Source organism: Cobetia sp. 3AK (assembly GCF_029846335.1).
Lineage (GTDB): Bacteria > Pseudomonadota > Gammaproteobacteria > Pseudomonadales > Halomonadaceae > Cobetia > Cobetia marina.
Genome location: NZ_JARWKR010000002.1, coordinates 115,344 through 346,029 on the forward strand (window position 1 = coordinate 115,344; position 230,686 = coordinate 346,029).

At 63.4% G+C, this 230,686-nt stretch carries 177 protein-coding genes, 9 tRNA genes, 1 other RNA gene, 2 pseudogenes and 2 riboswitches (1 of these 191 running past the window's edge); of the genes and pseudogenes, 110 read left to right on the forward strand and 79 right to left on the reverse strand.

Going from position 1 to position 230,686, the window contains the following annotated elements:
• The 3 genes from QD228_RS03020 to msrB (QD228_RS03030) form a co-directional block, all read right to left on the reverse strand.
• A protein-coding gene (locus tag QD228_RS03020; RefSeq protein ID WP_271303161.1) for a pyridoxal phosphate-dependent aminotransferase crosses the window boundary here: on the reverse strand, positions 1-1,077 show its 5' portion. The gene continues 162 nt to the left of window position 1, outside the view; only the first 1,077 of its 1,239 coding nucleotides appear in the window; its start codon is at positions 1,075-1,077; its stop codon lies beyond the left edge, outside the window.
• Positions 1,078-1,315: 238 nt separating this feature from the next.
• Positions 1,316-2,302: a ribosome biogenesis GTPase YlqF gene (gene ylqF / locus QD228_RS03025; protein ID WP_077378465.1), complete on the reverse strand. Its 987-nt coding sequence runs from the start codon at positions 2,300-2,302 to the stop codon at positions 1,316-1,318.
• A gap of 205 nt (positions 2,303-2,507) precedes the next feature.
• On the reverse strand, positions 2,508-2,930 hold the full coding sequence (gene msrB / locus QD228_RS03030) for a peptide-methionine (R)-S-oxide reductase MsrB (protein WP_279874363.1): 423 nt from the start codon (positions 2,928-2,930) through the stop codon (positions 2,508-2,510).
• Positions 2,931-3,193: 263 nt separating this feature from the next.
• Between msrB (QD228_RS03030) and QD228_RS03035 the strand changes: the two genes are divergently transcribed.
• The 14 genes from QD228_RS03035 to QD228_RS03100 all read left to right on the forward strand — a co-directional run bounded on the left by QD228_RS03035 (position 3,194) and on the right by QD228_RS03100 (position 8,697).
• A tRNA-Glu gene (locus tag QD228_RS03035) sits at positions 3,194-3,269 on the forward strand.
• Between the two features lie 25 nt (positions 3,270-3,294).
• Positions 3,295-3,369: transfer RNA gene (locus QD228_RS03040), tRNA-Gly, on the forward strand.
• A 4-nt stretch (positions 3,370-3,373) separates the two neighbouring features.
• Positions 3,374-3,449: transfer RNA gene (locus tag QD228_RS03045), tRNA-Glu, on the forward strand.
• 37 nt (positions 3,450-3,486) lie between these two features.
• Positions 3,487-3,561: transfer RNA gene (locus QD228_RS03050), tRNA-Gly, on the forward strand.
• A gap of 4 nt (positions 3,562-3,565) precedes the next feature.
• Positions 3,566-3,641, forward strand: a tRNA-Glu gene (locus tag QD228_RS03055).
• A 70-nt stretch (positions 3,642-3,711) separates the two neighbouring features.
• A tRNA-Gly gene (locus tag QD228_RS03060) sits at positions 3,712-3,786 on the forward strand.
• Between the two features lie 73 nt (positions 3,787-3,859).
• A tRNA-Glu gene (locus QD228_RS03065) sits at positions 3,860-3,935 on the forward strand.
• Positions 3,936-3,969: 34 nt separating this feature from the next.
• Positions 3,970-4,044 (forward strand) — tRNA-Gly (locus QD228_RS03070).
• Positions 4,045-4,409: 365 nt separating this feature from the next.
• A complete protein-coding gene (locus QD228_RS03075) occupies positions 4,410-5,378 on the forward strand; it encodes an ABC transporter ATP-binding protein (RefSeq protein WP_077375503.1) in 969 nt (322 codons plus the stop codon).
• A complete protein-coding gene (locus tag QD228_RS03080) occupies positions 5,375-6,148 on the forward strand; it encodes an ABC transporter permease (RefSeq protein WP_077375500.1) in 774 nt (257 codons plus the stop codon). The genes QD228_RS03075 and QD228_RS03080 overlap by 4 nt, the downstream gene beginning before the upstream one ends.
• A gap of 133 nt (positions 6,149-6,281) precedes the next feature.
• Positions 6,282-7,160, forward strand: coding sequence for an NADPH-dependent 7-cyano-7-deazaguanine reductase QueF (gene queF / locus QD228_RS03085; RefSeq protein WP_176503208.1), 879 nt, complete (start codon positions 6,282-6,284; stop codon positions 7,158-7,160).
• 128 nt (positions 7,161-7,288) lie between these two features.
• Positions 7,289-7,849 carry an NAD(P)H nitroreductase gene (locus tag QD228_RS03090; protein WP_077375494.1) on the forward strand — a complete coding sequence of 187 codons (561 nt, stop codon included), beginning with the start codon at positions 7,289-7,291 and terminating at the stop codon, positions 7,847-7,849.
• A gap of 8 nt (positions 7,850-7,857) precedes the next feature.
• The gene (locus QD228_RS03095) at positions 7,858-8,433 is read left to right on the forward strand and encodes a YiiD C-terminal domain-containing protein (protein ID WP_084207952.1); all 576 of its coding nucleotides are present in this window, start codon (positions 7,858-7,860) and stop codon (positions 8,431-8,433) included.
• A gap of 176 nt (positions 8,434-8,609) precedes the next feature.
• Positions 8,610-8,697, forward strand: a tRNA-Ser gene (locus QD228_RS03100).
• 137 nt (positions 8,698-8,834) lie between these two features.
• Here QD228_RS03100 and QD228_RS03105 read toward each other — a convergent pair.
• Entirely contained in the window at positions 8,835-10,163 is a 1,329-nt protein-coding gene (locus QD228_RS03105) for an HlyD family type I secretion periplasmic adaptor subunit (protein ID WP_077375488.1), read from the reverse strand.
• Positions 10,160-11,941 (reverse strand): type I secretion system permease/ATPase, encoded by a 1,782-nt coding sequence (locus QD228_RS03110; protein ID WP_271303159.1) that lies wholly within the window; start codon positions 11,939-11,941, stop codon positions 10,160-10,162. The genes QD228_RS03105 and QD228_RS03110 overlap by 4 nt, the downstream gene beginning before the upstream one ends.
• A 963-nt stretch (positions 11,942-12,904) precedes the next feature.
• Between QD228_RS03110 and QD228_RS03115 the strand changes: the two genes are divergently transcribed.
• The 5 genes from QD228_RS03115 (at position 12,905) to QD228_RS03135 (ending at position 31,686) form a co-directional block, all read left to right on the forward strand.
• Positions 12,905-26,473 carry a carbohydrate-binding protein gene (locus QD228_RS03115; protein ID WP_279874365.1) on the forward strand — a complete coding sequence of 4,523 codons (13,569 nt, stop codon included), beginning with the start codon at positions 12,905-12,907 and terminating at the stop codon, positions 26,471-26,473.
• 496 nt (positions 26,474-26,969) lie between these two features.
• On the forward strand, positions 26,970-27,251 hold the full coding sequence (locus QD228_RS03120) for a peptidylprolyl isomerase (RefSeq protein WP_077375482.1): 282 nt from the start codon (positions 26,970-26,972) through the stop codon (positions 27,249-27,251).
• A gap of 95 nt (positions 27,252-27,346) precedes the next feature.
• Entirely contained in the window at positions 27,347-28,936 is a 1,590-nt protein-coding gene (locus QD228_RS03125) for an ABC-F family ATPase (RefSeq protein ID WP_077375479.1), read from the forward strand.
• A 241-nt stretch (positions 28,937-29,177) separates the two neighbouring features.
• Entirely contained in the window at positions 29,178-30,173 is a 996-nt protein-coding gene (locus QD228_RS03130) for a PepSY domain-containing protein (RefSeq protein WP_279874367.1), read from the forward strand.
• A gap of 316 nt (positions 30,174-30,489) precedes the next feature.
• A complete protein-coding gene (locus QD228_RS03135) occupies positions 30,490-31,686 on the forward strand; it encodes an NAD(P)/FAD-dependent oxidoreductase (RefSeq protein WP_077375472.1) in 1,197 nt (398 codons plus the stop codon).
• 28 nt (positions 31,687-31,714) lie between these two features.
• Here the strand turns inward: QD228_RS03135 and QD228_RS03140 are convergent, their stop codons facing one another.
• Positions 31,715-32,623, reverse strand: a complete 909-nt coding sequence (locus tag QD228_RS03140; RefSeq protein WP_279874370.1) for a LysR family transcriptional regulator — start codon at positions 32,621-32,623, stop codon at positions 31,715-31,717.
• Positions 32,624-32,841: 218 nt separating this feature from the next.
• Here QD228_RS03140 and QD228_RS03145 point away from each other — a divergent pair, with 218 nt between their 5' ends.
• On the forward strand, positions 32,842-34,038 hold the full coding sequence (locus QD228_RS03145; RefSeq protein ID WP_279874372.1) for an MFS transporter: 1,197 nt from the start codon (positions 32,842-32,844) through the stop codon (positions 34,036-34,038).
• A 101-nt stretch (positions 34,039-34,139) separates the two neighbouring features.
• Here QD228_RS03145 and QD228_RS03150 read toward each other — a convergent pair whose 3' ends face one another.
• The 4 genes from QD228_RS03150 to QD228_RS03165 all read right to left on the reverse strand — a co-directional run bounded on the left by QD228_RS03150 (position 34,140) and on the right by QD228_RS03165 (position 36,816).
• A complete protein-coding gene (locus QD228_RS03150) occupies positions 34,140-34,490 on the reverse strand; it encodes a YqjK-like family protein (RefSeq protein WP_077375463.1) in 351 nt (116 codons plus the stop codon).
• Positions 34,491-34,525: 35 nt separating this feature from the next.
• Positions 34,526-34,948 carry a phage holin family protein gene (locus QD228_RS03155; protein WP_043333873.1) on the reverse strand — a complete coding sequence of 141 codons (423 nt, stop codon included), beginning with the start codon at positions 34,946-34,948 and terminating at the stop codon, positions 34,526-34,528.
• Positions 34,948-35,295 (reverse strand): DUF883 family protein, encoded by a 348-nt coding sequence (locus QD228_RS03160; protein ID WP_077375457.1) that lies wholly within the window; start codon positions 35,293-35,295, stop codon positions 34,948-34,950. Before QD228_RS03160 ends, QD228_RS03155 begins: the two co-directional genes overlap by 1 nt.
• A gap of 375 nt (positions 35,296-35,670) precedes the next feature.
• On the reverse strand, positions 35,671-36,816 hold the full coding sequence (locus tag QD228_RS03165; RefSeq protein WP_240499659.1) for a phospholipase A: 1,146 nt from the start codon (positions 36,814-36,816) through the stop codon (positions 35,671-35,673).
• Positions 36,817-37,092: 276 nt separating this feature from the next.
• Here QD228_RS03165 and mscK point away from each other — a divergent pair, with 276 nt between their 5' ends.
• A complete protein-coding gene (mscK, locus tag QD228_RS03170) occupies positions 37,093-40,629 on the forward strand; it encodes a mechanosensitive channel MscK (RefSeq protein ID WP_279874375.1) in 3,537 nt (1,178 codons plus the stop codon).
• Here the strand turns inward: mscK and QD228_RS03175 are convergent.
• The 3 genes from QD228_RS03175 to QD228_RS03185 are packed head-to-tail and all read right to left on the reverse strand — an operon-like array spanning position 40,626 to position 44,331.
• Entirely contained in the window at positions 40,626-41,900 is a 1,275-nt protein-coding gene (locus QD228_RS03175; RefSeq protein ID WP_279874377.1) for an ABC transporter substrate-binding protein, read from the reverse strand. The genes mscK and QD228_RS03175 overlap by 4 nt on opposite strands.
• A complete protein-coding gene (locus QD228_RS03180) occupies positions 41,894-43,561 on the reverse strand; it encodes a sensor histidine kinase (protein ID WP_279874379.1) in 1,668 nt (555 codons plus the stop codon). Before QD228_RS03180 ends, QD228_RS03175 begins: the two co-directional genes overlap by 7 nt.
• Positions 43,558-44,331: a response regulator transcription factor gene (locus QD228_RS03185; RefSeq protein WP_279874381.1), complete on the reverse strand. Its 774-nt coding sequence runs from the start codon at positions 44,329-44,331 to the stop codon at positions 43,558-43,560. The genes QD228_RS03180 and QD228_RS03185 overlap by 4 nt, the downstream gene beginning before the upstream one ends.
• A gap of 196 nt (positions 44,332-44,527) precedes the next feature.
• On the opposite strand from QD228_RS03185, the gene QD228_RS03190 reads away from it, so the two are divergent.
• From QD228_RS03190 to QD228_RS03250, 13 genes are all read left to right on the forward strand, one after another.
• Complete coding sequence (locus QD228_RS03190) at positions 44,528-45,589, forward strand: AbrB family transcriptional regulator (protein WP_279874383.1); 1,062 nt, start codon at positions 44,528-44,530, stop codon at positions 45,587-45,589.
• Between the two features lie 129 nt (positions 45,590-45,718).
• Positions 45,719-45,815: signal recognition particle sRNA small type (ffs, locus tag QD228_RS03195), an RNA gene on the forward strand.
• Positions 45,816-46,309: 494 nt separating this feature from the next.
• Positions 46,310-48,526 (forward strand): DNA polymerase III subunit gamma/tau, encoded by a 2,217-nt coding sequence (gene dnaX, locus QD228_RS03200; protein ID WP_279874385.1) that lies wholly within the window; start codon positions 46,310-46,312, stop codon positions 48,524-48,526.
• A gap of 156 nt (positions 48,527-48,682) precedes the next feature.
• Complete coding sequence (locus QD228_RS03205) at positions 48,683-49,015, forward strand: YbaB/EbfC family nucleoid-associated protein (RefSeq protein ID WP_077375440.1); 333 nt, start codon at positions 48,683-48,685, stop codon at positions 49,013-49,015.
• A complete protein-coding gene (gene recR / locus QD228_RS03210; RefSeq protein WP_077375437.1) occupies positions 49,015-49,641 on the forward strand; it encodes a recombination mediator RecR in 627 nt (208 codons plus the stop codon). The genes QD228_RS03205 and recR overlap by 1 nt, the downstream gene beginning before the upstream one ends.
• A gap of 207 nt (positions 49,642-49,848) precedes the next feature.
• On the forward strand, positions 49,849-51,036 hold the full coding sequence (gene rnd / locus QD228_RS03215) for a ribonuclease D (protein ID WP_084207963.1): 1,188 nt from the start codon (positions 49,849-49,851) through the stop codon (positions 51,034-51,036).
• Between the two features lie 124 nt (positions 51,037-51,160).
• Entirely contained in the window at positions 51,161-51,457 is a 297-nt protein-coding gene (locus QD228_RS03220) for a YcgL domain-containing protein (protein WP_077375431.1), read from the forward strand.
• 67 nt (positions 51,458-51,524) lie between these two features.
• Positions 51,525-52,004 carry a YcgN family cysteine cluster protein gene (locus QD228_RS03225; RefSeq protein WP_077375429.1) on the forward strand — a complete coding sequence of 160 codons (480 nt, stop codon included), beginning with the start codon at positions 51,525-51,527 and terminating at the stop codon, positions 52,002-52,004.
• A gap of 267 nt (positions 52,005-52,271) precedes the next feature.
• Positions 52,272-52,910, forward strand: a complete 639-nt coding sequence (locus QD228_RS03230; protein WP_279874387.1) for a TetR/AcrR family transcriptional regulator — start codon at positions 52,272-52,274, stop codon at positions 52,908-52,910.
• An 80-nt stretch (positions 52,911-52,990) separates the two neighbouring features.
• Positions 52,991-54,199 carry an efflux RND transporter periplasmic adaptor subunit gene (locus tag QD228_RS03235; RefSeq protein ID WP_077375422.1) on the forward strand — a complete coding sequence of 403 codons (1,209 nt, stop codon included), beginning with the start codon at positions 52,991-52,993 and terminating at the stop codon, positions 54,197-54,199.
• Positions 54,200-54,202: 3 nt separating this feature from the next.
• Positions 54,203-57,280, forward strand: coding sequence for an efflux RND transporter permease subunit (locus tag QD228_RS03240; RefSeq protein WP_084207966.1), 3,078 nt, complete (start codon positions 54,203-54,205; stop codon positions 57,278-57,280).
• A gap of 282 nt (positions 57,281-57,562) precedes the next feature.
• Positions 57,563-60,193 (forward strand): YbeU/YbeR family protein, encoded by a 2,631-nt coding sequence (locus tag QD228_RS03245; RefSeq protein ID WP_279874391.1) that lies wholly within the window; start codon positions 57,563-57,565, stop codon positions 60,191-60,193.
• 354 nt (positions 60,194-60,547) lie between these two features.
• A complete protein-coding gene (locus QD228_RS03250) occupies positions 60,548-61,063 on the forward strand; it encodes an NlpC/P60 family protein (RefSeq protein WP_205632728.1) in 516 nt (171 codons plus the stop codon).
• A 94-nt stretch (positions 61,064-61,157) separates the two neighbouring features.
• On the opposite strand, the gene QD228_RS03255 is transcribed toward QD228_RS03250, so the two are convergent.
• Positions 61,158-62,075 carry a LysR family transcriptional regulator gene (locus tag QD228_RS03255; protein WP_279874393.1) on the reverse strand — a complete coding sequence of 306 codons (918 nt, stop codon included), beginning with the start codon at positions 62,073-62,075 and terminating at the stop codon, positions 61,158-61,160.
• Positions 62,076-62,340: 265 nt separating this feature from the next.
• On the opposite strand from QD228_RS03255, the gene QD228_RS03260 reads away from it, so the two are divergent.
• Positions 62,341-63,681 (forward strand): MFS transporter, encoded by a 1,341-nt coding sequence (locus tag QD228_RS03260; protein WP_191237595.1) that lies wholly within the window; start codon positions 62,341-62,343, stop codon positions 63,679-63,681.
• Between the two features lie 96 nt (positions 63,682-63,777).
• On the opposite strand, the gene msrA is transcribed toward QD228_RS03260, so the two are convergent.
• Positions 63,778-64,455, reverse strand: coding sequence for a peptide-methionine (S)-S-oxide reductase MsrA (msrA, locus tag QD228_RS03265; RefSeq protein ID WP_279874397.1), 678 nt, complete (start codon positions 64,453-64,455; stop codon positions 63,778-63,780).
• 299 nt (positions 64,456-64,754) lie between these two features.
• On the opposite strand from msrA, the gene QD228_RS03270 reads away from it, so the two are divergent.
• The 5 genes from QD228_RS03270 to QD228_RS03290 all read left to right on the forward strand — a co-directional run bounded on the left by QD228_RS03270 (position 64,755) and on the right by QD228_RS03290 (position 71,533).
• Complete coding sequence (locus tag QD228_RS03270; RefSeq protein WP_279874399.1) at positions 64,755-66,977, forward strand: FAD-dependent oxidoreductase; 2,223 nt, start codon at positions 64,755-64,757, stop codon at positions 66,975-66,977.
• A gap of 65 nt (positions 66,978-67,042) precedes the next feature.
• Positions 67,043-68,326, forward strand: a complete 1,284-nt coding sequence (locus QD228_RS03275) for an ABC transporter substrate-binding protein (protein ID WP_279874401.1) — start codon at positions 67,043-67,045, stop codon at positions 68,324-68,326.
• The gene (locus QD228_RS03280) at positions 68,302-70,053 is read left to right on the forward strand and encodes a hypothetical protein (RefSeq protein WP_279874403.1); all 1,752 of its coding nucleotides are present in this window, start codon (positions 68,302-68,304) and stop codon (positions 70,051-70,053) included. The genes QD228_RS03275 and QD228_RS03280 overlap by 25 nt, the downstream gene beginning before the upstream one ends.
• A 44-nt stretch (positions 70,054-70,097) precedes the next feature.
• Complete coding sequence (locus QD228_RS03285; protein ID WP_279874405.1) at positions 70,098-70,745, forward strand: CDP-alcohol phosphatidyltransferase family protein; 648 nt, start codon at positions 70,098-70,100, stop codon at positions 70,743-70,745.
• 89 nt (positions 70,746-70,834) lie between these two features.
• Positions 70,835-71,533, forward strand: a complete 699-nt coding sequence (locus QD228_RS03290) for a DUF3047 domain-containing protein (RefSeq protein WP_279874407.1) — start codon at positions 70,835-70,837, stop codon at positions 71,531-71,533.
• 219 nt (positions 71,534-71,752) lie between these two features.
• Here QD228_RS03290 and QD228_RS03295 read toward each other — a convergent pair whose 3' ends face one another.
• The gene (locus tag QD228_RS03295) at positions 71,753-72,235 is read right to left on the reverse strand and encodes a peptidylprolyl isomerase (RefSeq protein ID WP_065392558.1); all 483 of its coding nucleotides are present in this window, start codon (positions 72,233-72,235) and stop codon (positions 71,753-71,755) included.
• Between the two features lie 624 nt (positions 72,236-72,859).
• Here QD228_RS03295 and QD228_RS03300 point away from each other — a divergent pair.
• Complete coding sequence (locus tag QD228_RS03300; protein WP_077375371.1) at positions 72,860-73,144, forward strand: hypothetical protein; 285 nt, start codon at positions 72,860-72,862, stop codon at positions 73,142-73,144.
• Positions 73,145-73,282: 138 nt separating this feature from the next.
• Here QD228_RS03300 and QD228_RS03305 read toward each other — a convergent pair whose 3' ends face one another.
• The 11 genes and pseudogenes from QD228_RS03305 to QD228_RS03355 all read right to left on the reverse strand — a co-directional run.
• Positions 73,283-74,374, reverse strand: coding sequence for a lipid A deacylase LpxR family protein (locus QD228_RS03305; protein WP_279874409.1), 1,092 nt, complete (start codon positions 74,372-74,374; stop codon positions 73,283-73,285).
• A gap of 449 nt (positions 74,375-74,823) precedes the next feature.
• Positions 74,824-75,336: a glycine zipper 2TM domain-containing protein gene (locus QD228_RS03310; RefSeq protein WP_077375365.1), complete on the reverse strand. Its 513-nt coding sequence runs from the start codon at positions 75,334-75,336 to the stop codon at positions 74,824-74,826.
• A gap of 395 nt (positions 75,337-75,731) precedes the next feature.
• On the reverse strand, positions 75,732-77,042 hold the full coding sequence (gene aceA / locus QD228_RS03315) for an isocitrate lyase (RefSeq protein WP_077375362.1): 1,311 nt from the start codon (positions 77,040-77,042) through the stop codon (positions 75,732-75,734).
• A gap of 192 nt (positions 77,043-77,234) precedes the next feature.
• Positions 77,235-78,008 (reverse strand): hypothetical protein, encoded by a 774-nt coding sequence (locus QD228_RS03320; RefSeq protein ID WP_279874411.1) that lies wholly within the window; start codon positions 78,006-78,008, stop codon positions 77,235-77,237.
• Between the two features lie 365 nt (positions 78,009-78,373).
• Positions 78,374-78,805: a GNAT family N-acetyltransferase gene (locus QD228_RS03325; RefSeq protein ID WP_077375356.1), complete on the reverse strand. Its 432-nt coding sequence runs from the start codon at positions 78,803-78,805 to the stop codon at positions 78,374-78,376.
• Complete coding sequence (locus QD228_RS03330) at positions 78,802-80,055, reverse strand: cupin domain-containing protein (RefSeq protein ID WP_176493510.1); 1,254 nt, start codon at positions 80,053-80,055, stop codon at positions 78,802-78,804. Before QD228_RS03330 ends, QD228_RS03325 begins: the two co-directional genes overlap by 4 nt.
• A gap of 271 nt (positions 80,056-80,326) precedes the next feature.
• Positions 80,327-81,694: an adenylosuccinate lyase gene (gene purB / locus QD228_RS03335; protein WP_279874415.1), complete on the reverse strand. Its 1,368-nt coding sequence runs from the start codon at positions 81,692-81,694 to the stop codon at positions 80,327-80,329.
• A 149-nt stretch (positions 81,695-81,843) separates the two neighbouring features.
• Positions 81,844-82,479 (reverse strand): high frequency lysogenization protein HflD, encoded by a 636-nt coding sequence (gene hflD / locus QD228_RS03340; RefSeq protein WP_077375348.1) that lies wholly within the window; start codon positions 82,477-82,479, stop codon positions 81,844-81,846.
• Positions 82,476-83,657, reverse strand: coding sequence for a tRNA 2-thiouridine(34) synthase MnmA (gene mnmA / locus QD228_RS03345; RefSeq protein WP_279874417.1), 1,182 nt, complete (start codon positions 83,655-83,657; stop codon positions 82,476-82,478). The genes hflD and mnmA overlap by 4 nt, the downstream gene beginning before the upstream one ends.
• Positions 83,658-83,830: 173 nt before the next feature.
• The gene (locus QD228_RS03350) at positions 83,831-84,280 is read right to left on the reverse strand and encodes an NUDIX hydrolase (protein ID WP_136938838.1); all 450 of its coding nucleotides are present in this window, start codon (positions 84,278-84,280) and stop codon (positions 83,831-83,833) included.
• 275 nt (positions 84,281-84,555) lie between these two features.
• Positions 84,556-85,089: pseudogene (locus tag QD228_RS03355) on the reverse strand (pseudouridine synthase); the annotation flags it as partial.
• A 100-nt stretch (positions 85,090-85,189) separates the two neighbouring features.
• On the opposite strand from QD228_RS03355, the gene icd reads away from it, so the two are divergent.
• The 3 genes from icd to clpA all read left to right on the forward strand — a co-directional run bounded on the left by icd (position 85,190) and on the right by clpA (position 89,468).
• Positions 85,190-86,452, forward strand: coding sequence for an NADP-dependent isocitrate dehydrogenase (icd, locus tag QD228_RS03360; RefSeq protein WP_065392420.1), 1,263 nt, complete (start codon positions 85,190-85,192; stop codon positions 86,450-86,452).
• A 316-nt stretch (positions 86,453-86,768) separates the two neighbouring features.
• A complete protein-coding gene (gene clpS / locus QD228_RS03365; protein WP_077375336.1) occupies positions 86,769-87,170 on the forward strand; it encodes an ATP-dependent Clp protease adapter ClpS in 402 nt (133 codons plus the stop codon).
• A gap of 33 nt (positions 87,171-87,203) precedes the next feature.
• On the forward strand, positions 87,204-89,468 hold the full coding sequence (clpA, locus tag QD228_RS03370; protein ID WP_077375333.1) for an ATP-dependent Clp protease ATP-binding subunit ClpA: 2,265 nt from the start codon (positions 87,204-87,206) through the stop codon (positions 89,466-89,468).
• A 659-nt stretch (positions 89,469-90,127) separates the two neighbouring features.
• Here the strand turns inward: clpA and infA are convergent.
• From infA to aat, 3 genes are all read right to left on the reverse strand, one after another.
• Positions 90,128-90,346: a translation initiation factor IF-1 gene (gene infA, locus QD228_RS03375; protein WP_024953359.1), complete on the reverse strand. Its 219-nt coding sequence runs from the start codon at positions 90,344-90,346 to the stop codon at positions 90,128-90,130.
• A 339-nt stretch (positions 90,347-90,685) separates the two neighbouring features.
• Positions 90,686-91,489, reverse strand: coding sequence for an arginyltransferase (locus QD228_RS03380; protein WP_084207979.1), 804 nt, complete (start codon positions 91,487-91,489; stop codon positions 90,686-90,688).
• 120 nt (positions 91,490-91,609) lie between these two features.
• Positions 91,610-92,332, reverse strand: a complete 723-nt coding sequence (gene aat / locus QD228_RS03385; protein WP_077375328.1) for a leucyl/phenylalanyl-tRNA--protein transferase — start codon at positions 92,330-92,332, stop codon at positions 91,610-91,612.
• A gap of 400 nt (positions 92,333-92,732) precedes the next feature.
• On the opposite strand from aat, the gene QD228_RS03390 reads away from it, so the two are divergent.
• Together QD228_RS03390 and lolA are read left to right on the forward strand one after the other, a co-directional pair.
• Positions 92,733-96,506, forward strand: coding sequence for a DNA translocase FtsK 4TM domain-containing protein (locus QD228_RS03390; protein WP_279874419.1), 3,774 nt, complete (start codon positions 92,733-92,735; stop codon positions 96,504-96,506).
• Positions 96,507-96,774: 268 nt separating this feature from the next.
• Positions 96,775-97,371: an outer membrane lipoprotein chaperone LolA gene (gene lolA, locus QD228_RS03395; RefSeq protein WP_103751423.1), complete on the forward strand. Its 597-nt coding sequence runs from the start codon at positions 96,775-96,777 to the stop codon at positions 97,369-97,371.
• Positions 97,372-97,444: 73 nt separating this feature from the next.
• On the opposite strand, the gene QD228_RS03400 is transcribed toward lolA, so the two are convergent.
• Positions 97,445-98,812 carry a replication-associated recombination protein A gene (locus tag QD228_RS03400; RefSeq protein WP_271303199.1) on the reverse strand — a complete coding sequence of 456 codons (1,368 nt, stop codon included), beginning with the start codon at positions 98,810-98,812 and terminating at the stop codon, positions 97,445-97,447.
• A 312-nt stretch (positions 98,813-99,124) separates the two neighbouring features.
• Here QD228_RS03400 and QD228_RS03405 point away from each other — a divergent pair, with 312 nt between their 5' ends.
• The 12 genes from QD228_RS03405 to QD228_RS03460 all read left to right on the forward strand — a co-directional run bounded on the left by QD228_RS03405 (position 99,125) and on the right by QD228_RS03460 (position 112,445).
• A complete protein-coding gene (locus tag QD228_RS03405) occupies positions 99,125-99,673 on the forward strand; it encodes a hemerythrin domain-containing protein (protein WP_077375707.1) in 549 nt (182 codons plus the stop codon).
• Positions 99,674-100,048: 375 nt separating this feature from the next.
• The gene (locus tag QD228_RS03410) at positions 100,049-101,518 is read left to right on the forward strand and encodes an NAD-dependent succinate-semialdehyde dehydrogenase (protein WP_077375705.1); all 1,470 of its coding nucleotides are present in this window, start codon (positions 100,049-100,051) and stop codon (positions 101,516-101,518) included.
• Between the two features lie 75 nt (positions 101,519-101,593).
• Positions 101,594-103,069, forward strand: a complete 1,476-nt coding sequence (locus QD228_RS03415; protein ID WP_279874423.1) for an aminotransferase — start codon at positions 101,594-101,596, stop codon at positions 103,067-103,069.
• Between the two features lie 3 nt (positions 103,070-103,072).
• Positions 103,073-104,197, forward strand: coding sequence for a pyridoxal-phosphate dependent enzyme (locus QD228_RS03420; RefSeq protein ID WP_279874425.1), 1,125 nt, complete (start codon positions 103,073-103,075; stop codon positions 104,195-104,197).
• 134 nt (positions 104,198-104,331) lie between these two features.
• A complete protein-coding gene (locus tag QD228_RS03425) occupies positions 104,332-105,321 on the forward strand; it encodes a cyclodeaminase (protein ID WP_279874427.1) in 990 nt (329 codons plus the stop codon).
• Between the two features lie 156 nt (positions 105,322-105,477).
• Positions 105,478-106,341: an HAD family phosphatase gene (locus tag QD228_RS03430; protein ID WP_077375310.1), complete on the forward strand. Its 864-nt coding sequence runs from the start codon at positions 105,478-105,480 to the stop codon at positions 106,339-106,341.
• Between the two features lie 4 nt (positions 106,342-106,345).
• Positions 106,346-107,356 (forward strand): DMT family transporter, encoded by a 1,011-nt coding sequence (locus tag QD228_RS03435; protein WP_279874429.1) that lies wholly within the window; start codon positions 106,346-106,348, stop codon positions 107,354-107,356.
• A gap of 264 nt (positions 107,357-107,620) precedes the next feature.
• On the forward strand, positions 107,621-109,108 hold the full coding sequence (locus QD228_RS03440) for a SulP family inorganic anion transporter (protein ID WP_279874431.1): 1,488 nt from the start codon (positions 107,621-107,623) through the stop codon (positions 109,106-109,108).
• Positions 109,109-109,352: 244 nt separating this feature from the next.
• The gene (locus QD228_RS03445; RefSeq protein WP_077375301.1) at positions 109,353-110,243 is read left to right on the forward strand and encodes a universal stress protein; all 891 of its coding nucleotides are present in this window, start codon (positions 109,353-109,355) and stop codon (positions 110,241-110,243) included.
• A 288-nt stretch (positions 110,244-110,531) separates the two neighbouring features.
• On the forward strand, positions 110,532-110,891 hold the full coding sequence (locus tag QD228_RS03450) for a RidA family protein (protein ID WP_084207988.1): 360 nt from the start codon (positions 110,532-110,534) through the stop codon (positions 110,889-110,891).
• 97 nt (positions 110,892-110,988) lie between these two features.
• Positions 110,989-111,978, forward strand: a complete 990-nt coding sequence (locus tag QD228_RS03455) for a hypothetical protein (protein WP_279874434.1) — start codon at positions 110,989-110,991, stop codon at positions 111,976-111,978.
• On the forward strand, positions 111,975-112,445 hold the full coding sequence (locus tag QD228_RS03460) for a Panacea domain-containing protein (RefSeq protein ID WP_279874436.1): 471 nt from the start codon (positions 111,975-111,977) through the stop codon (positions 112,443-112,445). The genes QD228_RS03455 and QD228_RS03460 overlap by 4 nt, the downstream gene beginning before the upstream one ends.
• 38 nt (positions 112,446-112,483) lie before the next feature.
• Here the strand turns inward: QD228_RS03460 and QD228_RS03465 are convergent, their stop codons facing one another.
• The 19 genes from QD228_RS03465 to QD228_RS03555 all read right to left on the reverse strand — a co-directional run bounded on the left by QD228_RS03465 (position 112,484) and on the right by QD228_RS03555 (position 132,374).
• Positions 112,484-113,263, reverse strand: a complete 780-nt coding sequence (locus QD228_RS03465) for a hypothetical protein (RefSeq protein WP_279874438.1) — start codon at positions 113,261-113,263, stop codon at positions 112,484-112,486.
• Positions 113,264-113,272: 9 nt separating this feature from the next.
• On the reverse strand, positions 113,273-113,812 hold the full coding sequence (locus tag QD228_RS03470) for a heavy metal-binding domain-containing protein (RefSeq protein ID WP_255303144.1): 540 nt from the start codon (positions 113,810-113,812) through the stop codon (positions 113,273-113,275).
• 192 nt (positions 113,813-114,004) lie between these two features.
• The gene (locus tag QD228_RS03475) at positions 114,005-115,261 is read right to left on the reverse strand and encodes a beta-ketoacyl-ACP synthase (RefSeq protein ID WP_279874441.1); all 1,257 of its coding nucleotides are present in this window, start codon (positions 115,259-115,261) and stop codon (positions 114,005-114,007) included.
• Positions 115,261-116,055, reverse strand: a complete 795-nt coding sequence (gene fabG, locus QD228_RS03480; RefSeq protein WP_141392798.1) for a 3-oxoacyl-ACP reductase FabG — start codon at positions 116,053-116,055, stop codon at positions 115,261-115,263. Before fabG ends, QD228_RS03475 begins: the two co-directional genes overlap by 1 nt.
• Positions 116,055-116,711 (reverse strand): hypothetical protein, encoded by a 657-nt coding sequence (locus QD228_RS03485; protein WP_279874443.1) that lies wholly within the window; start codon positions 116,709-116,711, stop codon positions 116,055-116,057. Before QD228_RS03485 ends, fabG begins: the two co-directional genes overlap by 1 nt.
• Positions 116,705-118,006 carry a beta-ketoacyl-ACP synthase gene (locus tag QD228_RS03490; protein WP_191237579.1) on the reverse strand — a complete coding sequence of 434 codons (1,302 nt, stop codon included), beginning with the start codon at positions 118,004-118,006 and terminating at the stop codon, positions 116,705-116,707. Before QD228_RS03490 ends, QD228_RS03485 begins: the two co-directional genes overlap by 7 nt.
• 23 nt (positions 118,007-118,029) lie before the next feature.
• Positions 118,030-118,602: a DUF3261 domain-containing protein gene (locus QD228_RS03495; RefSeq protein ID WP_279874447.1), complete on the reverse strand. Its 573-nt coding sequence runs from the start codon at positions 118,600-118,602 to the stop codon at positions 118,030-118,032.
• A gap of 188 nt (positions 118,603-118,790) precedes the next feature.
• A complete protein-coding gene (locus QD228_RS03500; RefSeq protein WP_279874449.1) occupies positions 118,791-120,191 on the reverse strand; it encodes a tryptophan 7-halogenase in 1,401 nt (466 codons plus the stop codon).
• Between the two features lie 84 nt (positions 120,192-120,275).
• Positions 120,276-122,633, reverse strand: coding sequence for a hypothetical protein (locus tag QD228_RS03505; RefSeq protein WP_279874602.1), 2,358 nt, complete (start codon positions 122,631-122,633; stop codon positions 120,276-120,278).
• Complete coding sequence (locus QD228_RS03510) at positions 122,630-123,205, reverse strand: LolA-related protein (protein WP_279874451.1); 576 nt, start codon at positions 123,203-123,205, stop codon at positions 122,630-122,632. Before QD228_RS03510 ends, QD228_RS03505 begins: the two co-directional genes overlap by 4 nt.
• On the reverse strand, positions 123,205-123,855 hold the full coding sequence (locus QD228_RS03515; protein WP_279874453.1) for an acyl-CoA thioesterase: 651 nt from the start codon (positions 123,853-123,855) through the stop codon (positions 123,205-123,207). The genes QD228_RS03510 and QD228_RS03515 overlap by 1 nt, the downstream gene beginning before the upstream one ends.
• The gene (locus QD228_RS03520) at positions 123,852-125,459 is read right to left on the reverse strand and encodes an aromatic amino acid ammonia-lyase (RefSeq protein WP_279874455.1); all 1,608 of its coding nucleotides are present in this window, start codon (positions 125,457-125,459) and stop codon (positions 123,852-123,854) included. Before QD228_RS03520 ends, QD228_RS03515 begins: the two co-directional genes overlap by 4 nt.
• A gap of 125 nt (positions 125,460-125,584) precedes the next feature.
• Positions 125,585-127,534, reverse strand: a complete 1,950-nt coding sequence (locus QD228_RS03525; RefSeq protein ID WP_279874457.1) for a glycosyltransferase family 2 protein — start codon at positions 127,532-127,534, stop codon at positions 125,585-125,587.
• Positions 127,531-129,522, reverse strand: a complete 1,992-nt coding sequence (locus tag QD228_RS03530) for an AMP-binding protein (protein ID WP_279874459.1) — start codon at positions 129,520-129,522, stop codon at positions 127,531-127,533. Before QD228_RS03530 ends, QD228_RS03525 begins: the two co-directional genes overlap by 4 nt.
• Positions 129,522-130,133: a hypothetical protein gene (locus tag QD228_RS03535; RefSeq protein WP_077375266.1), complete on the reverse strand. Its 612-nt coding sequence runs from the start codon at positions 130,131-130,133 to the stop codon at positions 129,522-129,524. The genes QD228_RS03530 and QD228_RS03535 overlap by 1 nt, the downstream gene beginning before the upstream one ends.
• The gene (locus QD228_RS03540) at positions 130,130-130,402 is read right to left on the reverse strand and encodes an acyl carrier protein (RefSeq protein ID WP_240499665.1); all 273 of its coding nucleotides are present in this window, start codon (positions 130,400-130,402) and stop codon (positions 130,130-130,132) included. The genes QD228_RS03535 and QD228_RS03540 overlap by 4 nt, the downstream gene beginning before the upstream one ends.
• Positions 130,392-130,661, reverse strand: coding sequence for a phosphopantetheine-binding protein (locus QD228_RS03545; RefSeq protein ID WP_077375262.1), 270 nt, complete (start codon positions 130,659-130,661; stop codon positions 130,392-130,394). The genes QD228_RS03540 and QD228_RS03545 overlap by 11 nt, the downstream gene beginning before the upstream one ends.
• A 160-nt stretch (positions 130,662-130,821) precedes the next feature.
• Positions 130,822-131,667 (reverse strand): lysophospholipid acyltransferase family protein, encoded by an 846-nt coding sequence (locus tag QD228_RS03550; RefSeq protein WP_176493489.1) that lies wholly within the window; start codon positions 131,665-131,667, stop codon positions 130,822-130,824.
• Positions 131,667-132,374: a beta-ketoacyl synthase chain length factor gene (locus QD228_RS03555; protein ID WP_279874461.1), complete on the reverse strand. Its 708-nt coding sequence runs from the start codon at positions 132,372-132,374 to the stop codon at positions 131,667-131,669. Before QD228_RS03555 ends, QD228_RS03550 begins: the two co-directional genes overlap by 1 nt.
• Positions 132,375-132,803: 429 nt before the next feature.
• Here QD228_RS03555 and QD228_RS03560 point away from each other — a divergent pair, with 429 nt between their 5' ends.
• Entirely contained in the window at positions 132,804-134,267 is a 1,464-nt protein-coding gene (locus QD228_RS03560; RefSeq protein WP_136938958.1) for a TrkH family potassium uptake protein, read from the forward strand.
• Between the two features lie 102 nt (positions 134,268-134,369).
• Here the strand turns inward: QD228_RS03560 and QD228_RS03565 are convergent, their stop codons facing one another.
• Positions 134,370-135,626 (reverse strand): 1-acyl-sn-glycerol-3-phosphate acyltransferase, encoded by a 1,257-nt coding sequence (locus tag QD228_RS03565; protein ID WP_279874462.1) that lies wholly within the window; start codon positions 135,624-135,626, stop codon positions 134,370-134,372.
• A gap of 54 nt (positions 135,627-135,680) precedes the next feature.
• A complete protein-coding gene (locus tag QD228_RS03570; protein WP_279874463.1) occupies positions 135,681-136,601 on the reverse strand; it encodes a recombination-associated protein RdgC in 921 nt (306 codons plus the stop codon).
• Positions 136,602-137,218: 617 nt separating this feature from the next.
• Between QD228_RS03570 and QD228_RS03575 the strand changes: the two genes are divergently transcribed.
• The 8 genes from QD228_RS03575 (at position 137,219) to rpsA (ending at position 149,113) form a co-directional block, all read left to right on the forward strand.
• Positions 137,219-138,022 carry a YHYH protein gene (locus tag QD228_RS03575; protein ID WP_279874464.1) on the forward strand — a complete coding sequence of 268 codons (804 nt, stop codon included), beginning with the start codon at positions 137,219-137,221 and terminating at the stop codon, positions 138,020-138,022.
• Positions 138,023-138,202: 180 nt separating this feature from the next.
• Entirely contained in the window at positions 138,203-138,694 is a 492-nt protein-coding gene (locus tag QD228_RS03580) for a thioesterase family protein (RefSeq protein ID WP_279874465.1), read from the forward strand.
• Positions 138,695-138,976: 282 nt separating this feature from the next.
• Positions 138,977-141,790, forward strand: a complete 2,814-nt coding sequence (gene gyrA, locus QD228_RS03585) for a DNA gyrase subunit A (RefSeq protein ID WP_176503168.1) — start codon at positions 138,977-138,979, stop codon at positions 141,788-141,790.
• 58 nt (positions 141,791-141,848) lie between these two features.
• On the forward strand, positions 141,849-142,943 hold the full coding sequence (serC, locus tag QD228_RS03590; protein WP_279874466.1) for a 3-phosphoserine/phosphohydroxythreonine transaminase: 1,095 nt from the start codon (positions 141,849-141,851) through the stop codon (positions 142,941-142,943).
• A 45-nt stretch (positions 142,944-142,988) separates the two neighbouring features.
• On the forward strand, positions 142,989-144,095 hold the full coding sequence (pheA, locus tag QD228_RS03595; protein ID WP_077375694.1) for a prephenate dehydratase: 1,107 nt from the start codon (positions 142,989-142,991) through the stop codon (positions 144,093-144,095).
• Positions 144,096-144,133: 38 nt separating this feature from the next.
• Positions 144,134-146,383: a bifunctional prephenate dehydrogenase/3-phosphoshikimate 1-carboxyvinyltransferase gene (locus QD228_RS03600; protein WP_176493589.1), complete on the forward strand. Its 2,250-nt coding sequence runs from the start codon at positions 144,134-144,136 to the stop codon at positions 146,381-146,383.
• Positions 146,380-147,099 (forward strand): (d)CMP kinase, encoded by a 720-nt coding sequence (cmk, locus tag QD228_RS03605; RefSeq protein ID WP_084208009.1) that lies wholly within the window; start codon positions 146,380-146,382, stop codon positions 147,097-147,099. The genes QD228_RS03600 and cmk overlap by 4 nt, the downstream gene beginning before the upstream one ends.
• A gap of 334 nt (positions 147,100-147,433) precedes the next feature.
• Positions 147,434-149,113, forward strand: a complete 1,680-nt coding sequence (rpsA, locus tag QD228_RS03610; protein ID WP_077375230.1) for a 30S ribosomal protein S1 — start codon at positions 147,434-147,436, stop codon at positions 149,111-149,113.
• A gap of 232 nt (positions 149,114-149,345) precedes the next feature.
• On the opposite strand, the gene QD228_RS03615 is transcribed toward rpsA, so the two are convergent.
• The 5 genes from QD228_RS03615 to QD228_RS03635 all read right to left on the reverse strand — a co-directional run bounded on the left by QD228_RS03615 (position 149,346) and on the right by QD228_RS03635 (position 154,035).
• Positions 149,346-149,555, reverse strand: coding sequence for a hypothetical protein (locus QD228_RS03615; RefSeq protein WP_279874467.1), 210 nt, complete (start codon positions 149,553-149,555; stop codon positions 149,346-149,348).
• 334 nt (positions 149,556-149,889) lie between these two features.
• Complete coding sequence (locus tag QD228_RS03620; RefSeq protein ID WP_271302152.1) at positions 149,890-150,699, reverse strand: RNA methyltransferase; 810 nt, start codon at positions 150,697-150,699, stop codon at positions 149,890-149,892.
• Positions 150,700-151,011: 312 nt separating this feature from the next.
• Complete coding sequence (groL, locus tag QD228_RS03625; RefSeq protein WP_065392449.1) at positions 151,012-152,661, reverse strand: chaperonin GroEL; 1,650 nt, start codon at positions 152,659-152,661, stop codon at positions 151,012-151,014.
• 56 nt (positions 152,662-152,717) lie between these two features.
• The gene (locus tag QD228_RS03630) at positions 152,718-153,011 is read right to left on the reverse strand and encodes a co-chaperone GroES (protein ID WP_043331438.1); all 294 of its coding nucleotides are present in this window, start codon (positions 153,009-153,011) and stop codon (positions 152,718-152,720) included.
• Between the two features lie 481 nt (positions 153,012-153,492).
• Positions 153,493-154,035, reverse strand: coding sequence for an FxsA family protein (locus QD228_RS03635; protein ID WP_077375219.1), 543 nt, complete (start codon positions 154,033-154,035; stop codon positions 153,493-153,495).
• 565 nt (positions 154,036-154,600) lie between these two features.
• Here QD228_RS03635 and QD228_RS03640 point away from each other — a divergent pair.
• From QD228_RS03640 to rsd, 6 genes are all read left to right on the forward strand, one after another.
• Positions 154,601-155,362: an SDR family oxidoreductase gene (locus QD228_RS03640; protein WP_084208013.1), complete on the forward strand. Its 762-nt coding sequence runs from the start codon at positions 154,601-154,603 to the stop codon at positions 155,360-155,362.
• A gap of 196 nt (positions 155,363-155,558) precedes the next feature.
• Positions 155,559-156,056: a peptide-methionine (R)-S-oxide reductase MsrB gene (gene msrB / locus QD228_RS03645; RefSeq protein WP_176503165.1), complete on the forward strand. Its 498-nt coding sequence runs from the start codon at positions 155,559-155,561 to the stop codon at positions 156,054-156,056.
• A gap of 139 nt (positions 156,057-156,195) precedes the next feature.
• Complete coding sequence (locus QD228_RS03650) at positions 156,196-158,619, forward strand: Tex family protein (RefSeq protein WP_279874468.1); 2,424 nt, start codon at positions 156,196-156,198, stop codon at positions 158,617-158,619.
• A gap of 163 nt (positions 158,620-158,782) precedes the next feature.
• Complete coding sequence (gshA, locus tag QD228_RS03655; protein ID WP_279874469.1) at positions 158,783-160,381, forward strand: glutamate--cysteine ligase; 1,599 nt, start codon at positions 158,783-158,785, stop codon at positions 160,379-160,381.
• 260 nt (positions 160,382-160,641) lie between these two features.
• Entirely contained in the window at positions 160,642-161,202 is a 561-nt protein-coding gene (locus QD228_RS03660; RefSeq protein WP_279874470.1) for a disulfide bond formation protein B, read from the forward strand.
• Positions 161,203-161,327: 125 nt separating this feature from the next.
• Complete coding sequence (gene rsd / locus QD228_RS03665; RefSeq protein ID WP_077375202.1) at positions 161,328-161,822, forward strand: sigma D regulator; 495 nt, start codon at positions 161,328-161,330, stop codon at positions 161,820-161,822.
• 175 nt (positions 161,823-161,997) lie between these two features.
• Here the strand turns inward: rsd and QD228_RS03670 are convergent, their stop codons facing one another.
• Together QD228_RS03670 and QD228_RS03675 are read right to left on the reverse strand one after the other, a co-directional pair.
• Positions 161,998-163,389 carry an FAD-dependent oxidoreductase gene (locus QD228_RS03670; RefSeq protein ID WP_077375199.1) on the reverse strand — a complete coding sequence of 464 codons (1,392 nt, stop codon included), beginning with the start codon at positions 163,387-163,389 and terminating at the stop codon, positions 161,998-162,000.
• A 254-nt stretch (positions 163,390-163,643) separates the two neighbouring features.
• Complete coding sequence (locus QD228_RS03675; protein WP_077375196.1) at positions 163,644-164,300, reverse strand: HAD family hydrolase; 657 nt, start codon at positions 164,298-164,300, stop codon at positions 163,644-163,646.
• Between the two features lie 259 nt (positions 164,301-164,559).
• On the opposite strand from QD228_RS03675, the pseudogene QD228_RS03680 reads away from it, so the two are divergent.
• Together QD228_RS03680 and ptsP are read left to right on the forward strand one after the other, a co-directional pair.
• A pseudogene (locus QD228_RS03680) lies at positions 164,560-165,033 on the forward strand (RNA pyrophosphohydrolase); the annotation flags it as partial.
• Positions 165,034-165,226: 193 nt separating this feature from the next.
• On the forward strand, positions 165,227-167,530 hold the full coding sequence (gene ptsP, locus QD228_RS03685) for a phosphoenolpyruvate--protein phosphotransferase (protein WP_176503161.1): 2,304 nt from the start codon (positions 165,227-165,229) through the stop codon (positions 167,528-167,530).
• Between the two features lie 91 nt (positions 167,531-167,621).
• On the opposite strand, the gene QD228_RS03690 is transcribed toward ptsP, so the two are convergent.
• The gene (locus QD228_RS03690) at positions 167,622-168,515 is read right to left on the reverse strand and encodes an NRDE family protein (RefSeq protein ID WP_279874471.1); all 894 of its coding nucleotides are present in this window, start codon (positions 168,513-168,515) and stop codon (positions 167,622-167,624) included.
• Positions 168,516-168,784: 269 nt separating this feature from the next.
• On the opposite strand from QD228_RS03690, the gene QD228_RS03695 reads away from it, so the two are divergent.
• From QD228_RS03695 to QD228_RS03740, 10 genes are all read left to right on the forward strand, one after another.
• Positions 168,785-171,670 (forward strand): response regulator, encoded by a 2,886-nt coding sequence (locus QD228_RS03695; RefSeq protein ID WP_176503159.1) that lies wholly within the window; start codon positions 168,785-168,787, stop codon positions 171,668-171,670.
• 93 nt (positions 171,671-171,763) lie between these two features.
• Entirely contained in the window at positions 171,764-172,546 is a 783-nt protein-coding gene (locus QD228_RS03700; RefSeq protein ID WP_077375183.1) for a sulfite exporter TauE/SafE family protein, read from the forward strand.
• 157 nt (positions 172,547-172,703) lie between these two features.
• A complete protein-coding gene (lgt, locus tag QD228_RS03705) occupies positions 172,704-173,507 on the forward strand; it encodes a prolipoprotein diacylglyceryl transferase (protein WP_279874472.1) in 804 nt (267 codons plus the stop codon).
• Positions 173,508-173,725: 218 nt separating this feature from the next.
• On the forward strand, positions 173,726-174,520 hold the full coding sequence (locus QD228_RS03710) for a thymidylate synthase (protein WP_279874473.1): 795 nt from the start codon (positions 173,726-173,728) through the stop codon (positions 174,518-174,520).
• Positions 174,517-175,068 (forward strand): dihydrofolate reductase, encoded by a 552-nt coding sequence (locus QD228_RS03715; RefSeq protein ID WP_279874474.1) that lies wholly within the window; start codon positions 174,517-174,519, stop codon positions 175,066-175,068. The genes QD228_RS03710 and QD228_RS03715 overlap by 4 nt, the downstream gene beginning before the upstream one ends.
• A gap of 103 nt (positions 175,069-175,171) precedes the next feature.
• A complete protein-coding gene (locus tag QD228_RS03720; protein ID WP_084208022.1) occupies positions 175,172-175,987 on the forward strand; it encodes a ProQ/FINO family protein in 816 nt (271 codons plus the stop codon).
• A 379-nt stretch (positions 175,988-176,366) separates the two neighbouring features.
• Positions 176,367-177,356 carry a TRAP transporter substrate-binding protein gene (locus tag QD228_RS03725; protein WP_077375169.1) on the forward strand — a complete coding sequence of 330 codons (990 nt, stop codon included), beginning with the start codon at positions 176,367-176,369 and terminating at the stop codon, positions 177,354-177,356.
• A 97-nt stretch (positions 177,357-177,453) separates the two neighbouring features.
• The gene (locus QD228_RS03730) at positions 177,454-178,047 is read left to right on the forward strand and encodes a TRAP transporter small permease (RefSeq protein WP_084209616.1); all 594 of its coding nucleotides are present in this window, start codon (positions 177,454-177,456) and stop codon (positions 178,045-178,047) included.
• A complete protein-coding gene (locus QD228_RS03735) occupies positions 178,044-179,429 on the forward strand; it encodes a TRAP transporter large permease subunit (RefSeq protein ID WP_077375166.1) in 1,386 nt (461 codons plus the stop codon). The genes QD228_RS03730 and QD228_RS03735 overlap by 4 nt, the downstream gene beginning before the upstream one ends.
• Before the next feature lie 753 nt (positions 179,430-180,182).
• Positions 180,183-181,223 (forward strand): porin, encoded by a 1,041-nt coding sequence (locus QD228_RS03740; protein WP_279874475.1) that lies wholly within the window; start codon positions 180,183-180,185, stop codon positions 181,221-181,223.
• Between the two features lie 343 nt (positions 181,224-181,566).
• Here QD228_RS03740 and QD228_RS03745 read toward each other — a convergent pair whose 3' ends face one another.
• From QD228_RS03745 to edd, 5 genes are all read right to left on the reverse strand, one after another.
• Positions 181,567-182,550 carry a carbohydrate kinase gene (locus QD228_RS03745; protein WP_279874476.1) on the reverse strand — a complete coding sequence of 328 codons (984 nt, stop codon included), beginning with the start codon at positions 182,548-182,550 and terminating at the stop codon, positions 181,567-181,569.
• Entirely contained in the window at positions 182,550-184,232 is a 1,683-nt protein-coding gene (pgi, locus tag QD228_RS03750; RefSeq protein ID WP_084208026.1) for a glucose-6-phosphate isomerase, read from the reverse strand. Before pgi ends, QD228_RS03745 begins: the two co-directional genes overlap by 1 nt.
• Positions 184,233-184,446: 214 nt before the next feature.
• A complete protein-coding gene (locus tag QD228_RS03755; protein ID WP_141392205.1) occupies positions 184,447-185,316 on the reverse strand; it encodes a D-hexose-6-phosphate mutarotase in 870 nt (289 codons plus the stop codon).
• Between the two features lie 45 nt (positions 185,317-185,361).
• The gene (glk, locus tag QD228_RS03760) at positions 185,362-186,378 is read right to left on the reverse strand and encodes a glucokinase (RefSeq protein WP_279874477.1); all 1,017 of its coding nucleotides are present in this window, start codon (positions 186,376-186,378) and stop codon (positions 185,362-185,364) included.
• A gap of 33 nt (positions 186,379-186,411) precedes the next feature.
• Entirely contained in the window at positions 186,412-188,268 is a 1,857-nt protein-coding gene (gene edd / locus QD228_RS03765) for a phosphogluconate dehydratase (RefSeq protein ID WP_077375147.1), read from the reverse strand.
• A gap of 377 nt (positions 188,269-188,645) precedes the next feature.
• On the opposite strand from edd, the gene gap reads away from it, so the two are divergent.
• From gap to QD228_RS03785, 4 genes are all read left to right on the forward strand, one after another.
• On the forward strand, positions 188,646-189,650 hold the full coding sequence (gap, locus tag QD228_RS03770) for a type I glyceraldehyde-3-phosphate dehydrogenase (protein WP_077375144.1): 1,005 nt from the start codon (positions 188,646-188,648) through the stop codon (positions 189,648-189,650).
• A 695-nt stretch (positions 189,651-190,345) separates the two neighbouring features.
• Positions 190,346-190,744, forward strand: a complete 399-nt coding sequence (locus QD228_RS03775) for a hypothetical protein (RefSeq protein WP_084208031.1) — start codon at positions 190,346-190,348, stop codon at positions 190,742-190,744.
• 213 nt (positions 190,745-190,957) lie between these two features.
• Positions 190,958-193,369, forward strand: a complete 2,412-nt coding sequence (locus QD228_RS03780) for a diguanylate cyclase (protein WP_279874479.1) — start codon at positions 190,958-190,960, stop codon at positions 193,367-193,369.
• Positions 193,370-193,443: 74 nt separating this feature from the next.
• Positions 193,444-194,310 carry a dienelactone hydrolase family protein gene (locus tag QD228_RS03785; RefSeq protein WP_136938791.1) on the forward strand — a complete coding sequence of 289 codons (867 nt, stop codon included), beginning with the start codon at positions 193,444-193,446 and terminating at the stop codon, positions 194,308-194,310.
• Positions 194,311-194,417: 107 nt separating this feature from the next.
• Here the strand turns inward: QD228_RS03785 and pncB are convergent, their stop codons facing one another.
• Positions 194,418-195,602 (reverse strand): nicotinate phosphoribosyltransferase, encoded by a 1,185-nt coding sequence (pncB, locus tag QD228_RS03790; RefSeq protein WP_279874481.1) that lies wholly within the window; start codon positions 195,600-195,602, stop codon positions 194,418-194,420.
• A gap of 131 nt (positions 195,603-195,733) precedes the next feature.
• Positions 195,734-196,090 (reverse strand): DUF4190 domain-containing protein, encoded by a 357-nt coding sequence (locus QD228_RS03795; RefSeq protein ID WP_240499666.1) that lies wholly within the window; start codon positions 196,088-196,090, stop codon positions 195,734-195,736.
• 101 nt (positions 196,091-196,191) lie between these two features.
• Between QD228_RS03795 and QD228_RS03800 the strand changes: the two genes are divergently transcribed.
• From QD228_RS03800 to QD228_RS03815, 4 genes are all read left to right on the forward strand, one after another.
• Positions 196,192-197,481 (forward strand): GNAT family N-acetyltransferase, encoded by a 1,290-nt coding sequence (locus tag QD228_RS03800; protein WP_279874484.1) that lies wholly within the window; start codon positions 196,192-196,194, stop codon positions 197,479-197,481.
• A gap of 184 nt (positions 197,482-197,665) precedes the next feature.
• The gene (locus QD228_RS03805) at positions 197,666-199,003 is read left to right on the forward strand and encodes a nuclease-related domain-containing protein (RefSeq protein WP_279874485.1); all 1,338 of its coding nucleotides are present in this window, start codon (positions 197,666-197,668) and stop codon (positions 199,001-199,003) included.
• 282 nt (positions 199,004-199,285) lie between these two features.
• Complete coding sequence (locus QD228_RS03810) at positions 199,286-199,654, forward strand: phasin family protein (RefSeq protein WP_077375127.1); 369 nt, start codon at positions 199,286-199,288, stop codon at positions 199,652-199,654.
• Positions 199,655-199,854: 200 nt separating this feature from the next.
• Positions 199,855-200,133 (forward strand): peptidylprolyl isomerase, encoded by a 279-nt coding sequence (locus tag QD228_RS03815; protein WP_043331408.1) that lies wholly within the window; start codon positions 199,855-199,857, stop codon positions 200,131-200,133.
• A gap of 130 nt (positions 200,134-200,263) precedes the next feature.
• On the opposite strand, the gene thiC is transcribed toward QD228_RS03815, so the two are convergent.
• From thiC to QD228_RS03845, 6 genes are all read right to left on the reverse strand, one after another.
• Positions 200,264-202,273, reverse strand: a complete 2,010-nt coding sequence (thiC, locus tag QD228_RS03820; protein ID WP_279874487.1) for a phosphomethylpyrimidine synthase ThiC — start codon at positions 202,271-202,273, stop codon at positions 200,264-200,266.
• Between the two features lie 127 nt (positions 202,274-202,400).
• A riboswitch (TPP riboswitch) is annotated at positions 202,401-202,541 on the reverse strand.
• A 190-nt stretch (positions 202,542-202,731) separates the two neighbouring features.
• The gene (gene tenA / locus QD228_RS03825) at positions 202,732-203,391 is read right to left on the reverse strand and encodes a thiaminase II (protein WP_077375119.1); all 660 of its coding nucleotides are present in this window, start codon (positions 203,389-203,391) and stop codon (positions 202,732-202,734) included.
• Positions 203,392-203,534: 143 nt separating this feature from the next.
• Positions 203,535-203,673, reverse strand: a riboswitch (TPP riboswitch).
• Between the two features lie 152 nt (positions 203,674-203,825).
• A complete protein-coding gene (locus QD228_RS03830) occupies positions 203,826-204,518 on the reverse strand; it encodes a TIGR04282 family arsenosugar biosynthesis glycosyltransferase (protein ID WP_170877395.1) in 693 nt (230 codons plus the stop codon).
• Positions 204,519-204,561: 43 nt separating this feature from the next.
• Complete coding sequence (locus QD228_RS03835) at positions 204,562-205,371, reverse strand: TIGR04283 family arsenosugar biosynthesis glycosyltransferase (RefSeq protein ID WP_279874488.1); 810 nt, start codon at positions 205,369-205,371, stop codon at positions 204,562-204,564.
• A gap of 142 nt (positions 205,372-205,513) precedes the next feature.
• Positions 205,514-206,818, reverse strand: a complete 1,305-nt coding sequence (locus tag QD228_RS03840) for a sugar dehydrogenase (RefSeq protein WP_279874490.1) — start codon at positions 206,816-206,818, stop codon at positions 205,514-205,516.
• Positions 206,819-206,943: 125 nt separating this feature from the next.
• The gene (locus tag QD228_RS03845; protein ID WP_240499668.1) at positions 206,944-207,978 is read right to left on the reverse strand and encodes a lysophospholipid acyltransferase family protein; all 1,035 of its coding nucleotides are present in this window, start codon (positions 207,976-207,978) and stop codon (positions 206,944-206,946) included.
• A 427-nt stretch (positions 207,979-208,405) separates the two neighbouring features.
• Between QD228_RS03845 and QD228_RS03850 the strand changes: the two genes are divergently transcribed.
• Together QD228_RS03850 and QD228_RS03855 are read left to right on the forward strand one after the other, a co-directional pair.
• Positions 208,406-209,152 (forward strand): methyltransferase domain-containing protein, encoded by a 747-nt coding sequence (locus QD228_RS03850; RefSeq protein WP_279874492.1) that lies wholly within the window; start codon positions 208,406-208,408, stop codon positions 209,150-209,152.
• A 286-nt stretch (positions 209,153-209,438) separates the two neighbouring features.
• On the forward strand, positions 209,439-210,869 hold the full coding sequence (locus tag QD228_RS03855) for an MFS transporter (RefSeq protein ID WP_077375105.1): 1,431 nt from the start codon (positions 209,439-209,441) through the stop codon (positions 210,867-210,869).
• Between the two features lie 69 nt (positions 210,870-210,938).
• Here QD228_RS03855 and QD228_RS03860 read toward each other — a convergent pair whose 3' ends face one another.
• Positions 210,939-211,598, reverse strand: a complete 660-nt coding sequence (locus QD228_RS03860) for a 2OG-Fe(II) oxygenase (RefSeq protein WP_077375102.1) — start codon at positions 211,596-211,598, stop codon at positions 210,939-210,941.
• A gap of 132 nt (positions 211,599-211,730) precedes the next feature.
• Positions 211,731-212,360: a CoA pyrophosphatase gene (locus tag QD228_RS03865; protein ID WP_279874494.1), complete on the reverse strand. Its 630-nt coding sequence runs from the start codon at positions 212,358-212,360 to the stop codon at positions 211,731-211,733.
• Positions 212,361-212,500: 140 nt separating this feature from the next.
• On the opposite strand from QD228_RS03865, the gene QD228_RS03870 reads away from it, so the two are divergent.
• Positions 212,501-213,085: an NUDIX hydrolase gene (locus QD228_RS03870; protein WP_279874496.1), complete on the forward strand. Its 585-nt coding sequence runs from the start codon at positions 212,501-212,503 to the stop codon at positions 213,083-213,085.
• Positions 213,086-213,157: 72 nt separating this feature from the next.
• Here QD228_RS03870 and QD228_RS03875 read toward each other — a convergent pair whose 3' ends face one another.
• Positions 213,158-213,469, reverse strand: coding sequence for an NGG1p interacting factor NIF3 (locus tag QD228_RS03875; protein ID WP_077375094.1), 312 nt, complete (start codon positions 213,467-213,469; stop codon positions 213,158-213,160).
• A gap of 160 nt (positions 213,470-213,629) precedes the next feature.
• Here QD228_RS03875 and ftsB point away from each other — a divergent pair, with 160 nt between their 5' ends.
• The 14 genes from ftsB (at position 213,630) to QD228_RS03945 (ending at position 226,810) form a co-directional block, all read left to right on the forward strand.
• Positions 213,630-214,004, forward strand: coding sequence for a cell division protein FtsB (gene ftsB, locus QD228_RS03880; RefSeq protein ID WP_077375092.1), 375 nt, complete (start codon positions 213,630-213,632; stop codon positions 214,002-214,004).
• Entirely contained in the window at positions 214,001-214,783 is a 783-nt protein-coding gene (gene ispD, locus QD228_RS03885; protein WP_279874498.1) for a 2-C-methyl-D-erythritol 4-phosphate cytidylyltransferase, read from the forward strand. The genes ftsB and ispD overlap by 4 nt, the downstream gene beginning before the upstream one ends.
• Positions 214,784-214,856: 73 nt before the next feature.
• Positions 214,857-215,363, forward strand: a complete 507-nt coding sequence (gene ispF / locus QD228_RS03890) for a 2-C-methyl-D-erythritol 2,4-cyclodiphosphate synthase (protein ID WP_169477230.1) — start codon at positions 214,857-214,859, stop codon at positions 215,361-215,363.
• A complete protein-coding gene (locus QD228_RS03895; RefSeq protein WP_347882125.1) occupies positions 215,356-216,531 on the forward strand; it encodes a tRNA pseudouridine(13) synthase TruD in 1,176 nt (391 codons plus the stop codon). Before ispF ends, QD228_RS03895 begins: the two co-directional genes overlap by 8 nt.
• 58 nt (positions 216,532-216,589) lie before the next feature.
• The gene (surE, locus tag QD228_RS03900; protein WP_136938778.1) at positions 216,590-217,336 is read left to right on the forward strand and encodes a 5'/3'-nucleotidase SurE; all 747 of its coding nucleotides are present in this window, start codon (positions 216,590-216,592) and stop codon (positions 217,334-217,336) included.
• 194 nt (positions 217,337-217,530) lie between these two features.
• Positions 217,531-218,265: a protein-L-isoaspartate(D-aspartate) O-methyltransferase gene (locus QD228_RS03905; RefSeq protein ID WP_084209621.1), complete on the forward strand. Its 735-nt coding sequence runs from the start codon at positions 217,531-217,533 to the stop codon at positions 218,263-218,265.
• Positions 218,262-219,215: a DUF368 domain-containing protein gene (locus QD228_RS03910; protein WP_240499669.1), complete on the forward strand. Its 954-nt coding sequence runs from the start codon at positions 218,262-218,264 to the stop codon at positions 219,213-219,215. Before QD228_RS03905 ends, QD228_RS03910 begins: the two co-directional genes overlap by 4 nt.
• Positions 219,208-220,455 carry a peptidoglycan DD-metalloendopeptidase family protein gene (locus QD228_RS03915; protein ID WP_279874500.1) on the forward strand — a complete coding sequence of 416 codons (1,248 nt, stop codon included), beginning with the start codon at positions 219,208-219,210 and terminating at the stop codon, positions 220,453-220,455. Before QD228_RS03910 ends, QD228_RS03915 begins: the two co-directional genes overlap by 8 nt.
• A 61-nt stretch (positions 220,456-220,516) precedes the next feature.
• Positions 220,517-221,491 (forward strand): RNA polymerase sigma factor RpoS, encoded by a 975-nt coding sequence (gene rpoS, locus QD228_RS03920; RefSeq protein ID WP_077375080.1) that lies wholly within the window; start codon positions 220,517-220,519, stop codon positions 221,489-221,491.
• Between the two features lie 434 nt (positions 221,492-221,925).
• The gene (locus tag QD228_RS03925) at positions 221,926-223,296 is read left to right on the forward strand and encodes a TolC family outer membrane protein (protein WP_077375077.1); all 1,371 of its coding nucleotides are present in this window, start codon (positions 221,926-221,928) and stop codon (positions 223,294-223,296) included.
• Positions 223,297-223,672: 376 nt separating this feature from the next.
• Positions 223,673-224,806 (forward strand): alanine racemase, encoded by a 1,134-nt coding sequence (alr, locus tag QD228_RS03930; RefSeq protein WP_279874502.1) that lies wholly within the window; start codon positions 223,673-223,675, stop codon positions 224,804-224,806.
• Between the two features lie 60 nt (positions 224,807-224,866).
• On the forward strand, positions 224,867-225,784 hold the full coding sequence (gene lpxL, locus QD228_RS03935) for an LpxL/LpxP family Kdo(2)-lipid IV(A) lauroyl/palmitoleoyl acyltransferase (RefSeq protein WP_077375072.1): 918 nt from the start codon (positions 224,867-224,869) through the stop codon (positions 225,782-225,784).
• Positions 225,785-225,792: 8 nt separating this feature from the next.
• Positions 225,793-226,176: a hypothetical protein gene (locus QD228_RS03940; RefSeq protein WP_084208046.1), complete on the forward strand. Its 384-nt coding sequence runs from the start codon at positions 225,793-225,795 to the stop codon at positions 226,174-226,176.
• Between the two features lie 472 nt (positions 226,177-226,648).
• The gene (locus QD228_RS03945) at positions 226,649-226,810 is read left to right on the forward strand and encodes a DUF1328 domain-containing protein (protein ID WP_084208047.1); all 162 of its coding nucleotides are present in this window, start codon (positions 226,649-226,651) and stop codon (positions 226,808-226,810) included.
• A 121-nt stretch (positions 226,811-226,931) separates the two neighbouring features.
• Here QD228_RS03945 and QD228_RS03950 read toward each other — a convergent pair whose 3' ends face one another.
• The 3 genes from QD228_RS03950 to QD228_RS03960 form a co-directional block, all read right to left on the reverse strand.
• Complete coding sequence (locus tag QD228_RS03950) at positions 226,932-228,308, reverse strand: DUF2254 domain-containing protein (RefSeq protein ID WP_279874504.1); 1,377 nt, start codon at positions 228,306-228,308, stop codon at positions 226,932-226,934.
• A gap of 217 nt (positions 228,309-228,525) precedes the next feature.
• Positions 228,526-230,187 (reverse strand): energy-dependent translational throttle protein EttA, encoded by a 1,662-nt coding sequence (ettA, locus tag QD228_RS03955; protein ID WP_077375059.1) that lies wholly within the window; start codon positions 230,185-230,187, stop codon positions 228,526-228,528.
• A gap of 214 nt (positions 230,188-230,401) precedes the next feature.
• A complete protein-coding gene (locus QD228_RS03960; RefSeq protein WP_077375056.1) occupies positions 230,402-230,647 on the reverse strand; it encodes a hypothetical protein in 246 nt (81 codons plus the stop codon).
• Between the last annotated feature and the right edge of the window lie 39 nt (positions 230,648-230,686).

Below are 230,686 nucleotides of genomic sequence, written 5' to 3' on the forward strand. Positions count from 1 at the left end.
CACCATCTGCTGGTCGTCCTCGAAGGGATACATCTCCGGGTCGAGACGCGGGAACATGTAGAGCGCGCCCTTGGGCTTCACGCAGCTGACGCCGGGGATCTCGTTGAGCTTCTTCCAGGCCGCATCACGCTGGGCCAGCAGACGGCCACCCGGCAGGACCAGGTCATTGATGGACTGATAGCCGCCGAGTGCGGTCTGGATGGCGTGCTGGGCCGGGACATTGGCGCACAGGCGCATGCTGGCCAGCATGTCGAGACCGGAGATGAAGTCGGCCGCCGGGCGCTTGTCACCGGAGAGAATCATCCAGCCCGAGCGGAAGCCCGCGCAGCGATAGCTCTTGGACAGGCCATTCATGGTCACGACCAGCAGATCGTCGGCCAACGCACCGGTGGAGACGTGCTCGGTATCGTCATAGAGGATCTTGTCGTAGATCTCATCCGAGAACACCACCAGACCGTATTCCCGTGCGACCTGCAGGATGTCCTTCACGACGGCTGGCGGGTAGACCGCGCCGGTCGGGTTGTTCGGGTTGATCAGCACGATGCCCTTGGTGTGGCTGGTCACCTTGGCGCGGATGTCCTCGATGGAGGGGGCCCAGTCCTGCGCCTCGTCACACAGATAGTGCACGGCACGACCGCCGGCCAGATTGGCGGCAGCGGTCCACAGGGGATAATCCGGTGCCGGTACCAGCAGCTCGTCACCATCGTCGAGCAGGGCCTGCATGGCCAGCACGATCAGCTCCGAGACACCGTTGCCGATGTAGATGTCCTCGATGCCGACACCCTGGATGTCCTTGCGCTGACACTCCTGCATGATCGCCTTGCGCGCCGAGTAAAGCCCCTTGGAGTCACAGTAGCCCTGCGCGGTCGGCAGATTGCGCATCACGTCCTGCAGGATCTCTTCCGGTGCCTCGAAGCCGAAGGGCGCCGGGTTGCCGATATTGAGCTTGAGAATGCGATGACCTTCGTCCTCGAGACGCTTGGCGTGTTCGAGAACCGGCCCGCGAATGTCGTAGCAGACGTTGTCCAGCTTGTGTGACTTGCGAATTTCGCGGGGCTTTCTTTGCTCGGTATCCATGGTGCTTTCCGTAGATCTCCGTCACGTAAGGTGTAGGGGCGAGTGTCCAGCATATCGCGCCGCCTGCCTGCCGCGCCACGGCCAAGGGCCAATAGCGTGGTTAAATTTGCGGTTTGAAATGTTAAGGCAGAAAAAAATCCCGCCAGAGGTTATCTGGCAGGATTTTCAACTGGCTTGCAGGCATGGTCCGCGAGTGAGATCTGAATTCGACCGTCGTTATCTCACTGTTCTGGTAGCGTTATTCGCTCGCGGACTCAGGCGGTTCGCTTATCCGTGCGCCATCTTGCGTCTCGCCACTGGCTTCCGGCACCGGCTCGGCGGGAATGTCCGCCGGCGTTTCCAGCGTCAGGCGCCCGAGCTTGCCATCGCGCAGTTCGTGCAGCAGCACCTCTGCACCGCGATGTAGATCGATGATGCCACCGGCGCGCAGGCCGCCACGCTTGCTGGCGATCTCTTCCAGAATCGCGACCCCGTTGAAGCCCGAGAGCGCCATCAGATCGACCTTGCGCGGGCCATCACTCTCGACTCGCTCGGCGTCAGGGTTGGCACTGTAGGCCGGCAGTGACTTGAGCTTGTAGCGAGCGATCAGCTCATCGGGATAGCGCCTGGCCAGCTCCGCCGCCACGACCACCGCCACATCGGTGTAGTCGATGGCGGTATCCCGAATCGCGCCGCTGCCGGCCAGACGGTAGGCGCTGGCCTGATCCTCGATCTTTGGCCACATCACCCCGGGGGTGTCGATCAGGGCGATGCCGCCATCGATGCGAATCTTCTGCTGACGCTTGGTGACGGCGGGCTCGTTGCCGGTCTTGGCGATCTTGCGACCCGCCAGACCATTGATCAGCGTCGACTTTCCGACGTTGGGGATGCCCATCACCATCACGCGCGCATCACGATCGACACGGATATGACCGGCCATCTCGCGACACAGCCGCGGGATCTGCTTGAGGTCACGCGCCTCAAGCGTGGTGATCGCCAGTGCACGGGTATCGGGCAGGGCATCGAAATACTCGACCCATTCACGCGTGCGTGCCGGGTCCGCCAGGTCTGCACGTGACAGCAGCTTGAGGACCGGCTTGTGGCGGGTCAGCTCGGACAGCACCGGATTGGTGCTGGAGTAGGGGAGGCGGGCATCGAGGACTTCGATGACCACGTCGATCTCGGGCAGCGCGTCCTTTATCTGACGACGCGCCTTGTGCATGTGTCCCGGGTACCAGCCCAGCATGTTGCTTCTCCTGCCGTCAGGGGTATGACGGTTGTCCTGTCACCTCTTGTCCTGCCTCCTCGCCCGCCTGTCAGGAGTCGCTCACCATTGGAGGCGGCGATAGATGACAGGCAGCAAGGAGAGGGGACGCGTATGGCGGCGCATTCTACCAGAGGCGGCTCGGCCATGGAGAAACGCTGGCTTCGTCTTCTCGCGCTCTGGCGTCTCAGCTGCGCACCGGCTTGAAGCGCAGCGACACCGAGTTGATGCAATAGCGCTGTCCTGTCTCGGTGGGGCCGTCGGGAAAGACGTGTCCCAGATGGGATTCGCAACGACGACAGCGTACTTCGACACGTCGCATGCCATGGCTGGTGTCGAAATGCTCTTCGACGGCGGCATCCGCATAGGGCCGATCAAAGCTCGGCCAGCCACAGCCGGCGTCGAACTTGGTGTCGTTGTCGAACAGCTTCGCGTCGCAGGCGATGCAGTGATAGGTGCCCGGTATCGGGCTGACCTCGTGATCGCCACTGAAGGGGCGTTCGGTACCGGCTTCACGTGCGACGCGATACTGCTCCGGCGTCAGGCGCTTGCGCCATTCCTCTTCACTGCGGATCAACTTGTCTTGGGCCGGCTTGTCTTGCTCGCTCATGGTCTCTTCTCTCTATGCGTTTCTCGAATCGATGCCCGCGCGAACCTGCAAGCAAGTCCCCTGAGCGGCAATCCGAAACAATGGCTACCGGTCTTCACTCGACACCCGGTACATACCCCAAGAATGCGGGCGTCAGGGCGTGACCACAAGCACGTGGTGGATGCACTTGGCCAACGCCGGAAAAATCCTGTTGAAGCAGGGGGTTGACGAAGGGGAGGGGGCTTTGTAATATACGCGCCACCTCGACGAGGCAAGAACGTTACGTCCCATTCGTCTAGTGGTCCAGGACACCGCCCTTTCACGGCGGTAACAGGGGTTCGAACCCCCTATGGGACGCCACTTCTTGCAGCGTAGAGACCGGAGTGCGGGAATAGCTCAGTGGTAGAGCACAACCTTGCCAAGGTTGGGGTCGCGAGTTCGAATCTCGTTTCCCGCTCCAGTGTGTCCCATTCGTCTAGTGGTCCAGGACACCGCCCTTTCACGGCGGTAACAGGGGTTCGAACCCCCTATGGGACGCCATCTTCGGTCTTGTGTGGTCGCATGATCTGCTTGTGTTGCGGGAATAGCTCAGTGGTAGAGCACAACCTTGCCAAGGTTGGGGTCGCGAGTTCGAATCTCGTTTCCCGCTCCAGTACGTCCCATTCGTCTAGTGGTCCAGGACACCGCCCTTTCACGGCGGTAACAGGGGTTCGAACCCCCTATGGGACGCCATGCAGAGCATGATGGTGTGGCTAGCCAGCAGTAAGACAGATGTCGTGAGCACAGCTTCATGACACCCGGTGCGGGAATAGCTCAGTGGTAGAGCACAACCTTGCCAAGGTTGGGGTCGCGAGTTCGAATCTCGTTTCCCGCTCCAAAGGAAAAGGCAATGCGACAAGGTCGCGAGCTGGTTCGCCAGTCCGATCGAATCTCGTTTCCCGCTCCAGTACGTCCCATTCGTCTAGTGGTCCAGGACACCGCCCTTTCACGGCGGTAACAGGGGTTCGAACCCCCTATGGGACGCCATTCTGTTTGACAGCGCAGTTTTTGGTTTCGACAGGCGGGAATAGCTCAGTGGTAGAGCACAACCTTGCCAAGGTTGGGGTCGCGAGTTCGAATCTCGTTTCCCGCTCCAGTCGAACACGATGTGATTGATGAAATAGCAGTGCCCCATCGCCTGACAGACACGATCATCGTGCCACGTCACCGGCGATTTTTTTGTGCCTGAAATTCCTCCTCAGCTCGTTCTGCACCGGTCCTTGGTGTTGTCCTCCCAGTTGATTTTCTCCCTCCTGCTTGTTTCCCGTATCGCACTAATGCCTTTCCTGCAGCGTGCCTGATGTGGCAGCGCTGAATGCGTTACCATGCGCATCCAATGTCTTGTGTCTGATTTTCATGTTCGAGTGCTGCTCAGCGGTGTCGCTACTGTTGCGCAATTGTTCTCAGATGCGGCTTTTCTGCTGTGCTGGCTGACAGCGTCAATTTGATTACAGGTGTCCGATGTCACGACTCGCCTTGTCCATTCGTGGCCTGACCAAGGTCTACGGTAACGGTTTCGAGGCGCTCAAGGGGATTGATCTCGATGTCCCTGAGGGCGATTTCTTTGCACTGCTGGGGCCCAACGGGGCCGGCAAGTCCACGACCCTGGGGGTGGTGAGTTCGCTGGTGCAGAAAACCGCCGGCAAGGTCGAGATCTCGGGCATCGATATCGACAAGGATTTCTCGAAGGCCAAATACCATCTCGGTGTGGTCCCTCAGGAGTTCAACTTCAATCAGTTCGAGAAGGTGCAGGATATCGTGATGACCCAGGCAGGGTATTACGGTATGCCCATGAAGGAAGCGCGCCCGCGTGCCGAGCGCCTGCTCAAGGATCTCGGGCTGTGGGACAAGCGCGATACCCCGTCACGCATGCTGTCCGGTGGCATGAAGCGCCGTCTGATGATTGCCCGCGCGTTGATTCACAAGCCGCGTCTGCTGATTCTCGATGAGCCGACTGCCGGGGTGGATATCGAGCTGCGTCGCTCGATGTGGGAGTTCATGCGCCGCATCAACCGTGAGGAGGGCACTACCATCATCCTCACCACGCATTATCTGGAAGAGGCCGAGAGCCTGTGCCGCAATATCGCCATCATCAATCACGGCGAGATCGTGCATAACACCAGCATGCGCGAGCTGCTCAAGGAGCTGGACGCCGAAACCTTCCTGCTCGATCTACGTGAGCCGCTTGCCAGCGCGCCGGTCATCGAGGGATTCGAGGTCTCTCTGAGCGATCCCCAGCAGCTGTCGCTGTCCGTACGCAAGGGCCAGTCGATCAACACCGCCTTCGCGGCGCTGGATCGCGCCGGGATCACCGTGGTGTCGATGCGCAATCGCGCCAATCGTCTCGAGGAGCTGTTCGTCGACCTGGTCGAGCGCTCCAATGCCGAAAGCGGTATCGCCTCCAATGTCGCCAAGGAGATCACGCAGTGAACCCCCGTCAGCTATGGGTGGCTCTGGTCACCATCGTCGTCAAGGAAGTCCGTCGTTTCACGCGTATCTGGCCGCAGACGCTGCTGCCGCCGTCCATCACCATGACGCTGTACTTCGTCATCTTCGGCAATCTCATCGGCTCGCGCATCGGTACCATGGATGGCATCAGCTACATGGATTACATCGTGCCGGGGCTGATCATGATGTCGGTGATCACCAACTCCTATTCCAACGTGGCCTCGTCGTTCTTCTCCAACAAGTTCCAGCGCAGCATCGAGGAGCTGATGGTCTCGCCGCTGCCGTCCTGGATCATCCTGCTCGGCTATATCATCGGTGGCGCCGTGCGCGGGCTCGGTGTCGGCATCATCGTCACCGCCGTGGCCTTCCTGTTCACGGATCTCGATATCCATCACCCGATCCTGACCATCGTGGTCGTGGTGCTGACGGCGCTGCTGTTCTCCATCGGTGGCTTCATCAATGCGCTGTTCGCACGCAAGTTCGACGATATCTCGATCATTCCGACCTTCGTGCTGACCCCGCTGACCTATCTTGGTGGCGTCTTCTATTCCATCCACATGCTGCCGGACTTCTGGCAGACGGTGTCACTGGCCAACCCGATTCTCTACATGGTCAACACCTTCCGCTACGGCATTCTGGGGGTCTCGGACATCAGTGTCGGTCCGGCGATGGCGGCCATCGTGGCCTTCATCATCGGCCTGTTCGCCTTCGCGCTGTGGCTGCTGGAGCGTGGCAAGGGCATCCGCAGCTGAAGAAGTCGCCCAGAGGATGATGGTAAGATGCGCGCTATCGCGCCAGTGCACGAAACGCCGGCTTCTGCCGGCGTTCTGCTGTCTGCGCCCCTGATATCGATGCGTTATTGGCCTATTTCACAGGAGTGCTGTCATGGCTCACCCCACTGCCGTCAACGTGCCCGACGAGGCGCGCCCCGAGACTCTCAAGGATGCCCCGCTCGGGCGAGAGTCCGCTTACCCCGAGCACTACGATGCCAGCCTGCTGTTCCCCATCGCGCGGGCGGCCAATCGTGGTCCCATCGGTATCGATGATGCGGCGTTGCCGTTCGTCGGTGAGGATGAATGGCACGCCTTTGAGGTCTCCTGGCTGGATGAATCCGGCAAGCCGTGGGTGCGTGTGGCCCGTTTCCGCCTGCCGGCGGCTTCCCCGAATCTGATCGAGTCCAAGTCCTGGAAGCTCTATCTCAACAGCCTCAATCAGAGCCGCTTCGCCGATCAGGCGGCCGTGCAGGCGACGTTGGAGCGGGATCTTGCCGCCGCGGCGGGCGCGCCGGTCGAGGTGCGTCTGCTGGGACTGGATGATGACGAGCTGGACGTCGGGCGCCTGCCGGGAGAATGCCTTGATGACTTGCCGATCACCGTCGAGCACTACACGCCGTCGCCGGAGCTGCTCAGCGCCGATGACGCCGATATCGTCAGCGAAGACCTGCACAGCCATCTGCTCAAGTCCAACTGCCCGGTCACCGGTCAGCCGGACTGGGGCAGCGTCTGGATCCGCTATCGCGGCCCACGTATCGATCGCGAGCGCCTGCTGGCCTATCTGATCAGCTATCGCCAGCACCAGGATTTCCATGAGCACTGCGTCGAGCATCTGTTCGTCGACCTGATGGCGCGCGTGAAGCCTGAGTCCCTGCTGGTGATGGCGCGCTATGTGCGCCGTGGCGGCCTGGATATCAGCCCGTGGCGTGCCACGCCAGATCTCGAGGCCGAGGCCCGTGCCAGCCTGCCGCTGCGTCTCTCGCGTCAGTAGTCCTCTCTATGGTCATGTCGTCTGATCGGCTTGCCAATCAGGCAGATAGCATCGAGTGATGAGACGGCGTGCTGGCGAGATGCTAGTGTGAGAATCATTCTTATCTTAAGTCTGTGACAGGAGAGACGATGGACGCGCTGACGTTACTGCATGAACGCAATTCCATGGGCAAGCTGATGGCGCCAGCCCCGAGCGATGCGCAGATGGAGGCCATCTACCAGGCCGCCCTGCGCGCGCCGGACCACGCCGAGCTGACGCCCTGGCGCTTCATCGAATTCACGGGCAGCGGGCTGGAGCGTCTCGGCGAGCTGTTTGCCGAGGCGGAGCGCAACACGTCGCCGGCAGGTGACGAGGCGGCCCAGGCCGCGGCCAGCAAGAAGCCGCTACGGGCGCCGATGGTCGTCGCGGTGATCGCCAAGGTCACGCCGGACCACCCCAAGGTGCCGCGTGTCGAGCAGGTGGTGAGTGCCGGTTGTGCCGCTCACGCCATGCTGTTTGCCGCTCAGGCACAGGGGCTCGGTGGCATGTGGCGCACGGGCGGCTACGCGTTCGACCCAACCGTGCACGCCGGACTGGGCATGAGTGAGCAGGATGAGCTGGTCGGCTTCCTCTACCTCGGCACCCCGGGCGGACGTCTCAAGCCCTTGCCGAGCCGCGAGAGTGCCGACTTCGTCGAACGCTGGCAGTGAGGCGCTGAATGAACGAGCAGTTGCGCTCGAGTGGTGAAGCCTGGCCACCGCTGCCTTTGCCGCGTGACGGGCAGGGGCGGTCGGGCACTTTCGCGGCGCCGGTCAGTGAAGACCTGTCACGGTTCCGAGATTGGCTGAGTCAGGCGATTCCGCTGGCTGCCCACATGGGGCTTGTCGAGATGCAGTGGTCAGAGCCCGAGCGCTCGACGGGGCAGCTGAGCTGGCATCTGCATCTGCCGCCCAATCTCAACGACAAGGGCACGGCCTTCGGCGGGGCCATGAGTCTCGAGGCCACCTTGTGTGGCTGGAGCTGGGTGACGCTGTGGCTGCGTGCTCGCGGTATCCAGCGCGATCTCGTGGTGTCGCGTGCCAGTCAGCAGTTTCTGGCCCCGGTCAGTGGCGATTACCACATCCGCTGTGCGCCGGATGACATGGCCGCGCTGATCGACGTCGGCGAGCGTCTGGCGGCAGGGCGGCGAGCGCGATTGTCGCTGACTCAGCAGTTGTGGTGTCAGGTCGATGGGCAGTCTTCCCCGAGGCTGTGTTTCGAGGCCCGTGGCGATTACGTGGTGCTCGGGCCGTGATGCCGAGCACGGTCTCGGCCCGACCTCGGCCCGAGTGCGGTGGGTGAGGGCGCTGACGCTATCTATCTGAAAGATTTTGGAAAAAAGGCTTGCGTCCCTCAAGGGTTATCGATAATATACGCCGCGTTCTCAAGGGAAACACGACGCAGTCGGGTGACCAATGAGAGCACTGATCTGGAGGGGTGTCCGAGTGGTCGAAGGAGCACGCCTGGAAAGTGTGTAAGTCGAAAGGCTTCGAGGGTTCGAATCCCTCCTCCTCCACCAGATTCAGAAAAGCCCGCATCTCACGATGCGGGCTTTTCGCGTTTCTGAGGGGGAATCTGGTCGAATTGCCTGCCCCTCTCGTGATTCCCTGCGTCTACTGGCGCCTCAGTCGCCTGTCATTCCCCCTCATTCCCCTCTCATTCCTCCCTCATCGCGCGCGCCAGCATATCCACGACAGGCTTGCCGACATAACTGGCGAAGCTGCGCTCACCGGTACGGATCATCACTTCGGCAGGCATGCCGGAAAGCAATCGCATGCTCTCGGTCATGTTGCTCTGGCCGGTCCGGGTGACGCGAATCCGCGCCTTGTAATAGCGGGCACGCGTCGCTTCATCCTCGAAGCTGTTGGCGCTCACGTGCGTGACCTCGCCATCGATGATGTTGGATAAGCGCTGATTGAATGCGCTGAAGCGAATCTCTGCGGGCTGGCCGAGGTAGAGGTGGTCAATATCATGGTCCGGGACCCTGGCCTCGACGATGAAGCCGTCGCCGGCGGGCACGATATCGAGCAGGGGGTCGCCACTGCGAATTACCGCGCCTAGCGTATGGACCTTCAGGCCGACCACGGTGCCGGCCACCGGTGCGATGACCTTGGTACGCCTCAGATTGTCATTGAGCGCGACCAGTCGTTCTTCCGCATCGGTGACCTCTGCCTGAACCTGGCGTAGAGACTCGCCGATCTGTTGCTGGAATTCCTGCAGGCGAATCTGTTTCTGCAGCTCGTTTTCGCTGATCTGGGAACGCAGCCGTGCGACCTCGGCAAATTGGCCGGCATTGTCGCTCTGGTATTCGAGACTCTCACGCTCCATCTCACGCAATCGCTGGTTATTGATCAGACCATTTCGGAACAGCTTGCGATGGTTGGCAACGTCACCATTGAGAGAGTTGATGCGTCGTCTTGTGATGGCCTGGGTATTCTCGAGACCTGCAATCTGCTCGTTCATCTGCACGACCTGCTCATCCAGGGCTGCCATGGCACCGTTCAGCGATTGACGACGTACGTCAAAGAGCCGCTGCTGTACTTCAAGGACCTCCCGCACACGAGGATTGGTCGACTGCCTCAAGGCTTCCGGGAAGGTCAGGGTCTCGGCGTTGCTGTACTCGGCAAGCAGGCGTATCTCACTGGCTCTGGCAATCAGGTATTCAGCCTCGACGATCTTCTGCTGAGAGCGTGCCTGGGTGTCATCGAAGACGATGAGCACGTCGCCGGCCTCGACATGATCGCCATCCTCCACGCGAATCGACTCCACGATGCCTCCCTCGAGGTGCTGGATGGTCTTCGTGAAGCTCTCTACCGATACCGAGCCCGGTGCCACCACGGAAATTGCCAGGTTCGCCATGACTGACCAGCTGCCGAATCCGCCGACCGCGATGAGCAGTACGGCCAGGCCCAGGCGTCGATAATTGTGGTCGCGTAGCGGAAGCTCACTGTCAAAGCCGCCATTCATGGAGTGGGAGGTGGTCATCTCGGGCTCTCCTCACCGCCTTCATGGCGGCCTCTGGCACTGGGTTTCAGCTCGGTGACACGCTGTGCGTTCCTGGACGGAGTCGAGTGCCCTCTCCCTGCCACGGCCCGTGCAACGGGTCGTCCTCGCGTCGGCGGGGACAGTGAAGCCACCTGGCCATCCTTGAGGACGAGGATGCGGTCGACCTGCTGCAGTAGACGTTGACGATGGGTGATGATGATGGCCGTGGTGCCTGCCTGGCGCAGTTGCATCAGACACTTGGCCAACGCCTGCTCGCCACTTTCATCCAGGTTGGCGTCCGGTTCGTCGAGCACTACCAGCACCGGTTTTCCATAGAGTGCCCGCGCCAGGCCGATACGCTGTCGCTGACCCGCGGAGAGGGCGGCTCCCCCGTGGGACAGCCAGGTGTCATAGCCTTGCGGCAGGCGAAGGATCATGTCGTGGACACCGGCGCTCTGGGCGGCTTGCACCACGAGTGACGCATCGACCTCCTGAAAGCGCGCGATATTCTCGGCGATGGAGCCATCGAACAGCTCGATATCCTGCGGCAGGTAGCCAAGATGAGGCCCGAGCGCGGTCCGCTTCCACTGACTGACGTCCACGCCATCGAGGCGTACGCATCCCAGCTGCACTGGCCATAGGCCGAGTATCACTCGTGCCAGGGTGGATTTGCCGGCGGCGCTGGGGCCTACCACGGCGATGTGCTCACCCTTGGCAAGTGTCAGAGTGATGTCCTTGAGGGTCGGTAGACGCTCGCCTGGCGGCGCGGCGTTGACTGCCTCCAGTGTCAGTCGGCCCTTGGGGGCCGGCAGAGGCATCGAGGGCGCCTCGGCCGGCACGGCCTCGAGCAGCTCCTCGAGGCGGGCTCGTGAGGTGCGTGCACCGCTGAAGCCTTTCCAGCCGGTGATCATCTGATCGATCGGCGCCAGCGCTCGCCCCATCAGGATCGAGCCGGCAATCATCATGCCGGGCGTCAGGTCGCCGGTCAGCACCAGATAGGCGCCAAGACCGAGGATCAATGACTGGAACATCAAGCGCAGTACCTTGGAGGTGTTGGTCAAGAGACCTGCGCGGTCGCTTGCCTTGGACTGCAGCACCAGATACTCACGGTGGCGCGCCTCCCATCGATTCTGGATGCCCGGCAGCATGCCCATGGCGTGGAGCACTTCGGCGTTGCGCAGATTGCTGTTGGCAAGGTCCTGGGACAGGACATGTTGGCCGTTGGCATCGCTCAGCAGCTTCCTGGTGGTCTTCTCGTTGATCAGCGCAATGACGGTCAGAACAAGGCCCGCGCCCAGGGCGAACAGACCAAACCATGGGTGAAACAGTGCCAGCACGCCGATGTATATCGGCACCCAGGGCGCGTCAAAGAAGGCGAACAGGCCGTTGCCGGAAAGGAATTGGCGAAGGGTGGTGAGGTCGTTCAGCGGCTGTGCGGAGGGCTTGCCCGGCGTCATCAGGGAGTGCTTGAACATGGCACTGTAAAGTCTCGGGCTGATCAGTACGTCCAGTCGATTCCCGACTCGGACCAGGATTCTCGAGCGAATCAGTTCAAGGGCCCCCATCACCATGAAGAGGAACACGACCACCAGGGTCAGCATCAGCAGCGTTTCCTGGCTACGTGTCGTGATGACGCGATCATAGACCTGCAGCATGTAGAGCGGCGGCACCAGCATCAGCAGATTGATGAACAAGCTGAAGAGGCCGACATAGACAAAGCTGTGCCGACAGTGGTCCAGGATCTTTTGCAGGTCATTACCTTCCCGGGAGATGGCCATGGTGTCGTTCCCTAGCGTCGTTGTTGTTCTTTTTATCCAAGTCACCGTCGTTGACGGCTGCCCTGAGCTCGGATTTTTCACGTTGTCTTGAGGAGACGCCATGGTTCTGTGGTCAATATTGATCATCTATTTATTAGGCTATTCTTTTTTTATTCCTCTGGCTGCCTGTTGAAATATTGCTGCTGAATGATCGGCGAGCAAGTGAATATTTCAATGATCAATAAAAAACTTTCCGGGTTTTATTTTGTTGGTTTTTGCTGTTTATTTTGCTCATGTCTGATGGTGAAGATCCATATGGTTTACGTTTTTCAAAAAGTATGACGGTTCTGGCTTTCGACAAGATTATCTTCTCTGGTATTCAGCATTGTTTTTCTCCTCACGCAAGTCGTATCGAGGGTTTATAGAGGTGGTGTTTTATTATTTCAAAGCATTCACTGTATTGTTTTCATTGAGTTTATTTTGATGTGGGAATCTGATGCATATTGCCATTTCGAGGGTGAGTGGAAATACCTCTTGTCTTGCGATAGGCCGCGTCTAGACTCGTTTTTGACGGGTTTACGAGCCTTTGCCGGTTATGTTCTAACTCTTTGGGAAAGCGCTGGAGAGTGGAACGTCATCGGGGATTCATTGCCGGTGAGGGACGTCGTGTCGTGAGGTCTCAAGATGGCGTAGAAATCGCCACTAAAAATTATTCGAGGGGTAGGGAAAATGTATTCCATGTCATTCGTATCGAGTCGTCTTGAGTCCATGGCATCACGTATCAGGAGTGGTGATCGTCTTGAGGGAAAGACGTTCCAGGATCACGAGATAATGGTCACGCCATTTCCCTCAGCGTGGGGGGATTCCATCAAGTCAATGCGAATGACATTCGAGGATGCGCAGGATCGACTGTCGGTATTTGAGCGCTTTGAGCGTCCCTTTGTCTTTGATCATCTGCCTACCCCTTTATCAGGCAAGCTCAAGATGATGATCGAAGCGTTGGACGAAAGAGGCGAGGTACTGCCCGGGTCTGGTGAGCAGTTCGGCTTCGAGGTCGAGTCACCGGATGTCGTCGCCGAGGAGGTGAGTGACCAGAAGGTGAGTGACCAGAAGGTGAGTGACCAGGAGGTGAGTGACCAGGAGGTGAGTGGCCAGGAGGACACGCCGCAAGCCGCCCAGGCGCTACTGACCAGTAGTGATGAACCTGCCGCGGGCACAGGGCCAGCCTTGCTGGCCGAACCTGCCCCTCTGGCCACGGCGGCGCTCATCGCACCGGAAAGCTTCACTACCCTTCGTATCGAGGCCGAAGACCTCAGCGATGACGACGGAGATGGCAATGCATCCTCCATCGGTGGGGCCGGTATCGAGGTGGTGACAGGGGGGGATAATCCGTCCAATACCGCCAATGCATCAGGCACTGCCTACGTGGACTTCGGCGGCGCGACCGGTGAGACGCTGACCTTCACCTTCAGCGTCACCGAGGCCGGTGAATATGAACTCGCGCTGGGGTATGCGCTCAGCCAGAATGGCGATGGGTCTGATCGCAACCGCCCATTGCGCCTGGACGTCAATGGCGAACTTCAGGATCGAATGTTTGATCTGCCGAGCACGACCCTGACCGGCGACGCCACTGATTTCAGTGAGTTCGGCGAGCGTACCATTCGCGTTCAGCTGCAGGCGGGCGAGAACACGGTGTCCTTCACCTCCAACGGGGCCAGTGGCCCCAACGTCGACTATCTGGAAGTGCGTGCACCGGACCCGGACGTCTTCGTCATTCAGGGTGAGGATCTCGATATCGGCCCGACGTCTGATGTCGCCGACGCTGGCACCAATCGTGTGGTGACTCTCGACAATATCGCCAGCTTCACCAATGGCAGGGAAACCTTCCGGGTCGGCACCGAAGGCGCCAGCTATCTCGACTGGGCATCGGGCAATGCCGAGGCCTACGGTGACTTCACTTTCGAAGTGGCTACCGCCGGCACGTACAGCGTCACCGTGACCTATGCCAGCAGCTCGGCGCGTCCCATTGGCCTCTTTCTCATCGATGAGGGGACGCCAGGCCAGATTGGTACCTTCCAGTTCGCAGCGGTGACTGCGCCGAATTACTACCCCGATGATGTCGATGATGTGCCCGCAGACAACCAGCCAGGCAATGGCGGGCCTTCCGCGTGGGAGGGCTGGTCGACCGAGACGCTGGAGATCACGCTGGCCGCGGGCAGCAATACCCTGCGTCTGGGCGGCGCGACCAACGGGCCGAACATCGACAAGATCGAGGTGGCGCTTCTGGAGGCCGATGCGGTGGAGCCTGTCGATCCGGTGATTGCGCCAGTCGTGATGCAAGCCGAGGATGCCGTGCTGGGCGCTGACAACGGGGCCGCCACCGTGGTGCGTGACGCCGCGAATCCCGAGGCCGGTGGCTTTGTCGGACTGCGCCCGGACTTTTCCGGCACCGGTTACGTGGATTTCGGCAGTGCGCCGGGTGACAGCCTGACCTTCACCGTCAATGTGGCCGAGGCGGGCGACTACGACCTCAACTTCCGCTATGCCAGCAATGGCGCGCGTCCGTTGGCTCTCTCGATCAATGACGGCGAGTCCTCCGAGCTCGCCTTTGTCGGGACTGACCCCAACGCCGGCAACGTCGACCCTGAGGGTTTCGATGTCTGGAGCTACCACACCCTGACGACGAGTCTGGAGGTCGGTGACAACACCGTCACGCTGACGATCCCTGATGGGCGCAGCAATGGGCCCAATGTCGATCGCCTGGAGGTCACCACGGCGGGCACGGGCCCGGTAGGGGATGTCGTGGCGGATGCCGATGCCTCTGTGCTGACCTTTACCGCCGTAGACCCCCTGCTCAATGGCGCGACCGTCGGTGAAGCGGGCTTCAGCGTCAGCGGACTGGATGCCGACATCACCTTCGTCGGCGTGACCTTCGATGAGGGAATCACGGTCCAGGAGGTGGTGCCGAACCCGGATGGCAGCTTCACGCTGGACCTGTCGGGATTCGCTGATGGCGATCTGTCGGTCACGCTGATCGCCATGGATGCCTTCGGCAACCGTGCCGAACAGAGCCTGGCACTGACGCTGGATACCACCGCCGATGAGGGGGGCGACCTGGCACTCGAAGGCCCGCAAGATGCCATCGAGGCGGATGACAGCGCCAGCGTGGTATTCGGTGTCGCGGGGATCGATGACGGCTCGACTCTCGAGATCAGCTTCGACGGCGGCGTGACCCGTCAGTCCGTTGTCAGCGATGGCGACACCTTGACGGTCGATCTCTCCACACAGGCCCCGGGCGATGTGATCGTGACCCTTATCGTGACCGATGCCGCCGGTAATGAGGCGAGTGTCGCGGAGGCAGTCACGCTGGCCGTCGTCGGCAGCGTGACGCTGGATGTCACCTTCGATGACGCCACGATCAGCGCCTACAACGCGACCCAGGACAATCCCACCGTTGGCACGGGGGCGGTGGTGGAAGACGACGGTGGCACTCTGACGTTGAACGACAATGTCTGGAAGCGGGCAGCCCTGCCGGAGGACTACACGATCACCAGTGGCAGCATCCTGACCCTGGATGTGGCCATATCCGATTCGCCGGTCCCCGAGATCGTTGCCATCGGCTTCGATGCCGATTCCAATCCGTTCAATGGCGGAAACAGTGTCTATCAGCTGGGCGGCAGCCAGACGCAGGGTGGCTTTGTCGATCTGCGTGGGCAGGGCATCGACAATGGCGATGGCACCTTGCGCTTCACCATCGATCTCTCGGCGCATGCGGGCATCACCCTCGATTCGCTGGTCTTCGTCAACGACGATGATGTGGGCGCCAAGGGCAGTGCGAGCTTCAGTGGCGTAAGCCTGTCAGAAGCCGATGTCGATGACACCAACAGCGCACCGCGCGTGGTGGGGGGTGGCATCGCTGATCTGAGTCTCGACGAAGGCGCGAATCTCGAGGTTGACCTGCCCTTCGTCGATGACGATGGCGATGACCTCGCCTTCAGCTTCCGGGTCACCGATGGCGATGGCCTGCCGGTCACCGTGGACGGGCTGAGTGTCAGCGACACTGTGCTGTCCGGGAGCCTCGCTGGTCTGGTGCCGGGCGATTACACCATCACGGTGACCGCCGATGATGGCACCGCCAGTACCGATACCGACTTCGCCTTGAGCATCGAGAACGTCAACGACGCCCCGGTGGCGGAGCCTGCCGCTCTCGAGCCCTACTTTGGAGAGGTGGGCGAGAGCTTCCTCCAGATTCCGCTGGCGGACTTCGCCTCGCTGTTCTCCGATGCCGATGGCGACAGCCTGACACTGACGGCCGAGGATCTGCCTGCCGGACTCGAGGTGATCGATGGCGTCATTCAAGGCACGCCAAGTGAAGGGGGCACCTTCGATGTTGTCGTGCGCGCCACCGACCCGAGTGGTCTGTCAGCGACCCAGTCGCTGAGCTTCATCATCGAAGGCACCCAGGTTGGCGATAGCATCACGATCGAGGCGGAAGATTTCACGGATCTCGACGCCGGTAACCTGATCGTCACCGGCAGTGCGTCGGCGTCCAACGAGCAGCTGATTCGTCTGACCAGCAATGCGCCGGCGACGATCGGCACTGATCTCTCGGCGGGCGGTGTGGAGCCGGGCTGGTACATCGCACGCCTCTATGTGTTCGATGAAACCGACGGTGAAGGCACCTTGACCCTGACCATCGGTGACACCGTGCTTGAAGCGCGCAACACGACAACCGATAGCCTGAGCGCCGACGTGGTATTGAACGACGACTTCGGCACCTTCGTCGGCAGTGGCGCGCGCGGAAATGCTGGCCAGAGCGGCAACCGCAAGGAAATCGTCTTCGAGACGCCCTTCGAGGTCACCGCCGGTGATCTGGCAAGCCTCGAACTGCGTGGTGCCGGTGGCGAGCTGATGCGTATCGACTCGCTTGAATTCGAGCGTATCGATGAGCCGGTCAATACTGCCCCGACCCTGGCGGGACTCGGTGCCGCGATCAGTGTCGACGAGAACAGTGCAGGCGTGGCGAGTCTGGTGATTGAGGATGCCGATGGTGACAGCCTGACGGTGACGCTGTCCGGTGCCGATGCCGCGCTCTTCACCTACGACGTGGCGAGTGGAGGAATCGCCTTCCTCAATCCACCGGACGCGGAGCTGGCCGCCGACAGTGATGAAGATGGTGTCTACGAGCTGACCGTGACGGTGACCGATGGCGAGGACAGCGTGTCACAGGACACCCTGATCACCGTGGCAGATCTCAATGAGAGCATCGCCATCGACCAGACCGCGTTTGCAGTGGATGAGAACCTGACCGAGATTGGCGCGATCCCGCTCGTCGATGAAGACGGGGGGACTCTCGGCCTCAACGCGCCGGTATTCGCCATCACTGGCGGGGCTGACTCTCCGCTGTTCACCATTGACGCCACCACCGGCGTGCTGAGCTTCACCAGTGCTCGCGATTTCGAGCTGGCGGTCGATGATGACGAAGATGGCGTCTATGACGTCGAGGTCAGCGTCAGTGACGGCGACCTCTCCACCACCGCGCAGCTCTCGGTCACCGTGAATGATGTCGATGAAGCACCGTTCTCGCCCCTGCGTCTGCAGGCCGAAGACGGCACGGTGACGAGCTTCGATGACGGTGCCAACGCGACGGATACCGTAGTGCGCGATGCCGACAATCCCGAAGACAATGCGAATCTGGAGAACGGTCTGCGGCCGGGCTTCTCCGGTACCGGCTATCTGGACTTCGGCGACACGGCTGGCGATAACGTCGCCTGGCAGATCGAGGTGGCCCAGGCCGGTCAGTACGACATCAGTGTGCGTTACGCCACCAATACCGATCGTCCGCTGGATCTGGTGATCAATGGCGGCGATCCGCTGATGCTGGCCATGGCCAGCACGGACCCGGACGGCAGCGGCGGGGAAGAAGGCTTCGACCACTGGGTCTTCGAGACCTTCACCGTCAGCCTGGAGGCGGGCAGCAACGCCATCGTGCTGGCGATTCCCGCTGGCGCCACCACCGGTCCCAACATCGATCGCATCGAAGTGACCGACGCCGGAAGCGGCCCGATCCCGGAGGATGTGAGTGCCGATGAGGACGGCGATCTCGCCATCGTCGCGGCTGACGACACTCTCGATGCCAGTCAGCTGGCGGCGGCAGTCTTCAACGTCTCCGGCATCGATGATGACGTGATCAGCGTTGCCGTGTCCTTCGACGGCGGCGCGACCCGTGAGGCAGTGACGCCGGACGCCGATGGCAACATCACGCTGGATCTGAGCGGCCAGCTCGATGATCAGAGCGGCGATCTCGCCGTCTCGCTGTTCGTCACCGATGCCACCGGCAACGAGGCCAACGCCAGCGAGGTGGTCAGCTTCGCGGAAGGCGACGGCACGCCTGCATTCAACTTCGCCATCGAGGGCGAGGCGCTGACCATCATCGATACCGACGGTGATACCCAGGTGCGCGATGCCGACAATCCGGAAACCAATGTCGCCTCCGGGCCAGATGGGCTGTGGGATGACTTTACCGGCACCGGTTATCTGGACATGGGAGCCGATGCCGGTGACGCCGCCGAGTTCCAGGTGGCGGTCGATGAGGCCGGTACCTACACCCTGGAGGTTCGCTATACCAATGCCGGTTCCAACGGCGCGAATCGCCCCATGGACATCCTGGTGGACGGGCTGAGTCAGGGGAATCTGGCCTTTGCCTCCACGGGGACCGACGCCGCCGGCTGGGAGAACTGGACCACCACGACGCTCGAGGTGGAGCTCGAGGCCGGCGACAATACCATTCGCCTTGCCAACCTGGGCAACGCCGGCCCCAACATCGACAGCCTGACGGTGAGCCGTGATGGCGTGGTGCCGGAGCGTCCGGTGGAGCCGGGCGAGCGCTTCTCGGTCAAGATCAACTTCCAGCCCGAAGGCACCGCGGTGCCGGATGGCTACATCGCCGACAACGGCAAGGCCTTCGGCACCCAATCGGTGACCGTGGACGGCCAGACCCATCAGTACGGCTGGATCACCGAGGCGTCGATCTACGACGGCGAGCCCGGCACCGAGCCGCTGGACATCAGCGCGCTGACCAGCGTGGCGGTGAATGATCGCACCGATGACATCGCCGGGCTCGACCCGCGCCAGGGCACCTACGCCCACTTCGACCAGCCGGGAAGCGCCTATGTGCGCGCCGGCTGGGAGATCGAGCTGGACGATGGCTACTACGAGGTCACCGTCTCCATCGGGGATACCTCCGGGCCCTACGACAGTCGCAACGTGCTCAATGCCGAGGGCGAGCTGTTCAATGATCCCTTCACCCCGTTCCGGCCCGATGATTTCCCGGCGGACGGCAATCCGTCAGATGATACCGATGGCTTCCGCTCGGATCTGGTCACCCGCATCGTGCAGGTCAGTGATGGGCGATTGACACTGGATTCCCTGGGGCTCGACAACGAGAACACCGAGATCCAGTACCTCGAGATCCAGGCACTGCCGGACCTGACGCCGGAAGATGATCGCATCGCCGCCGAGGATTACGCCTTCTTCACTGACGCGCGCGCCATCGCTGGGGTCGGTGACAACGAGGTGGAAGTCGATCTGGATCCCGACGACGGCGGCCTGCCGAGCGGGGTCGACCCGACGTCCGACATCTTCGTCGGCATCTCGGTGGTGGACGGCCGCGGCGGGGCGCTGCTCGAGAGCCTGGCTGACGGTTCGATCCGGCTGATCGAGACGCTGACCGGAGAGGAGGTCAGCTTCAACGCCAACACCACCGGTGGCTTCGATTCCCTGACCATCTCGCCGAGCCAGACGCTCAAGGAGTTCACCAGCTATACGCTGATCATCGACGGCTTCCAGGATCGTGGCGCCAACGACGACCTGGACGCGCCGACCCGTGAGTTCCAGAAATACACCAACACCTTCATCACCGGCGAAGCCCCGGAGATCGTCGCTCGCGATGTGGCCTTCAATGACGTGGTGGAACTCGACGGTGCCTCTGACAACGCCTTCGGTTTCACCTCGCTGGAGATCACCGCCGATGGCTCGACGATGTACATCGCGACCATTGGGGGGCAGATCCTGCGCTACGACATCGACCCCGTCGATGGCTCCCTCGGCAACCGTCAGGAGCTTTCGCTGCCGAGCGATTACTTCCATCAGGACGGGGCCGATGCCAGCAATGATCGCCGCGGGATCATCGGGCTGGTGATCGACCCCACCGATCCCGACGTGCTGTGGATCACCGACAACTATCCGATCCCGCTGTCTGGCCGTGACAACGGCGTGCCCGACTTCAGTGGCCGGATCACCAAGATCACCCTGGAGGGCGGTAGCGAGTTCTCGGGCACCGCCGAGCCCTACATCACTGGCCTGCCACGCTCCAATGGCGACCACGTGACCAACAGCCTGGAGTTCCGCGCGAATCCGGATTACGACGCCGAGACCAATCCCGACGTCCCGAGTCATCTGCTGTATCTGATCCAAGGCTCCAACTCTGCCATGGGCGAGCCGGACAGCGCCTGGGGCAATCGTCCGGAGCGTCTGTTGAATGCCGCGGTGATGGAGATAGACCCGACCCGTGATGCGCCTCCCGGTGGCTTCGATGTCACTACCGAGCCGCTTCCCGACAACGGCCAGAATACTCGCTTCGATGACCCGGATGGCCATCCCAAGGACGACCCGATCCCGATGGGCAATGGCGAATTCCTGGTGTTCGATGATCGTGGTGTCGCCACGGTGCAGGACGAGTCCGGCAACGTGCTCGAGTCCTACTACGACCCCTATGCCAGCGACGCGGTGCTGACGATCTTTGCCACCGGGGCGCGCAACGCCTACGACCTGGTGTGGCATTCCAATGGCTTCCTGTACGTGCCGACCAACGGTTCGGCGGCAGGCGGCAACGTGCCGGATGACCCGTCGACACCGGAGGACGAGCGCTACACCAGTGTCGAGAAGCAGGATGACTATCTGTTCAAGATCGTCGAGGGAGGCTATTACGGGCATCCCAACCCGCTGCGCGACGAGTACATCCTGAACGGCGGCAATCCGACCAGTGCCACCGACCCCAATCAGGTCGACAAGTATCCGACAGGCACCAACCCCGAGGGCACCTACGATATCTCGGGTGTCTATTCGCTCGGCGAGAATCGCTCGCCCAACGGCGCAGTGGAATACACCAGTGATGTCTTCGGGGGCAATCTGCAGGGCAACGTCCTGTTCACCGAGTACTCCGGCGGTGATGACGTGCGCTCGATCACGCTGGATGCCAACGGCAACGTGATTGGCGATGACGTACTGCGTGATCCTGAGGGCAACGTCATCAGTTACGTCGACCCTCTGGACATCATCGAGAATCCGGTCACCGGCCAGCTTTATCTGCTGACCCTGAATCGCGGCAATGGCCAGAGCCAGATCATTCGCCTCGACCCGGCACCGGGCGGGGTGGTGGATCCGGTCGACCCCGTGGACCCTGTCGACCCGACGGATGAGCTGGTCTCGCTGCTGGTCATTCAGGCCGAGGACAGGACGCCTGACGACGGCACCGCCGTGACGCTCGCGACGGGGACGGACGCCGAGATCCAGATTCGCGACATCGACAACCCCGAGACCAACCAGCCGGACCTGCCCAATGGCCTGCGCCCCGGTGCCTTCGGGCTCGATGGCAATACCGACGATACCGACGGCACGCCAGGTGGCTATGCGGACTTCGGGTCTACCAATGCCGACTTCCTCACCTTCACGTTCGAGCTGGATGCCGAGCAGGCTGGCGACTCGGTGCTGCATCTGCGCTATGCCAACGGCGGCAATGCCGATCGCCCGCTGGAAGTGTTCGTCAACAATGTCAGTGTCGGGGTGTTTGACTTCAGTCCGCCCGACGGCCTGACGGGGGATGCAGCCTGGGCCGAGTGGTTGACCGAGGCCGTGGCAGCGACGCTGGTCAGTGGTCAGAACACGGTGCGCCTGCAGGCCACCGCCGACACCGGCCCCAATATCGACCAGCTGGAGATCCTGCAGGAAGCGCCGGATACCACGCCTGGCGTCGATGAGTACGAGGCCGAGGGGGCAGTGCTCGATGGCGCCGTGGTGGTACTGACAAGCGATGATGATCGCAACGCGTCCGGTGATGGGTACGTCGACTTCGCGGGAACGGGTGATCAGACCATTACCTGGACACTCGATGTCGCCGAGACGGGAAGCTATGACATCGCCTTCCGCTACGCGCTTGCCGCGACCAAGGATGACCGTCCCCTGGGGCTTGCGATCAATGGTGTCGACCTCGGGATGTTGAACTTCGAAGGCCAGAGCAACGCTGACGAGAGCGACTGGTTCTTCCAGAACACGCTGGTCGCTCTGCAGCAGGGCAGCAACACCATCACCCTGACCGCGCCGGGTGCCGTGGGGCCGAACATCGATCTGCTGCAGGTGCCGAATGCACCGTCCGACAGCTTCATCCCGGTCTATGCCGATGTCTCGAACGGGGCGCGCATCGAGCTCGAGAGCGGTGACAGCGCACGCACCCTCAACGAGCTGACCGCCGACTTCTACTTCAGCGTGGACAGCAGCGGACTCTATCGTCTGGATCTGGCCGCGAACGCGGGCGCCGATGATGGTCAGGGCCTGGCCCTGACGCTCAACGGGCAGTCGGTGAAACTGCTGGCCTATCCGGGAGTGGGTGACGCTGGTGAAGAGGGTACCTATGTCGAGCTCGAGGCCGGGGTGGAGTACAACCTGCGTGCGGTGTCCACCGCCGATGGTGCCGATGATCTCGACTATCTCGATGTGATGCCGGTGGTCGGCAGCGACGACGCCGATATCGTGGTAGAGAGCGGTGATGCCGCCTACTACTCCGATCGCCTGCACTTCAGTTATCTGGACGACAACAGCGGCTCGAATCCCGATCGTGACTTCAAGGAAAGTGCCACGGTCACCATTTCCAACACCGGCAGCGATGTGCTGGAAGTGCTCGATGCCGACATCGACGGCCCCTTCACGCTGGCGGACCCCGAGGTGTTTGATGGCCTGACGCTGGCCGCGGGGCAATCCCTCGAGGTCACGGTGCTGTTCGACCGGGACAGCTACACCGCGCCGTCCAACAATGCCGGTGATGGGGTCTTCGAGGGCCGTATCCGCCTCACCACCAACGATGCCGACTCTCCGATCGCCGAGATCCACATGGCAGGCTTCTGGCAGGCGCGTGACGAGGGTGGCTGGGAGCCCAACGTCAACGAGGTGTGGGAGGTGTTCGGCTTCGGTAACCGTATCGAAGGCTTGTCGACCGTCGGTGGCGGGGAGAATTCGGTACTCAACGACTTCGATCTGTATCGCCCGGTCAATGATGACGAGGTGCTATCGCGTTACTGGTCTCTGGCCGAGGGGGCTGGCGAGGCCAGGATCACCCAGCTGGCGGCCTATCACGGCGGTGGCGGGGCGACGCTGGGTATCCACAACCCCGGCGACAAGGGGCAGGACGTGATCTTCTCCAATCACGCGGGCGACAATAACCAGTCGATCCTGCCGGTATTGGGCAACGGCAACTTCGCCACCGCGACCTTCGGGCTCGATGATATCCCGGCCGGGTGGGCCGGAAGTGGCGTGTTCGGTATCGAAGTGGCCAATCTGTCCACGGACCCGTCACTCAACCCGACCGGAGGCGGCACCCCGCCGGCCGATGCCGAGGGTATCGAGCGCGGCTATACCGTGCGCATGTTCCGGGCTCTCGATGCCGAGGGCAACGTGATCCCCGACACCTACCTGGGGATCATGGATTACACCGGGATCAACTATGACTACAACGACAACATGTTCCTCATCGAGGGCGTGACACCGGTGTCTGGTGGTGAGCTGACGGTCATCAACAATGACGGCGTGCCTTCCAACGATCGCCTGGTGATGTCGCGCATCGAGAATCCGGCCAATGCCGCGCAGGAGGTGCATGACGAGGTGACCGTTACGCTGAGAAACGATGGCTTCGAGAGTCTCGACATCAGTCGCGTCGAGGTCAGTGATGCGACGCTGTTCGAGCTGACGGAGGCCTTCACTGCGGTGACGCTGGAGCCGGGTGAGTCAGTCGATGTGATCGTGCGCTTCATCGCCGACGACCCCAACGATGGCAGCCTCTACGAGTCCAGCCTGATCATCACCTCAAGTGATGCGGATGAGGGAGAGAAGGTCATCGAGCTTGCCGGCCTGGCCCAGAATCGCTCAGAAAGCGGCCAGGAACCGGGAGTGCAGGAGATCATCGATGCCTTCGGCTACTCGACCAATGTTGCCGAAGGGCAGATGAACCAGGGAGGGCTGGTGGAGGCCAACGGCGATGAGATCCTGTCTCCGTACTTCCAGCGCGCCGATGGTGGCTCGCCGATCAAGATCACTCAGCTGGCGGCTTACCACACCCAGGGCGACGTGGCACGACTGTTCATCCACGACGTCGACAGTCGTGATATCGACGAGGTGCTGGCCCACGACGAGGCCGATGGTCAGACGTTGCTGCCACGCACGCTCAATGAGGGAGATCTGCTGACCACCACCACCCTGGATCGCGATGCGCCCTTTGGTTTCTTCGCTGAGATATCGGGCCGCCAGGGCTATATTTCCTGGTCCGATCCCGACGCCAACCTCCATGAGGACACCGTCGATGCCATCGGCACTCCCGGCAACAATCTCAACTGGGACGAGAATGATGGCCACCTGATCCGTGTGTATGTGGCCAGGGACGCCGCCGGCAACGAAATCCCGGATACCTATATCGTGATCCAGGATTACGCGGGGGTGAACTACGACTACAACGACAACATCTTCCTGGTGGAGAACGTCACTACCTACGATCCCGCAGGGGCGGAAGATGCTGACGGCAATGGACGAGTGGATCTGTACGACGACGATGACAACGACGGTGTGCCGAACTTCCTCGACAATCCCGAGCCGGTGGGACAGAGCGCCTTCAATGCCGGCGAGACTGCCTGGGCGGTGGGAAGCGATGGCCTGACACTGGAGGCGCGCCTGTTCGACAACGGTGGCCAGGGCGTCGCCTACAACGACACCACGCAGGCCCACCAGGGCGATGGCTTCCGTTCCGACGAAGCGGTGGATATCTCCAATGGCAGTCTGGCCATCGGCTATGTGGCCGACGGTGAGTGGCTCGAGTACACCCTGAATGTCGAGACGGCGGGCACCTATGAGCTGAACTTCTCCGCCTCGGCGACTTCCGACGGCAAGTCGATCACCGCCGCCTTCGAGCAGGACGGCAGCTTCTATACCGAGGGCCAGGCGGTGGCGGTACCGGACACCGACGGTTTCACCAACTTCACCGATGTGGGTCCCTTGACCTTCACGCTGGAGGAAGGTGAGCAGGTGCTCAGGTTGACCTTCAACGGCGGACAGCTGGATCTGGCCTCGCTGAATCTGACGCTGGTGGCGCCGGTGGACGATGGCCAGCAGGCGCACACCGACGATGGTCAGCCCTGGCAGGTAGGCAGTGACTTCAGCCTTGAGGCGGTGAATTACGATGAAGGCGGACAGGATGTCGCCTACAACGATTCCAGCGAGGTGCAGGAGGGGACCGATGTTCGCGGTGAGGGCGTGGACATGGCCAGCGGCGGCAGCGCCATCGGCTGGATCGAGGATGGCGAATGGGTGGAGTACACCTTGAACGTCGAACAGGCCGGTACCTACGACATGGCCTTCCTGGCTTCCCTGGGAGTCACGGGGGGAGGGCAGCGCAGCATTACCGCAACCTTTGCCAAGGAGGCCGACGCCCCGTACGCCAGCGCCACACCGGTAGGGGTATCACCGACCGGTAGCTGGACCAGTTTCGTGGGTACCGAGACCGCCCAGGTGACCCTGGAGGCTGGAGAGCAGGTGCTGCGACTGACCTTCAATGGCGGTTCCATGGACCTGCAGGGATTCTCGCTCTCCCTTGATGGTCAGCAGGCCTTCAATGCGGGAGGCATCCCCTGGCAGGTGCAGGCGAATGAGGGACTCAGCCTCGATGCCGTCAACTTTGATGAAGGCGGGCAAGGGGAGGCCTACAACGAGCTCTCCAGCGCTCAGTTCGGCTCGAACTATCGCGATACACCGGTGGATATCGTCGGTGAGGGGGAAGCGATAGGCTGGGTAGAGGATGGTGAATGGCTTGAGTACACCATCGATGTCGAGCAGGCCGGCGCTCACACGCTGTCATTCGTCACCTCCGCTCCTGACAATGGGCGCAGCATCACGGCCTCGGTGGAGAAGAATGGCGAGTTCTATGACGAGGCCAGTGGCACGCTGCCCAATTCCGGCGCCTGGGGAGTCTATGTCGATGGCCCCTCGTTGACGCTGGACCTGGAGGAGGGGGTGCAGGTGTTGCGTATCACCTTCAATGGCGGTTCACAGGATCTGGCGTCCTTCCAGATCACGCGTGATCCGGATGTGGCTCCGGCTGGCTCACCGAATGCACTCGCGATGATGAGCATGCTCGAGGACGGCGACGCGATTCCGGTCTCCAATGATGAGGAGGCGCCGATGAGCGACGATGTCGGCCTTCAGGGCATACAGGAGGATGTCCAGGCCGGCCTGCTCTAGAAAGACGGCGCAAGATGACGGGGAAGGCGTGAGCAAGTGGCCGGGAACATGGCATGGGCTGGAACCTTGCCTTTCCCGGCCCGCGTAGATGCCTGGCAGGACATGCGTGAGTCTCTGACGCGCATGTCCTGCCAGGCATCTGCGTGTCGCCAGTTCCCCCCTCCTTCTTTCGGTGTGACGCTCCGAGATCCCCCGGCAACACCTGATGGCGCGAGACGGTTCTCGATCTCCGCGCCTGCGTCTGGCGTTACCGGAGGCTCGCCTGTCAGAAGCGGCTGCGAACACGCACTGCAGCGTCTGTCTTCCTGAGCTGTTATCATGCCCGCCTTCAGATTCACCTTGTTGGCTGTTGTCTCCCTCATCTTTCGTCTGGCCTCCCGCCATGTCCCTCGTCATGCGCCTGTTGTCGCAGGTCGTCGCTGACAGGACGGCACCTCGAAGACAGAACGCGAACCGGGAGAAGACAGGCACGCATTCGCTTGCAAGAGGACATGAGATGGCTCGTATTGCCATGGCACGCCACATTCTGGTGAAGACCGAGGCCGAGGCGCAGCGTCTCAAGCAGTCACTGGAGCGCGGCCAGCCGTTCGAGAAGCTGGCGAAGAAGCACTCCACCTGTCCTTCCGGCAAGCGGGGCGGTGACCTGGGCGAAGTGCGCCCCGGCCAGATGGTCGGCGGCATTGATCGCGCCATCTTCAAGGGCCCGCTCAATACCCTGCAGGGGCCGCTGAAGAGCAAGTTCGGCTATCACCTGCTGGAAGTCTTCTTCCGTGGCTGATGCCTGACGGACCGCGATTCCAGACCCCGTATCATCCGGCGCCAGCGTGACGCTTCGTCACCGCCCACCTTTTCATTCCAAACGGATATTCCCTCGTGATCTCTACCGCCAATCTCACCATGCAGTTCGGTGCCAAGCCGCTGTTTGAAGACGTCTCCGCCAAATTCGGTCGTGGCAATCGCTATGGCCTGATCGGCGCCAACGGCTGCGGCAAGTCGACCATGATGAAGATTCTCGGCGGCGATCTTGAGCCGTCCGGTGGCCACGTCATGCTCGAGCCCAACACCCGTCTGGGCAAGCTGCGTCAGGACCAGTTCGCCTATGAGGAATACACGGTGCTCGACACCGTCATCATGGGCCACGAGCGCCTGGCGGTGGTCAAGGCCGAGCGTGACCGCATCTACTCGCTGCCGGAGATGAGCGAGGAAGACGGCATGAAGGTCGCCGACCTCGAAGTCGAATTCGCCGAGCTTGACGGCTACACCGCCGAAGCGCGTGCCGGTGAGCTGCTGATGGGCCTCGATATCCCCATCGAGCAGCACCTGGGGCCGATGAGTGAAGTCGCGCCGGGCTGGAAGCTGCGCGTGCTGCTGGCGCAGGCGCTGTTCTCCGATCCTGACGTCCTGCTGCTCGATGAGCCGACCAACCACCTGGACATCAACACCATCCGCTGGTTGGAAGGCGTGCTGACCGCGCGCTCCAGCACCATGATCATCATCTCGCACGACCGTCACTTCCTGAACAGTGTCTGCACCCACATGGCGGACCTGGATTACGGTGAGCTGCGTCTGTTCCCGGGCAACTATGACGAGTACATGACCGCCGCCACCCAGGCGCGTGAACAGCTGCAGGCCGACAACGCCAAGAAGAAGGCGCAGATTGCCGAGCTGCAGTCCTTCGTCAGTCGCTTCTCCGCCAACGCCTCCAAGGCCAAGCAGGCGACCTCGCGTGCCAAGCAGATCGACAAGATCCAGCTCAACGAGATCAAGCCGTCCTCACGCGTCAGCCCGTTCATCCGCTTCGAGCAGACCAAAAAGGTCCACAACAACGCGGTGATGATCGACAAGCTCGCCAAGGGCTTCGATGGCAACACCCTGTTCGAGAACTTCAGCTTCACGGTCGCCGCCGGTGAGCGTGTCGCCATCATCGGCCCGAACGGTATCGGCAAGACCACGCTGCTGCGCACCCTGGTCGGCGAGATGCACCCGGATGCCGGTGAAGTGAAGTGGACCGACGCCGCGGAAGTCGGCTACTACGCGCAGGACCACGCCCATGACTTCGCCAACGACATGAGCCTCTACGACTGGATGTCGCAGTGGACCGGTGGGGGCGAACAGGTCGTGCGTGGCACCCTGGGGCGCATGCTGTTCTCCAATGACGACATCCAGAAGTCGGTCAAGGTGCTTTCCGGTGGTGAGCAGGGCCGCATGTTGTTCGGCAAGTTGATCCTCAAGCAGCCCAATGTGCTGGTGATGGATGAGCCGACCAACCACCTGGACATGGAGTCCATCGAGGCACTCAACCTCGCGCTGGAAAACTATCCGGGCACGCTGATCTTCGTCAGCCACGACCGTGAATTCGTCGGCTCGTTGGCCACGCGCATCATCGAGCTGAATGCCGAGGGTGTGGTCGACTTCTCCGGCACCTACGATGACTACCTGCGCAGCCAGGGCGTCATCGTCTGAGCGAGCACGTCTGCTCCCTGGCGTGAAATCGTCGCTCTGATCGCCCCCGTTGCCTCTGGCAGCGGGGGCGATCTGCCATCTGGCGTCGACGATCCGCGCCATTCGATTGCGCGATGCGACTGCATGTGAGAATCATTCGCCGATGAGGTGTATTTGTCTTATCATCTGCGCCTCTTGATCGCACCCGCGCGAAGGCGTGTGCATCCACCTTGTCGTCGCTCACCCCAGGAACAGAGTCATCATGTCAGATGTCGCACCCGGTGCCCCCGCTCAACGGCCCGCCTCGCGCGCCACGTCCCTGCGTCAGGACACCCCCCGTCAGCGAGGGCGGCGCAAGACCCTGGCGCAGCGACTCAATCCCTGGATCCGCTCTCTGCATCTGTACTGCGGCGTCGCGCTGGTGCCCTTCGTGCTGTTGTATGGCGTGAGCGCCTTCCTGATGAACCATCCCGGTCTGTATCGCGACATCCAGCAGACACCCTTGTCGTCCGAGGCATTGCAACGCGCCGCGTTGGGCCCGGTGGATGCCCAGGCTCTGGCCGTGGCCACCGTGGCGGAAATGAACCGAGTCTCCTCGGGGCGTCACGAATTCACGCTGGTTGACCCGCAGGCGCTCGAAGGGGCGCCGTTGTCTCTGCTGCTGGATTCCCGGGGAGCGGACATGCGTCAGCGCTACATGGTGGATCTTTCCCACGGTGAGGGGCGGCGCATCGCCATGCAGGAAAACGCCGCGGGAAATGCGTCGGCTCGTCCTGCTCGCATGCCGCTGGCCGGCCAGACCCTGACGCTTCCTGACACCTCACCACTGGCGGTGCCACTGGTCAGTCAGCAGGCCCGTCTGCGCGAGGCTATCGGCGCCAGTGAACGTCAGCCGCTCAATGGCAAGGGGACGCTCGACTTCACGCTGGAGGACGGCAGCGGCCAGCGCTTCACTGCCCAGCTGGACCTGTATTCAGGCAAGCTGAAGGGCCAGCCCGTCGGGCAGGTCCAGCCCGGCGCGGGGCTTGGCGAAACCCTGACGCATCTGCACAAGCAGCATGGCTACAAGAGCAGCGTGCTGGAGTGGCTGTGGGCCGTGGTCGTGGATGTCATGGCCTGCGTGATGGTGCTGTGGGGGCTGACTGGCCTGTGGATGTGGTGGCAGATGAAACGTCGGCGCCCCCTGGGCGGCCTGCTCATGGCGGCCGGTATCGGTCTGTCGGCGGCTCTGGGACTGGGGCTGCATGCCGGAATGTGACAGGTGAGGTGAGCAGGCTCTTGGCTTGATGTCGTGTCCAGCGAGACACGACAGAACCTGACGAGATGGCATGTCAGCTGACGTGCGAGCTGACGTGCGAGATAAAAAGGAGCGCTGTGGATATCCGCAGCGCTCCTTTTGATGGCCATTCCGCGTTCCACATGTTGCCAGGGGACGGCGAGAGCCCGAAACCGGGCGTGGCTTCTGGTAAACTGCGCGGCCGGTGTCTGGCACAGTCGGGCCACCACGGTGCCGCTACTCGAGCACTGGGCGTTTCAGCACCGTCTTTCTCTTCTTGTTGCACGAGGTTTCCAGCATGGCCACATACGACGTCATCATCATCGGCGCAGGCGCGGCAGGCCTGATGTGTGCCGCCACGGCGGGCTATCAGGGCAAGCGCGTGCTGGTGCTGGACCACGCCAACAAGGCCGGCAAGAAGATCCTGATGTCAGGTGGCGGGCGCTGCAATTTCACCAACCTGGATGCCGGGCCGTCCAACTTCTTCTCACGCAATCCGCACTTCTGCATCTCGGCACTCAAGCGCTACACGCCGCATCACTTTCTCGAGCTGGTGGAGCGTCACGGGTTGGAGCATGTCGAGAAGAAGCCGGGGCAGCTGTTCTGCGCGGATTCCGCCAAGGATCTGCTGGCGATCCTGATGACGGAGTGCGAGTGGGCCGGGGCGGAGATTCGTCTCAACACGCGCATCACTTCGCTGGAACGTGCGGGTGAGGGCATGCGGGTCGAGACCAGCAACGGCACGCATACGGCAGGGCGGGTGGTAGTGGCGACCGGTGGCATGTCGATCCCGACGCTGGGCGCGACCGGTTTCGGCTATGATATCGCGCGCCAGTTCGGGCTCGAGGTCACCGAGACCTACGCGGCGCTGGTGCCGTTCACGCTGACCTCGCAGTGGAAGGAGCGCCTTTCGCCGCTGTCCGGGCTTGCCTGTGACGTCAGCGTCACTGCCGGCAAGGGCCAGTATCGCGAACCGATGCTGATCACCCACCGTGGGCTTTCCGGCCCGGCGATGCTGCAGGCCTCCAGCTGGTGGACGCCCGGTCAGCCACTGGACATCGACCTGCTGCCGGGGGTGGACGCCTACGCCGAGCTGCTGGCCCTGCGTGAGCAGCATCCCAAGCGCCAGATCGGTCCCTGGCTTGGCGAGCGCCTGCCCAAGCGTCTCGCCCAGTCGCTGGTCGAGTGGCAGGATGCCGATGCCGGCCGCATCAGCGAGCGCAGCCTCGCCGAGCTCTCCAACGCGCGTCTCGAGCAGCTGGCCAAGGCGCTCAACCACTGGCAGCTCAAGCCGGCGGGCACCGAAGGCTGGCGCACCGCCGAGGTCACCATGGGCGGCGTGGTCACCGATGCCATCTCGCAGAAGGACTTCAGCGTGCGCGATCTCCCGCAGCTGGCCTTCATCGGTGAGGTGCTGGATGTCACCGGCGAACTGGGCGGCTACAACTTCCAGTGGGCGTGGTCCTCGGCGGTGGCCTGCGGGCTGAACTGCTGACCAGCACGTTCTCACCACTGGCCGCGTCTCATGCCATCTGCTGGCGGATGGCGGGCAGGCGCTGCTCGACCAGCGCGACGAAGGCCTCGGTCACCGGTCGGCCCGGTGTGGTCGGATAGTGAAGCTCCAATGGCACCGCCCCGAGCGCCGGACGCAGGGGAATGAACTGACAGCCATCGCACTGCAGACGGCGGATGCAGCCGGGCGCGATGGCGACCCCCAGTCCGGCCGCGACCTCACTGAGCAGCGTCTGCATCATGGCCGGCTGGCGCTGGAGGCGCGGCGAGAAGCCGGCATCGCCGCAGGCGCTGATGATCTGGTCAAATAGCCCCGTCGCCTGCGTGCGCTGAAACAGCACGAAGTCCTGCTGCGCAAGCTCGCTGAGGGCCAGTCGTTTGCGGTGCGCCAAGCGATGCCCCTGGGGTATCACCGCCATCAGCCTATCCTCGTAGACCGGCAGAGCCGTCAGGGTATCGCGCTGCTCGATGGGCAGCGGACGCGACAGGCCGAGGTCGATCTCGTCACGCGCGAAGGCATCCAGCTGCTGCTGGGCGCTCATCTCATGCAAGGTGAGGCTGACCTCGGGGTGGCTGGCGGCGAAGTCGCGCATCAGGCTGGGCACGAAGCTTGCGCAGGCCGAGCTCATGTAGCCGATGCGCAATGTGCCGGTCTGGCCGCTGGCGGCCATCGCCACGCGCTTGCGTGCCTGTGCCTCCAGCGCCAGCATGCGCTGCGCTTCTTCCAGCAACGCCTCGCCGGGTGCCGTCACTCGCACTTCCCGCGTATTGCGCCACAACAGACTCACGCCCAGTTCGGCTTCAAGATCGGCGATCTGGCGACTGATGGCAGGCTGAACGGTGTGCAGCTCGCGGGCGGCGGCCGAGAAGCTCCGGTGCGTCGCCACGGAAACGAAGGTTCTCAGTGTGCGCAGTTCCATGGCAGCTCTCGTCAGTTGATTGATGTCCATCAAGTATAAGTCATATCAAGTATCGTCATTTCTATTATCAATGCTCGCTCATTAGTCTGGGGACCTGCCAAGCCTCCCTCCGTCAGCTTTCTTCCTCTCGCGCCCTCCCGGCTTTCGTGTCTCACAAGCCAGGAGGGCGCGGCGATGCAGTGGCTGGCAAGAGGGCCCTGTTTCCGAGTGGAGCCGATATGACGACATCAACTTCCCGAGATATCGCGCAGGATACGCGCGATACCTCTCGATCACTTTCTGACGGCGGGCGTTTCACGCTGCTGGCGGTCGCCTGCCTGACCATCATGGTGGGTACCGTGGTGGCACCGGGGCTTCTGAATATCGCGGCCGCCTTGCAGGTGGAGAGCCATGCCAGCTGGCTGATCACCCTGCCGTCGCTGGGTGCGGTGCTGTTTGCGCCTATCGCCGGACGCATGATCGACCGCCTCGGGGCCTATCGCGCGCTGACTGGCGGGCTGTTCCTGTATGGTCTGCTGGGGGCGGGCGGGGCACTGCTGGAAGGCACTGTCGCCGTGTTCGCCGATCGTATCCTGCTGGGGGGCGTCACCGCGGTCGTGATGGCGGGAGGCACCACGCTGATCTCCGAGTGGTATCACAGCCATGCGCGACTCAAGATGATTGCCCAGCAGGGCATGTCCATCGAACTTGGCGGTGTGATCTTCCTGTTCGTCAGTGGCGTGCTGGCAGGCATCGCCTGGCAGCTGCCTTTCCTGCTCTACCTGCTGGCCTGGCTGCTGCTGGCCATGCTGTGGATGATGGTGCCCAGGCAGTCACCTGCAGCCCCTGATGAAACGGCTGGCAAGTCGGGCCAGCCGGTGCTGTCCGCTTCGCTCACCAGTGTCTATCTGGCGGCGGCCATGGCCATGACGCTGTTCTTCACCGCCATCGTCATGCTGCCCAAGCGCCTGAACCTGCTGGGGCTGAACGAGGCCTCGACCGGCATCTTCCTGGCGGCGATCTCGATGGTCGCGGTGGTGGCGGCGATGTGGATGCCGAAGGTCTCACGTGCCTTGCGCGAGATGCCGACGCTGGCACTGGCCTTCGTGCTGTATGCCGCCAGCCTGTTCGTCTTCCAGCAGGCCGAGAACATGGGGGTGATGAGCGTGGGTGCCGTGCTGGCCGGGATGGGCTTCGGCTTCTCGATTCCGCTGCTCAACCACATGACGGTGGAGCGCAGCCACGCACTGGTGCGTGGACGCAATCTCGCCTACCTGACGATGGCGATCTTCCTGGGCCAGTTCCTGACCTCCTTCCTGGAGTTCCTGCCCGGCGATGGCCGCCATGTCTTCGGTTTTGGCGCCGTGCTGGGCCTGATCTTCGCGGCTCTCTATCTGGGCATCCATCTGCTCAAGCGCGACAATCGCGGCGCCTGAGTCATCCCGGGCAACGCCTGCCCGCTGCATATCGAGACGTGCGACGAAAAAAGCCCCGCGACCTGAGTGCCAGGTGGCGGGGCTTTCGGTATGTATCGTGATCACTTGTCGAACAGTATTCTCAGGCGGCGAATCATCACCCAGCCCATCAGGCCGCGCTTGATCAGGCTCAGGCCCTTCTTTGGCCGGAAACCTCCCCGCGCGGCAATCAGGCCGCCCACCAGAACCAACGGGCCACGGTATTGCTGCACCTTGGCCCAGCCACGGTCGATGGGGGCGGTTGCCTCCTTGAGGTCACGCATCGCATGACTGACGTCGAGGCGCTGCTGGCTGATGCGTGCTTCGAGTTCCGCACGCCTGGCATCGCGCGGATGCGCTTGCCGGCGACCGTTCCCCCCTGAGGGGGGCAGTGCCGGCTCACGCTGCGCGAGGGACTGTCTGGAAGAACTCATCTCGCCTCCTTTACAGGGGCTGGCAGGCGGGGGCATCAGAGGTTTTCGCGTTGGCGCTGGCGTTCCAGTGCGTCGGCGCGGACGTCCTTGAGGCTGTCGCTGTCGCGGCTCAGATTGCTGAGCGTCGAGCGCAGCAGGCTGCGCTGGGAAGCGATCACCTTGACCCGCCAAGCGATCAATCCGCCCAGTGCCAGCAGGATACCGCCGCTCAAGGCGATGGCCAGCAGGCGATGGGTATCCCAGAAGGCCACGACCACCAGCAGGATCGCCAGGCCGATACCGAAGCAGATCAGCATCAGGGCGATACCTGACAGCAGCAGCATCACGAACAAGCGTTCGCGTTCCTCCTCGAGCTCCAGCACGGCGAGACGCAGACGCGTCTCGCCACTCTCCACCAGGCTCGCGGTCAGACGACGGATGGCGCCAAGTACGCGTTCAACCGGCCCTTGCTCCTGCATCAGCGACGGCCAAGCAGCATGCCGATGACGACACCGGCGGCAGCGCCGATACCGACACTGGTCCACGGGTTGTCGTGCACGTAGCGGTCAGCGCAGTCCGCGGATTCACGCGCGCTGGCGGCCAGACGGTCACCCTGGGCACTCAGTCGGGCACGAGTGGCTTCCAGGCGGGTCTGGGCGCGGGCACGCGCTTCCTTCATGCTCTCGCGGGAATCCTCGGCCGAGGCGTGCAGCAGTTCCTCGACGGTCTGGGAGAGATGACGCAGGTCTTCCTTCAGCTGCTCGGTGTTGGCACCGGTGGCTGAATTGGCTGTGGTCGTATGATCACCGATTTTCTGCATGGCCATGTTGTGTCTCCTTCCCGTGTGTCGAATCAGATTTCGTGAATTGTGAGCGCCAGATGGCGCGCATGACTCTCGAACTCAGTCTTCCCTGGGGCGCCGCTGGCGGCAGGGTATGACCTTTTCAGGTCGCAGCGATTCCTGCCTGGCTGCGTCTTGTCTGGTCATGAACAAATCCTTGGGGCCACCGGGAACAAACACAAGGGCTGGCAATGCCTGGATGATGATATCGGGGGAGCCGAGGCGCATTCGTTGATCTGGATCAGGGAGGATGAATCCTGTCTGCACGGCCTGAAACGACGCAACGGGCAGCCTGGGCTGCCCGTTGCGTGGCGAGGGGATCATGGCTCGGCGGCCCGTGAGAGGCGCGCTGGCCGAAGTTCAGGTCTCTGGCAGGCCGGCGAAGAAGGTGTTGATCGAGAACCCCAGCCCCAGGCGGTTCACGCTGTGGTCGTAGTCGATGAGGCTCTCGCCATAGCCGTGGTAGTACTGCACGTAACCGCGCACCTTGCCGAACAGCGGGAAGGAGTAATCCAGCTGGTTGCCGAAATTGCCCTTGGAGGGGTTGCCGCGCACCATCCAGGTGAACTCGTGCTGATCCGCGGTATAGCCCACGGTGATGTCGCCGTAGCCGATATAGTTGTAGAGGTCCGGATTGTCGTCCTCATCGGACTCCTCCGGCACGCGCCAATGCGGCGTGATCGCCACGGCCCAGTCGCCATTCTGGAACATCATGTCGGCATAGACCCGGTTCCAGCTGCGCGACAGCGGGTCGGAACGCCCGTTGGACTGATGGGCGAAACCGATGCGATTGCGCGTGTTGGTCCAGCCCAGCAGTTCATAGCGATTGTCGAACTGAAGGAAGGCTTCCGGCTCGTAGTTGGTCTCGCGGAACGGCGCCGAGGCATCGGAATTGTAGGCCTGCCACCAGCTGCGCTGGGTATAGGCGAAGTACAGGTCGCCATTGTCATCGAAGATGTCATTCACCAGCCCGACCTTGAGACTGAGCTGGTACTTCACCTCGGTGTTGTCCACCTCGCCTTCGCGGGTCACCTGGGCGAAGCTGCTCTCATTCGGGGTCGAGTTGTAGGCCCAGGGCAGCAGATAGTTGCGCTTGTAGGCGGTGATGGCCAGGGGATTGCTCTCGGCATCGTCCTCGAGCACCACCCGCTCCTCGGCACGTTTCTGAGCCAGGCTGTCCTGCCCCTGACTCTCCTGACCTTCCACGGTGGCAGGGGCGTCATCACTCGCCGCCAGCTCTGCGCCGCCACGTGCGGGCTGCGTATAGATCGGCGTGCGACGTGGATCGCTCTTGCGTGCCCCTGCACGCGCCTGGGCCGGAGTCATCCCAAGTTCTCGGGGCGTGAAGCGCTGGCCATTGGCCAGTACCACGCGGCCCTGGCTGTCCATGGTGTAGGGCACGTCTGCGCTGGCCAGTGGGGCGCAGGTCAGCAGCGCTGACGCCAGCATTCCGGACAGGCATGCCGCGACTGGCCGAGAGCCGGTGGAGGTAGGGCAGAGAAGCATGGAAATATCCTGTCTGTAACACCGCAAGAGACGAGCAGCGCATTATGGGGCAACGATCATGACAAGTCTGCCATTCTACTGGCTGGCAGGCGTGGGGTGCCAGCTGGCAACCGACGACACCTCTGTCGCCTGCCGCTCACATCCCCATGGTGCGCTTGGCGGGGAGGTGTCGGAGCGATTGCGCCTGACTGAGGCTCAGTTGACAATGCAGGCATCGTGGACCCCGAGAGGTCTGCCTCTGGTAACGATGCGGGTGAGGAGATGGATGTGTCAGGCATGAATTCCTTGAGAGCGACGACGCGATGGATCGTGATGATGCTTGCCGTGCTGCTGTGCGCCTTGCCCGGCATGGCACAGGCCGTCGTGGAGCGCAGCGATGTGCAGGGCCAGCTGGAGGACCTGCAGAGCGTCGAGAAGCCTGACGCGGAGACACGCCAGCGGATCGCGGATCTCAAGGAAACCCTGACGGTACTCGATGATCTCGGTGAGGCCAACAGCAACCTCAAGGACATCAAGGCCGAGGTGAAGACGGCGCCGGGTGATCTGGCCGAGGCCCAGGCAGCGCTGGCGAGCCTGCCTCGCGACAGCACCAGTCAGCTCGACGAAGCGAGTCTCGCCGAGGAATCGGTGGAGGCATTGGATGCGCGCATGACGCGTATCCTGGACGAGCTCCAGAGCCTGCAGGACAAGCTCGCGAGTACCAATCGGCGCCTCATCAATGCCCAGAGTCTGCCGGAGCGCTCTCGTTCGACCCTGGCGGATGCCCAGCAGCAGGTGCAGCGCCTGCAGACCCAGCTCTCCGGCAGCGACAGCCAGGCACTGACCGGCACGGGCCGAGACCTGCTGGAGGCGCGTCTGGCCCTGGCCGAGGCACGTGGCGAGCTCAGCCACACCGAGCTCAACTCCAGTTCGCAGCTGCGAGAGCTGGCGCAGGTACGCAAGACGCTCTACAGCCGGCGTATCGAGACTCTCGAGCAGGACCTCAAGGTGGTGCAGAGCCTGGTCAACGCCAAGCGGCGAGACCAGTCCGAGCAGACCATCGCGGAGGCCACCAGCGGCGAGAATGCCGAGCTGGCCAGCAACCCCATCTTCCAGCAGGTCCTGAGTCGCAACCGTGAACTCAGCAGCCAGCTGCTGGCGATCACGGATCGCGTCAACGCCGTGATCCGCGATGGTCTCGAGGTGCGCACCCAGCTGGATCGCGTCACCCAGGTCGAGCGCACCATGAGCGAGCAGATCGAGGCCATCAAGGGCAGCGTGCTGCTGGCTCGTATCCTGCGTGAGCAACAGAGCCATCTGCCCAAGGTCGACGTGCGTCAGGACCTGAAGGAAGAGATCGCCGATCTGCGCCTCAAGCAGTTCGAACTCAACAAGGTGCGCGAACAGCTCGCGGACATTCCGCACTATCTGCAAAGCGAAGTGCTGAGCGAAAGCGCCGCGCTGGAGCGCCCCGGCGGCAACGCCGATGCCCAGACGGTCAGCTCCGAGCTGCGTCAGGCGCTGACTCGCCAGCTGGAGGCCCGCAAGGAGCTGGTCGACAAGCTCGACAAGGAATATGACAGCCTGCTGGCGCGCGCCATTGATCTGCAGCTCAACCAGCAGCAGTTGCTCGAAGTCTCCGGACGCCTGCGCCAGACCATCGAGGAGCAGCTCTTCTGGGTCGCCAACGGCAAGCCACTGGATCTGGACTGGCTGTCGCGTACTCCACAAATGCTGGCGGACGAGCTCAAGCCCACCGTATGGCGCGGCGTGGTGGCGGGGCTGTCCAAGGGCTTTCAGCTCAATGATCTGTGGGTGGCGCTGCCGGGGCTGCTGTTGCTGATATTCATCACCTGGAAGCGCTCGCACATCCGATCGCGCCTGGCGGACCTGCATGCCCAGATAGGCCGCCTCAAGCAGGACACCCAGCTGCACACTCCGCGGGCGATCCTGCTCAACGTGATGCTGGCGATCCCCGGTGCACTCGCGCTGGCACTGATCGGCAGCGTGCTGTCGCTGGGGGAGGGCGTCATGCTGTGGGCGCTGGGCCAGGCGCTGCTCAAGCTGGCGCTGGCATGGGGGATCTTCGCCATCTTCCGGCGCCTGCTGGTCAAGGATGGCGTGGCCGAGCGTCACTTCCAGTGGCCCGCCAACTACGTGGCCGAGCTGCGCCGCCATCTGTGGTGGCTGGGCTGCGCGCTGCTGCCGGTCATCCTGACCACCAACATCATCAGCGAGGCGGATCTCAATCTGCTGGAGCGCCCGTTGGGTCTGCTGATCCTGTTCTCGGGGCTATGCGCGATGAGCTTCTGTCTCTCGCGGTTGATCCTGGCGCATGTGCCGTTCTTCGGTCTCAAGCTGTTCCGCCTGATTCTGGGGCTGGCCATGGCCATGGTGCCGGTGGCGCTGGGCGTGCTGATCTGCCTGGGGTATGAGTACACGGCACTGCGCCTCAGTGGACGCTTCATCACCACGCTGTTCCTGTTCGGTGCCTGGATTCTGGTCGAGGCCACCGTGGTGCGCGGGCTGGCAGTCGCGGCGCGCCGTCTGGCGTATCGACGTGCCGTGGCGCGTCGGCGAGCCCAGGTGCAGGAAGGCGCGGAGGGCGGCGTCGAGGTGGTCGAGGAGCCGCCGCTGGACATGGAGCAGGTCAACTCCCAGTCGTTGCGTCTGTCGAAGCTGATTCTGGTCATCAGCTTCATGTTCATCTTCTATCTGGTCTGGGCGGATCTGCTCAATGTGCTCAGCTACCTGGACAGCGTCGTGGTCTGGGAGATCGCCGCCTCGGCCGAGGGAGATTCCGCGACCCCCATCTCGCTGGCGGACCTGATCGCGGCGCTGGTCACTCTCGGGGTCGCGGTGATGATGGCGCGCAACCTGCCGGGCCTGCTGGAGGTCTCGATCCTGTCGCGGCTCGAACTCAAGCAGGGGTCGAGCTATGCGATCACCTCGCTGCTGTCCTACGTGATCATGGCGACGGGCTTCGTGATGACACTGGGCAGCATGGGCGTCAGCTGGGACAAGCTGCAGTGGCTGGTGGCGGCGTTGAGTGTCGGCCTGGGCTTCGGTCTGCAGGAGATCTTCGCCAACTTCATCTCGGGTCTGATCATCCTGTTCGAGCGCCCGGTACGCATCGGCGACACCATCACCATCGGCAATCTGCACGGGACGGTCAGTCGTATCCGTATCCGTGCCACCACGGTGACGGATTTCGACCGCAAGGAGATCATCATTCCCAACAAGGTGTTCGTGACCGACCAGCTGATCAACTGGTCACTCTCGGACAACGTGACGCGGGTGGTGCTCAACTTCGGCGTCGCCCATGGCAGTGATCTGGATCTGGCGCACCGCCTGCTGATGCAGGCCGCCCAGGAGAACAGGCGGGTGCTCAAGGACCCGGAGCCTCTGGTGTTCTGTCTGAGCTACAACAAGGACAACTTCGGCTTCGAGCTGCGCATCTACGTCAACGACCTTACCGACCGTCTGTATGCGACAGACGAGATCAATCGCTGGGTCGATGCACGCTTCCGCGAGAACGGTCTCAAGGTGGCCTTCCAGCAGATGGATGTCTGGCTGCATCGTCAGGATGGCACCGAGCGTCTCATCGAGCAGCGAGCGGCCACGGGCGAGCCGCTCAGAGCGGCCAGCGGCTCGCCGGAAAGCGTTGGAGCCGAGACGGGAGACGCACCGTCAAGCAGCGAACATCGTGAGGGCGGCGCCTTGATCGCTCGTCGCAAGCCGACCACCGGCGTGGGCGGCCGTGAAGATGCCGGGTTGCGCGAATCCGCGCCCGACGCGACGGACGGCGACGGGGGAGATGGCGGCGGCCGCTAGTCGTCGAGCGTTGCCGGTGAGGCCGGTGAGGCCGGTGTTGCTTGAGTCTCAGGCGCAGGCCTGGTTTCAGACTCAGGCTCAGAGCCAGACCTGGGCCCGGGCGCCGGGGCCCGAAACTCCAGCGCCCAGCGGCTCAGGAAGCTGGCCTGCTTGAGCCTGTCGAGGGTGGCGAGCAGGCCGGGGCCTATCTCGATGGGGCGCAGCGCGTTGCCGAGACGTTCACGCAGATCACGCGCGCTGCCGTCACCGCTCACCTCGGGATGCAATGCGCCCAGATCGCTGTCACTGGCCACCGCCTGTTGGCCCTCAAGGCTCAACCACCAGTCCAGAAATGCCTCGCCGGCATCACCATGCGGTGCCTGGCGCGGCACGAACGCCAGTCGGCGCTGAATCAGCACGTAGTCTTCCGGCACGATCACCAGCAGCTCAGGGTGCGCGCGGGCAAAGGAGATGGCATAGGGTCCGACCAGGTTGTAGGCGATATCCACCTCGCCGTTGGCCAGTGCCTCGAGCATGGCGCCGGTGGTGGTCACCAGCCGTGCATCGGCCTGACCCATGGCGCGCACCAGTGTCCAGTAGCGAGGCGACTGACGGGCATCGGAGACGGCATAGGTGAAGCCGGAGCCGCTGCGACGCGGGTCGTAGGTGATCACGCGACCGCGCAGCAGCTCCCGGCGTGTCTCCAGCAGATGCCAGAGATCCCGATGACTGCGCAGGGCATCGCGAGGGTCGCGCAGTCCTTCGCTGTCGGCCAGACGCTTCAGCGCATCGCGGCGCGCCACCATCACGATGGGCTCGAAGCTCATGGCGAACAGCTCATTGCGCCAGCGTGAGCTCTCGGGCCAGCCTGTCAGGTTCGCGGCTTGCAGCGGGCGTGCATGGCCGCCATTGGCCAGACGGTACTGCAGGCCCATGGCCGAGGAGATCATCAGGTCGGCCCGAGGTGTCAGGGGGGCGGCCAGATAGCGGGCTTCCAGCGCCAGCGCGGAGCGATTGACGTAATGCAGCAGCATCTCGGGGTGTTCGCGGCTGTAACGTTGCAGCAGCGGACGAATCTCGGGCAGATCCAGCGCCGCATGGATCACCAGATCCGCCTCTTCCCCGGACTGGACGGCCTGCGCGGCCACGGGCTCTCCTGCCTTGAGCCAGAGTGCCTGATGCTCATCGAGTTGCGGGTCGAAGCTCGCGGTGTCCTGTGCCGAGCACAACGACGCGATGGCTAGCCCGACGACGGTAAGCACGGCGGCCCAGCAGCGGTGCGTTCTCAACATGCATCCCCCTTGGGGCCGGTCGATGCCTCGCGTGAGGCTGGGGCAGTGGCGGTCACGGGAGGCGGGCAGGGCAGCAGGTGAAAGCTCACGCGCAGTCCCGGCCGAGCGCCATCAGCGGGGACAGGGTCGGAGGCCTCCAATGACAGCCGGGCATCGTGGTGGCGGGCAATGCCATCGACGATGGCAAGCCCGAGCCCTGCGCCACTCTGTTCGGGTGTCTGGCCGCTAGAAGTGTCGGACATCGGCTGGGCGGCCGGGTGCTGGTCTGCCCGGGCATGGCGATGAAAGGGGCGCAGCACCAGCAGACGCCGCTCCGGCGTGATGCCCGGGCCATCATCCTCGACGCTCAGGCGCAGACGGCCTGGCGTGGCCGATTCACGTACCGCGTCTTCTCCGCTGGCGGGTATCGCGTGCTCGCGGCTCAGCGTCACGGTCACTACCCGCGCGCCATGCTTGCAGGCGTTGTCGATCAGGTTGGCCAGCGCCTCCTGCAGTTGCCAGTCCACACCCGGCGTCCAGGCGGCATGGTCGATGTCCGGCGCGATCTCGAGGCCGAGATCCACACCGGCGCGATCACAGCGCAGGAAATGACGGCTGACCGTGTCGCGCACCAGGCTCGAGAGCTCCAGCGGCACCCGAGGAGGTTGCACTTCCGGATTGTTGAGGCGTGTCAGTGACAGCAGCTGATTGGCCAGGTGGGCGGTGTGACTGGCGGTGGCCTGCATCTGTGCCAGTGCCGCGTGCCAGGCGCTCGGGTCCTGCTGGCGCAGGGCCAGTTCGGCATGCGCGGAGAGACCGGCCAGGGGCGTGCGCAACTGATGGGAGGCATCGCCGATGAAGCGCTCCTGATTGGCACGGACCCGGCGCATGCGGGACAGCAGCTCATTGAGGGCATGCTTGAGTTCCTCAAGCTCGCGCGGCAGCGTCAGCTGCAAGGCCGCCAGGCTGCGCGGGTCGCGTTCGCGGATGGCTCGCCGCAGCCGCGTGAGGGGCGCAAGCGCCATGCGCACGCCCACCAGCACTACCATCAGGGCCAGAATGGCCATGCCTGCCAGGCGCACCAGCGAGCCACGGTACAGCTCCTGGGTCAGCGCATCGCGCCCTTCGCGGGTATGGGCGACACGAATGCTGAAGCGTTGGCCATGACGCGGGTCATCACCCCAACCACCGAGGCGGGTATCGAGCGTGCCCAGGCGCAGTGCCTGCCCCTGCCAGGCGATGTCGCGAAAGGCCAGTTCGCCACTGCGTCCCGCCATCTCGTCCCGCATGCCATGCGCGCCGGCCTCACTTCGTGCATCGGGCAGCCGCGTGTTGCCCGTGACCTGCTCGCCATCGGCGTCCACCAGGCTGTAGAAGACCCGCTCCTGGGCATCGGTGGCCAGCATTTCCAGAGCTGCCGGCGGCAGGTCGAGCCATAGCTGACCATCCTGCCATTTGACCTGCTCGGCGATGGTCACCAGCGAGGCTTCCAGCAGACGATCATAGGCGCGGTCCGCGGCTTCACGCGCGGACAGGAAGGCCTGCACCAGCAACAGGGTACCCAGGGCCAGCAGCGGGATCAGCAGCCAGCTCAGCAGACGACGATAGAGACTGACGGGCTGTTGGGCATCGCGTGGTGGCTGTGGGGATGCCGTGGCCTGGTGAGAGTCGAGCGCGCTCAAGGAGTCCGGCTCTCCGTCGGGGCCTGTTCCAGCAGATAGCCGAGGCCGCGAATGGTGCGCAGACTGACGTCGCTGCCGTCCAGGCGCTTGCGCAGGCGGTGGACATAGACCTCGATGGCATTGTCGCCGACCGCTTCCTGCTCGCCGAAGGCCTCGCGGGTCAGGCGGGCCTTGTCCACCGGCTCACCGGCGTGCTGGATCAGGCAGCCAAGCAGACGCTGCTCGCGCGGGGGCAGTGACAGCGGTGCCTCGGCCAGCAGGAAGCGACCATTCAGCGGCTCGAAGGCCAGACTGCCCACCACCAGTCGCTGTTCGAGCGTTCGGCCCTGATGCGTGGCCTGGCTGGCCTGATGATTGGCATGACGACGCAGCAGAGCACGCACGCGGGCTTCCAGTTCATCGAGCACGAAGGGTTTGGCGAGGTAGTCGTCGGCACCGAGATCCAGTCCGCGTACGCGATCCTCGATGGCGCCGCGGGCGGTGAGAATCAGGACCGGGGTATGGCGATCGTGCTTACGCAGGGCGGCCAGTATCTCGAGCCCCGAGGCGCCGGGCAGGTTGAGATCCAGCACGACCAGCGCGAAGCCGTGCGGCTGTCCTGGCGAGAGTCGCGCCAGCGCCGCGCTGCCATCGGCCAGGTGCGTGACGTCGAGTCCCTCGCTGATGAAGACACTGTGCAGGGTACTGGAGAGCAGCGCGTCGTCCTCCACCAGCAGCAGTGACGGCGTCTGTCGGGAAGGGGTGGAAGGTGTCGATTGCGTGGGGGTCATCCGGGCTCCGGGAGATGCACGGTATTCCCGTTCAGGTGGCTGCCGAAGGCACCACGATTCACGGTAGGATCATCAGGGCAACAAGCCATGTGGCTAGCGTACCATCACAGGCTCCCCTCGTGCCGCTGACAAGGATGTCGGAATGTCACTCATCTCGTTCGCGCGCGCTGTCAGACAGCGCTTCAGGACTCCATCCGTGGATAACGATCAGTGGAAATCGCTGGCGGTCTCGCTGGCGCTGGGCGTGGCGGGAGGCAGCCTCTTCCAGCTGACCGGCATGCCGCTGGCGTGGATGCTGGGGCCGCTGGTCGCCAATCTGCTCGGTGCCATGGCCGGGCTGACACTCGCCGTGCCGGAGCGATTGCGCAGCCTGTTTCTCGGGGTGCTGGGTCTGACGTTGGGAGCGCGAGTGTCGCCGGAGCTGGTCTCGCACCTTGCCAGCTGGTGGCTGTCGGGGACATTGCTGTTGCTCGGCGTGCTGGCCTCGACACTGGCCTGTGCCGCCTGGTATCGACGCTGCGGCTTCGATGCCACCAGTGCCTGGTTTGCCTCGGTGCCCGGGGTGCTGACGGCGATGGTGATCATCGGGGAGCGCAGTGGCGGCGATGCCCAGCGTATCGCGGTGGCCCAGTCGCTGCGCGTGCTGCTGGTGATACTCATCCTGCCGCCGCTCTACTGGCTGCTGGAGGGTGGCGGTGGAGCGGACGGGGCAGGCGACCCGCCGGTGAGCGGGCTGTGGCTGGTACTGACGCTGCCGTTGCTGTTGCCTCTGGGCAGGCGCCTGCGCTTGCCGAATGCCGCGTTGCTGGGGCCATTGCTGGTGGCGATGGCGTTGTCATTGGCCGAGGTGGTGCGCTTTGCGCCCCCGATTTGGGGGACGGACGTGATGCAGCTGGTGCTGGGCTGCGCCATCGGGGCACGTTTCAAGGGGCTGTCGCCCGCCAGACTGGCGGGGCTGATGGGGCAATCGGGTGTCGCGACACTGATCGCGCTTGCGGTACTGGGTGGCTTCGCCGAAGTGATCCATCAGGCAATGGGCGTGCCGCGCGATGTGGCCTTTCTGGCACTGGCACCGGGCGGGATCGGCGAGATGGCATTGCTGGCGGTGGCGCTGGATCTCGATCCCGTCTTCGTCGCCTTTCATCACCTTCTGCGCATGATCGTACTGATGCTGGCGCTACCGCTGATGGTGCGCCATTTCCGGAGGCGTGCGCCGGTACCTGACGGCGAGGCGTGCGATGAGAGGAAGGGGGATTGAGGCGCTGCGACATCCCCTCTTGTGAGGGCGGCAACACGCTGTTATAGTGTGCGCCTTGATCACGCCAAGTGCTTGAAGTTCAAGCGATTGGCTCGGTAGTTCACCGATTGATCATGTCTGTGGTGGCCCTGTTGGTCCTCCCGCAATGCTAGGCTGCAAACCCCGCCAGGCCCGGAAGGGAGCAACGGTAGTGGCTGACGCGTGTGCCGGGATGTGGCTGATGGGGCCGCCTCCATTTCAGGGCAGCAAAGATCCGCATGCCTGAAATGCCACGTCTACGTGTTCCCCCGCAAGTTCCCTGATCGACTCCTTCGTACGTTGCCATGCCCTGTCGGGCGTCTTGTCGTGTCCGTCTTGTGCCTTTGGCTTCCCTGTTCGGCGCTTATGTTCGACATCTGCGTCCAGCACCCGCGTTCGGCGCTTATGTTCAACACTCGCGTTCGGCATCTATGACCAACACCCGTGTGCGATCCTCATGCTTGATCATCATGTTCGACTGTCATGTTCCGCCGTCGGGCCCGTCATGCGGGCCTGGAGACAGCAATCCCGTTGCACAAGTGGTTACGTGCTTTGAAGCCACTCGGCAAGTCGCTAGAATGAGCGCATTCTCAGCGAGGCCGCGTCATCGGTCTCCGTCTGTCGACTGTCGGTGGTGACGCTTATCCGGGTCGTGCAGGCTTTCCGCTCATGTTTCAGATCACCCAAGGAATGCCTCGCTCAATGAGCTATCAGGTATTGGCGCGCAAGTGGCGCCCGCGCAATTTTCACGAACTGATCGGTCAGGAGCATGTCAGCCGTGCGCTGGTCAATGCCCTCGATCAGGGGCGCCTGCACCATGCCTATCTGTTCACCGGGACTCGCGGTGTCGGCAAGACGACGCTGGCGCGCATTCTCGCCAAGTGTCTGAACTGCGAGGAGGGTGTCAGCTCCAGACCCTGCGGCGTGTGTGGCACCTGTCGCGAGATCGACGAGGGGCGCTTCGTCGACCTGATCGAAGTCGACGCCGCCTCGCGGACCAAGGTCGAGGACACGCGTGAGCTTTTGGACAACGTCCAGTACGCCCCGACCCAGGGACGCTACAAGGTGTACCTCATCGATGAGGTGCACATGCTGTCGACCCACAGTTTCAATGCGCTGCTCAAGACGCTGGAAGAGCCGCCGCCCCACGTGAAATTCCTGCTCGCGACCACCGACCCGCAGAAGCTGCCGGTCACCATCCTGTCGCGCTGTCTGCAGTTCACGCTCAAGAACATGCCGCCGGTCCGCGTGGTCGAGCACCTCACCGACATTCTCGGGCGTGAGGAAGTCAGCTTCGAGGAAGACGCGCTGTGGTTGCTCGGCAAGGCCGCCGATGGCTCGATGCGTGACGCCATGAGTCTGACCGACCAGGCGATCGCCTTCGGCCATGGTCAAGTGCGGCGCGAAGATGTCGCCGCCATGCTGGGCACCCTGGATCACCGTCATGTGCTGGCGCTGCTGGAATGTCTGGCGGAATTGAACGCCGCGAGTCTGCTGGCGGAGGTCGCGACGCTGGCCGAGCAGGGCCCGGATTACGGTGGGGTGCTGGATGACATGGCCTCCGTCTTCCATCGCCTGGCGATCGCTCAGATGGTGCCGAGCGCGCTGGACAACGGCCATGGTGACCGTGATGCACTGCTGGCGCTGGCCAGCCGCTTCACTGGCGAAGACGTACAGCTCTATTACCAGATCGCCCTGCAGGGGCGCGCCGACATGGCCAATGCGCCGGATGCCCGCACCGCGCTGGAGATGACGTTGCTGCGTATGCTGGCCTTCCGCCCGCAGGGCGTGCCGCGTCCGGCGCAGACGCCGCTGCCGATGACCGGCCAGCCGGAGGGCGCCGCTCAAGCCCCGGCACCACAGGTGTCCGCGCCGCAGGCTCCGGCTCAACAGGCTCCTGTTCAAGAAGCACCGGTACAGCAGGCCCCGGCTGCCTCTGTGGCTCCCGCCGCGGTGCAGTCTGCCGCACCGGTGACTGAAGTACAGCCGCCGATGGCCGATGAGCCGCCCCCCTGGGCGACGGAGGACGTTCCCCATGACGCCCGGGATGCCGGCTTTCGCGACCTGACACAAGATGAGCCCCAGACATCGGCCGCGACAGGGTCAGCGCCGGCTGCCGAGTCAGCTCCGGCGATGTCTGCCACGGGGGCGCAAGCGCCGCAGCCGTCGGAGCCGGTGGCTGCGCCCGCACAGGCAGCCGCTGCGCCCAGCTCGGCGATGTCACGCCTGAGCGCCGCCTTTGGTTCGGCGCAACCGGAGCCGGAACCGGAGCCGAAACCGGAGCCGGAGCCCGCTGAAGCATCAGCACCGGAGCCTGCTGAAACAGCAGCGCCGACGTCTGCTGAATTGTCAGCGCCAGCACAACCAGAGCCTGCTGCGCCGGTCGTGTCTGAGCCCGCTATGTCTGAGCCGGTCATGCCCAAGCCTGTCGAGGCAGCGGAACCGATGCCGGCAGCGGCTCCCGCGCCGGTTGAGGCATCAGCGCCTGCGCCATCCGATGCGCCGAGTGGTGATGGCCGCTTGAATCACGCGGCGTGGCTGGAGCTGTTCCCGGCGCTGGGGCTTGGCGGCATCACACGCAACATCGGTGCGCACTGTCTGGTCGAGCACGATGATGGCACGCACCTCAAGCTGAGGCTGGACCCTGCCCAGTCCGCGATGATGGCGGATGTTCACCGGGAGCGCATTCACAAGGCGCTGGCAGGGCAGGGCGTGGTGCGGGAACTCGAGATCAATGTCGGCCCGCTGCCGGAGGGTCTCGAGACACCTCACAGCCGACGCATTCGACTGCTGGGCGAGCGTCAGCTGCGGGCGGTTGAAGCCTTGCGTGCTGACCCGCATATCCAGTCATTGGAGCAGCAATTGGGCGCGCGCTTGATCGAGGAAAGCGTCAACTCCTTCGAGCCGGACAATTTCTGATCGAGCGTCATCGGTCACCGCGACCGGTGACGCTCCCGGATTCCGGGGGGACGTGCTTGCGGGCATGTGCCCCCACGCCAGCCATGCCAGATGGCGCGGCTGGCAGACAGCATTTATCGTTAGTTCATGTACAACACGTCATTGATGAGGTGAGCCATGTTTGGTGGAAAAGGCGGTATGGGCAACATCATGAAGCAGGCGCAGGAAATGCAGGAGCGCATGCAGAAGGTCCAGGAAGAAGCGGCCAAGGCCGAAGTCCAGGGCGAAGCCGGTGCCGGCATGGTCAAGATCACCATGAACGGGCGCCATGACGTCTCGCGCGTCGAGGTCGACCCGAGCCTGATGGAAGAGGACAAGGAACTGCTGGAAGACCTGCTGGCCGCTGCCGTCAACGACGCGGTGCGCAAGGTCGAGGTCAATTCCAAGAAGCAGATGGAAGAGGCGACTGCGGGTCTCAACCTTCCGGCCGGCTTCAAGATGCCGTTCTGATGGGATTCTCGCCGCTGGTCGATCAGCTGCTGGATGCCCTGCGCGTGCTGCCGGGCGTCGGTCCGCGTACCGCACAGCGCATGGCGCTGCATCTGCTGGAGCGTGATCGCATGGGGGCCGACCGGCTGGTCGGTGTACTCGGCGAGGCGCTGGAGCGTGTCGGCTATTGCGCGCGCTGCCGGACGCTGACGGAAGAAGAGATCTGTCAGCTGTGCCTGAGTCCTCGGCGTGATGAGCGAGTGCTGTGCGTGGTGGAGTCCCCCGCGGACCAGCTTGCCATCGAAGGGGCGGGTGGCTACGTGGGACGTTACTTCGTGCTGCATGGCCACCTGTCACCGCTGGACGGCATCGGGCCTGAGGACATCGGCCTGGATGCGCTGGAAACCCGCGTGCGCGAGAGTCAGATCGAAGAGCTGGTGCTGGCCACCAACCCGACGGTCGAGGGCGAAGCCACCGCGCACTACATCGCCGAGCAGCTTCGCGATGTGGCGCATGGCGGGCAGCCCCTCAAGCTGACACGACTGGCCTATGGCGTGCCGATGGGTGGCGAGCTGGAATATGTCGATGGTGGTACGCTGAGTCGTGCCTTCAGCGGCCGATTGCCCTTTACCCTCGGCGAGATCTGAACGTGTCGGGTTCGCCCGATCGTGTTTCGCCAGCGGCATGTCCTTGACGCAAAGCGTCCGAAAGGCAACAACAGCAGCACGTCTGCGGGCGTGGTGGTCAGGAACCACCACGCCCGCCGTCGTTTCCGCCCGGTGTCTGGCGAGTGCCCGTCACCCTTCATTTATCGCTTGCCCGGGCAAGCCAGTCACCATGAGATATTCTTGCAGATGAGTGATCAATCCGCCGCCACCGCACTGCTGTCAGAGCTAGACTTCGATGCCATCTGGGTCGAGACCCCCGAAGCGCTGGCCGCTGCCTGTGCCGAACTTGAGGGCGCCGACTGGTTGGCGCTGGACACCGAGTTCATCCGTGAGTCCACCTTCTTCCCGATTCCGGCACTGGTGCAGCTGATGGCGGCCCGCGATGGTGAGCTGCCCGGTGCGGATGGCAAGACGCCGCGCATCTTCCTGATCGACCCCACGGTGGTGCCGGCCAGTGACGCGCTCAAGCGTCTGCTGGGTCCTGAGGGGCCGCTCAAGCTGCTGCATGCCTGCGGCGAGGACATGGAAGTCTTCCTGCGCTGGGCGGGCGTGGCGCCGGCACCGCTGATCGATACCCAGATCGCCGAAGGGCTCACGGGTGGCGAGGCCTCCATGGGCTATCAGCGTCTGGTCGAACGTGTGGCCGGCATCACGGTGCCCAAGGAAGAGACGCGCTCCAACTGGCTCAAGCGTCCGCTGAGTCAGGCGCAGTGTGACTATGCCGCTCTGGACGTGCTGTTCCTGCCGCAGGTCTGGGCACAGCAGCGTGAGGCCCTGAATCAGCTGGGTCGCATGGCCTGGCTGGAAGAGGACTGCAGTGCCCCGGGCAGCAGCGGGGGTGCCACGCCGGACCCGGAGTACTGGAAGCGCCATCGCAGCCTGTGGAAGCTCACGCCGCGTGGGCTGGCCGCCTGGCAGTCCCTGTGCGAGTGGCGTGAGGCCCAGATTCGTCTGCGTGACGTGCCGCGCTCGCGCCTGCTGGCGGATGCCCAGCTGTTCGCCATCTGCGAGCGTCTGCCGGTCAATCGTTTCGAACTGGCCAAGGTCGAGGGGCTCCACCCGCCGCAGATCAAGCGCATCGGCGACAGCGTGCTGGAAATTCTCAAGGACGTGGCGATGATCGATGACAGCCAGTTGCCGCGCGTGCCGCCGTCGCCGTTGGCGCCGGAATGGAAGGCGCGCATGAAGCGCCTCAAGCGTGAGGTCAACGCGGTCGCCGAGGCCCAGGACCTCAAGCCGGAGATTCTCGGCAAGCGTCGCGACATGGAAGCGCTGGTGATCGCCGACTACGAAGGTGAGCCGCTGCCGTTGCCGGGTGGCTGGCGCGGCGCGCTGCTGGCCGAGCGCCTCGCCAAGGCGTTCCAGCCGGAATGAGTCAAGGATTGCCTCCGGCATGGCCGGGGGCGATCACGTAACCAATGTGAGACGTCGTGCGCTCGTGTCCCGTGCGCACGCTGATGCGCGCATGCGCTGCAAGATGACGTGATGGGTGGTCCCGATGACTGATGACAAGATGATCTGCGAGATCTACAAGAGCGCCCGCAAGGACGAGATGTATCTGTACGTCGAGAAGACGCGAGGTCTCAAGGATGTGCCGGAGTCCCTGCTGGAGATCTTCGGCAGGCCTGCGCCGTTGATGACGCTGTTGATCCGTGCCGACAAGCCGCTGGCACGTGTGGCCAGTACCACGGTGCTGGAGAAGATTCGGGAGCAGGGCTTCTACCTGCAGATGCCGCCGGTCAAGGAAAATCTCCTCAAGGAGATTGGCGTGACGCCGCCGGAAACGCACTACTGACGACTGCCCGTCGTCAGACGAGACCGACTGGACCGACCCTGCTGCCCGGCAGGGCGAGGAGAGCAAGATGAGTGATGTTCCGCAACCTGACGGCGGAAAACGTGAGCGTTTCTGGGAGCGGCATGCGCTTTCGGAGCTGAACACGGCCGAGTGGGAGGCACTGTGTGATGGCTGTGGCCAATGCTGCCTGCTGAAATTCGAGGATGAAGACAGTGGCGACATCGCGGTACTGGATGTCGCCTGTCGCCTGCTGGATGTGCGCAAGGTCAGCTGCCGTGATTACCCCAATCGCGCCACACGCGTGCCGGGCTGCATCCCGCTGGATGTCGAGACGGTAGGCAAGCTGCGCTGGCTGCCGGAAACCTGTGGTTATCGCCGCCTGAATGAAGGCCGTGAGCTGCCAGAATGGCATCCGCTGCTGACCGGGGATGCCAGAAGCGTCAAGCGTGCCGGTGTCGCGGTGTCACGCTTCGCCGTCTCCGAGGCCTCGGTGCGCCAGCAGGATCTGGAAGACCATATCATCGCGATCATCGACCCGGAGAGCTGAGGCGCTGACGTTTTCGCGTCTCCCTGTCTGCCCGTCTTGATCGTGCAAGCGCAGCTCCTTGAGCTGCGCTTTTTCTTTGCCTGTTTTTCCTTGTCCGTTTTTCCTTGCCTGGTCTGAGGCAGGTGGGGCCTGGTGGTGTCTGCGTCAGAGCCGCCGTCTGCATGGCAAGGCGGGGGCCGGCTGGCGCAATGGCTGGTTGTAAATAAATGAACGTTCATTTATTTTGTGTGGATTCTCATCCTGAGCAGATCCAGAGGCAGACAGGCCATGCGCCATCGTGATGAACACAAGCAGCAGGCGCTGCTGGAAGCCACTCTGCATGAGGTGGCCGAGCATGGTTTTGCCGTGACCTCCGTGGCACGCATCGCGCGTGCTGCCGGCATGTCCCCCGGAACGCTCTATCTTTACTATCGCGACAAGGACGACTTGCTGGAGGCCACCTTCAGCGAGGTCAGCCGTCGCATCATCGAGGTGGCGCTTGATGCCTTCGAGGCCGAGCCGGACGCGCAGGTATCACGGGGCACATCGCCCGCGATGTCCCCCGCGGCCTGGCAGCTCAAGTCAGCGCTGTGTCGGGTGTGGCACGCCCTGGTGATGCTGGGGCGCCGCCAGCCCGCCTTGTTCCGGTTTCATGATCAGTTTCTTCACTCCTCGCATATGCGGGACGCCCTGAAGGTGGCCAACCAGGAGCGGGCCGCGCCCTTGCTGGAAGCCTTCGCGCAGGGCCAGCGGACCGGCATTCTGAAACAGATCGACATCGCTCTCATCGAGGTGTTCATGTTTCGTTCGATCTACAGCCTGCTGCAGGGCTCGGGCTGTCAGGTGCCGGCCATCAGTGATGCATGCTTCGACCAGGCCTTCGAGATGGCCTGGGACGCGATAGCGCTTCGTCATCCAGCACCGTGAGCCACGGCCGTACGCATTGCCGGACAGATGACAGATCTTCGTTTTGTGCTTTTCCATTCCAATGACTCAAGGGCCTGCTGATGAAACTTCGACCTGGTGCCAAGCCACACCTGCGTACTCCCGCCGCCTGGCGCGGAGGCCTTGCCCTGCAGCTGTTTGCCGGTCTGCTGCTGGCCCTCGGGCTTTCGGCCTGCAGCGAGGCCGAGGCGCCGCTGAAGAAGCAGAAGGTGCATCCGGTCAAGTTGCTGTCATTGTCGGATGAGGGGGGCGGTGTCATACAGCGCTATCCCGGCGTGGTCGAGGCCTCCGAGCGTTCCAATCTCTCGTTCCGGATCGGCGGTGAGCTGCGTGAGCTCAACGTGCAGGCCGGCCAGGAGGTCACGCAGGGTGAGCTGATCGCGCAGCTGGATGATCGTGATGCCCGCAGTCAGCTCAACAACGCCCGTTCCAGCTTCAATCTCGCCCAGGCGACCTACAAGCGCATGAAGTACTCGGTGGAGAAGGGCGCCATCAGCCGTGCACGCTTCGATGAGGCGCAGGCGGAATTCCAGTCGGCACAGGCCCAGTACTCCCAGGCGCAGGACCAGCTCAGCTATACCGAGCTGAAAGCCCCCTATGACGGGGTGATCGCCCGAGTGCCGGTGGACAACTATCAGGTGGTCACGGCGCAGGAAACCATCGCGGTGCTCCAGCAGCCCGGTCAGATCGACGTGACCTTCAATCTGCCGGAACGCCAGGTGCGCGCCATCGACCGTGAGCGTGCCATGGCCGGGCGTCAGGAGGATGCAGCGCTGGCCTGGGTACGCTTCGGGCGCGGTGAACAGCGCTATCCGGCGCGCTACAAGGAGCATGACACCAGCGCCAGTGAGGGCTCGCTGAGCTATCAGGTCACCCTGACCCTGCCGGAGCCTCAGGACATCACCGTGCTGTCCGGCATGAGCGCGACGGTCGAGCTGGACATGCAGCAGCTGACGGGGGCCACCGGGGGGCAATGGCGTGTGCCGGTGGAAGCGGTGGTGATGCGCGATGCCGACCCGCAGCAGGCCGTGGTGTGGCGTTATGTGGAAGACGGCTCTGCTGCCACCGAGACGTCTCCGGACGTCGAGGACAAGGACAAGGCAGGGCAGGGGACGGTGGAAGCCGTGCCCGTCGAGGTGCTTCAGGCCACGGGCGAGGGGCTGGTGATCACGGGGGAGTTGAATGCCGGTGATCGTCTGGTGACCGCGGGTGCCAGCCGCATGCAAGCCGGGGAGCCTGTGCGCCCCTGGGTCAAGGAAGCGGGGCTCTGATCCATGGTCGATTACTTCCTGAGACACAAGGTCATCAGCTGGATGGTCACGCTGTTGCTGTCGGTGGGCGGCGTGGTGTCATTCTTCAATCTTGGCCAGCTGGAGTTTCCCGAGTTCACCATCCGCAATGCGGTGGTGATCACCCAATATCCGGGCGCCACCCCCAAGCAGGTGGAGGAGGAGGTCACGCTGCCGCTGGAGAAGGCCATCCAGCAGATTCCCAATCTCAAGCGTGTCAGTTCGGTCAACAGTTCAGGCCTTTCGCAGATCACGCTGGAACTCGAGAGCAGCGTGCGCGCAGGCGAGATGCAGCAGTACTGGGATCTGTTGCGGCGCAAGATCAATGATGCCCAGTCGAGCCTGCCACCCGGCAGCTCCTCCTCGGTGGTCAATGATGACTTCGGTGACGTGTTCGGTCTGCTCTACAACCTGAGTGGCGAGGGCTACTCGGCGCATGATCTCGAGGATCAGGCCGATTTCCTGCAACGCGAACTGACGCTAGTGGAGGGCGTGAAGAAGGTCTCCATCGTCGGCGCGCGCAGCGAGCAGGTGATCGTGGCGCTGGACCGTGATCGCATGCAGGCGCTGAACATCTCGCCGGACCAGCTCTCCAATCTGCTCAACGCCCAGAACGTGGTCGGCAATGCCGGTCGTATCCGTCAGAACGGCCTGTCGCTGGAATTGCAGCCGGGCGGGGAGTTCCAGAGCGTGCAGGATCTGGAGCGCCTCGTGGTCGGTCGCCCCGGCAATGGCGGTCTGATCCGTCTCGGGGATATCGCCTCGGTCAGCCGCGAGTACACCGAATCGCCGTCACGTCTCTATCACACCGATGGCGAGACCGCTCTGTCGCTGGGGATCTCGTTTGCCTCCGGCGTCAATGTGGTGGAGGTCGGCGAGCGAGTCGACCAGCGTCTGGGGGAGCTTGAATCGCGCATGCCGTTGGGCATGGAGCTGACCACCGTCTATCACCAGCCGCAGGTGGTGGATGAGGCGGTCTCCGGCTTCCTGCTCAATCTGGCCGAGGCCGTCGGTATCGTGATCCTGGTGCTGCTGCTGTTCATGGGCGTCAAGAGCGGGGTGCTGATGGGGCTGGTGCTGCTGATCACCATCCTCGGCACCTTCGTGATGATGTCGATCCATGGCATCGAGCTGCAGAAGATCTCGCTGGGCGCGCTGATCATCGCGCTGGGCATGCTGGTGGACAACGCCATCGTGGTCACGGAAGGCATGCTGATCGGCCTCAAGCGTGGCAAGACCAAGCGTCAGGCTGCCTTCGAGGTGGTCAACCAGAATCGCCTGCCGCTGCTGGGGGCCACGGTGATCGCGATCACCGCCTTCGCGCCCATCGGTCTGTCGCCGGATGCGACCGGGGAATTCGTCGGCTCGCTGTTCTGGGTGCTGTGTTACTCGTTGCTGTTGAGCTGGATCACCGCCCTGACGCTGACCCCGTTCTTCTTCGACATGTTCTTCCGCGAAGCGCGTGAGACATCGGGCAACGACAAGGATGGCGCCGAGCATGAAGACCCTTACCGGGGCGTGATCTTCCGTGGCTTCCGTACCCTGCTGGGCTGGGCGATCCGTCTGCGCTGGCTGACCTTGGGCGGGGCGCTGGCACTGCTGGTCGTGGCCGTGATGAGCTTTGGCCAGATCAAGAATGCCTTCTTCCCGGATGCCTCGACACCGCTGTTCTTCGTCGATGTCTGGATGCCGGAAGGCACCGATGTGCTGGAGACCGAACGGCATGTCTCGCGTCTGGAGCAGCAGGTGCTGAAGATGGAGCGCGTCAACCATGTCACCAGCGTGACCGGGGGCGGTGCCCAGCGCTTCACCCTGACCTACTCGCCGGAAGACAGCTACGCGAGCTTCGGTCAGCTGATCGTCGAGACCGAGGACCGCGACAGCCGCGAAGCGCGCATGGAGGAGGTGATACGCCTGTTGCGCGCCGAATATCCGCAGGTGGAATACAAGGTGCAGGCCTTGCAGGTCGGCCCGTCCGCCAAGGCCAGTCTCGAGGCGCGCCTCTACGGCGAGGACCCGGCGGTACTGCGCCAGCTGGCCGCCGAAGTGCGTGACGTCTTCGAGCAGGAGCCGCTGGCAGACAGCATTCGCCTGTCGTGGCGCAATCGCGTCAATCGCATCGAACCCGAGTTCCTGGATGATCAGGCGCGGCGTGTCGGCGTGACGCGGGATGCATTGCATGAGGCATTGCTGATAAACAGTGATGGCGAGAGCGTCGGCGTCTATCGCGAGGGCTCCGAACTGATCCCGATCCTGCTGCGCGGTGAGGAGCGTCAGCGCTTTGATCTCGACACCCTGGCCAGTCTCAACGTCTGGAGCGACGAACAGGAAACCTATGTGCCGGCGGGGGCGGTGATGGGCCCGCTCAAGGCCGAACTGCGTGATCCCTTGATCAAGCGGCGCAATCGCGAGCGCATGCTGGCGGTCTATGCGGAGCCGATGCCACTGTCCGGCGAGACGGCCGCCAGTGTATTGAGTCGCATCCGACCCAAGGTCGAGGCCATCGAGCTGCCGGAGGGATATCATCTGGAGTGGGGCGGTGAATACGAGACGTCCACCGATGCGCAGAAGGCGCTGTTCTCCTCGCTGCCGATGGGGCTGTTGGGGATGTTCGTGATCACGGTGCTGCTGTTCTCCAACCTGCGCCAGGCGCTGGCCATCTGGTCCATCGTGCCGCTGACGCTGATCGGTATCGTCAGCGGGTTGATCGTGTTCGGGGCGCCGTTCACCTTCATGGCACTACTGGGCACCCTGAGCCTGGTCGGCATGGTGCTCAAGAACGCCATCGTGCTAGTGGAGGAGATCAACGTGCAGCTGACCGAACAGGAGGACCGCTTCCAGGCGGTGATGCTGGCGGCGGTCAGCCGCGTGCGGCCGGTCTCGATGGCGGCGATCACGACCATGCTGGGCATGATTCCGCTGTTCTCGGATGCCTTCTTCTCGAGCATGGCGGTGGCGATCGTCTTCGGTCTGGGCGTCGCGACGCTGCTGACGCTGGTCGTGCTGCCGGTGGCCTACTGTGCACTGTTCCGTATTCCGGCAGGCAAGCACGAGGCGGCGTAGTCACGTCCCCCATGGCCATCCTCCCGGGAGGGCGCCATGCCGTGATGCCAAGCACTGATGGCAAGCACTGAGGCATGCCGTGCGCCCGATGACAGCGCCTGTCGTCGGGCGCACTGCCGTTGGCGAGTCAGCGGTGTTCTCACGCGTCATCGCGATGCAGTCGATCCCGCATGGGGGCATCGCCAACAGCGCCTTTCCGTTACACTATGCGCCGCCAGTGGTGTGTTTAGGGTCCGCTGCTGGCCCGTCGTCATCAAAACCTGTCGAGTCGTGAGGTGTGCCTTGGTCGAACCCCTGAGTGCCTGGTGGGGGCAGCAGCTGGTGTTGTGCGGTTGGCGTTTCAGTGCGACACCCGAAGCGGTGTGGACATCCGAGGAGGCGCGTGCGCGCCTCAAGGCGCTGGAAGTGCCGGATGCCGGCGAGCTGGGCTGGCGCTTGCTGGAAGCGTTCCCCAGTGACATGCCCGACTCGCTGCGTCAGCTGGAAGCGCTGGAGCTGCTGGCGTTGGCGCGGACGGCTGGCTGGCTGTCCGAGGCGCGCACGCGTGCCTGGCTGGTGCGACTGCTCATGGCCATCGCATCACGTTTCACCTCGCTGGATGACTGGCTCAAGGCGCTGGCGCATTCGCGCAGCGATGCTGGCTGGACACGCGGCGATGACGGCTTCTTCGAGGCCAGTCTCGCGCTGTCCCGGCTGGAGCAGGAAGAGGCGGGCGTCACCTGGCCGCGTCTGCTGGAGGCGCTGGAAGGCCGTCAGCCGGTACCCGCCACCGAGCTGTGGCCGCAGGGTGAGCGTGACCGGGTGTGGATGGCGCGCGCCATCTTTGCGCCTTGGGTCGGCGGGACGACACTGACGTCGACGGATGACGGCCTCTGCGAGGCGAGTGACAGCGGTTTCGATGCGCAGGGTCACTGGCCCGACGTGCAACGCTGGCTGCGTGATACCTGGGCGATCCGCACTCGTGACGAATTGATCCGTCTGCTGTTGTGGCTGGCCTCGCAAGGGCATCGCTATGGCTGGGACATCGACAGCGCGCGCATGCTGTCGGCCAGTCAGGATGAGCGTGACAAGTGGCTCGACGAGCTGGAGTCTGACGCCGCCTCCGAGGAGGCCGAGCGCAAGGCTCAGGGTCTCGCCGGCACCCCGGCACATGCGGCGGCCAGTGCGGAGCTGGCGGCCGCTGCGGGTCTCGAGCAGGGCCCGTCGCCCGTGGCCTACGGGGAGCTGCTGCTCCAGTATCTGGATCGTGGTGAGCCACTGGAATTCGCCGCCTGGGACTGGCTGCGGCTGGTGGATCTGGCCTTTGCCGGTCTGTGTGCCGGCTGGTTGAGTCGTGAGGAGGGCGAGGACTTCGCCGCGCATGGTATCGACCTGCTGGTGCGTCGCTACGCGGATTGGCAGGGCGTGGCGCGCGCCTATCAACGCGGACGCAGCCTGTTCGAGGGGGCGGATCTCACCGGCTCCACCGACAGTGACTGGCGGCCATTGATGGCCTCACCGGTGACGCCGCTGCGCTGCGAGCTGCACGCGTTGCTGCCGGAGGCCATCCGGGATCGCTCACGCGTCGCCATGCGTCAATGGCGCAGTGACAGCCGCCACTGGGTGCTGGCCATTGCCAGCATTCGAGAGCCGGACCTGCTCTATCGTCAGGGGCTGCCTGCGGATGTGGCGGACGCGCGGCGTGAAGAGGCGCGTCAGTACCTCAACGAGACGCTGGCCCTGGATACCCGCGATGGCGTGGCCGGCATGGCGCGTTTCTGGCTGCCGGCGCAGGCCCATCACCTCAATCAGCTGGCGGCCGATGCCGCACGGGGTGGGCTGCCTGATCCTCAGACGCCCTTCGGACGCGCCGATACCGCCGAGCTGGAACGGCGACAGCGGCTGGCAGTCTGTCATCGTCATCCTGCCAGCATCGTGATGGCGGAGAAGTACGCGTTCTATCTGCTGATGGTGCAGGACAGCCGCGATTTCGATGCCGGTGAGCTGGCGCAGTGTGCCGAGCGCCTGCGCAGCGCACTGTGCCGCTTCTATCCGGACGCCGTCCGCCTGCTGGAGGCTTGGGCGGTATGGGAATCCGCGGTCCCGGAACTTGAGGACCACCCGCTGGTCAACGAGATCCGCTGGCATCTCGAGGACCCCGGCAGCCTGTTCCACTGGCTCGATTGGCGCGCCAGTGACTGGCAGGAGCCCGGCGAGCGCCCCAGTCTGGATCGTTTCACGGCGCTGGCACTCAGTGGCCCGCTCAATTCGCCGTGCTGGGGCGAGCCGATGGTCGAGCATGGCCGGGGAGTCGAGGAACTGACCGGCTGGCTGGAAGGTCATTATGGTCTGGCCAACGCCGAGATGCTGATCGGATTCCTCGATTTCCTGCGTGATGCCGGGGATCGGGACGAATATCAGATCAATTACGGCCCCTATACCCTCAATCGTGCGCGTCTGGACAACGAGATCGATGTGCTCGAGAGCGGTGAACGCGGCGAGGATGAGCAGGTGCATCTCGATCGTCTGCGCCGTGTGCGTGACAACGAGGCCCGCTGCAATGAGCTGGACATGGCAGCCTGGGACATCGCGCAGCTGGTGGATCTGGCGATTGCCGGCCGTCAGCTGGGATGGCTGGATGCGGCCACCTTCACGGCCTATCTGGACAGCGCCCATGCGATGGCGCGAGCACACTACGGCAGCTGGAAGGAATATGCGCGCGGGCTGTTCGCCGGCTATGCCTTCTTCATGGGCGATACCGATCAGCGTGACAGCTTCCTGCGCGGCTTCCGTGATGTATTGATCCAGTGGCTGACGGCGGCGCCGCCATTGGCCGGGCCCTGGGCCAGTCTGGATTTCCCGGGCGCGCGTCCGGGGCATTGGCCGGCGCTGCATCTGGATACCCTGAGCGGCGATGCTCGTCTGCTGCATTGAGTATTTTCTGATGCTTTAGTCTATCTTGTGAGGCGATGGCATACGGATTGCGGCAATATGCACTACCCTGCTGCGAACGGCATTCAATTGCGTCACAGGTCTCAGGGCATGCCGTTGATCCTGTTGATTCACGTTTCAGGCATGCAGGCATCTCGTGATGACGGGATTCCTGCCGGCTTTTTGTCTTGTCATGCATCACCTGTTATCGCCGTCCGCAAGTGCTGATCACGTTTTGTCTCATGGCACCGGGCCCACGACGAGGAATGTTGGATGCGTCACACGTTATTGTGTTGTCTTTTACTGTTGCCGCTAGGTGTGGCGGGGTGTGCCAGCCATTCACAGCCTCCGAGTGACATGGCCTATTACGATGTCGATCTGCCGGAATTGCCCAAGCTCAAGCGTTACCGTCAGCAGGCCGGCCAACCGCAGGGCCCGGCAGAGCCGCAGCTGGCATCGGGTCCCAGTATCCGGGAAGTGTTGCTGGAAGAGCATGATCGCTGGGCGGGAACGCCCTATCGCCTGGGCGGCACCAACTCACGGGGCATCGATTGTTCCGCGCTGATGCAGCATGTGTTCAGTGACGGTTTCGGGATCGAACTGCCACGTACCACCCGTGATCAGGTCAAGCGGGGCAAGCGTATCGACAAGTCGCAGTTGAAGCCGGGGGATCTGGTGTTCTTCCGCCCCTCACGTCGTTACAACCATGTGGGCGTGTATGTGGGCAACGGCTATTTCCTGCATGCCTCCACGTCACGTGGCGTGAAGCTGTCGCGGCTGGACAATGTCTACTGGTCGCAGCACTACTGGCAGTCGCGGCGGCCCATGCCCCACGAGGCCATGCAGATGAAACTGGCCATGCGCAGTCAATGACGACACTCGCATGATGGACAACACCCGGCCCTGGCTGGGTGTTGTCGTTTTCGGCCCGCGAATTCTCGAGCCCCGCCATGTCCGGCAGCCCGCCTCATGGACTTTCGCGTACCACGGAATGTTCGATCACGAAGTCGACGAAGGCCTGTTCGGCCCGCGACAGCCCGCGCTCACGTCGCCAGGCCAGCGACAGGTCCAGCCAGGCGGGTTCACTGAAGGAGATGGCGGTGAGGTTGTTTTCCTCACGGTCATCCTCCACCACGCGCTTGAGGAAGGTGGTGATACCGAAGCCGCGTGACACGATCGCCTTGTTGAGCGCGATCAGGTTGGATTCGAAGGCGATACTGGGAATCAGGCCGTGCTGGCTTGCCAGACGTTCGATGAAATCGCGATGGAAATAACCGCGCTTGAAGACGACCAGCTCTTCAGCGAAGAACGCTTCGAGACTGATGTGCTCCCGTGTCACCAGCGGGTGGTCGTTGGGCAGGCAGACCACCATCTCTTCGCGCAGGAAGTGCTGGCTGACCAGCCCGCTGGTGGCGCTGCCGGGGTGTTCCTCGACGATGACGCCCAGATCCAGCTCGCCATTGTCGATCATCTTGCGAAGACTCAGGGTGCCGCCCTCGATCACGCTCAAGGTGATATCGGGGTGGCGCGCCTTGAAGGCCATCAACAGGGGCGGGAAATAGTAGGACCCCAGCATCGAGGACACGCCGATGCGTACCTCACCTTTGACCAGGCCATCCAGTTCGGCCATGGCCAGGGCCGCTCGCTGCGCCTGTTGCAGCAGAGAGCGTGCATGCATGAGCAATGTCTCACCGGCGGGTGTCAGACTCACGCCCTTGGTGCCACGTATCAGCAGCGGCTGGCCCAGCCGGGTCTCCAGGTTGGCGATCGACTGACTGACGGCCGACTGGGCCAGTTGCAGCGCCATGGCGGCGGCGGTGAAGCTGCCGCGCTCCGTGACACTCACGAAGATCTCCAGTGCCCGCAGATCGAAGGGCAGTTTCATGTCGCGCTCTTCATGTCTGACGTCATCCTCATCCGTTTCCCTTGTCCCCGACCCTGACCGGCGTCCCTTGCGGCCATCACGCCGTCCAGTCCCCCGGACGTCATTCACCATGCGCAGGCGGTCTGACGGCGTGAGGCCTGCAGGCCGGTGGGTCAGGCTCATGGGTATCACTTTTGCTGATGGCTGGCATCATGTCGAGCTATTTTACTGATGGTGTTCGAGGGCGCAGACTCACGCCATCCCCATGATTGACTGCAGGTACCTGATGGCTTCATCGCTGAGTGCGTCTTCCACCGCCCCATCCGACTCGGGGCATCACGATACTGCCGGGCAGCCAGTGCTGCCGTCCCCTCTCAAGGCGCATGGCCGTGATTGGCGACGCATGACCCAGGCGTTGTGTCTGGGCTCCTTCGTCGTCTTCATCAATCTCTATGTGGTGCAGCCGATGTTACCGCTGCTGGCGACCGACCTTGGCCTGAGCTCGCTGCAGGCGAGTCTGTCGTTGTCGGTGACCACCCTCACGCTGGCACTGGCGTTGCTGGTCTTCGGCCCGTTATCGGATGCACTGGGACGGCGACGTCTGCTGCTCTGGACATTGGCCGGGGGGGTGGCCTGCTCGGGACTTGCCTTGCTGGCTGAAGGTTTCTGGTCGCTGTTGGCAGTACGTGCGTTGCAGGGCTTTCTGCTCGGGGGCTTGCCGGCGGTCGCGGTCGCCTACATGAGCGATGAGATGGAACAGCCGGCGTTGATGGCTGCGGTGGGGCTCTATATCAGTGCCAATTCGCTCGGCGGCATCAGTGGGCGGGTCGCTGGAGGTTTCGTGGCTGAGCACTGGGGCTGGCAGATGAGTTTCGCGGTGATTGGCGGTATCAGCCTGTTGCTGCTGGCGGCGCTGTGGCAGTTGCTGCCGCGTCAGCGACGCTTCGTGGCACAGCCCTTCCATCCGGCCAGCATGCTGGCAGGGCTGGGGCGCCATCTGCGCAATCCACGGCTGTGGCCGGTGTTTCTGCTCGGTGGACTCAACTTCTTCATCTTCGTGAATCTCTACAGCTACATGACCTTTCGCCTGAGCGCGGCCCCCTGGTCACTGGGGAGTCAGTGGTTGGGATTGCTGTTTCTGACCTATCTGGCAGGCACCTTCGGTGCCTCGCAGTCCGGCCGGCTGGCACAGCGTCTGGCCGCCGGGCGGGGGCAGGCACTCGCGCAGGGAGCGCAGCGACAGGAGGAGCAGGATGGTGCGCAACGCCGCGCCCAGGCACTGACAATGATGCTGGGCACCGCGCTCTTGATTCTCGGCACTCTGGTCACGCTGAGCCATTCGTTGATCGGCATGCTGGCCGGCCTGAGCCTGAATGCCTTCGGCTTCTTCCTGGCGCATGCCACCGCGTCGGCCTGGGTCGGGCGCAATGCCGAAGGGGCGCGGGCCAGCGCCAGCGCGCTCTACCTGACGGCTTACTATCTCGGGGCGAGCCTGGGCGGCTTCTGGCTGGAGCCCTTCTGGCAGCAGGCAGGGTGGCCAGGGGTGGTGGTGGGTGGCGTCAGCGTTCTGCTTGTCACCCTGGGGTTGGCGATGCTGTGCTGGCGACGGGCTACGCCGCAGCATTGATATCCACCGTGAGATTCCTGCCTGACACGCAAACGGCTCGCCATCTGGCGAGCCGTTTGCGTGTCAGTGGCAGGTGAGCCGACTCGACGGTGAGACTCAGTGCGCCGGGGCGTCATCTCCCCAGATTTCCTCAAGACGGTCATCACGGCCACAACCCGCGCGATAGAAGCGATAGCGCACCGGGTTCTTCTGGTAGAAGTCCTGGTGATATTGCTCGGCGGCATACCAGGGGCCCGCTGCCTCGATCTCGGTGGCGATGCCTTCGGGGAATCTGTCCTTCAAGTCGTCGAGGCTCGCCTGGGCGGCGTCTTGCTGTGCTTCATCCACCGGATAGATGCCACTGCGGTATTGGGTGCCGGCATCGCAGAACTGACGATCCACCGCGATCGGGTCGATGTTGTGCCAGAAGACCTCCAGCAGGGTGTCATAGCTGACCTTTTCAGGGTCATAGACCACCTTGACCGCCTCCGTATGGCCCGTCCTGCCGGCCGAGACCTGCTTATAGGTGGGATTGTCCGTCTCGCCTGCCGTGTAGCCGGACGTCGTCGAGATCACGCCGTCAAGCTTGTCGAAGGGGCCTTCCATGCACCAGAAGCAGCCACCGGCGAAGATGGCGACCTCCTGGCCTTGAGTGACACCCTCGGCGACGCCTCTGGGCGCCTGTTCCGGGTCAAAGGCATTGGCGTGGCCGGCAATCAGCAGACCGCCAAGTAGGCTGGCAAGCGGTGTGAGACGTTTGAGCGCAGAGGAGGGGAATCGCGTGTATCGGGTCATGGTGTCTCCGGGAAAGGCGTCGTTCCTTCGAAGTGAGAACACGGAAATCTCCATGTCTCGATGGGCCGCGAGGTGGCTTGCCTTGCCATTCCCTCACTGCCTGTATCAGGGAACTACGCGAATCAACGCGGGATGGATGCGAAGATGTCGAATGAAACGGTACTGTTACCGTGATCATGATGAGGTCGTTCGCGTCATCATGACCTGATGAGTGCATCCAGTCAGCAACGCGTCTCGTAAGGACACGGTACATCCCAATGACATGCCCATGACGGCAGGAATCGAAAAGGAAATCGCCAGTGAATAAACGCAAGTTACTGCTTCTGGGCGCCATCGTCGCTGCCATCGTGGTCTTCTTTGCCAGTGGGGCACAGGACTACTTCACTCTGCAGAGCCTCAAGGCCAGTCAGTCGGAATTTCAGGCACTCTTCGAGGAATCGCCGTTCAAGGTCGCGGGTACCTTCTTCGTTGTCTACGTGGCGATGGCGGCACTCTCGCTGCCGGGTGCGGCATTGCTCACCCTGCTGGGCGGCGCCCTGTTCGGGTTTGGCTGGGGTCTGTTGTTGATCTCCTTCGCCAGTACCATCGGTGCCACCCTGGCCTTCCTCATCTCCCGCACGCTGTTGCGCGAAAGCATCGAGAAGCGCTTCCGTCGTCAGCTGGAATCCCTGAATCGCGGGGTCGAGCGTGAAGGCGGCTTCTATCTGTTCACGCTGCGTCTGGTGCCGGTCTTCCCGTTCTTCATCGTCAATCTGGTGATGGGCCTGACCCGCATGCGTGTGGTCACCTTCTATGTGGCAAGCCAGCTGGGCATGCTCGCCGGTACCGCCATCTACGTGAATGCCGGTCGCGAGCTGGGTCAGCTGGAGTCGCTGTCCGGCATCCTCTCGCCGGGGCTGATCGCCTCCTTCATCGCGCTGGGCCTCTTCCCGTTGATCGCCAAGAAGATCGTCGGCGTGCTGCGCAAGCGCAAGCAGCAGGCGGCCTTCGACAAGCCGAAGACCTTTGACTACGACATGGTCGTCATCGGTGCCGGTTCCGCCGGGCTGGTGACCAGCTATATCGCCTCCGCCGTGAATGCGCGTGTCGCGCTGATCGAGCGTCACAAGATGGGCGGTGACTGCCTCAACACCGGCTGCGTCCCCTCCAAGGCGCTGATTCGTGCCGGGCGTGCGGCTCATGAGATTCGTCAGTCCCAGCGCTTCGGGATCACCGCCAATGAGCCGGAAATCGACTTCGCCAAGGTGATGGGGCATGTGCAGGACGTGGTCGAGAGTGTCGAACCGCATGACAGCATCGAGCGTTACGAGAGTCTGGGCGTGGAAGTCCACACCGGCAATGCCAGACTCAGGACGCCCTGGGAAGTGGAAGTCGATGGTCGCGTGCTGACCACGCGCAACGTGGTGATCGCCACCGGTGCCCGCCCGCGTGTTCCTGCGATCCCCGGTATCGAGCTGATTACGCCGCTGACCTCTGACAATCTGTGGGATCTCAGGGTGCAGCCCAAGCGTCTGGTGGTGCTGGGCTCCGGCCCGATCGGCATGGAGCTGGGGCAGAGCTTCGCGCGCCTGGGCAGTCACGTCACCATCATCGAGGGTGCCCCGCGGGTGATGCCGCGTGAAGACGAGGAAGTCAGCGCGCTGATGCACGAGCAGCTGGACGGTGAGGGCGTCGACCTGCGCATCAATTCCACCGCCACGCGCATCGAGGTGCTCAAGGACAAGGACAGTCAGCCGATGCGCCATCTGGTCGTGAGTTCTCCCGACGGCGAGGAGAGCTGGATCGAGTTCGATGAGCTGCTGGTGGCCATCGGGCGCGAAGCCAACGTCGAAGGCTTCGGTCTGGAAGAGCTGGGCATCGCGGTCTCCGAGCGCGGCACCATCGATGTCTCCGAGTCGCTGCAGACGCTGCAGCCGAACATCTGGGCGTGTGGCGATGTCGCTGGCCCCTATCAGTTCACCCATGCGGCAGGTCATCAGGCATGGCACGCCGCGGTCAATGCACTGTTCGGCGGATTGAAGACCTTCAAGGTCGATTACCGCATCATGCCGATGGTCACCTACACCGAGCCGGAAGTGGCGCGGGTCGGCCTCAACGAGACCGAAGCCAAGGCCCAGGGCTATGACTATGAAGTGACCCATTACGAGATGGGCGAGAGTGACCGTGCCCTGGCCGAGCGTGCGACGGAAGGCTTCGTCAAGGTGCTCACCGAGAAGGGACGCGATCGTATCCTGGGCGTGACACTGGTCGGTGCCTATGCGGGGGAATGGCTGGCGGAATTCACCATGGCGATGAAGCATGGCATCGGTCTCAACAAGATCCTGTCCACCATCCATCCGTATCCGACACTGTCCGAGGCCAACAAGGCGGCAGCAGGCATGTGGAAGAACGCCCACAAGCCGGAAGGCGTGCTCAAGGTGCTGGATCGTTACTTCACCTGGCGCCGCAATGGACGCTTCGAGCCGACCAAGACACGCCAGGCGGATGATGTCACTACTCCCGTGACGGTCGACAAGCACTGATCCTTTCCCATGCCGCGAACCTGCTCGTTCAGGGTCGCGGCATCTTGCTATCAGGAGAAACCTCCATGGCTACGACATGTCTGCCGGGGCGACGTCGCGCACTGGCATTGATGGGTGGGTCACTGGTGTTGATGGCCGGCATGAGTGCCATGCCCTGGGCCACATCACTGGCGTATGCCGCCGATGCCGCCAAGGGGCGGGCAGTGCCGATGCTGGCTGCACTGGAGTGGGACGTGATCGCCGACAAGGCACGCGGTCAGCGCATCGACTTCCACGCCTGGGGCGGAAGTGAAGCCACCAACGCCTATCTGCGCGCCCAGGCAGAGATCGCGGCACGTGAGCACGGTATCGAGGTGCGTCACGTCAAGATTGCCGATACCGCCGAGAGTGTCTCGACCTTGCTGGCCGAGAAGGCGGCGGGACGCAGTGATGGCAGTATCGATGTCATCTGGATCAACGGCGAGAACTTCCGCGCGCTCAAGCAGGCCGAGCTGGTGTGGGGCCCCTTCGTCGAACGCCTGCCCAACAGCGAGTATCTGCTCGAGGAGATCGGTGCGCGTGACTTCGGGCTCGCCACCGAGGGAATGGAGGCGCCATGGGGGCGTGCCCAGCTGATCTTCATGTACGACAGTGCCTTGCTGGAATCGCCGCCACGCTCGATGCGGGCGCTGCTGGACGTGGCGAAGGCCAACCCCGGGCGCGTGACCTATCCGCAGCCACCGAGCTTTCATGGCACCACCTTTCTCAAGCAGGCGTTGCTTGAGTTGATGCCGGGTGAGCAGCGTGAGCTGCTGGCATCTCCCGTGGCGAGTGATGCTCTGTTCGCTGAGGTGACCGCACCGCTGTGGGACTATCTCGATGCACTGCATCCGCTGATGTGGGCGCAGGGCGAGCGACAGCCAGCCGGCGCCGAGGAGCAGATGAAACTGCTGGCTCAGCGCAGTGTCTGGATCGCGCTGAGCTTCGTGCCCCAGGAAGTGGCCAATGCCCGTCAGGAAGGGCGGCTGCCACCGACCATTGAGCCGTATATCCATGACGGCGGCACTCTCGGCAATGTGCACTATCTAGCGATTCCGGCCAGTGCGCCTCACAAGGCGGCCGCATTGGTGTGGGTCAATCAGTTGATGTCCGCCGAGGCACAGGCTGCCAAGGCGGACCCCTCACGCTGGGGTGACGAGACGGTGCTGGACGTGACGCGCCTGCCGGCGGCACAGCGCGCTGCCTTCGACGCCTTGCCGGAGCTTGCGGGTGGCATGTCGCCCGAAGCGCTGGGCACGCCGCTGAGCGAGCCGCATCCCAGTTGGACCGATGCACTGGAGGCCGAGTGGGCGCGACGCTATCGCAACTGACGCAGTGGCTTGCCGAGCGCTGGCGCGCTGAGCGCCCGGCGGGTCGCCTGGCATTGACACCGGCTCGCCTGCTGCGCTGGGCGGTATTGCTGTTGTTGCTCGGCCCCACGGCGCTGGGGCTGGCAGGACTGGTCGCACCGGCCTTCGGGCTGTGGCCGGCGCTTGGCTTCGAGGAGGTCTCGGCGATCGCCTGGCAGCGCTGGTGGGCCTTGCCGGGACTGGCCGACGGACTGCGTCTGACCCTGGTCAGCGGGATCGGCGGCACGCTGCTGGCGGTACTGCTGACCATGGGCTGGCTGGCCGCGGCCGCCGGTACCCGTTTCGGCGAGCGCCTCGAACGTCTGCTGGCACCGGTGCTGGCGATGCCGCATCTGGCGCTGGCTCTGGGGCTCTTGTGGCTGGCCGCTCCCAGCGGCGTGCTGATGCGACTGCTGCTGGCACCCTTCGAGGTGCTGGTCCCCCCGCAATACCCTCTGCCGGACGCCCATGGCATCACGCTGGCGCTGGGACTGGCACTCAAGGAAGCGCCGTTTCTGATGCTGATGGCCCAGACGGCGCTCTCGCGTCTGCCGGTCACCGCGCAACTGCAGGCGGGCCAGGCGCTCGGCTACAGCATCCCCCAGCTGCGCTGGCGAATTCTGATGCCGCAGGTGATGCGGGCCATCGCCCTGCCCATCGGTGCCGTGCTGGCCTATTCGCTGGCGGTGGTGGATGTCGCTCAGGTACTGGGGCCGACACGTACGCCGACCCTGGCGGTGCGTCTGGTCGAACTGTGGCGTGACAGTGACCCGAGCTCACGTCTACCGGCCAGTGTCGGGGCACTCCTGCTGGCACTGCTGGTCATCGTGGTGATGGCGCTGGGTGCCGCTGTGGGACGTTATCTGTTGAATCGCCATCGTGACTGGGTGCTCGACAACCCTGCACCTCGGGCGGCGGTACGCAAGGGGCAGCGCGGGCGCGTGATCCGCGTCCTGCTCGGCACGGTGACGGCAGTCTCGCTGCTGGCCTTTGCCGTGATCGCCGTTCAGTCGCTGGCCAGAAGCTGGTTCTTCCCGTCACTGCTGCCGGCTCGCTGGGGGCTGGAAAGCTGGCAACAGGCGCTTTCAGGACTGGGTGGGGCCTTCAGCAACAGTCTGTGGCTCGCCGTGCTGGTCGCCACCCTGGCGGTGATGCTCAGTGTGGCGGTCTTCGAGCGTGAGCGTGAGGTGGGTCGCCTGCGAGGCTTCGTGGTGTGCCTCTACCTGCCGTTGCTGCTGCCTCAGGCAAGCTTCCTGTTCGGTTTCCAGGTCGGCTGGCTGAGCCTCGGCGCGGATCCGGGCTGGGTGGGGGTGGTGATCGGCCACCTGCTGTTCGCCTTGCCCTATGCCTGGCTGACGCTGGCCGGCCCCTGGGCCCGCTTCGACGTGCGCCTCGAGCAGGCAGCACGACTGCTGGGGCGCTCGCGGCTTGAGGTGCTGATCGGCATCCGGCTGCGCTTGATGCTCAGGCCTCTGGCCATCAGCTGGGCAGTGGCCTTCGCGGTCAGCATCGCGCAGTACGTGCCGACGGTGGTGCTGGGCGGTGGACGCGTCCCCACCCTGACCACCGAGACGCTGGCGCTGGCCACGGGGGCGGATCCTCGCCTGACGGCGGTCGCGGCCTGCCTGCAGGCCTGTCTGCCGTTGCTGATCTTCCTGCTGGCGAGAGCCGTGCCTGCCGGGCGCGCGCTGGCACCGATACGTGGCTGACGCCTGACACCTTCCCCATTCAATCATTCTGGAGTCGATGAAGCATGCTGGACAAGTGGACCTCACGCTGGGTACAGCCACCCCTGAAACGCCTGGCACGTAGCGCAGCGGAACGCGGTCTGCATCCTGACCAACTGACGTTGGCTGGCTTCGTCATCGGCATGCTGGCATTGCCGCTGCTGGCCTATGGGCAATTCGGGCTGGCACTGATCGCGATCCTGATCAATCGGGTGGTGGATGGGCTGGATGGTGCCCTGGCGCGTCATGCGGGCTTGAGCTCGGACGCCGGCGGCTTTCTGGATATCTGTCTTGATTTCCTGTTCTACGCCGCCGTCGTGGTGGGCTTTGCACTGGCAGACCCGGCCACCAATGCCATGCCGGCCGTGGCGTTGCTGTTCGCCTTCGTGGGCACGGGATCCAGCTTTCTGGCCTTTGCCATCATGGCGGCCAAGCACCAGCTGGAGCGCCCCAATTTCACCCGCAAGGCCTTCTATTATCTGGATGGCCTGACCGAGGGTACCGAGACCATCGCCTTCTTCGTGCTGGCCTGCCTGATGCCACAGCATTTCGCGTGGCTGGCGTGGATCTTCGCGGCGGCATGCATCCTGACCACGCTGACGCGCGTATGGGGAGGGTATGTCACCTTGCGGGCCCAGGACCGAAGCGAGCAGCATGGCACCGACCCGGATTGATACGTGCCAAGCGCGGTACCTGGCCCTGCAGATGACTCGTCCCGTCATCTTTTCTCATCGCGTTGTTCAAGCGCTCCGGAGTCTTGCCAATGAAAACCACTTCCCGTCAGTTGTCTTGCTTCCTCCCCATGCTCGCGGCAGTCGCCTCCAGTGGCCTGCTGGCGGCGGCGATGCCCTCTGCGGCGCTGGCGGCTGACAAGACCTTCACGCCGGCCGAGATTCTCGCCTGGGGCGAGAAGACCTTTGAAGGCCAGACCGCGTATCGCGTGGTGGAGCGCGAAGGCCGGCCCGCTCTCGAGGCGCGTGCTCAGGGGCAGGCCTCCGCACGCTATCTTGAGGAAGATATCTCGCTCGAGGAGACGCCCTATCTGAAGTGGTGCTGGCAGGTGGACAGCATCTATCCGGGCGTAAACGAGAAGACCAAGGAAGGGGATGACTACCCGGCGCGCCTCTATGTGGTCAACAAGACCGGCATCCTGCCGTGGCAGGTAGAGGCCATCAATTACGTCTGGTCCAGCAGTGAGGCGAAGGACAGTCATTGGGACAATGCCTTCACTGACCGCGCCGTGCTGCTGGCGGTGGAGTCCGGTGATCAGAAGGTGGGGCAGTGGGTCGCCGAGGTACGCGACCTGCGTGCCGACTACTCGGCGCTGTTCGGTAGCACGCCAGACGAGATAGCTGGGCTTGCGTTGATGGCTGACGGTGACAATGCCGGAGGCGACGCCACGGCGCTGTTCCGTGGGCTGAGCCTTTCCAGTGATGCCACGCCGCCCAGCTGCGGCGCCTGATCTGCAGAGCGAATCCCCGGGAAGCCTCATCACAGACAGCATCATCAGAACCGGGCTTCAGAACCGGGCCTCAGAACTGGGCCTCAAAACCTGGTTTCAGACATGAAAAAGCCCCGCGACCGAGAATTCGGTGGCGGGGCTTCAGGTTCAGGCGTCACACATTCTCGTGTGAAGCACTCATCGGGCGACAGGGCCACCCGATGAGGGAAGGGGCGGAGCTTAGTGCTCCACGCCACCTTCACCGTGAACGTGGCCGTGTTCCAGCTCTTCGGCGGACGCTTCGCGCACGTTGGTGATCTCGACGTCGAAGTTCAGGGTCTCACCGGCCAGCGGGTGGTTACCATCGACAGTGACGGTGTCGCCTTCGACCTTGGTGACGGTGACCATCAGCGGGCCACCCTGGGTCTGTGCCTGGAACTGCATGCCGGCTTCGATCTCTTCGACGCCCTGGAAGGCTTCACGCGGCACTTCCTGCACCAGCGCTTCCTGGACATCACCGTAACCTTCTTCCGGAGAGACAGCGACTTTCAGCTTGTCGCCGGAAGTCTTGCCATCGAGTTCCTTCTCGAGGCCCGGAACGATGTTGCCGGCACCGTGGATGTAGGCCAGCGGCTCACGGCCTTCGGAGCTATCCAGCACTTCACCTTCGTTGTTGGTGAGGGTGTAGTGGAAGGATACGACGGCATTCTGGGCGATTTGCATGTTGAGGGCCTTTCGATAGGTATATGAACGGTCAATGGTAACGTGACCCTGAGGTGGCTGTCAGGGGGCTACGAGGAAAAATCCCGCGTATCGCGTGGCTTGCAGCTTGTTGAACAGCCATCCTGCAGGGCATGTCATCCACGTCACCGTGTCTTGAAATACTAGGTGACGCCCTGAAGGAGGCTTTTCAACCCGGTCCCCGAATTTTTTCTTGCCTGTTGCCCCGGGTGAGACTACACGCCTGCGCGAGCTTCCAGGGCGGGAAGGCGACGGGCATGGAGGAGAGAGGGGCTTTAGGGAAGATTGAGGGAAGAAGGAAAGGGGGAGGAACAGGAGAGAAGAAAGAGGAGAACACGAGAGAAGAAAGGGGGAGCTGGCCGCGCTTCGCTATACGAGGCAGGGCAACTTCAGGCGCCAATCACGGTCTCATGACCAATGACCGACAATGGTTGGTGCTGTCCGCTTGCGAGGGCATCGGGGGGCCGTTACTCTGCCTGTTCAGACTGCGAATTCTGACGCGGGCCTTTCGTTACCGGCTCCGCTCGCAAGGTCTGCCCCGTGGCCGCTGGCGGGAAACGACAATCACATGTTCCATGCGACCCTATCTTTCAGGAGAGAATTTCGATGACCGTGACACTGATCTGGCTGGTGAGCTTCGCCGCGCTCTTCATGCTGTGCTTGAACCGTTGGGAGGGCTCGCTGGGTGCCACCGTCAAGCGCATCCTGCCGGATGCCCTGAGCATCGACAGCGGTGATCGCTATGTCTGGGGCGCAGCGCTTGCCGTGCTGGGCGCTACTTTCATCGTCAACCCCATTTCCATGCTGATGGCGCTGATCATGCTGGCACTGATCGCCTTCATCGGCGGAAAGCTGATCTGCTGGGGCATGAGCAAGGTCAAGATGCACTGATCTGCCTTTATCATCCCGGGAGGCTTCAGTCCGCGTGTGACGCGCTGATCCGTTGCCTCCCACGGACACACGAAGGCCGGGCATCTGCCCGGCCTTCGTGTGTCTGGCACAGCTGTTCTCACCGTCGGTCTCTGGTCTTCACAGCCAGGTGGAGAGCGTGATGGAGCCGAACTGATCGCTTTCCTGTTGGGTCTCGAATTCGTGCGTGCGCCAGACGTTGACGAAGGCGAGCTGCCAGCGCTGCCAGCTCAGGGCAAAGCCGAGCTGGACATCTCCTACCAGCGGGCGACGGTCCACCGAGTCACTGTCCTCAAAGCTGTTGCCGTCCAGCAGCATGTTGCGCGCCACGGCACGGCCTTCCAGATTGGCGAACAGATACCAGGCGAATTCACCATCCGGCTCGAAATACTGACGCCCGCTCTGGGAGGGAGCGACGGTCGGGATGCCGTAGCTGCGTGACAGTCCCTGGCCGATGCGCACACCGCCCCCCACGCCAGCGTAGGTATACAGGTTGCCCAGCGCCATCGAGGCAGAGGGGCCGTACTCCATTTCCAGGCCCCCCAGGCTTGCCGGCAGCCACAGCTGGCTCTGCCAGCCGGCATTGACCACGGCTTCATTGTGAAGCTGATGGTCCCAGCCCTGCGGGTCATCACTGCCGGTGATCTCGTGGACTCCCTTCTGCGCCTTCTCGGCACCTGAGGCGGGACCGACGATGCCGAGATCCAGATTGAAGGTATCGACCCGTCGCCAACCCTCTCCCTCTTCACCGGCGAACAGCGAAAGGCCACCGAACAGATAGCCCGCATAGGGGCGATCATCCTCGTTTGGTTGCTCGCGAGTGATGTCGTTGGGGGTATAGATCTGCTGTCCGAAGCGATAGGCCGTGGCATCCAGACGTGCAGCGCTGAAACCGGGCACCCAGTCGGCGAAGGCGCGAGACCAATGCTGATCCGGTGTCGCGAAGGTATAGCTCAGCGCAAACCCATTGGTGTAGTGGCCGTCATCGCCGGAGGCGAGAAGGTCATTCTCGACCTTGAGAGACAGCACGCCACCCTCGTCCTCGTCAGCTTCCACCATGGGGGCCAGCGCCACCGCGCCGAGCATGATCAGCGCCAGCCCCAGCCGTCGCGTGGAGAAGGCGGGAGCCATCTGCGGGACATGGCGGGTGACGATAGTCGCGCACGGACGCTCATCACCATAACGGCGGTGTCCGTGGGAGGAACTGGTCAAGGATGACGCGCTGCAAGGCGCCTGGCGGGCACTCTGAGGAGAATCTGTAGGACGGGCAGTGACGGGACGCATCGCAACTCCTGGGACGAAAAGTTGTACACAGAGTCTAGTTAAGCTGCATGTGTATAACTTTGCACAAAAAATCACGATTTCATAGCCTGTTAATCAATAGATGACCAATGGATCACTCCGTACGGCGCGCTGCTCATGCGTGAGGAAGAGAAAGAGAGCAAGGGCAAGAGAAAGAGAGAGGAAAATATCGATACGCCAGCGTCAGGCGCGTGCGAGGGACCAGGCAAGCGCATGAATACCGGGAAGGCGAGGGCAGCAAGCAAAGCCGCAAAACGGCAGGAGCCTCTTGAGTGCAGAGAGGCCTGCAACAGAAGTCGTTCAGGGAGGGAAGACACTGAATGGCTGGCACCCGGCAAGGGCACCAGCCATCAAGAGGATCAATACGGGGCGACGCTCAGGTTGGCGCCGTAGCCGACCAGGCGGACACGCTGGCCAACCGAGAAGGCGGTATCGGCCTTCTGGACGACGATGAGGCTGTCGCCAGCATCGCGACGCACCTCGATCTCGTAGGCGTCGATCTGGTCGACGTTGTCGGCGATCGACTTGCCCGCGACGCTGCCGCCGATGGCACCGGCGGCGGTCGCGATCGCGCGGCCGGAACCGCCACCGATCTGGCTGCCGAGCAGGCCGCCGACGACGGCGCCACCCAGGCCGCCAAGCACGCCACTGCCTTCATCCTGTGCCTGGATCTGCACCGGGCGCAGCGAGGTGATGGTGCCGTAGCTGACGGACTGCGCGCGCTTGGCCTGATCGCCGGTGTAGACGTTGCCGGAATAGATATCGCTGTTCGCGCAGCCACCCAGTGTCAGCAGGCCAATGGCGATCACTGGCAACCAGCGTGCCGAGCGTTTCGCGTCAGGACGTCGTTGTGAGTGGGTCGGGAAGCTCATGGTGTATTTCCTCGCAGAAAGCGGTGCAACATTCGGTTGTGATGAGGTCATGGGGTGTGGAGGCCGATGACGACGGATGAGAGAAGCTGGCTGGCACGTCCGTTGGCCGCCACCGTGTCGTTGCGCTGTCGAGGGCCGAGGCAATGCCCCCCGTGACAGTGCAAGAACACTGTTTCCTAACAGTATAGACCACGCCGCCATTCTCGGGTTCCCCTGTACGCCATCCCGGGCGGGAGCACCCGTGCCACTGTTGCGTCGCGCCCCATGCACCGAATTCTGGAACGACGAAGACACGCAAGCCCGCGTGAACGGGCTTGCGTGTCTTCGGATGGTGCCCCTCGGTCAAGTCGCTGTCTCGCCGAGGGTTGTCTGCTGTCTGCAGGGAAGTGCTGGGATCAGAACTGGTCTTCCTCGGTAGAGCCGGTGAGGGCGGTGACGGAGGAGTTGCCACCCTGGATGACATTGGTCATGTCATCGAAGTAGCCGGTGCCGACTTCCTGCTGGTGTGCCACGAAGGTGTAGCCCTTCTCGGCGGCGGCAAATTCGGCTTCCTGTACCTTCTCGACGTAGTGCTTCATGCCTTCGCCCTGGGCGTAGTCGTAGGCGAGATCGAACATGTTGAACCACATGTTGTGGATGCCGGCCAGGGTGATGAACTGGTACTTGTAGCCCATGTCCGAGAGTTCCTGCTGGAACTTGGCGATGGTGGCGTCGTCGAGGTTCTTCTTCCAGTTGAAGGAAGGCGAGCAGTTGTAGGCCAGCAGCTGATCCGGGTATTCCTTCTTGATCGCTTCCGCGAAGCGGCGTGCTTCCTCGAGGTCCGGCTTGGCCGTCTCGCACCAGATCAGGTCGGCGTAGGGCGCGTAGGCCAGACCGCGTGCGATGGCCTGATCCAGGCCGGCATTGACGCGATAGAAGCCTTCGTCGGAGCGCTCGCCGGTCAGGAACGGCTTGTCGTAGTCGTCGACGTCAGAGGTGATCAGGTCAGCGGCGTTGGCATCGGTACGCGCGATGACCAGCGTCGGCACGCCGGCCACGTCAGCGGCCAGACGCGCGGCGACCAGCTTCTGCACCGCTTCCTGGGTCGGCACCAGCACCTTGCCCCCCATGTGACCACATTTCTTGACTGACGCCAGCTGGTCCTCGAAGTGCACGCCGGAGGCGCCCGCGCGGATCATGGCGGTCATCAGCTCATAGCCGTTGAGTACGCCACCGAAGCCGGCCTCGGCATCCGCCACGATGGGCGCGAAGTAGTCGACGAAGCCGGCATCGCCCGGATTGGCCCCTTTCTGCCATTGGATCTGGTCGGCGCGACGGAAGGTGTTGTTGATGCGCTTGACCACGGTCGGCACGGAATCCACCGGGTAAAGGGATTGATCCGGGTACATGGCCTCGCTGGTATTGTTGTCAGCGGCGACCTGCCAGCCGGACAGGTAGATGGCTTCGATACCGGCCTTCACCTGTTGCATGGCCTGGCCACCGGTCAGGGCGCCAAGACAGTTGACGTAGCCCTTCTTGGCATCACCATTGACCAGTTTCCAGAGCTTTTCGGCACCACGCGTCGCCAGGGTGTTGGCTTCCTGGACGGAGCCGCGCAGGCGCACCACATCCTCTGCGGAATACGGGCGTGTCACGCCTTCCCAACGTGCATTTTCGGCCCAGTCCTTTTCCAGCGCTGCAATCTGTTCGGCACGTGATTGAGTCATGGTGCATCTCCTGATGGCTTCGTCGCAGGGCCTCGAGGGCGCCTGGCATGTCGTGGTGTCTTGAGTCTGTTGCCGTGTCATCTGGTGAATCAGGGCGGGACCTGGTCAGAAACTGGCGTGCGGAAATGTCGTGAGACCCTCCGGGCTGCCTGCCGCTCATCGCCGCCAAGCGCTATCCATCATTTGTCATTGTCATCGTGGGATAGCGAGATCATCGTTTGTTGTTGTGGGTCTTGAAGTCGTGTCGGTCAGGCGAGTTCTCTCGAGCAGTACCTGATGGCAGCCCTCGCGCATCTCAGGATGAGGCTGCAGAGTCAGACGCTCGAGCCAGGGCTGCAGGAAGTAGAGGCTGGCCTCCAGGACTGGCACCGTGCAGTTCGCAAGTCTTGCCGTGACGCGGGGAGGGCGGCCATCCGGCGCTCTGAGGCGCGCGATGAGCTCCCCCCAGCAGAGCGCCTCTCGCACACTGCCGATGTGAGCGATATCGAGCCCGGCATGGCGTTCGCCGCGATGCCGCGCGGCGGCCAGCGTCCAGAAGGCCAGCGGGAGGGGGCGTCCGGCGATCATGAGCCCCTTCACGGCTTGCTCAAGCCCGGGTAGCGCGAGGCGTGAATCAGCCGCCAGTCCGTCACCCTGACGTGCCACCTGCCAGGTATCGTCGCGCAATCCCGGCTCCGGTCCCGTCGACGCCGGCTGCGAGGTCCCATCGAATCGTTGCCATTGCCAGTCGTTGCCTGCCAGGTGCCAGCGCTTGTCACGGCTCAGATGACAGATCGTCTGTGCCTGTGCAGCGGTCGGTTCTGGTGGAACGCTGGGCAGGAGGTCGATCATCGGGCGAGCCAGTCTGGCGAGGCGTGCCTGCATCTCTCGGGAGTGCCACAGCTCACTCCGGGCTTCCTCCAGTGGCTTCCCCGTGATGCCGCTGGTGGCACTGCGTCCCGACACATGGCTGCTGACGTTGGCCATGGCGCTCCCGCTGGATGTGGCAAGCGTTGCAGAGGGTATGCCATGCATGGGGAGGCCTCCTGATTGGCGATGCCGCAATGCAGCGTGATGGGGATGACTCCTAGCATCGCTGTGAATCACCGCGTTGTCTTTCATTCCTTGGTCGTATTAAAACGCCCGTTTCATACCGTTTCAACGCTGAGGATAATTCGCATGACAAACGAGTGTTTTAATATTTTCAATATCATCATCATGTCAGGTTTCATGGGCTCTGGGGAATGATGACTTGGTCACGTTTCACGTTGTAGCCAGACTACAAGATATTTCAAGGCATAAAAAAACCGGCCCCCACAGGGAGCCGGTTTCTGGTGACAAAACGTCGCTTTTCAGTTGAGAATCAAGCGCATGCTGCGGTGCGGTATCCCGGCATCGATGAATTCCTCACCGAAGGCCGTGAAGCCCAGGCGTTGATAGAATTCCAGAGCGTGGATCTGGGCATCGAGCAGTACCTCTGCGTGACCCGCCTGGCGAGCGGCATGAATGGCCGCCTCCATCAGGCGCAGACCAAGCCCCAGCCCCCGTGCCTGGGAGAGCACGGCGACGCGACCGACATGGCCATCCGGCAACAGGCGAGCGGTCCCGACGGCACGCCCTTCAAGGCGTGCCAGGAAATGGACGCACTGCTCGTCGCGGCCGTCCCATTCCTCGTCCTGCGGGACCTGCTGCTCTTCGATGAAGACCACGCGACGGATCTCGCTGGCCTCATCGGCGAGGGTCTGCCAGTCACCGCGTTCCAGACTGATCATGGCGTCACTCATGCGTCATCTTCCTCCTCGTCCTCTTCGTCCTGCAGGTCGCATTCCAGAATCAGACTGCCGCGATTGACCAGTGCCGTGAGCAGGCTGACCACGGCCTTGCGATCAAGGTCGGCCGTCGTGTAGTCAAGCAACACCGCCGTCAGGCGTTCGCTGGAGGCCAGCGCTTCCGCGAGCGCCGGGGTCGCGGGGACGCCATCGCCATCGACGAACAGGGTGCTGGTGTCATTCTCACCGTGACGGAAAGCGAAGCGCGAGCCCAGCGAGCGCACCAGTACGCCTTCATCTTCCAGATACTCGACCAGTTCATGCGTCTTGAGCGCCGGCTCACGGGCGGCGAGCTGCTCCAGATACTTGGGCTGGGTCATGTAGCGACCGAACCACTGGGCCAGCTGGGTCGGGTTGTCCAACGTGCTGAGCAACAGTTCGCGTACGCGCTCGAGCGAGGCGTCGTCCAGCTCGCCGGCATTGGCGACCGGTGCCATGCCCTGGTCACGGTAGCGCAGCGATTCCGGCAGGCTGGCGCCCAGGTAATCGGCATAGGAGGTGACGACTTCATCGGCGGAAGGGGCACGGAAGCCGACCGAGATGGTCATGCAGTCATCGGACTGGCTGACGCCGTGGTGGGCCAGACGCGGCGGCACGTAGAGCATGTCGCCCGGCTCCAGCACCCAATCCTCGCCCGGCGTGACCTCGAAGTGCTTGAGGATGCGCAGGTCGATGCCATCGATGATCTCGGCGTCATCACCGTGCATGCCGCCCAGCTGCCAGTGACGCTGGCCTTGCGCCTGGAGCAGGAAGACATCGTAGTTGTCCAGGTGCGGGCCGACGCTGCCGCCGGTGGGCGCGTAGCTGATCATGATGTCATCGAGGCGCCAGCGCGGCAGGAAGGTGAAGGGCTCGAAGAGGGCAGCGACGTCCGGGACGTAATGGTCCACTGCCTGCACCAGCAGGCTCCACTGGCTGTCGTCCTTGGCATCGAGGCGCGCAAAGGTCGCTTCATCGAAGGGGCCGTGGCTGACCTGCCAGGCCTTGTCCGGGCCGTTTTCCTCGACCAGACGGGCTTCGATGCCATCTTCACAGGCCAGACCGGCCAGTTCATCGGCTTCCAGCGGCGTCTCGAAGTCTGCGAAGGCCCCGCGGATCAGCAGCGGCTTCTGCTGCCAGTAGTCGCGCAGGAATTCGCGGATGCTCAGGCCGCCCAACAGTGCCAGTGGCGTGTCGGTGTCGTGGGGGGCGGGGGATGTGCTCATGCAGAACCTCTCGAACGTGAGCCGCAGCCCTTGGTGGGCCTGCGTGTCTCGCGATGACGTCGGTGAAGCCGCTTCCGGTTGGCTGGCGGCAATGCGATCCATGCCGGCCCGCGTGGGGCGTGACATGTCGTGCGCACTGACGTGGATACGTCAGTGGTCGTGAATCCAGTGTGTCGTTCAATGTGCAGCGTGCTGCATGCTGTCTAATACGCAATGCATGACGCCGGAGCAGAGGCCCCGGCGTCTTAAGACTTGCAGTGACCTGCGCCGCTTAGAGCGCCTTGGCCTGTGCAATGGCGTTGCCGATGTAGCTGGCCGGGCTCAGAGCCTTCAGCTCGGTCTTGACGTCTTCCGGCAGTTCCAGCGTCTCGATGAAGGCGGCGAAACCGGCCTGGTCGATGCGCTTGCCACGGGTCAGCTCCTTGAGCTTTTCGTAGGGCTTCTCGATGCCGTAACGACGCATGACGGTCTGGATCGGCTCGGCCAGCACTTCCCAGCTGTTGTCCAGATCCGCGTTCAGACGTTCCGGGTTGGCTTCCAGCTTGCTGATGCCCTTCAGGGTCGCCTGGTAGGCGATCAGGCCCTGTGCCAGACCGGTACCGAGATTGCGCAGCACGGTGGAGTCGGTCAGGTCACGCTGCCAGCGGGAGATCGGCAGCTTCTGCGCCAGATGGCCCAGCACGGCGTTGGCGATGCCCAGATTGCCTTCGGAGTTCTCGAAGTCGATCGGGTTGACCTTGTGCGGCATGGTGGAGGAGCCGATTTCGCCGGCCACGGTGCGCTGCTTGAAGTAGCCCAGCGAGATGTAGCCCCAGACATCACGATCAAAGTCGATCAGGATGGTGTTGAAGCGGCAGACGGCATCGAACAGCTCGGCGATGTAGTCGTGCGGCTCGATCTGGGTGGTGTACGGGTTGAAGGTCAGGCCGAGGCTCTCGACGAAGGTTTCGGCATTGGCCGCCCAGTCGATGGCCGGGTAGGTGGTCAGGTGGGCGTTGTAGTTGCCCACGGCACCGTTGATCTTGCCGAGCATCTCGAGGCGTTCGATCTGCGCCAGCTGACGACGCAGACGCGCGGCGACGTTGGCCATTTCCTTGCCCAGGGTGGTCGGGCTGGCAGTCTGGCCGTGGGTACGCGACAGCATCGGCTGTTCGGCGTGCTGGTGGGCCAGTGCGACGATGGCCTCGGTCACTTCACGCATCTGCGGCAGCAGCACGTTGTCCAGACCGCCACGCAGCATCAGGGCGTGAGACAGGTTGTTGATGTCTTCACTGGTGCAGGCGAAGTGGATGAATTCGGTGACGGCGTTGAGCTCAGCGTTGCCCTCGACCTTCTCCTTCAGGAAGTATTCGACCGCCTTCACGTCGTGATTGGTGGTGCGTTCGATGTCCTTGATGCGCTGGGCATCCTCGACACTGAAGTCGCTGACGATGGCGTCCAGTACGGCGTTGGCTTCCTTCGAGAAAGCCGGCACTTCAGCGATCTCGGCGTGGGCGGCCAGGCGCTGCAGCCAGCGCACCTCGACGGTGACACGGGCACGGATCAGGCCGAATTCACTGAAGTGCTCGCGCAGGGCCTCGGTCTTGGCGCCATAACGGCCATCGACAGGAGACAGAGCGGTGAGGGCGGACAGCTGCATGATGAGAATCTTCCGATGGTGGCAGGACAGGACGTGCTGCCAGTTCAAGTGTCTCGGAACCCGCTTGACGGGTTCCAGCGTTGTTGAAGCGAATTCGGGGTGTGCGCGGTGTTGCCTGGCGGGCGTGCTGCCGGCCAGGCGAACCGGCATCAGTCCAGCTGGCGCAGGGATTTCTTGAGCGCGGAGCGCTGGAAGATCAGCTTCCAGCGACGGCCGCCCTGCTGGTCCCACAGCAGCGCGAAGCGTACGCCGGCCAGCAGGGCGCAACGGATGCGCTCTGGCATCATGCGTTGCTGCAGCAGACCGGGATCGCCCTGCACCACGATCCGGTAACGGAAGGTGGAGAGGGTCTGCTGGTAGAGCTCGCCAAGGCTTGCGATCACGTTCTCGTGGGTCGGCCCGAAGTGCTCGGCCTGGCCCTGGATACGCGTCAGGCCTGCCCCCAGCTTGTCCAGCATGTCCGGGTCCTGCTTGAGCTTGCTCATCAGCATCACCAGCGAGAAGCCATAGCGCATCACTACGGGGGAGACCTGACGCCGATCCATCACCGCACTCACGGTGTCGATGCCCAGGCGCAGGCGGTTGTGATGCCCGCCGTAGATGGCCTCGAAACTTTCCGGGTTGGTGTCCAGAGTGGCGTTGACCAGGGTTTCCCAGGCGCGCTCATCGCACTGGCCATGACGGGCGAGCTCATCGACCAGCGCGGCCGCCTGGAAGACGCCCGCCAGCGAAAGCGCCTGGCGGGTGGTGGTATCAGTGACGGGACGGATCGGCACGCTGGTCATTGCGCGGCAGACTCCTCGGGGCCAGAGAGCGGGGCGGCGGCCATGCTGCTGGCCGCTGCCGGAAGTTTCCAGGCGGCATCGATCACGCCGCCACCCAGACAGATGTCGCCGAGATAGAAGACGGCTGACTGACCGGGCGTGACGGCACGTTGTGGCTCATCGAAGCGTACCTCGACACGCTGGCCGTCATTGACGATCAAGGTCGCGGCCTGATCTTCCTGACGGTAGCGATTCTTGCAGCGGATACACAGTTCGCCGTTGGCATCGGCCGCGGGCGGCTCGCCCGCCACCCAGTCGACGGACTCGGTGCTCAGGACCTGGGTGTAGAGCAGCTCGTGGTGCTTGCCCTGCACGGCGATCAGCACGTTGCGCTCCAGGTCCTTGGCACAGACGAACCAGGGAGCGTCCGGATGGTTGCGCAGTCCGCCGATGCCCAGGCCCTGGCGCTGGCCGAGGGTGTAGTACATCAGGCCCATGTGCTCGCCGATGACCTCGCCGTCAGGTGTCTCGATCTTGCCCGGCTGGGCTGGCAGGTACTGCTTGAGGAAGTCGGCGAAGCGTCGCTCACCGATGAAGCAGATACCGGTGGAATCCTTCTTGCGCGCGGTGACAAGCTCATGCCTTTCGGCGATGGCCCGCACTTCGTGCTTCTCCAGTTCTCCCACCGGGAACAGGGTGCGCGCGATGGCGGACTCCGGCACGGCGTGCAGGAAGTAGCTCTGGTCCTTGTTGGTGTCCAGGCCCTTGAGCAGGCGCGCACGACCGTCACGCACGCCGCCACGCACGTAGTGGCCGGTGGCGATCAGCTCGGCACCCAGCATCTCGGCATACTCGAGGAAGACCTTGAACTTGATCTCCCGATTGCAAAGGATGTCGGGATTCGGCGTGCGACCGGCCTTGTACTCGGCCAGGAAGTGCTCGAAGACATTGTCCCAGTACTCCGCGGCGAAGTTGGCGGTATGCAGCTTGATGCCGAGCTTGTCGCACACGGCCTGGGCATCGGCCAGGTCTTCGATGGCGGTGCAGTATTCGCTGCCGTCATCTTCGTCCCAGTTCTTCATGAACAGGCCTTCGACCTGGTAGCCCTGCTCCATCAACAACAGGGCAGAGACAGAGGAGTCGACACCGCCGGACATGCCGACGATGACCTTGGTTCCGGTACCGGTTTCAGCGGTCATCAGTTCTCTCGTCACCCGCGTGGCCGCGAGTCGTCACAAACAGGGGAGGCGGCGGATACGTCATTCTGGCACCGCTTGATTGACCGCGATTATACCTGAAGGCGTGGGTGGGATTCACCCCGCCTGCAGCCTCTGACGCACGGCAGGCGCCTGAGCGGTCACGATGGCGCGCGTCAATCGTGGATGACGTCGAGCGGGAAGCGCTTGCCACGCAGGCTGTCGCGGATACGGCGGGTCACCAGCGGGCTGCGCAGGCGCCCCATTGCCTCCAGCTGCTCGATTTCCTCGAGAGTCAGCCAGTGGGTCCTGACGATGTCTGGGTCGAGTGGCGTGTTCAGGTGCTCCAGCGCCGCTGCCTCGAAGCCATGCGAGTGGAAATGGGTGCCATCCTCGGCGACGTGCACGTACAGGCCAAGATAGCCCGTCAGCAGGATACGCCAGGCCGTTTCCTCACGTACCTCGCGCTGCACGCCATCAATGATGCGCTCGTGGGGCTCGAGGTGGCCGGCCGGCTGGTTGAATAGCGTCGCGGGGCCGCCCTTGTCCTCTTCGACGATCAGGTAGCGCCCGGCGCGTTCCACGACACAGGCAACGGTGGCATTCGGGGTCCAGCGTGCAGCCATCAGGATTTTCTTCCTTTCTTGTGGGAGGGGGGGCGCGAGGAGGAGGGACGCGAAGATCCGCCGCTGCGTTTGCCTGCGGCTGCCTTGCCCGACGCTGGCTTGCCGTCGGCATGGTGGCCGGCCTGCCTGTCGGACTGTCGAGGCTTGCGCTTGTCGGCACCCCTGGTGCGCTGCTTCGGCCCCGAGCCGTTCTTGCGCTCCCCGGAGCCGCCGCCAGCGTTCCTGCCACGAGCGGGCGGGCGCGCCTTACGTGGCGGCACGGGCATCTCGACCTCCTCGCTGCGCCACTCGCCGGGTGCCAGGCCATCGAGCTTCCAGGGGCCGATGGCGGCTCGGACAAGGCGCAGTGTCGGCAGACCGACATGTGCGGTCATCCGGCGTACCTGTCGATTGCGACCCTCGCTGATGATGATCTCGAGCCAGTGGGTGGGAATGCTGGCACGAAAGCGCACGGGAGGTTGCCTTTCTGGCAACGCCGGTGGGTCGATGAGCCTGACCTGGGCCGGTCGGGTCATGCCATCCTTGAGCTCCACGCCGGCTCTCAGCGCGGCGATGGCCTGCTCATCAGGGGCGCCTTCCACCTGCACCCAGTAAGTCTTGGGTTGCTTCTTCTTCGGATGTGCGATCTGGTGGGAGAGCGCGCCATCACTGGTGAGCAGCAGCAATCCTTCCGAATCGTAATCTAGGCGTCCGGCGGCATAGACATCCGGCACGTCGATGAAGTCCGCGAGGGTCTGACGGCCTTGATCGCGGTCGGTGAACTGCGTCAGAACGCGGTAGGGCTTGTGTAGCAGATATATGAGAGACATGGTTTAGACTTTTGTCGCGGCTGCCGTATAAGCCTACTGTGAGAAGCGGCACGGGTGCTATACTCGCGCCTCCACTGAATCCATGACAGGGGAGTTATCAATGGGGTTCCAGAAGATTGTCGTCCCGGAAGGCGGTGCCAAGATCACCGCAAATTCCGACAATACCCTCAACGTTCCGAATAATCCGATCATCCCGTTCATCGAAGGCGATGGTATCGGCGTGGACGTGACTCCGGCCATGAAGATTGCCATCGACGCTGCTGTCGAAAAGGCCTATGGCGGTGAGCGCAAGATTCACTGGATGGAAGTCTACGCCGGTGAAAAAGCCACTCACGTCTATGACGCTGACACCTGGCTGCCGGAAGAGACTCTCGAGGCTGTCAAGGATTACGTCGTTTCCATCAAGGGTCCGCTGACCACCCCGGTGGGCGGTGGTATTCGCTCCCTGAACGTCGCGCTGCGTCAGAAGCTTGACCTGTACACCTGCCTGCGCCCGGTGCGCTGGTTCACGGGTGTGCCGAGTCCGGTCAAGAAGCCGGCCGACGTCGACATGGTCATCTTCCGCGAAAACTCCGAAGACATCTACGCAGGTGTCGAATGGAAAGCGGGAACGCCGGAAGCCGACAAGGTCATCAAGTTCCTGCGCGAAGAGATGGGTGTCACCAACATCCGCTTCCCGCAGAACTGCGGTATCGGCGTCAAGCCGGTGTCCGAAGAAGGTACCAAGCGTCTGGTCCGTCAGGCTGTCCAGTACACCATCGACAACGACCGTGAGTCGCTGACCCTGGTGCACAAGGGCAACATCATGAAGTTCACCGAAGGTGCCTTCAAGGACTGGGGCTACGAAATCGTCAAGGACGAGTTCGGCGGCGAGCTGCTGGATGGCGGCCCGTGGATGACCTTCAAGAACCCGAACAACGGCAAGGACATCGTGGTCAAGGACGTCATCGCTGACGCCATGCTCCAGCAGATCCTGCTGCGTCCGGCGGAATACGATGTCATCGCTACCCTGAACCTGAACGGTGACTACCTGTCCGACGCTCTGGCGGCGGAAGTGGGTGGTATCGGTATCGCGCCGGGTGCCAACCTGTCCGACACCGTCGCCATGTTCGAAGCGACTCACGGTACTGCACCGAAGTACGCCGGTCAGGACAAGGTCAACCCGGGCTCCGTCATCCTCTCCGCCGAGATGATGCTGCGTCACATGGGTTGGGTCGAAGCCGCGGATCTCGTGCTGAAAGGCGTCGAGAAGGCCATCGCCAAGGGCGAAGTCACCTATGACTTCCATCGCCTGATGGACGATGCCAAGCTGCTCAAGTGCTCCGAGTTCGGTCAGGCTGTCGCTGACAACATGGATGCCTGAGATCCGACACTTGTCTGACCGGGACTGACGTTCCGTTTCAGGCAGTGCAGGGTTCTCAGAAGAAGGCCCCCGGACGTGTCCGGGGGCCTTCTTGCGTCTTGAGATGTCGTTTCGTCTTCCAGGAGACGACATTCCGGCGCGCTTTGCGCCCGCTCGTAAGCACACTTGAGCGCAGGGCGCTTGCATCATGCGCGACATGCCCTCATCTTTTCCTTATCCCATCAACGTCAATGCCCGGCGATGGAAGTGGCCTTCCGTCGTGGCGCGTTGAGGCAATCAGCTTCGCCACTGCTTGTGTTCACCGGATCAGCCCCTTATGTTCAAGACAGACACATCGTGCAGCAGCTTCTCTTTCTCGCAGCTGTTGCGGATCAGGAATCAGGCTCCCTCGGCACAGGAGCCGTCGCACCAGGAGGATCAGGATGGCGATCTGGCGTTCGCTACCGCTGAGCCCGAACTGGCGCCACCGCCCATGTACAAGGTCGTTCTGCACAATGATGACTTCACGCCGATGGATTTCGTCGTGGAGGTGCTGACCACCTTCTTCAACAAGGATCAGGAGCAGGCAGTACAGATCATGCTCGCTGTCCATCATCAGGGAAAAGGAACCTGTGGCATCTTCAGCCGCGACATCGCGGAAACGAAATGCCACCAAGTGAATCAATATGCTCGAGAGTGCCAGCATCCGCTGCTGTGCGACATCGACCGGGCGGAGTGATCCGTCCAAGACGCGGCCTAGAGGGGACTTGCCATGTTGAGCAAAGAACTTGAACTGACCCTGAACACGGCCTTCACCGTGGCACGTTCCAAGCGCCACGAATTCATGACCGTGGAACACCTCCTGCTGGCACTGCTCGACAATGCCTCCGCTTCGGACGTCTTGCGCGCCTGTGGCGCCAATCTGGACAAGTTGCGAGTCGACCTTCAGGACTTCATCAACTCCACCACCCCGCTGATTCCTGAGGAGCAGGAAGACCGCGAGACGCAGCCGACGCTGGGCTTCCAGCGCGTGCTTCAGCGTGCTGTCTTCCATGTCCAATCCTCCGGCAAGAGTGAAGTGACCGGCGCCAACGTGCTGGTGGCCATCTTCTCCGAGCAGGAAAGCCAGGCGGTCTACTTCCTCAAGCAGCAGAATGTCGCGCGGGTCGATGCGGTCAACTACATCGCCCACGGCATTTCCAAGGTGGCGGGTCACACCCAGGCGCCTCAGGCGTCGGTCGAGAGCGAGGAAGGAGAGGAGAGCAGCAGCGAGAGCGGCAACAGCCCGCTGACCAACTACGCCACCAACCTCAACGACCAGGCACGTCTGGGCAAGATCGATCCGCTGATCGGCCGTGATGAAGAACTCGAACGCGTGGTGCAGATTCTGGTGCGCCGTCGCAAGAACAACCCGCTGCTGGTCGGCGAGGCCGGTGTCGGCAAGACCGCCATCGCAGAAGGTCTCGCCAAGCGAATCGTCGAGGAAGACGTCCCGGAAGTCATCAAGGAAGCCGTCGTCTACTCGCTGGATCTCGGCGCGCTGCTGGCGGGTACCAAGTACCGCGGTGATTTCGAGAAGCGCCTCAAGGCTCTGCTGGCGGAGCTGCGCAAGGAACCGAACTCGATCCTGTTCATCGACGAGATCCACACCGTCATCGGGGCGGGAGCGGCGTCCGGTGGCGTGATGGATGCCTCCAATCTGCTCAAGCCGCTGCTGTCTTCCGGTGAGCTGCGCTGCATCGGTTCCACCACCTTCCAGGAATTCCGCGGCATCTTCGAGAAGGACCGTGCGCTGGCACGTCGCTTCCAGAAGGTCGATGTCATGGAGCCGTCGGTGGACGACACCATTCGCATCCTCAAGGGGCTGCGAGGTCGCTTCGAGGAACACCATGCCCTCAAGTACACCGATGCGGCGCTCGAGACGGCAGTGCGACTGGCGGATCGCTACATCAACGATCGTCAGCTGCCTGACAAGGCCATCGACGTGATCGATGAAGCCGGTGCACACCAGCGTCTGCTGCCCGAGAGCATCCGTGTCGATACCATCGATACCGAGCAGGTCGAGGCGATCGTGGCGTCCATCGCCCGCATTCCGCCGAAGACGGTCTCCAGCTCCGACAAGAAGCTGCTGTCCAATCTCGAGCGTGATCTCAAGATGCTGGTGTTCGGTCAGGACGATGCCATCACCGGCCTTTCGGCAGCCATCAAGCTGTCGCGTGCCGGACTCAAGGCGCCGGACAAGCCGGTGGGCAGCTTCTTGTTCGCTGGGCCGACAGGTGTCGGCAAGACCGAGGTCGCGCGTCAGCTGGCAGCATTGATGGGGATCGAGCTGGTGCGCTTCGACATGTCCGAGTACATGGAGCGTCACACTGTCTCGCGCCTGATCGGGGCACCGCCGGGCTATGTCGGTTATGACCAGGGCGGGCTTCTGACCGAAGCCATCACCAAGCAGCCGCATTGTGTGCTGTTGCTGGATGAGATCGAGAAGGCACACCCGGAAGTCTTCAACCTGCTGCTGCAGGTGATGGACCACGGCCGCCTGACCGACAACAACGGTCGCGAAGCGGACTTCCGCAACGTCATCCTGGTGATGACCTCCAATGCAGGGGCCGAGCAGGTGGCGCGTCGCTCCATCGGCTTCAAGCATCAGGATCACTCCACCGATGCGATGGAAGTCATCCGCAAGACCTTCTCGCCGGAATTCCGCAACCGTCTGGATGGCATCATCCAGTTCGGCGCGCTGGATCTCGCCGTGGTGCGCAATGTGGTCGACAAGTTCCTGGTCGAACTGCAGGCACAGCTTGACGAGAAACGCGTGCAGCTGGACGTGGCGGATGAAGCGCGAGACCTGCTGGCGACTCTGGGCTATGACCCGGCAATGGGGGCTCGTCCGATGGCGCGCGTCATTCAGGAGAAGCTCAAGAAGCCGTTGGCCGAGATGATCCTGTTCGGTGATCTGTCGGAGTCCGGTGGTATCGTGCATGTCACGGTCGATAACGGCGAACTGCACCTGGAGACCGAGGCTGAAATGGCCTGAGGGTCGCCGCGTCTCGTGATGTATTGATGCCCCGCAGCATCATCACAATGAACGGTCAGTGCTCAGGCACTGGCCGTTTTCTTTTGCCCGCAAGAGCGCATTTGCGCAGTGATTCCGCTCCGCCGAGGGTCAAATGCCGACAGCAGGGTCCATGGCGGAAAGGACGGCCGATGGTGCAGTCGAGATAAGCAAGAGGGCAGGGAAGAAGAGGGAGTGGGGCGGATTACGCAGAAGGGGAAAGGTGAAAGGCGCCCACGCCAAGGCCTCTGCCGCAAGGGCAGCGTGTCATGGCAGGGGCGGGGGCATGGATGAGCCGCTTGTCCTCATGGGATGGGAGCGAAGGCCAGACGGGCGTTCGGGCTCAGGACGCATCCACGGGGCAAAGCGGCATCATCGGAATACTCTGGCGCGCACCATCGAGACGCGCCTTCCATATCACGAGGAGTCGTGTCACGAAGGGCTGGTGGTGCGCTGTTCCGGGTCCGAGCGGGGGGATCAGGCAGGAAAGGGCTTCCATGTCTGAAATGCCAGGACGGCCGGTTCAGCCAGCCGGTGTCACAGGGAGCATTGGCAAGTGGGGTGAGGGCAGATCTTGATTTGCCATGCCCCCGCAGCCTGATGCTCGATGTCGAGTGACCGGCAAGGCAGTCAGACCGTGCTCAGCGCGAACGGTAGACGATACGGCCCTTGGACAGGTCGTAGGGAGTCAGCTCAACCTTGACCTTGTCACCGGTCAGGATGCGGATGTAGTTCTTGCGCATCTTGCCGGAGATGTGTGCGGTCACGATGTGGCCGTTTTCCAGTTCTACACGGAAAGTGGTGTTCGGAAGGGTGTCGACGATGACGCCTTCCATTTCAATATGATCTTCACGCGCCATATAGGCTGATCCTCATCTGATACAGGGAGTAATGCGGTGGGTTCCGAGCCATCCGCGCACAGAAAAGTGCCGGATTCGGGACTTCGATAGGCGATATTGTGCCGCAAGGGCGGCAGCAAGGCAAAGTCGAAGCGAGATTGTACGCTCCTTGAGCGCTCGTGGGCAGGCCGCAGGAGCGATAAAATCGTATCCAGTGCCACCGAGAAGTTCCGCTGGTGGCAGGGGCTGCCCCTGTCCACTCTCGAGCTCCCCTTTCGAGAACCCGCTGCACTGAGGTTGGGCAGCGGCACTGCCATGAGGTTCCCCATCCTTTCAGGAGCGGGAAGGCGAAGGCGGGCCCTAGGCGTCGCGCTGCAGGCTGTCACCAGTCTTGATGAGGCTCAGGGGGAGGTGAGTATCATGGAAGCTGAAGGGAATCCGGCGACGCCAATGGCTGCCATCCAGGTATTCCAGCGGTTGGAAATGCTGCTTGTAGTTCATCTTGCGGCAATCCCGTATCCAGTAGCCCAGGTAAAGATGCGCCAGAGCCTCCCGGCGCGCCTGCTCTATCTGCCACAGTACGGCGTAGGTGCCGAGGGAGCGCGACTGGAAGGCTTCATCGGGGTCGTAGAAGGTGTAGATGGCGGACAGCCCATGGCTCATGCGATCCATGGCCGCGACCGCCACCAGCCTGCCATCGAGCCGGAAGCTGATCAGGCGTGCATATTCATCGCGTGACGTCAGAAAGGTACGGTATTGCTCGTGGCTTGGCGGGAACATGTCGCCATCGGCGTGACGGCTACGGATATAGTGCGCATACAGACGATAGTGTTCGGGGTCGAACAGTGCCGGGCCTTCCTCGATGGTGAGGTCGGCATTGCGCTTGAGCAATTTCTTCTGGGTACGGTTGGGCGTGAAGTCGGCGATGGGGACTCGTACCGAGATGCAGGCGCGGCAATCGCCGCAGTGCGGTCGATAGAGGTGTGAGCCGCTGCGACGAAAACCGAGCAGAGCCAGAGCATCATAGACGCCGGAGTTGGGCGCTTCCTGTGGGTCGAGGAACAGCGTGGTCGCCTGGCGTCCTTCCAGGTAGCTGCAGGCATGGGGCACGGTCAGGAAGAAGCGCAGATCGCGTTGCGGTTGTTTGGGGGTATTGCTGCTCACCTTCGCTTCATCTCCCTCACTGCATCAGTGTGGACGCCGGCAGCCCATCGTCGGTGATGACCTGCGCCAGGATGGCGGTATCGTTCCAAGGACCTGATGACCTTCACCTTGCGATATGGCTCACAGGTCTTGATTGCCGTGTTTCAAGGGCTCGGTTGTCAGTGACCACTTGCCCTCATGCCCTTCGCCAGTGGCATACTGGTCAAGATAGCTGATGAATTCGCTGCGAGCGATGCTGCAAGCCCCAAGGCTCTCCAGGTGCGGGGTGTGCATCTGGCAATCGATCAGCGGAAAGCCGCGTGCTTCAAGTTCACGGCACAACACGACCAGTGCCATCTTCGAGGCATCCGTGGTGCGAGAGAACATGGACTCACCGAAGAAGACCCGGCCACAGGCCACGCCATACAGGCCGCCTACCAGGCTGTCACCCTGCCAGACCTCGACGCTGTGGGCGTGACCCATGGCATGCAGAGCGATGTAGGCCTGCTGCATTTCTGGCAATATCCATGTGCCGGCCTGCCCCTCACGGGAAATGCTGGCACAGGCATCGATGACGCCGGTAAAGTCGCGGTCGATGCTGAAGTGGAACCCGCCATTGCGCAGGCGTTTGGCCAGACTGCGACGTACGCGCACCTCCTCGGGTCTCAGCACCATGCGCGGGTCTGGCGACCACCACAGTATCGGGTCACCCGGGCTGAACCAGGGAAAGATCCCGCGAGGGTAGGCCGCCAGCAACCACTCGGGGCTGAGGTCGCCGCCCGCGCACAGCAGGCCATCGGGGTCGCTCAGCGCTTCGCTGGCATGCGGGAAGCGTACGGGGGCAGGAGGAAGCCAGGGCAGCATGGGCAGTCTCTTGTTGGATCGTGAACAGCTCAGTGCAATGCGCTCGTGACACCTGGATGTCATGGGCAGACGTGAATCGGCAATTGTGACGTCACTGCCATCGGATGGTTATGATAACCGGCTGAAGGTACATGGAAAATCGCCCACAAGGTGCAAGGGGGATGGCGACTTGACTGCCAAGAGTGCCAGAAAGACAAGTCGGGATCAGGCGAAGCCGGAGACCCGCAGCCGCCGCGCGGCAGCAACACCGAGAAAGCGTGCCCGCCAGAAGGCGGATGCGCCAGGCTTCTTCGCTCGTCTGCGGGGCGCTTCAGCGGCCAGCAAGCCCGCGCCCCGCAAGACGCCCAGAGTCTCGGGCAAGCCCGCGAAGAAGGACACGAGCAGGAATGAACCGCGCGAGATGAGCGCGGCGGCCCTGCGCCGTGAAGAGCGCCAGGCTGAACGCGAGGAGCGCAAGGCCATCCGTGCCGAACGACGCGCGGAAGCCCAGGCTCGCCCGCCTTCACGACTGACGACCACCTTGCAGGGTGTCAGCCGTGAAGGCGTGGTCATCCTCATGCTCAGCCTGTGCGTCTTCATGCTGCTGGCGTTGTTCAGCTACGCGCCGACGGACCCCGGCTGGTCCTACAGCGGGCCTGAGTCGACGACGAGCAACTGGATGGGCAGCATCGGTGCCTGGTTGTCCGACGTCCTGTATTCCCTGTTCGGTGGCAGCGCCCTGTGGTGGCCTGCCATGCTCGGTTTCGGTGCCTGGCGCCTGATGCGTCAACCCAGCACCGAGCTGGTGTGGGACCCGACCACCATCGCGGTGCGTGCCGGCGGGCTCTTCCTGTTGATCATGGCGACTTGCGTGATCGGCGATATCCAGTTCTACAGCCCTGACAGCCAGCTGACCAACGGTGCCGGCGGTATCCTCGGCAAGGGCATCGCAGGAGCGCTCACGCCCTTGATCGGCATGGGCGGCACCGTGCTGGCGTCGCTTGCCAGTTTCCTGTGTGGTTTCACGCTGTTTACCGGCATGTCGTGGCTGACGGTCATGGACGAGCTGGGCAATGGCTGCATGCGCCTTGGCGTCTGGCTGAAGGAGCGACTCAACAGTCGTCGTGATGATGAATACGATGACGAGGCGACCTATGCCGAGGAAGCGCTGACACACGACGAGAACGATGCCGACAACGAGCCGGAGCGTGATGATGAGCGACTGAGCTGGTGGCAGCGTCTGTTGCCGCGCCGTCGAGACGAGCGTGTCGAGTGGGAAGAAGACAGTGACGAGATACTGCTTGGCGCAGCGCAGGCTGACGACACTCTGGCGGCTGAGCCACGTGGCAAGCGTCGGGTGGAACCCTCGCTTGGCGGTGACGACGATTTCGCCAATGATCGCAGCACGGATATCCCCTGGCAGACAGCCGAGACCACGCCTTCCGCCAAGGTACCGGGAGCTGCCTACACCGAACGCATGACGGTGCAGAGTGCCACGGTCAACATCGAGGGCGTCGAGCTTGCCAGCGCCGTGCAGGCAGCCGTGGCGTCCCAGGCTGCCGCGGCCCCCAGAACGGCAGCCTCGCTCGAGAGCGCCGCAGACTCACGCGCCGATGTGACCCGCTCGCGCCTGCCGGATGCCTCTGCCATCGAAGCCGAGCGTCAGCGTCACGCCTCGGCGACCCGTGACGCCGAGGCGTCGACGTCCGGCAGCACGCCGCCAGTCGATAGCTCGGTGAGCGAAACCCCACCGGTGACAGAGTCTCGGCCAGTGAAGGAGTGGGACGCTGCGTCCGCCTTCGCACCTGCAGCGCGTCAGGACACTCGCCAGGCAGAGTCGACCTCCCGCGAAGCTGACAAGGCGCCGCAGAGCCAGGCAGACCGTGAGACTGAGGCGGCCCGCGAAGCAGAAGCGTCACGTGAGGCTGAAGCAGCCCGTGAAGCAAAAGCGGCCCGTGAAGCCAAGGCAGTCCGTGAAGCAGAAGCGGCACGTCAGGCCCAGCATGAGGCCGAGACCTCCCGTCAGGCCGCCGCGCAGGAAGCCGAACGTGCTCACAAGGCAGCCAATCCGGCGCTTCAGCCGCCTGAGCCGCGTGATGAAGAGGATGCACCGCTACCGAGAGAGTCCTCCCTGGCAGGCGCTGCGGTCGGTGCCGGCGTGATGGCTGCCGGTGTGGCAGCAGCGGCCTCGCGCAAGGCCGTCGTCTCCTGGGATGATGCCTTCGAGGCTCCCACCGGCAAATCCACCGATGCCACACCCACCGCATCGGGTCCGGCAACGGCTGGTGCGAGCGGTGCTGGTGGCGTCTCGACGTCAACTTCGGCTCCGACACCGACACCGACACCGGCGGAACCGACGGAGCCGGCGCCACGTGCGCCAGAGCCTGAGCAGGTTTCCCGAGAGCCAGCTTCTCGAGAGCTGGCCGCTCGTGAGTCGGCCGCCCCGTTGCAGCCGGCAGAGCCGCAGGTGCCGGAAGACGAGATCGAGCCGCAGCAGCCCCCCGCCAACGCGACGCCTGAGCGTCCGAGCTGGGCCTATGACGGCGATGAGTCCGGCATGGTGCCGGGTGCCGGGCGACTGGCGACGGCGGAAGATGCGCAGGAAGCGGTACGGGATCCCTCCGGACCGACTCTCTGGACCGTGGAGCACCTGCAGAGTCAGCGTCACGAGGGCTCGGATCACGAAGAGGCGCCGGAGGGCGATCTGCCACAGCTCAGCCTGCTGACGCCCCCGGATGAGCAGAAGCCCAACTACAGCGAAGAAGAACTCGACCAGATGGCCGAGCTGCTGGTGGTGCGTCTGCGCGAGTACGGAGTGAAGGCCGAGGTGGCGGATGTGTGGCCGGGGCCGGTCATCACGCGCTTCGAGATCCAGCCGGCGCCGGGGGTCAAGGCCTCCAAGATCTCCAACCTGTCGACCGATCTGGCGCGTTCACTGCTGGTCAAGAGCGTGCGGGTGGTCGAGGTGATTCCGGGGCGTCCCACGGTCGGCATCGAGATTCCCAACCCCAACCGCGCCATGATCCGCCTGCGCGAAGTCTTCGACTCGGATGCCTATCAGCTGGCGGATTCGCCGGTCACGCTGGCGCTGGGTCAGGACATCGGGGGCGCACCGGTGGTGGCCAATCTGGGCAAGATGCCTCACCTGCTGGTGGCCGGTACCACCGGTTCGGGCAAGTCGGTCGGCATCAACTCGATGCTGATCTCGATGCTGCTCAAGGCCACGCCAGATGAAGTGCGCATGATCATGGTCGACCCCAAGATGCTGGAGCTGTCGGTCTATGACGGCATCCCGCACCTGCTGGCACCGGTGGTGACGGACATGAAGGAGGCCGCCAATGCCCTGCGCTGGTGTGTCGCCGAGATGGAGCGTCGCTACAAGCTGATGGCCGCCATGGGGGTGCGTAACCTGGCCGGCTTCAATGCCAAGATCGATGAAGCCGAGGCGCATGGCGCCCAGATCGCTGACCCGCTGTGGGAGCCACAGCCCTGGGAGATGCACCAGCATCCGCCGGTGCTCGCCAAGCTGCCCTACATCGTGGTGGTGATCGACGAGTTTGCCGACATGTTCATGATCGTCGGCAAGAAGGTCGAGGAGCTGATCGCACGTCTGGCCCAGAAGGCGCGTGCCGCGGGGATTCACCTGATTCTGGCCACTCAGCGCCCATCAGTGGACGTGGTGACCGGCTTGATCAAGGCCAACATCCCGACGCGCATGGCCTTCCAGGTCTCTTCCAAGATCGACTCGCGCACCATTCTCGACCAGGGCGGTGCGGAAGATCTGCTGGGCCATGGTGACATGCTCTATCTGCCGGCCGGTGCCGGCATGCCGACGCGTGTCCACGGCGCCTTCGTCGATGATGACGAGGTGCACCGCGTGGTAGATGACTGGAAGCGTCGCGGCACGCCGGAGTATATCGAGGAGATCCTCACCGGCGGCGTGCAGGCGGATGCGCTGGCCGGGCTTGAGGCCGAAGGCGAGGACGGCGATGCCGAGCAGGATGCGCTCTACGATGAAGCGGTCGCCTATGTGGTCGAGTCGCGTCGTGCTTCCATCTCCGCCGTGCAGCGGCGCTTCAAGATCGGCTACAACCGTGCCGCACGGCTGGTCGAGGCCATGGAAATGGCCGGTGTCGTCTCCGCGATGGGCACCAACGGCTCGCGGGAAGTGCTCGCCCCCAACCATAGCGGCTAGTGCAGCCAAGCGTTTGAGTTGAAACATGAAAGACACGAAGGGGAGCTTTTGGCTCCCCTTCGTGTCAAAGACGTCAGATCACCTGTCAGACTCGCGGCGAGACTGGCAGGCCACAACCCGAATCGCTGACATGAGGTGGATATCGCGCGTCGAGGCCTCAGGCCGCAGCCATGTCCGTCTCATTGCAAGGAGTGTCATGAATACACCGTCACGTTCTTTCGTTTCCTCATTGACCACCCGTCTGGCCAAGGGGCTGGGCGCCGCCTTGATGCTGGGCATGGCCAGCCTGCCGGCCCACGCCGATGACGCCGCCGGAGAGCGTCTTTCTCGCCTGCTGGAGCCCCTCAAGACCTATACCGCCGACTTCGATCAGCAGATTCTCGATGCCTCGGGCCAGCGTCTGCAGGAAGCCCACGGCAAGATGTGGCTGTCACGTCCGGGCAAGTTCCGCTGGAGCGTCGACGCGCCATACCGCCAGGAGGTGGTCTCCGACGGCAAGGAAGTCTATCTGCATGACCCGGATCTGGAGCAGGTCACCGTGCAGCCGCTGGATGAGCGCGTGACCCACACGCCGGCACTGCTGCTGTCCGGGCGTTCCAGCGAATTGACCGCCAACTACGATGTCGAGCGCCAGCAGCAGGGGGCCCGCGAGACCTTCACGCTGACGCCCAAGCAGGCCGACACCCTGTTTGAAAGCCTCAAGCTGACCTTCGACGGCGAGCAGCTCGACATGCTGCAGATGGCCGATTCCACCGGCCAGCGTACGGCCATCGATTTCCATGATGTCCAGTACAACCCGAGTCTGGAGGCCAGTCGCTTCGTGTTCCAGATTCCTGAAGGTGCGGATGTCATTCGCGAGCAGTGATCCGCGAGCAGTGACATGATGATCAGACGACAACGCCCGGGCCAGATGGCCCGGGCGTTGTCGTTTCTGGCGCTCACGACTGGGCGTCAGGCGTGTGCCGGTCGGCGTGGTCATCCAGCTCGCGGCGCCAGCGCTCTATCTCGGCAAAGCGCTTCTCGCCGCCATACTGGGTCGGTCGGTAGAACTGCTGTACCGGCAGTTCCTCGGGCCAGGCGTTGTGCGCCGTGCCGGCGGGATAGCCGTTGGGCTCGTTGTGGGCATAGCGATAGCCTTCGCCCATGCCCAGCTCCTTCATCAGGGTCGTCGGCGCATTGCGCAGATAGACCGGCACCCCGAAATGCGGCTGCTGGCGCACGAAGGCTCTGGCCTCCTTCCACGCCGTGTCGATGGCGTTGCTCTTGGGGGCGATGGCCAGGTGGATCGCCGCATGCGCGATGGCACGCTGGCCCTCGTAGTCGCCCAGGCGCAGATAGGCGTCCCAGGCCGCGATGGTCAGCGGCAGGGCGCGCGGGTCGGCGTTGCCCACATCCTCGGAGGCAATCGCCGCCAGCCGACGCACCACATCCAGCGGATCCCCGCCGCCATCCATGAACCGTGCCATGTACAGAAGCGCCGCGTCGGGGCGCGAGGAGCGTACCGACTTGTGGATCGCCGACAGCAGGTCGTAATAGTCATCGCCCTGCTTGTCGAAGCTTGAGGCCTGATGGCCCAGCACGGCCTCCAGCGAGCTGTCCTCGAGTATCTCGCGCGTTCCCCCCTGGGCATCTGGCTCACGGCGCACGAAGTCGCAGGCGGTTTCCAGAAGGCCCAGGGCACGACGCGCATCTCCCGAGGCTGCTCGCGCAATTCGGGTCAGCGTCTCGCGGCTGGCGTCGATCTGACGCGTACCGAGGCCATTGACCTCATCGCGCAAGGCACGGGTCAGCACCTCGATCAGATCCTCCTCGTCCAGTGCCTTGAGCACATAGACCCGCGCCCGCGACAGCAGTGCCGAGTTGACCTCGAAGGACGGGTTCTCGGTGGTCGCGCCGATCAGCGTCAGCAGACCCGACTCCACATGCGGCAGCAGGGCGTCCTGCTGACTCTTGTTGAGGCGGTGGATCTCATCGAGAAACATCACCGTCTGGCGCTCGCTGGCCTGATGGTGGCGCGCTCGCTCCACCACCTCGCGGATGTCCTTCACGCCCGCCATCACCGCCGACAGCTGTTCAAGGTGTGCATCACAGCCGTGGGCCAGTATCTCGGCCAGCGTCGTCTTGCCGACGCCCGGCGGCCCCCACAGGATCATCGAGCGCACCACGCCGGATTCCACCATCTGGCGCAGCGGCATGTCAGGCCCGACTAGCGCCGCCTGGCCGATGTAATCTTCCAGCGAGCGCGGTCGCATGCGGTAGGCCAATGGCGCATGGGAATTCGAGGCGGTATCGGCAAAGAGATCCATCGGCGAGTCAGGCTCCGGCAGGCGTGGGCGGGGAATGCGCTCATCATGGCCGATCCCGCAAGCCTGTACAAATCAGCAGGGCTGGTGCGGCCTGCCAACGGCATCAGGCCATCCGTGACTTCTTCACGGACTGTCATGTTTTCCTGACAGCATGCCTCGCGCATTCAGGCAATCCCGCCCAACGTCTAACGGGCGCTCATGGGATGTGTCCTACACTTCAGGATGACGACATTGCTACATTCGGTAGCAATGCCCGAGGCGGCAGCGCTGTCTGCCAGCATCGGCCACCTGTTCCGTCAGGAGGAGGAAGTCATGCCCAATGTGACTCAGCTGCGCCAGGACCACGCCAACATGGCGCGTCTATTGCACGTGCTCTCGCATCGCCACAGGACACTGGTCAGTGGCGAACGTCCGGACTTTCGCATGATGCGGGAAGTGGTGGATTACATTCTCGATTACATGCAGGGCTTCATCATTCCGCTGGAGCGTCAATGCACGCAGATGTTGTGCGAGCGCTCCGAGGACGCCTCACCCCTGTGTCAGCGGCTCATCCAGCAGTATCACACTCTGCACGGCCGTCTCTCCAAGCTGTCCGACAATCTCGACAGCATCCTGATGGATCAGATCATACCGATGGATCAGTTCATCCATGATCTGCGCGACTATGTCGAAGCGCATCGTGACTACCTGCGTGCCGAGCGTACCGAGCTGTTTCCGCTGATGCGGGACAATCTCAGTGATGAGGAATGGCAGCAGCTGACCGATGCCATCCCGCATGCCCGTGCAGAGCTTGAGCGTCTGCAGGAAGCCTATCCGGAACTCTACGCCGAGCTGACCGAAAGTGAGGTCGTGACCGCCTGATCCCCTGCACATGAAGGCCCTGTCGTCTCGTGAAGGTGAGGTCGCGCTCCAGAGCACTGCGCCGGAGCGCGCCCCCGTCTGACAGAAAAAAACCGTCATTTCGCCCGCCACAACAGAAAGAACGCCAAGCCTCTGGCGGGCATTCCCGAAAGTCTCCTCCCGTCACATCCCCCACACTGAAGTCACTGAAACGCGTCCTTCGCAGGCCTCGGGCTGCGCGAAGGACACTGCCCATGCAGTGCTCAGTGATGTGCATCCTTGCTGATATCCACAAGGGGCAGATCGTCTGAGTGTCCAGATGACGGCCCTTCGGCCGGGGAGAGCGCCATGAGTGTCCAGACCCTTACCCGTCAGTGGGCCAGCGCCAGCGATGGCATGGCACTGGAAGACCCGCGACTGTTTCGTCAGCTTGCCTACGTGAACGGCTGCTGGGTGCATGGTGAGGCAGGCCGTGAGGAAGCGGTCTTCGACCCCGCCACCGGCGAGCGCCTCGGTCAGGTGCCGTGGCTCGAGTCCACGCAGATCGATGCTGCCATTGCCGCGGCCGATGAGGCCCAGCGGGAATGGCGCAAGCTGCGGGCGGACCAGCGCGGCGAGCTGCTGGATGCCTGGTATGACCTCATCCGCGCCCACAAGCAGGATCTCGCCATGCTGATGACCCGTGAGCAGGGCAAGTCGCTGGACGATGCCCGTGGCGAGGTGGAATACGGCGCAAGCTTCGTTCACTGGTTCGCCGAGGAGGGCAGCCGTGCCTTCGGCGAGACCATCCCCAGTCATATCCCGAATGCCGCGCTGGGCACCGTGCGTGAACCCATCGGCGTGGCCGCGCTGATCACGCCGTGGAACTTCCCGCTGGCGATGATCACCCGCAAGGCCGCGGCTGCATTGGCCGCTGGCTGCACCGTGCTGGTCAAGCCCGCCGGCGAGACCCCGTTCTCGGCGCTGGCGCTGGCGGAGCTTGCCGAGCGCGCCGGCATTCCCGCCGGTGTCTTCAGCGTCATCACCGGCGAGGCCGCGGAAGTCTCGAAGCAGCTGTGTGATGACCCGCGTGTCGCCGGGCTCTCGTTCACCGGTTCCACCCGGGTGGGGCGTCTGCTGCTTTCCCAGTGCGCCGACAGCGTCAAGCGCGTCTCGCTGGAGCTGGGCGGCAATGCGCCCTTCATCGTCGGGCCGGACATGGACCCCGAGGAGGCGGCGCGTGCCGCCGTCGATGCCAAGTTCCAGACCTCCGGCCAGGACTGTCTCGCCGCCAATCGCATCCTGGTGCACGACAGCCTGTATGAGGATTTCCTGAGCCACTTCGTGCGCCTCATGAAGCAGCTCAAGGTCGGCAATGGGCTGGTCTCGGGTATCGACATGGGGCCGCTGATCCACCGTGACGCCGTGGCCAAGGCGCAGACCATCGTCGATGACGCCGTCGAGCAGGGCGCGCGGCTGATCCACGGCGATCAGAGCATGGCCCCCGGCCCCAACTTCTTCATGCCGGTGCTGCTGGCGGATGTCACGCCGAGCATGCGCGCCTGGCGCGAGGAGACCTTCTCGCCGGTGGCCGGCGTGACGGCCTGGCACGATGAGGAAGAGGTGATCGCGATGGCCAACGACACCGAATACGGCCTGGCCGCCTATGTCTACACCCACGACATTCGCCGCGTCTGGCAGCTGATGCGCGGCCTGCGCTTCGGCATGGTCTCGGTCAACTCGGTGAAGATGACCGGTGCGCCGATTCCCTTCGGCGGCGTCAAGCAATCCGGTCTCGGGCGCGAAGGGGGTCGCCAGGGGCTGGAGGAATATCTGGATATCAAGTACTACTGCCTGGGTGGGATGGAAAGCGCCTCCGGGAGTTGAGACGGACATCATTCATTGTCACGGGCGGTCAGGGCCACGGCGCGATCGCCCCTTGTGGACCATTCGGAGAGTCACATGAGCACCGATAACACCCAACGCCAGTCTGTCGGCTTCGATGACAGCATCAGCACCGACGAGCTGATTCGCCGTGACCGCAAGGTCACCTTCCATGCCTCCACCCACCTGCGTGATTTCGCCCAGGGCGATCTGCCGGGCCGCGTGATCACCGGCGGCGAAGGCATCCGCATCCGTGAGCGCGATGGGCGTGAGCTGATCGACGGCTTCGCCGGCCTCTACTGCGTCAACATCGGTTACGGGCGCACGGAAGTCGCCGATGCCATTCACGAGCAGGCCCTCAAGCTCAGCTATTACCACACCTATGTCGGCCACTCGAATGAGCCGCAGATCGCGCTGTCCGAGAAGATTCTCGAACTGGCCGGGCCTGACATGTCCAAGGTCTACTACGGCATGTCCGGCAGCGATGCCAACGAGACCCAGCTCAAGCTGGTGCGTTACTACCACAACGTGATCGGCAAGCCGGAGAAGAAGAAGGTCATCTCGCGCTGGCGCGGCTATCACGGCTCCGGCATCGCCTCAGGCTCGCTGACCGGCCTGGCGGCCTTCCATGATCACTTCGATCTGCCGATCGCCGGCATCCTGCACACCGAGGCGCCGGACTACTACCGTCGCCCCGCGGAATGCGCCGAGATGAGCGAGCGTGAATTCTCCGCCTGGTGTGCCGACAAGCTCGAGGCGATGATCCAGGCCGAAGGGCCGGAGACCGTCGGCGCCTTCATCGGCGAGCCGGTGCTGGGCACCGGCGGCATCGTGCCACCGCCGGAGGGCTACTGGGACGCCATCCAGGCCGTGCTCAAGCGTCACGACATCCTGTTGATCTGTGACGAGGTGGTGTGCGGCTTCGGGCGCATCGGCAGCCAGTTCGGCTACCAGCACTTCGGCATCAAGCCGGACCTGGTCACCATCGCCAAGGGCCTGACCAGCGCCTATCAGCCGCTGTCCGGTGTCATCGTCGGCGACCGCGTGTGGAAGGTGCTGGAGCAGGGCACCGGGGAATTCGGCCCCATCGGCCACGGCTGGACCTACTCCGGCCACGCGCTGGGCGCAGCGGCAGGTGTCGCCAACCTGGAGATCATCCGTCGTGAGGGCCTGGTGGACAACGCCCGCGATACCGGCGCCTATCTGCAGAAGGCCATGAAGGCAGCCTTCGCCGATCACCCCATCGTCGGCGACGTGCGTGGCATCGGCCTGCTGGCGGCGCTGGAGTTCTCACCGCAGCCGTCAGAGCGCAAGGCGTTCGATTCCGCACTCAAGGTCGGCCCGCGCATCTCGGCGGCGGCACTCGAGGAAGGGCTGATCGCCCGTGGCATGCCCCAGGGCGACATCCTCGGCTTCGCACCGCCGCTGGTGATCACCCCCGAGGAGATCGATGACATCATCGCCCGCGCGCGTCGCGCCGTGGACAAGGTGCATCAGGAGCTTCTCGACAACGGTGATCTGGCCTCTGGTGACCCCGCTTCTGGTGACAAGTAAGCCATGGTATTGACCCTACCCCCGCTCAAGCATCCACGGGAAACGCCGCTGGCGCTGGCTGATATCCATGCCGCGCGCCAGCGGCTGTTTCATTCATCGACTGACACGGGTGTCGAGCGTACGGCGCTGGTGCCATCCCCGGCGCTGTCGCGACGCTTCGATGCCGAGATCCTGCTCAAGCTGGAAACCCGTCAGCCCACCGGCGCCTTCAAGCTGCGTGGTGCCAGCCACCTGCTGGCGGCCGTGGCCGAGCAGTCGTCGGGGGATGCCGTGACGCGCCTGGCGCGCGGCGTGACCACTGCCTCCACCGGCAATCACGGTCGGGCGCTGGCCTATGCCGCGATGCGCCGTGGCTTGAAGGCCATCATCTGTCTCTCCGAGCAGGTGCCCGCCAACAAGGTACGGGCCATCGAGGCGCTGGGCGAACTGGGCGGCGCCTCCGGCGGCAGCGTCGAGGTACGCCGTGTCGGCCGCAGTCAGGACGAGGCCTTCCGGGAAGTCCATCGGCTGGTCGAGGAGGAGGGCATGCTGGCGGTGCCCCCCTTCGATGACCCGCTCATCGCGGCCGGTCAGGGCACCATCGGGCTGGAGCTGCTGGAGGATTGCCCGTCGCTTGACCACGTGCTGATCGGGCTCTCCGGCGGTGGACTGCTCGGGGGTATCGGGGCGGCGCTCAAGGCGATTCGCCCCGATACCCAGGTGCATGGCGTCAGCCTCACCGAGGGCGCCGCCATGTGGCACAGCCTGCAGGTGGGCGCTCCGGTGGAGGTGGAGGAGGTCGCAAGCCTCGCCGATTCACTGGGCGGCGGCATTGGCCTGGACAACCACACCACGCTGCCGCTGGTGCATCGCGTGATGGATCATCACCATCAGGTCAGCGAGCGCGCCATCGCCCGCGCCATGCTGATGCTGCTGGAGGAAGAGAAGATCCTGGTGGAGGGCGCTGCGGTGGTCGGGCTTGCCGCACTCGAGGCCTCGCGGCGAGGCGAGACCGACCCTGCGCTCGCGGAGTCGATCCGTGGCCAGCGCGTCGCGCTGATCATCAGCGGCAACGGCGTCAGCCTGGAAACGCTCGATCAGGCCAGAGCGCTGCTGGCAGACGCTCAGGGGCAAGGCCAGAACGCCTGAAGACACCAGAACGCCTGAAGCACCAGAACGCCTGAAGACACCAGAACGCCTGAAGACACCAGAACGCCTGAAGACAACAGAGTGCCTGAAGACATCAGCGCGCTCGATGACACCCGACCCCCGGAGGAGGACGCATGACGGAACCGACTCAGGACAGCATGCAAAGTTATTCACGCGAACAGATCGCCGAGGTCGTGGGGCTGGATACCACGGCACTCAAGGCCATTCGTGATGCCTTCATCGCGTTGGGGCAGGGCAAGGTGGTGCAGCCGCCGATCCTGTCGATGGCCATCGAGGAGGCCAACGGCGAAGTGGACGTCAAGACGGCCCACATCCAGGGGCTCAAGCACTTCGCGATCAAGATCAGTCCCGGCTTCTTCAACAATCCCGCCCGCGGCCTGCCGAGTCTCAATGGCCTGATGGTGGTGTTCTCCGCCGAGACGGGCCTTGCCGAGGCGCTGCTCAATGATGGCGGCTATCTGACGGCGGTGAGAACCGCGCTGGCCGGCGCCGTGGCCGCTGATGCCCTGTCTCGCCCGGACAGCAAGCGGGTCGCGCTGATCGGGGCCGGTGAGCAGGCCGGCCTGCAGCTGGAGGCCTTGCGGCTGGTGCGCGACATCGAGAGTGTCGATGTCTGGGCGCGGGACAAGCAGCGTGCCGAGACCTTCGCGCGGGAGATGGAGGAGCGCCTGGGGCTGACGGTACGCAGTCATGACAGCCTGCATGCGGTCTGCCAGAACGCCGATATCATCGTCACCGCCACCCCCTCGCGAACGCCGCTGCTGGACTACTCGATGCTGCCGGAGGGCGTGCATGTCACCGCGATGGGCTCCGACAGCCCCGAGAAGCGTGAGCTGGAAGCCGATGTGCTCCTCGAGTGCGATCATTTCGTGTGTGATACCCGCGCCCAGTCCGAGACCAACGGCGAGCTGAAAGGGCTGGAGGCCGAGCAGGCCAGATCACGTGACGTGCATGAGCTGGGCCGTCTGCTGGCCGAGGGGCGTGATCTGCGTTCAGGCGGGTCGGCCCCGGATACCTGCATCACGGTGGCGGATCTCACCGGTACCGGCGTGCAGGATACGGCCATCGCCAGCCTGGCGCTCTCGCGGCTCGTCCGGCGTTAGTACGGGAAGTGTCGGTACGGAAAACGTCGGTACTGGCAGCGTCAGCGCTGGAGCGCCTGAATGGTGCGGCGGACTTGCCCGCAGCGTCGCCGCATGCGAGGGTCACGCAGGTGACGGCAGGAAGCCGTTGACGCCCCTTGCCACTCGGAGCCTGTCGTGACTCGTACCTCGTCCTCATCTGCCGCCCGGCCGCGTGCCCTGAGCGCTGCGCCCGATGTCGAGATCTGCCGCACACCGCTGGCGGATCTCTGCGCCGACTGTGACGCCGTGACCCTGCTGCCGCCGCTCTCGCCGCCGGAGGAGGGCCATGTGCGCCACCACTGTGCGCTGGATGCCCCGCTGGCGGTGTTCGATCTCGACGATACGCTGCTCGATGGCGACTGCACTGGCATGTGGATGCGCTGGATGGTCGCCTGTGGCTGGATCAAGGATGTCGATGCCTTCATGGCCATCGGCGAGCGTCATCAGGTGCAATACCATGCCGGCACCCTGGACATCCACGAGCACACCGGCCATCTGCTCAGCCCGCTCGTCGGGCGGCATCGTGATGAGGTGCGTCGCGAAGTCGATGATTTCGTGGAAGAAATGGTCATGCCGCGACTGCTGGAAGGTGGCATTGCGCGACTGGCCGAGCACGGTGAGGCCGGCCATCGCACCCTGATCATCTCCGCCTCCATGCATCATCTGGTCGGGCCCATCGCCAGTCGTCTGACCGCTGATGGGGCGCTGGCCACCCATCCGGCCTTTGATGAGCAGGGCTGCTTCACCGGAGCCACCAGCGGTATCGTCACCTTCCGCGAAGGCAAGCTGGCGGCGCTGGATGACTGGCTTGCGGGTGCCGAGCGCATCCATCGCACGCCGCAATCCCTGTGGGGCTATTCCGACTCCCACAATGACCTGCCCCTGCTGGAGCGGGTCGATTTCCCCCACGCCACCCAACCGGACGCACCGCTGCGCCAGCTGGCCGAAGCGCGCGGCTGGCCAGTGGTTGACTGGCGCCTGTCGCGCCTGTCGGACTGATGTCATGAACCCGCTGGCCGGGCGAGAGGCCGCCGCCCGCGCCTCGCGGCAGGCACGGGGCGTCGCGCTGACGGCGCTGGGCGTACTGCTGATCTCACCGGACGCGCTGCTGCTGCGACTCGCCGATGTCGCCGATGGCCCGCTGGTGTTCTGGCGCGGTCTGCTGACGGCCATCGGCTTTGCACTGCTCCTGCTGGCCCTCCAGCGCGGCACTCCCGCACAGCGCATCGCCAGCGCCCTGGCGCGCATGCGTGGCTGCGGGCGTACCGGCGTATGGGTCGCGCTGCTGTTCACCGGCTCCACCCTGGGTTTCGTGCTCGCCAACCAATACACCCGCGCTGGCAACGTGCTGATCATCCTCGCCGCCAGTCCGCTGTTCGCGGCGCTGATGTCGCGCCTGTGGCTGGGCGAGCGTCAGCCACGGCATGTGTGGGGCGCGATTCTGGCCTCGCTGGCGGGCATCACGCTGCTGGTGCTCGATGAGGCCGGCAGCGGCACGCTCACCGGCAACCTGCTGGCGCTGGGCTGCAGCCTGTCGCTGGCCGGCAACTTCACGCTGTGTCGCACGCGCCCGGGGCATGACATGAGCCCGATGCTGACACTGTCCGGGCTGGTCACCGCGCTGTGCGGCCTGCTGGCGTGCCTGTGGAGCATGACGCAGGGCGGCGGTGACGTGCTGACGCAGCTGTGGCCTTCGCACGGTGCCGATTTCGCCCAGCGCGCTGGCTGGCTGGTGCTGCTGTGCCTGGTGCTTTCGCCGCTGGGCTTCACGCTGATCCAGCGTGGCCCGATCTATCTGCCCTCCGCGGAAGTGGCGCTGCTGATGTTGCTGGAAAGCGTGTTCGGCATCCTGTGGGTGTGGTGGGTGCTGGAAGAATCGCTTACCCCGCGTGGCTGGGCGGGCGGTGCACTGGTGCTGGGCGCGATGCTCATCAAGAGTCTGATCGACCGTCGTCACCGTCAATCGGTGACGGCGAGCGCGCGTTCTGCGGATGCGTCCACCGGTCGCAGCTGATACAATCCTGCCCATCCCCGAGTTTATTCACTGTCAAATGACAGCCCTCTGGACGCCTCACGGCGACCGGAGCGAATAGCTCATGGCGCGAAGAAAGCCACAGGGCGACCGGAAACGACAGCGGCATCACGACGCAAGCCAGGCGCGAGCGGCACTGCCCCTGACGGCAGCGATGAAGATTGCCACAACCGGACGCCAGACTGACTCGACAGCGCCAGGATTCAGCACGCACACCACCTTCCCCAACCTGTTGCGGACGACTCGATGACAAGCAGCCTCAAACAGCAGTGGCTTTCCAACCTCCGGCCCGACATCCTGTCCGGCCTGGTGGTGGCATTGGCCCTGATCCCCGAAGCCATCGCCTTCTCCATCATTGCCGGTGTCGACCCCAAGGTCGGCCTGTATGCCTCCTTCTCCATCGCCGTGGTGACCGCCATCGCCGGTGGCCGTCCGGGCATGATTTCCGCCGCCACCGGTGCCATGGCACTGCTGATGGTCGACCTGGTCAAGGACCACGGCCTGGAGTACCTGCTGGCCGCCACCGTGATGACCGGCGTGATCCAGGTCATCTTCGGCTACTTCAAGCTCGGCTCCCTGATGCGCTTCGTCTCGCGCTCGGTGGTCACCGGCTTCGTCAATGCACTGGCGATCCTGATCTTCATGGCCCAGCTGCCGGAGCTGACCAACGTCACCTGGCACGTCTATGCCATGACGGCCGCGGGCCTGGGCATCATCTACCTGCTGCCGCTGGTGCCGAAGATCGGCAAGCTGCTGCCGTCGCCGCTGGTCTGCATCATCGTGCTGACCCTCTTCGCGATGGCCGTCGGTCTGGATATCCGCACCGTCGGTGACATGGGCGAACTGCCGGACAGCCTGCCGGTGTTCCTGATTCCGGACATTCCCTTCAATCTGGACACCCTGTGGATCATCCTGCCGTACTCGCTGCCGCTGGCGGTCGTGGGTCTGCTGGAATCCCTGATGACGGCCACGCTGGTCGATGATCTGACCGACACGCCGTCCGACAAGAACCGTGAGTGCAAGGGCCAGGGTGCGGCCAACGTCGTCACCGGCTTCCTCGGCGGCATGGCGGGTTGCGCGATGATCGGTCAGACGATGATCAACGTGAAATCCGGCGGTCGTACTCGCCTCTCCACCATGGTGGCCGGTGTCGTGCTGCTGATCCTGGTCGTGTTCCTCGGCCCGTGGGTGTCGCAGATTCCCATGGCCGCACTGGTTGCGGTGATGATCATGGTCTCCATCGGCACCTTCTCCTGGCAGTCGATCCGTGACCTCAAGAGCCACCCGATGTCCTCCAACATCGTCATGCTGGGGACCGTGGCCGTGGTGGTCGCGACCCACAACCTGGCGATCGGCGTGCTGGTCGGCGTGCTGCTCTCGGCGCTGTTCTTCGCCAACAAGATCGGCCAGGTGCTGCATATCGGCAGCGACATGAATGCCGATGGTCGTACCCGCGAATACCGCGTGGTCGGTCAGGTGTTCTTCGCCTCCAGCGAACAGTTCCAGGCCGGTTTTGACCTCAAGGAGACCGTCGAGCGTGTCGTCATCGACGTCAGTCGTGCGCACTTCTGGGACATTACCGCCATCGGCGCGCTGGATACCGTGGTGGTCAAGTTCCGTCGTGAGGGGACCGAGGTCGAGGTACGTGGCCTCAACGAAGCCAGCGCCACGCTGGTGGATCGCTTCGCGGTGCATGACAAGCCGGACGCGGTCGAGAAACTGATGGGTCACTGATCACGCACGCATGATCCTGCGCGATCGAGTCACTTCGCTTGATCGCGCCGCGTGACAAGGTCAGACGGCGGGCAGTCCTTCACGGGCTGCCCGCCGTTTGCGTTCATGGGGTCGGAAAGTGGTAATCTCGAAACAGGCCGCGCCGGCATCGCGGGGGGAATGTCAGTCCTCCTTCTGCGTCGCCCCGGTCGGCACGCCATCTCCGTTGTCAGTACTTTTTGTTGTCAGCACAAGGAAGCCCGCCATGAGCCAATCCTCTGCCAGTGCCGCGACAGGCCATGACAAGGTCACCGCCTGCATTGACGGCTCCGCCTTCGCCGCCCCCGTGTGTGACGCCGCCGTCTGGGCCAGCCAGCGCCTGTCGGCACCTCTCAGCATCCTGCATGTGATCGACCGCAATGAAAGCGCCGAACCCGCCAATGGCGATCTCTCCGGCAGCATCGGTCTCGGTGCGCGGGAGCACCTGCTGGAGGAGCTCGCCACCCTCGATGAGCAGCGCGGGCGCATCGCCCAGGAGCAGGGCCGCCTGATGCTGGAAGCCGCCTGTGAGCGCGCCACCCAGGCCGGTATCACCGAACCACGCCCTCGCCAGCGCAATGGTGAGCTGGTCGAGACACTGGCCGAGCTTGAGGACGAGATTCGCCTGCTGGTGATCGGCAAGCGCGGGGAAGGGGCGGAGCAGGCCAGTGAGCATCTCGGCTCCAATCTGGAGCGCGTGATCCGCAGCCTGCATCGTCCCGTGCTGGTAGTGCCGGGCGAGTTTCAGACGCCGACACGCGTGTTGATCGCCTTCGATGGCAGCGCCACCATCAAGCGTGCCATCGAGGTGCTGGCGGCCAGCCCCCTGCTGCAGGGCGCCGAGCTGCATCTGGTGATGGTCGGCGCGGACTCGGTGGAGCATCAGGCTCCGCTTGAGACCGCGCGTGACACCCTCCAGTCAGCGGGCTTCAACGTGCAGGCCAGCCTCAAGGCCGGTGAAGTGGAAGCCTGTCTGCGCGAATACGCCAAGGAGCACGCCATCGACATGCTGGTGATGGGCGCCTACGGCCACTCGCGCATCCGTCAGTTGCTGGTCGGCAGTACCACCACCGAGATGATCCGCAATGCCACGGTGCCGCTGCTGATCCTGCGCTAGCACGTTCAGCACACGCCCTGCCGGGCAATGAGAACGCCGCGCCTTCCCGTGTCATGTCGGGATGGCGCGGCGTCTTTATTTCTGCCCCTTGGGCAGTGGCTACAGGTACGCAAGGCAGAAACCCTCACGACGACTGGAAAATACCCCGCAGGTCGCGTTGCGCCGCTCGCCGGAATCTGGAACGCTGATGGCCGCTTATCCTCATTGCGCGCCATGCCGCTGAGGGGCTTTCCCTAACGCAGGTGCGTCTTTCACCACTCCAAGAAGAACGGCACAAGGACACTCTCCATGAGCGATATTCAACGTCACGACACCAAGGCACGCATGAGTCGCGCCGTCATCCACAACAACACCATCTACCTGTGTGGTCAGGTCGCCGGGCCGGAACAACGCTTCAGTGATATCACGGACCAGGCCAACAGCATGCTCGCGCGCGTCGATGCGCTGCTGGAAGAAGTCGGCACCGACCGCGAGCACTTGCTCTCCGCCACCGTCTATCTCAAGACAATGGACGACTTCAAGACCTTCAATGACATCTGGGACGCCTGGGTGCCGGAAGGTCACGCCCCCGCCCGCGCCTGCGTCCAAGCCGCCATGGCCAGCCCGGAACTGCTGTGTGAAATTACCGTGGTCGCCGCCGTTAAGTAACTCGCAGTATGGTTTTTCTAAGCCCGTTATAAAGTATAGCGGGCATTTTTATATTGTTATATTATAAGGCTTTCGATGCTAACTAGAGGATCGTGAGTTGTCTCACAAATTCGGTTTTACTGGTCAGTCTACTATGTTTGTTGATTTCGCAGGAGTTTTAAGTAAAGGATGGTATGTATTATTATCATCGCTCGGCACTATTATGCTGGCTGTTGCAGGTTTCTTTGCAAAAAAAGAGAAATTGGCTAATATAACTGATTGGTCGTATGATAATCATTCGGAAATAATTGATGCTTTCGTTGACTCATCATTCGTCTGGGTTGTTCTTGGAGGGGTGTTATTTTTCTTAGGTATGTGGGGTAGTTACAAGGATCAAGAAGAACAGCAGAATAAGATTGATGAGCTAGCATTGAAAGAGGTTAATGCCAAAGATTTAGAGAAGCAATTGGAGGCAGCTAGTGAAGAATTAAGACAGCAGAAAAATTCTGCGCAAGAGGTAATATCTGAGAAGCGCTCGCAGATAAAGAAAATACATGAAGAGCTAGTTGGTACGTGGCTAAAAAGTGTTTATAAACAATTTGAATTTCAAAGTACAGAGCGCATAACTATATATTATGAGAATTTAGGGGGGTTTAGCCTTTTGGCAAGGTATTCTAAAAACCCTGAGTTTAACAAACAACACCGGCAAAAGTTTGCCATTAATCAAGGAGTAATTAGTAAAGCATGGCGCCATGATGAATGTATAGAACTAGAGTGTCCCACTAGTGATGATATTGTTAGATATCGAAAGCATCTTAGAGAAAGATATGGATATGATAATGATAAAATTGACTCTTTGACTATGAAAAGTTGTAGATATTTTGCTAAGGCAATAGTGGATGCAGATGTGCATAAAGGAGTTATTGTATTCGAAAGTGAGAACCCCGATTTATTCACCCAAGAAAAAATCAGAGATTTTTCAGAGCATTGTAACCAGCATCAAGCACATCTTGCAGAGTTTGTTAGGGATGGTTTACAATATAGCAAGACTGGCCAAAAGGTTTCAGTTGAAGCTGAGATTATTAAAATGGTGGAGAGCGAGTCATGAACAAGCTTCACAGCATTTTGGCTTACATTTGTATTGCATACCCACTAAAAAATGAACTTTCTAAGGCTAGAATAACCAAGCTTGTTTATTTGGCAGATTGGTATTCATCATTGCTGAATGATAAGCAGATGACTGACATACAATGGACGTTTAATCACTACGGCCCTTATGTTTCTGACGTGATTGAGTCAGCTCAACAACGAGAAGATTTTCAAATTGATCATCAACTAAATTCTTATGGCTCTACAAAAGATGTTTTGTGCTTTTCTGGTAATGAGTCAGCCATCGATCTTACAAATAAAGAAAGATCTATAATCGATGCCATTATTAATAAAACCAAGGGGTTTTATTTTAATGAGTTTATAGATTACGTATATTCAACTTACCCTGTTAGTTCAAGCGAAAGGTATGCGAATTTAGACTTGGTTTCTCTTGCTAGACAATATAAACAAAAAGAAGTCAGCTAGTTATTTTGTTTGGCTGATATTTTTGATTTTCCTCACTTCTAGTTTATTTTTAAGTGAGCCTCATACCTCACCCATCCCCGATAAAATCCGTCCAGTCGTTCTGTCTCGCTGAGGTGTGATACTTCAGCGAGGCGTTCGCGTGCGTCTGCAGGTAGCATGGCGATGCGGGCGTCGAGGTCGTGGATGTGGCGGGGATTGCGGTATTCGAGGTCCAGCCCGAGTGGGGCGGTGGCGAGGCCGACGAGCACATGGCCGTGGCGGTGGGCGATGGAGACGTAGAAGCCTGTCGGTAGTGCAGGGTGATGGGGCGCCTGGCCACGCGGCGACCAGTCGGCCAGCGCAAGCTGGATGCCTTGAGCAGCGGCGAGTTCACCGAGTAGCACGCGGGCGAGGTGCGATTCGGCTTCACGTTGCTGGCGACGGCGGGCCTTGGCAGATGACACGGGGGTGTCTGCGTTATCCACACCGGCTTGAGGCTCTCTCAATGAGCCATCGGATGAGCGGGTACTGAATGCGGGTAGCACACACGCTTCGGCCAGCCACAGGTGGGCTGGCCGAGAGGAGGATTCTGAGTCGGAGCGTGCAGCAGATACCAGCGACGCGACGAGGGCATGGGGGTCATATGAGACCAGCGGGTCGCAACTAGACGAGACGCCACTCAGCGCGCCTGAGCCATCCGCTGCAGCAGGCCCCAGCACCACGCAGCGGTAGGCGGGGTGATCGGTCGGGCGCGCCGCAGGAGTATCCGCCGCGCGCGCCGAGCTGCCTTCGACCGGCTCGCCTGTCTCACTCACATCCTTGCCTTCCCTGGCCGTCATGATGGCGAATCAGTTCTTCGGATGCAGGATCACCAGATCCCCGCGCAACGCGACGCCCGCGACGACATTGCCCGCGTGGCACTCGTACTTCTCGCTGCTGGAGTAGGGCACGTTGTCATAGTCGCTGCGAATGTTGATGACGGCATTGGCCCCGTATTCCCGCGCCTTTTCCTGCAGCTCGCGCAGCGCCGACAGGAACACCCAGCGGCAGGCCGCGGCATCGCTCTTGTTGGTCGCGTTGGTCTTCGGGTTCACCCGCGCCCAGCCGCGCTTCTCGATCCGCTCGTAGGGCTGCTTGTCACCGAAGAAGAAGGCCACGTCCTTGCCCAGTCGCTGACTGGCCGCGGTGCTGGCCATCACCGGCATGATGGGCAGGAAGTGCTGCGTATCCCGCGCCTGTGCCGGCGCGGAGGCCAGCAGCCCGGCCGCGCCGAGCACCAGGGCGGACACCAGCACGCGTCCCCGCGACAGGCGGCCGACCGGCGCCGTGCTGGCGTGGGCCATGGGGTGTGACGAGGAAACGAACGACTGAGCAACGGATGACGCCATCTGACACCTCTCCTGACAGGGTTTGACTGGCTCGACGCCAGGGAATATCGCCTTCATCCAGCCAACGGCGTGAGCCCATCACACCATAGACCATGCAGCGGGCGCGTATCTTGCGCCAGTTGTGACCCGCTGCAAAGTCGTCTGGTGGCGACAGTCACGCGCCCGATGACCCCGAGGGCCGTGCGGGCGTCGTCAGCCCTGCCAGCGCCGCAGGATCAGCGAGGTATTGATGCCGCCGAAGGCGAAGTTGTTGCTCATCACCGTATCCGTCTCGATCTCGCGGCCGCCGTCACGCAGGTAGTCCAACGCCGCGCAGCGCGGGTCGATGTCCTTGAGGTTGGCGGTGCCGTGGAACCAGCCTTCGCGCATCATCTCGATGGCGATCCAGGCTTCCAGCGCACCGCAGGCCCCCAGGGTATGGCCGGTGTAGCTCTTGAAGGCACTGATGGGCGTGCGTTCCCCGAACACGGCATGGGTGGCGTGACTCTCGGCGATGTCGCCGCGCTCGGTGGCGGTGCCATGCGCGCTGACATAGCCGATCTCGCTGGCCGAGAGGCCGGCATCGTCAAGGGCCATGCGCATCGCGGCCTCCATCATGTCGGCGTCCGGCTGAGTGACGTGGCGGCCATCGGAGTTGGTGCCGAAGCCGAGAATCTCGGCGTGGATGGTCGCGCCACGCGCCAGGGCGTGGTCCAGCTCCTCGAGGATCAGCGTGCCGGCACCTTCGCCGATCACCAGGCCATCGCGCTCGGCATCGAAGGGTCGCGGCGAGCGGTCCGGGCGGTCATTGCAGGTGCTGGTGGCGAACAGGGTGTCGAACACCGCGGCATCGGCGGCGGACAGCTCCTCGCAGCCCCCGGCGACCATCGCTATCTGGCGGCCGAAGCGAATCGCCTCATAGGCATAGCCGATGCCCTGGCTGCCGGAGGTGCAGGCGCTGGAGGTGGTGTGAATCCGTCCCTTGATGCCGAGAAAGACCCCGATGTTCACCGGCGCGGTATGCGCCATCATGCGGATGTAGGAGTTGGCGTTGAGGCCATCGGTGGAGTGGTTGATCAGCATGTTGCCGAAGTCCGCCACCGCGTCCGGCTCACCGGCGGACGCGCCGTAGGCGATGCCCATCTGGCCGCTCTCCTTGAGCGGGCTGTCACTCAGTCCCGCGGCTTCCAGCGCCAGCTCGCTGGAGCGGGTCGCCAGCTGTGCCACACGCCCCATGCTGCGCAGCGCGCGGCGGTTGTAGTGCTTGGGCAGTTCGAAATCGCTGACCGGCGCGCCGAGACGCGTGTTGAGACCCTCGTACTTGTCCCAATCCTCGATATAGCGGATGCCGGTGCGGCCCGCGGCCAGATTGGCGCGCAGGGTCGGCCAGTCATTGCCGATGGGCGAGAAACCATGCATGCCGGTGACGACGACGCGATGGCCGCGCAGCGGGGAAGAGGAGGCTGTCATCAGAACATCCCTCCGTTCACCGCGATGGTCTGGCGGGTGATGTAGCCGGCATCCTTCGAGCACAGGAAGGCCACGGTGGCGGCGACTTCCTCGGCCTCGCCCGCGCGGCGCATGGGAATCATCTTCAGCGCCTCGTCCATCTCGACCCCTTCGGTCATCTCGGTGGCGATGACCCCCGGCGCGACGGCATTCACGGTGATGCGGCGCTTGGCCAGCTCCACCGCCAGCGCCTTGACCGCGCCGATCAGCCCCGCCTTGGCGGCAGAGTAGTTGACCTGACCGCGATTGCCCATCATGCCGGACACCGAGGACATCACGATGATGCGCCCCGGCTTGCGGCGACGCACCATCGGCATCGCCAGCGGCTTGACCACGTTGTAGAAGCCATCGAGGTTGGTGCGGATCACGCTGTCCCAGTCCTCATCGGTGAGCGCCGGGAAGGCGTTGTCGGCGTGGATGCCGGCATTGCAGATGACGCCGTAGTAGCAGCCGTGGGCCTCGACATCGGCCTCCAGTGCGCTGCGTGCGGCCTCGCGGTCGGCGACATCGAAGCTCAGGATGCGCGATTCACCGCCCAGGGCGCTGATCTCACGCGCGACCTCCTCGGCGGCATCACGGCGCGAGCGGCAATGCAGCACCAGATTGTAGCCTTCGCGGGCCAGACGCAGCGCGATGGCGCGGCCGATGCCACGGCTGGAGCCGGTGACCAGAATCCACTCGCGCGTCTCATTGGCAGCGGCGGCACCCTGGTTGTCAGCAGGGGAAGTTCGAGTAGCGGGGGGTGTGACGGACATCAGACATTACCTTGCGGTGCGGCACCGGCAGCATCCTGCTGACCGGGTGAGTGTTCTTGTGAGTGTTCTTGTGAGTGTTCTGGTGAGCGCCCCTGTGGGCCTGCTTCAGGGCTTCCTTCCTCCGACACGGCAGACGCCACGGCCTGGGCGGGCGGCTCGAAGACATTCACGCCGGCACGGGCGACCTGCGTGCCGTGCTCGTCGCTGAGGGTGGCCTTGAAGGCGCCCAGGCCGTTGTCGGCGCGATAGTCGAGCTGCACGTCTATCTGCCAGCGTTGCCCGCAGGCGAAGGCGGGCAGTTCGCTCTCATAGCGGCGGCTGCCGAGCAGAAACCCGACGCGGGGTGAATGGCCTGTGCGCGCGGCCTGCAGGCCGGACCAGGCGGCGATGGCCTGGGCCATCCACTCGAGCCCGACCCAGGCGGGAATCACGGCCTGGCCAGCGCCGTCCAGCTCCGCGAACAGATCCTCGGGCGAGGGGCGCACGCTCGCGCTCAGCGAGTGCTCGTCACAGGCCAGCACCTCATCCAGCAGGCACATGCCTGCTTCGTGTGGCACATAGGGGCCGATGGCGCAGGGCATGACGGGATAGCCCCCGTCACGGGAAGACGTGCCGTCGGGTAGCGGCGTGGCGGGGGTAGCGGTCGGGGTCAGCATGCAGAGGACTCCGGGTCGGTGGCGTGACGTTCCAGTATCAGCGAGATGTTGTTGCCGCCGAAGGCGAAGGCATTGCTCATCACTCTGAGCGGCGGGGTCTCGGGGCGGTCACGATAGACGATGTTGAGCGCGGGCAATGACGGGTCCAATGCCTCACGCGGGGTGGCGTGCGGCGGCAGGCGACCATGTTCCAGCGTCAGCCAGCAGAAGGCGGCTTCCAGCGCCCCGCAGGCCCCCAGCGTATGGCCGGTGAGGGCCTTGGTGGAACTGACGGCGGGCGGACGGCTTGCGGCCTCGTCGCCATCGGGACCGAACAGGCGGCTGATGGCGAGGCTTTCCATGGCGTCATTGAGCGGCGTGGCCGTGCCGTGCAGGTTGATGTAGTCGATCTCGCCGGGGGCGCGGCCGGCGCTGGCGAGCGCGCCACGCATCGCGGCCTCGGCACCGCTGCCATCCGGGCAGGGCGCGGAGATGTGATGGGCATCGCTGGATTCGCCGACGCCGGTCAGCTGTACGCCACCGTGCTCCGGCGTGACCACGAACAGCACCGCGGCCTCGCCCAGATTGATGCCGTCGCGCGCGGCGCCCAGCGGCTGGCTTTGCTGGCGGCTGACGGCCTCCAGACTCATGAAGCCCTTCACCGTCATGTGGCACAGGCTGTCGGCCCCACCGGCGATCACCGCATCGCATTGGCCGGAGGCCAGCAGACGCCGTGCGCTGGCCAGGGCCTTGGCGCTGGAGGTGCAGGCGGTGGACAGGGTGTAGACCGGCCCGCGCGCGCCGCTCAACCAGGCCACGCACTCGGCGGGCGCGCCCAGTTCCTGACGGCGGTATTCAAAGCTCTCCGGCCAGCTGTCGGCGCTCGGCGTGCCCTGAGCGACGGCGGCGCGCTGGGCGTCCATCGCGGCTTCCGTCTCACCGATACCGGAGGTACTGGTGCCCAGCACCACGCCGATGCGCTCCGGCGCGATGCCCTGATGCTTGAGGGCCTCGAGTTCCGGTGTCAGCTGCTCAAGCGCGGTGGCCAGCAAGCGGTTGTTGCGTGAGCGCAGCGGGGCCGGCCAGTCGCTGTCATCCACCAGCCGCGCGGTGACACGGCCCAGTGACAGCGGCGTGCCGGGACTGAAGTCATCACTGACGCGCAGGCCACGACTGGCGCTGAACAGCGCACTGCTGATCAGCCCGTGGTCGGCGCCCAGCGGACAGACGATACCGGGCCGAGACAGACGGCATGGGCTGCGAGGGGTGAGGCCATGGCGGGTATCAGGTGCCTCGGGTGTGACGGGTTCAGTCATGCGGGGAAGCTTCCGGTGAGTCGTCAGGGGCTGGGGGAAGACAGGGGATCTAGCGTCATCTGCATCTCGGTGGCCGGGTCCCGCAGGATCACGCGGCCTTCGGCGTCGCGGGTCAGCTCGGCCATGCGCTCGCCATCGCGCAGGATGAGGCGCTGCGCGGCCTGGTGAGGCGTGTCCCACTCGCCGTGCTGCACCAGTTGCCAGGCGCTGCCGGCAAAGGCGTCATCGATCGCGGCCTGTGGCCAGTGGACCCAGGCGATGCGACGGGCCAGCCAGTCGGCGGTGAAGGGCAGCTTGTCGAGCACCTCGGGGCGGGCCTGCTCGAAGCGGCTGCCATCGGCGTCATGCACCAGTGTCAGCAGTCGCTGGCCCTGCACGCTGAGCAGCACCAGCCGCATGGCCTCGGGCGATTGGCGCAGCACGCCGATAAGGGGCGGCAGGTCGCGAGCCTCGTCCTCAGCGGCGTCTGCTGCCGCGCGATTCTCGCTGGCCTCACTCTTGTTACGCTCAACGCGCAGAATCAGACGTTGGGTGCTGCTCTTCTGCAGGCTCGCCAGGGCCGGCATCGGGCTCTCGGCGCTGAGCGGACCGGGCACGAGCAGGCTGCAGCCGCTCAACAGCAGGCTGGTCGCCAGCAGCAGGCCGACGGATCGCCGCCCGACTGTACGCAGTCCGACAGAACACTTTCTGAAAGAGCGCAGTCCGACTGATCGCCGCCCGACTGTACGCAGTCCGACGGATCGCCGCCCGACTGAGATGGCATGAGGCGAGAGACGCATGGATATCATGACGATACTTTACCTTTTCTGGCGTCATTCTGCCGCGTGCCGGCCGTTGAGAGAGCGCTTGCGGCGGGCTCGCAGGTCTCCGCTTGCGGCTCCTGTGCTGCCGAGAGCGTGGCCAGTGCGGTCAGGCGACGACGACTGGCGCTGACGAAGGGATTGGCCTCGTCCCAGGCGTAGCCGGCGAGGACCGAACTGATCATCTGGCGAATGCGGTCCGGCGAGCGAGGATGATAGATGATGTCGGTCAGGCGGCTGTCGTACCAGGCGGTGACGAACTCGCGGAACACCTCGATGCCACGCCGCAACGGCTGCTCGTATTCGCGGGCCCAGTCCGGGCGCTGCTCATCGTTGGTCGCGGTCAGTTCGCGCGCGACCAGCGGCGCGGCGCGCAGGGCGGATTCCAGCGCGATGGTCACGCCGGAGGAGAACACCGGGTCCAGAAACTCGCCGGCATTGCCGAGCAGCGCATAGCCCGGGCCGTGCAGGCGGCTGACATCGGCGCTGTAACCGCCCAGCGACTGCACGGCATTGGCGGGCGTGGCATCGCGCAGCAGCTCCGCCAGGCGCGGTTCTTCCATCACCCACTGCCACAGGCGTGTCTGCACATCGTCCTCGGCGGCAGGCTCGATCAGCTCCCGAGGGCCGACCACGCCCAGCGAGGCGCGGCCATTGGCGAAGGGAATCAGCCAGTACCAGACATCGGGATGTACCGGGTGCGAGGCGATCAGGATAGTGTCGCGACGATAGCCTTCGGCGGGCGGCGCGAGGTCGGCGATGCCATCGTGGACATGGCCGAACAGCGCCATGCGCGGCTCCAGACGCGGATCACGCTCAAGCGATTCGAGCCGCGCCAGCACGCGCCCATAGCCGCTGGCATCCAGCACGAAGGCGGCGTGAAGCTCGCGGCCATCGGCCAACGTGAGACGCGGCCCCTGAGCCTGGGCATGGCCAGCAGTGCCACTCTGCGTGGGGCGAGCGGGAGTGAAACCGGTGACGGTGACGCCGAATTCGACCTCGGCCCCCGCCGCCCGTGCGCCCTCGATCAAGCGCTGGTCAAAGTCGGCGCGCTCCACCTGCCAGGTGGTGCCGGGGCCGTCGCTGAACTTGTCGCGGAAGTCGATCACGCGATGCTCGCCGCGGCGGGTGAAGGCCGCACCGGTCTTGCGCTGATAGCCTCCGGCAGCGGCGGCCTCCATCAGGCCGCAGGCCTCCAGATGCTGCATGCAGCGCGGCAGCAGGCTCTCGCCGATGGAGAAGCGCGGGAAGTGGCTGCGCTCCAGCACGCGCACGGCGTGGCCGGCGCGCGCCAGCCAGGCCGCCGCCGCCGCCCCGGCAGGTCCGGCGCCGATGATGATGACTTCCTTGCGTGGTGGGTTGTTGCTGTGATCTGCCGATTCCATGGCATCGTCCCCTGTCGTTGTCGTTATGTGTTCATGACGGCATTCGTGTTCCCGCCTCCGTCTGGCCCGCGTGACGATATCGCCTCAACTGCGGGCAAAGGGCACCAGGCACCAGGTGGCCGTCAGCCCCAGCAGGCAGGCCAGCCCCAGCGCGGCCAATGCCGGTGTCTGACTGAAACTCAACAATCCGAAGGCTAGCAGGCTGGAGGCACATGACAGCGAGATCGCCAGCAGACTGGCCTGCGAGGCGCGGCTGGCGGTGTCTCCGCTCCTGTCTTTCTCTGCGCTGCGAGCAGGGTGCTCGGCACAGAAGATCCCTGCATCGAGGCCAATTCCCAGTACCAGCAGCAGGCCCAGCAGGTGGAACAGGTTGAGGCCGACGCCCGCCAGCGTCAGGGCGGCGAGCGTCAGTACCAGTCCGCCCAGCGGCGGCAGCAGGGCGCGCCAGGTGCTGCGGCGATAGCGCAGCGCCAGCAGCAGGCTGATCACCACCACCGCAGCACTGACCAGCCAGGCCATTTCGCTGCGAATGCTGCCGAGCGTCGTCGAAAGCCTGGCGACCTGATCGACGTACTCGAGGCGGTCATCGCCTGCCGCGAGATGTGCCAGGGCGGCGCTACCCTCGGCCGTGACGTCACCAAAGCGCACGATGCCGATGGCGGCGGTGCGTGAGTCGAGCCACAGTCGCTGGCCCATCTCGCCGGCAGGCAGCGTGACCCAGTCGGCCGGGCGCAACGGATGGGCGCTTTCGATGGCCTGCTCGGCACGTTTCACCAGCGCGGCGGGCAGGCCCGCCTGACGAAGCACCTGGGGCAGCAGGGTGCGGGTGCGTTCACGCATGGCGCCGAGGTTGGCCTGCTGCTGTTCAAGCGTCGGCAGTTGCTGGGCGAGGCTCGCCCAGTGCCCCAGTTGCTGCTGGGCATCCAGCTGCTGGAAGGTGCCTTCCAGTGCCTGCAGGCGCGAGAGCAGGGCGGCGTCATTCTCGGCCTGCACGATCAGGTAGCGCAGGCCGTCCGGTTCGGCGAGCAGGCGCTGCACCTCGCGTTGCTCATCGATCAGCGACGCAGGCGAGGGGTTGAGCTGAGTGAGACGGTCATCGCTGCGCAGTCCGAAGAGGCTTGCCAGCGCGGCCAGCAGCAGCAGACCCAGCGCCTGCCAGCTGCGCCTGCCGGGAAGTACGCGTGCCAGCCATCCTGCAGCGCGGGCGGCGGGGGAATCCTTGCGGGTGGCATCCGCCGGCAGTGGCAGTTGCGGCAGCCACAGGCGCACGCTCAGCCAGGCGCCGAGCAAGCCGAGGGCGGCGAACATGCCCATCTGGCGCAGGCCGGGCATTGGCGTCAGGGTGATGGCCAGATAGGCGGCGAGGCTGGAGCACAGCCCCAGCGTCAGGCCCGGCCACAGCGCGGCGAGTCCGCCACGGCCATTCGTCGTCGCCAGGCGGCGCATGCATTCCAGATGCAGCACGTAATCGATGGAGATGCCGATCAGGCTGGCGCCGAAGGCCAGCGTCAGCACGTGCAGGCTGCCGAAGGCCCACCAGGTCAGCGGCAGCGCGAACAGCACGCCCGTGGCCACCGGTACCAGCAGCAACGGCAGCCGTCGCGGGGTGCGGAACACCGCCCACAGCAACAGCAGCACGCCGATCAGCGAGCCGAGCCCGATGGTCGACATCTCCTGTCTGGCCTGCTGCGCCCCGGCACTGGCATGGAAGACCAGTCCGGAGCGCAGCAGCCTGACGTCGGGGTAGTCGGCCTTTACGCCATTCACGGCCTGTTCCAGCGCCTGCTGATCCCCCATCGCGTAGGCGCTGCCGGTGAGGGTGGCGCTGATCAGCCGATAGCCGCTGCCAGGCTGCTCACCGCTTGACGTCGGCGCGCGCAGCAACAGCTGGCCGCCGGACAGCGACAGGTTGGCGGGCGTCAGCCAGTCCTGCCAGGCGCCGGCGAGACCGAAGGGATCATGGATCAGGTCGCGCTGGCCGCCGGGCTGGAACAGCTGCCTGAGCGCGCGCGCCTGCCACTGCTCGTCACTCAGCTCGGCAAGCCGCGGGGCGATCAGGGCTGGCTGGACCTCGGCCGGCAGGCGCAGGCTGGCGAGGCTCTTGCCGTCATCCAGCGTCGCGAGGGGGGCGAGCGCCTGACGCAGCGCCTGGGCGGCGGCGTCACGCTGCTTGAGTGACGTGGCGCTGGCATCGCGTGCGCCGACCAGAATCACCAGCCGGTTGGCGGTGTCCTCCAGCGATTCGGCGCGCGCCGCCAACGGGCTGCGTTCCTGCGCTGGCAGCATGGCGGTGATGCGGGTGTCGATCGCCCCACGCCATGGGCTCTGCGGGGCGAGCTTTCCGGCCAGCAGCACCGCGCACAGCAGCAGCACGCCAGCCCACAGCCAGCGCCAGGCGGCGCGATCCAGCCCCGTGTCATGCGAGTCGCCGCGCCCTGTCATTCGGGGCACTGATCGCGCGGTGTCAGGGTCAGGGCGAGACGGTCACCGTCGCCGCTGGTGAGGGTCAGGTGGTCAAGCCAGCTGCCACCCTCGATCTCGAGGTGCTCGATGGCCTCGGCCAGACGGGCATCACGCGGTGTCAGGCTGGCCTGCCAGTCATCCGCGCTGCCGGTGAGCTGGAGCGTGAAGTGCTCCTCGAGCGCCTGCCAGTCGCCGTGGAAGAAGTTGACCAACAGCTCCGCCATCGCCTGCTGGTCGGCGGGCAGCGGCTCGCCATCCGGGCCTTCGCTGGCATTCGGGCGCATCTCGAGACGGTCCTCGATGGGGGAGGTGGTGTCCCACACCAGGCCTTCGGGCGCGTTCGGATCCCCGATCAGATGGAACTGGCCACGACTCTTGAGCTGTGCGCCGACATCCTCGAGCCAGCGGGTCTGCTGGAAATCACCGCAGACAGGGGCGGTGCGCGCCAGCTGTTGGGTCAGGGCGCGGGCGTCGAATTCGGCGGCGCTGGCCCCGAAGGCACTGGCAGTCAGCAGCAGGGCAGTGGCGGCAATGGCAAGGCGTGACGTCATCACGGCGTTCCTCGTGTCGGGGGCGGGGTGGCAGGCGCGTCCTCGTCGCCTGTCTGTGACGGGGCTACCTGTGACGGGCTGGTCTGTGACTGGCTGGTCTGTAACTGGCTGGCCTGCCAGGCGGCCAGCCGCTCGCTGAGCGCAGGCGGCGAGGCCAGCAGCATCTCACCATCCGCGAGTCCGACGGCGACCTGCACGCTATGGCCACGGGTCAGGCGCTTGCCGCTCTCGACATCGCGGATCACGTAATCGAGCTTGAGGCGGTTTTCCCACTCGCGCAGGCGCGCGGTGACGGCGATGCGCTGGCCGAAGCGCGCCGGGCCCGCGTAGCGCAGGCGCAGGTCGATCACCGGCCAGGCATAGCCTGACTCGCGCATCTGCGAGTAGTTGTAGTCGAGCATGTCGAGCAGCTTGCAGCGGGCGATCTCGAGATAGCGCACGTAATGGCCGTGCCAGGCGACTTCCATCATGTCGACGTCGTGGAAGGGCACTTCCATTTCCACCGTGGCGCTGGGCATCGGCGTTTCGGCGGGCTGGTTCATGGCGTTTTTCTCGCTCAAGGCTGTCTGCTCGCTCAGGGCTGTTTTCTCGCTCAGGGCTGTTTTCTCGCTCAAGGCTGTCTGTTCGCTCAAGGCTGTCCGCTCGCTCATGCGTGGGCCTCGTCTGCGCTCAGGGCCCAGTGGCGCTCAAGGATGCGTGCGCAAAGCAGGCGCAGGTCGGCTTCCAGGCCGCGGTCCTCCTCGAGCGGGGCGATGTCCTCGCGCAGCTCGCTGACGAAGGCCGCCAGGCTCGGCGGCGTGGCGCTGTGGCCAGCGATGGCGGCGCGTTGCTCACAGCCCTGTGCGGCGGCGTGCAGGGTGGCGGCGGCGACCTGCTCGACCAGCGCCAGCACGCGCAGGGCATCCCGCGCGGCGATGGTGCCCATGCTGACCTTGTCCTGATTGTGGCATTCGGTGGAGCGCGAGAAGACGCTGGCCGGCATGGTCAGCTTGAGGGCTTCCGCCGTCCAGGCCGAGGCACCGATCTGCACCGCCTTGTAGCCATGGTTGAGCGGCGCGCGCTCCGGCGTGGCACCGCTGAGATTGCTGGGCAGGCCACGGTTATAGCGGCTGTCAACCAGCAGGGCCAGCTGGCGGTCGAGCAGGTCGGCCAGGTTGGCGACCGCCGTCTTGAGGCTATCCATCACCATCGCCACATGGCCGCCGTAGAAGTGGCCGCCGTGGAGGATCTTGCCGGCCTCGACATCGATCAGCGGGTTGTCGTTGGCGCTGTTGAGCTCGGTCTCGAGAAAGCGGCGCCACCAGTCGAAACTGTCCTCGACCACGCCGATGACGTGGGGCGCGCAGCGCGTCGAGTAGCGGTCCTGCAGGCGCGGTGAGTTGATCGGTGTGGCATCGACCTCCGGCGCCGCCGGGTGGGCGAGATCATCGCGCAGCCACTGCGCCACGCGGGCCTGACCGGGATGCGGCTTGGCGGCGAACAGGTCGGCATCGAAGTGGTAGGGATTGCCTTCCAGCGCCTGCACGCTGAGCGCGGTGATGCGCGCACTCAGACGGCTGAGGTAGCAGGTGCGACCGAAGGCCAGTGCAGCGAGGGCCGTCATCACGGCGGTGCCGTTCATCAGCGCCAGGCCTTCCTTGGGGCGCAGCACATAGGGTGTCAGGCCGTGCTGGGCGAAGACGTCAGCGGTCGGGCGCAGTTCATGTGGCTGACCTGCGCCGGGGCGCACCCACACCTCGCGCTCGCCACACAGCACGGCGGCGAGATAGGACAGCGGAGTGAGATCGCCACTGGCGCCCACCGAGCCTTCCTCGGGGATGCGCGGCAGGATGTCGTGGTCGAGCAGCCAGACAAGGCGTTCCAGCAGCGCCAGGCTGACCCCGGAGACACCACGGCACAGCGAGACGAGGCGCACCATCACCACCGCGCGGCTGCTGACCACATCGAGGTCCGCGCCCATGCCACAGCCGTGGAAGGTGTAGAGGTGGCGTGGCAGGGCCTCGAGGTCTTCCGCGCCTTGCACGGCGCGGGTCACGGAATCGCCGTAGCCGGTGGTGACGCCGTAGACCACGCCTTCCTCCTCCAGCAAGCGTTCCAGCAGGGCGGGGCCGGCCTCGATGCGCGCTCGGAAGGCAAGCGCATCACTCAGACGTACGCCACACCGGCCCTCGGCGACGTCGATCAGCTGCTCGAGGGTGATATCACTGCCGTCGAGCGTCAGCGCCGGGGCAGTGGTTGAGACGGGATATGACATGACGAGGTACCTGAAAGCCGAGAGCCTGAAAGACGGAATGCCGGACAACTGAATCTGAAACTGAATCTGAGCTTGAACCTGAACCTGAAACTGAAACTGAGAAAGACGGGGTGACGCGCCAGCCGTCAGGTCACTCGCTCGGACTCCGAGGCACCTTCGCTAGAGGTCGGGACGTCGGGCGCCTGGTGCCAGAAGTCGAAGAAGTTGAACCATTGCAGCGGGTGGCGTCTGACACGCGCCTCGAGATGACCGGCATGGCGCTGCATGGCCTGCTCAATCCATGCCTCGCGGGTGCTGCGCTTGACGGCGCGGCTGTCATCGAAGGGCGCGAAATCGACCCGGAAGCGGGGATTGGCACCGCCCTGCTCGCGCACGCAGCTCAGGGTGTAGACGTGACAGCGCAGCAGCGCCGCCAGCATGAAGGGGCCCACGGGGAAGGGCGCAGGTTGATCGATGAAGTCGCAGTGCTGGACACGGGCGCGGGTGACGGCGCTCTGTTCCACGCTCTCCCGCTCGCTTCCCCCCGCGTTTTCCCGTTCTGCCGCCACGCTTTCGGGGGGAATCGGCACGCGGTCCGCGGCGATGACCACGAAGCCACCGCGATTGACGCGGTCACCCAGCGCCATGGCGGTGGCGGGGGTGATCTCGCTGACCTCGATCATCTGCGGCGGCTTGCGCCCGGTGGCCTGTTCCAGCAACTGGTTGAACTTCTCGGCGTGACGCGTGTGCACCAGCGCGCACAGGTCGATGTCGTGGCGCTCGCCGATGGCATTGATCACATCCAGATTGCCGTGGTGGGCGACGAGGATGATGCCGCCCTCGCCACGCAGCGCGGCATCGCGCAGGTCTTCCGGACCGGTGCCGGTCAGCGAGGAGAGCGGAATCTCGCCGCTCCAGGCCGAGACCTTGTCCATGATCGCCTCACCGAACTGCATGAAGTGGGCGAAGCTTCTGGCCCACAGGCGCACGCCGCCAAGTCCGGGCTCCAGGCGTCTGAGGTAATCGAAGGAGGCACGTCGCGCCACGCCGCGCAGCAGGAAGTACCACATCAGCACCGGGAACAGCGCGATGCGAAACGGCCAGGCCCCGAGCCGACGGCGGATCGTCACCATCAGCCGCATGCCGCTCAATGAGCCGGTTTCGGACAGGCGGGCCCAGTGATTGGGCGCGACGCTGTCGTCGGCGGTCTGTGCTGCACGGTCTTCGCCATCTGTCAGTGCGTCATCTTGAGCGTGGGCGGTTTGCCGCTTGCCGCCTCGGCGGCTCAGCGTGCGCCAGGCCAGTGTCGGCGAGCGCAGCAGCATGCCGCAGAACAGACGGGTATGCATGGCGCTGATCAACAGGTTGTCGTGGCAGGGGCGGAAGTGGCTGACGCCTCCGGTGGGGTAGCTGACACGCACCGGCAGGTTGGCCACCTCGCCCCCGGCCCAGTACCAGCGCACCAGTACCTCGGTGTCGAAGGACATGCGATCGCCACAGTCATTGCGCGCCAACAGGCGATTGGTGGCGGCCAGCGGGTAGAGGCGCACGCCGCACATGGTGTCGCGGATGGCCAGCGACAGGGTGTTGATCCATACCCAGACATGTGAGGCGTAGCGACCGTAGAAGCGGATGCGCGGCACGCTGGCATCGTATTCGGGATAGCCGATCTGCAGGCAGTCGGGATTGTCCTGCATGCCCTTCAGGAAGGCGGGCAGGTCACTGACATCGTGCTGGCCATCGGCGTCCACCTGCAGGGCATGGGTGAAGCCGAGCTGCTCGGCAGCCTGCAGGCCACTGCGCACCGCCGCTCCCTTGCCGCCATTGTGCGTGCGACGCACCAGGTGATGGCCCTCGGCCGCCAGCTGATCGAGTACCTCGGCGCAGGGGGCACTGCAGCCATCATCCACCAGCACGATGGGCAGGCCGAGCGGTGCCAGGCCCGCACAGACGCCGGCGATGGTGGCGGGGTGATCGTAGACCGGGATCACCACGCAGGCGCGCAGGGCGTTGCTCTGTTCAGGAGCGTTCTGGCGAGAGAGATGCTGCTCAGAATCGTGCTGCGAGTCGCTCACAGGCGCAGGGGATTGGCTCATGACGCCTCCGAGGTGGAATGGGGGGATGGGGTGGCCGCGGGCCCGTCGTCGCGGGCGACGTCCGGAGCATGCGGCTGACCATGACGCAGCCGTCCACTGGCATGCAGGCCTGCGCGGGATTCCAGCCGGAAGTCGAGCCGCAGGCCCTGGGCGTCTTCCAGCAGGTGAGTGCTCAGCGTGAAGCGCATGCCGGGCAGCAGCAGGTTGGAGAACTTGAGGCGTTCCAGGCGCAGAAAGGGCGCATCGTCCATGCCTACGCCGTTCACCCGCAGTGTCCTGCCTTGCTCGCGTGCCCACTTGAGCATCACCACGCCCGGCACCAGCGGTTGGGCGGCGAAGTGGCCGTCGAGATAGACCAGACCATCAGGCACCTCGGCTTCCAGGGTGTTCTGCTGTGGCCCGCTGGAGGTGTCTCCCAGCCAGCGTGGCAGGCGCGGATCATCGAGATCGGCGAACAGCCGCGCGATGGAGTCCGCGGTGAACTTGCCCTGGGCATTGAGCGGCAGGCGCGTGACGAAGCGCCAGTAGCGCGGCAGGGCGATGCGCTCGAAGCCCGGCATCAGCGCGCGGCGCAGGCGGGCGATCAGATCGCGGCGGCTGGCGTGATCCTGCGGCAGCGCGCACTCATCCATCACCACCACTGCGCCCAGGCGATGCTCACGCGTGGGCATCGGCAGGCAACGCACTTCAAGCACCTCCGCTTGCTCGCTCAGGCAGCGCTCCACCGCGCTCAACGAGACCCGCTTGCCGGCCAGCTTGACCAGCCGATCACTGCGCCCCAGCAGCTGAAAGCGTGGCGCCGCGTTCCGTGCGTCGTCACCCTCTGCCGCGTCCTCCACCAGCGCCGCCTTGTCGGCCTGCTGCCACCATTGATCAGGCGCTGCCAGAAATGGCGAGCGCACCGCGAAGTCCGGCGAGAAGGTGATCTCTACTGCCGGCAGCGGCGTCCAGTGGTCTGTCTCTTGCTGGCGGCGCCGGGCGATGCCGCCCGTCTCGGTGCTGCCGTAGAGCTCGATCACCGGTGCCTTCAGGCTGGCCTCGGCATGACGGGCAGCCTCGGCCGGCAGCGGCGCGCCCGAAGAAAAGACCCGCAATACCTGACCGAGTTCCGCCAGAGGAGCGGCGGATGGCGTCTGTTCATCGGTCTGTGGCAGACGCGCCAGCTGGGCCGGAGAGCTGACCAGCTGGCAGCGATGACCAAGCCCGGAAAGCTGGGCGATGGCGGCGGCCAGCTGCTCCGGGTAGTGGCAGGCTTCGCTCAGGAACGGCACGCCTTCGCTGAGCGGACGCAGCAGCGAGACCAGCAGGCCGTAGATGTGCTGATGGCTGACCTGACTGAGGCTGACGGTGTCCGGCGTGGACGCCAGGGCTGTATCAGGGCCTGTCGCCAGCGGCCATAGCACGCGATGCACGGCCAGTTCGGCCTCGAGCTGGTCGAAGCGCTTGGCGATGCGCAGTGGCTCGCCGGTGGAGCCAGAGGTGCAAAGCTCCAGTGCGATGCGTGCGGCATCGGGCGTGGTGTCCGGTCGTACAGGGGCAGGGGCAGAAGCCGTCGCGGCAGTACCTGCAGGGTCGGGCTGTCCCGGTGGCCAGCCATCGGCGGTGGTCTCGGGGAGCTGGCCGGCGCTGTCGCCCGCCAGACGTGCCAGGGTCTCGGGGCGGTCATCTCCCGGCAGGATCGCCCGCATGCCGCGTTCCCACAGCGCCAGCAGCTGTACGCAGGCGCCCAGCGTGGTGGGCTGGAACAGCACCCAGCGTGCGCCGGGCTGGCGGGCGTCGTGATCACCGGGCAGGCAGTCCAGCCAGTGATGCCAGGCGTCCACGCGCGCCATCAGTTCGGCACGCGTCAATGCGCGCAGTGGGTGACCGGGGATGGCCAGCCAGCAGGCCGGCGCCTCGGGTGACTGTTCGGCGAGTTGACGCCAGACATGCTGCGTCAACAGCGACGTGACCGGCGTATCCGGGCTGACGGGAGATGAGTCAGGCATCAGGTGTGTGAACTCCGCAGGCGACGGCGAACCAGCCATTCACCGCCGAACAGGAGGCCCATCAGCACATAGCTGATCAGGCCGTTGTAGAGCGTCCAGGTCGCCAGGTCGGCATGCAGGGCCGTCCAGCCGGCGATGCTGGCATTGAAGAGGAAGAAGGCACACCACACCCGGGTGACCTGGCGGGTGTAGCGCACGCCGGCAGGGGGCAGGTCGGGTTCCTTGAGGCGTGCGAGGCGCTCGATCACCGGCATGCCGCGCCACAGGCTGGTGGCGAAGACGCTGAGCATGGCCAGATTGACCAGTACCGGATAGGCCCGCAGCCCGAGTTCGGCCTCGCTCGCCACGCTGATGCCCACCAGCAGGGCGGCCAGACCCAGGCGCAGTGCCGGATGCAGCGGCAGGCGCTGGATCAGCAGGGCGCCGAACAGGATCAAGGCCCACACCCAGGGCGACGAGTGTCCACTGACCGCGCCGCTGTCTGCGGTGAGGCGCGACAGCAGGGCGTAGACCAGCAGTGGCCAGCCAAGAGCGGCCACGATGCCCAGCACGCCGAGCAGCACCCTGCTCAGTGCGGGGCGCGTGCGGCTGTCAGGGGACGACGGCGTCATGCCTGGCGCTGTGTCAGCTGTTCGACGGCGGTGACCACATCGTTGAGCGTGCGCACGCTCTTGAAGTCGTTGGCGTCGATGCGTCGGCCGGTGAACTTCTTGAGCTCGACCACCAGGTCCACGGCATCGATGCTGTCGATGTCGAGATCCTCGTAGAGGCGCGCCTCAGGGTGGATGTCAGCGGCCTCGATCTCGAACAGCTCGATCAGGGTGCTGCGGACATGGGCGTAGATCTCCTCGCGGGAGGGGGTCGGTTGATCAGCGCTCACGACGGGCCTCCACCATCTCGCGCAGCGCGTTGAGGCTGGCGAAGTGGGCCCGGGTGTCCTCGGACTCGGCATCCAGGGTGATGCCGTAGCGCTTCTGCAGCGCGAGGCCCAGCTCCAGGGCGTCAATCGAATCCAGTCCCAGGCCGTCCACGAACAGCGGCTCATCGGCGACGATGTCGTCCGGGGTGATGTCTTCAAGCTCCAGCGTATCGATGATCAGCTGCTTGAGTTCCAGTTCCAGCGAGGTGGTATCACTCATGGGAAATCCTCTCTCTAGCGCGTCAGGGTCGTTGATCCATGGATCAGCGATGATGTCGGGGGTCAGTCATTCAATAACGGCAGATATGCCATCTGGATGAATCTGCGGCATGCCTTCGTGACATGTCTGCCACTCATGCCTGGCCTTCCTGCACAGACTTTCATGCCTGATGGGGGCTGTCAGGCTCCGCGATGGCCTGCTGGAAACGCTCGAGCTGCGTGGCGAAGGTGCCCGCCAGCTGGCGGGTCAGTTCGCGGGCATCCCGGGACAGCGGCGCCTCCGGCTCATCCTGCTCCTGTGTACGGGAGACCTCGGGGGCCATGTCCGGCAGTACCTTGAGGTTGAGCATCACGCGCTGCGCGGGGATGTGGTACCAGGGCTCGCCCTTGGTCAGCGTGCTGGGCTGGCAGTCGATCAGCACCGGGGTGATGTCACAGGGCGTGCGCAGGGCGATGTTGGCGGCGCCGCGACGGAACTTCAGGGCGCGGCCCGGCACGCTGCGCGTCCCCTCGGGAAACAGGATCAGGGCGTTGCCCTTGGCCAGGCTCTCGCGGGCGGCATCCAGCACGCCCTGTGGCTCGTTGTTGGTGATATAGCCGGCGGCGCGGATCGGACCGCGAGTGAACGGGTTGCGGGCCAGACGCCCCTTGACCACGCAGTCGGCGTGGGGGATCAGCGCGATCAGGAAGACCACGTCGATCAGTGTCGGATGATTGGCCAGCACCAGCAGCCCCGGGCGCTGCAGACGCTGACAGTCGTGCAGACGGTAGTCGAGCACACCCAGGCCGCGCATCAGCTGGAGGAAGCCGCGCATGGCGTGATGGATGATGCGGCGCGCCAGGCGCTGGCGGCGTTCGCCATCGCGCATGCTCACTGTCAGCAGGGGCAGCAGCCCCCCCAGCAGCAGGCCACCCAGTCCGAAGACGCTGAAGCTGATGGCGGTGGCGATGCCACGCCACAGGCGCCCGAGGGGCGAGGATAGCCAGAAGGCATGACGAGGCGTCATCACTGCGGCGCGGCGTCAGTGGCGGGAGGAGGGTTCAGTTGCCAGGCCTGCCGGCGACAGACGAGCGGTGTCTGTCCGGCGGCTTCCAGCCACTCGATCACCTCGATGGGGGTCGGGGCGTGGCGGGCCGGCTCCTCGGCGTCGACTGGCAATGCGGCGAGCCGCGGGGCCTCAGGCGAGGTGCGGCTCAAACGCATGGCGACGGCACTGGCATGCTCGGGATAGTCGCCGTGGTGCTGGAAGGCCTCTGGCGCGGCGATATCGGAGAACAGCACGATGACTTCCTCCCGCTCCCCCAGATAGCCGAGCGCTTCGCTCATCAGTGCATCGAACTCGTCACCGCAGGCGGCGAGCGCCTCGAGCGGCTGATGGGACTGACGCGTGATCGAGTACATGCCAAGGATGGCGTTGTGCACCGAGAGCGAGAAGCGTGCGGGTGACAAGGCTTCCTGCGGCTGGGTGGCCGAGTCGAGCAGGGCAAGTATCTTGCTGGTGTCGCCATGTCGGGAGGCGTGGATGATCGGCAGATCGCCCTCAGGGTCGAGGGTGAACAGCAGCTTGCAGCATGCCTGCCCGACCGGACTCAGTCGGCGGCGGAGTATCGCCGGTACCTGTTCGGCACGCGGGGAGGGGGTGATGTCGGTGCGACCGTCGTGGGTCGTGCGTGTCGCACTCGCCTGCCAGGCTCGCCAATCAGTCAGACGCATGAGGTTCCTGTCCGTGAACGCATCGTTGCCATATTGGAGCCTCAGTGTACCGCAGGGGAAACGGCCAGCCCAAGCCAGCGGCCCATCAGGCCGACCGTTGTCGCTCTGGTGGACTAATGCCCGGTGCCGCCCGAGTGAGACGTCGCGGACCCGGCGCCTCGCGCCACCGCGCGCTGGGCGCCTTGCGGGCATGAGCACTGGACTGCCCGCGATGACGGTGTAAGGTGTCGCTTCAGCGAGCCAGAGGCCGAGGGCCTGAGGGCGATGGGAGCGCCGGCAGCGGGGGCGTGTGCGCCTGCCGGGCGGTCCTGTCATGCCTTCTGGTGGTCATAACGAAGGGTGAGGATGGGGAATGAAGCCGATCATGCGTGAGGTAACGTCATGAGCACGCCGAGGGAGGCGAGAGCGGGGGGCCACGGTGCCGCCTTGATGCGCCGTCTGCAGGTGACGGAGTGGCTGCCGGTGGTCCGGGTGCTCGGCCTGCTGCTGTGCGTGGTGGCGGTGATGATGCTGGTGCCGCTGCTGCTGTTGCTGGAAGAGGGCGATGCGGATGCGTGGGCCTTCGCGATATCGCTGGGCATCACGCTGGGGTCGGCTCTGGTGATGCTGTTGGTCTCGCACCAGGTGGAGCTGCAGCTCAAGCCCCGCGCGATGTTCGTGCTGACGACCCTGAGCTGGGTGCTGGTGTCAGCCTACTCGAGCCTGCCATTGATCTTCGGCGCGACCCACCTGGGCGTCACCGATGCCGTCTTCGAGTCGGTCTCGGCGATCACCACCACCGGCTCGACCGTGCTGACCCACATCGAAGGACTGTCGGATGGCCTGAAGCTGTGGCGGGGCCTGATGCAGTGGGTGGGGGGGATCGGCATCATCGTGATGGCCATCGCGATCCTGCCGTTCCTGAAGGTGGGTGGCATGCGTCTGTTCCAGACCGAATCCTCGGACTGGTCCGACAAGGTGCTGCCACGTGCCGGGGGTGTCGCCAAGGCGATCGGGCTGGTCTATGTGGGGCTGACGCTGCTGGCGATCCTGAGCTACTGGCTGGGGGGCATGCTGCCGCTGGATGCCGTGGTGCATGGCATGACCTCGCTGGCCACGGGCGGGTTCGCCAACTACGACAGCTCGATGGGCATCTATTCCGATCGCCCGCATCTGCTGTGGATGGCTTCCGCCTTCATGCTGCTGGGGGCGCTGCCCTTCGTGCTGTTCATCCGCGCCTGGCAGGACAGTGCCGGGGTGATGTGGTGCGACGCCCAGGTGCGCGGCTTCCTGCGTTTGCTGGGCTGGGTGATCGCGGCGCTGACGCTCTATCGCGTCGTGCTGGGGGAGGACCTCTTCACGGCGCTGACCCAGGTGACCTTCAATGTCATGTCGGTGGTGACCACCACGGGCTATGCCAGCGATGACTACAGTGCCTGGGGGCCCTTCGCGGTGGTGGCCTTCTTCTATCTGACCTTCGTCGGGGGCTGCAGCGGCTCCACCAGTGGGGGCATGAAGATCTTTCGCCTGCAGATCGGCCTGATCATGCTCGGCAATCACCTGCGCTCGCTGATCCATGCCAACGGGGTTTTCTCCCAGCGCTACAACGGGCGCGCCCTGCCGGATGAAGTGGTGCGCGCGGTCATCGCCTTCTCGTTCTTCTTCTTCATCACCATCGGCGGGCTGGCACTGGCGCTGTCATTGATCGGGCTGGATCTGGTGACCGCCGTGACCGGTGCCGTGACCGCCGTCACCAACGTTGGCCCCGGGCTTGGGGACATCATCGGCCCGGCCGGCAACTTCGCACCGCTGCCTGACAGCGCCAAATGGCTGCTGTGCATCGGCATGCTGATGGGGCGCCTCGAGATCCTGACCGTGCTGGTGCTGTTCTCGCCCAGCTTCTGGCGCAAGTAGGCGCTCGCCGGCAGCAGGCTGCATGAAGCGGCCAGACACGACAACGCCACCGTCGCAGGACGGTGGCGTTGTCGTGTCCAGGGCGGTATCCCGTGAGCGGGATCAGTCGGTGGCGGTGGCCTCGGCGGCGTCCAGCTTCTCGTCGAGATCGATGGACAGGCCTTCACGATTGAGGATCGGGTTGGCGTACTGCACCAGCCACCAGTCCCTGAGCTCACTCGGCACGCGGGCGAGACGATTCTCGAACACGGCGCGCTCGGCACCACTGATGGCGGAGACATCCAGCGCGGCGGCCAGGCGTGGCTCGTCACGCAGCTGCGGACGGCTGGCAGCCAGTTTCTCGAGTGCCAGCTGGTGGCTCGGGTAGAGGGTGTAGTGCTGGAGTACCTGACGGTCGACTTCGGCGACCACGTCGTCCGGAGTGGCGAAATCACCCTTGAGCGGCTCGCCGAACACCAGCTTGACGCGCCCCTTGTGACCGCTGATACCGGCGGCGATCGACTGGATGTCCTCGTATTGCACCTTCTCGTAGCGCCCTTCATTGGCGATGGCCGCCAGTTCGCGCGCCTTCTGCAGATCGCAGGGGTCGAATTCGTAGCTGATGGACACCGGCACGATGTTGAGCTCGCTGACGCTCTCGCTGAAGGGGCGTGTCTTGTCGGCGGTGCGGGCCGCCATGGTCAGCATCTTGATGATGGCGCTTTCGGTGCCGTCACGGCCATCCTTGGCACGTCCTTCCCGCTGGGCCAGCCAGATGGAGTGCCGATCGTGGATCAAGGAGTGACGAATATAGCCCGACAGTGACTGGTAGGCCGCCAGCATCGCGCGCTTGCCCTTGGCGGAGCGCGGCACGATGAAGCTCTTGTTGAGGCGCATCAGGTCGGTGACGAAGGGCTTCTGCAGCAGGTTGTCGCCGATGGCGATGCGCACCGTGTCGCGGCCGTGACGATAGAGCGCGTAGTTGACGAAGGCCGGGTCCAGCGAGATGTCGCGGTGATTGGACAGGAACAGATACGGCGTGTCTTCCGACAGCCGCTCGAGTCCCACCGTCTCGAAACTGGTGGTGGTGGTATGGATCATGCGCGCCATGTAGCTGGCGATGCGGGTCTGGAAACTGGCCACGTCCTTCACGCCCATCATCTCGCGCTTGATGGCCAGGCGAGCGATCTGGCGCGCCAGCCACGGGAAGCGCTGGGTCAGTCCCGGCAGGCGGAAGCGAGTCAGGGTGTCGAGCAGTTCGCGGTCCTGCTCGAGGCGCACCAGTACCTCACTTACCTCGTGATCGTGGTAGGGGCGAATCCTGGCGAACGGGTCCTGTTCGTCAGGCGTGGCAGGCTTGGGCGTTGCTGTGTCAGTCATCGACGCACGTCATCCGGATTGTCATTCTTGAGAAGAGAAGAAAGGGGGTGGCGCTCAGCTTCCCGGCTGAGCTTCGCCGCCCAGCCAGGCGGTCATCTGCTCGATCACGCCGGAGAGCACCTGGGCCATCAGCGCGAAGTCGGTCTCCAGTCGCAGGATGGGGTCTTCACCATCCTCCTGGGCATTGGCTTCATCGATGACGGCATCGGCGAACTTGAGGCTCTTGAGCGCCATGTCCTCGCCGAGGATCAACGCGACGCGGCCCTCGACTTCCAGTGCCAGCTTGCTGACCACGCGGCCCAGAGTGAGCGCCGTCTGGATTTCCTCGCCGTCGAGGTCGAACTGACGGGCGCGCAGCACGCCATCCTCGCCGCCCGGCGCCTTGAGCTCGACCTGATCACCGACGATGAGGTCATCCGGACGCGAGGCCACGTCCTTCAGCCAGGTGGTCATCACCTGGGAGGGCGGCTGGGCGACGGCCAGCGGCGTGACCTTGAGCGAGCCGAGCGTCTGGCGCAGCAGGTCGAGGACTTCTTCGGCGCGCTTGGCGTTCGAGGCGTTGACGGCGATCAGCCCGCGACGGCTGTCCCACCACAGGTCAGTGCGCGAGGAGCGCGTGAAGGCGCGTGGCAGCAGCTCCTCGTAGATCTGCTCCTTGAGGGTCAGCTTCTCGCGGCGACGCAGCGGACGACCTTCCGCCGTCTCGCGCTCGGCGACTCGCTCCTCGAGTTCTTCCTTGACCACGGCAGCGGGCAGGACACGTTCCTGACGCAGTGCGCTGATCAGATAATGGCCCTGGATCTCGTGGACCAGCATGTCGCTGTTGCGACCGCCCGGTGCCACCCAGCCGATACGCTTGGCTTCGACGCCGGTGACCGGGCGGAAGACATGCTCCGGCAGGGCGTCGGCGAGACGACCCTCTTCCAGCGGTGCGCTATCGTGCAGGCGATACAGTTGCAGGTTCTTGAACCACATGCGACCAGTCCTTGAGTCCGGTGAACGGGGGCTGCCCGTCTGAATGGCGCATATTATGGCGAAACTCATGCGGCGGGTCATCCGCCGTGGACGTGACCCTGCGTCACACTGCGGTTGCCGGCCATCGCGCGCGAGCGCAAAGACATACTGTGTGCACGCTGTGGCGCTAGTCTGAGATCGACCTGCCGGTTCGCGGTCTGGCGGTTTGCGGTATCGCCCGATAGATATCGACCCGCAGGCATCGACCATCAGATTTGAGACGCGGAGGGCGGCAGAGTGATCGACGACGGTGTTATGAAGACTGCTGTGGGGACTGCTGTGGGGACTGCTGAGGAGACGGTTGTGGCGGCTTTTGTGAAGAGCAGAGCATCGGGCGCGAGCGCGCTGAAACGGGCACGGCCGCTGACGCGCACGACAGGGCGGCCAGCACGGCGGCGGCCAGTGCAACGGTCACGAAAGAGACAGTCGCTGCAGAGGAAGCCACGGACGGCGAACCTGCCCCGGCGGCGGTTGGACTGGATCCTCAGATATTTGCCGCGGGCGCGATCGTCGGTGAGGTCGAGACCGTCGACTGCACCCTGAGCGGCGGCACGCAGACGACCTGCTATCAGTTCCGTGTGGCCGGTGCGCCCGCGGACCCGGAAACCTCGCCGGAGGGGCCTTTCTGCCCACCCAATATCCATTCCGGTGAGGAGGAAGGCGGCACCTGGATGGATGGCGAGGGCACCCTCTATCAGGTGGACGGCGAGTTCATCAAGAATCTTGCCACTCTCTATCAGGACAAGGAGTGGCAGATGTACGACGTCAACACGGGCGAGATCACCGTGATCGATGGCGCGCGTGGTTGTGAGGTGGCGGGGGACCCGAACCCCATCGAAGGCTTCGACAACTTCTGTCTCGAGTGTCCGCTTGAGGAACTGGACGGCGGCATCGAGAAGACTGTCGTGATCCCCAGGGTGCCGGTACCGGCCGCCGAGCCGACCTCGCTGGCCGGCCGCGCCAACACCGGCGTGGCGCTCAATGGCGTGCTGTTCGGCCCGCCGGCACCGCTGGAGCTGATCCTGAGCTCTCACACCCTGGGGGTGCTCGATGATTGTGGCGCGCATGCCAATCCGCATGAGGGCTATCACTATCACACCGCCACCGGCTGCTCCGAGATCGGCATTCAGGAGGATGGCCATTCGCCGATGATCGGCTATGCGCTGGATGGCTATGCCATCTATGCCAGAGAGGACAAGGACGGCAATGTTCCCGCTGAGCTGGATGACTGTGGCGGCGAGACGGACCCGGAGCGTGGCTATCACTACCACGCCTCCGCGCCGGGGGTTAACCAGATCTTCGGCTGTTTCATGGGCGAGAAGGGGCACTTCCTCGACGAGGAGGGAGGCGAGAGGCCGCCGCAGGGCCCGCCCGGCGAGTAGCCGTCCTGCAGGTCTGGACGTGAAGGGCATCGTCCGTGGCAGATCCCGCCGCCTTGTCAGGATGGCGTGCAGGGCAGGCGCCATCATTCAACCAAGCGTTTGTTTTTCTGCTCGTGCCCGGCCTAAGATCTGATGACGAGGGCCGAGCAGGCTCATCCGTTTCCCGCACAGGAGGCAAGGATGCAACAGGACAGCCGTCAACAGGACGCCGCCGATGAGACCGCCGGCACTTTCAGTCGCACGACACTGACGGTGCGAGGTTATCACCTGGATGGCTATGGGCACGTCAACAACGCCCGGTATCTGGAGTTCTACGAAGAAGGGCGCTGGGAGTTCATGCTCGCGCATCTGGACCTGGCGGACCTCAAGCGCGAGGGCATCGCGATGGTGGCGGTCAATGTCAATCTGGACTGGCATTATCCGGCCACCGTGCATGATGAGCTGGTGATCACCACGCGACTCGCTCGGGTCGGGCGGCGCAAGATGATCATGCATCAGGAGATCCATCTGGGCGAGACGCGCATGGGCGAGGTGCATCCGCGCTCCGGCACACTGGTCTCCCGCGCGGATTTCACCTTCGTGCTGATGAATACCCAGACCGGACGGGCCATGCCGCTGGAGGGAGAAATCGGCACGCTGCTGGTATCATTGCTGTCGCCCGAGCCGCAATGAGCGCTGTCAGCGACAGGGGCGCGGCAGTGGGCCGCGTGCCCTTGAGGCCGTACTACCGTACTGACATCCGTTTGCGGGCTCGTGTGAGCTGCTAGGTGAGCGCGCAAGTGATATAATCCCGCCACTTCGGTGCCGCGGAGCTGGCACCCCGTGTCCGCTTCACGCCACTGCCGCGCTGCAGTAGCGACCGAAACCTGATGCTGCCCGAAATACGGTTGCTGCCCCGAAACATTGTCGCTGCCGCAGTGGCGCCAACAGTTGAGTTCAAGGATTTGACGAATCATGGGTGAGATCGCCAGAGAGATACTGCCAGTCAACATCGAGGACGAGCTCAAACAGTCGTATCTCGATTACGCGATGAGCGTCATCATCGGGCGTGCCTTGCCGGATGTCCGCGATGGCCTCAAACCGGTTCACCGTCGCGTGCTGTTCGCGATGCACGAACTGAACAATGACTGGAACAAGGCCTACAAGAAATCCGCCCGTGTCGTCGGCGATGTGATCGGTAAATACCACCCGCACGGTGACAGTGCGGTCTATGACACCATCGTCCGCATGGCCCAGCACTTCTCCATGCGTTATGTGCTGGTGGATGGTCAGGGCAACTTCGGTTCCATCGATGGCGACAGCGCCGCGGCGATGCGTTACACCGAGGTGCGCATGGCGCGCCTGGCGCACGAGCTGCTGGCCGACCTCGAGAAGGACACCGTCGACTGGGTCGACAACTATGACGGCACCGAGCGCATTCCTGCCGTGTTGCCGACCAAGACCCCGAACCTGCTGGTCAACGGCTCCTCCGGTATCGCCGTGGGCATGGCCACCAACATCCCGCCGCACAACATGGGCGAGGTCATCGATGGCTGTCTGGCGCTGATCGACAACGGCGACCTGACCATCGATGAACTGATGGAATACATCCCGGGGCCGGACTTCCCGACCGCGGGCATCATCAACGGCCGTGCCGGCATCCTCGATGCCTATCGCACCGGCCGTGGTCGCATCTATGTGCGTGCCGTGCATACCATCGAGCACCACGACAAGAGCGGTCGTGACCACATCATCATCACCGAGCTTCCCTACCAGGTGAACAAGGCGCGTCTGATCGAGAAGATCGCCGAACTGGTCAAGGACAAGAAGATCGAGGGCATCGCCGAGCTGCGTGACGAGTCCGACAAGGACGGTCTGCGCGTGGTCATCGAGACCAAGCGTGGCGAATCCGGTGAAGTGGTCGTCAACAACCTCTTCTCCCAGACCCAGCTCGAGACCGTCTTCGGCATCAACATGGTCGCGCTGCACGAAGGTCAACCGAAGATCCTGAATCTCAAGCAGATTCTGGAATCCTTCGTGCGTCACCGTCGTGAAGTCGTCACCCGTCGTACGCTGTTCGAACTCAAGAAGGCGCGCGAACGCGGCCACATTCTTGAAGGTCTGGCGGTGGCGATCTCGAACATCGATGAGGTGATCGAGCTGATCAAGGGCTCGCCGAGTGCGGCGGAAGCCAAGGAAAAGCTGATCGATCGTGAATGGCAGCCGGGTCAGGTGGTCGAGATGCTCGAGCGCGCCGGTGCCACTTCCTGCCGTCCGGAAGACCTGCCGGAAGGTCTGGGGCTGTCTGAAGATGCCAGGCATTATCGTCTGTCGCCGGCCCAGGCCCAGGCCATCCTCGAGCTGCGCCTGCATCGCCTGACCGGTCTCGAGACCGAGAAGCTGCTGGCCGAGTACTCCTCCATCCTCGAGCGCATCGCCGAGCTGATGGAGATCCTGTCCTCTGCCGATCGCCTGATGGAAGTCATCCGCGAAGAGCTGCGCGAAGTGCGTGCCCAGTACGCCGATGAGCGCCGCACCGAGATCATGACCAGCCGTCGTGACCTGACCATCGAAGACCTCATCAACGAGGAAGACATGGTGGTGACGGTCTCGCGCAGCGGTTATGCCAAGACCCAGCCGCTGTCTGACTACCAGGCCCAGAAGCGTGGTGGCCGCGGCAAGTCCGCCACCGCGATGAAGGACGAGGATGTCATCGAGCACCTGCTGGTCGCCTCGACCCATGACACCGTGCTGCTGTTCTCCAACAAGGGCAAGGTGTACTGGCTCAAGGTCTACGAGATGCCGCAGGCCTCGCGTGGTTCGCGCGGCAAGCCGCTGGTCAACCTGATTCCGCTGGCGGAAGGCGAGTGGGTGACCACCATCCTGCCGGTGCGTGATTACGCCGCCGACAGCTACATCTTCTTCGCCACGGCCAACGGCACGGTCAAGCGTACGGCGCTGAGCCAGTTCTCGCGTCCGCGCAGCGTCGGTCTGATCGCGCTGGACATCGAGGAAGGCGACCGTCTGATCGGCGCCGACATCACTTCCGGCTCCGACCACGTCATGCTGCTGTCGTCCAACGGCAAGGCGATCCGCTTCGAGGAGCAGAACGTGCGTGTCATGGGCCGTACCGCTCGCGGTGTGCGCGGCATGCGTCTGATCGGCGATGCTCAGGTCATCAGCCTGATCATCCCGCGCACCACGGCCATCGATGACAACGAGGCTGACGTCGATGATTCGCTGGATGTGACGGCGGATGGCGTCGAGAGTGCTGATGTGGCAGCCACTGATGTCGCGACGGATGAAGGCGTCGCGACCGGTGAGGTGCCGCAGTGCTACATCCTGACGGCCTCGGCCAATGGCTACGGCAAGCGTACGCGCCTGGAAGAGTTCCCGCTGCGTGGCCGCGGTGGCCAGGGCGTGATCGCGATGCAGACCAGCGAGCGCAACGGCGATCTGGTCAGCGCGGTTCAGGTCAGCGACAACGATGAACTGATGCTGATCACCGACCGCGGCACCCTGGTGCGGACCCGTGTGGCCGAGGTGTCCATCACCTCGCGCAACACTCAGGGCGTGACCCTGATCCGCACGGCGGAAGAGGAGCGACTGGTGACCACGGTGCGTGTCGACGAGCCGGAAGATGTCGTGGTGATCGACGAAGACGGTACGGTCGCTCACGACGTCGAGGGTCAGGAAGAAGGCAAGAAGGACGCGCTGAGCACCGATGAACAGGTGCAGGCGGGAGACGCTGCCGAGTCGACGGATACCCCGCCGACAGACGTGGAATAAGACGCTGGATTGCGACCGCCTTCGGGGCGGTCGCTTCACTTTCGGGAATTAAGACGACATGACACGCAAGTTCAATTTCTGCGCCGGTCCTGCTGCACTGCCGACCGCTGTCCTGGAACGCGCACGCGCCGAGATGCTGGATTATCAGGGCCGCGGACTGTCCGTCATGGAGATGAGTCATCGCTCCGACGACTTCGTGGCCATCGCCGAGAAGGCCGAGGCGGATCTGCGCGAACTGCTCGACATTCCGTCCCACTATCGCGTGCTGTTCATGCAGGGCGGCGCTTCCACCCAGTTCGCGGGGGTGCCTCTGAACCTGCTGGGTGAGGGTGGCAGCGCCAACTATCTCTATACCGGTATCTGGGGCAAGAAGGCGATCAAGGAAGCCGAGCATCTGGCCGTGGGCAGCCATGTGGCCGCCTCCAGCGAAAGCAATGGCCTGATTGCCGTGCCGCGTCAGAATGCGATCCAGCTCTCGGGTGATGTGGGCTATCTGCACTACACCGCCAACGAGACCATCGGCGGCCTCGAGTTCGACTACATTCCCGAGGTGGCAGCGGATGGCGTGCCGCTGGTGTGTGACATGTCGTCTTCCATCCTGTCGGGGCCGCTGGATGTCAGCCGTTTCGGTGTCATCTATGCCGGTGCCCAGAAGAACATCGGTCCGGCGGGTCTGACGCTGGTCATCGTGCGTGAAGATCTGCTCGAGCGTGCGCGCAAGGACTGCCCGACCATGCTGAACTGGAAGACGGCCGCCGAGGCGGGCTCCATGTTCAACACCCCGCCGACCTATGCCTGGTATCTCTCAGGCCTGGTGTTCGAGTGGCTGAAGGATGAGGTCGGGGGTCTCGATGCCATGAATGCGATCAATGATCGCAAGGCGCAGGCACTTTATGCGGCCATCGACGGCAACGACTTCTACTCCAATCCGATCGTCACCGAGAACCGTTCACGCATGAACGTGCCGTTCGTGCTGGCCGATGATCGTCTCGACAAGACCTTCCTTGCCGAGTCCGAGGGGGCGGGTCTGCTCAACCTGGCCGGTCACCGCAGTGTCGGTGGCATGCGTGCCAGTCTCTACAACGCCGTGCCGGAAGCTGCCGTCACTGCGCTGGTGGACTTCATGGGCGACTTTGCGCGTCGTCACGGCTAAGGGAGAGGTGAGATGACGGATTCCAAGCAGAATCCTGCGCCGCAGGTGGCTGCCAAGGCGGTCACGCTGGACGAGCTACGTCAGCGCATCGATACCATCGACAGCGAGCTGCTGCGCCTGATCAGCGAGCGGGCGGGCTGTGCGCAGCAGGTGGCCGAGGTCAAGATGGCGGCCGGTGACGTGGGCGAGGATGGCCAGGTGCAGTTCTATCGTCCTGAGCGTGAAGCCCAGGTGTTGCGCCGTATCATGGCCGACAACCCCGGCCCGCTGAAGGGCGAGGAGATGGCGCGTCTGTTCCGCGAGATCATGTCCGCCTGTCTGGCGCTGGAGCAGCCGATTCGTCTGGCCTATCTCGGCCCGGAAGGCACCTTTACCCAGCAGGCCGCGCTCAAGCACTTCGGTGACAGCGCCGTGACCAAGCCGATGGCCGCCATCGACGAGGTGTTCCGCGAAGTGGAAGCCGGCGCGGTGCAGTACGGCGTGGTGCCGGTGGAAAACTCCACCGAGGGCGTCATCAATCACACGCTGGATTCGTTCATGGGCTCGCAGCTCAAGATCTCCGGCGAAGTGGTGCTGCGCATTCACCATCACCTGCTGGTGGGCCCGAATACGCGTCGCGAGAAGATCTCGCGCATCTATTCCCACGCCCAGTCGCTGGCCCAGTGCCGCAAGTGGCTGGATGCCCACTTCCCGCACGCCGAGCGCATCGCGGTGTCCTCGAATGCCGAGGCCGCGCGTCAGGTGCGCACCGAGTGGCACAGTGCGGCGATTGCCGGTGACATGGCGGCCAAGCTCTATGAGCTGGAGAAGGTCGAGGAGAAGATCGAGGACAGCCCCGACAACTCCACGCGTTTCTTGATCATCGGCGACAGCTCGGTGCCGGCGTCCGGCGATGACAAGACGTCCATCGTGGTGGCGATGCGCAACCAGCCGGGCGCGCTGCATGACCTGCTGGCACCGTTCCATCGCCACCAGATCGATCTGACCCGTGTCGAGACGCGGCCGTCGCGCTCGGGTGCCTGGAACTATGTCTTCTTCATCGACTTCCGTGGCCACCGTGATGATCCGCTCATCACGGAGACGCTGGAAGAGCTGCGTCAGTGCGCGGCGGACGTCAAGGTGCTCGGGTCCTACCCGGTCGGTGTGCTGTGAGCGAGTCGGAACAGGCAGTGACTGGCGCGGCGGCGGACATGCTGTCCTCGGAGCGGCTGGCCGGCGAGCGGCGTATCCTGCTGGTCGGGCTGGGGTTGATCGGTGGCTCGCTTGCCGCCGCATTGCGTGCGGCGGGTCATCGCGGCGAGATTCTCGCCTGTGATCGGGATTCCAACGAGATCTGCCTCGGTCAGCGCATGAAGCTGATCGATGGCGGCAGTACTCAGCTGGCTGGGCTGGTGCCCGGCGCCTCGCTGGTGGTGCTGTGCGTGCCGGTGATGGCGATGCAGGGCGTGATGGCGGAGATCGCACCGCTGCTGGACGATGATGCGGTGGTCACCGATGTCGGCAGCACCAAGGGCGCGATCCGCGACGCGGCGATCGGCGTGTTCGGTCACATGCCGCCGAATCTGGTGCTCGGGCATCCGATCGCCGGTTCCGAGAAGAGCGGGGTGGCGGCGTCCAATCCCGAGCTCTATCGCGATCACAAGGTGATTCTGACGCCGGAACCGGATAGTGATCCCGAGGCCGTGGCACGCGTGGCCGCCATGTGGTCGGTGTGTGGTGCTCAGCTGCTGGACATGAGCGTGGCACGCCACGACGAGGTTCTGGCACGCACCAGCCATCTGCCGCATCTGCTGGCGTTCTCGCTGGTGGACAGCCTGGCGCGTCAGGATGAGCGCCTGGAGATCTTCCGCTACGCGGCGGGCGGTTTCCGCGACTTCACGCGTATCGCGGGCAGTGACCCGGTGATGTGGCGTGACGTCTATCTGGCCAACCGCGATGCGGTGCTGGAGGCGCTGGATGAATTCGAGGCCGGGGTAGCGCGAGTGCGTGCTGCCGTGACCGCGGGCGATGGCGAGGCGATGCTGGGGATATTCACCCGCGCCAGCCACGCTCGACACTACTTCAATACCCTATTGAAACAGACGAGTTATCAGACAATGGAACAGCAGAACGTGCGGTACCGTGCACTGCCGGGTGGGCAGGTTCAGGGGCGCATTCGTGTGCCGGGTGACAAGTCCATGTCACATCGCTCCATCATGCTGGGCGCGCTGGCGAACGGTGTGACCGAGGTCGAGGGCTTCCTCGAGGGTGAAGACAGCCTGGCCACGCTGCAGGCCTTCCGCGACATGGGCGTGGTCATCGAAGGCCCGCATCAGGGTCGTGTGACCATTCATGGCGTGGGCCTCAACGGCCTGAAGCAGCCGCCGGGCCCGCTGTATGTCGGCAACTCCGGCACCGCGATGCGTCTGTTCGCCGGTCTGCTGGCCGGTCAGGCCTTCGATACCGAGCTGACCGGTGATGCCTCGCTGACCAAGCGCCCGATGGACCGCGTCGCCAACCCGCTGCGCGAGATGGGCGCGGTGATCGATACCGCCGAGAATGGCCGTCCGCCGCTGCGTATCCACGGTGGTCAGCCGCTCAAGGGGATCCGCTACGAGATGCCGATGGCGTCCGCTCAGGTCAAGTCCTGCCTGCTGCTGGCCGGTCTCTACGCCGAAGGCGAGACCCGCGCCATCGAGCCGGCACCGACGCGTGATCACACCGAGCGCATGCTCAACGGCTTCGGCTACAAGGTCGAGCGTCAGGGCGCCGAGGCATGGCTGACCGGTGGTGGCAGCCTCGAGGCCTGCCCGATCGACGTGCCGGCCGACATCTCCTCCGCGACCTTCTTCCTGGTCGCCGCGGCCATCACGCCGGGTGCCGATCTGGTGCTGGAGCACGTCGGCATCAACCCGACGCGCATCGGCGTGATCAACATCCTCAAGGCGATGGGCGCCGATCTGAGCATCTCCAACGAGCGTGAAGTCGGCGGTGAGCCGGTGGCGGACCTGCACATCCGCTATGCGCCGCTCAAGGGGATCGACATCCCGGAAGATCAGGTCCCGCTGGCCATCGACGAGTTCCCGGCGCTGTTCATCGCGGCGGCCAATGCCGAGGGCATGACCCGCCTGCGTGGCGCCGAGGAGCTGCGCGTCAAGGAATCCGACCGCATCCAGGTGATGGCGGACGGTCTGGCGCAGATCGGTGTCGAGCACGAAGTCGTCGCCGACGGTATCGACATCCGTGGCGGTGCCTACGGTGGCGGTCTGGTCGACAGTCACGGTGACCACCGTATCGCGATGGCCTTCAGCGTGGCGGCGCTGCGTGCGCAGGGCGAAATACTGATCGATGATTGTGCCAATGTCGCGACCTCCTTCCCGAACTTCGTGGCGCTGGCCAGTGAAGTCGGCATGCAGGTCGAGAACCTCGGTGCCGTGGCACCCGGACAGGAGGCGTCATGAGTGGTGAAGCGACTCCGCATCACAGCCAGGTGAGCGATGAGCCGGTGCTGACCCTCGATGGCCCCGGCGGGGCCGGCAAGGGCACCATCAGCCGTCTGGTCGCGGCGAGCCTGGGCTGGCACCTGCTGGACTCCGGTGCGCTGTATCGCCTGACGGCTCTGGCTGCCGAGCGTCACGGTGTGGCCTTGGAGGACGAGTCCGCGGTGGCCACCATCGCCGAGCACCTCGATGTCCAGTTCGATGCCGAGGGGGATGCCACTCGCGTGATTCTCGAGGGTGAAGACGTCACGCGTGACATCCGTCTCGAGACGGTCGGCAACAACGCCTCCATCATCGCGGCCCAGCCGCGCGTGCGCACCGCACTGCTGGCACGTCAGCGTGCCTTCGCGCGTGCGCCGGGCCTGGTGGCCGACGGTCGCGACATGGGCACGGTGGTCTTCACCGAGGCGCCGCTCAAGATCTTCCTCACCGCCTCGGCCGAGGAACGTGCGCGCAGACGTCATGCCCAGTTGCAGGAAGCGGGTGTGGATGCTAATATTTCGAGCCTTTTGACAGAAATACAGGCGCGCGATGCACGCGACATGGGCCGGGCAGTCGCCCCGCTCAAGCCGGCAGATGATGGCGTGATCCTCGATACGACGGATCTCGACATCGAGCAGGTGGTCGAGCGCATCCAGCAGCTGCTGGTCGAGTATGGCCTGGTGGCGGAACGCTGAAACGGCATGTCCGTGGCCTTCATCGGCAAGCGTACCTGTTGTGTCAGGACAATCGATTGATAGCCTGCTGCTGCATCAAGGCCTTCGGGCCGGGCAGTGGCAGGCTTCGCTCGCTCTGCGAGCGGAGACGCAGGACAAGGCACGACCCAGATGACACTGCGGTGTCATCAACCCCCCGGCCAGGTGTCATGGGGTGCATCGGCGGCAAGCGGAAAGCCGGTGTATCTCGAACCAGCGTCAACGCCCCCGGGGATATGTAGATATGGCCCGTGCTTGCTGGTGGTACGGAGACTGCGGTGCAAGCCGCCCCAAACGTTGATCATGTAGGAATACCATGAGCGAGAGCTTTGCTGATTTATTTGAACAGTCACTCCAGGACATCAACATGGAGCCGGGCGCAATCGTGTCCGCTACCATCGTCGATATCGATGGCGACTGGATCACTGTCAATGCCGGTCTGAAATCTGAAGGTCAGATTCCGTCTGAACAGTTCCGTGACGAAAGTGGCCAGCTGTCCATCAGCATCGGCGACGAAGTCATGGTCGCGCTGGAAGCCGTCGAAGATGGCTTCGGTGAGACCCGCCTGTCCCGCGAGAAGGCCAAGCGTGCCGAAGCGTGGAAAGAGCTGGAAGCCGCCTTCGAGAAGGACGAGATCGTCAAGGGCGTGATCAACGGCAAGGTCAAAGGTGGCTTTACCGTCGACATCAACACCATCCGTGCCTTCCTGCCGGGTTCTCTGGTCGATGTCCGCCCTGTGCGCGACACCGCCCACCTCGAGAACAAGGAACTGGACTTCAAGGTCATCAAGCTCGACGCCAAGCGCAACAACGTTGTCGTGTCTCGTCGTGCCGTCCTCGAAGCCGAGAACAGCGCTGAGCGTGAAGCCCTCCTGGCCACTCTGCAGGAAGGTCAGCAGATTCAGGGTATCGTCAAGAACCTGACCGACTACGGCGCCTTCGTCGACCTCGGCGGCGTTGACGGCCTGCTGCACATCACCGACATGGCCTGGAAGCGCATCAAGCATCCGTCCGAGATCGTTGCTGTCGGCGACGAGATCAACGTCAAGGTGCTGAAGTTCGACCGCGAGCGCAACCGTGTGTCTCTGGGTCTCAAGCAGCTGGGTGAAGATCCGTGGGTCAACATCAAGGCTCGCTACCCGGAAGGCGCCAAGATCAACGCACGCGTCACCAACCTCACCGACTACGGCTGCTTCGCCGAGCTGGAAGAGGGCGTCGAAGGTCTGGTCCACGTGTCCGAAATGGATTGGACCAACAAGAACATCCACCCGTCCAAGGTCGTCAATGTCGGCGATGACGTGGAAGTGATGATTCTGGACATCGACGAAGAGCGTCGTCGTATCTCCCTGGGTATCAAGCAGTGCACCACCAACCCGTGGGAAGACTTCAGCGGCAAGCACAACAAGGGCGACCGTGTCTCCGGTACCATCAAGTCAATCACTGACTTCGGTATCTTCATCGGTCTGGAAGGCGGCATCGACGGCCTGGTTCACCTGTCTGACATCTCCTGGAACGAAGCTGGCGAAGAAGCCGTGCGTCGTTACAAGAAGGGTGAAGAAGCTGAAGCGGTCATCCTGTCCATCGATCCGGAACGTGAGCGCATTTCTCTGGGCATCAAGCAGCTCGAGAGCGATCCGGTCTCTGAATACCTGGCCGTCAACGACAAGGGCGCCATCGTGTCCGGTCGTGTTGTCGACATCGACGCCAAGGAAGTTCAGGTCGAGCTGGCCACTGACGTCATCGCCATCCTGAAGGCGTCTGAAATCAGCGCTGATCGTGTCGAAGACGCACGCAACGTCCTGAGCGTCGGCGATGCTGTCGAAGCCAAGATCGTCGGTGTGGATCGCAAGAGCCGCCTGATCAACCTGTCCGTCAAGTCCAAGGACCAGGTGGAAGCACCGCGTCGCGATGCTGCCAAGCCGCGTACCCAGGAAGTCGAGAGCAACGGCCCGACGACCATCGGTGACCTGATCAAGCAGCAGCTGGGTCAGGAGTGATCCCGAGACATTCCGCTTCCTCGTGAGGCGGGATGTCCGGATCCACGCTGAGGTGACATGCCTCTGGTTGCCACCTCAGCGTCTCCGAATCGGTATCCTGCACACGACGCATGTCATGCGCAGGAACGAAAAAAACCGCCACCCTTCGGGGTGGCGGTTTTTTTGTGTCCAGAGAGCGTGTCCGGGAAGTGCAGAGATCGTGCCTGTGCACCCTGTCCTCGCTGTGCGGACGTTACCGGTTGATTCCGCTGGCGAGAGAATGCCCGGAGTCCACGCGCTGACTGTTCTGGGCGAGAAGCTGCATCTGGCGCAGGGAGATGGTGCAGTAGAGGCTGCGGTACTGTGCCGGCTGCGCTGTCGGATCGATCTGATGCAGGCGCTTTTCCAGTTGCTGGATGTCGCGGGCCAGTTGCTGAGGGCTGAGAGAGGCTGTCTGAGTCATGGTGGGCGCTCCTTGAGTTCAATGAACATCATTGCAAGGGTCAGGCGTGACGCCTCTCGTGGCGAGCTGTCGCGCACTCATCGGGAGTCTTTGCCTGAGGTGGCGACAGGGGCGGCGGGGTCTGCGTGCCCCTGCCACCTTCCGTCGCGAGTCATCGTCGTGACCACTACAGTCTGGACGATGTTCAAGCGTGCGCCTTGATCCATGTCAGGACGATGACGTCGAGCTGACAGTCTGCCTGTGGGATTGGCGGGTCGGGCCAGCAGACCAAGCACCAGTCGTTGCCGGCCCCATCGTCTCTTGATTGGTCCATCCCCGCCCAGCCCTGCGTGGTCTAGTCGTTCTCGCTCTGATCGGGCTTGGTGGCTTCAGCGGCCGCGGTCTGGCGTTCCAGGTTGGCCAGCATGCCGCGCAGGATGGACAGCTCACGGCGTGTCGGTTCGGCGCGGGCAAACAGTGCACGCAGACGCTCTTCGGTCTGTGAGTGCGGTTGATTGAGGAAGCCGGAACCGCGCAGGGCACGGCCGAGGTGCTCGTGGAAGTGGCCGAGCTGCTCGCGGGTCGGCAGCTGGTCATCCTCACGACGCGCGACCGGAGCCTCACTGGTCGGCTCCAGGGTGCGACGCCAGGCGCTGCGACACTCGTGGGCGAGTACCTGTACGGCCTGGGAGACATTGAGGATGCCGTAGTCGGGGTTGGTGGGGATGGACACCTGGTGCGTGCAGCAGCCGATCTCCTCGTTGGTCAGCCCGAAGCGTTCACGGCCGAACACCAGCGCCACCTTGCCATCCTGGGCGGTATCGATGACGCGCGCGGCCATCTCGCTCGGCTCATCGAAGTGAGGCAGCGGCAGACTGCGCAGGCGGGCACTGGCACCGATGACCAGCTGGCAGTCATTGACGGCGTCTTCGAGATGCTCGACCACGCGGGCGTTTTCCAGAAGCTCCGCGGCGCCGCTGGCCATGCGTGTGGCTTCCTCATCGGGGAAGCAGCGCGGGTTGACCAGTACCAGGTCCTTGATGCCCATGGTCAGGATGGCGCGAGCGGTAGCGCCGATATTGCCGGGATGGAAGGTCTGCACCAGCACGACACGCACATTGTCGAGGGTGGCAGGGCTCGAGGCAGAGCTGGAGGTATCAGTCATGAGAAGAAGATCCTGGGCAAGCGAGGCGCGCGGCCTGAGCGGTTGTCGTCATTGATCGTGGGCGTCAATGCGCTGCCAGCCTCGTGTACTGCCAGCGTCATGCACTGTCATCACGAAGAGGCAATGTCTCAGGTCGCCGCAAAAAAGTGGCGCCTAGTGTAGCGTGACGGGCGAGAGGAGTCAGGTAGCGGCCTGCGCCGTGCAAGCGAGGCATGTCACGGCGGGGAGCGTGAATGTCAGGCATGAAAAAACCGCCCCTGCTTGCGCAGGAGCGGTTCGGGTCACGACGGGTGAGTCGTGGGGGAGGCTGGCTTACATCATGCCGCCCATGCCACCCATTCCGCCCATGCCACCCATGTCGCCGCCGCCGGCAGCTGCCTTGTCTTCCGGGTCTTCGGCGATCATGCATTCGGTGGTGATCATCAGGCCGCCGATCGAGGCTGCGGACTGCAGGGCAGAACGCGTCACCTTGGCCGGGTCCAGCACGCCCATCTCGAACATGTCGCCGTAGACACCGGTGGAGGCGTTGTAACCGTAGTTGCCTTCACCTGCCTTGACGTTGTTCAGCACGACGGAGGCTTCTTCGCCAGCGTTGGTGACGATCTGACGCAGCGGCGCTTCCATGGCGCGCAGCGCGATGGCGATACCGTGAGTCTGGTCTTCGTTGTCGCCTTTCAGCTCGGTCAGCTGGTTGAGGACGCGAACCAGGGCGGTACCACCGCCAGGCACGACACCTTCCTCGACGGCTGCACGAGTGGAGTGCAGGGCGTCTTCGACGCGAGCCTTCTTCTCTTTCATTTCGACTTCGGTAGCAGCACCGACGCGGATGACGGCAACACCGCCGGCCAGCTTGGCGACACGCTCCTGCAGCTTCTCGCGGTCGTAGTCAGAGGAGGTTTCCTCGATCTGCGCGCGGATCTGGGAGACACGAGCTTCGATATCGCCTTCGTTGCCGGCGCCATCGATGATGGTGGTGTTTTCCTTGGACATGGTCACGCGCTTGGCGGTGCCCAAGTGGTCCAGGTTGGCCTGCTCGAGGTTGAGGCCGACTTCTTCGGAAATCACGGTGCCGCCGGTCAGGACAGCGATGTCCTGCAGCATGGCCTTGCGACGATCACCGAAGCCCGGCGCCTTGACGGCCGCGACCTTGACGATACCGCGCATGGTGTTGACGACCAGAGTCGCCAGCGCTTCGCCTTCGATGTCTTCGGCGACGATCGCCAGCGGCTTGCCGGACTTGGCGACGCCTTCCAGCACCGGCAGCAGTTCGCGGATGTTGGAGATCTTCTTGTCGACCAGCAGGATGTACGGGTCTTCGAGCTCGACCGCCATGGTGTCCTGGTTGGTGACGAAGTACGGAGACAGGTAGCCACGGTCGAACTGCATGCCTTCGACGACTTCCAGCTCGTCTTCGAAGCCACGGCCTTCATCGACGGTGATGACGCCTTCCTTGCCGACCTTCTCCATCGCTTCCGCGATGATCTCGCCGATGCGAGAGTCGCCATTGGCGGAGATGGTACCGACCTGGGCGATGGCCTTGGTGTCGGTGCACGGCACGGACAGCTCACGCACGGCCTTGACGGCTTCGATGACGGCCTTGTCGATGCCGCGCTTCAGGTCCATCGGGTTCATGCCGGCGGTCACGCCCTTCAGGCCTTCATTGACGATGGACTGAGCCAGCACGGTGGCGGTGGTGGTGCCGTCACCCGCGACGTCGGAAGTCTTGGAAGCGACTTCCTTGACCATCTGGGCGCCCATGTTCTCGAAGCGATCCTTCAGCTCGATTTCCTTGGCGACGGACACACCGTCCTTGGTCACGGTCGGTGCGCCGAAGGATTTTTCCAGCACCACGTTGCGGCCTTTCGGGCCGAGGGTAGTCTTGACGGCATCCGCCAGGACATTGACACCACGCGCCATGCGCTTGCGAGCATCATCGGAGAAACGAACGTCTTTTGCAGCCATTGTTATCTCTACCTTTAATCAGTAAGTCGTAGCATTTAAACCGGAAACGCTGGAAATCAGCCTTCCACCACGGCGAGGATGTCGCTCTCGCTCATGATCAGCACTTCTTCGCCGTCGATCTTCTGCTTCTCGACGCCGTAGCCATCCTTGAAGATGACGGTGTCGCCGACTTTCACGTCAAGCGGGCGAACTTCACCGTTCTCGAGGATGCGGCCGTTGCCGGCGGCAAGAATTTCACCGCGCGTCGGCTTTTCCTGAGCGCTGCCGGGCAGAACGATGCCACCTGCAGTTTTCTGTTCTTCTTCCACGCGACGGACCACGACGCGATCGTGCAAGGGACGGATGTTCATTGCTCACGTTCTCCTGATGGTAAATCCCGCCATCTGCCGGTCTTTGCCGGCACGTCTGGCGTTCAATGGGGTTGCCTACCGAGTGTTGGGCCTCGCAGAGGCGAGGCCGTTATCCATTGCACCGCTTTTATGGTGGCGAGAGGACAGCTTTCAAGTAGGCGAACATAAAAAAATTTCAAATCTCGTCATCAACTGCGTCGCCTGAAAGGCACGCACTTGAGGTGCCGACTATCCCGATGCACTACTGTGAGTTGAATCAAGCAGTTGAGTGTATCTGAGCCATACGCCTCTGGCATGTGGACGCCCGACGGTGAATGACGTCCATTGGTACTAGGTGTCAGCGATGAGGCGCGTTGCGCAGCGCGGCCATGCATGGCAACGAAAAGCCCGGCAGGGGAGATGGGCTCCCGTACCGGGCTTTGATCATCATCATGCAGTGGGGGCTCGTCGGGCTCTTTGCCTGTCGAGGCGCGATGCCGGCCTACAGACGTGGCTCATCGCGGCTGATGTAATCGCCTTCCAGCGGCTGCCCACCCTTGTCACCGCTATTGGCGCGGCCTGATTCGCGCTGTGGCTCCTCCTGCTGGGCAGTGCCGTGATCCGTGGACTGCCAGTTGCCGGAGTGCGTCTGACGTGACTGACTCTGTGCGGAGAAGCGACCCTTGAAGAAGCGTGCGATGACGTTGTTGCCGCTCAGGCCTCGGGTCAGCAGTCCACGCGAGGCCGGCAGCAGGCAGAGCAGCCCCAGGCCATCCGAGAGAAATCCCGGTGCCATGAGCAGCGCGCCACCGAAGATCAGCGCCGCGCCTTCCATCAGTTCGCCGGAGGGCATCTCGCCACGTTGCAGGCGCTCCTGAGCACGCATCAATGTCGCGCGACCTTCGCGTCGAATCAGATGCAGGCCCACGGCGCCGGTGATCAGTACCAGTGCCAGCGTCGGCAACAGCCCTATCTGGCTGCCAAGACTGAACAGCACCACGAAATCCAATAACCCGAACAGGGTAATCACTAGCAGTATGGGCATCGTCTCTCCCGAATCCGGTAAATGGCAGCTTGCACCAATGCGTCAAGGGTAAACCAGCAGCAGGATGGGGAACAGTCGAATCGGTGTCATGAAAGGCTCATGCCGGCCGACGTGGATGGCTGGCGCTGGTGGTAGAGCGGTGCCATGCTGGATGTTGCAGTGCACAATGACAGCGAGTGATACCGTGTCAGGCGCGACGGATGTCTCAAGTGTCCGAAGGTGGCAACGATACGCCTGACCAGGCGGGCCCCATGGCGGCCGGAAAGGACGCGGGCACGTCGCATCAGCACCCGCCTGCAGGCCGCTACGTTGATGACGAGACCGGTTGCGTTGGCCGGTTGGGCCAGCGTTGAGGCAGGACACGTCGCAATCTGTTGCACTGCGTCATGCAGATTCACCGTGAGCCTGCAGCGTTCGTCATCCGTGACAGCTCCAGTCACGGTGGCACACGCGGATGGACGCGGTGCGGGACACTCGACACATTGATCGTGACGCTCGTACGGCATGCGGGCCTCGCACCCGGCAGGCATTTCTCGCTGTCGGCAGACAACCTGGGAGACGGGACATGAAGCTTGACGACAAGGTCATCGCGATTACGGGCGGCGCTCGTGGGCTGGGGCTGGCCATGGCGCGACATCTGGGTGAGAAGGGCGCCGTGCTAGCGCTGCTGGATATCGAACAGGGCGGTCTGGATGACGCTGTCTCGAGCCTGGAAGCGGCGGGCATCAAGGCGCAGGGCTTCGTGACCGACGTCGCGGACGAGGCCTCCGTCACGCAAGCCTTCTCTGCCATCAAGGCGGCGCTGGGCCCGGTGAGTGGTCTGGTCAACAATGCCGGCATTACCCGCGATGGTCTGCTGATCAAGGCGCGTGATGGAGTCGTGGAGAAGACCATGTCGCTGTCCAGCTGGCAGCAGGTCATCGATGTCAATCTGACCGGTGTCTTCCTGTGCACGCGTGAAGCCGCCAGTCAGATGATCGAGGCCGGTCAGCCGGGCGTGATCGTCAACATCTCCAGCATCTCGCGCGCCGGCAACATGGGGCAGAGCAATTACACCGCAGCCAAGGCGGGTGTCGCCGCGATGAGCGTCACCTGGGCCAAGGAGCTGGCGCGCTACAAGATTCGTGTCGGTGCCGTGGCACCGGGCTTCATCGCCACTGAAATGACCGCCGGCATGAAGCCGGAGATGCTCGACAAGATCAAGAGTGGCATCCCGATGCGTGATCTGGGACGTCCGGAAGACATCGCGGGCAGCGTGGCCTTCATCTTCGACAATGATTACTTCACGGGGCGCGTGATCGAATGTGATGGCGGTCTGCGTATCTGAGCCGATGTCTCCTGCCTGACGTCATGCCTCCCTCTGTGAATGCGCAAGCCCCCATGCCGGATCTGCCGATATGGGGGCTTTTTCGTGCATGCGAGAGAGTCGACTTGCGTGCGAGGGCCAAGGTGACATGCATCCAACGAGGCGTGCCGTGCGTAATCCCGGTATCGCGGTTCATATCGGATAAAGGAGATTCGTCATGCAACGTCGCCAATTCATGGGGCTTGTATTGGGTGGCGGTGCGATGTTGGCACTGCCGGGACTGGCTGCCGCTCGCCCGGAGCTTGAGCTGGAGCGCTCGCCGGACATTGCCGAGCTCGTGCTGGATGACGACGAGTGGCGCGCACGCCTGAGTGCAGAGCAGTATCGCGTGCTGCGCGAGGAAGGCACCGAGCGCTCAGGCTCCAGCGCGCTCAACAAGGAAGCGCGTGACGGTGAGTACCGTTGTGCCGGCTGTGACCTTGCGCTGTTCACCTCGCGTACCAAGTTCGAGTCCGGCACTGGCTGGCCGAGTTTCTTCGATCATATCGAAGGGCATCTGTTGACCAAGACGGACTACGGGCTGGTGTGGCCGCGTACCGAATATCACTGCGCACGCTGCGGAGGGCATCAGGGACACGTGTTCGAGGACGGCCCCAGGCCCACGGGACTGCGCTGGTGCAACAATGGGGTGGCGCTGCGTTTCGTGCCGGCCTGAGGGGGCCTGTGAAGCTAAAGCAATCCACGGGCTTTGTGGTAACGTGACGGCATCGTGATGCAGGCGGCCCGGTCGACTCAGCGACCGGGCCGCCTGCGTCTTGTCACCAGAATCATAGTCGTGAAGGGATCGATGTTTCATGGACGCTACCGCAACTGACGCCACTACCGCTCGCCCTGCACCGACGCTGTCGCCTGCTGCCACCGCTCGCCGCATCCAGCAGGCGCTGGCGGCGGAGCTGGACGTGCGTGAAGAACAGATCACCGCGACGGTGGAGCTGCTGGATGGCGGCGCCACCGTGCCCTTCATCTCGCGTTACCGCAAGGAGGCGACCGGCGGGCTGGATGACACCCAGATGCGTCTGCTGGAAGAGCGCCTGCGCTACCTGCGTGAGCTGGAAGAGCGCCGTCAGGTGGTACTCGAATCCATTGCCGAGCAGAGCAAGCTGACCGCGAGTCTCGAGCGCGACGTGCTGGCTGCCGACAGCAAGCAGCGTCTGGAAGACCTCTACCTGCCGTATCGCAAGAAGCGTCGTACCAAGGCCCAGATTGCCCGTGAGGCGGGTCTTGAGCCGCTGGCGGATGCCTTGCTTGGCGACCCGACGCTCGTGCCGGAAGACGAGGCGGCTGGCTTCGTCGATGCCGACAAGGACGTGGCCGACCCCAAGGCGGCACTGGATGGGGCCAAGCAGATTCTGATGGAGCGTTTCGCGGAAGACGCCGCGCTTGTCGGTCGTCTGCGTCAGCGTCTGTGGGATGACGGTATCCTCAGTGCCCGGGTGATGAAGGGCAAGGAACAGGAAGGCGCCAAGTTCTCCGATTACTTCGAGCATGACGAGCCGCTGCACAAGGCACCGTCGCATCGCGCGCTGGCCATGCTGCGGGGTCGCAATGAAGGCGTGCTGAGCCTCGCGCTCAAGCTGGAAGGCGAGGACGAGTTGCCGCGGCACCCGATGGAGGGTGCCATCGCGGCGCATTTCTCCCTCGAGGACCAGGGGCGCGCCGCGGATCGCTGGTTGAAGGAGGTGGTGCGCTGGACCTGGCGGGTCAAGCTCTATACCCATCTGGAAAGCGAGCTGATCGGCCGCCTGCGTGAGCGTGCCGAGCAGGAGGCCATCCAGGTCTTCGCCGACAACCTGAAGGATCTGCTGCTGGCAGCCCCGGCGGGGCCCAAGGCCACCCTGGGGCTGGACCCGGGCCTGCGTACCGGCGTCAAGGTCGCGGTGGTGGACGCCACCGGCAAGTATGTCGATCAGGCCACCCTCTACCCGCATGCGCCTCACAATCGTTGGGATGCCTCGGTGGCGGAGCTGGTCAGGCTGGTCGAGCGTCATGATGTCGAGCTGATCGCCATCGGCAACGGGACCGCATCACGCGAGACCGACAAGCTGGCCGCCGACGTGCTGACCCGCCTGTCTGGTCGTCGCCTGCAGAAGGTGATGGTCAACGAGGCAGGGGCGTCCATCTACTCCGCCTCGGAATATGCCGCGCGTGAGTTCCCGGATCTGGACGTGACCATTCGTGGCGCGGTCTCCATTGCCCGTCGCCTGCAGGACCCGCTCGGCGAGCTGGTCAAGATCGAGCCCAAGTCCATCGGAGTCGGCCAGTATCAGCATGATGTCAGTCAGGTGCAGCTGGGGCGCAGTCTGGAGGCGGTGGTCGAGGACTGCGTCAATGGCGTCGGTGTCGATCTCAACATGGCGTCCAGTGCGCTGCTGTCACGCGTCGCGGGTCTGAATACCACGCTTGCCGAGAACATCGTCGCGCATCGTGATGCCAATGGCCGCTTCGCCTCGCGCAAGGAGCTTCTGAAGGTCAGTCGGCTCGGGCCACGTACCTTCGAGCAGTGCGCCGGCTTCCTGCGTATCGCCGAGGGTGAGAACCCGCTGGATGCCAGCGCCGTTCACCCTGAGGCCTACCCGCTGGTCGAGCGTATCGCCAGAGCGCATGGTCGTGAGCTGCCCAGCCTGCTGGGCGACAGCAGTTTCCTGCGCAGCGTGAAGCCTGCCGAGTTCACGGATGAGCACTTCGGGTTGCCGACAGTCACGGACATCCTGCGGGAGCTGGACAAGCCGGGGCGCGACCCGCGTCCTGAATTCCGCTTCGCCGAGTTCAAGGAAGGGGTCGAGACGCTCAAGGATCTCGAACCGGGCATGACACTGGAAGGTGTCGTGACCAACGTCACCCATTTCGGGGCCTTCGTGGACATCGGTGTGCATCAGGATGGCCTGGTACACATCTCTGCTCTGTCGCAAAAGTATGTTGCCGACCCGCGTGAGGTGGTGAAGGCCGGTGACATCGTCAGCGTCAAGGTGATGGAGGTCGACATACCGCGTGGACGCATCGCGCTGAGCATGCGCATGAGCGATACTCCCGGTGAAAAAGGCGCGGGAGGCGAGGCGCGACGCGGGGGCGAGAGCAATCGTGGAGGGCGCTCCCAGGCCGGGGGTGGCCGTCAGGAACGAGGCGGTCGCGGCAGCGGCTCCAGTGCAGGAGGCGGAGCGGCACCCGCCAACAATGCCATGGCAGCGGCCCTGCTCAATGCACGCAAGTCGAAATCATAAGCCTTGAAAGCATTTTTTACGCGCCCATAATGTGGGCATACTGACTGACGCGAACGGTGGATGCCGTTCGCGTCTTGCATGGCATCCGGTGCAGTCCGCGGGCCATGGTCATCCAACTCGACCGGAGAGGCTGGGCTTCTCCCCATGCGAAAGGGTCAATACCTTGTCCGAGCAACTCGCGTCCGCCATTGCGCGACTCAAGGCCCCCGCCCGTCAGGGACTCTTCGGGCGTCTGCGCCGTGGCATCGAGAAAGAAGGCCTCAGGGTCGACGCCGACGGCCGCATCAGCCAGACCCCGCACCCGCGTGCTCTGGGGTCCAAGCTGACTCACCCGTACATCACCACGGATTATTCCGAGTCGCTGCTCGAGTACATCACGCCGGTCTTCTCGCGTCCCAAGGATTCCCTGGAGTTTCTGGCGGACCTGCATCGTTTCAGCTATCGCAATCTGGGGGATGAGCTGATCTGGCCGGCCAGCATGCCGCCAAGGCTGAACGGCAATGACAGCGTGCCGATCGCGGATTATGGCACCTCCAACACCGGCACCATGAAGCATGTCTACCGCAAGGGACTGGATGTGCGCTACGGGCGCATCATGCAGTCCATCGCCGGTATCCATTACAACTTCTCGCTGCCGGATGATTTCTGGACGCTGCTTCAGAAGATGGAGAATGCCGAAGGCGAGGATGCGCGTGACTTCCGCTCGCGCCGCTACTTCGAGCTGATCCGCAACTTCCGTCGCCATAGCTGGATTCTGCTCTATCTGTTCGGCGCCTCGCCGGGGATCGACGAAAGCTTCCTGGATGGCGGCAATGATGACCGTCTCAAGCGTCAGGCCGACCGCAGTCTGGTCTCGGCCTATGCCACCAGCCTGCGCATGTCGGACCTGGGCTACCAGAACAAGGTCCAGGCGCAGCTCAAGATCTGCTTCAACTCGCTGGACAACTTCGTCGGGACGCTGCGTCACGCCATCGTCACGCCGTGGAAGGACTACGAGAAGCTGGGGGTGAAGCAGGCCGATGGCAGCTGGTCGCAGCTCTCCAGCAACATCCTGCAGATCGAGAACGAGTACTACTCCGACATCCGTCCCAAGCGTGTCACCCGGCACAACGAGACGCCCAGCCAGGCGCTGGAAGGCCGGGGTGTCGAATACATCGAGGTGCGCTGTCTGGATCTCAATCCCTTCCTGCCGGTGGGGATCGACGAGACGCAGATCCGCTTCCTCGATACCTTCCTGATCTGGTGTCTGCTGACCGAGAGCCCATGGATCGATGACGAGGAATGCGCCAACCTTGACGACAGCAAGCGACGCGTCGTGGAGGCGGGGCGTGACCCCGAGCTGACCCTGAACGTCAAGGGTGAGGAGCGGCGTCTGCGTGAACTGGCCGCCAACGTGATGGATGAGCTTGGCGAAGTGGCAAGCCTGCTGGACGAGAATCACAAGTCAGGCAGCGAGCATCGCGATGCGCTGGCGGCACTCGCGCCGCGCTTTGACGATGCCCAGACCACGCCCTCGGGCCATCTGCTGACCAGCATGCTCGACAACGGCAGCAACTTCGTCGATGAAGTGCTGGCACTGGCCAAGGGGCAGGCCGAGCAGTTCAAGACGGAGCCGATGGAGCGTGCACGTGGCTACCTGCTGGATCAACTGGTCGAGACCTCCCTGCAGCAACAGGGCGATATCGAGGCCGGCGACCATCAGGACTTCGATACCTTCATGGCCGAATACTTTGCCTCGGCGCATGCTACGCAACCGGCCTGACTCGTCGATGCAACGCCGATTCATGTTCAGGTCATCCCTGCGCGGCATGATAGGCATCCATCGCTGATCGCGGCGACACCGGCCATCGCGACATCATCGGCGCCTCAGACTTGAGGCGCCGATGATGTCTCTGGCCCATGCGTGCGTCCTGGCCAGGCAATGACGCCACGCATGCTCTGAGGTGGTCATGGAGAGATGTCTTCGTGATCGCGCCATTTCTCACCAATGACTCCAGTGGAGTCGGACGGCAAGGACAGCAAATGACACACGCGGACAATCAATCAGGACAACAGCCGACACGCCAGGGTGGGGGGCTCGCCTGTCTGGCGCGCTGGAGCGGTCGTCAGTGGTGCCTGCTGGGGGCGCTGGGGTGCGCGTTGCTGCTCGGTGTCGCCTTCGTGCTGCAGTTTGCCTTTGGTCTGGCACCGTGTTCGCTGTGCATCTTCCAGCGCGTGGCGGTGGCCGTGGCAGGCGTCTTCTTCCTGCTGGGTGCCGTGCATGGACCGGGGCGTATCGGTAACCGCGTCTACGCGCTGGGTGCGCTGGGGGGCAGTGTGGGTGCCATCGTGCTGGCCGGTCGTCATGTCTGGCTGCAATCCCTTCCGCCGGATCAGGTGCCGGCCTGTGGCCCGGGCCTCAACTACATGCTGGAAGTGCTGCCGGTATGGGACGTGATCACCCAGGTGCTCAATGCCTCCGGTGAATGCGCGCAGATCAGTGCCCAGTGGCTGGGGCTCTCGATCCCTCAGTGGTCGCTGATCGGCTTCTGTGCTCTGGCACTGGTACCGCTGGCCATGCTGTGGAGCAGCTTCCGGCGTTGAGGGCATGACGTTTGCCACCATGGTGGGGGGTTGGCAGCGTCCGTCGCATGGAGGATAGTGGGTTGGCAGCGGGGTGAGCACCTGATGTCAGCCCCACCGTTCGGGTCATGCCAGAGGAGGCGCCCATGCTGGAGGAATGCACCACTGCGGCGGAACGCTTTCGTGGCGTTCATCAGTTGGTTGATCGCTGGCTGGATCAGCGACGCGAGATGCTGGTCTGCTTCATGGATCTGCACGAGGCCTGCGTCAATGATCTCGAGCAGCTCGACATGACACGCGTCAATCGCTTCATCGAGCTGTTGATGGATTACATCTCGGCGGGCCATTTCGAAGTCTATCCTCAGCTCAAGGAAGAGGGGCGTGTCTTCGAGGATACCCAGGCTCTGGCCGCTGCGGAGAAGTTGATGCTGCGTCTGGAGCCCTCGACGGAGCTGGTACTGTCCTTCGATGAAGACTTCTCGAGTCCGACCCGCTGCCAGCACTACCGCACACGCTTGCCCGAGTGGCTGGCCCGTCTTCAGGAGGGGCTGACGGAGCGCTTCGCGCTGGAAGATCAACTGATTCAGCGCCTGCATGCGGTACACGAGCCACTGGCTCACTCGCGGCAACCCGTGGCATGAGTGAATGACTCAGGCAGACATGCTGTCCGCCTGAGTACTGAGTACTGAGTGCTGAGTGCCAGCCGCCGTCAGTGGCAACACGAAAAAGCCCCCGTCAGCAGATGCTGGCGGGGGCTTTTCGTTCGGCTCGACTTCCTTCAGTTCACCTGCGCGGCGGTTGGCGCCGCGCGGCGTATCACATCAGGGAAGAGGCTTCCGGGCGTTCGAGTTCGGTCAGCTCGATCTCGCCGGTGAGCAGGTCACGCTCGAAGGCATCCTTGTCGATGTTGAAACCAAGGAATTCCTGAGCGAGATACATGTCCTTCTCGGCGTTGCCCAGACAGCTGGTGCCACCCGGTGACGGCGTCATGTTGAAGACGATGCCGGTGCCCGGATTGATCTTGGCTTCGCCCATCACGAGCTTCTGCTTGCTCTTGTCGATCAGCTGCGGGCGCACGCCGCCGAAGCCCTTGGCGAAGCTGACATCCTTGACGTCCAGGCTCGGGACGATCTTCTTGATGTCGCCGTGGAACAGGCGCTCACGCAGTACCGGCACCTCGAACATGAAGTTCTTGAAGATGTAGTTGCGGATGTCGCGCACCTTCATCAGGTCCCACAGGGCCTTGACGACGTTGCGGTCCATGCGCAGTACCTTGAGGAACTCCCAGAAGGTCTTGCCGTTGTAGCGCTCCAGCAGCGGCAGCATCAGAGCGGTCGGCCCGAAGCGGGTCTTGCCTTCCACCAGCACGTCCGGGTCGCCGTGGACGGCGGCGAACGGCAGGTTCTCGTTCTGGATGGTGTAGACCTTGCCGTTGAGCACCTTCGGCGTGAAGTAGAAGGAGCCAGCCATCGGCAGGCAGGACTTGTCCAGTCCGTAGCCCATCTTGTGGGCGAACAGCAGGGAGTGACCACCGGCGCTGACCACGACATAGCGTGCGCTGAGCTCGCCCTTGTCCGTCTTGACCTTGTAGACGTCACCTTCCTTGCGGATGTCTTCCACGGCGGTCGAGAGGCGAACGTCGAAGTTCATGCCTTTCTCGGCCGCTGCCTTCTCGCCTTCGCTGACGAAGGCCTCCGACAGGGTGGTGTAGTTGACGGCGGTGTATTCGTCGGTGGAACCCAGCGCGACGATTTCCTCGTCCGGACGGCGACCTTCCACGACCTTCGGCTCAAGCTCGGCGATGTCATCACGCTCGAGCAGCTTCAGATTCGGGAACAGTGGCTTGAAGGTCTCGAAGCGCTTGCGCAGGAACTGGCATTCCTTGGCACCGACCGCCAGTACCATCTTCGGGTACTTGTAGACGATGTGATCGCGCTCACTCTCGCTGAGCTTGGTGGCGAAGTTGACCACCATGCCTGCGGTGCGCTTGGTCACGCGCGCCTTCTCGACCGTGTAGTTGGTCTCGATGTCGCCGCAGTGGATGGTCTGGGAGTTGTTGCGACCGTGCGAGTTGACGATCGCGACATGGTCGTATTTTTCCACCAGGCCGACCGACGAGAGGTCGGTGTAGCGGGCGAGTTCATAGAGAAGGGCGGTGCCGGACACGCCGCCACCCACAATCAGGACATCGTATGTCGTTGAGGACATGGCTGCTCACGCTCAGAGTTGGTGAGGGACATCCCCCGGCACCCGACCGGGCTACCGGGGGCCGTCCTGCCGTGACGGGGCATGCCTCGTCAGGCTCGACGGTTCGATGGACACACATTATAGACACATCGGACGCGAAATGATTCAGCAAATAAGGTCGACTTTATGGTGAATGCCTGTAGCCACATGAAAACCTTATAGATGAAGCTGCATTCCCTTATAGATCGATTATTTGTTTTAAAATCAATGGCTTGTCAGTCGCGCAGTGAGATGATGCGCCATCCGCGCTGCTGGGCGGTCGCCAACAGTTGCTCATCCGGGTCCACTGCAATGGCAGTATCGACACGCTCGAGCAGCGGAAGATCATTGATGGAGTCACTATAGAAGGTGCTGCCATCCAGGGTGTGATCACGCTCGGCAAGCCAGGCTTCGAGGCGAGTGACCTTGCCGCCCTGGAAGCTGGGAACTCCGTCGACGCGGCCGGTGTAGCGCCCGTCGATGATCTCGGGCTCGATGGCGATCAGGTCATCCACACCAAGGCGCTCGGCGATGGGGGCAGTGATGAAGCGGTTGGTGGCGGTGATGATCAGCAGCGTATCGCCGCGTGCACGGTGACGCGCCAGCAGCTCTTCTGCCCGTGCCAGAATGATGGGCTCGATCTTGGCGGCCATGAACTGCTGGTGCCAGGCGGCGAGTTGTTCCGGACTGTTCTCGGCCAGCGGCTTGAGTGAGAAGGCCAGGTACTCGTGAATGTCCAGTTCGCCACTCTGATAGAGCTGGAAATAGCGCTCGTTGGCTTCACGGTAGGTGTCAGCGTCGACAGCGCCTTGTTCAACCAGGAACTCGCCCCAGGCGTGATCGCTGTCCCCGGCGATCAGGGTATTGTCGAGATCAAAGATGGCCAGACTCACGGAGAACTCCTTGCTCAGCCCAGCCGTTGGCGTGGGCGACGGACGCAGACAGAGGGGCGCGGCAAGGTCGCCGGCCCAGTGTTTGCGCGGGTGTACGGGGGCCAACGGAGGATTTCCGAAGGCGGTGTTGCAGTGCAATACGGTGAAGGGGTCGATTATTGCAGACGTGCCTGGCCTTTCACACCGCCAAACCGCGTATTGAAGCGCTTTCAGCCTTTGTGGAAGAATGGTTTCAATTAACGAATCAAAGGTGACATCCGTGATCGACGCTGACGGCTTTCGCCCCAACGTTGGCATCATCATTGCCAACTGTGAGGGCCAGCTGCTCTGGGCGCGCCGGGTAGGACAGAATGCGTGGCAGTTTCCGCAAGGGGGCATCAAGCCAAACGAGACACCGCAACAGGCGTTGTATCGTGAACTCGAGGAAGAGATCGGCCTCAAGGCCGAGGACGTCGAGATACTGGCCTGTACCCGAGGATGGCTGCGCTACCGGTTGCCCAGACGCATGGTGAGAACGCACTCCCGACCGATCTGCATCGGTCAGAAACAGAAGTGGTTCCTGTTGCAGATCCGCTGTCAGGACAACCGCGTGAGTGTGGATTCCACGCCCAAGCCGGAGTTCGATGGTTGGCGGTGGGTCAGTTACTGGTATCCGCTGGGTCAGGTCGTGGCCTTCAAGCGCGAGGTCTACCGGCGCGCGTTGCGTGAACTGGCACCGCGTCTGCAACGACTGGTGGATTCGCAGGGCAATCTGCCGCTCTCGGCGGTGCAAGGCAACATGCCCTGCAGCGAGGACAAGGTCGCCATCAGGCCGACGGGAAATGATCGCCACATCCCCGATTGAGGTCGGGCTCATCATCTGCAACGTGCGCGTCCGGGCCAGGAACCCTGTTTCCTCGTGAGGCGCGTCATGCTCGAGGTACACCATGCTTGAGGTATTGCGGCGTATCGTTCAGGAGGTCAATGGCGCGCGTTCACTCGACGCGGCGCTGGCGACGATGGTGTTGCGCATTCGCAAGGCCATGAAGACGGATGTCTGTTCCGTCTACCTTCTGGCGCCCGAGACGGACCGATTCGTGCTCAAGGACACCATTGGCCTGCGCTCGTCTTCCGTGGGACAGGTCAGCATGGCGCGCGGTGAAGGGCTGGTGGGCATGGTGGCGCTCAGAGAGGAGCCGCTCAACCTCGAGGATGCCCCGGCGCATCCCCAGTTCCGGTATTTCGAGGAAACCGGCGAGGAGCGCTTCTCCAGCTTCCTGGGCGTCCCCATCATCCATCAGCGCCGTGTGCTCGGCGTACTGGTCATCCAGCAGCACGAGAAGCGTCGTTTCGATGAGGGCGAAGAAGCCTTTCTTGTCACGCTGGGCGCGCAGCTGGCGGGTGTGCTGGCGCATGCGTTGGCGACCGGGGCACTGGGCAAGCTGGCCGGGACCAGCGGCCAGGCGACCTTCAAGGGAGTCGCCGGGTCTCCCGGCGTCGTCATCGGCAAGGCCTTCGTGCTCTCTCCGCCGGCGGATCTGGACTCGGTGCCGGACCTCATTCCCACCGACATCGACTTCGAGATCGCTCGCCTGAAGGAGGCGATCAACGCCGTGCGCGAGGAAATCCGTGTCGCGGCAGAGCGGCTGGCCAGTCGTATCTCCACTCAGGAGCATGCGCTGTTCGAGGTCTACCAGCAGATGCTGGGCGACGCGGCGCTGGGCCAGGAGGTCGAGAAGCGTATCCGGGAAGGGCAGTGGGCGCCTGCGGCACTGGCCGATATCGTGCGCCGGCATGTTCAGTATCTCGAGCGCGTGGATGATGACTATCTGCGTGAGCGCGCCGCGGATATCCGCGATCTTGGCCGGCGGGTGCTCGCGCATCTGCAGGAGGAGGGCGACAGCGGCCCGATCGAGTACCCCGAGAACACCATCCTGATCGGCCATGAGATCAGCCCGGCGACACTGGGCGAGGTACCGCGGGAGCGGCTCAAGGGGCTGGTGGCGGTCAGCGGATCCAGCACCTCCCACGTCGCCATCCTGGCGCGGGCCATGGGAATTCCGACCGTGCTCGGGATGGTGGACCTGCCGCTGTCACGCCTGGGTGGCGCGCCGGTGATCCTCGATGGCCATCGCGGTCGTCTGGTGGTGCGTCCGGAGCATGAACTCAGCGTGCATTATTCGCGGCTGATCGCCGAGGAGCAGGCGCTGAGCGTGCTGCTGGAGCAGGAGCAGGATCTGCCGAGCGTGACGCCTGATGGCCATGTGATGCCATTGATGGTCAATACCGGCCTGGCGCTGGATGCCGTGGCCTCGCTCAAGACCCGGGTTGGCGGCGTGGGGCTCTACCGCACGGAAGTGCCCTTCATGATGAATGATCGCTTCCCCAGCGAGCAGGAGCAGGCACGACTCTACCGTGAGCAGCTGGCCGGTTTTGCCCCTCTGCCTGTCACCATGCGTACGCTGGATATCGGGGGCGACAAGGATCTTCCCTATTTCCCCATCAAGGAGGCCAACCCCTTCCTTGGCTGGCGCGGCATACGCGTGACACTGGATCACCCGGAAGTCCTGATGGTGCAGCTGCGTGCCATGCTGCGCGCCGCCGAGGGCCTGGACAATCTGCGTATCATGTTGCCGATGGTCTCGGGGATCGAGGAGGTGGATGCCGCGCTGGCGCTGGTCAATCGTGCCTTGATCGAGCTGGCGGAAGACGGTGTCAACGTCTCACGGCCCAGCGTCGGCGTGATGATCGAGGTGCCGGCGGCCCTCTATCAGCTGGAAGCGCTCGCGACCCGGGTCGACTTCTTCTCGGTGGGGTCCAACGACCTCACCCAGTACCTGCTGGCGGTGGACCGCAATAACCCACGAGTGGCGAGTCTCTATGATGCGTGTCACCCGGCGGTATTGCGCGCGCTGGCGCGCCTGGCGGAAGAATCGAAAGCGCTGGGCATGCCGGTGAGCGTCTGCGGTGAGCTGGCCGGTGACCCTGCCGGCGCCTTGCTGCTGCTGGGAATGGGCTTTGATGGTCTGTCGATGAATGCGCCCAGCCTGCCACGTGTCCGTGCCGCCATTCGCCGCGTGTCGTTGGCGGCAGCCCAGGGGCTGGTCAGCGAGGTCCTGTGTCAGCCGACGGCCAATCAGGTGCATGGCCTGCTGCTGGAGCGCATGCAGGCATGGGAGCTGGCGCATCTGTTGCCACCGCGTGACCACACGCCGGATGCCAGTGCGGCCCAGGCGGCAGTCTCTCGTTAGCGACCTGCAGGCAGGATCGCAGACCTGTGCTCCTGCCTCGGGTGGCGTCCTCTCGCTGGCCTTCCTTCAAGACGTCCCCTGCAGGCAATCGTCAGCTCAGCTGCCATCCCCGTGTCGCTTCCTCCTGGAGGTGCGACACGGCCTTGCGATGAGCGACACACTGGCCTTGTGGTGAAAAGCGGCGTTCATGCAGTGTCAGTGAGGTCCGCTTGTCATCTCGCTGCCAGCGCACCAGGGTGGCAGCGCGGGTGCCGTACTCGGGGCTGGTGATGAAGGGGCTGGACAGCAGGGCTTCCCGCTCAAGTGCCAGGCCGGTGGCCGGCAACTGTGCCGTCGGCGGCCGCCAGCCATCCTGCAGGATACCCAGACAGGCATCGTCATCGTGCATGACCGCAGACGCCTTCAGCGCGGCAAGGCGCTGTCTGAGTCGCCGCTGCTTTGGCCATTCATTGTCCGGGTGACCATTGGACAGGCTATGCAGCCCAGGGGGGAGTCGGATCAGCTGGCTGCCGTCGGGCCCATGATGGAGTCGCCAGAGAGTCCGGCCATCGCAGACCAGCAAATTGCACCAGTCAAGTGCGCTCAAGCTCAGGGGTTCGCAGTGCTCGGGAGAGTCCGCCGCGAGCCTTGCCATGACGGTCTCGCCAGCGCTCAGGGCCTCCAGCCAGTCCCCAGGCGACAGGGTGGAGGCATTGGCCACCGCCTGTCGCACGGCGGCCGTGACCAGCTGACCGCGACTGATGGTGGCTGCATGGGAGGGGCGGTCCAGCTGGCGGACATTGGTCAGCGTCGCCAGGGCGCCGGCCCGGTGCATGACCAGCCATCCCCCTCCTGCCACCAGATCACGACCACCACACAGGGCGGTATCCGGCCAGCGGCACAGGCCAGTGGTCGCACGGGCATGAAACTCGTCGCGGTTGCCCAGCAGCGTGAGGCAGTGACCTGTCGTGGCATCTGGCTGCCAATCGAATGCCATCAGGCACATGGCGAGACTCCGAAAGAGGGTGGGCGAGGTTCCCGGGGATCAGGATGTGACAGGTGTCGCGCCGGGAACATGACGCCCGTCAGTGGCTTGCGTATGCTGCAGTCTTGTGGCGAACGGGCCGACGATCTGCCGTGACGTCGGGCTACGGGCAGCATGGCTCGATGCGACCCGATCGTACTGCTGCGGCAATGTCACGCCACATCACGAATCGCTGCACCCATGCCCGATGGTTTTTGCTGTCAGGTCCATCTACAGGATGCTCCCAGACCATGTTCTCGCGCCGTCCTCCCCCTGTCGAGCCAGCGTCACGCTCGCCCGAGGCTGAATCTTCCCAAGCGGAGGCTCCCCCGACGGGAGCGTCCGGCGTCACCGGCGACGCCACTCGTCTCGAGGATGGCGGCAGTGCGGGGAACCGCAGTGAGAGCAGCCCCAGTGGACTGGAATCGGTATGGCGGCGCATGAGTCGCCTGACGGTGGGCCCGCTGCTGCTCGCCGAGCTGGCAGTGGCGCTCAGCTGTCTGGTCGGGGCCTGGGTCACCTGGGACAGCGAGCGGCACAAGCTCGTGGACAGCGCCCTGGGCGAGCTTCGCCAGCAGCATTCGCTGGCCACTGCCTTGGTGAATGAGCGCTTCGAGGCGCAGCAGCGTCGTCTGCAGATCCTGGCGCGCTACACGCGTCGCCATCTCGACCATGCCGGGGGCGAGGCGGATTCGTCATTGAATGAGCTGGTGTTGACCGAGGAAGGTCAGCTGTTCCGGCCGATCACGCGTGGCGGCGCTGCCTTGTACGGAGAGTTTCACCGCGCATTGGATGAGCAGGATCACGACGTGGCGCGACGCCTGATCCGGATGCAATGGCTGTTGTCGGATCTGTATTCCACGGACCCATTGATCTCGCGACTGTTCGTCAGTCTCGACAACAGCATGATCATGCTCTACCCCTGGTTCAACGTGCTGGATGCCTTCTCACCGGGCACCAGGCTCCTTCCCTACACCGATGTCACACCTGCCACTCAGCGCCAGCTGGCCAGCAGCTCGGACAACGGCGCGCCGCGGGTCGTCTGGCTGCCGCCACATCCCGGTCCGGCGGGCCTGCCTCAGATCACCGCGCTGGTCGAGGTGGAACTCAACGCGGGACAGAAGGTCCATGTCGGGCTGGATCTCGCGGTCCCCCAGATGGAATCTCGCTTGCTGCTGCCTGGTCAGGGCCGCACGGCCCCCTATTGGCTGATCGGTCAGGACCTGGAAGTGTGGGCGGCCAGCAGCAATACGCGTGACCCTCGGCCGCGACGCCTGCCCGATGACGTGGCCCAGGCGGTGGACGGCGGTCTGCGTGGCGCTACCTTGCTGCCAGGACCTGCGGCGCGTGCCGTCGTCTGGGACACCTTGCCCGTCAATGGCTGGCGACTGGTGGCGCGGCGCGATCTTGACGTGCCGGGCGAGATGCCATTGCTGTCATTGCTGCTGGGCAGCGCCGGTGCCTTGCTGCTGGTCTTCGCGGTGAGCATGCTGATTCTGCAATGGCGCCTGCGTCGCCTTGATCAGCGCCTGGGGCAGCCACTGGAATGGTTGGCACGCCAGAGCGTGCGGCTCGAGCAGGGGCAGGTCATGGAGGAGTATCCCGTCTCGGCCCATCAGGCGTATCCGGCCGACGAGATTCTGCGCCGTCACCGTGCTGCCGTGGCACTGCTGCGCCGTGGTCGTGGCCACGAACTGGATGCCTTGCCACTGCCTGCCTTCGTGATGCGTCATGGCCTGCTGGCGATGGCCAATCCTGCCTTCGAGAAGCTGTTCGGGCTGGTGCTACATGAAGCGCTGGGGCGCTCGGTCGGGAGTCTGCTGATGCTGGAGCCCAACCCGAGCGTACCCAACAGTCGAGAATTGCGCGTCCATGATGCCGAGGGCCGCATGCGGCGCATGCGTCTCGAGCTGTGCCGTTTCAACAACGACCCCGCCCAGGTGCTGGGCGTGATGATTGATGAATCAGAACATGATCAGGCCAGCCAGCAGTTGCTGGTCGCACGCGACAGGGCGCGCGAGGAAGCCCGCCTCAAGAGTGACTACCTGGACATGCTGCACGCCGAGTTGACGCCTCCCTTGCAGGGACTGGTGCGCAAGCTGGGGCAGTTGCGTCGTGAGCGTCATCTGGAGGATGCCGAGCTGAGCCTGCTGCAGGGGCGTCTCGATAGCGTGGCACAGCTGCTGAATGTGCTGACGGAGCGCGACGATGTCGTGCGCACGCCGCTGGAGGAGAATCTGTTCACGCCGGCCGAGGCGCTGGGAGCGCTGCTCAATGACATGCAGCAGCGCTACCACGACGTGGGACTGCCCTTCGAGTGGCAGCTGGGCGCGCTGCCTGCATTGCTGCGTGGCGATGTACGGCGTCTGGCGCAGCTCTTCGAGCATCTGTCGGAAGATGGTTGTCGACGCGCGAGCGCGGGTCGGCATCGCGTGTTCGTCGAGGTGGTGGACGCCGAGGGTGCGTCGTCGCTGGCCGGTGGCCCGACGGGAGCTGGCCTGAGGGACACGGAGACAGGGGGTCAATGCTGGCTGAGGCTTGAGCTTCACGATCACTGTGGCCTCGATGTCGGGCGCAATGCGCCTTCCTCGCTGTTGATGGCTCGTCGTCTGGTGGAGGAGCTCGGCGGGCGCTACCGACAGCATGAGACGCAAGGGGAGGAGGTGCTGGAGATCCTGGTGCCGTTGTCCTGGCCGGACAATCCTGTCGAAACTCGCATTCTGGTCGTCGATGACGGTCCGGTGAACGCCATGCTGGCGCGCACGGTGCTCGGCCGCCAGGGGTTGGTGGTGGATACGGCGAGCAGTGGAGAAGATGCGCTGGCCGCGCGCGAGCGCCATTTCTACGACCTGGTGTTCATGGATATCTTCATGCCCGGCATGGATGGCGTCAGCGTTACCCGGAATTGGCGCGAACAGGAGGCCGGGGCCGGCAGTGATAGGCGTAGCGTGATCATTGCCCTGACGGCCAATGCCAGCGAGGCGGACCGCGAGCGTTTCTTCGCGGCAGGTCTGGATGATTATCTTGGCAAGCCCTATCGTCCTCAGGCGTTGATCGACAAGGTTCGCAAATGGCTGCCTCGGGCCACGATGAAGGCACCGGGAGCAGAAGGTGGCGTGACGGGTGATGGGGTCTGAGTTGGCAAGGGTGAGCGATGAGCCATCGGTTCATGGCCTCAACCCGGCCCTTTGACAGAGGTTCTCGATGAAGACAGGTGCAAGGAGTGGGGCATGTGGTGGTGGTATCCCGTGTTGGGGGCCGTGGCGGGTCTGATCGCCGGCCTGTTCGGTATCGGTGGCGGGCTGGTCATCGTGCCGGTGCTGGCGGCAGCCTTTGCGCTGCAAGGTGTCGCCACTGATGTCTTGATGCATCTGGCGATAGGTACCTCACTGGCGACCATCGTGGTGACCTCGCTGTCATCGGCGCGTGCGCATCATGAGCGTGGCGCCGTGCGTCTGGACTGGCTCAAGCGCCTGCTGCCCGGACTGGTGGTGGGAACCGCGCTGGGGGTGGTGCTGGCGGGCGGACTGAGCAGCGAGATGCTCAAGCTGCTGTTCGGTGGCTTCGTGCTGCTGGTCGCCGTCAAGATGGGACTGGATCTCAAGGTGGGTCAGCTGGCGCAGGCGCCGGGGCGTGCCGGGCAGTTTCTTGGCGGTGGCACCGTCGGGGTGGTATCCGCGCTCTTCGGGATCGGAGGAGGGACGGTGATGGTGCCGATGTTGACCAGCTGGCAGGCGCGCATGACCGAGGCGGTCGGGACTGCGGCCGCGGCCGGGTTTCCCATCGCCTTGGTGGCAGCGCTGACCAATATCGCGGTGGGCTGGCACGCCCCGGGCTTGCCGGAGCATGCCATCGGCTATGTGCATTGGGTTGCCTGGCTCGGCATCGTGCTGGTGTCGGTGCCCTTCGCGCGAGTGGGCGCACGGCTGGCCCATGCGTTGCCGGCGCTGTTGCTCAAGCGGTTGTTCGCGTTGATTCTCGTGATCGTGGGGCTGCGCTTTCTCGTCTCGTGAGACATCTCGGCATGTCCGCTTTGCGGGGAAGGGCTGCTAGGTGGCGTTCATGCGCGAGCTGTTACCCTTCGTCACCTGACCGGTAGCGCATCGGATTGATGGCGAAAGACTTGCGACTGGCGTCAGTCGTGCCGACTTATTCATTCAAGGTTTTCTCATGTTGCAATATCCTCAGATCGACCCCGTGGCGTTGGCATTGGGGCCTTTCAAGATTCACTGGTATGGATTGATGTACGTGATCGGCTTCGCGGCGGCCTGGGGGCTGGCGCGTGCCCGGCGCGGACGGGTCGGCCTGAGTCAGGATGCCGTGGGAGACCTGATCTTCTTCGGTGCGTTGGGCGTGGTGCTGGGTGGGCGCCTGGGGTATGCGTTCTTCTACGGCTTCGACAAGTTGCTGGCGGACCCGGTGTGGATCTTCAAGGTCTGGGATGGCGGCATGAGCTTCCATGGCGGCCTGCTGGGTGTGTTGATCGCCATGCTGGTGTTCGCGCGTCGTCACCAGCTGACCTTCTTCCAGCTGACCGACTTCATCGCGCCGATGGTTCCGATCGGCCTCGGTGCAGGGCGCCTGGGCAACTTCATCAACCAGGAGCTGCCGGGGCGTATCACCGATGTCTCATGGGGCATGGTCTATCCGCTCTACGGGCCGGAGCCACGCCATCCCTCTCAGCTCTATCAATTCGCGCTGGAAGGCGTCGCGCTGTTCGCGATCCTGTGGTTCGCCTCGCGTGAGCCGCGCCAGAAGGGGTTGATCTCCGGTCTGTTCCTGCTCTGCTACGGCAGTTTCCGCTTCATCACCGAGTTCTTCCGCCAACCGGATTCCCAGCTCGGCTTCATCGCCTTCGACTGGCTGACCATGGGTCAGCTGCTGTCGCTGCCGATGGTGCTGTTCGGGTTGCTGCTGATGGCTTGGTCGCGTGGTCAGGACGTGGCGCAGCCGCCGCTGCCTCGCGCATCCTGAGGTGGGAATGCAGGTGTGATTACAGGGGGCAATCGGTGTAAACTGGCCCCCTGCCAGATACGCAAGAACGCGGCCATCGGGCCGCGTTCTTGCGTATCTGGCAGCGTAAAATATCGTCAAGTGAACGATTCGAATTCATGAAGAGGCTGGTGCAGAGCCGATCCCCCCGGATCCGCTCGCCGAGCCAGCCTCTGATCCGCCGTACGGACCCGCTGCCCATGCAACCCTATCTCGATCTGATGCGCCACGTGCTGGAAAACGGCACGCAAAAGGGCGACCGCACCGGTACCGGTACCTTGAGTGTCTTCGGTCACCAGATGCGTTTCGATCTGGCCGAAGGCTTTCCGCTGGTCACCACCAAGAAACTGCACCTGCGCTCGATCATCCACGAGCTGCTGTGGTTCTTGAAAGGCGACACCAACATCGCCTATCTCAAGGAAAATGGCGTGCGTATCTGGGATGAGTGGGCCGATGAGAATGGCGATCTCGGGCCGGTCTACGGCTACCAGTGGCGCAGCTGGCCGAATCCGAAAGGCGGCAGCGTGGATCAGATCACGCATCTGATCGAGCAGATCAAGACCAACCCGGACTCGCGCCGTCTGATGGTCTCGGCCTGGAATCCGGCGCTGGTGGATGAGATGGCCCTGCCGCCGTGTCATGCCCTGTTCCAGTTCTATGTCGCCGAGGGTCGGCTGTCCTGCCAGCTCTATCAGCGCAGCGCCGACATCTTCCTCGGCGTGCCGTTCAACATCGCCAGCTATGCGCTGTTGACCCAGATGATCGCTCAGGTCTGTGGCCTCAAGCCGGGGGAGTTCATTCATACCCTCGGCGATGCCCACCTCTACAGCAATCATCTGGAGCAGGCGCGTGAGCAGCTGACGCGCGAGCCGCTGGCCCTGCCGACGCTCAAGCTGAATCCGGACGTGACGGATCTGTTCGACTTCACCTTCGATGACATCGCCATCGAAGGCTATGAATCCCATCCGCATATCAAGGCGCAGGTGGCCGTATGAGTGACAAGGAATTTTCTCCGCTGAGTGCCGCCGCCGAGACCGTGGTCCCGGTGGCGATGATCGCCGCCATGTCGATCAATCGCGTGATCGGTGTCGACAACAATCTGCCCTGGTACCTGCCGGAAGACCTGAAGTTCTTCAAGCATGCGACCCAGGGCAAGCCGGTGATCATGGGGCGCAAGACCTTTGCCTCCATCGGCAAGCCGCTGCCCAATCGACTCAATATCATCGTCACGCGTGACAGCGAGTTCCACCACGATGGCGTACGGGTCTGTCACGATCTGGCGGCGGCGCTCAACATGGCGGACCACCATGCGATGATCGAATGTGTGGACGAGATCATGGTGATCGGGGGTGGATTGATCTATGCACAGGCACTGCCCGTCGCCACGCGTCTGTACCTGACCGAGGTAGCGGTCGAGATCGAAGGCGATGCGCACTTCCCGGAGCTTGGTGCTGACTGGGAAGAAGCTCAGCGTGTGCCGGGAGAAAGTGGTGAAGGCCTGCCTGCCTATGACTTCGTGCGCTATGAGCGCAGGGACGACTAGCGCTTGCGCCTGCCAGCGGGAACTTTACAGTCAGCAGGTACTGACACAGACTGGTGCCAAACGGAACTGCCCATAGCGTGCAAGGGAGGCTCAGGCCTTGACGATGGATCGCCTCGAAGCGCTGTACTCTGCGCTTGAACATGAAGCCGACACCCAGCGACAGCAGCGTGACGGAGAGCGTCAGGCTCGTCTGGCGCTGGAATCGGAAAATGCCCAGCTACGCGAGACGCTGGCCGCGCTGCGCCAGCAGATGCAGGAGCAGCAGGCGCAGCTGACCGGGCTGAGCGAGGCCTTGATGGCGCGTGATGCCGAGCTGCGCGAGTTGCGCGAACGCAGCGCACAGTCCCCCGCGTCACAGCCGGTGGAGGATGCGCGTCCCAGTGCTGCGCAGGTGGAAGCTGCCGCGGAGCAGCTGGCCTCCGCGAGCGAGTCACCCGGTGTGGCCTCGGGTGAGACCGCTGACGCCGAGTCTGCACCGTCGCCAGCAATGTCTAACGACGCGCCAGCCGAATCCGCTGGCTCTGACGAGACACCGGACCAGGCAACGCCGCCGTCGCCCCAGGCGCTGCTCAAGCAATGGTACAAGCGCTATCCGGATACCTTCTTCAAGGGCCACACCCGTCCCTTGAAGATCGGCATCCATGTCGAGTTGCTGGAGAACGAGCCCTGGGACGAGAAGCTCGTGCGCCGCGCTCTGGCGGGCTACGTCCACTTGCCTCGATACCTGAAGGCCGTTCGTGCCGGCACGCAGCGGGTCGATCTTGAAGGTCAGTCCGTGGGTGCCGTCACGGAAGACGAGGCATTGCATGCACGTCAGCAACTCGCGGAGCTGACTCGTCAGCAGAAGGAGCGTGAGGAGCAGGCTGCCAGCCAGCGCATCAGCCACAAGCTGAGTGAATTGATGACCAAGCACCGCTAGCGACGTGTCGTGCAGGCAGGCCCCATGGCCAGCCCGCACATGTCACCTCGATCGTCAGTGTTCAGAGCCCCTGTGCGGATTGCCGCACAGGGGCTCTGTCGTTGGTGGGTGGAAATCCGCACATCGGGCCGGCGTTGTCGGCAAGCCCACTCATGTCGCGAAGAAGGGTTTTAGTCACAGGTATCTGAATCCAATCGAAAAAACTGGGAATGTGCTGCTCATGGCGCGGTACTCGCTATACCCAGGTGTCCCTGCTCGCGCTCATGTCTGGCGTTGCGACTCGCGCTCATGCCGAGTGTCGTGATGCAGCACACGCCAGGCGGGATGATCAACAGATGACCAACCCCCAATAACAACCAAGATTCCGAGAGGAACTGCCATGCGCCTTTTCAAGCCTGCCCTGACAGCCCTGAGTGCCGCCATTCTGATGGCCTCGACCGCTGTCATGGCCGACCCTATCACCATCAAGTTCTCTCACGTCGTCGCGGAAAACACCCCCAAGGGGCAGATGGGCAAGAAGTTCCAGGAGCTGGTCGCAGAGCGACTGGGGGATCAGGTGGCCGTTGAGCTCTATCCCAGCTCCCAGCTCTATGGGGATGACAAGGTGCTGGAAGCCATGCTGCTGGGCGATGTCCAGCTGGCGGCTCCGTCACTCTCCAAGTTCCAGAAATACACGGATCAGCTGCAGGTCTTCGATCTGCCGTTCCTGTTCAAGGACATGGAAGCGGTGGAGCGCTTCCAGAGCAGCGAGACAGGCCAATCCTTGCTGACGGCGCTGGAGCCCAAGGGGCTGGTCGGACTCGGGTATCTGCACAACGGCATGAAGCAGCTCTCCGCGTCCTCACCGCTCACGGTGCCAGATGATGCGGATGGCAAGAAATTCCGCATCATGACCTCTGACGTGCTCGAGGCGCAGTTCGATGCGCTGGACGCCGTCTCGCTGAAGAAGCCGTTCTCCGAAGTCTTCATCCTGCTGCAGACCAAGGCCATCGACGGTCAGGAAAATACCTATTCCAATATCTATTCCCAGAAGTTCTTTGAAGTGCAGCCTTACATCACCGAATCCAATCACGGCGTGCTGGATTACATGGTGGTGTCCTCGGCACGCTTCTGGAATGGGCTTCCGGAGGAGGTGCGTGGCGAGGTCAAGTCAGCGCTGGATGAAGCCATCGCCTATGGCAATGAGCTGTCCCAGGCCAAGAATCTCGAGGCCAAGCAGGCCATCATCGACTCCGGTCAGAGCGAGATCATCACGCTGGACGATGCGCAGCGCCAGCAGTGGGTGGATGCGATGAAGCCGGTGTGGGGTGAATTCGCCGATGATATCGGTCAGGACATCATCGATGCCGCTCAGGATGCCAATCGCTGAGACGCGCAGGCCGACAATCACTTGCCTCGCCGGGAGACGCGACATGTCCGTCCTCTCGTGCGAGGCAAGTCTCCATGAAGGGCATGAGGACATTGCCATGAAACTTGGATGGCTACACAAGGCAGAAGAGACGCTGTTCTCGCTGCTGCTGGTGGCGATGGTATTGCTGGTCTTCGTCGAGGTGGTGCTGCGTTTCGTCTTCAATACCGGTATCAGCTGGTCCCAGGAAGCCACTCTCTATCTGGCGGGCTGGTTCGTGCTGATCGGCGTGTCGTGGGGCGTCAAGCAGGGCGCGCACATCGGTGTGGATGTCGTGGTGAAGATGCTGCCACTGATCTGGCAGCGGGTGGCTACCCTGGCCGCGCTGGTCATCTGCATGGCGTACTGCGTGATGCTGCTGGTCGGCAGTTACGAATATCTGTCCTTGATGCAGATGATCGGTATCGAACTCGAGGATATCGCGATACCCAAGTGGTATGCCCTGACGATCCTGCCCATCGCGATGCTGCTGCTGATGCTGCGCTTCGCGGTATTGGGCTGGAAGGTGATACGCGGAGATGCCAGCGGTTTCGGCTTTCACGACGAAGGCGAGGACAGCATGCACCTGGTGCAGCCGGCTGACTCGGTCATTGGTGACAGCTCCGATGGTGCCGGTGGTAAACGTGACAGTGATCAGGAACCCAGACGATGACCATAGCCACTCTGTTCGCGCTGCTGTTCGGTGGCATCTTTCTCGGCATGCCGATCGCCTTCGCGCTCGGATTTTCCAGTGTCACGACGATACTGCTGTTTTCGAGTGATTCGCTGGGCTCGGTCGCCATCAAGCTGTTTGAAGCCCTGTCGCATCACTACACCTTGCTGGCGATTCCCTTCTTCATTCTTTCCAGCACCTTCCTTTCGACGGGAGGCGTGGCACGCCGCCTGATCACCTTCGCGACCGATGCCATCGGCCATGTCCGTGGCGGGCTTGCGATGGCCTCGGTACTGGCCTGCATGCTGTTTGCCGCCGTCTCGGGGTCCTCTCCGGCCACGGTCGCGGCGATTGGCTCCATCGTGATCGCGGGCATGGTGCGTCAGGGCTACAGCGAATCCTTCGCGGCCGGGGTGATCACCAATGCCGGTACCCTGGGGATCTTGATTCCTCCCTCCATCGTGATGCTGGTGTACTCCGCGGCCACGGAGGTCTCGGCGGCCAAGATGTTCATGGCGGGCCTGATCCCCGGGCTGTTGATGGGCGGCATCCTGATGGTGGCCATCTATATCGCTGCCCGAATCAAGAAACTGCCTTCACAGCCGTTCCCGGGCCTCAGGACGCTGGCTCGTTCGGGGCTGGTCGCGATGGGCGGGCTGATGTTGATCTTCATCGTGCTGGGCTCGATCTACGGCGGGGTGGCCAGCCCCACCGAGGCGGCGGCGGTCGCGACGGTCTACGCCTGGTTCATCGCAGTGGTGGGCTATCGCGACATGGGGCCCTTGAAGGACGTGCCATGGCGCAGAGGCAACGAAGCATGGGGCAGGGCCGGGTTGCGTGCTCTCTGGCAGGTGCCGGCAGGCCTGGTGGGCTCATTCTCGGACCAGGAGGTCAAGAAGGTGGTGCTGGATGGTGCGCGCGTCTCGATGATGCTGCTGTTCATCATCGCCAATGCGATGCTGTTCGCCCATGTGCTGACCACTGAACGCATTCCTCACACCATCGCCGAGACCATCATCGGCTGGGGGCTGCCAGCCTGGGGGTTCCTGATCGTGATGAATCTGCTGCTGCTGGCGGCGGGCAACTTCATGGAGCCCTCGGCCATTCTGCTGATCATGGCCCCGATCCTGTTTCCCATCGCGACGCAGCTGGGCATCGATCCGATCCATCTCGGCATCATCATGGTGGTCAACATGGAGATCGGCATGCTGACGCCACCAGTGGGGCTCAACCTGTTCGTCACCGCAGGTATCACCGGCAAGCCGATGACCTGGGTCATTCGTGCCGCACTCCCGTGGCTGTCGTTGTTGCTGCTGTTCCTGGTATTGATCACCTATGTCCCGTCGATCTCACTCTTCCTGCCCAACTGGCTAAGCCAATGATGGCGCCATGCTCCATCGCGGTTTTGAGGCGACAGGAATGTGGAAACTTCGTGCAGGCGACATGTCGATCCTGCGCTATCCCTCACCAGAGTCGCGACGTGAGGTACTGCCGTCAGTGATGCTCTGACCAGCGGCATTCAGCCTGATCATGATCAGGCCACCATGGACTACCCCGGTCACTCCATCGAGTGATCGGGGTTTCATCACGTCAAGGTCATCGGAGGAAAGCGGTGAGTCGTTGAAGAAGACACCGAAAATTGACTGCCACGTCATTTTTCACCGAGGCGCGTCCATGCTCGTTTTCCTTTCGATTCCAGAGATTTGCACGATGGCATGCAAGGGGAATGATGAGCTTCCAATGGCGTGAGATGACAAAGAATTCATCGGCTCAGTGCATGCTACTTTTGTCTTGCATGTCATGGCTGAGGCAAGTGTGTCTTCGCTTTGACTGCCGGGAAATCAGCGAACGTCAAAACCCTCGAGAAAACCCATGGTTGTCATGAATCCTTCATTCTTCCGCTCTAGAGTGTTGGCACGCCAGACAATTGACCGGCGTATTGGTTCAGGACCAGTGATCGAAAACAGTGTTTTTTTCTGTTGCACATCCTGAAAGCCCGGTATATGGTTTCCCTGCGAGCATTGGATAATAACAAGGCCACAGGGTTTTAGAGGCGTCATCAAGCGCCCGGAACCTCGGCCACTGCCACCGGCAGACACGATCGAACAGTTAACGCTAGTTAAGGAACTATCGCGATGAAAAAGACACTTCTGGCTACTGCCATCGCCGGCGCTGCTGCCCTGGCTGCTACCTCCGCTTCCGCTGCAACCGTCTACAATCAAGACGGCACCAAGCTGGACATCTACGGCAACGTTCAGCTGGCATACGGTTATGTCGACCAGCTCGGCGGTGACCCGGAAAGTGAACTGGGCGACAACGGTTCCACCTTCGGTGCCAAGGGTGAGCACAAGATCAACGACGACATCGTTGGTTACTTCAAGGCCGAGTGGGAATACGACGCTGACGAATCCAAGGGTACTGGTAACGGCCTGAACGATGGCGACCAGTCCTACGTCGGTGCCAAGGGTTCCTTCGGTGACGCGCGTATCGGTTCCTGGGATCAGCTGATGGACGACTGGATCCAGGATCCGATCTCCAACAACGAATATTTCGACCTGACTGATTCCAGCAGCAACATTTCCGATGGGACTGATACTACGTCTCAAACTCGTGAAGGCAACAAGCTGCAGTACATGTCTCCGGTCATGGGCGGCCTGCAGTTCGCTGTCGGTTCCAACTTCGAAGGCGACGGTGAAAGCGAGAACGTCACTGATTCCAACCAGGCGTCCTTCTTCGCAGGTGCCAAGTACACCGTCGGCGGTTTCTCCATCGCTGGTGTGTATGACAACCTGGACCAGTTCGAAGCCACCAACGGCAGTGACATCGGCGACCAGTACGGTATCACCGGTCAGTACACCGTTGACGCCCTGCGCATCGCCGTCAAGGCTGAGCGCTTTGCTGGTGAAGAAGACGACACCGACGTTGATTACTACGGTATCGGCGCACGCTACGGCTACGGCATGGGCGACGTCTACGGCGGCTACCAGTACGTCGACGCTGAAGACAATTCCACTCTTGCTTCTGACAACGGTGGCGACGACAGCTTCAACGAATTCAACCTGGGTGTGACTTACAACATCTCTTCCGCGATGTACACCTACATTGAATACGCCCAGTACGATCGCTCTGGCGATGACGGTGACGGCGCTGCAGTCGGCATCTACTACGGCTTCTAAGACGCTCTCAAACGTCTAGCAAGCTAACGAAAGCCGGTCCCTCGGGGCCGGCTTTTTTACGTCTGATAGGTGCCGACTTGAGACGGAGATTGCGTGGCTTTCTGCTGCGCTTCGCAGGCATATTTCTTGTTGGTTGGTCTTGGTCAAAAGACGCAGGGCTGTCATGACACCTGGCACGTGTACGTAGAACATGTACTCAAGACATGTACTCAGAACATGAACCAGGAACTTGAACTCAGAAAACCAAAAGCCCCGCTGATCATCAGATCAGCGGGGCTTTTACGTGCGCGTCTCAAGATTGTCGCTGGCTCTGAGGGGTGGCCAGTGACGTCACTCGGGCCGCTCACTGCATGGCGGTGAGGTCTTCTCGAGTCGGTAGCGCGGCATAGGCACCAGGGCGAGTCACGGCAAAGGCGCCGCAGGCTGCTGCACGCTCAAGCGCAGCCTGAAGATGGCTCTCCTCCTCGCACCAGTCATGCAGCAGGGCTGCATCCACGCCGGCTTCGCTGAGCGCCGAGAGGAAGCCGCCGATGAAGGCATCACCGCCGGCCGTGGTATCGATGGCCTTGACCACCGGCGGCGTGATGCTGACGGTCCTGATCTCGCCGCTCTGCTTGCGCACCAGTGCACGGATGGTGCCCGGGCCGTCGGTCAGCACGATCAGGCGGACGCCGGCCTGCAGGCGTGCCTGCAGCCAATCGGACTCTTGCTGGCCGTCAGTGAGTGCCTCGACCTCTTCCTGGGAAAGCTTGAGGATATCGGCGTTGTCCAGCAGGCGAGTGACCAGTGACACGTCGACCTGCTGATTCGGCCACAGGTTGTGACGCAGATTGGCATCCACGCTGACCAAGGAGCCAGCAGCACGTGCGCGAGACGCCAGCACGAAGCTGGTGTCCGCGATACCGGCGTCGGTCAGGCTGTTGCTGCACAGATGGAAGATGGCGGGTTGAGCGAACAGTTCCGGGCCTGCATGTTCCGGACGAAACAGCAGGTCAGCTGCCGGCGGACGATAGAAGTCGAAGCGACGCTCGCCATCCTCGTCGCGCGAGACGAAGGCCAGCGCGGTGCGTGCCTCGCTGGTGCGCTTGACGTGATCCAGGCGTACGCCATGGGTGGCCAGTTCGTCGTGCAGGAAGTCACCGAAGCTGTCCTGGCCCAGCATGCCCACGAAGTGGCTGGGCAGCCCGAGACGTGCGCAGGCCACGGCGACATTGGCGGGCGCACCACCAGCGTAGGGCGTGAAGGTTTCCTGCTCGACGGCCTGGCCGCCGAGCTTGTTGGACAGCATGTCGACGAGCGCTTCGCCGAATGCGATTACCGGAGTCATCAGGAGGTTGCTCCCTTGGTGGTGGCCGTCGGGGCCTTCTTGCTTGATTTGGTGCTGGTCACGCCTGCCTCTGGCTGCATGCTGTCTCCTGCGGCCGGGAAGTGCTCGCGTACCAGTGCCAGCAGGCCCTGGGTGGAGGGATCGAAGGCCTGGACGTCAGTATCGATGCGTGCGCTGATCTCGCCTGCGATGCGCTTGCCGAGCTGCACGCCCCACTGGTCGAAGGAGTTGATGTTCCAGATCACGCCCTGCACGAAGACCTTGTGCTCATAGAGAGCGATCAGCGCCCCCAGGTTGCGCGGTGTCAGCTCATCAAGCAGCAGCGTGCTCGAGGGACGGTTGCCCGGGCAATTGTAATGCGGGTCGAGGTTGCTGCCATCCTGGCTGCCTTCCATGAAGGCATTGGCCTGGGCCAGCATGTTGGTGATCAGTGCGAAGTGGTGCTCTTCGGTACCCGGCTCCGGCTTCAGGGAAGCGATGAAGTCGATGGGAACGTAGCGAGTTCCCTGGTGCAGCAGCTGGAAGAAGGCATGCTGACCGTTGGAACCGGTCTCGCCCCACACGATCGGGCCGGTCTTGTAGTCGACAGGACGCCCGAAGATGTCCACCGACTTGCCATTCGATTCCATGTCGAGCTGCTGCAGGAAGGCGGGCAGCTGATGCAAGGCTTGATCGTAGGGCACGATGGCCTGGGTCTCGGCACCCATGAAGTTGATGTACCAGATACCGATGAGGGCCATCAGGACCGGCATGTTCTCGCCCAGCGGCGCTTCGATGAAGTGCTGGTCCATCTCATAGGCGCCTTCCAGCAGTTCCATGAAGCCGTCATAGCCGATGGAGAGGGCGATCGGCAGACCGATGGATGACCACATGGAATAGCGGCCCCCGACCCAGGCCCAGAATTCGAAGACGTTCTCTTCGCGGATGCCGAATTCCTTGGCCGCCTTGCGGTTGGTGGAGGCCGCGACGAAGTGGGCGCCGACGTCGGCATCCTGACCTGCCTGCTCCAGGAACCAGCGACGTGCTGACTTCGCATTGAGCAGGGTCTCCTGCGTGGAGAAGGTCTTGGTGGAGACGATGAACAGGGTCGTGGCCGGATCGAGGCGCTTGAGCACCTTCTGGATGTGGTTGCCATCCACGTTGGAGACGAAGTGGAAGTTCAGCTCCGGATGACGATGCTTGAGCAGGGCGCGGCAGGCCATGTTGGGGCCGAGGTCGGAGCCTCCGATGCCGATATTGACGACATCGCGGATGCGTTGTCCGTCATAGCCTTTCCATTCGCCGCTGCGCACGCTTTCGCAGAAGGCGCGGATCTGCTCGCGAGTGCTGTGGATCTCCGGCATCACGTCCTTGCCGTCAACGATGACCGGCGTATTGGACTGGCTGCGCAGGGCCGTGTGAAGGACGGGGCGATTCTCGGTCACGTTGATGATGTCACCCGAGAACATCTGGGAGCGACGCTGAACGAGGGCAGAGTGGTCTGCCAGCTCGATCAGTGCCTTCATCACCTCGTCGGAAATGTGGTGCTTGGAATAGTCGAGGAACAGGCCGCCGACCCGGAGACTCATCTTCTCGAAGCGCTTGGGGTCCGCGGCAAAGTAGTCGCGAATACGGTCGTTGCGGGTTACCTCGCCTAGCCGGGTCAGCGCCTGCCAGGAAACACTACGGGTCAATTGCAGCATGGAAGTGTCCATCGTATGGGTTGTGGATAGCTTGTGTCGCCAGTCTGCAGTCCGTCGCTGACCAGCGCGCCTTGAGCTGACGAATGACGCTGGCAGGCGTGGCATGACACGATTCAGTGCCATGGAAAGGCGCCTGCCGATGATTGCCTGCTGATCGCCGCTCGGTAGCCACCTGTCAGTGGGAAGCTGACAGGTGGTGTATGGATCGTGAGTGTCACCCTTCCTGTTCGAGAGGGGAGATGTGCTGTACCAGCAGATGTTGCGCGCCCGGCGGCAGCCAGACGGGGTCAAGGCGGGTACAGGCAGTCTCGACACACAGGAAGCCACGGGCGTTCTCGACGCTGGTATCGGCCGGCGGTGCATCGCCCGGGTGCCAGACGACCGTGGAGTCGGAGCCCTGCTTTGCAATGCGCAGCCTGCGCTGGCCATCCTCGAGCACCTGGACCTGGCTTGACTGGTAGATGCGATCCAGCGGGCCGCGAATGCCCAGCTCGCCTTGCTGATCAAGACGCGAGAAGTCCTGACGCTTGTCCAGATAGCTGGCGCCGGCGAGGCCAGTGACGCGGCACTGGAAGGCATCTTCCACGGCAAAGTAGGTATGCAGGGCGCCGGTCATCTTGACCGGGTTCTCGCCGCGATTTTCCGTGATCAGCTCCACCTTCAGGAAGTGGCGACCCGCGAAGATGACGACGCGAGGCGAGAGTGCCGCGTGCAGGGGAGATTGCGGAGAGGCGTGGATCTCGACGCCTTCCTCCTCGTCTTCCTCTACCGCGTCGATACGCCACTCGGCCTTGCGCGCCGGGCCATGCAGCTCTGTCTCGCCCTCAGGATACTCGTCAGCGAACCAGGGCCAGCACAGCGGAATGCCGCCACGAATGCTGCCCGGAAGTGCCGCCGGTGTCTCGGTGACCCACAGCCAGGGGCGCTGGGATGCTGGCTGGTAATGCAGCACCTGGGCGCCCTGGTGGCAGACGACCAGCTCGCCCCAGGCGCGGTTGAGGATCAGGAGCATGCGGCCTTGCCATTCGCAGGTACGTTGGCCGCTCGTGGCATCCACCAGTGCGCGCAGACTTTCAGGAATCATCTCGAGCTTCCTCGACGGTTCAGGAGCGTGGCCGACGGCATCGCGTCAGGCCACCTCTTCATTGTGCAGTGCCTCGGCGGCCCCCAGCAGACCGGTCCACGGCGCGGTCACCACCCAGGTAGGGATCGCGGCATTGTAACGGCTCATGCGGTTCTTGTCGGCGAAGGCGCGGCGAAAATCGCTTTGCCTGAGCAGGTCAAGGTTGCGCGGCAGGACGCCGCCGCAGAGATACACGCCGCCACGTGCGCCGAGTGCCAGGGCAAGATCCCCGGCCACGTCTCCCAGAATCTTCATGAAGCGCAGCACGGCATCGCAAGCCAGGCTGTCCTTGGGTTGCCCGTGCGCATCGCGGGCATGGGCGGCCTGGCTGACGTCCGCGGCACTCTCGAGCGGAGTCGGCAGGCCGCGCAGTTCGCCCAGCGCCCGATAGATCTCGAGCATTCCCTGGCCACAGAGCAGGCGTTCCACCGAGACTCTGCCGTGCCAGCGCCGGAAGATCTTCAGCAGCGCATCCTCGAGCGCATCGGTGGGGGCAAAGCTGACATGCCCACCTTCGGTAGCCAGCGGAATCCAGTTGTGGGTGCCATGTACCAGACCCGCGACACCCAGTCCTGTTCCCGGGCCCATGATCAGGCGGGGGTCGGCATCATTGCCCGCTCCTTCCGTGAGTTCCTCACCGATGGCCAGTCGCTCATCGGCCTCGATGTGCGGCACGCCCAGTGCCATGGCGGTGAAGTCATTGAGGCACTTGAAGCGCGTCAGGCCCAAGGATTCGCGCACGTCGCTCTTGGCGAATGACCAATGGTTGTTGGTCATGCTGACCTGCTCCTCATGGACCGGGCAGGCAAAGGCGAGGCAGGCCTCCTTGGGTTGTTCGTCAGGGGCAAGCCCCAGTCTCTGGTAGTAGGCCTGGACGGCCTCCACGAGTCCGGAATGCTCGGCGCAGGCCAGCGTGTGGATGTCATGGAGGGTGTGGCTGCCCGGCTGGACAAGTGCCAGCCGGGCATTGGTGCCACCAATGTCGCCTACCAAGGCAAAGCGGCTCGGTGTCTCACGAGTCATCGTGTGGCGTCCTCAGTCGACTTGCGTGGCTGCTCAGTGGGTATTGCGGTCGTGGCCGCTGCCGGGCTGGTCGCCGTAGCCTGCGAAGCTGGAGGCCCCTTCCTCGGCGCCACCGACCAGGGAGCGCATCCCGGAGAACAGCTCACGGCCCAGGCCATGGTGGTAGCTGTCACGGGAGATGCCTTCGGCCTCACGAGCCTGCCATTCGCCTTCCTCGACCAGGGCTTCCAGCGTGCCGGCGTTGGCATCCAGACGAACGACATCGCCTTCGCGCAGTCGTGCCAGCGGGCCACCGTCCAGCGCTTCCGGGGTCATGTGAATGGCGGCCGGCACCTTGCCGGAGGCGCCGGACATGCGGCCATCCGTCACCAGCGCGACCTTGAAACCGCGGTCCTGCAGGATACCGAGATAGGGCGTCAGCTTGTGCAGTTCCGGCATGCCGTTGGCGCGCGGACCCTGATAGCGGACCACGGCGACCATGTCCTGTTCCAGTTCGCCGGCCTCGAAGGCGGCCTTGAGCTCGTCCTGATCGCTGAACAGCTTCACGGGGGCTTCGACGAGGCGGTGCTCTTCCTTGACGGCGGAGACCTTGATCACGCCACGCCCCAGATTGCCTTCGAGCACGGTCAGGCCGCCTGTCGGCGCGAACGGATTGGCGACCGGACGCAGCACGTCCTCGTCGAGGCTGTCGGTGGGGCCATCCTTCCAGACCAGCTTGCCGTTCTCGAGGAAGGGCTCACGCACGTAGCCGGCCAGGGTGCCACCGTCCTGGGTGGTGATGTCGTGCAGCAGTCCCGCCTTGAGCAGCTCGCGAATCAGGAAGCTCATGCCACCGGCTGCCTGGAAGTGGTTGATGTCAGCCTGACCGTTGGGATAGATGCGCGTCAGGCTGGGGACCACGGCGGAAAGCTCGGTGAAGTCATCCCAGGTGATGGTCACGCCTGCCGCACCCGCCATCGCGACCAGATGCAGGGTGTGGTTGGTGGAGCCGCCGGAGGCCAGCAGGCCGACCATGGCGTTGACGATGGCGCGAGCGTCGATCTGGCGATAGAAGGGACGATAGTCCCCGCCGACTTCGCTGTTGCGGATGGTCTGCTCGGCAGCGTGACGGGTCAGAGCGTCGCGCAGCGGGGTGCCCGGATTGACGAAGGAGGCGCCCGGCAGGTGCAGGCCCATCAACTCGATCATCAGCTGGTTGGAGTTGGCGGTGCCATAGAAGGTGCAGGTGCCCGGGCTGTGGTAGGAGGCGGACTCGGCTTCCAGCAGCGCGTCGCGGCCCACCTTGCCTTCGGCGAACAGCTGACGTACCCGCGCCTTCTCGTTGTTGGGCAGGCCGGAGGGCATCGGGCCCGCGGGCACGAACAGGCTCGGCAGGTGACCGAAGCGCGCCGCGGCGATGAACAGGCCCGGCACGATCTTGTCGCAGACACCCAGGAACAGGGCGCCGTCGAACATGTTGTGTGACAGGCCGATGGCGGCGGCCATGGCGATCAGGTCGCGGGAGAACAATGACAGTTCCATGCCCGGCTGCCCCTGGGTCACGCCATCACACATCGCGGGTACGCCGCCGGCGAACTGGGCCGTGGACCCCATCGCCTGCACCGCTTCCTTGATGATGCGCGGGTAATCCTCGAATGGCTGGTGCGCGGACAACATGTCGTTATATGACGAAATAATGCCGAGGTTGGCCGAGTTCATCAGCTTGAGGCGATTCTTGTCGGTCTCACCGCAGGCAGCGAAGCCGTGCGCCAGGTTGCCGCAGGAGAGTTCGGAACGATGGACGCCACGGCGTTGCTGGCTTTCCATCAGTTGCTCATAGGCAGCACGACGTTCGCTGGAGCGATCAATGATGCGCTGAGTCACGCGCTCGACGGTCGGATTGACGGACATGCTCTTACCTCATGGGTCAGGCGGCGCAGGGCGCCGAGGCTGGCGAAGAAATGGGGGCTTCCCGTGCATCGGGCGTGCCTGTCTAGGGCGACGCTAGCCAGTGACGGCGGCACTGTAAAGTCTGGAGTCTCGGTCATCCTGCCGAGAGCAGGCTACAGTAGCGCGTCACGTTGCTCAGGAAACGCATTTGTTCGAAATATTCGGTAAACTTAACAAAAAAACTGCTTGAAGACTGGACGACTTTCGGCCAAATTAACGTAAAAGCGTGTAGGATACTTTCATGAGCCACGTTGGTCTGCCCCGGGATGCGCCAAGTCTTCCCGAGCAGTGAAGCCATGTGCCAACCTGCACCTGCCATACGCCACAGGAGTTGAGTCATGACATTACGCGTCGCCATCAACGGTTTTGGTCGCATCGGTCGCAACGTGCTGCGTGCGCTGTATGAAGGCCAATACAATGATCGCATTCAGGTCGTTGCCATCAACGATCTGGGAGATCCGAAGCTCAACGCTCATCTGTTGAGCCGCGACACCGTGCATGGTCGTTTCGCCGAGACGGTCTCTCATGACGAAGAGAACCTGTTCGTCGGTGAAGACAAGATTCGTATCCTGGCGGAACGCGATCCGGCCAAACTGCCGTGGTCCAGCCTGAATGTTGACTTGGTGATGGAATGCACGGGTCTGTTCACCAAGCGTGCCGCTGCCGCCAAGCATATCGAAGCCGGTGCCAAGCGTGTGCTGATCTCCGCGCCGAGCGGTGATGCCGATGCCACCATCGTGTTCGGTGTCAACGAAGACACGCTGAAGGCAGAGCATCAGGTCGTGTCCAACGCGTCCTGCACCACCAACTGCCTGGCACCGGTCGCCAAGGCGCTGAACGACGAAGTCGGCATCGAGAACGGTCTGATGACCACCATCCATGCCTACACCAACGATCAGAACCTGTCGGATGTCTACCACTCCGACCCGTACCGTGCCCGCAGTGCCACGCACTCCATGATTCCGACCAAGACCGGTGCCGCGGCAGCCGTGGGCCTGGTGCTGCCGGAACTCAATGGCAAGCTGGACGGTCTGGCGATTCGCGTGCCGGTGATCAATGTCTCGCTGGTCGATCTGACCTTCACGGCCTCTCGCGATACCTCCATCGAAGAGATCAATGCCATCGTGACCAAGGCTGCCGAAGGCTCCAGCGTGCTGGCCGTCAACGAGCTGCCGCTGGTGTCCATCGACTTCAACCACGATGCGCATTCCTCCACCTTCGACAGCAACCACACTCGCGTCAGCGAAGGGCGTCTGGTCAAGGTCATGGCGTGGTACGACAACGAATGGGGCTTCTCCAATCGCATGCTTGACACCGCACTGGCCATGCAGGCCGCCAAGTAAGATGACTCAAGGCCTCTCCTGAGGTTCCCTGAAGAGGCCATCTCTTCAGGCTGGCACAGGTGAGGTCTCAGAATTCGGAGCCCTGTCAGTAACTCGACAGGCTCCCCCAGGTGAGGACGAGTGGCCCGAGGATTCTCGCGTCGCGCTCAGGCTCCACGGACAAGGCAATGTCACTCGTCCCCTCTCAATCGTGTGTCGGTCAGGGTTGGCGCCAAGACCGGCTTCGATGCTGCTCGGAATGACATCGCGTCATCCACTCTTTGAACCTCCCAGTCATGGGAGGTTTTTTTTCGCCTGAATCTCGAGATGAGGGCTTGCCTCGCGATGCTCGTCCTCCAGGCATTCGTGTCTTCGTTTGGCATCATTCGCGTGGGGCATGAGAGACAGAGATTACAAAGATGGCGACACTCTCTGAATTTGGTCGGCATAACGTGCGGTGAAAAGTGTCGAATGGCAGGCAATGTGCCGCTTTCTTGTGGGTGGTGTCGGTGTGATTAGCGAAACTATGAACATGTGTTACACTTTGCTCTTGACATGCGCCGTGTACGTCGCTCGTGAGCGCGGGTGGCATGTCAGATCATGCAGGCACGCTTTCGTCCTGCGAATGTTCATGTACTGGGGCAATGCAGGGAAGGTATTGCCACACTGCCGCTGTTCTCGGCAGATCTCTTGACTTCCAAAGCAGGCTGTCTCAGATGCACGATGCCATTCGCGAAGCCCACGAACTGATCGGTGCGACGCTGCGCGACCCCGGGACACAACGTCAGGGACGCGTGGTCGGCATGGATCTCGGGCGTGTGCAGCCGGCCATCTATGTTCTCTGGCAGGAGAGTGCCGCCGCAGAGCGCATTGACATGACGCCGGATGACTTTCGTTCATTGCTGGAGCACTCCCGCGCCCGTGGTGGTGAGCGGCAGGAAACTGCCACGCGACGTCACGCTACCGGCGCGGCGCAGAGGCGAGCCAAGGCGCCCTCTGCGGCGAGCCGAGTGCGCAAGGATGTCGCCCGCGATGGTGCCCCGCATGACACGGTCAGCGAGCCGGATACCCTGCAGGCTGATGCCATGGTCGGTGCACGTACCGCACAAGGCTAGCACCTTCCGCTCTGCCCCCTTCACGCCCGACCCGGACTCTGTTCCGGGTCGGGCGTTTTCGTGCTGCCCATCGAGATTGTCAGTCCAGAGGCGGCATGGGCCTGCCTGCCCTTGACGGTGACGTGCCCTCCAGCGTTGGCGTGACGCACTGGTCTTGCGCGGGGTGATGACGCACTCTGAGGGGCGACGTCTGACCCAAAGGGGAGTCTCACATTGCTGGAATCGTTCTCAGATGCCCGCCTGCTGCACCATTACCATGCCGTCGCAGGGGATGTCCTGTTCATGTTGAGCGCGGACGGCCAGCGCTTCCTTACCCTGAATCCTGCAGTGGAGCGTCTGCTCGGGTATGGCGAGCGCGACTTCCTCAAGCATCCCGAACTGTGGTTCTCCCTGATCGTGGCGGCAGATCGTCAGCGAGTCAGAGACTTCCGGGCCTCCGGTGCTCCTGCCGGGTCGATGACCTATCGCATCAGGGATCGCAGTGGACACGGCGTGCTGGTGGAGGAAACACTCTGGCGCTCCGGCGCGAATCACCCGGTCTGCGGTCGAGTCGTCGATATCTCCCTACGAGAACAGGCACTTGCCCACGAGCGACAGCAGCTTCAGGCATATCGCATGATGCTGATGCGCAGCAGAGACCCCATGGCCATGCTGGAGGTGAGAGGAACCTCCCTGTACCTGCATGAGGCGAATCCGGCATGGCACCTCTACCATGACGCCGCCATGGCACATGCGGGACAGACCCTGGAGCGGGTGTATCACTCCCACGTCATGCATTGTCTGGAAGGAGCCGGGACCTTGCAGTGTGACGTCAGCCTGAGCTTGCCACGTGGCGATTGTCGTCTTTCCGTCCAGCTGGTGAGTCTGGGCCGGACGCAGCAAGGAGACTCGCCTCGAGTCGCCGTGATGGTGCGTGACATCAGCGCGACTCACCACCGGTTGGAGCAGGCGGTCAATCAACGTCAGCGGTTGATGACTCAGCTCAATGACACCCCGGGGGTGCGCTATTGTGCGCGAGGCCCCTGGCCACTGGAGGAGCTGCAATCCATCTCCTCCGGCGTCGAGATGCTGGCGGGCCTGTCGCGGGACCTGCTGCTGGCCAGCCCGCGAATCTGGCAGTCACGCATCTGCGAGGATGACCTGGCGGAATGTCAGGCACGCTTTCAGGAGGCCGTCGACTCGCGCAGTGCCAGCGTCAGCCTGCGTTACTCCTTCCGCCATGTGGATGGCCGCCAATGCTATCTGCAGGATGACATGCACCTCTACTATGCGGCCGGAGGCGCCGTCAGAGAGGTGTTGGGGCAACTGAGTGACATCAGTGAAAGCGAGGCTCACCGACGCCAGCTGGAGTATCTGATACAGCAGATGCCGGGCATGGTGTTTCAATGCCGGCTCAGCCGGGAGGATGAGTTCACCTATACCTATCTATCGCCGGTCGCCCATCAACTGCTGGGAGAGGAAGTTGACGCGACACTTGAGGATGCCTCGCGCTTCCTGTCGCATCTCAATGACCAGGAGCGGCAAAGACTGCTTGAATCGGCACGCGCCAGTGCCGAAACCCAGTCGCCCTGGGAGCCGGATATCTACTATGAGCATCCAGATGGGGAAACCCGGCGGCTGGCCTGCGTGGCCTTGCCCCAACCGATGGACCCCATCGATGGCAGCGTGACATGGAATGGTTACTGTGACGACATCACGGCGCGCCATCACATCGAGCGGGCGCTGCGTCAGAGCGAGGAGCGCTATCGATTCATTCTCGATTCCGTCAGCGACATGGTCAGCATTGAAGGCAGTGACGGGATCTGTCAGTACATCAGTCCATCCGTCGAGAGGCTTTGCGGGTTTGGCGTGAATGACATCGAGGGCAGCGAGATCAAGCTGCTGATTCATCCGGATGACAGAGATCGCGTCGCCAGGAAGGTCCATCGTTCCGCCTGTCTTGGAGAGGTCTTTCGTGTCGACTTCCGAATTCTCCACAAGCAGGGCCATACGCTGTGGTTCGAATCCATCTCCACGCCCTCGATGGACCCCAAGACCGGCCGCTATCTCCGGATTCTGTCGGTCTCGCGCAATATCAATGAACGCAAGCTGATCGAACAGCGGCGCGAGCATGAAGCCATGACGGACGCGATGACCGGTGCCATGACCCGCAGCTGCTTCCTCTCCATGCTGGATACGTTGCTGGTATCCGCCTCGCGGGACCAGATTGCCCTGGTCCTGTTCGATGTGGATCACTTCAAGCGGGTCAATGACAGCTTCGGTCATGCCGCCGGGGACCAGTTGTTGAGTGGGTTGGGCGGCATCTGTCAGCAGCAATTGCGGCGCAATGACTATTTCGGGCGATTGGGGGGCGAGGAATTCGGCATCTTGCTGGCTGATGCCGGGGTCGCCACCGCTGTCGGCATGGCAGAGCGTCTGCGTCAGAAGATTGCCGGCATGACCTTCGCGTTCATGCAGCAGGAGCTGTTGTGTACCGTGAGTCTCGGCGTCGCCACGCCGCTGCCCGGGGAGAGCCGTGACGACTTCCTGCATCGTGCTGACATGGCGCTTTACAGTGCCAAGCGGAGTGGTCGTAACCGGGTGGTAGTGGCATCAAGCTCGGTGAGCGAGGACAATCGGGAGTAAGGGATGTGACCGCGACACGACAGTGGGCACGTTCCATCATTCTGTACTCTGTCAATCTGCACAAGGAGTGGGCGATGCGTATGTTACGTGGCTGGTGCGCCGGAAGTCTGTTGTTTGCACAATCGGTGCTGTCCGCGGGGCAGGCATTGGCGGCCGATGATGGCACCCTCGTCGACCGCCTCGAAGGACCGCAGGTCGTCACCGAGGTCGTGACCTATCGTGCCAATGGTGAGGAGCATGTCGGGCTGATCGCGCGTGATGCCAAGGCCAAGGGACGTCGTCCCGGCATACTGCTGGTCCATGAGTGGTGGGGGCTCAACAGTTATGCTCGCAAGCGCGCGGAGCAGCTGGCGGGGCTCGGCTATGTCGTGATGGCGGTAGACATGTACGGTGAAGGCCGCACGGCGGAGCATCCCGAGGATGCCAAGGCCTTCTCGTCGGCGGTGATGAGTGACTGGCCGAAGGCCGAATCCAGCTTCAATTCGGCGCTGGCGGTGCTGCGTTCTCGCCCCGAGGTGGATGGTGACCGCCTTGCGGCCATCGGCTATTGCTTCGGGGGAGGTGTCGTGTTGAACATGGCGCTTTCCGGCGCTCCGCTCAAGGCTGTCGTCAGCTTCCACGGCAGCCCTGGAATCGCCGTCGAGAATCCCGAGCCCTTCGCCGGACGCGTCGTGATCCAGAATGGCGAGGCGGATTCTCTGGTATCGCAGCAAGGATTGGACACGCTGCTGTCTACCTTTGAATCCCTCGGTACGCGGACGACCCTGATCCAGTATCCGGGGGCGAAGCATGCGTTCACCAATCCGGAGTCCGATGCCAAGGCCGCCAGGTACGACCTCCCGCTCGGCTATGATGCGTCGGCGGATGCTGCCTCCTGGCAGGTCATGCTCAATCTGTTCAATGGCGTGTTCAAGTCACCGAAGACCCAGCCGCAGACGTGAGCAGGTTGTCGTGACGCCGAATGCGTGACCTACATGAAGAAGCCCGTTCAGGCATCATCCTGAACGGGCTTCTTCATTGCGGGGTGACGGTGTCAGGGGCGAGCGCGTCAGTCTGCCGTCTGACCCAGCTCCTTGAGCGAGAGCACCTGATGCGCGAGACGGATCATGTCCGGATCACCCGTATGCTTGCTGGACACATCCGACAGCTTGATCACCGGCACCCAATCCTGACCCTCGGGCCGGGCTTCCGTCATCTTGATGACCATGTTCATCGGTTGGGGGCCGACGTCATTGGTGAAATTGGTGCCGATCCCGAACGACATGCCGATACGACCGGCACAGTAGCGCACGATACGGTCAACCTTGTCGGTATCCAGACCATCCGAGAAGATGATCGTCTTGGTCTTGGGGTCAATGCCCAGCGACTCATAGTGGCGAATGGTCGCTTCGGCAAACTCGATGGGATCACCGCTGTCGTGCCGTACCCCATCAAACAGCTTGGCGAACTTCTTGTCGAAGCTTCTGAAGAAGGCACGACTGGTAAAGGTATCTGAAAGCGCGATCCCCAGATCACCCCGGTAGACCTTCACCCAGTTTTCCAGCGCCAGGATGTTGGCCATCTTGAACCCGAAGCGCGCTGCATGAAACATGAACCACTCATGAGCATGCGTCCCGATGGGCTTGGTGCCATGACGCTGGGCCATGTGGACATTGCTGGTACCGATGAAGCAGCCACGGCCCTGTTCCTTGAGGGCGGCCACTACCTGATCATGGACCGCATAGGAATGGCGACGACGCGTCCCGAACTCGGCGACACGTACCCCCAGACGCTTGTAGTGCTCGATCTTGGTCAGCGTACTGTCACGCACGCTCTTGTCGCTGTCACGCTGATCGCCACCAAGGCGGTACCAGAGCTCACTGATCATCGCCATCAGCGGGACTTCCCACAGGATGGTGCGGTACCAGTAGCCCTCGATATGGACCTCAAGCTCCTCACCCGACTGGGTGATGGTGATTTCCGCGGGATCGAAGCGAAAGCCGGCAAGAAAGTCACGATAGGTGGGGTCGAGGAAGGGGCACTGTTGCTCCAGAAACTCCTTTTCCTCAGCACTCAGCGCCAGGCGTGCCATGTCATCCACGGCCGCGCGCAGTGCTTCGCCGAATCCCGGGGGGAAGGCATGCTGGCCCCGGTTGATGAAGGCGTAACGGGTGCGTGCGTAGGGAAACAGTTTCACCACCGCGTTCTGCATGGTGAACTTGTAGAAATCATTATCGAGAATCGAGTGCAGCATCGAGGCTCGCTCAGGTATGAGGCGGCTCACAGGAGCCGGAATCGCTGGCGGGAGCACACCAGGTGCTAAAGGCGGCAGGGTGTCCCGCTGGCATGAAAATCGGGGGCAGGCTGAAGGAGGGTCATCCTGCGTCAGCTGCTGAACGCCATGATACCGAACATGGTGAGCATCATGCCGCCGAACATCAGCAGACCCGCCAATGACAACGCGATGAGCAGGTAGCCCAGTATGAGGCCGGCCAGCGCCCAGCTATCGCCGGCATCACCGCGCTGGCGGATCTGTCGGCGGGCGAGATGACCGCAGACGATGCCACCCAATGCCGCGGGTGCCAGCAGACAGCCCAGCACGCTCAGGGCAAAGGAGGCCAGTGCCATGGCATTGGTCTCGGCGCGGGTTTCCTGCGCAGAGGGAGTGGTGGGACGCTCGGTAGCCGTCGCCGTATCGCGCGTGGGCTCAGGCTTGTCGGCGGGAGGCGATGTATCAGTCATGGCAGTCTCATTGTCTTGCATCATGGCGACACACTAGCATGTCCTGGGGCAGGCGGCATATCGGCCGGGCGGCAGAGTGGGTATCTTCAGAGGAGAGCAGGGTGAGCGAGCACCGGGAAGCAGGGCATCAGGAGAGTGATGCGTCGCGAAGGCAGATCGGGACTGAGACCACTGACAGACGTGGCGCGAACTGGCAGCTGGACGTGCTCTCGTCGATCAGCGCTGTCACGCCCGCAGAATGGGATGCGCTGGCGGGAAAAGAGTATCCCTTTCTGCAACATGCCTATCTTCGTGCACTGGAAGACAGCGGCGCGGCCTGCGCGTCTACGGGCTGGTACCCGGCGCACTTGCTGGTGCGTGACGAGTCAGGACGGCTTGTCGCCGGCTTGCTGCGCTATCTCAAGCTGCATTCGCGGGGCGAGTATGTCTTTGATCAGCAATGGGCCGAGGCGCTGGAGCAGGCCGGTGGGCGTTATTATCCCAAGCAGCTGTCGGCAGTTCCCTTCACGCCGAGCGCTGGTCCGCGGCTGGTCCTGGCCTCATCGGAGACGGGAGGCCCTTCCCGCCGAGCGTTGCTTGCCTGGTTGTGGCCCAGGCTTCAGGCCGGCGTGGCACCCGCCGTCGACGCAGGCGGGCCCTTGCGACGCTTTGAGCACAGTGGCTTTCATCTGTTGTTCGCGGATCTTGACGAGTGCCGCGACTGGCAAGCCGTCAGTCCGCAGCTGATGCTGCGTGGTGGCATGCAGTATCACTGGCAGTCGCGAGGTGAGCGAGACTTCGATGAGTGGCTGGGCAGTCTGCGCTCCAAGCGACGCAAGGAGATCCGCCGCGAGCGCCGCAAGGTGCTCGAGCAGGGCATCACCCTCGCGCGTCTCAGCGCTGAAGCCATCGGTGAGAGCGATCTCGAAGCTTTCCATCGCTGTTACTGCATGACCTATCTGGAGCGCGGACAACGGCCCTACCTGACACTGGCGTTCTTTCAGCGCCTCAGGCACAGCATGCCCGAGCAGCTGCTGCTGGTGCAGGCGCGTGATGAACATGGCGATCCTGTGGCGGCTGCGTTGTGCCTTGTCGGTGCCGATTGCCTCTATGGGCGCTGGTGGGGCAGTGAAGTGCAGGCGGACTGCCTGCATTTCGAGGTCTGCTATTACCAGGGGCTGGAGTTCTGCCTTGAGCGGGGACTGACGCGCTTTGATCCGGGCACACAGGGTGAGCACAAGATCAGCCGCGGCTTCTCGGCCTATGACACCTGGTCATTGCACTGGCTGGTACATCCCGGACTGCAGTCAGCCGTGGCTGACGCGCTTGAGGAGGAAGCGCGCTGGTTGAGCGGGGCGCGACGCCAGGTGGAGGCGATGCTGCCCTATCATCAGCAGCCTGATCTATCCTGAAGGTCTGTCCTGAAGCGCTATTCTTAAGGTCTGTCCTGAAGCGCTCTCCTCAAGATCTGCCCTGTACCCGTTTCTCCCCTGCTTGTTCCCCCTGGCTGGATGCCCTGACAGGTAGCAGGTGGCAGAGATGGCACTGCGATGACTACACTGAAAACATCTTAATGTTCTAAATTTAGAGGCTCCCATGCTGCTCAAGGATTGTGACTCCAGGGAGTATGACGTTCTGGTACTTGAGGTATTGGCGCAGAATGCCACCTTGAGCACCCAGGAGCGCCAGCAGGTTCTGAGGATGCTGCGAGGCGTTCGAGCGCATCAGGAGCGTCGTCGTTCGCTCGCCCGATTCCTGAACACCCTGTTCGAGTCGCGCGACGACTGGGTCGTGCTGCATGACCTGCGCCTGGAAGGGGATGATGGCGTGATCGAGCTGGATCACGTGTTGATCAATCGCCTCATGCAATTCTGGGTACTGGATGCGTCCTGCTTTGATCTCCCGCTGACGATCTCGCCATTTGGCGAGCTGAGCGCGCACCAGGGCCCCTCTGTCGAGCAAGGCGCTTCCGTCGGGCAGGGCTCATTGGAAGATATCGGGGAGGTCGTTCAGAGCGGTGATGAGTTGCGGTTGACGCCATCACCGCTGCTGGCACTCAAGGAACAGCAGCAGTGCTTTCGCCGCTGGCTGGAGAGCTCAGGTCTCCTGCCTTCCAGACTCGGGATGGTGCTGCAGCCACAATTGACGCATCGGTTGGTCATTGCCGCCGAGGAACAGGTCAGCCGGCCTCCCGAAGATATTCTGGACAGTCGAGCGCTGGTGGACCTGCGCGGGTTGTCCGAAGAATGCCTCAATCTGGGGAGCGGGGCGGCCTCCGTCGCCCGCATGCGTGATTTCACCCACCGGATCGACCCGCGTCGTCTGAGGCGTCTCGGTCGTGCCATCCTGGCGCAGCATGGCCCATCACGGGTCGACTGGGCGTCGCGACTCGGCTTGTCAGAACATGCCTCCGTGGCCATCCATCCCGATGAGCAGACGGCCTACGCCTGGGTGCCACCCCAGGACCCATCCGCTTCCCCCTCGGTGGCCCCCGTGCGTGATGACGCCATCCCTTCTTCAAGCGGGGATGACGCTCCTCAGGTCACGCCTCGTGAGGAGGGGCCAACACCTTCCGAGACTCGCCGGGCCACTCCTCCAAAGGCCACCTCATCCTCTTTCCAGACACTGATGTCCGGCATGACGCAGACCATGCCCTCGTCCACGTGCCACGGCTTGCAGGCTCAGGACTGGCAGCCTTCAGTTTCTGACGTGAGGCTGCAGGGCGTGTCCTCCGCTGGCGCGAAAGCCTCTGACGTGTCGCACGGCCATCGTGGCATGGCGTCTGGCCATGATGAGATGCAATACCTGCAGCCACGTTGTGATGAGTGTCGTCGCTGGTTGTCCAAGGCCAGTGTGGCGTTATGTCGTCGCGAGGGTCAGCGCGAATTGCTGGGTGACAGGATGTTGTGCCAGCGATGTCGTGCGAGCGACTGAAATCTTCATGTCATTCAGGGGCTTGGCGTCTCTGGGCAAGAGGGCAGTCAGCCTGGAAGCAGACTCGCAGGGCAAGGTGGTTGATCAATATTGCGCTCCTGATGTTGCAGTGCAGCAAGAGGTGGCTTATGCTGCACTGCAGCGAGGATGGAACCTGTCGAGAATGCTGGCTTGCAGTGAGATCTCGACCTCATGGCTCACAAGCTTGGTTCAGTCCTGGTAGCCAACGGAGCAAAGCTCCGCTTCATTTTCCGTGTGATGCCAAACCCTGGAGGGTGCCCCATGTTCAACACCAATCTTGAGAAGACCACTCAGCAGTTCGACGACATGTTCTTCGCTCCGCTGCGTGCTTTCAGCGCCCTGAGCCTCGATTACAGCGAGAAGCTGGTCAGCGCCCAGATGGATCTGACCAAGTCCTACGTTGACACCTCCATGGCGCAGGCGCGTTCCATGCTCGAGATCAAGGACAGCGAAGGCCTGAAGAACTTCGTCAAGGAACAGCAGGAGACGGTCAAGTCTCTGGGCGAGAAGCTTCAGAACGACACCCAGAAGGTGGTCGAGCTGAACCAGGAATACGCCAAGAAAGGTCAGGAACTGGCAGAGAACAATGCCAAGTCCGCCTCCGAGGCCATGCAGAAAGTCGCCAAGTAAGCGGCTGCTGCTGACGCTCTCAGGCGAGCGTCTACAACGCCCATCCGGTCTTCCGGGTGGGCGTTCGCGCGTCTGAGGCATCGCTGGGGAGGTGGGGAGGCGCGCGACGCTAGCGGCGAGCGTCGCCTTGGGCCACAATGTGCTGCCACGCCGCCGGTGATTGCCGGCGGCATTTATTCGATCAGTGACAGGTGATAGACATGGCACAGGCCACAGCGCGTCATATTCTCGTTTCCAGCGAAGAACAGTGTGCAGCTCTCAAGACCGAAATCGAGAACGGCCGCGATTTCGCTGATGCCGCTCGCGAGCACTCCTCCTGCCCGTCCGGTCGCAGTGGCGGTGACCTGGGCGCCTTCGGCCCGGGCATGATGGTCAAGGAATTCGACGAAGTCGTGTTCAGCGCACCGATCAACACCGTGCAGGGCCCGGTGAAGACCCAGTTCGGTTATCACCTGCTGGAAGTCACCAGCCGCACGTGATCTCTGGATCACGCTCATGACACGTCATGAGCGGTTGGCAGCAGGCCATTGAAAACGCCCCGACCAGTGATGGTCGGGGCGTTTTTCGTGCGGCTCAGCACGTCAGCCTTTCGTGCGCCAATCCCTCTACCTATACCTCCTGATAGAGCTGGCTGCCTTCGCGCTTGAACTTGTCAGCCTGCTCCTGCATGCCGGCCATCACGCTGTCGGCGTCACCGGTCAGGCCGTGTTCGTTGGCGTAGTCGCGGACTTCCTGGGTGATCTTCATCGAGCAGAACTTCGGCCCGCACATGGAGCAGAAGTGGGCGACCTTGGCCGAATCCTTGGGCAGCGTCTCGTCGTGGAAGCTGCGCGCGGTGTCCGGGTCAAGGCCCAGATTGAACTGGTCTTCCCAGCGGAACTCGAAGCGTGCCTTGGAGAGTGCATTGTCACGACGTTGCGCGCCCGGATGCCCCTTGGCCAGGTCCGCGGCATGCGCGGCGATCTTGTAGGTGATGATGCCAGTCTTGACGTCGTCCTTGTTGGGCAGGCCCAGGTGCTCCTTGGGGGTCACGTAGCAGAGCATGGCGCAGCCGAACCAGCCGATCATCGCGGCACCGATACCGGAGGTGATGTGGTCGTAGCCCGGGGCGATGTCGGTGGTCAGCGGACCGAGGGTATAGAAGGGCGCCTCGTCGCACTCGCTGAGCTGCTTGTCCATGTTCTCCTTGATCAGGTGCATCGGCACGTGACCCGGACCTTCGATCATGACCTGGACATCGTGCTGCCAGGCGATCTTCGTCAGCTCGCCGAGCGTCTCGAGCTCGCCGAACTGGGCGGCGTCATTGGCATCGGCCACCGAGCCCGGGCGCAGGCCATCGCCCAGTGACAGGCTGATGTCGTAGGCCTTGCAGATCTCGCAGATGTCCTCGAAGTGGCGATAGAGGAAGCTTTCCTCGTGATGTGCCAGACACCACTTGGCCATGATCGAGCCACCGCGCGAGACGATGCCGGTCACGCGGCTGGCGGTCAGCGGCACATAGCGCAGCAGGACGCCGGCGTGGATGGTGAAGTAGTCGACGCCTTGCTCGGCCTGCTCGATCAGCGTGTCGCGGAAGATCTCCCAATCAAGATTCTCCGCCACGCCATCGACCTTCTCCAGCGCCTGATAGATCGGCACCGTGCCGATGGGTACGGGAGAGTTGCGCAGAATCCATTCACGGGTCTCGTGGATGTTGGCGCCGGTCGAGAGATCCATCACGGTGTCGGAGCCCCAGCGGATCGCCCAGGTCATCTTGTCGACCTCTTCCTCGATGGAGGAGGTGACCGCCGAGTTGCCCAGGTTGCCGTTGACCTTCACCAGGAAGTTGCGGCCGATGATCATCGGCTCGCTTTCCGGGTGATTGATGTTGGCGGGAATGATGGCGCGGCCACGCGCGACTTCCTCACGCACGAATTCGGCGGTGATCTCGTCGGGCAGGTTGGCGCCGAAGCTGTGACCCGGGTGCTGGTGGCCCAGAATGCTCTCGACGGAGTCGCTGCCCTGATATTCCTCACGCAGCGCGATACGACGCTGATTCTCACGAATCGCGATGTACTCCATCTCCGGCGTGATGATGCCCTGGCGCGCATAGTGCAGCTGGGTGACATTCTTGCCCGGCAGGGCACGACGCGGGCGGTGGTCCAGCTCGAAACGCAGGGACGACAGGCGCAGGTCGGCCTGGCGCACGCGACCATATTCGCTGCTCAGCTGATTGAGCTGTTCGGTATCGCCGCGTTCCTCGATCCACTTCTCGCGCAGCGGTGCCAGCCCGCGACGAATGTCGATCTCGACCGCTGGGTCGGTGTAGGGGCCGGAGGTGTCGTAGACGACGATCGGAGGATTCTCTTCCAGGCCGCTGGAGGTCTGGGTCGGCGAGCAGCCGATCTCGCGCATGGGCACGCGGATGTCCGGGCGGGAGCCTTCGATATAGATCTTGCGCGAGCCGCTCAGCGGCGCGATGGCGGCGGCGTCGACGCGGGCTTCGCTGGCGAGATGGCGACTGCCATCCTTGCGACCGGGACGTGCGCGCGCCTTCGGCGCAGCCTCAGGCTGGGGGGCGAGCGACGGTTCGGCGGCGTTGGTGGCTTGCGGATCTTGAGTCGTGGGGGTAGTGCTCATGCAGGTCTCCTCAAAGGGCGACGTCACGGCTGACGTCATCATGGGAAGACCGTGCGCAGGGAGAGGATGGCCATCGCCGATTCCGCACCAGTGCAATGGTTCGGGGGCGAGGCGGCCGCGGGCAGCGGCTGACCATCAGCTTGATTCCTACGCCGGTCCTAACCGGTTCAGGTTCCACGGGACCCCTTGCTGGCAGCCTCGCCCATTTGGCGGCGAGGTGATGCATGCAGGATCTCAGCCGGTTCCACCGGCACCCCGTCAAGCGTGCTCAGAGTTCAATGCGGGCATGACCTGTGCTGAGCGTTGTGCTGGCCCAGGTCATCGTGCTCGCATTCAGGCTCTGATGGCCTGTGGTGTGTCTGGATGATTGGCGAGAGGACCACGTCCCCAGGCCGATGAAAATCGGTGTGTCTTCCGTTCGCGCAGGCGCGGCCTGTCAGGCGACGGCCTGCCACGGATCAGTCGCGATCAAGCCCCATCTGCCAGAAGTCGATCTCGAGACGCGTCGCATCGCGGAAGACATCCACCAGTTCGCCCAGTCGGCGCTCCGAGACCTCCGAGAGCCGAGCGTCCAGCCATTCACGTTCGGCGTCCACCGCTTCCTTGAAGTCATCGCTGGAGTACATCGCGATCCAGTCCGCGTACGGATTGTCCTCGATCTCGGTGGTGTCCTGATCCAGCAGCCACTCGGCGATCTCGCCGTAGCCGATCAGGCAGGGCGCGAGCGCCACGTGCAGATCGAGCAGGTCGCCGCGCTGGCCGCAATCCAGTACGTAACGGGTATAGGCCAGGGTGGCGCGGGATTCCGGCAGCTCACTCAGGTCATCCTCGCTGATGCCCCACTCGCTGCAGTAGCCGATATGCAGATCGAGCTCGGTATTGAGGATGGTGTCGAGACTGGCCGTGGCCTGACGCAGCTCCGCGAGGGTGCGGCTCTTGTAGGCGGCCAGCGCCCAGGCGCGCGCGAAGTGGATCAGGAACAGGTAGTCCTGCTGCAGGTAATGGCGGAAGGACTCCTCTGGCAGACGACCTTCCCCGAGCTGGCGAACGAAGTCATGCTCGAGATAGTCGCGCCATTCCTCGGCGCAGGCACTGGTCAGGTCTGAAAAGCTGGGCATCGACGCATCCCTCGGTGAGCGTGCTGCCAATCCGTGATGGAGTGGCAAAGGTCTGGCTCGAGCGTGGTCAGGTCCGGCAATCTGCAGGGAAAAAGCGGGGGGAGGTGCGGCGTTCACCTGGAAGAGGTGAAGATGATGTGCGGCAACACTTCGCGCTTGATCCCTACGCCGGTACTAACCGGATCAGGTTCGGCGGGATCGTCATACACGCACCTCGATGCAAGGCCTCGAACAGTGCGAATGACATCTCAGCCGGTCTTACCGGCACCCCGTCAAGCTGTGACTCAGACGTCACGATATCTCGAGTGTAACAGTCCTGCGGTGCAGGAAAAGCCTCTGCCGCCCTAAAACCCATGCGACTTTGGGAGGCCTTCTGCGATGCGGAAAGGGCCTCCTGCGATGCCGAAAGGGCTTCCTGCAATGCGGGAAGCGTGTCATGCAGGCTGACAGGAGGAGAGGTTCGCCATCAGGGCTGGGAAGTGTCGCCTCAGGCGCACCAGATCGTGAGGCTCATCGACATCCCAGCTGACAGGCAGGCAACCGACGCTTCTGCCTGCCTGAGCCAGCAGTGCAAGAGTCTCCCGGCTCACGTCGGCATGGCTCCAGTGATCCAGCTGGAAGGCCGCCGGGCAGGCTGCTTTCAGGCCAATCAATCCGTATCCCCCGTCTTCGCTGGGCTGCAGCACCGCCTCATGGTCATGCAGGCACCGCGCCGCCTCGCGCAGACGTTGACTGTCCAATGCGGGCAGGTCAGAGCCCATCAGCAGCACGGGGCCTGCGGGCAGGTGGCGCAGCATGGCCTGATGCATGCGCTCCCCAAGCCCACCCTGTGGCTGTGCCTCGAGCGTGATCCGCCTGCCATGTGCCGCCATGCTCTCTGCACGCCACTGATCCTCAAGTTCCGTCAGCAGGGCTGCCTGCTCAGGTTGCTGCCGGGCGTGCTCGGGGGAGGGAGTCAGCATCACGACCACCTTGCCGAGGCGTGAGGCGCAGGCCTGCTGAACGATTCTGCGCAGCATGCGCGAGTAGAGGCGTGCCGCCCCCTCGGGACCGAGGGCAGGGATCAGCCGCGTCTTGCATTGTCCGGCCAGTGGCAGGCGGCCGAAGATGATGAGCGTCGGGCGCATGTCATACGCGGCCGTGTCGGTTTCCCTGTCAGCAAGCGAGGCTTCAGGCATGAGGCAAGCCACGCTGTTCACACGCCTGAGCGGCGGCACCATATCCATAGAGGCGCGCCAGACGGACAGGAGATACGCCACCCCAGGCTGCCAAGCGCAGCCCCCACATCTTGAGGATGGTGCGACAGACGCCATGGGTTTCCCAGCGTCTTCCACTGGTGGTGACTCTGGCGGAGAGGTTCAGCGGCGAGGTCAGTCGCTTGAGCCTGACGCTCAGCTGGATGTCCTCCATCAGGGGCATGACGGGAAAGCCCTCGATGGCCTCGAAGGTGGAGCGTCGTACGAACTGGGTCTGATCACCCGTGCTGATGCTGGTCAGGCGTGAGCGCAGATTCATCAGCGTGGCGATCACGGGCAGCAGCGGAGAATCTCCTTCGATGTCGACATCGAAGCGACCCCAGTCGCACTCGCGATGCTCGACGAGGGTCTCTGACAGTACCGAGAGGACATGTGCCGGCAGGCGCGTGTCGGCATGCAGGAACAGCAGCCATTGGCCACGAGCCTGAGAGGCACCGGCGTTCATCTGCGTTGCCCGGCCCGGATCACTGCTCAGGCAGCGATCGCACAGCGGCGTTGCCAGCTCGCGGGTAGTATCCGTGGAGCCGCCATCGACCACGATGACCTCGCAATCCCCGCTCGCGCGCATTGGGCTCAAGGCGATCAAGGCCGGGACGATACCGGATGCCTCATTGTGGACTGGCATGATGATGCTCAGCCACGGGGGGCGCGTCAGGGCGCTGCCCGAACGGACAGCCCCGGGGGAAGGGCTGGCAACTGGCGAGAAGATGGAGGGCTTTGTCATGGCGCAGGCTCCGGCGATGGCGTCGTCCTGAGAGCATACGCATGTGATCACCCAATGGATGCAGAGCGTCGAGACGTTCGCTCAACGCTTGAGCGAAGAATCAACGCGTGAGCCGCCGTGTCGGGTCAGAGGCGGCTGGAGGTCACTGAGAGAAGGTGATCCGATAGAGTCCTGAGGCTCCGGTATCGCTGGTCAGGTAGAGGCTGCCATCCTTGCCGAATGCTACATCCAGTGGGCGTATCCAGCGCTCGCCGCTGGCGGCATCCTGCAGGCCGGTCAGTACCGGCACTAGGTGTGCTTCAGTGTCTGGCGTCGCCAGCTTGAGGCCCAGCAGGCGAGGCTCACGACGACTGGCGGGGTCTCCCCACGCCTTGCCGGACGGTGCCGTGCCCCAGCTGCCGTGGACTGCCACCACGACATCCATGTCAGCAGCCAATGGATGCCCAGGCGGTACCACCGCGATCCCCATCGGCGCACTGCGAGCGGGGATCTCGGCCAGTGGCGGTGCAATCTCGTCACGCTCGCGCGGTGAATCGCTCGTGATGCAATCATCTGCCTGCCAGCGGCCATCGATCCACTGATACCAGGGCATGCCATGGAAGCTGCCTTCGCGGGCAGCGACCACCAGCTCGCGAGGATGCTTGTAGCCCCAGTGGTCCGGTCCGTTGTTGGTGGCCAGCAAGCGCGTCTCTCCTGTCGCCTGTGCCTGCCAGGTCAGGCCGACGGGGTTGCGCAGACCACTCGCCCACGCACGCCACTCGGGAGGCTCGCCACTTTCCTCAAGGCGCATCACTCCCCCACGGCGCTGTTGCTGTGGATAGCGAGGCGAGGTGCCCGCCAGATATTGATCGGAGCAGTTGCCCTGGATCCCCAGCGCCAGATACAGGCCATTATCGGGGCCCAGGCTCAGCGTACGCGAGTTGTGGCCACCGCCGCCGGGAATCGCGATCACGCGCTGGAAGTCGCTCGGGGCAAGGGAGATCCCGGGATGGTAGTCCGCGACCAGCAGGGCGTCCGTGGTCGCGACATACAGGCGCGCATCGCGGACGACGACAGAGTGGGGATAGCCTTTCAGCTCGACCAGCACTTCCATGCGCTTGAGGCTGCCATCATCGGCCAGCTGGCCTCGATAGAGCTTGCCGGCCCGCGAGCCGATCAACACCTCATCGTGAGCGGTGAGGTGCAGCATGCGAGGTGCCTGAAGCGATGCCAGCCGAGTCATGCCGGCCCCTGGTGGCAGCCTCAGGGAGGGGGCGTCCTCGGGAACCGAGCTTGCCGCCTGCAATGCCAGAGTCGGGGCATGAGCAGAGGTCTCGCCATCGAGGGTGTCGTTGCTGCTTGCCTCGCTCCAGGCAGGAGACGACGCGCAGAGACAGCTGATGAGCGCCGTCCCCATCAGCTGTCTGATGCTTGCGCATCCACGGATGTCCTGTTGGCGCTTGCTCATGTGCTCCACTGCCTCCCTGGCCTGTCGCCGCTACCTCGGCAAGTCGACTGGCATCGCTCGCCGCCGTGCAGGAAAGTCTGGAAGCTTGTGCCGGTTTGCGCCAGTGCTGCCCTGTCCCTGGAGAGTCAGGAGCGCTTCGCGTTGCGGCGGCGGTACTTGAGGTGGCGGCGCCAGCCCTTGAGGGAAAGCCAGGAGTCGTCCCGAGGATAGAAGCGCTTCTCACGCCAGCCCGGCTGCTCGTCCAGTTCTTCCGGGCTCTTGCGCCAGCGCTTGTATTCCCATTGATACTGCGCGGGCGCCAAGGCGATCGCGGCTTCCACTGAGGCATTCACTCCCCGCGCCGAGATGACCTCGTCTTCGGTGTAGACCGCCTCATCCGCGGCGAGGAAGTGGATGGCGAAGCCATGGCCATCTTCCAGGCGTTGAGCGACACCGGTCACCACGCGGGCGTCGGTTCTCGCCACCAGCTTGGGGAGCAGAGTGGCGGTGTAGGCGGGGCGGCCGTAGAAGTCGGCGAAGACACCGCTGCCGCGTCCCGGTTCCTGATCCGGCAGGATGCCGATCGCCTCGGCGCGCTTGAGCGCCTTCAGCAACGCTGCCACGCCGCGGGAGTTGGTAGGCACCAGTCTCGCCCCCATGCGCTCACGCCCGTTGCGAATGATCGGGTCGAGCCGCTCGAACTTGGGCGGCTCGTACATGGCAGTGAAGGGGAAATGGCTCGAGAGCCAGAAATTGAGCACTTCCCAGTTGCCGAAGTGCGGCGCCAGCACGATCACGCCACGTCCCTCGGCACGGGCTTCGTCGAGCAGATTGCGACCGTGCACCTCGAGAATCGAATCGCGCACCGCGTCTTCATCACCCAGCCATACCTTGCCCAGCTCCAGCATGGTGGCGGTGGAGTGCGCGAGGCTCTCGGTCACGAGGCGTGCGCGTGCCTCACGCGGCTGATGAGGGAAGGCCTGGCCAAGATTTCTGCGCGTGACGCGCCGTTCCCGCGGATTGAGCAGTTGCACGAGACGCGCGACCGGGCGCGCCATCCACCACAGCTGGCGGGTGGTCAGGCCCGAGAGTCGCTGCCATAGCCAGGCGACGGCATTGGCCTTGAGGGGTAAAAGGCGTTGTTCCATGGCCTTTTCAAAACGCTTGAGAGTCTTTTCCATCGTCACACATGAAGTTCCGGTGGTCTGGCGTGAGATACCGCACTGGTCAGAGGGCGAGTCCTGCGCTGCCCGTCGCGCCCCATTGTGCCAGAGGGGCGAACGTCATGCAGGTTCGAGGCATCGGGGGGCACGCAGTGACCTTCGTCGTGTGTGGCACGGGGCGTGCGGCCCGTTTGCTCTGCCAGTATCATGCTGGCATCGGCACATCCGGGATCACGTCGCTGGCGTGGTCCCGAGGCGCTCTGTCAGACAGTCAGACCACGGCACTGCCCGAGCGGTTCTCGTGTGCCGTGCTTTCCAGTAGTGCTTTTCGGTGATGCTTTCCAGTAGTGCTTTTCGGTGATGCTTTCCCTGATGCGCTTTCCCTGATGTGCTCGTCCTGTCATGTCTTGTGCCTGTCGTGTCCCTTGCCCTGTGCGGAGCCCTGATGTCATCTTCCCCCATTGCCCCCGAGTTCCCGGCACAGGCATTGCCTGAATCCGACCATCAATGCCCGCTATGCGCGACGCATGGCAGTCAACCGGTGCTGCATCTGGTGCAACGACGCAAGCCATGTCCGCGGACCGGTCAGCGTCCGCCTGCCGACGAGCGTGATTACCTGCGGTGTGGCGAATGTCATCTGCTGTATCTCGCGCCCTCTCAACGACTGGATGCCAGCGCAGAGCAGGACATCTACGACCAGCACGAGAACGACCCGGCAGACCCGCGCTATCGCACCTTCCTGTCCAGGCTGTTCACGCCGATGTGCGAGCGGCTGGCGGCCGGTGCCAGCGGGCTCGATTTCGGTTGTGGGCCGGGGCCAGCCCTGGCACGGATGTTCGAGGAAGTCGGCCACCCGATGGCATTGCATGATCTGTATTACCACCCGAACCCGGCAGCGCTCGCCCGTCAGCATGATTTCATCGTCAGTACCGAGGTGATCGAGCATCTCTACGCGCCCGGCGATGTCTTCCGTCAGTGGCTTGGGTGTCTCAAACCCGGTGGCCTGCTGGGGATCATGACGCAACCCGCCGCGGATGATCTGGATGCGCTCAAGCGTTGGCACTATCTGCGTGACCCGACCCATGTCTGCCTGTTCAGCCCGACGACCTTCGCCTGGCTGGCGCGGACCCATGGCCTGGCCTTCGAGCAGGTTGCGAGCGATAGCGTCATCTTCCGTGTTCCGATGTCCTGAAGGGCTCGCGTGGCAGGTGTGGAGGGAGGATGCCCGCTACCGAGGCATGATCCAGCCGCCCCACGCGTGTGCGCCTGACCGGGCTGGCCGCGAGATTCGGGGCGAGACAATGAACGATGTCGCGAAATGACGTGAAGCTGACGCAAAAACACTTGGATTTGGCGCAGACTGTCACTATATTGCCCGCGCCTTGCGAGATTCCTGCAGGGCGCTTCCCTCTCCCGTAGCTCTCCGCACCTTGCGGCATTGGCCGAACGCAGTCCTGCGCCTGGCCGAGGAACTGGTCATGCCCCGTCATCTGTTGTTGATGTCTCTCGCGCCCTTGCTGGGCCTTGCCTTGCTGGGGATCGGCAATGCCATGCTGACTTCGCTGGTCCCCCTGCGGCTGTCTGCCGCCGGTGTCTCGAGCGAGGCGATCGGCCTGATCAGCTCCGCCTACTATCTGGGGCTTGGACTGGGAGCGCTGGTCAACGATCGCCTGCTGCTGCGCATCGGACACATCCGCGCCTACGCCGGCTTCGCCTCGCTGGTGGCAGTCGCCGCCCTGGCCATGGGACTGGGAGATCATCCCGTGGTGTGGTTCCTGCTGCGCATGATGATCGGCTGGTCGCTGGTCGGCGTCTATCTGGTCATCGAGAGCTGGCTGCTGAGTGCCGCCGACCCTGCCGTACGTGGACGCCTGCTGGCGCTCTACATGATCGTGCTTTATGGCGCGGGCGTGCTGGGGCAGCTGCTGCTGGGAGTAACCGCCATGCTGAGTCTCGAGGCGGCCTTCATGCTGGTGGCGATGCTGGCGGCGGCGTCCGTATTGCCGCTGGTGCTGCTGCCGCGCGTATCACCGCTGATCGAGCAATCCGAGCCGTTGAGTCCCTGGCGTCTGATTCGCATCACGCCGACCGGCGTGTTCGGCTGCCTGGCCTCGGGGCTGGTGGTGGCAGTGCTCTACAGCCTGCTGCCCTTGGCATTGGGGGAGGGCGGCGTGCTGGACACCGCGGAGATCGGGCAGCGCATGGCGCTGGTGATTCTCGGCGGCATGCTGCTGCAGTACCCCATCGGGCGCTGGTCTGACAGTCATGATCGTCAGCAGGTATTGATCATCCTGTCGGTGGCCATCATCGGGTTCGCCGCCTTGCTGATGGGGCCGGCACGCGAAGGCATCGCGCAGTTGACGGTGTTGTTCCTGCTCGGCGGCGCGGCCTTCACGCTCTATCCGGTCGCGGTCAGCCATGCGGCAGACCGTGCCCCCGCCGGGGCGCTGGTGCGCATGAGTCAGGGATTGTTGCTGATCAATGCCGTGGGCTCGACCCTGTCACCGCCGGCCGTATCACTGCCGATGGCCGAGATGGGTGCCATGCCCGGCATGGCGCTGAGTCTGGCGGTGATGGGCGGTGGCATGCTGGCCTTCTTCGTCTGGCGACGCGTGATGCGTCCGGCGCCGCAGCCGCTGGCCCCCTTCGAGACCCATGCGCCACAGACACCCCTGGGAACGGAGCTTGCCGTCGGGCCGGAACTGGTCGAGGCCGCCGAGGAGCACCTGCGGGATGCCGAGGTCAATGACCCGCTGGTCGAGGTGACTCGCGAGCTGGCCGTCGACATGCCGGAGCTGATCACCGAGGCGTCCCTGGATAGTCTCGAGGAGATCGAGACTCATGAGGGCGAAAGCCAGCGCCAGGCGCCCCGCCATGGCGAGGCATCCGACGGGCGCAACGCAGATTGAGGCCTTGTGTGAGCGGCATGCCTCACGTGCGTCGCAAGGGGGGAGGTGAGGGTAGAGGAGTAGGTCGCACTAGCGGGAGGGGTCGACCAGGTTGCCCTGCGAGGCGTTGCGGCGGAACCAGCCGGTCACGCTGGCGCGCGCCTGTTTCGTCGGCAGCACCTCGTGGGGGATCCGTTCGGAAAGAAAGCACACGAAGGTCCCGGCCTCGGGGGTGACACGCCGGATTTCACGGCTGTCATCTTCGGGGTCGTAGAGCACGATCTCGCCACCGGCGTCCGCCGGCCAGTCGGCATTGAGATAGAGCACGCTGGAAATCAGGCGATTGCCACGCCCGCGGAAGCTGTCCAAGTGCTTGCGATAGAAGCTGCCGACCGGATAGTGGGCAAAATGCGCCTCGTACTCGAACAGCCCCAGATAGAGGGCACGGTTGAGTTCATCCTTGAGGACATTCATCGCCTCCAGGTAGGCACGCTGGGCACGAGAATCGCGATCCAGCCAGCGAATCGCATCCCCGCGGATGTCCGGGCGAAGGTCATGCTCTCGCCCGCGTCCGATTCCCGCAGCCGTCAGTCGCTGATGGCTCTCCAGCGCCCGCAACTCGTCATTGAGATGGCGGATCAGGTGTGCCGGCAGAAAGTCCGGGCGCACGCTGTAGCCATGCTCGACCAGTTCATCGATCAGCAGGTTGAGCGCGGTGGGGTCCAGCAGTGGGGCGGGTGCAGCGGGCATCGGGCGCTCCGGAAAAAGGGCAGAAGGCATCAAGGCGCAGTGTTATAGAGCAGCACGCGCAGGGGCGCAATGCCTTGAGTGAAGGCCTGGCAATCCTCAGCCCGCGAGACATGCGTCAATCACGCCAGAGGCTCATGCCCGTGGTGCATGGGGGCGAGGTGGCAGGTGGCGCAACGGAGCCCCGGGCGGTGGCGGGGAGGACAGGCTGATGGTGTGTCCGAACCCGATGGCCATCATCTCCACCAGCATCATCGCGGAAAGCCCCCACAGCAGCTGCCCGGCCACCTGATAGCCGGGCACGTACCAGGTGTCATCGCCCACGCGGATGACGTCGGTGTGGGCGCGTTCATCGCGCAGCAGCATGCTCAGTGGCATCTCGAAGATATGCGCTATCTCGCCGGGGTCGGCGTGCAGCGGCAGGTCGGGAGCGATGCGTCCCACGAAAGGCGTCACGGTCATGCCGTGCAGCGAGATCACATCGCTCAGTTGCCCGTATATCTCCACTTCGCCGGAGGGCAGGGCCACTTCCTCCTCGGCTTCACGCAGCGCCGTGGCCAGCAGACTGATATCCTCCGGCTCCGCCTTGCCACCGGGGAAGGCGACCTGACCGGCATGCTGACTCAGGTGACTGGCGCGTTGCGTGAGCAGCAGCGTCGGTTCCGGGCGGTCGATCAACGCGATGAGTACCGCAGCGCGTGGCTGGTCGTTGCTCACGATACGGGGGTGATGGGATTGCAGGCGCTGGCGCAGAGCTTCTAGCATGTCGGGTCCTCGTTGACCTTCATCTTGTGGCGTGGGATGTGAGGCGGTCAAGATGTGAGGTGACAGCCGGCCGAGTCAGCGGCACCATTTCCAGAAGCCGAGCCCGGGCATCGGCGTTCAAGAGTTTCACGGGAGAGCGAATGAACTACTGCAGCCATTGTGGTGAGACGGTGCGTCTGGCGGTGCCACAAGGAGATGATCGACTGCGCTACCTGTGTGATAGCTGCGGCACCATCCATTATCAGAACCCACGCATCATCGCCGGTACCCTGCCGATACGCGATGGCAAGGTGCTGCTGTGTCGCCGCGCCATCGAGCCGCGCCTGGGGTACTGGACACTGCCGGCCGGTTTCATGGAGAACGCGGAGACCACCAGTGAGGCCGCTGCCCGCGAGACGCGTGAGGAAGCGGGGGCCGAGGTCAATCTCCAGGGCCTCTACACCCTGATTGATCTGCCGCACATCAATCAGGTCTACATGCTGTTTCGCGCCGAATTGACCAGTGATTTCTCCGCGGGTATCGAGAGTCTCGAGGTGGCGCTGTTCGCCGAAGAGGAGATTCCCTGGCAGTCACTGGCCTTCCCGACCATGGAAGTGACGCTGAGGCGCTATTTCGAGGACCGTCGTGCCCGCCAGGGAGAAGGTGAATTCCCGTTGCATCTGGAACAGATCGATCTCGAGACGCGCGAGCGCTTCTTCAATACGACACATCTGCCCAAGCACTGAGCGGGCCGTGGTCAGGCTTCACCCCGGGACCTGCCGTCGCTTGACGGCGTGACCGGGGTGGGCATCGCACCTTCAGAAGCTTTCCAGTCGCCAGCAGTCAATCGGCACTTCCTCGTAGGGGTGCGCCTCGCGCAGTGCGGCCACTGCCGTGCGAATCAGCGCGTCCTCACACACCATCTCGACCTTGACCTCCTCGACACGTTCCAGCGTGCCGCGTTCGCCGATATGCGGATTGGCACCGGCCAGCGGACGAAACTGCCCCGTGCCGCGCGTCTCGAAGCAGCAGGCCTCGTAGTCGCCCATGCGTCCGGCACCCGTGGCGAAAAGCGCTTCCTTGACACCTTCCAGTGCTTCGTGTGGAACGAAGAATGCCAGTTTGTACATGGTGGGCCTCCTTGAGGGACGTGACGGGCGATGAGTGCCAGGGCGCCAATCGCCCCGGGGAAAGACGTGCGCTGGCGAGGACGCAGTCAAGCGTGGCAGAGCCTGCGCGGCGTCCCCTGATGATGGCATAATGCCCGCTGCAACGGCCAAGGACACTGCCATGCTCAAATGGATCAATATCTCACTGCTGCTACTGCTGGCTCTGCTCCAGTACCGGCTGTGGTGGGGCGAAAATGGCGTTACCGAATTGTTCGACATCCGTGCCCGCGTGCAGCAGCTCTCCAGGGAAGCGGCGCAGCTGGACAACCGCAATCAACGCCTGGGCGCTGAAGTGGTCGACCTCAAGAATGGTCTGGCGGCCATCGAGGAGCGTGCGCGCAACGATCTCGGCATGGTGCGCAAGGATGAGCAGTTCCTGTGGGTGCCCAACGTCGAGGTACCCAAGCGCCAGGTCTCGTCCGCGGATGAAGTGGCGGAAGGGGCGCTGGAAGGCAAGGGGCTGGAAGAGGGCCTGCCCAAGGTGCTCAACCCATGACTCGCATGAATGATGCCCCGGCGCCGCGTCTCTGGTATCTGGTGCCCGCCGCAGGCGTGGGCAGCCGCATGCAGGCTGATCGTCCCAAGCAGTATCTGGAACTGACGCCCGGCGGCAGTGTCCTGGAGGCGACCCTCACCACCCTCAGGCGCGCATTGCCCGAGGCCGGATTGTGTCTGGTGCTGGGCGCGGAGGATGCCTATTTCACGCCGACGATGGTGCCATGGCAGGAGTGGCTGCGCGCCGATGGTGGCAGCGAGCGTGCCGACAGTGTGCTGGCGGGACTCGAGTGTCTGAGCCGAGTGGCGAGTGATGATGACCTCGTGCTGGTACACGATGTGGCGCGTCCCTGTGTCCGCGAGAGCGACATCCAGGCGCTGGTCAAAGCGGCACGCGAGAGTGACGACGGCGCCATTCTGGCCGCTCCCGCCAGTGACACCATGAAGCGGGCCGCTGTACTGAGCCATGGCGTGGAACGTGCCGATGGCTCAGCGCAGCGCATCGCGCATACCGAATCCCGGACAGGGCTGTGGCATGCCTTCACGCCCCAGGCATTTCCGCTGGGCCTGTTGCGCACTGCGCTGCGTGCCGCCCTCGCGGAGCAGCCCGAGCGCATCACCGATGAGGCCTCGGCACTCGAGGCCTGTGGACGATCCCCCGTGCTGGTGCCCGCGGCGCGCGACAATCTCAAGATCACCCATCCGGAAGACCTCGCCATGGCGCGCCTGTTGCTGGCGGCCCGCGAGGATCACGCCGACAGACCCCGGACACCTGCCTGACATGATGGATCATCCCGTGACCCCCGACACTTCGAGTTCCACGACCTCCCCCGCGACCTCCGGGCATGTCCCGATGTCACTGCGCATCGGGCATGGCTTCGATGTCCACCGTTTCGGCGACGGCGATCATCTGATGATCGGCGGCGTGAAGATCCCCTACGAACACGGCTTCGTGGCGCATTCCGATGGCGATGTATTGCTGCATGCGTTGTGCGATGCGCTGCTCGGGGCCTGCGGGATGGGCGACATCGGCAAGCATTTCCCGGATACCGACAGCGAGTGGTCCGGGGCGGACAGTCGCGGCCTGCTGCGCCACGTCGTCGGGCTGATCAATGCCGCTGGTTTCGGGGTCGGCAATGTCGATCTCACCGTGATGGCGCAGGCCCCCAAGATGGCGCCGCACATCCAGGCGATGCGTGAGGTGATCGCCGAGGACCTGCGTGTGCCGGTGGCGGTCGTCAACGTCAAGGCCACCACTACCGAGCGTCTCGGTTTCACCGGTCGCAAGGAAGGCATCGCCGCCGAGGCCGTGGCGGTGCTTGGCAGGCTGCCCGCCGCGGGTGGAGCCGAGCATGTCTGAAGTGAATGCCATGTCTGAGCCGCCCGAGTCCGATGCGCTGTCTGTCGCGGCGCGAACGGCACTGGAAGCCGCCGGCAGCGAGCCATGGGTCAAGGAAGCCGAGCTGATGCAGCGCTGGCCGCATGCCCATGGCGGCCCGCTGGGCGCAGGTGACTTCCGACACACGCCGGAAGACTTTCGCGTCACGGAATTGATGGACTTCGTGCCCGAAGGTCATGGGGAGCACCAGTGGCTCTGGATCGAGAAGCGCGGTCTGACCACTGACGAGCTGTGCCGCGAACTGGCAGGTCTTTGTGACGTGGCACCGCGTGACATCGGCGTGGCGGGACTCAAGGACAAGCAGGCGATTACCCTGCAGTGGGTCTCGGTATGGTTGCCGGGGCGTGAAGCCCCTGAGCATCTGAGTGAGGCCTTGGCCGAGAAGGGGGCCCGCGTGCTGGCCAGCGTGCGGCACCCGCGCAAGCTCAAGCGGGGCGTGCATCGCGGCAATCGCTTTGCGCTGCGGGTGAGCGGCGAGGCCGTGGCCCATCCGGATTTCGAGACTCGCTGGCAGACATTGATACGCGATGGGGTGCCCAACTATTTCGGTCCGCAGCGTTTCGGGCACCAGGGGCATAACCTGGGGCGTGCACGCGCCGTACTGATACGTGGCTGGCGCAAGCGTGATGATCGCAGCGGCATGCTGCTGTCCACCGCGCGCAGCTTCCTGTTCAACGAAGTGCTGGCCGCGCGCCTCAAGGCAGGCTGCTGGGCGACGGCGTTGAGCGGTGAGGTGTTCGCGCTCGACGGGACGGGATCGCGCTTCGTCACCGATGGCAGCGAAGCTGTCGAGACGCTGACCCGGCGCCTTGCCGATGGGGATATCCACCCCACGGGCCCGCTGTGGGGCACCGGCCGTGGCGAGTCCCATGCGCAGGTCGCGGCGCTTGAGCAGGTGCTGGCGTCCAGCTGGCCCCAGCTCTGTGACGGCCTCGAGAAGGCTGGCGTGAAGGCCGGGCGTCGGCCACTGCGCCTGATGCCTGCCAACGCCCGCCTGGAGTGGGCCATCACGCCGACCCAGGCCGATGCCGAGGCGACTGCGGCCAGTGCGTGGCTGCATTTCGATCTTCCGCGCGGCAGCTTCGCCACCGGCCTGTTGCGTGAGCTGATTGCTCACCCGCTGCTGTAGCGGCCTGCTCAGCGTGCGCCACGACATGACACCGCGATGAACATGAACAGGTGAGACGATGCGCAAGATTCTGCTTTCCAATGATGATGGGGTACATGCCCCCGGGCTCAAGGCCCTGCATGATGCGCTGTGTGATCACGCGCGAATTCGCGTGGTGGCACCGGACCGTGATCGTTCGGGTGCCAGCAACTCCCTGACCCTGAGTCGCCCGCTGATGCTGTCCGCGATGGACAACGGTTTCTACAGTGTCGACGGCACCCCTGCCGATTGCGTCTATCTGGGGGTCAACGGTGTCTGGGACGAGAAACCGGATATCGTGATCTCCGGCATCAACCACGGTGCCAACCTGGGAGACGATGTGCTGTATTCCGGCACTGTGGCAGCGGCGATGGAAGGCCGCTCGCTGGGCATGTCGGCGATCGCGATGTCGCTGTGTGGCAAGACCCATTTCGAGACGGCAGGGCGTGTGGCGGCGAGTCTGGTCGGCGCGGCCGAGACGCTGGCCTTGCCGCCGCGTTCGCTGCTCAACGTCAATGTGCCGGATGTTCCCTGGCACGAGATCCGCGGATTTCGCGTCACGCGTCAGGGGCATCGTGGTCCGGCGGGCGCACCGATCGCCGTGCAGGACCCTCGCGGGCGCACCCGGTACTGGATCGCGCTGGCCGGGGACGGAGTCGACGATGGTGAGGACACCGATTTCGCGGCCATCGCGGCCGGCTATGTGTCCATCACGCCGTTGATGACCGACCTGACCTCCCATGCGGCGCGTCAGGATGTGGAGCAGTGGCTGGAAGCACTGAGTTGACCTCGCGCGCCACCGCCTGGCGGTCAGGGGTGTCGGGGACCGATCAGCAAGCCGGCGCAGGCGCGTCGGTCGACAGGATGTAATTCGATGTCATGAAGGACGTGTATCAGAACGGTTTTCCCGCCGCGCAGTCTGAGAGTGGGCAAGCCATGGCGGATTCGTCGGCCACTCGAACCTCATCGCCACCGGTGCCCATGCGCCTGGAGCGCCCGAATGCCGCGCAGTTGAGCGGTATCGGCATGACCTCTCAACGAACGCGTGATCGCATGGTCACGCGACTGGAAGAGGCTGGCATCCAGGACGAGCGGGTACTGGATCTGATGGCGGCGGAACCGCGCCATCTGTTTCTCGATGAGGCGCTGGCGCATCGCGCCTATGAGGATACCGCCCTGCCGCTGGGGCAGGGGCAGACATTGTCGCAGCCCTACATGCATGCCCGCATGACGGAGCTGGCTCTGGCCTCGGCACCGCGCCCGCGCGAGCAGTGTCGGGTGCTGGAGGTCGGCACCGGTTCGGGCTACCAGACCCTGCTGCTGGCGCGGCTGTTCGGTCAGGTGGCCTCGCTGGAGCGCATCGCCTTGTTGCATCTGCGTGCCCGGCAGCGGCTTGAGTGGTTCGGGCTGGACAATGTCCAGCTGCGTCACGCCGATGGCGGGCACGGCTGGCAGACCACGGCGCGTGAGACGGCCGCACAGGAGTCGGTGACCCTGCCGGGGTTTGATCTGGTGGTGGTGACGGCATGTGCCTCGCACTTGCCGCAGGCATTGCTCCAGCAGCTGGCACCGGAGGGAGTGATGATCGTGCCATTGGCGGAAGACGGCAGTGATCGTCAATGGCTGACACGAGTGCGCCACGTCGGCGACACTCAGGATATTCAGCGGCTCGAGGCTGTGCGCTTCGTGCCGTTGCTCGAGGGAGTGATCAGGTGAAACGAGCATTGAGCGTGTTCTTCAAGGGGGCGGGCATGGGCGCTGCCGATGCCGTGCCCGGCGTCTCGGGAGGCACGATAGCCTTCGTGACGGGCATCTATGAAGAATTGATCGAAACCATCAAGCGCTTCGGACCTTCCGCCATCGGTGTCTGGCGTCAACAGGGCGTCAAGGCGTTGTGGCAGCACTTGAATCTGGCGTTCTTGCTACCGCTTGCCGCCGGCATTCTCGCCAGCCTGATCAGCGTGGCGCACCTCGTCACCTGGCTGATGGAGGCGCAGCCGCTGCTGCTCAATGCCTTCTTCTTCGGTCTGGTGGTGTGTTCCGGTGTGGTCGTGGCGCGGCGCATTACCGGCTTCAGGGTAGGGTATCTGGTGTGGCTGGTGCTGGGGCTGGTACTGGCCAGTCAGCTGCCCAGCCTTCTGCCAGCGGGCACTGATGCGCCCTGGGTCATCGTCGCCGGGGGGGCCATCGCCATCAGTGCCATGTTGCTGCCAGGCGTTTCCGGCAGCTTCCTGCTGTTGACCATGGGCCTCTACGGCACCGTGATGACAGGCATCAAGAGCTTCGATCTGACGCTGATCCTGTTGTTCGGAAGTGGCTGCGCCATCGGACTGTTCACCTTCTCGCGTGTACTGTCATGGTTGTTTCGTCACCATCACACCGCGACACTGATGCTGCTGGTCGGCTTCATCCTCGGCTCGCTGCCGGTGCTGTGGCCCTGGCGCACGATCACCGATTATCGACTGGGGCCCAAGGGGGAGCAGGTACCGCTAGATTATCAATTCATGATGCCGGAGACCTATACCAGCGTGACAGGTGAGCCTGCCCAGTTGTGGGCGGCGCTTGCCCTGATGCTGGCAGGTATCCTGCTGGTCTGGTTCGCGGGTGAGCGCTCAGGACCGGATGATTCTTCCAGTGATTCCCGCAAGGAGCAGGAACATGCCTGACATGATGGACAAGGGATTCAAGCTGGCGCTGGCGGGTCTGGCGCTGGGCGCTCTGACGGCGTGCAGTACCGCCACGACGCGTCCGCAGATCCAGGATCTCAGTGGTGGCACGACACGCATCACTGCAGATAGCTATACGGTCCAGCGCGGTGACACGCTCTATGGCATCGCCTGGCAGAGTGGCCAGGACTTCCGTGACGTGGCGCGCATGAATGGCCTGCGCCCGCCCTACACCTTGCAGCCCGGGCAGACTCTGCGCCTCGACCCTCAGGCACCGTTGCCCGCGAATGCCGGCAACTCCCGTACGGCCGGCACGGCATCGGGGTCGGCATCAGGCACGGGCGTGGTGGCGACCGGGCTTGGCGGCAGCGATGACGCCATCGCCAGCGGCGGCGAGGTGCCGGACTGGCTGGCTCCGGATGAGTCGGCCATTGCTCAGCAGAAGCAGCGTGCTTCCCAGGCGCAGTCCCTGACCACCGGTAGCGGCGGCGTCGCGGCGGCTGCCACGGGCGCGGCCGCTGCTGCGGGCGTCGGCCCGGGGCCCGTGTATCAGGAAGGCAGTGAAGAGGCGCTGGCGGAGTCTGCGCGTGCACAGGCCGCGGACGAAGCCTCCCGAGCCGGCGAGGCACTGGAGAGTGCCGGCAGCAATGCCCAGGCCAGGGCGAGTGAGGCCGAGGCTGCTACTCGCAAGGCGGCGCAGGAGACCGCGGATCGCGAGAAGGCCGAGCAGCTGGCAGCGGCCAAGGCCGAGCGTGACAAGGCGGCGGCAAACGTGAAAAGTGCCTCCGACAAGGTTGAAAAGGGCACCAACGTTGCGGGCGCCACACCCGAGGCGGCACCGGCCAAGAAAACCTATGTGCCGGTAAAAAACGTTGACTGGCAGTGGCCTACGCAAGGCGAGATCATCGGCAAATTCGGTGAGTCCGAGAGTGTGACGGGCGGCATTGATATCGCTGGTCAAAAGGGGCAACCTGTCAAGGCAGCAGGGCCGGGGATTGTGGTCTACGCGGGGAGTGGAGTGCGCGGTTACGGCAACCTCATCATCCTCAAGCACAATGACCGTTATCTGAGTGCCTACGCCCACAACGACAGCCTCCGCGTCTCGGAGAATGATGTTGTCGAGGCCGGACAGGTAATCGCCACTCTGGGAGCCACTGACGCCGAACGTGCGCAGCTGCATTTCGAGATCCGCGAGGATGGGCAGCCGAAGGATCCCTTGAAGTTCCTGCCCAAGCGCTGACGTCCACCGCTGCCACAACAAGAAGTTCCTGGCACCAGACCAGAGACAACGGGGTATCGACATGAGCATGCTGGAAAAGGATATCGATCAGGCCGAGGTGGAGCTGTCCCTCGATGATGTCGAGGAAGACGATACGCTTGAGGCTGAAGCGGAAGAGGCGGCATTCGAACGCGCCCTGAACCGTGAAGAGCGCAAGCACTACCAGAGCCTGGATGCAACGCAGATCTACCTCAACGAGATCGGCTTCTCGCCATTGCTCAAACCCGAAGAGGAAGTCTATTTCGGGCGACTGGCGCAGGCGGGAGACCCTGCCGGTCGGCAGCGCATGATCGAATCCAACCTGCGTCTGGTGGTCAAGATCGCACGGCGCTATCTGAATCGCGGATTGTCACTGCTCGACCTGATCGAGGAGGGCAATCTGGGCCTGATACGCGCGGTGGAGAAATTCGACCCCGAGCGCGGTTTCCGCTTCTCGACCTATGCCACCTGGTGGATCCGTCAGACCATCGAGCGCGCGTTGATGAATCAGACGCGCACCATCCGGTTGCCGATTCATGTCGTGAAGGAGCTCAACATCTATCTGCGCGCTGCTCGCCAGTTGACGCAGAAGCTTGACCACGAGGCGACGGCCGAGGAAATCGCCGATTTCCTCGACAAGCCGGTGGAGACGGTCAAGAAGATGCTGGGGCTCAATGAGCGAGTGTCCTCGGTGGACTATCCGATGGGCGGCGAGAGTGACAAGCCGTTGATCGAGACGATCGCCGATGAAAATGACACCAGCCCCGAGTCCAGTCTGGTCGATGTCGACGTCAAGGCACATGTCGATGAGTGGCTGGCGGAGCTGACCGACAAGCAGATGGAAGTGGTGGTACGCCGCTTCGGGCTGCGGGGTCACGAAGCCGCCACGCTGGAGGAGGTCGGCGAGGAGATCGGTCTGACGCGTGAGCGAGTGCGTCAGATTCAGGTCGAGGCGCTCAAGAAACTGCGTCGCATGCTCGAGAAACAGGGCCTGTCGCTGGAATCCATCTTCGAATGATTCGCTGACATGTCATCGTCAGGGCTGGCAGCTGTCATCGTCTGGCCCGATATCCGTGACATCCTGCTGGATAGTGGACGCAACACGACATGAAAACGGCCCCCCGCTTGCGGGCGGGCCGTTTTCATATTTTCTGAGCATTGGTTTGGCAGGCTATGGGGTTGGCAGAAAGATGACGGTGCATATGATTCGACACCGGGGCCGTGTTGCATTGTTGCTGGGATGGAAACGCTGTAAGGCAAATGAAGTTAGCCAACTAACTGGACGCCTTGCAAGGCGACGATTAGACTGAGTCCTTTTTCCACGACCCGCCCCCGAAGGGGCTGATGCCGTCATCAGCCGGCCCGTGAAACGACCTTATCTCCCCTTGCCTTGGTGCCTTTGGCGCATCATGCAGGTCACGACTGACTGTTACCGATCAGGAATACGCATACATGGCCAACATACGCATACTGCCTCTGGTGCTGGCGATGGGTTTCGCGACCCAGGCCCAGGCTGCCGATCTGCTCGACATTACCCGTGATGCGCTGACCCACAATGCCAGCCTGTCGTCCTCTCGCTCTCTGTATCAGAGCGTCGAGGACAACGAGCGGATCGAGCTTTCGGATCTGCTGCCACAGATCTCGGCCACCGGCACCGTGTCACGCACCGATGTCACGGGCAATTCCCAGAGCGGTGTGGAAGGGGATTACACCGACAGCAACATCGTGCTCAACGTGAATCAGCAGCTGTTCGACGCTGCCGACTGGTATGAGCTGGCGACCAGCAAGGACAGTACCGAGCAGCAGAAACTGCTGCTGGATTCCGATCAGCAGCAGCTGTTGTACGATGTGGCTTCCGCATACTTCACCATCCTCAACAACCGGGATGTGCTGGATGCGCGCATCGCGCAGGAGAAGGCCTTTTCCCGTCAGCTGGATCAGGCCAATCAGCAGTTCGAGGTCGGGCTGATCGCGATCACCGATGTCCAGGAGGCCAGAGCGTCCTTTGATGACGCACGCGCCCAGCGGATTGCCGCGGAAGCCGACCTGCAGGTCAGCTTCGAGGCACTTCAGCAATTGACCGGCCAGCAATACGATTCCATCGATGGGCTGGAAGAGGATCTCGCCATCGAAGCGCCGGTGCCCGCCAGTCGTGGCAAGTGGGTCGAGATGGCGTTGGTCAACAATCCCTTGATCGGTGCCGCGCAGAAGGGTGTCGATGTCGCCAAGGGTGACGTCAAGACCTCGCGTGCCGGTCATCTGCCGGAAGTCGGTGCCTTCGCGACCTACTCCTATGATGAAACCGACGTCGCATCCTCCGGGGGATATCAGGAATACAACCAGATCGGTATCCAGGCGTCATTGCCGATCTATACCGGTGGTCGCACTTCCGCGCAGGTACGCCAGAGCACGCACCTGCTGGAACAGAGCCAGTACGACCTGCTGGACCAGCAGCGTTCCACCACCCAGAGCGTGCGTTCGCTCTACAGTCAGGTCCGCAGCGACGTCCTGACGGTCAAGGCGCGCAAGCAGGCCATCGTCTCCAGCCGCAGCGCGCTGGAAGCCACGCGCTCGGGGTATGAAGTCGGTACCCGTAACATCGTCGATGTGCTGGATGCCGAGCAGGCGCTTTATCAGGCCCTGGCGGACTATGCCTCCTCGCGTTACACCTACGTGCTGGATCTGCTCAACCTGCGCCAGGCGGCGGGCATCATCGACGTCAACACCGTGCGCGATCTGAACGAGAGCCTCAAGCGCGATCGTCAGGTATCACTGGTTCTGCAGGACGAAGACGACACCGAGCTGGATGGCCCGGCCCAGTGATCTGATACTGGCCTGACCGGCTTCTCCTGACACCCCCATCGGCCATTGCCGGTGGGGGTGTTCGCGTATCGGGGGGCAGAAATCTCGCCGTTAAGCGTGAATGACAACAGCTGTGATGCTTGTCTGGAGGAATATGCCATTTATTTGATGAAAACCAGAGATAACGTCAAGAAGTTGGCTTGATGTTTGGTGGTTTTCACCGTGACCTTGGCGCGATGATGGAAAATAATTGATGGCTGGAGAACGCCTGCTCCGGTTGGCCGCCTCCTTTTCATGGTGCGTGCCTTGCTCGCTCGTTGGCAGGTCCCAACTTGCTGCGTCACCCGTGCGTGATTCGTCGTGTCTGTCCCTCTTTCTCATTGTCTGGAGTTGCCTCATGTCCCGCCCGTTGCGTGCTGATATTGATCTGGATGCCCTGCGCCACAATTATCAGCTGGCCTGTGAGCTGGCGCCGAATTCCCGCTCGCTCGCCGTGATCAAGGCAGACGCCTATGGCCACGGGGCCGTGGCATGTGCCCGTGCGTTGGCAGATCTGGCACCGGCATTTGCCGTCGCGACCATCGAAGAAGCGCTCGCGCTGCGGGAAGGCGGTATCACGCACCCGGTGGTATTGCTCGAAGGTGTCTTCGAGGCATCGGAATACCAGCTGGCGGCGCAGCATGACTTCTGGTGTGCCATCCACAGTGAATGGCAGCTGGCCGCCCTGGAGGCGGCAACGCTCCCCGGGCCGATATCCTGCTGGATCAAGTTCGATTCCGGCATGCATCGTCTTGGCTTCGATGCCGAGCAGGCCAGGGCGGTCAAGGAGCGCCTGGTGGCGAGTGGCAAGGCGCAGGACCTTCACCTGATGACGCATTTCGCCACGGCCGACAGCCTGACGCCCGATTACTTCCAGCATCAGATGGCGGCAGTGGAAGCGCTTGCCGCTGAGCTTGCCCTGCCACTCTGTCTGGCCAACTCCCCGGCGACGCTTGCCTGGCCGCAATCGCATGCCGCCTGGAATCGTCCCGGCATCATGCTGTACGGCGCGGACCCGCTGGAAGGGGCCAATGATGCCAGCCGCCGTCTGAAGCCGGTGATGACCCTGTCTTCCGCCATCATTGCCGTACGCGAGATCGCCGTCGGCGAGCCGGTGGGCTATGCCGGACGTTTCGTGGCGACGCGTCCGACACGTATCGGTGTCGTCGCCTGTGGCTATGGGGATGGCTACGATCGCCATGCGGTGGACGGGACACCCGTACTGGTCGATGGCCAGGAGACCGTACTGGCCGGCAAGGTATCGATGGACATGCTGACGGTGGATATCACCGACCTGCCGGAAGCGGGCGTCGGTTCTCGCGTGGTGCTGTGGGGCGAGGGGTTGGAGGTCAATCGCGTGGCCGCCAGTTGTGACACCATCAGCTATACCCTGCTGACAGGGATCCTGCCGCGTGTTCCCAAGCATTATCACGGTGGTCAGGCACGCGAGGCGGACCCGATGGCCTCTCAGGCAGTGGATACGTGCGCCTGACCTGACGGCAGGGCTCGGGCGGTCTACAATGGCCGCCGTTGCCCGTTGAACGAGAGAGTCATGGCCAAGAAGACCTATCCCGAGAGTTTTGCGCATCCCCGTTACTGGCCGGCCTGGCTGGGAATCGGGGCCATGAAGGCCTCGGCCTTCCTGCCCTGGTGCGCCAAGCTGTGGCTGGGGCGCGGCATCGGTGAGCTGGCATGGCGTTTCGGCAAGCGTCGTCGCCATATCACGGACACCAATCTCAAGCTGTGCTTCCCCGAATGGAGCGAAGCGGAGCGTGCGCGTCAGGTACGCAAGACCTTCCATGCCAACGGCATCGGCATCTTCGAGACCGCCACGGGGTGGTGTCGAGACCCGGAGCACATGCGCGACCGCGTGACCTTCAAGGGTCAGGAGCACATGGAGCGCGCCATGGCGCAGGGCAAGGGCGCGCTCATCGTGGGCATCCATTTCTCGACACTGGATCTCGGTGGCGCACTGCACTCGCTGTTCTTCCCGGCCGATGTCGTCTATCGCCCGCATGACAACCCGCTGTTCGAGCGTTTCATGACGCGCGCGCGCAATGGCATTTTCGGCACCGCCATCGACCGTCATGACCTGCGGGGTGTGGTGCGCCGCATCAAGAGCGGGCATGGCGTGTGGTATTCGCCGGATCAGGATTTCGGTCGGGACGTCAGCGTCTTCGCGCCGTTCTTCGGTATCGATGCCGCCTCCATCAAGCTGACGGCCAAGATCGCCCGCATGACAGGGGCGCCGGTGATGCCCTTGATGTTCCATCGCAATCCGGACAATCGTACCTATACGCTGGAGTATCTCCCGGCACTCGACAACTTCCCGAGTGGCGATGATGTCGCGGATGCCACGCGCATCAATGCCTTCATCGAGGGGGCGATCCGCAAGCATCCCGAGCAGTACCTGTGGTTGCATCGCCGTTTCAAGACTCGTCCAGAGAAATCCGATCCGTCCCTGTATTGAGGTGAACCATGAGCAATGACACGTCTTCTCTCGCCACTCTGGCCGATGTCGAAGCACGCCTGGCGGCCGGCGATACCTTCGTCCTCAATCAGATTGCGCAGTGGTGCCCGGACTGCACCGTGCGTCAGCGTCCGGCGCTGCCGGCCTTCGAGGCGGCCCTGGCGCGAGGTGGTCTGCCGCTGGTGAGTCTGTGCGTGCAGGAGACTCGCGGAGTCTATCTGAGTGAGGCACATGCGCAGCTGAGCGAGCGCATCGGTGGGGCGGGCTATCCGCGTACGCTGCTGGTGAAGGAAGGGCGGCCTGCCAGCGTGGACAGTGGCCTGAATCGGGTCGAGGTCATGAGCGAGCCGGAGCTCATCGCCTATGCCGAGGCCATGATCGCGGCGCTGTAAACGTCACTTGAGCCCATGTGTGAGCCGACGAGATCTGCCGTGACGCGACACGCATGGGCATCATCGAAAACGCCCCGCCAGGAACTTCCTGGCGGGGCGTTTTCGATGGAGATCAGGCGGCACCCGACAAGCAGCGCCACTTGTCCGAGCTGCATGCGTGCGGCCAACCGGATGCCGCCTGCCGTGTGCCTGAAAATAGACCTGCGGATGATGAGGGAGGCTTTCAACCCGCGCGGGAAAATCTTTTACCGATTCGAGACATGGCCTTGACTTTACTTGTATTGATTACCATCTTCACATGGACAAGGTGATCAAGCGGTCTGTCGTGACTCCGCCCTCTGGCAATCACGTCAGCAGCCACACCTGATGAGCGAAGGGCGAGCGCGTCGAATGAGGCGCCACATGCAGAGGCAGTCGTCGTGCCGCTGCGGTCGTCGCCCACTACCGGTTCTCCATGACATAAGGAATTGCCATGCTCAACTATGCCATCATCTTTCTGATCGTTGCCGTGATTGCCGCCGTACTCGGCTTTGGCGGTATCGCAGGTACTGCGGCCACCATCGCCAAGGTACTGTTCGTCGTCTTCCTGGTGCTGTTCCTGGTGTCGTTCTTCAAGGGGCGTCGCAAGCCCTGATACGGACGGCTTTCATCACGACGCAAACGCCCGCAGACGGTAGCGACCGCTGCGGGCGTTTGCGTGTTCATCAGGCCAGCAGCAAGTCATCAGGCCAGCAGCAAGTCATCAGGCCAGCACGTCACCACGGGGTACCTGGCAGCGTCAGACGATGATGCCCGGCCTTGAGGCCCTGCTCGATGAAGCGCCTGTCCACCTCGAACTGTGCCTGGGCAAGGATGGCCTCCACCACCTTGTCGGCATGTTGTTGCAGCAATGCCAGTTGCGCGTTATCGCTGCCCAGCAGTGACAGTGTCTTGAGCAGCGAGAGCAGTGCCAGACAGATCGAGAGGTCATCACGACCATAGTGCAGGATGGGGGAGATGCTGCGGTAGAGCAGACTGTCGAAGCTCTCCATCTCCCAGCTGACCCGTATGTGATCTTCCTCATCCACGCAGCAGTTGCACAGGGGCAGCTGCATGCGCTCACTGAGCAGTTCGGTGAGTTGATGCAGGCACAGGCGTGCGGTGCCCGGATCATTGATGCCGGGGGACAGCGCCTTGATGGCGACTTCCATCAGCTGGGTCAGGCCGTGCTCGTGAAGGTCATCGACGGATTCCCCATCCAGATAGCCCAGTGCCGCGCGCAGCTTCTTGATCAGTCCTGCCTGATGGTGCTCATCGAGCTCATCACCCGCCGAGACGCCTTCGGGCAGGCCCGCAGGCCATTCGATGCGCATCAGCGGCATGCCACTGACGATGAAGGCCCCGAGCGCGAAGTCCAGGTGCACGATCATGTCGTGGTCGATGGCCAGCTGGCGAAGGGCCGCGAAATCGACCTGCTGCACATAGCCGCGTCGCTTTGCTCTCAGCAGCTGGCAGCGTGACGTGTCGCGAGTGATCTGGCGCTCGCCGAAACCGTCGTGGCGATTGCGCTCTCGCAGTCGTTCAAGCGAGACCCGCGTGCGCCCGGACAGGCGGCGAGCCACGGCATTGATCTGCACGGACTGTGATGCCTGGTGGATGAAGTAGATGAACATCCCCAGGCAATTGACCATCATCAACACGCCCAGATAGACCGCGATGGAGCGCCATAGCGTTGGCGAATCGCCGGTATTGGGTACCATCAGGTTGATGAGCAGGAACAGCAGACTGCCCAGATAATGTCCCAGCACCAGCTGATGGTGACGCTCGGTCACCAGCCCCAGCAGCAGCTTGTGGGAGAACTGTGCGCCCGCCTGGGTCAGCACGCTCATCACCATGGTGAAACTGAAGACCATCAGCGAAATGAGCCCGCCGACCAGTGCCGCCAGCAGGGTGCGCGGCGTGTCGTGCTCCTTGAAGGTCAGGGCATTCAGCATCTCGCTGGCTGGCAGTTCATGTGGCTCGGGGAGGCCGGAAGGCAGCACCGAGATCAAGCCAAGCAGGATATAGAGCGTCGCCAGCAGGCTTGGCAGATAGGCGATGCTGGTGGTGAAGGTGCGTAACCACATCAGCGGCTGTTGCAGCCAGCGATTCATGGGCAATTCCTGATCCTGTGAGTGGCGCAACGGCGTGTGCGACGGACGGCCGTGAGTGACGGCAAGCATTCGCCCCGTTATCTCCCGTGTTCGGCCTGACTGCAAGTGCCAGAGGCGACGCGGGAGCGCCCTTGTGAGGCTTGCCTCAAACGCAGGACGCCCTTGCGGCGTCAGCGGCAAGGGCGTCCTGGTCAATCCGGCGGTTCAGATCACCGGATCAGGCATCGATACGCTTGTACTTCATGCGCTTGGGCGCATCGTTGCCGACACGCGCATGGTAATCCTCTTCGTACTCGCTGTAGCTGCCCTCGAAGAACACCACGTTGGAGTCCCCTTCGTAGGCGAGGATGTGGGTCGCGATGCGATCCAGGAACCAGCGGTCGTGCGAGATGACCAGTGCACAGCCCGGGAAGGCGAGCAGCGCCTCTTCCAGTGCACGCAGGGTCTCGATGTCCAGGTCGTTGGACGGCTCATCCAGCAGCAGCACGTTGGCGGCCTGCTTGAGCGTCTGCGCCAGCTGCAGACGACCACGCTCACCACCGGACAGATCAGACAGACGCTTCTGCTGATCCGTGCCCTTGAAGTTGAAGCGGCCGACATAGGCGCGCGACGAGACTTCATGGCCATTGATGTTGAGCATGTCCTGGCCGCCGGAGACGGCTTCCCAGACAGTCTGATTGTCTTCCAGGCCATCACGCAGCTGCTCGACGTAGGCGATCTTGACGGTCTCGCCCAGCACCACTTCGCCGCTGTCCGGGGTTTCCTTGCCGGTCACCAGCTTGAACAGCGTGGACTTGCCCGCACCGTTGCCGCCGACGATACCGACGATGGCACCCTGGGGAATGGTGAAGGACAGGTCGTCGAACAGCAGCTTGTCCTCGAAACGCTTGGTGACGTTGTGCAGCTCGATGACCTTGTCGCCCAGACGCGGTCCCGGCGGAATGTAGATCTCGTTGGTCTCGTTGCGCTTCTGGAAATCACCGGACTGCATTTCCTCGAAGCGGTTGAGACGCGCCTTGCTCTTGGCCTGACGGCCCTTGGGATTCTGGCGAACCCACTCGAGCTCCTGCTGGATGGCCTTGTTGCGCGAGGCTTCCTGCTTGGCTTCCTGCTGCAGGCGAGCGTCCTTCTGCTCCAGCCATGAGGAATAGTTGCCTTCGAAGGGAATGCCCTGGCCACGGTCGAGCTCGAGAATCCAGCCCGCGACATTGTCGAGGAAGTAACGGTCGTGGGTGATGGCGACCACGGTGCCGGCGTAATCGTGCAGGAAGCGCTCCAGCCAGGCGACGGACTCGGCGTCCAGGTGGTTGGTCGGCTCATCCAGCAGCAGCATGTCGGGGCTCGAGAGCAGCAGGCGGCAGAGGGCGACACGGCGACGCTCACCACCGGACAGCACGCCGACATTGGCATCCCACGGCGGCAGGCGCAGCGCTTCGGCGGCCACTTCCAGCTTGCGCTCGAGGTTGTGGGCGTCGGAGGCCTGGATCAGGTCCTCGAGCTTGGCCTGACGCGCGGCGAGGGCGTCGAAGTCGGCGTCCGGCTCGGCGTAGGCGGCATAGACTTCATCCAGCTCCGCCTGGGCATTCTTGATGTGGGCCAGAGATTCCTCGACGCACTCGCGCACGTTCTTGGAATCATCGAGCTCCGGCTCCTGGGGCAGGTAGCCGACATTGAGGCCCGGCATGGGACGCGCTTCGCCGTTGTAGTCCTGATCCACGCCGGCCATGATGCGCAGCAGCGAGGACTTGCCCGAGCCGTTGAGACCGAGCACACCGATCTTGGCACCCGGGAAGAAGGACAGCGAGATGTCCTTGAGAATCTCGCGCTTCGGGGGGACGACCTTGCCCACCCGGTTCATGGTATAGACGTATTGCGCCATGGAATCCCAATTTGGTTGGAGAATGGAATGACGCGCTGATGATAGTGCCCGTGGTCACGCTTGACCAGTCAGGGCCATCGTTGGCGTGACGGCGGCCATTCCATGGCCGGTTCGCTGACGGGGCCGCAACCCCCTGGTCTTCATCGAGAAGCGGTGTGGCGAACCTTCCCTGAAGGGGCATCTCGAGGCCAGCCCCGGCCTCATCGCGAGGCGCTCACTCCTCCTCTCCCCAGTCACTGGCGTCCAGCAGGTCATCATCATCCGCTTCATCGTCCCAGCCTTCACGGATGGAGCGTGCCAGCGCACGTTCTTCCAGCAGGGCTTCGAGGCGCTGGCGCGAGTCGCTGCGCTGGGGTCTGGCGGGGGTGGAGCTGGAAGACAGTTCGAAGTCCACGTCGTTGGTGGCTTCCTCCGCCAGGGCGGTAGCATCGATATCGTCGAGGAATTGTTCGCGGGCCATGGGCGGACCTCCCGATCATGAATCAGTCTGCCAGACGCG

Bases quoted from the DNA above. Each gene is read 5' to 3' on its own strand.
- QD228_RS03875 (WP_077375094.1), bottom strand. From the start codon at position 213,469: ATGTACAAACTGGCATTCTTCGTTCCACACGAAGCACTGGAAGGTGTC.
- QD228_RS03330 (WP_176493510.1), bottom strand. From the start codon at position 80,055: ATGAGCACATCCCCCGCCCCCCACGACACCGACACGCCACTGGCACTG.
- QD228_RS03310 (WP_077375365.1), bottom strand. From the start codon at position 75,336: ATGAGCTTCCCGACCCACTCACAACGACGTCCTGACGCGAAACGCTCG.
- QD228_RS03475 (WP_279874441.1), bottom strand. From the start codon at position 115,261: ATGACAGCCTCCTCTTCCCCGCTGCGCGGCCATCGCGTCGTCGTCACC.
- QD228_RS03940 (WP_084208046.1), top strand. From the start codon at position 225,793: ATGAGCAATGACACGTCTTCTCTCGCCACTCTGGCCGATGTCGAAGCA.
- aceA (WP_077375362.1), bottom strand. From the start codon at position 77,042: ATGACTCAATCACGTGCCGAACAGATTGCAGCGCTGGAAAAGGACTGG.
- QD228_RS03795 (WP_240499666.1), bottom strand. From the start codon at position 196,090: ATGACTGATACATCGCCTCCCGCCGACAAGCCTGAGCCCACGCGCGAT.
- QD228_RS03420 (WP_279874425.1), top strand. From the start codon at position 103,073: ATGGTATTGACCCTACCCCCGCTCAAGCATCCACGGGAAACGCCGCTG.
- QD228_RS03095 (WP_084207952.1), top strand. From the start codon at position 7,858: ATGAACGAGCAGTTGCGCTCGAGTGGTGAAGCCTGGCCACCGCTGCCT.
- QD228_RS03465 (WP_279874438.1), bottom strand. From the start codon at position 113,263: ATGACGGCCAGGGAAGGCAAGGATGTGAGTGAGACAGGCGAGCCGGTC.
- QD228_RS03545 (WP_077375262.1), bottom strand. From the start codon at position 130,661: ATGAGTGATACCACCTCGCTGGAACTGGAACTCAAGCAGCTGATCATC.
- QD228_RS03840 (WP_279874490.1), bottom strand. From the start codon at position 206,818: ATGAGCAAGCGCCAACAGGACATCCGTGGATGCGCAAGCATCAGACAG.
- QD228_RS03740 (WP_279874475.1), top strand. From the start codon at position 180,183: ATGAAAAAGACACTTCTGGCTACTGCCATCGCCGGCGCTGCTGCCCTG.
- lgt (WP_279874472.1), top strand. From the start codon at position 172,704: ATGTTGCAATATCCTCAGATCGACCCCGTGGCGTTGGCATTGGGGCCT.
- QD228_RS03865 (WP_279874494.1), bottom strand. From the start codon at position 212,360: ATGCTAGAAGCTCTGCGCCAGCGCCTGCAATCCCATCACCCCCGTATC.
- QD228_RS03785 (WP_136938791.1), top strand. From the start codon at position 193,444: ATGCGTATGTTACGTGGCTGGTGCGCCGGAAGTCTGTTGTTTGCACAA.
- recR (WP_077375437.1), top strand. From the start codon at position 49,015: ATGGGATTCTCGCCGCTGGTCGATCAGCTGCTGGATGCCCTGCGCGTG.
- QD228_RS03445 (WP_077375301.1), top strand. From the start codon at position 109,353: ATGAGCCAATCCTCTGCCAGTGCCGCGACAGGCCATGACAAGGTCACC.
- lolA (WP_103751423.1), top strand. From the start codon at position 96,775: ATGCTGGGCATGGCCAGCCTGCCGGCCCACGCCGATGACGCCGCCGGA.
- QD228_RS03700 (WP_077375183.1), top strand. From the start codon at position 171,764: ATGTGGTGGTGGTATCCCGTGTTGGGGGCCGTGGCGGGTCTGATCGCC.
- QD228_RS03140 (WP_279874370.1), bottom strand. From the start codon at position 32,623: ATGGAACTGCGCACACTGAGAACCTTCGTTTCCGTGGCGACGCACCGG.
- QD228_RS03400 (WP_271303199.1), bottom strand. From the start codon at position 98,812: ATGGATCTCTTTGCCGATACCGCCTCGAATTCCCATGCGCCATTGGCC.
- QD228_RS03620 (WP_271302152.1), bottom strand. From the start codon at position 150,699: ATGACTGATACCTCCAGCTCTGCCTCGAGCCCTGCCACCCTCGACAAT.
- QD228_RS03810 (WP_077375127.1), top strand. From the start codon at position 199,286: ATGTTCAACACCAATCTTGAGAAGACCACTCAGCAGTTCGACGACATG.
- QD228_RS03155 (WP_043333873.1), bottom strand. From the start codon at position 34,948: ATGCAGGAGCAAGGGCCGGTTGAACGCGTACTTGGCGCCATCCGTCGT.
- QD228_RS03925 (WP_077375077.1), top strand. From the start codon at position 221,926: ATGGCCAACATACGCATACTGCCTCTGGTGCTGGCGATGGGTTTCGCG.
- QD228_RS03520 (WP_279874455.1), bottom strand. From the start codon at position 125,459: ATGTCATATCCCGTCTCAACCACTGCCCCGGCGCTGACGCTCGACGGC.
- infA (WP_024953359.1), bottom strand. From the start codon at position 90,346: ATGGCGCGTGAAGATCATATTGAAATGGAAGGCGTCATCGTCGACACC.
- QD228_RS03275 (WP_279874401.1), top strand. From the start codon at position 67,043: ATGGCTACGACATGTCTGCCGGGGCGACGTCGCGCACTGGCATTGATG.
- QD228_RS03325 (WP_077375356.1), bottom strand. From the start codon at position 78,805: ATGAGTGACGCCATGATCAGTCTGGAACGCGGTGACTGGCAGACCCTC.
- QD228_RS03240 (WP_084207966.1), top strand. From the start codon at position 54,203: ATGGTCGATTACTTCCTGAGACACAAGGTCATCAGCTGGATGGTCACG.
- ettA (WP_077375059.1), bottom strand. From the start codon at position 230,187: ATGGCGCAATACGTCTATACCATGAACCGGGTGGGCAAGGTCGTCCCC.
- QD228_RS03470 (WP_255303144.1), bottom strand. From the start codon at position 113,812: ATGGCGTCATCCGTTGCTCAGTCGTTCGTTTCCTCGTCACACCCCATG.
- QD228_RS03860 (WP_077375102.1), bottom strand. From the start codon at position 211,598: ATGCCCGCTGCACCCGCCCCACTGCTGGACCCCACCGCGCTCAACCTG.
- QD228_RS03565 (WP_279874462.1), bottom strand. From the start codon at position 135,626: ATGACTGACACAGCAACGCCCAAGCCTGCCACGCCTGACGAACAGGAC.
- QD228_RS03235 (WP_077375422.1), top strand. From the start codon at position 52,991: ATGAAACTTCGACCTGGTGCCAAGCCACACCTGCGTACTCCCGCCGCC.
- rpsA (WP_077375230.1), top strand. From the start codon at position 147,434: ATGAGCGAGAGCTTTGCTGATTTATTTGAACAGTCACTCCAGGACATC.
- QD228_RS03855 (WP_077375105.1), top strand. From the start codon at position 209,439: ATGCCCCGTCATCTGTTGTTGATGTCTCTCGCGCCCTTGCTGGGCCTT.
- QD228_RS03485 (WP_279874443.1), bottom strand. From the start codon at position 116,711: ATGCTGACCCCGACCGCTACCCCCGCCACGCCGCTACCCGACGGCACG.
- QD228_RS03515 (WP_279874453.1), bottom strand. From the start codon at position 123,855: ATGAGCGAGCGGACAGCCTTGAGCGAACAGACAGCCTTGAGCGAGAAA.
- QD228_RS03710 (WP_279874473.1), top strand. From the start codon at position 173,726: ATGCAACCCTATCTCGATCTGATGCGCCACGTGCTGGAAAACGGCACG.
- icd (WP_065392420.1), top strand. From the start codon at position 85,190: ATGGGGTTCCAGAAGATTGTCGTCCCGGAAGGCGGTGCCAAGATCACC.
- QD228_RS03120 (WP_077375482.1), top strand. From the start codon at position 26,970: ATGGCTCGTATTGCCATGGCACGCCACATTCTGGTGAAGACCGAGGCC.
- lpxL (WP_077375072.1), top strand. From the start codon at position 224,867: ATGGCCAAGAAGACCTATCCCGAGAGTTTTGCGCATCCCCGTTACTGG.
- QD228_RS03570 (WP_279874463.1), bottom strand. From the start codon at position 136,601: ATGTGGTTCAAGAACCTGCAACTGTATCGCCTGCACGATAGCGCACCG.
- QD228_RS03250 (WP_205632728.1), top strand. From the start codon at position 60,548: ATGGCCTATTACGATGTCGATCTGCCGGAATTGCCCAAGCTCAAGCGT.
- rpoS (WP_077375080.1), top strand. From the start codon at position 220,517: ATGAGCATGCTGGAAAAGGATATCGATCAGGCCGAGGTGGAGCTGTCC.
- QD228_RS03105 (WP_077375488.1), bottom strand. From the start codon at position 10,163: ATGACCACCTCCCACTCCATGAATGGCGGCTTTGACAGTGAGCTTCCG.
- QD228_RS03145 (WP_279874372.1), top strand. From the start codon at position 32,842: ATGACGACATCAACTTCCCGAGATATCGCGCAGGATACGCGCGATACC.
- msrB (WP_279874363.1), bottom strand. From the start codon at position 2,930: ATGAGCGAGCAAGACAAGCCGGCCCAAGACAAGTTGATCCGCAGTGAA.
- QD228_RS03405 (WP_077375707.1), top strand. From the start codon at position 99,125: ATGCCCAATGTGACTCAGCTGCGCCAGGACCACGCCAACATGGCGCGT.
- QD228_RS03350 (WP_136938838.1), bottom strand. From the start codon at position 84,280: ATGGCTGCACGCTGGACCCCGAATGCCACCGTTGCCTGTGTCGTGGAA.
- rsd (WP_077375202.1), top strand. From the start codon at position 161,328: ATGCTGGAGGAATGCACCACTGCGGCGGAACGCTTTCGTGGCGTTCAT.
- pgi (WP_084208026.1), bottom strand. From the start codon at position 184,232: ATGCTGCAATTGACCCGTAGTGTTTCCTGGCAGGCGCTGACCCGGCTA.
- mscK (WP_279874375.1), top strand. From the start codon at position 37,093: ATGAATTCCTTGAGAGCGACGACGCGATGGATCGTGATGATGCTTGCC.
- QD228_RS03555 (WP_279874461.1), bottom strand. From the start codon at position 132,374: ATGCGTCTGACTGATTGGCGAGCCTGGCAGGCGAGTGCGACACGCACG.
- QD228_RS03850 (WP_279874492.1), top strand. From the start codon at position 208,406: ATGTCATCTTCCCCCATTGCCCCCGAGTTCCCGGCACAGGCATTGCCT.
- QD228_RS03845 (WP_240499668.1), bottom strand. From the start codon at position 207,978: ATGGAAAAGACTCTCAAGCGTTTTGAAAAGGCCATGGAACAACGCCTT.
- QD228_RS03255 (WP_279874393.1), bottom strand. From the start codon at position 62,075: ATGAAACTGCCCTTCGATCTGCGGGCACTGGAGATCTTCGTGAGTGTC.
- aat (WP_077375328.1), bottom strand. From the start codon at position 92,332: ATGCTGCCCTGGCTTCCTCCTGCCCCCGTACGCTTCCCGCATGCCAGC.
- QD228_RS03775 (WP_084208031.1), top strand. From the start codon at position 190,346: ATGCACGATGCCATTCGCGAAGCCCACGAACTGATCGGTGCGACGCTG.
- dnaX (WP_279874385.1), top strand. From the start codon at position 46,310: ATGAGCTATCAGGTATTGGCGCGCAAGTGGCGCCCGCGCAATTTTCAC.
- QD228_RS03390 (WP_279874419.1), top strand. From the start codon at position 92,733: ATGAGCGCGGCGGCCCTGCGCCGTGAAGAGCGCCAGGCTGAACGCGAG.
- ispD (WP_279874498.1), top strand. From the start codon at position 214,001: ATGACTCGCATGAATGATGCCCCGGCGCCGCGTCTCTGGTATCTGGTG.
- QD228_RS03165 (WP_240499659.1), bottom strand. From the start codon at position 36,816: ATGCTTCTCTGCCCTACCTCCACCGGCTCTCGGCCAGTCGCGGCATGC.
- QD228_RS03525 (WP_279874457.1), bottom strand. From the start codon at position 127,534: ATGAGCCAATCCCCTGCGCCTGTGAGCGACTCGCAGCACGATTCTGAG.
- QD228_RS03915 (WP_279874500.1), top strand. From the start codon at position 219,208: ATGCCTGACATGATGGACAAGGGATTCAAGCTGGCGCTGGCGGGTCTG.
- QD228_RS03560 (WP_136938958.1), top strand. From the start codon at position 132,804: ATGCGCCGTCTGCAGGTGACGGAGTGGCTGCCGGTGGTCCGGGTGCTC.
- QD228_RS03830 (WP_170877395.1), bottom strand. From the start codon at position 204,518: ATGCGCCCGACGCTCATCATCTTCGGCCGCCTGCCACTGGCCGGACAA.
- QD228_RS03835 (WP_279874488.1), bottom strand. From the start codon at position 205,371: ATGACAAAGCCCTCCATCTTCTCGCCAGTTGCCAGCCCTTCCCCCGGG.
- QD228_RS03410 (WP_077375705.1), top strand. From the start codon at position 100,049: ATGGCACTGGAAGACCCGCGACTGTTTCGTCAGCTTGCCTACGTGAAC.
- QD228_RS03425 (WP_279874427.1), top strand. From the start codon at position 104,332: ATGACGGAACCGACTCAGGACAGCATGCAAAGTTATTCACGCGAACAG.
- QD228_RS03660 (WP_279874470.1), top strand. From the start codon at position 160,642: ATGACACACGCGGACAATCAATCAGGACAACAGCCGACACGCCAGGGT.
- QD228_RS03110 (WP_271303159.1), bottom strand. From the start codon at position 11,941: ATGGCCATCTCCCGGGAAGGTAATGACCTGCAAAAGATCCTGGACCAC.
- QD228_RS03135 (WP_077375472.1), top strand. From the start codon at position 30,490: ATGGCCACATACGACGTCATCATCATCGGCGCAGGCGCGGCAGGCCTG.
- QD228_RS03185 (WP_279874381.1), bottom strand. From the start codon at position 44,331: ATGACCCCCACGCAATCGACACCTTCCACCCCTTCCCGACAGACGCCG.
- QD228_RS03415 (WP_279874423.1), top strand. From the start codon at position 101,594: ATGAGCACCGATAACACCCAACGCCAGTCTGTCGGCTTCGATGACAGC.
- QD228_RS03490 (WP_191237579.1), bottom strand. From the start codon at position 118,006: ATGACTGAACCCGTCACACCCGAGGCACCTGATACCCGCCATGGCCTC.
- QD228_RS03150 (WP_077375463.1), bottom strand. From the start codon at position 34,490: ATGAGTTCTTCCAGACAGTCCCTCGCGCAGCGTGAGCCGGCACTGCCC.
- QD228_RS03230 (WP_279874387.1), top strand. From the start codon at position 52,272: ATGCGCCATCGTGATGAACACAAGCAGCAGGCGCTGCTGGAAGCCACT.
- fabG (WP_141392798.1), bottom strand. From the start codon at position 116,055: ATGTCCGTCACACCCCCCGCTACTCGAACTTCCCCTGCTGACAACCAG.
- ptsP (WP_176503161.1), top strand. From the start codon at position 165,227: ATGCTTGAGGTATTGCGGCGTATCGTTCAGGAGGTCAATGGCGCGCGT.
- clpA (WP_077375333.1), top strand. From the start codon at position 87,204: ATGTTGAGCAAAGAACTTGAACTGACCCTGAACACGGCCTTCACCGTG.
- queF (WP_176503208.1), top strand. From the start codon at position 6,282: ATGGCTCACCCCACTGCCGTCAACGTGCCCGACGAGGCGCGCCCCGAG.
- QD228_RS03805 (WP_279874485.1), top strand. From the start codon at position 197,666: ATGCTGCTCAAGGATTGTGACTCCAGGGAGTATGACGTTCTGGTACTT.
- QD228_RS03715 (WP_279874474.1), top strand. From the start codon at position 174,517: ATGAGTGACAAGGAATTTTCTCCGCTGAGTGCCGCCGCCGAGACCGTG.
- tenA (WP_077375119.1), bottom strand. From the start codon at position 203,391: ATGCCCAGCTTTTCAGACCTGACCAGTGCCTGCGCCGAGGAATGGCGC.
- QD228_RS03535 (WP_077375266.1), bottom strand. From the start codon at position 130,133: ATGACGCCGTCGTCCCCTGACAGCCGCACGCGCCCCGCACTGAGCAGG.
- QD228_RS03950 (WP_279874504.1), bottom strand. From the start codon at position 228,308: ATGAATCGCTGGCTGCAACAGCCGCTGATGTGGTTACGCACCTTCACC.
- QD228_RS03460 (WP_279874436.1), top strand. From the start codon at position 111,975: ATGAACAAGCTTCACAGCATTTTGGCTTACATTTGTATTGCATACCCA.
- QD228_RS03580 (WP_279874465.1), top strand. From the start codon at position 138,203: ATGCAACAGGACAGCCGTCAACAGGACGCCGCCGATGAGACCGCCGGC.
- QD228_RS03960 (WP_077375056.1), bottom strand. From the start codon at position 230,647: ATGGCCCGCGAACAATTCCTCGACGATATCGATGCTACCGCCCTGGCG.
- QD228_RS03075 (WP_077375503.1), top strand. From the start codon at position 4,410: ATGTCACGACTCGCCTTGTCCATTCGTGGCCTGACCAAGGTCTACGGT.
- QD228_RS03130 (WP_279874367.1), top strand. From the start codon at position 29,178: ATGTCAGATGTCGCACCCGGTGCCCCCGCTCAACGGCCCGCCTCGCGC.
- QD228_RS03815 (WP_043331408.1), top strand. From the start codon at position 199,855: ATGGCACAGGCCACAGCGCGTCATATTCTCGTTTCCAGCGAAGAACAG.
- QD228_RS03205 (WP_077375440.1), top strand. From the start codon at position 48,683: ATGTTTGGTGGAAAAGGCGGTATGGGCAACATCATGAAGCAGGCGCAG.
- QD228_RS03640 (WP_084208013.1), top strand. From the start codon at position 154,601: ATGAAGCTTGACGACAAGGTCATCGCGATTACGGGCGGCGCTCGTGGG.
- QD228_RS03600 (WP_176493589.1), top strand. From the start codon at position 144,134: ATGCTGTCCTCGGAGCGGCTGGCCGGCGAGCGGCGTATCCTGCTGGTC.
- QD228_RS03735 (WP_077375166.1), top strand. From the start codon at position 178,044: ATGACCATAGCCACTCTGTTCGCGCTGCTGTTCGGTGGCATCTTTCTC.
- QD228_RS03695 (WP_176503159.1), top strand. From the start codon at position 168,785: ATGTTCTCGCGCCGTCCTCCCCCTGTCGAGCCAGCGTCACGCTCGCCC.
- edd (WP_077375147.1), bottom strand. From the start codon at position 188,268: ATGTCCGTCAATCCGACCGTCGAGCGCGTGACTCAGCGCATCATTGAT.
- rnd (WP_084207963.1), top strand. From the start codon at position 49,849: ATGAGTGATCAATCCGCCGCCACCGCACTGCTGTCAGAGCTAGACTTC.
- serC (WP_279874466.1), top strand. From the start codon at position 141,849: ATGACACGCAAGTTCAATTTCTGCGCCGGTCCTGCTGCACTGCCGACC.
- ispF (WP_169477230.1), top strand. From the start codon at position 214,857: ATGTCACTGCGCATCGGGCATGGCTTCGATGTCCACCGTTTCGGCGAC.
- QD228_RS03650 (WP_279874468.1), top strand. From the start codon at position 156,196: ATGGACGCTACCGCAACTGACGCCACTACCGCTCGCCCTGCACCGACG.
- hflD (WP_077375348.1), bottom strand. From the start codon at position 82,479: ATGACCAGCGTGCCGATCCGTCCCGTCACTGATACCACCACCCGCCAG.
- QD228_RS03115 (WP_279874365.1), top strand. From the start codon at position 12,905: ATGATGATCGAAGCGTTGGACGAAAGAGGCGAGGTACTGCCCGGGTCT.
- groL (WP_065392449.1), bottom strand. From the start codon at position 152,661: ATGGCTGCAAAAGACGTTCGTTTCTCCGATGATGCTCGCAAGCGCATG.
- QD228_RS03435 (WP_279874429.1), top strand. From the start codon at position 106,346: ATGAACCCGCTGGCCGGGCGAGAGGCCGCCGCCCGCGCCTCGCGGCAG.
- mnmA (WP_279874417.1), bottom strand. From the start codon at position 83,657: ATGACCGCTGAAACCGGTACCGGAACCAAGGTCATCGTCGGCATGTCC.
- gap (WP_077375144.1), top strand. From the start codon at position 188,646: ATGACATTACGCGTCGCCATCAACGGTTTTGGTCGCATCGGTCGCAAC.
- glk (WP_279874477.1), bottom strand. From the start codon at position 186,378: ATGACTCGTGAGACACCGAGCCGCTTTGCCTTGGTAGGCGACATTGGT.
- surE (WP_136938778.1), top strand. From the start codon at position 216,590: ATGCGCAAGATTCTGCTTTCCAATGATGATGGGGTACATGCCCCCGGG.
- QD228_RS03295 (WP_065392558.1), bottom strand. From the start codon at position 72,235: ATGCAAATCGCCCAGAATGCCGTCGTATCCTTCCACTACACCCTCACC.
- QD228_RS03530 (WP_279874459.1), bottom strand. From the start codon at position 129,522: ATGCCTGACTCATCTCCCGTCAGCCCGGATACGCCGGTCACGTCGCTG.
- alr (WP_279874502.1), top strand. From the start codon at position 223,673: ATGTCCCGCCCGTTGCGTGCTGATATTGATCTGGATGCCCTGCGCCAC.
- QD228_RS03505 (WP_279874602.1), bottom strand. From the start codon at position 122,633: ATGACAGGGCGCGGCGACTCGCATGACACGGGGCTGGATCGCGCCGCC.
- QD228_RS03670 (WP_077375199.1), bottom strand. From the start codon at position 163,389: ATGTCCTCAACGACATACGATGTCCTGATTGTGGGTGGCGGCGTGTCC.
- QD228_RS03260 (WP_191237595.1), top strand. From the start codon at position 62,341: ATGGCTTCATCGCTGAGTGCGTCTTCCACCGCCCCATCCGACTCGGGG.
- QD228_RS03755 (WP_141392205.1), bottom strand. From the start codon at position 185,316: ATGATTCCTGAAAGTCTGCGCGCACTGGTGGATGCCACGAGCGGCCAA.
- gyrA (WP_176503168.1), top strand. From the start codon at position 138,977: ATGGGTGAGATCGCCAGAGAGATACTGCCAGTCAACATCGAGGACGAG.
- msrA (WP_279874397.1), bottom strand. From the start codon at position 64,455: ATGACCCGATACACGCGATTCCCCTCCTCTGCGCTCAAACGTCTCACA.
- QD228_RS03225 (WP_077375429.1), top strand. From the start codon at position 51,525: ATGAGTGATGTTCCGCAACCTGACGGCGGAAAACGTGAGCGTTTCTGG.
- QD228_RS03895 (WP_347882125.1), top strand. From the start codon at position 215,356: ATGTCTGAAGTGAATGCCATGTCTGAGCCGCCCGAGTCCGATGCGCTG.
- QD228_RS03500 (WP_279874449.1), bottom strand. From the start codon at position 120,191: ATGGAATCGGCAGATCACAGCAACAACCCACCACGCAAGGAAGTCATC.
- QD228_RS03090 (WP_077375494.1), top strand. From the start codon at position 7,289: ATGGACGCGCTGACGTTACTGCATGAACGCAATTCCATGGGCAAGCTG.
- QD228_RS03870 (WP_279874496.1), top strand. From the start codon at position 212,501: ATGAACTACTGCAGCCATTGTGGTGAGACGGTGCGTCTGGCGGTGCCA.
- QD228_RS03450 (WP_084207988.1), top strand. From the start codon at position 110,532: ATGAGCGATATTCAACGTCACGACACCAAGGCACGCATGAGTCGCGCC.
- QD228_RS03550 (WP_176493489.1), bottom strand. From the start codon at position 131,667: ATGACGCCTCGTCATGCCTTCTGGCTATCCTCGCCCCTCGGGCGCCTG.
- ylqF (WP_077378465.1), bottom strand. From the start codon at position 2,302: ATGCTGGGCTGGTACCCGGGACACATGCACAAGGCGCGTCGTCAGATA.
- purB (WP_279874415.1), bottom strand. From the start codon at position 81,694: ATGCAGCTGTCCGCCCTCACCGCTCTGTCTCCTGTCGATGGCCGTTAT.
- QD228_RS03300 (WP_077375371.1), top strand. From the start codon at position 72,860: ATGACCGTGACACTGATCTGGCTGGTGAGCTTCGCCGCGCTCTTCATG.
- QD228_RS03320 (WP_279874411.1), bottom strand. From the start codon at position 78,008: ATGGCCAACGTCAGCAGCCATGTGTCGGGACGCAGTGCCACCAGCGGC.
- clpS (WP_077375336.1), top strand. From the start codon at position 86,769: ATGTTCAAGACAGACACATCGTGCAGCAGCTTCTCTTTCTCGCAGCTG.
- QD228_RS03730 (WP_084209616.1), top strand. From the start codon at position 177,454: ATGAAACTTGGATGGCTACACAAGGCAGAAGAGACGCTGTTCTCGCTG.
- QD228_RS03630 (WP_043331438.1), bottom strand. From the start codon at position 153,011: ATGAACATCCGTCCCTTGCACGATCGCGTCGTGGTCCGTCGCGTGGAA.
- QD228_RS03615 (WP_279874467.1), bottom strand. From the start codon at position 149,555: ATGACTCAGACAGCCTCTCTCAGCCCTCAGCAACTGGCCCGCGACATC.
- QD228_RS03745 (WP_279874476.1), bottom strand. From the start codon at position 182,550: ATGACTCCGGTAATCGCATTCGGCGAAGCGCTCGTCGACATGCTGTCC.
- ftsB (WP_077375092.1), top strand. From the start codon at position 213,630: ATGCTCAAATGGATCAATATCTCACTGCTGCTACTGCTGGCTCTGCTC.
- QD228_RS03160 (WP_077375457.1), bottom strand. From the start codon at position 35,295: ATGGCCATGCAGAAAATCGGTGATCATACGACCACAGCCAATTCAGCC.
- QD228_RS03175 (WP_279874377.1), bottom strand. From the start codon at position 41,900: ATGTTGAGAACGCACCGCTGCTGGGCCGCCGTGCTTACCGTCGTCGGG.
- QD228_RS03440 (WP_279874431.1), top strand. From the start codon at position 107,621: ATGACAAGCAGCCTCAAACAGCAGTGGCTTTCCAACCTCCGGCCCGAC.
- thiC (WP_279874487.1), bottom strand. From the start codon at position 202,273: ATGAGCACTACCCCCACGACTCAAGATCCGCAAGCCACCAACGCCGCC.
- QD228_RS03635 (WP_077375219.1), bottom strand. From the start codon at position 154,035: ATGCCCATACTGCTAGTGATTACCCTGTTCGGGTTATTGGATTTCGTG.
- cmk (WP_084208009.1), top strand. From the start codon at position 146,380: ATGAGTGGTGAAGCGACTCCGCATCACAGCCAGGTGAGCGATGAGCCG.
- QD228_RS03690 (WP_279874471.1), bottom strand. From the start codon at position 168,515: ATGTGCCTGATGGCATTCGATTGGCAGCCAGATGCCACGACAGGTCAC.
- pncB (WP_279874481.1), bottom strand. From the start codon at position 195,602: ATGCTGCACTCGATTCTCGATAATGATTTCTACAAGTTCACCATGCAG.
- QD228_RS03220 (WP_077375431.1), top strand. From the start codon at position 51,161: ATGACTGATGACAAGATGATCTGCGAGATCTACAAGAGCGCCCGCAAG.
- QD228_RS03905 (WP_084209621.1), top strand. From the start codon at position 217,531: ATGCGCCTGGAGCGCCCGAATGCCGCGCAGTTGAGCGGTATCGGCATG.
- QD228_RS03725 (WP_077375169.1), top strand. From the start codon at position 176,367: ATGCGCCTTTTCAAGCCTGCCCTGACAGCCCTGAGTGCCGCCATTCTG.
- QD228_RS03945 (WP_084208047.1), top strand. From the start codon at position 226,649: ATGCTCAACTATGCCATCATCTTTCTGATCGTTGCCGTGATTGCCGCC.
- QD228_RS03285 (WP_279874405.1), top strand. From the start codon at position 70,098: ATGCTGGACAAGTGGACCTCACGCTGGGTACAGCCACCCCTGAAACGC.
- msrB (WP_176503165.1), top strand. From the start codon at position 155,559: ATGCAACGTCGCCAATTCATGGGGCTTGTATTGGGTGGCGGTGCGATG.
- QD228_RS03290 (WP_279874407.1), top strand. From the start codon at position 70,835: ATGAAAACCACTTCCCGTCAGTTGTCTTGCTTCCTCCCCATGCTCGCG.
- QD228_RS03720 (WP_084208022.1), top strand. From the start codon at position 175,172: ATGGATCGCCTCGAAGCGCTGTACTCTGCGCTTGAACATGAAGCCGAC.
- QD228_RS03510 (WP_279874451.1), bottom strand. From the start codon at position 123,205: ATGACGTCACGCCTTGCCATTGCCGCCACTGCCCTGCTGCTGACTGCC.